Raw genomic sequence first — 218,626 nt, forward strand, 5'->3', positions numbered from 1 at the left:
GTCCGCTTCGGCGCGTTCGCCCGCACGCTTCGATGGTGCGAGGCTCACGCGCAGACCCCCCTCTGTTCGGGTGGAAAACCGCGGCAAAACAGGCCGCTTTGTTTATATACCCAATGGGACCGCCCGGATTTGAACCGGGGTCACGGGCACCCAAGGCCCGAAGTATACCAGGCTAACCCACGGTCCCGCACATACGACTCTCCCCGTCGCGGAGTAAAGGGTTTCGTTCCGCCCCGTCAGGTCAGGGGGAAGAAGTACGCGACGCCGAGCGTCGTCACGACCCCGAGGAGCAACTGTAGCGGGCCGCCGACGCGGATGTAGTCCGTGAACTTGTAGCCGCCGGGGCCGTAGACGAACAGGTTCGTCTGGTAGCCGACGGGGGTCATGAAGGCCGTCGACGCCGCGAACATGACCGCGAGGACGAACGAGAACGGGTCGGCTCCGAGGGTCGTCGCGGCCTCGATGGCGACGGGAATCATGAGCACGACGCTCGCGTTGTTCGAGATGACGTTCGTCAGGAGCGCCGTCACGAAGTAGAACACGCCGAGGACCGCGATAAGGGGGAGGTAGTCGCCGGTCATCACGACCAGTTCGGCGAGGAGTTCGGCGGCCCCGGAGTTCTCCATCGCGATGCCGAGCGGGATGACGCCCGCGAGGAGGAAGATAACGTCCCACTGAACGGCGTCGTACAACTCGGTCGGCCGGAGACACTTCGTGGCGACCATGGCGAGCGCGCCGAGGAGCGCGGCGACGACGATGGGGAGAAAGTCGAGCGCGGCGAGCGCGACGACGCCGGCGACGATGCCGACGGCGACCGGAATCTTCGATTCGCGGTAGTCGTGGCGCTCGATTTCCTGGGCGACGATGAAGTTGCGGTTGTTGTCGAGACGTTCGATGCTCTCGACGGTCGCCTGCACGAGCAGCGTGTCGCCGACGCGGAGCGGGAGGTTGTCCATCCGCCGGCGGATGAGTTCGCCGCCGCGACGGAGCGCGAGCACGGTCGCGTCGTACCGCTGTCTGAAACTCGCCGAGGCGAGCGACTCGCCGACCAGCGCCGACCCCGGTGCGACGACGACCTCGACGAGGTTCTGGCCGCGGTCGGCGAGTTCGAGTTCGTCTTCGGTGACGGTCGCCGGCACGAGGTCGAGTCCCTCCACGTCGAGCAGTTCGACGAGCGTGTTGCGGTCGGTCCGGAGGGTGAACACGTCGCCCGGCTGAATCTCCTTCGGGCCGAGCGGTTCGAGGAAGACGCTCTCGCCGCGGATGAGTTGGAGGAGGTCCACGTCGAACTCGGTCTCGACGAGCGCCCGCTGGACCTGCTGGCCGACGAGCGGGGAGTCCTCGCGGACGACGACCTCGGTCAGGTACTCCGCCATCTCGAACTCCTCTGTCAGGTCGCGCCGGGGCTCGATTCGCGCCGGCGTGAGCCGCCGGCCGATTGTCATGAGGTAGACGACGCCGACGACCATGACCACCGCACCGAGCGCGGTGAACTCGAACATCGTGAAGGGCGCTTCGCCCGTGATGCGCGAGTAGACGTCGCTGGCGAGGATGTTGGTCGAGGTCCCGATGAGCGTCAGCATGCCGCCGAACATCGAGGCGTACGACAGCGGTAAGAGGAGCTTCGAGGGCGAGGTCCGCCCGCGTTCTGCGAGGTCGGTCACCATCGGCAACAGGATGGCGACCGCGGCGGTGTTGTTGATGAACCCGGAGATGGGGCCGACGAGGCCGACCGTCGCGCCGAGTTGTCGCAGTTCGCTATCGCCGGTGAACGTCGATATCTTCGCGCCCAGTAGCTGAATGATACCGGTCCGCTGGACGCCCTCGCTGAGGATGAACATCGCGAGGACGGTCAGCGTCGCCGTGTTGGCGAACCCCGAGAGGGCGTCGCCGGGGTAGGATTCGAAGAGAACGATGGACGCGCCGAGCATCCCCGCCGAGGCGAGCGCCTCCGAGGCGGGTTGAATCAGCATCAACGACACCATCACGCCGATTGCCGTCACGTCGACCGGCACGGGTTCGGTCGCGAAAAACGCCAGCGCGACGAGGATGACGGCGAAGACGACGAGGATGTCCGGCGTTATCGCTACCACGCGGTCACCGACGCGTCGGCGGCCAAAAAGCGTGCGGGATTCGGAATATCCGCCCCTGCTGAAGGCGTCCGGACGCTACCGGCCTTCCTCGTCGAGTTCGAGGTCGGCGACGATTTCGTACGGCGACGACCCCTTCCGGATACCGTCGAGGATGGCGAAGGCCTCTCTCGGCGAGAGGAACTGCCGCGTCACGGCGAGCCCGAGTGGCGTCGGGTCGAGGCCGTCGATGAAGCCCCACTCCAAGAGCTTCCCCACCGCGTGGGTCGTCGGCACCTCGCCGAGCATCCGGCTGTTGAGCGCCTTCGCCTTCTTGCCGGCGACGACGATGTTCGCCAGCGTCTCTTCGACCGCCGAGGACTGGTCGTACACCGTCCGGACCTCCTCCATCTCGCCTTTGAGGAGCTTGAACGCGACCTCGTCTTCGGTCATCTCCATCGTGTTGTGATAGCTCGCGTCGGGTTCGACGAGCAGGTAGACGACGCCCTTGTCGTGGTAGTCGGGGCGGCCGGCGCGGCCGAGCATCTGGCTGAACTCCTGGACGGAGAGCCACTCGATGCCCATCGCCAGCGTGTCGAAGATGACCTGCGACGCCGGGAAGTCGACCCCGGCGGCGAGCGCGGCGGTCGTCACGACGGCCGCGAGGTCCTGATTGGCGAACTGTCGCTCCACCCGCTTTCGCTGGCCGTAGTCCAAGCCGGCGTGGTACGCCGCGGCGTTGTAGTCCATCTTCCGGGCGATTTCGTGGCACCGCCGCCGCGAGTTGGTGAAGATGATGGTCTGGCCGCGGTAGCCCTTCGAGGACTTCGAGTCGAACGCCTGCCGCACGAGGCGGTTTTCGATTCGCGGCTTTTCCTGCCCGTCGGCGAAGGTGACGTGGCGCTCGATGGGGACGGGGCGGTCCTCGTACTCGACGAGGTTGGCCCGGAGGGTCTGTGCGAGCCACTTCGGGTTGCCGACGGTCGCAGAGAGGTAAATCCACTGCGCGCCGCCGTAGCTCTCGCGGCGCTTCGCGCGGGCCTCGCAGTAGTGTTTCAGGCGGGCTATCATCCCGTCGAGGCGGTGGCCGCGCTCTTCTTCTTTCAGGGTGTGGACCTCGTCGATGACGACCGTGCCGATGTCGCCGAGGTCCTTGCCCGTCCGGAGCGCGTGGTCGATGCCCTCGTAGGTGCCGACGATGACGTCGGCGTTCGGGTCGAATCGGTTGCCGTCGTCGTTGATTCGGCTCGCGCCGACGCGGATGGTCACCTTGCCGAGGTGGCCGTAGCGCTCCTTGAAGTCCTCGTGCTTCTGGTTCGCGAGCGCGACCAGCGGGACGAGAAACAGCATTTTCCCGTCGTCGTTCAGCATCCGGTTGATGCCGGCGAGCTCGCCGACGAGCGTCTTCCCGGTCGCCGTCGCGCTCACGACGAGCTGGTCGTCGCCGTCGAGCAGCCCGTTGTCGATGGCGAGGCTCTGGACGGGAAGCAGGGTGTCGAAGCGCTCGGTCAGCATCGACTTCAGGTTCGGGTGGAGGTCGAGCGTCTCCGTCTCGACCAGCTCCACGTCCTCGGTCGTCGCGCTGATGGTGTCGAACTTCGTCAGGTCGGGGTCCAACTCACCCTGCAGTAAGTTCGTGATGCGGGTCAGGTCGCCCGTCTCGTAGAGCAGTTCCTCCAGGCGCTCTTGGGCGGCCTGCGTGAGCCCGCCCGCGAAGGAGAGTTCGCCCTCCAGTTCTTGGACGGCGCAGTCGCGACAGATGTGCTCGTGTTCGGCCTTGATGGCCGTGTCGTCGGTGATGGGCGAGTACCGGCCGTTGACGGCGCAGCGGCGGCAGGTCCGCACCGTCAGCGCCTCCAACTGGTAGCCGTCGAGCATCTCTTTCAGCTCGTCGCGGCCGTCTTTCGGCGTCTGCTGAGAGATGCGGATGCGGGCGGCCGACCGGGCGAGTTCGACGAACTGACTCGGGTCGCGCGGCGAGTCGTCTCCCTTCCGAGTCACCAGAAAGCGCAGGGGTCGAGGCCCCGCGTTCGTCTCTTTGAGTTCGAGCTTGCCGCGGAGCACCCGCTTTCCGTCCCGGCGGGCGACGACGAGGTAGTCGTCTCCCGTCTGGTGGAGAAAGAGCGTGTCGACGCGGGTGACCTGTTTAGACACGGTGCCTGCTACGGCGACGTGGTATTTCAGCGATTCGCCTGCGAACGCTCAGGCTCGATAGCGACCCGCATGCGGCTTCGTACTCTGGCCGCCGCGGCCGCCGCGTCCTCGTCCACGCTCAGACGTCGGCGTCGTCGGCGAGTTCGATGGCGTCGTCGCCGTTGGGGACCGCACAGAGGAACGACCCCTCTCCGTCGGACTCGTTTCGGTACCAGTGGACGACGCCGGCGGGAATCAAAAGCGAGTCGCCGGCTTCGACCTCGTACTCCTCGTCGCCGATGCCGACGACGTACCGACCCGAGAGGACGTACTGCTCGTGTTCGACCTCGTTGGTGTGTTTCGGCACCGTCGCGCCGGGGTCCAGGACGAACCGCCGGATTGCAAAGTTCGGCGCGCCGTCGGCCTCGGAGACGAGGACGCCCTTCGACATCCCGTCGGCCGCGCCGACCCGCTCGTACTCAATGTCCGCGCCCCGCTTGACCACCGGCTCCGGTCGGGAATCACTCATATCTCCCCGTCGATTGCCCGCCTGCGTAAGCATTTCCCCGTCTCTTCGCCCTGACTGCTTAAGGCCCCTCCGGGGTTACTACGGGTATGCGAGGAATCCGCATCGGTAGCGCCTTCGGCATCCCGATAAAGCTGGACCTCACGTTCCTCATCGTTCTCCCGCTTTTCGCGTGGCTCATCGGCTCGGACGTGACGAATCTCGCGCTCGTCGTCAACGACCTCTTCGGCTCGAACATCGACGGCGTGGCCATCTCCGCGGGGTCGATGCAGTGGATACTCGGAAGCGCGGCCGCCATCGGGCTGTTCGCCGGCGTCCTGCTGCACGAGTTCGGCCACTCGCTCGTCGCCATGCGCTACGGCTACGAAATCGAGTCCATCACGCTCTGGCTCTTCGGCGGCGTCGCCCGGTTCAAGGAGATTCCCGAGGACTGGAAACAGGAGTTCACCATCGCCGTCGCCGGCCCGCTCGTCTCGGTCGCCATCGGCGTCGTCTCCTACGCCGGCTTCCTCTTGCTCCCCGAGTCGCAGGCCCCCGCGCAGTTCGTCCTCGGCTACCTCGCGCTGGTGAACGTCTCGCTCGCCGTGTTCAACATGCTCCCCGGCTTCCCGATGGACGGCGGCCGCGTCCTCCGGGCGCTCCTCGCGCGGAACCGCCCGCACGCGAAAGCGACGCAGATGGCCGCCGAGGTCGGCAAGGTGTTCGCGTTCCTCCTCGGCCTGTTCGGCCTCTTTTTCAACCTGTTTCTCGTCGCGCTCGCCTTCTTCATCTACATGGGCGCGTCCGGTGAGGCCCAACAGACCGTCCTCAAGGCGACGTTCCAGGACGTGGTCGTCCGCGACATCATGACCAGTCGCGAAAACCTCGACGTGGTCGACGAGAGGACCTCAGTCGCGGAACTCCTCGAACGCATGTTCGTCGAGCGCCACACGGGCTACCCGGTCCTCAGAAACGGCAACCTCGTCGGCATGGTCACCCTCGACGACGCCCGCGGCGTCAAGGAGGTCGAACGCGACGCCTTCCGCGTCGACGACATCATGAGCGACGAACTAACGACCATCACCCCCGACGCCGACGCGATGGACGCCATCGCGCTCATGCAGGAACGCGGCGTGGGTCGCCTCCCGGTCGTCGACGAGACGGGTGACCTCGTCGGCCTCGTCTCCCGGTCGGACCTCGTCACCGCCTTCAACATCATCCGCAGTCGCGGCTCGCTCGACGCCATGCCCCGGTCAGACGCTGGACTCGCCCAACTCCGCTGATTCGCCGACCGGCTCTCAGTTCTCGGGAGCGTCGCTCCCCGCTCTCTCCTCGCGCGCCGCCGTCACTGCCGCCTCGCTATCGTAGAGGTCGACCGTCGCGTTCGCCCGGAACCACGCCACGGCCTCGTCAAGCACCGCCGGGTCGCCGCCGGTGAGTTTGATTCGGGTCGGCCCGCCGCTGTTGGGGTAACTACCGACGCCCACGCCGAAGCGCTCGGCGACGACGCCGAGTTCGCGGGCGACGGCCCCCTCCGGCGCGTCGGCGTAGCACTCCCGCGACTCCACGTCGCCCGCGAACCGCTCGGCGATGCCCTCGAACATCGGCTTCATCTCGTCGGGGATGCCCGGCAGGACGTAGACGTTCCCCGCCCGACAGCCGGGTGCGAGGCCCTCCTCGTTCGGGAGCACCTCGGCGTCGGCGGGCATCGACGCGTACCACTCCGGTTCGAGGTCGAAGTCGATGTCCGGCCGGCGTTCGAGAATCGCCGCGATGGTCGATTCGACCTGCGTTTCGGCCTCGTCGTTGACGACGAACGCCCGGTCGAGGCCGGCCGCGACGGCTTCCATCGTGATGTCGTCCGGCGTCCCGCCGAGGCCGCCGGTGACGAGGACTGCGTCGAAGGCGGCCGCCCAGTCGGCGACCGTCTCGGCGATGACCTCGTGGTCGTCGGGGACCGTCTGAATCCGCGCCACCGTCGCCCCGCCCTCGGTGAGTCGCCGGGCCAACCACGTCGCGTTCGTGTTCTCGATGTCCCCCGCGAGCAGTTCGTTGCCGACGGTGAGGATGGCGGCCTGCATGGCCGGGTCGTAGGACCCCCGATAGAAAGACGTGCTCGTTTCCGGCGTTCCCTTCGGGTTGTCGGCGACGGCCGCGCTATCGACGGTTCGTGGCGGCTCGCGCTCGGTAGTTCGAGCGCGGAAAAGCGAGGTGGACCGGCGACGACCTGCGGAACCGGCCGGTCAGCCCGTCGGTACCGTTGGGCCGACGGGCGCTTCGTTGTCCTCCGGGTCGCCGCGGTTGAGTATCGCGTCGCGGATGCGGTCGAACACCGAGTTGTCCGCGCGGAGTTGGGTTCTCATCCCAAGTGGTATGTTTGTTCATGACACACTTGGGTCTGGTGGGAGTCCCAATCGGGGGTGTTGTCAGTCTTGGTGCGAGAATTGAACGCCGTGAGGCTCCACCTCACGTATTCACGCTCGTTTCACTCGCGTGAACCTCGGTCGCTTCGTTCGCTCTCGCTCACTTCGCTCTCTGGTTCAATTCTCTCGGTTCGACTTCGCACATTCTCGTGAGTTCTCGCGGTGCTCGCTGACGCGAGCACACGCTCGAAAGAGTGAGAATGTGAAGAAGGTCCAGGTGCGAGAATTGAACCCGCGTCTCAGCCTCCACAAGGCTGAAGGATAGTCCACTACCCCAACCCGGACACGCTGCAATCCTTCCTAATCCGCTACGACTAAAATACGTTACGCTACGGTCCCGGAATGACAGTACGTAACAGAGCTCACCCACGTCGACGACGCCGCGCCGGCGAGCGGGACGCTTTTGCCGCGGAGGCCCGAAGTCGCGGGTAGCAGTGGCTATCACGGACAAGATCTATCTCAAAAATCACCGCCAGATCGTCTCGCAACTGGATACGAACATCCCCAAGCGCGTCTTCAGCGGTGCGACCCTCGAAATCCTCTACTCCGGCGAGGGGCTCGCCAAGGTGGACGACGCCACCCGCGACCGCCTGCTCGACTTCGCGCAGGACTTCCTCGACTGCGAAAATTCGGACGACATCTACACCGGCTACCCCGAACGCCAGTTCATCGAGTACCTGCTCGAACTCCGCGCGCAGGGGCTCGGCCCCGACGCCATCGTGGACGTGATGAGCGACGACTACATGGTGTACGCCTACCCCGGCGACGTGCTCTCGTTCCTCGACGACGCGGTCCGGACGCTCGAATCGGTCGAGGCGCTCGCGGACGTGGAAGGAGACAGAGAGATGCAGGACGACGCACGACGGGCGAAGCAGGACCTCGTCGGTCCTCGCTGAATCGGACCCGCTACCGCGAATCGACAACAGCGCAGAGAGCGCCGGCGGTCGGCCGGCTTAGCCGAGGCGGAACGACGGCTCGTCGCCCGTGTCGAGGTCCTCCAGTTGGATGACCTCTTCGACGTCGTCGTGGTCGTTTTCGACCTGCTCGCGCAGGTAGTTCACGTAGCCCTTGTGCTCTTCGAGCTGCTCGCGGAGGTGTTCGGCCTCCAGTTCGAGGCGCTCGTGCTCGCGGATGAAGCTCTTGGGAACCTCGACGGTCGGGGGGAACGACTCGTCTTCGCCCTCGCGCAACTTCTCCAGTTCGTGCTTGGGGACGACCTGCACCTGACCGTCGTGGGCAACTAACGTGTCCACGTAGTCGCGGAAGACGGCGGACAGGGAGATGTCCCGCTCTTCGGCTATCTCCCGAAGGGTCTCGAACGCGTCTTCGTTGACGCGAAACGAGATGGTCTTGTTCTTGTTGCCCATGATATTCGTCGGTCCGTGGTGAGGCCACTTAATGGTTCGTCAGACGAGGGGTCTCGGGCGTCGCGATTCGTCGCAAAACGGGGCGTGTGACGGTGGAAATCGGCCGTCAGTCGGGGTTGGATACGTTCGGTGGGTTCGGCGACCGGTGCGCGTCCCGCTGACGCGCCGGGTCGCGGCCGGGGCGTTCGCTTACGCGCTCAGCTCGTCGGCCTGTTCGAGGCTTTCGAGCGCGGCGATGGCGGCGCGCTTGTACTCCTCGGGGTCGAGGTCGTAGTGCTCGCGGGCCATCCGCGCGTACTCGTTGCCCTCGTCGTCGAACGCCGCGATGCGGTCGAGCGTCTTGTCCGCGGTCTCGGTCACCCAGCGGTCGCGCGTGGCCGCGTCGACCTCGGTGATGGACTCGGGGCGGACGGAGACGTTGATGCTGCCGTCGTCGGTCTCGTACGTCCGCGGCTTGCCGACGACCGCGACGTAGGCGGGCGCGTCGAGGTCGCGCAGCGCGCTGGCGGCCTCGGGCTGGTACTGGCCGGCGTAGACGAAGAACGTCCCCGTCGGGTCGACGATGCGACCCCGCCAGTACTCGTTGTCCTCGCCGACGTCTTCCTTCTCGGTCAGCGTGCCGACGAGGAAGACGCGGTTCGCGCTCTCTCCCGTCGGAAGCAGCAGGTAGACGGGCGCGCGCTCGTCGTCGGACTCCTTGAACGTGTAACCGGCGTCGTTGAACTCCTGTGCGAAGACGCGCCGGGCGACCTCTCGGGTGGGGATTTCGTTGGAACTCATTTACATCGACCTCGCTTTGATGAGCAGTTCTTCTGCGTCCGCTGGCTCGCTCAGCCGCTCGACTTCGTTGGCGAGCACGTACCGACCCAGCGTCGGGCCGGTGACGCGGTAGTAGAACCCCACGAGGTCACCGCGCATCTCCTCTTCGACGATGGTGGTGTCGAGGGCGTCCATGGCCATCTGCTTCGCCTCGTCCAGTTCGATACCGGTCAACTCCTCGGTCATCTCACGATTGAAGATGACTTCGTGGACCTCGTCGCCGTCGTCGACGACGGCCTTGATGCGGAGGTCGAACTCGCCTTCGACGCTGCCGTGTTCGGAACAGCGCCCGTTCTGGAGGACGCGCGTGCAGCCCTCCTCGGGACAGCGCTTGATGAGGCCGCTCCCGGACTGGATGTCCACGAGCGCGCCCTCGACGCTGGTCGAGTCGTCGCCGACTTCGATCTCCTCGTCGAGTTCGGTGATGCTCGTCGTCCGGTTGAGCTTCACGGAGAAGTTGCCCTGGTACTCGTCGGTGACGACGTTGCCGAGCGCGTACGATTTCCCTTCTTCGAGTTCGGGGAGTTCGGACGTGGTGAACGAGACGAACTTCATCCGCCCGGAGTCGTCGCCGAGCAGGCCGACCTGCGCGATGGACTCGCTCCGGGGTTCCCAGAGTTCGACGACCTTCGCGCGCACGTCGACCCACTGCTCGTCTTCGTCGATGTCGTTGAGCAGGGTCTGTTCGTTTCCGCCGGAGCCGCCGGCGAGCTCGTCGCGCTCGATACCGGCCTCGTCGAGGTAACTGTTGACGACGCTCCGCCGCGCTTCGTCGACGGGGACGCGGTACTCGGTGACGAGGCTCTCTAATCGTTCTTCGACTTCGTCCGCGGACACGTCTAGGTGGTCCGAGAACTGGTCGGCTATCTCAGCCGCATGGGTTCGCAAATCAGTCATGGTCTACCTCGCCTCCACCTTGGTTTCCATTGGGAGGCATACTGACCTTGGATGCGTACTCATATAAAAAGTTGCAAACGGCGCAGTGAAAGTGAACGTCGCGGCCGAGAGCGCGCCAGAACCGCCGCACCGAGCGAGGAATTGATAGCCTCGGGGCACGCACTCGACAGCATGGACGACCGCCTCGAAAGCATCATCCGCAGCGCCGCCCGCACCGCCGGCAAGCGCTACGAAGAGGCCAAACGCGCCTATCGAGACGGTCGGGACCCGTCTCCGACGCACTCCCTCCCGCGGGACGCCGAGGGTCGCGCGAAAATCGTCTGCCGCCGCCACGCCGAGCGCCGCGCCGTCGCCGTCGACGCGAAGGGCCGTCCCGCCTGCTTCGACCCCGACCACCCCGACTGTCAGGGCTGTGTCGAGGACATTCGCGAGGGGATGGTCGAGACGTGGTAGGCGACGTGGTTGGAGACGTGGTACGGTTTTGAGGCTGTAGCGCCACCCTCCGACATGGACCGACCACTCGTCGCGCTCGTCCTCGCCGGCGGCACCGGCACCCGCCTGTACCCCGCGAGCCGGAGCGACCGGCCCAAACAGTTCCTCCCGCTCGGCGGCGACCGCTCCCTCCTCACCGAGACCGTCGCCCGCGCCGACTTCGCCGACCACGTCGTCGTCTCGACACGGCCCGCGTTCGCGGACGACATCCCCGACCACGCGCCCGACGCCGAGGTCGTGGTCGAGCCCGCGGCCAAGGACACCGGCCCGGCGCTCGTCTACGCGACCCACCGAATCGCCGAGTTGTACGACGACCCGGTCGTCGTCGTCCTGCCGAGCGACCACCACGTCGGCGACGGCTTCGCCGAGGCGATGACCCGCGGCGCGCGCGTCGCCGCCGACACCGGTGCGCTCGTCGCCTTCGGCGTCGACCCGACCCGTCCGGACACCGGCTACGGCTACATCGAACCCGGCGCGGACCGCGGCGACTACCGCGACCTCGCCGCGTTCCACGAGAAACCGGACGCCGAGACGGCCGCCCGCTACGTCGACGAGGGCTACCTCTGGAACGCCGGGATGTTCGCGTGGACGCCCGACGCGCTGTTTGCCGCCGTCCGCGACTCGCCGCTCGCGCCCCTCCTCGACGCCCTCGACGACGGCGACACCGACGCCGGCTTCGAGGCGGTCGAGGGCGTCAGCATCGACTACGCGGTGATGGAACGCGCCGCGGACGCGGCGGTCGTGCCGGTCCACTTCGAGTGGGACGACCTCGGCTCGTGGGACGCCCTCGAACGAATCGTCGACGCCGACGAAGACGGCAACGTCGCGCTCGGTGACGACCCGGTGTTCGTCGATGCCGCGGACAACGTCGTCGCCACCGACGGCGCGAACGTCTCGCTCGTCGGCGTCTCCGACCTCGCGGTCGTCGCGTGGGGCGACCGCGTGCTCGTCGTGCCGAAAGAAGACGCGCAGAAAGTGCGCGACGCGGTCTCTATCCTCCGCGACCGCGACGCGTTCTGAGACGGGTCGAGCGCCGCGTCAGGCGCTCCGCAGTCGTCCGCCGTCGACCGGGACACAGGCCCCGGTGACGAAGCTCGCGCGGTCGCTGGCGAGGAACGCGACCACGTCGCCGAGTTCGCGCGGGTCGCCGACGCGACCCAGCGGAATCCCGTCGGACCACGAGTCGAGACCCTCCTCGTAGGTCTCGTGGTCGCCGCGCTCGACGGCCGCCTCGACCAGTTCCTCGATGCGACTCGTCTCGTGTGCGCCCGGCAGCACCGCGTTCACCCGCACGCCCGGCGCGAGTTCGCGCGACAGCGACTTCACGAGGCCGATGACGCCGCGGCGGACCGCGTTCGAGAGGATGAGGTCGTCGATGACCTCCCTGACCGACGTGGAGGTGATGCAGGTAATCGTCCCCGCGTCGCTCGCTTCGAGGTGCGGCCGGGCCGCCCGGACGGTCCAGACGGCGCTCATGACGAGCATGTCGAACGCGCCGTACCACTCCTGTTCGGTCAGGTCGGCGAACCCGCCCGGGGGCACGCCCCCGGCCGAGGTGACGACGTGGTCGACGCCGCCGAACTCCTCGACGGCCGCCTCGACCAGCGACTCGACCTCCCGTTTGCTCGTGATGTCGGTCTCGACGCCGAGCACGTCGCCGTCGAGGTCACTCAGTTCCGATTCGGTCGCCGCGAGGCGCTCGGGGTCGCGCCCGCAGACGACGACGTTCGCTCCTTCGTCGGCCAGCGCCGCGGCGCTCGCGCGCCCGAGGCCGGCCGAACTCGCCGTGACGACGACCGTGTCGCCGTCGAGTCCGAGTTCCATGCGCGGGCTGACGACCGCCGCGAGCAAAAGCGTGGGCCTCGCGGCACGTCGTGGGGTGAACCGAGGTCGCCGGCTGTGAGAGCGATTCCAGCGCGGGCGCGCGGTCAGATTCCGTCAGCGTGCCGACGGACCCGGACGCGCCCGTCGCTCGTGACCCCGACGAACAGCTGTTCTTTGATTTCCCGCCCCTCGACCGCGTCGCCGGCCGCGTCGGAGACGATTTTCATCAGGTCCGGCGCGGTCTGGTTCACCTTCACGCCCGCCTCGTCGCAGGCGTCGTACACCTGCTTGGGCACGTCGTAGAGGTCGCTTCCGGCGGGGACCTCCACGCGGACCGGCGCGGTGAGCGCGTCGACGAACGTCACCGTCTCGCGGGCCTTCTCGACGTTGGCGCGGGCGCTGGCTTCGATACTGGAGACGTTCGCCCGCGAGGTGCCGAGGGAGTCGGCGATAGTCGACTGGCGGACGTCCCGCTCGCGCAGCGCGAGCACCTCCGCTTGCCTCCGGGTGAGGACGCTCGTCTCCGGGTCGAACCCGGCTCTATCGAGGAGTTCGTCTACGTCGGGGACCGTCTCGTCGTCGCGTCCGGCGTCGCTCATACCACGGGGTAGGTCTCGGGGGTGAAAAAAGATACAGCAGGCTGACTGTCCACGGGACGCCGCCGACGAGTCGGCGTTATTCGCCCCAGAAGTTGTCTCGGCTCCCGAGCGCCTCGGGGCGCTTCGGGCCGTCGCGACCGCTCGATTTGGACTTGGATTCGGTGTCGGCTCCGGTCGCCTCGCCCGTCTCGCCCGTCTCGCCCGCCTCGCTGTCTTCGGCTTCGGGGTCCAGCGGCAGGCGCTCAACGATTTTCTTCGCGCGGGCGTGGCTCCCCTTCACCCGGTCGATGCGGACGATGGCGCGCGCATCCGGCAGCAGTCCGTCGACGAAGACGATGAAACCGTCTTCGGTCCGACCGACTCCCGCACCGCTCTCGTGGATGTCCTCGACGGTGACGATAACCTCCTCGCCCGGCTTGACGGGCTGCTGTTTGAGCTCGTAGATGGGGCGCTCGTAGTGGTCGCACCACTCCGCGCCGCCCCGGTCGCCGTAGTACTGGCACCCCATGCCCGCGATTCGTTCTGAGAAGCTCGGGCAGTCGTCCGCGAGTGGACAGTCGGACATGCGGGGAGGTACACTAGGGGCACTCTAAACGCTTGCGGGTAGCCCGCCGCCCGCCGAAACGCTTTCCGTCGCTCGCCCGAACCCCGCGGTATGGCAGAACGCGTCCCCGAGTTCGCACTCCTCATCGGCGTCTTCCTCGGCCTGTCTGCGACCGTCTCCGCGGCGGTCCTCTCGGGGACGCTGTTTCGCCCGCTCCTCTTCGGTGCCGTCGTCTGCTACCCCTTCGCCGCCTTCGGCGTCCTCCGGTCTGACGACCCCTCCGAGGCGCTCCCTCCGCGAGTCGTCCTCGGCCTCGGCGCGGCCATCGGGCTGTTGACCGCGACGACGGCCGTCCTCGAACGGGCGACGGTCGAACCGCTCGATGGCGTGTTCGCCGCGGTGGTGGTCTCACTTCCGCCCGTCGCCTACGCGGTCCGGTTCGGCGCGGACGTGAACCCCCTTTCCCCGGTCCAGTCGCTCGTCTGTTGTGCGGTCGTCGGCGCGGCGTTCCTCGCGGTCGCGCCCCGCCTCGGGACGGTGAGCGCGCTTCTCGGGTTCGTCCTCGGGCTTTCGGGAGCGCTCTACGCCGACGCCCGCGGGTTCCGGCCGACGCACCGTCAACAGCGCGTCGGTATCGCCTCAGGCGCGCTCGTCGGCGTATCGGTCGCGGGTGCCGGCGTCGCGATGCGTCTCCCGCTCGGACCGACGACGGCCGCGGCCGCGGCGCTCGCGCTCACGCCGAGTCTGTTCGTCGCGCTCACGAGAACCCGGACGCGGCGGCACCACCGCTTTCGGTCGTGATGGCACCATGACAGTTCGGAGGAAACAGAGGGAAACTCAGGCCAGTGGCGTCCGCTCGACGACCGTCCCAGTCCCACCTTTTTCCGGAGTTCGCTCACGCTCACTCCGCAAAAATCTGGACCAAAAACGGTGACACTCAGGCCAGCGGCGTCCGCTCGACGACCGTCCCAGTCCCACCTTTTTCCGGAGTTCGCTCACGCTCACTCCGCAAAAATCTGGACCAAAAACGGTGACACTCAGGCCAGCGGCGTCCGCTCGACGACCGTCCCAGTCCCACCTTTTTCCGGAGTTCGCTCACGCTCACTCCGCAAAAGTCTGGACCAAAAACGCCCGAATTCAGGCCAGTGGCGTCCGCTCGACGACCGTCCCGTCGTAGGTCGGGTACTGCTCGACGATTTCGCCGTCGTCCACGTCGCCGTCTTCTATCATCTCTTCGAGGAGCCACCACGCGACCTCGACGTGGTTCGACTTGATGCTGTAGAACTCGTCGGGGACGCCGAGTTCGATGAAGCGCTCGGCGGGCGTGTAGGTCTTGCCGTAGACGAGCGTGCCGTCGTCCGTCACCTCGTCGAACGGCCGGCGGAGGTTGCGGGCCATGCGCTTCAGGCGGTTTCGGTGCTGGGCGGCGTCCTTGAACACGGAGGTACAGAAGTAGACGCGCTCGTGGTCGCCCATCTCGTCGAGGATGGCCTCCTTCGAGCCGTCGACCGCCGACATGTGGCCGTCCTGCAGTTCGTAGCCCTTCTCCTGCATCCGGCGGTAGTTACCGTCGGACATCTCGAACTCGTTGATGTTGCAGAACTCCGCGGCCCCCTCGTCGAGGAAGTCGAGGAACTCCCGTTCCGCGCGGATGCCCGGAATCTCGAACGCCGGGGTGAGGCCCTCCTCGCGGGCGATGTAGAGGATGTCCTCCCACTCGGTGCCGTGCATGTCGCCCCAGAGTTCGAGCGGCGGGTGGAAGCGAATCTCGTCGAGGCCGGCCTCGGCGAGGCGCCGCATGTTCTCGCGGCCGCCCGTGATACCCGTATAGAGGTGGATGTGGTGGTCCTCGCCGAACTCGTCTTTGAGAAGCGAGATGTAGCGGCAGGTCTTGTCGAGCGCCTCCTGGGGTTCGCCGCCGGTGATGGACGAGCCGAGCGCGTCCATGCGTTTCGCCTCCTCGATGACGTCCGCGTCGGACTCGACTTTCCGCTCGTTGGCATACACGTCGGTGACGTTCTTGCGATTCTCGCCGAGCGGGCAGTAGAAACAATCGCGCTGGTCGCAGTACCCGTAGACGAACAGCACCATCTTACCGCCCATGGCGCACTGTTCGCATCCCTTCGAGATCATTCGATTACGGAACCGTACTTGGCGCATCGTCAAAAGGCGTCCGACTTTGCCCTGGGACCTTCCCCCTCGCCGGTAGGGTTATTGTTGTATATGACTGACAATACAGCATGTCTCTCGGTTCCGTCGTCCGTGCTGAGGGTCAGGTCCGGGTCCTCATCGTCGACGACGACCCCGAGACCGCGGCAGACACGGTTTCGGTACTCGACGGATGCGACAGTCTCGACGTCGCGGCGGTCGACGACCCGATCGCGGCGCTCGACGCGCACGCCGAGTCGCCGTTCGACTGTATCGTCACCGAGTTCGAGTTCGACGGCACCGCCGGTCTCGACACGCTCCTTCGCGTCCGCGAGTCGCCGAACCCGCCGCCGGTGATTCTGTTCACCCGACTCGACTCCGAGGACGTGGTCCACGAGGCGTTCGCCGCCGGCGTCGCCGACGTGGTGGACAAGCGATCGACCGACGTGAAGCTCGCGGTACTCGCCCACCGTATCTCGAACGCGGTCGTCGCGGCTCGCCAGTCGGCCGAACTCGACGAGCTGTACGCGTGGCTCCGGGTCATCGCCGAGCAGTCGCTCGTCGGCCTGTACGTGATACGCGACGGCCGAATCGAGTTCGTCAACGAGTACCTCTCGAACCTGCTCGGCTACGACACCGACGAGGTGGTCGGTCGTCCCATCACCGACTTCATCGTCGAGGAGGACCGCGCCATCGTCGACGAGAGCCTGAGAAACAGAGACCACGGCAGCGTCGAATCGATGTCGTACACCGTCCGCGTCAGCGACCGCACCGGCGAGTTGACCACGCTGGAAATCACCGGCCAGCGGGCGGCTGTCGACGGTGAGCCGGTCGTCGTCGGCACCGCCATGGACGTCACGGCCCGGCTGGAGTCCGAACGGCTCCTCAGGCGCTCCGAGCGCCTCACCAGACAGATCATCTCGTCGCTCCCGGACATGGTGTTCATCTCGGAGCCGACCGAGCTCGACGTCGTCTACATCAACGACCAGTTCGAGAGCGTCTGGGGGCGAGACGTGTCGCTCCTCTACGAGAACCCGCATTCGTTCCTCGAACTCGTCCACGTCGACGACCGCGACCAACTGCGGCGAGCCATCGACGAGATGTTCGTCGACATCCGAGACGGTGCCGTCGACGAGCAGTACGAGTTCGAGTTCCGGTTCATCCCCGAGGGGAGCGAAACCATCCGTTGGGCGAACGCCCGCGCGGTCCCGCTCCTCGACGAGAACGGCGACGTGACAAACATCCTCGGCGTGATGTCCGACCTGACGGAGCGCATCAGCCACGAGCGCGAACTCGCCCAGCAGAACGCCCGGCTCGACGCCTTCGCCCGCGTCCTCTCGCACGACATCCGCGGACCGTTGTCGGTCGCGCAGGGCCGGCTCGAACTCGCTCGCGAACTCGACGACGGCAGCCACCTCGACTACGTCGAGCGCGCCCACCAGCGCATCACCGACGTGGTCGAAGACGTGCTCTCTCTCGCCCGCGACGGGCGTTCCGTCCTCGACGCGGAGGAAGTCTCGCTGGCGGACGCCGCGGCAACCGCGTGGGAGATGTGCTCGCCGAACGCCGGCCACGTGCGCTGTGAGGTCGGCGAACTTCCGGTGGTCGAAGCCGACGAGAGCCGGGCGACGCGGCTCTTCGAGAACCTGTTTCGGAACGCGCTCCAGCACGGCCAAAGCGACCGTGACGACGCGTCCACCGCGAGCGACGACTCGGAGCTCGTGATTCGCGTCGGTGCCCTCCCGTCGCACCGCGGCTTCTTCGTCGAGGACAACGGGCCCGGCATCCCGGCGTCGATTCGCGACCACGTCTTCGACTCTGGGTTTTCCACCAAAGACGGCGACGGAAACGGCCTCGGACTCGGTATCGTCCGGCAGATTGTCGACTCCCACGGCTGGATAATTCGGGTCGCCAACGGCGGGTCCGGGGCGCGCTTCGAGGTGCTTTTCGACCCCGTCGGCGAGGCCGGCGCGACCGACTGACCGGGGCGAACCGAAGGGGACGACGACCGCGCCCCGGCGACCGCCCGTCCGCTCCGCGAGACCGACCGACCGCGCCACCGCGGCCGCGCCCCCGAAAGCAGATATATCCCCGTGGCATAGGAGTCAACGATGCTCTTGGTCCTCTGTGTCGACCTCGACGACGACCTCGGCCGCAAGACGGGTCTCTCGACGCCCGTCGTCGGCCGACAGCGCGTCGAGGACGCCGCGGTGGCGCTGGCCACCGCGGACCCGGAGGACTCCGACGTGAACGTCCTCTTTCAGGGCATTCAGGTCCACGACGAACTCCTCGAATCGGAAGACGAGGAGGTCGAGGTCGCGGCGGTCACCGGGTTGGAAGGAAGCGACGTGAAAGCGAACCGCGCCATCGGCGACGAGATTGACACCGTCCTCGCGAGCCTCTCGACCGGCGAGCCCGTCCACGCCATCGTCATCACCGACGGCGCACAGGACGAGTCGGTCCTGCCGGTCATCCGCTCTCGCGTCCCCATCGACGGGGTCCGTCGGGTCGTCGTCAGACAGGCCCAGAACCTCGAATCGATGTACTACACGATGAAGCAGGTGCTCGCCGACCCCGAGACTCGTGGGACCATCCTCGTCCCGCTCGGCATCCTGCTTCTCATCTACCCCTTCGTCACCATCGCCAGCTTCTTCGACGTGCCCGGCGCGGTCGTTCTCGGCCTCATCTCGGCGCTCCTCGGCCTGTACACGCTGTTCCGCGGGCTCGGCCTCGAATCCGCCGTCGACGAGGCGGCCAACCGGGCGCGAAACGTCCTCTACGCCGGTCGCGTCACCATCATCACCTACGTCGCCGCCGCGGCGCTCCTCGTCGTCGGCGGCGTCCGCGGGGTCGAACTCCTCGAAACCGTCTCCGACAGCGTCGGCGGCGACCCCGCCCCGGGACTCATCCTCGCGACGCTCGTCCACGGCGCGGTCGAGTGGTTCGCCGCCGCCGGTATCACGAGCAGCCTCGGGCAGGTGACAGACGAGTACCTCCACGACCGGTTCAAGTGGCGCTACCTCAACGCGCCGTTCTACGTGTTCGCCATCGCCATCGTGCTCTACGCGCTCTCCGGCTTCTTCCTCCCCGAGGGCGTCGTCGGTGTCCAGAAGTTCTACCTCCCCGGCCTCGCCGTCGCGCTCACGGTCGGCACGCTCCTCGGTGTGCTGAGCACGCTCACGTTCGCGGTGGCGGAGTCGCGCTATCCGACCGGCTCGGACGGCGACGGCGAGCAACCGGCGTAATCAGTCGCGGGCGGCCTCGCCGCTCGGCGTTTTCTGTCGGTTTTTAGCGTCGTCGGTGCCGAACTCGAAGTCGCCTCGTCAGCTCTCGCGGACGATGACGAACTCCGCGAGGTCGCGGAGATACTCCAGCGGCTCAGAGTCCTCGACGCCCGAGGAGTCGAGGGCCGAAAGCGCTTCGTCGGCCTGCTGTCGGGCCCGGCGGTTCGCTTCCTCGGGGGTCAGGTCCGTCACCTGTACGAGCGACGGCCGACCCATCTCGGCGTCCTGTCCCGTCGGCTTGCCGAGTTCCTCGGCGTCGGCCGTGGCGTCCAGCACGTCGTCGCGAATCTGGAAGGCGACGCCGACGCGGGCCGCGTAGTCGCCGAACGCCTCGACGACGTGGGCGTCGCCGCCGGCGGCGACAGCGCCGAGTTCGGCGGCGGCGCGGAACAGCGCCCCCGTCTTGCGGTGGGCGAGTTGCATGTACTCGGCTTCGTTGGACGGGACCGCGACGAGTTCGGTCGCCTCGCCCTCGCCGAGTTCGACCATCGATTCGGCGACGATGCGGGTGGCGCGGTCGGACGACGAGAGGAGGGCGAACGCCTCGCCGAGCAGGCCGTCGGAGGCGATGATTGCCGGGCCGTAGCCGTACTCGGCCCACGCGCTGGGCGTGCCGCGACGGATGTCGGACCGGTCGATGATGTCGTCGACGACGAGCGAGGCGTTGTGGACGAGTTCGACGCCGACCGCGAAGTCGACGGCGTCCTCGGGGGTGCCACCGACGGCCTCGCAGGCGAGGATGGTCACGGCGGGGCGGACGCGCTTGCCCCCCGCGAGAGCGACGTGGTCGAGTTGGTCGGCGAGTTCCGACGGCTCGACCGCCGAGACGACCTCCTCGAGGCGGTCGTTTACCATCGTGACCCGGCGCTCCAGGTATTCCATTGTCGGTTCGTAGGGTTGGGTAGGGAAGTACGTACCGGATTTGGAGAAACCGCGCGACTGGGGTGCGGCGGTAGTCGGAGAACACCTGATTGGGAGACGCCTGCCCGAACTGTTCGATGAGTTCCGGAACCACGTGCGACAGCCTTTTCCGGACGCTCACCGGTTCGCGTCCGCAAAAATCTGGACCAAAAACGGATGACGTTTACTCGAACTGTTCGATGAGTTCCGGAACTACCTCGAAGAGGTCGCCGACGATGCCGTAGTCGGCGATGTCGAAGATGGGCGCGTCGGGGTCGGTGTTGATGGCGACGATGTTCTCGGCACCCTTCATCCCGGCGACGTGCTGGACGGCGCCGGAGATGCCGATTGCGATGTAGAACTTCGGCGTGACGACCTTCCCGGACTGGCCGACCTGTCGGTCCTTCGGGAGCCAGCCGTTGTCGACGATGGGCCGCGACGACGAGAGCGTCGCGCCGAGCGCGTCGGCGAGTTCCTGCACGAGTTCGATGTTCTCTTCTTCTTCGATGCCGCGGCCGACGGAGACGAGCACGTCGGCGTCGGTGATGTCCACGTCGCCGCTGCCGACTTCCTCGAAGCCGGTCACGCGCGAGCGCACGCGAGACTCGTCAAGGTCGAACGAGAAGGCCTCGACGGTGGGTTCGCCCGGCTCCTCGGCGGCGTCCCACTCGCCGGGGCGGACGGTGACCGCGGCGCGGTCGGCGTCGACCTCGACGGTCGATTCGACCTTCGAGGCGTACATCTCGCGGGTGACGACGAGGCCGCCGTCGTTCTGTAGGCCGATGGCGTCGGTCACGAGCGGGAGGTCGAGGCGTTCTGCGACCGCGGGGGCGTAGTCGAGACCGTTGACCGTGTTGCCCATGAGGACGTACGTGGGGTCGAGCTCCTCGGAGAGGGCCTCGACGGCCTGCACGTACACGTCGTGGTTGAATTCGTCGCCCTCGGCGACGGTGTGAATCGCGTCCACGCCGGCGAGCGAGAGCGCCTCGGCGAAGGCGTCCACGTCGCCGCCGATGACCGCGAGGTGGAGGTCGCCGCCGGTGTCGCCGACGAGGTCGGCGCCGGCCGTCACGAGTTCGAACGACACGTCGCGGAGGCTTCCGCGGCGGTGCTCGACGACGGCGAGCACGTCGCTCATTGCGCGCCCACCCCCTTCTCGCGGAGGACGGTCGCAAGGTCGGCGGCCTGCTCTCCGGCGTCACCCTCGAAGTAGGTCGCGTCGGACTCGGTCTCCGGCTCGTACACGTCGGTCAGGACGAGGTCGGACTCGACCGCCGCGGCGTCGAGGCCGAGGTCGGAGAGCGCGAGCGGCTTGATCTCCTTCGACTGGGCCTGCCGAATCCCGCGCAGGCTCGCGTAGCGGGGCTCGTTGATACCGGTCTGGATGGTGAGGACCGCGGGCAGGTCGACCTCGGTGAGCTCCTCCACGCCGCCTTCGAGTTCGCGGCGGACGTTCGCCACGCCGCCGTCGGCGTCGAGGTCGAGCGCGTTCACGACCGCGGCCCACTCGAAGTCGATCGCCGAGGCGAGCGAGACGCCGGTCGCGCCGAAGCTGTCGTCGTTCGCCTGCACGCCCGTCAGGACGAGGTCGGGGTCTTCCTCCTCGACGACCGCCGAGAGCAGGCGCGTCTTCGCGCCCACGTCGAGCAGGTCCACGCCGTCGAGCGCGTCGTCCCACACGCGGACCGCGCGGTCGACACCCTTGGCGAGCGCCATGCGGATGGTCTCTTCGGACCGCTCGGGGCCGATGGTGACGGCGACGACCTCCACGTCGTCGTCGCTCTCCTCGGCGATTTGGACGGCTTCCTCGACCGCGTACTCGTCCCACTCGTTGAGGTCGTAGTCGAGGTACTGGTCCGCCACGCGGAGCCCGTCGAGCTCGAAGTCCTCTTCGACCTCGGCGACCTCCTTGACGGTTACGAGAACTTTCATCAACGTTCACTACCGACCGGGGAGAATAAACGTTTTCGCACCGCGGTCGTCGGCGACGCCGTCCCCCGATTACTCCTCGTCTTCGTCCTCGTCGGGGAGCGAGATGAGGTTCTCGCGGCCGAGGCGCAGTTTCTCGACGCGCTCCTCGTCGGCCATCGCCGACAGGAGCTGCGAGACTTTGGCGTCGGACCAGCCGGTCTCCTTGACGATGTTCGCCTGCTTCATCCGCCCGCCGCTCCGTTCCAAGAGGAGTTCGACCCGCTCTTCGTCCGAGAGTAAGTCGAGGTCGATATCGTCGGGCGCTTCGCCTGCTTCGCCGTCGTCGTCAACCTCTTCGTCGGTGCCGAGTTCGTCGGCCGGCTCCGGCGTCGGCTCCTGACGCCGCGTGGGCGTCGATGCCGACGGTTTGGCCGTGGCCGCGTCGCCCGGCCGCCGCCGGGTGAACAGGACGACTCCCGCCACGAGCACCAAGAAGACGATGGCACCGCCACCGACGAGCGTCCACGGAATGGCTCCGTCAGACCCTGTGGAAACGTAACTCACGCTTAGTTGCTCGGTCGACTCGAACGTCCGCGGCCCCTCGGCGACGACGGCGTTGTTCTCCAGCGGGATGTCTGTGTCACTGACGGCGTAGCCCGGGGGCGTCTGAATCGTGAGGTTCTGGTTCGACTGCAGCGAGGTGACCCACGTCTCGCCGCCACCGGCCGAGAAGGCGTCACCGACGCGCAGCCCTTCGTCGGTCTGTTCCGCGAAGTTCGTCCAGGTGAACCTCAACACGAGGACGCCGGTCCCGTTTTCGACGTACCCCGTCGTCGTCGCGTTCTGGACGGTCATCGACCGACCGGTCTGCTCGGCGGCCGTCTGGCTGACACGCTGAAAGAAGGCGGCGTCGGGGCCGACATCGGTGGTTCCCTGCTCGTACTCCTGTGCGAACTCTTCGAACGCCGCGGTCTCGTTTCGCGTCTCGAGCTCGTAGCGCATCTCGATGCGCCAGTCCGCCGAGCGGTCGTCGCGAACTCGAATCGATATCTCCGTCCGCGGCGACCGTTCGAGACTCGTCTGCTGGGTGACGAGCGGTGCGCGGCCGAGGGCGGTGGGCGCTTGCGAGCGAGAGTCGGAACCGAAAACGTCGACTCCGGAATCGTCGACTGCCGCGTCAACGCCGTGAGCGCCAAGCGCAGTCATATCTGTGGCCGCCGCCGGGACTGCGACGCCGGAGACGATGGTGAGGAGGGCAACGATGAGGGCGGCGCTCCGCATACGTAAATCCGTTTCATCCGGCGATGAAAACGCTTTCCATCGACTCAACAGCGTCATACGTCGCCGACGTGCGCTCTCGAGGCTTCGCCGTGCCGACGCCGCCAAGAGGGTCATTTTAGTACCGGCACCGTGTACCCTCACGGCGATGAAGGCCCTCCCGCTCGTCGTCGTCATGCTCTTGGTGGCGTCGCCGGTTCTCGGCGCGGTCGGTCCCGCGGACGGCTCGGCCCAAGCGACGGCTCTCGACGAGCCGGCCCCCGCGCAGGTCCAGTCGCCGTCCAACGAGACGATTCACGTCCTCGATATCCCGTCGTCGCAACTGGTTCGAGCGACCGTCGAGCCCGCCCATGTCGACCTCGGCCCGTCCCTCGGCTTCGCCGGCCTCGATACCAGCGGCGAGGTTCAATCGCGCGCGTCGATCGAGCGTATCGAGTCCGCGGGTGACGACAGCACCCGCCAACAGCTCATTCTCGACGAGATAAACAGCATCGAGCAGCGCGCGATTGCGCTGCAAAGCGCACAGCGCTCCGCAGTCGAACAGTTCAACGCGGGGGAGCTCACCGCGCGCGAACTCCTCGTCGAACTCGCGCGAATCGACGCCGAGGCCCGCGGCCTCAACGAGCGACGCGTCGCCCTCCGGGAACTCGCCACCGAGACGCCGGACTTCTCTATCAACTCCGGCCGGCTCGCGGCGCTCGAACGCGAACTCGACACGTTCACCGGTCCGGTTCGGCAGTACGCCGTCACGGTCATGTCCGGCCAGTCCGACACCGCTCGGTTCTCCGTCCGAACGAGCGAGACGGGCGTCGTCCTCGGCGTCGTAGCTGACGGAGAGTACGTCCGCGAGGCCTACCGCGCCGGGCTCCGCAACCGCGACCAGAGCACGGTCTCCTACGAGGAGGCGCTCGACATCGTCGCGGAGAGCTACCCCACCATCTACTCGAGCCGCGCCGCGCAGAACGGGACCAACGTCATCAGCGCCGGTGACAGCCACCGCGTGCGAATCAACTACGACCGCGGTCAGTTGACCGCCTACGTCGACGCCGGGAGCGGGCGGGTGTTCAAGGAATCGCAGACCCGCCCCCTCGGTTCGATTGCGACCGGGGCCGTCGCGACCGAGGTCAAAGACGGCCTCGCGCTCACTGTCGACCGGACCTACCCCGGCGGACCGCTCCGAATCCAGCTGAACGAAAGCGGGAGCGACGACCCGGTAGACGCGAACGTCACCATCGGGCTCGAAGCCAGCCAAGAGAGCACGCTTCTCGGCCACACCGGCACCGACGGGACGCTCTGGACCGTCTCGCCGTCGTCTCCCTACACCATTACGGTGATTAAGGGCAACTCGGCGGTCGTGCTCACCACTTCACCGACGCCGATGCCCGACCTCGTCATGAACACGACCGCGGAGGCGAACGACAGCGCCGCGATGATCACCTCGACGCCGACCGAGTCGACGAGTTCCGCGTCGGTCGGTTCGGAGGGCGCACCGCCCGGTCCGCCGGCGGTCATCTGACCGGAGCTTCTTATCCCATGACGGGGCCACCCCGTCTCGATGTCCCGTCAGTTCCGCCGCTCGACTCGCGGCTCGTCCGTGCTCCTCGGGAGCGTGCTCCTCATCGGTCTCGTGGTCGTCGTCGCGGCCGCCGTCGGCGCGGCGGCGTTCGACGCGGCCGACTCCTCGCCGACGCCGACCCGGCCGACGGCGCTGTCGCTCGAGGTCTCGGGCGACACGCTGTCGCTGACCCACGAGGGGGGCGCGCCACTCGACGTGGAGTCACTCGCGATTCGAATCTCCGTGGACGGAGAGCCGCTCGCCCACCAACCGCCCGTGCCGTTCTTCTCGGCCAGCGGGTTCCGTCCCGGACCGACCGGTCCGTTCAACGCCGCGGCCGACTCCCGGTGGACCGCGGGCGAGACGGCGACGCTCGAACTCGCGGGGACGAACGACCCGGACATCGAACTCGGCGCGACGGTAACCGTCCGCGTCTTCGACGGGGAGACGCCGGTCGCGGCGCTCGAAGCGAGCGCGTCGTGAGTCAGGGGTGACGAAAACGAGCGTCCGAGTCGAACGCGGCGGCCGCGATTTATTCCTCTGGTGCGCGCGCGATGGTCACGATGGCCCGCGGACTGCCGGGCTGGCGCTGGAGGATGTGGTGTTCGATGTCGACGAAGCCGGCGGCCTCGAACATTCGGTCGGCCTCCTCCTCGTCGTAGAACAGCATGATGGCGTCCGCCAACTTCTGGAAGACGCCGGATTTCGGGTCGTCGGGACCGACGACGAGGACTTTGCTCCCCGGCTTCACCACGCGTCGGAACTCCTCGAGCGCGGTGACCGGGTTCGGCCAGTACTCGATGGAGCCGGACGACCAGATGACGTCGAAGGAGTCGTCGGCGAAGGGGAGCCGCTCCGCGTCCCCGCGATAGAACCTGACCTCGTCGTTCTTGCCGAACTTCTCCCACGCCTTCTGCATCTGGTGGATGCTCTGGTCGAGGCCGTGGACGTCGTCGGTGTAGCGGAGCAGTCCCTCGGTTCCGAAGCCGGTGCCACAGCCCACGTCGAGGACGCGGTCGCCCTGCTGGATGTCGAGCATCTCCAGCGCCTCGTCGCGCATCTCCTCGTTCCAGATGAACGGGTTCACCCGGTCGTACACCTTCGAGAGGTACTTGTAGAACAGGCGGGCCCGCGCTTTGTTTTCGAGGACTCCCATCGCGCCGGGATTAGGACTCACCGATGATAACGGTGCGGATTCGCCGCGCCGGTCGGCGTTCACGGGGGGTAAACCGCCGCGTTCCCCGAGCGTCTGTCACAGACTTTCCGCAAACACCTTATACAGCGCTTGTGCAACGTTCCTGTGATACGAGTATGCCGAGACAAGAGGTTCTCGAACGAATCAAAACGGCCGAGCAGGAGGCCGACGACATCGTTGAAGAGGCCGAGGCCAAACGTGAGGAGCTCGTCGCGGAGGCGCGTCGCGAAGCCGATGAGATTCGCTCCGAGGCCGAAGAAGAGGCCGCAGAGCTCGAATCCGAGCGTCTACAGGAGGGACGCGCGGAAATAGAGACGGAGCGGGAACGCATCCTCGAAGAAGGCGAGGACGCCCGCGACGAATTGGTTGCCGAGGCGGAAGACCACATCGACGACGCGGTCGAATTCGCCATCGGCAAATTCGAGGAGGCGGTTGATGCTCAGACCTGAGCAGATGAGCAAGGTCTCGGTGACCGGTTCCAAGGGCGTCATGCCCGAGGTCATCGAGGCTGTCCACGACCTCCGACTGCTGCACGTCACCGAATACGACGGCTCGTGGCAGGAGGAGTTCGGATTCGAGACGGGGTCGCCCATCGAAGGCGCCGAGAGCGCGTCCGACAAGCTCGTCACCGTCCGCTCGCTCAAGAGCATCCTCGGGGTCGAAGACACCGACTCCGGCCGGCAGCGCATCGTCCCCGACGACGCGCTCGGCGAGCCCCTCGAAGAGATTCGAGCCGAGGTCAACGAACTGGACGACCGCCGCTCAGAGCTCGAAAACGAGCTCCGCGCGGTGGACGAAGAAATCGACGCGATGGAGCCGTTCGTCGACCTCGGGCTCGACCTCGACCTGCTTTCGGGGTACGAGACGCTGCAGGTCGTCGTCGGACAGGGGAAGGTCGAACCCGTCGAGCGCGCCGTCGTCGACGCCGACGACATCAACGCTTACGAGATCTTCTCGGGCGAGCGAACGCACGCCATCTTCGGCCGCCCGGTCGACGGTGCCGACGAGATGGCGCTCGCCGACGCGCTCGTCGGCGTCGAGTTCGCCACGCTCGAAGTCCCGGACGCCTCGGGAAGCCCCGAAGAGCACATCCGCAACCTCGAACAGCAGAAGCGCGAAATCGAGTCGAAGCTCGAGACCGTCGAGTCCGAGCTTCACGACATCGCCGTCGAGGAGGGCGAGTTCCTCCTCGCCGCCGAAGAGCGCCTCGCAATCGACGTCCAGAAGACGGAAGCACCGCTCTCGTTCGCGACGACGGAGAACGCCTTCGTCGCCGAGGGCTGGATTCCGAGCGAGCGGTACAACACGTTCGCGAGCACGCTCAAAGACGAGGTCGGCGAGCACGTCGCGGTCGAGGAGCTCGAACGCGCCGAGTTCTCGCGTGACGGGCACGACCACGCGCGCGAGGATGTCGCCGAGAGTGGTGGCACGGTCGCCGCCACCGACGGCGGAACCGTCTCGATGTCCAGCGACGACCCGCCGGTCGTCCAGAAGAACAGCGGCGCAGTCAAGCCGTTCGAAATCCTCGTTCAGGCGGTCAATCGCCCGAGCTACTACGAGTTCGACCCGACCATCATCCTGTTCCTGACGTTCCCGACGTTCTTCGGGTTCATGATCGGTGACCTCGGGTACGGTGTCATCTACACCGCCATCGGCTTCTTCCTCTACTCGAAGTTCGATGACGGCGCGATCAAGAGCATGGGTGGCGTCACCATCGCCGCGGGGCTGTTCACGACGTTGTTCGGCATCCTCTACGGCGAGATATTCGGCTTCCACCTCATCACCGAGTACTTCTGGGAAGGCGTGCTCGGGATGTCGAACCCGCCCATCGAGAAGGGACTGTCGCCGGCCACCTCTGAGTGGGCCCTCGGTTGGCTCACCGTGAGCGTCGCCGTCGGTATCTTCCACGTCAACGTGGGGTACATCCTCGACTTCTTCGAGAACTACGAACTCCACGGCGCGAAGGACGCAGTCCTCGAAAGCGGTTCGTGGATCCTCATGCTGAACGGCCTGTGGATCTGGATCTTCAGCGACGCGCTCGGTGGCGTGCCGCCGGAGTTCCTGTTCACCACGTTCGCGGCTGACGGGCTCATCCCGCTCGGCTTCTCCGGCTTCTCGTTCATCGTCGGCTGGGCCGGCTTCGGGATGTACATCCTCGGCGCGGTGCTCCTCGGGATGGCCGAACTGGCCGAACTCGTCGAGTTCGCCGCCCCGCTTTCGAACGTCCTGTCGTACACGCGTCTCGGCGCGGTCCTCATCGCGAAGGCGTCGATGGCGTTCGCCGTCAACCTGCTCGTCTTCGGCGTGTACGTCGACGACCACGGCGGCTGGCACTTCGGGCTCGGCGGGATGCCCGACTCCGCCGCGGTGGCGGCACTCGGCGCGGGTGAAACGCTGAGTTACCACGGCTACGAAGTGACCGAGGTCCTGTTCGGCGGCATCTTCCACACGGGTGCCGCGGGCGTCGTGGGCGGACTGCTCGTCCTCGTCGTCGGTCACCTGGTCGTCCTCGCACTCGGCGTCACGAGCGCCGGCCTACAGGCCGTGCGTCTCGAGTACGTCGAGTTCTTCAACAAGTTCTTCGAGGGCGGCGGCCGCGAGTACAACCCGTTCGGGTACGACCGCGAGTTCACGACCGAAGACTAACCCTCTCCGGCGATTCTTCTTTGACTTCGTTCGCTCGGAGCGGCCGCTTTTGCAATGACGACGATTCCGCCGTCGTAGACAGACCGTCCAGACGTTTTGGGAACCTTTATGATACGGCTGACGCCACATGCAGACGTTCGGAGACGACAATCCGGTACTCAGGAACACACAATGATTGAAGCAATTGAACCCCTCATGACTGCACTGCAGAGTGAAACCGCTTCCTCGCCCGCTATCACCGCCGACGCTGCGGCGGCCCTTTCCGTCGGTATCGCCGCCTTCGCCGCGGGCTATGCGGAGCGTGGCATCGGTTCCGCTGCGATGGGCGCCATCGCGGAAAACGAGGACCTCTTCGTTAACGGGCTGGTCCTTACGGTTCTCCCCGAGACCCTCGTTATCCTCGCACTGGTCGTTGTCTTCGCGGCCTAAGCACCCCCTCTCTTTCCCATTATGAGTTTGGACAACGTCGTTGAGGACATCCGAGACGAAGCCCGCGCACGCGCAGAGGACATCAGGCAGGACGGCCAGGAACAGGCAGACGAAATCGTCGCCGAGGCCGAGGCCGACGCCGAAGAACTCCTCGAATCGCGGAAGGCGGACGTCGAGCAACAACTCGAACGGGAGCGCGAACAGGCGCTCTCCAGCGCGAAGCTCGAAGCCAAGCAGGCTCGACTCAGCGCCCGTCGTGACGTGCTCCAGCGCGTCCGCGAGCAGGTCGAAAGCGAGCTCGCCGAGCTGGAAGGCGACCGTCGCGAAGAGCTCACCCGCTCGCTGCTCGACGCGGCGTCGGTCGAGTTCGAAGACGAAGACGAAGTCTCCGTCTACGGCCGCGCCGACGACGAGGACCTGCTTTCGAGCATCCTCGAAGACTACGACGGCTACGAGTTCGCCGGCGAGCGCGACTGCCTCGGTGGCGTCGTGGTCGAGGGCTCGAACTCGCGCGTCCGGGTGAACAACACCTTCGACTCGGTCCTCGACACAGTCTGGGAGGACAATCTGAAGGAAGTGAGTGCGCGACTGTTCGACGACCAATGAGCACTACAGGCGGCTCGAATCCCGAATACGTCATCGCTCGCGTTCGAGCGCGACGTAGTGCCCTGTTCGGCGACGAGGAGTACCGCAAACTGGTCCGCATGGGGCCGGCCGAAATCGCTCGGTTCATGGAGGAATCGGAGTACGAAACCGAGGTCAACGCGCTCGGCAGCCGTTTTTCGGGCGTCGACCTCATCGAGTACGCGCTGAACCAGAATCTGGCGAAGCAGTTCAACGATATCCTCGACTGGGCAGACGGCCGCCTCTACGACCTCATCGCGCGGTACCTCCGTAAGTTCGACGCGTGGAACGTGAAGACGATCATCCGCGGCATCTACTCCGGCGCGTCCCGCGACGAGGTCGAATCCGACCTCATTCGCGCCGGCGAGTTCGACGACCGCCTCCTCTCGCGACTGCTCGACGCAGACGAGATAGAGGAGATCGTCAACCTCCTCTCCGGCACTATCTTCGGAGACGGCCTCGCGGCCGCCTACGAGGAGTTCGAGGAAGTCGGCGTCCTCGTTCCGCTGGAGAACGCGGTCGACCGCGCCTTCTACGAGCAGCTGCTCGAGGGTCTGGTCGTCGGCGAAGAGGCGAAGAAGTACCGCGAGTTCCTCGAAGCCGAAATCGACTTCCGAAACGCCCGCAACGCGCTCCGCATCGCTCGCAGCGGTGCCGACCTCGACCCCGTCGACTACTTCATCGAGGGCGGCACGCTGTTCCGCGCGTCGGAGCTCGCGTCGCTGGCGACCAGCCCGGACGAGCTGGTGTCGAAGATTCGTGACAGCCGGTACGGCGACCGCCTCTCGACGGCCCTTTCGGACCTCGAGGAGGCCGACAGCCTCATCGGCTTCGAGCGCGCCCTCGACGCGGCGCTCTTGGAGTACGCGGACACGCTCGGTTACGTGTTCCCGCTTTCTGTCACGCCAATCGTCTCGTACATCCTCGCCAAGGAGCGCGAGGTCGACAACATCCGGGCCATCGCCCGCGGCCGCGAGGCCGGGCTGGACCCCGATGCAATAGAAGAGGAGCTGGTCATCCTATGAGCCAGGAAATCGCAGTTATCGGCAGTCCGGACTTCACCACGGGCTTTCGGCTTGCGGGCGTCCGCAAGTTCGAGAACGTCCCGGACGAAGCGAAGGACGACGAACTCGACGAAGCCGTGACGCGAACGCTGGAGGACGAGGACGTCGGCATCATCGTGATGCACGAAGACGACCTCGACCACCTCTCGCGTAACGCCCGGCAGTCGGTCGAGCGCAGCATCGAGCCGACGCTCGTGACGCTCGGCGGTTCCGGCGGCGCGAGCGGCCTCCGTGACCAGATCAAGAGAGCAATCGGTATCGATCTGATGGACGAATAACCAAACATGAGTCAGGCAACACAAGATTCCGTTCGCGAGGACGGTGTCATCGCAAGCGTGAGTGGTCCGGTCGTGACCGCCCGTGGCCTCGACGCCCGCATGAACGACGTCGTCTACGTCGGCGACGAAGGCCTAATGGGCGAGGTCATCGAAATCGAGGGCGACCTCACGACTATTCAGGTGTACGAAGAGACCTCCGGTGTCGGTCCCAGCGAACCCGTCGAGAGTACGGGCGAACCGCTGACCGTCGACCTCGGTCCGGGGATGATGGACGCCATCTACGACGGCGTGCAGCGTCCTCTGGACGTGCTGGAGTCGAAGATGAACTCGGCGTTCCTCGACCGCGGTGTCGACGCGCCGGGTATCGACCTCGAAAAGAAGTGGGAGTTCGAACCCACCGTCTCCGAGGGCGACGAGGTCGCCTCCGGCGACGTCGTGGGGACGGTCCCCGAGACCGTGACCATCGAACACAAGGTCATGGTCCCGCCGGACTTCGAGGGCGGCGAAGTCGTCGCCATCGAGGAAGGCGAGTTCTCCGTCACCGAGACGGTCGCCGAACTCGACAACGGCGAAGAGATTACGATGCACCAGGAGTGGCCGGTGCGTCAGGCGCGTCCCGCCGCGGAGAAGAAGACCCCGCGCGAACCGCTCGTCTCGGGGCAGCGCATCCTCGACGGCCTGTTCCCCATCGCGAAGGGCGGAACGGCCGCGATTCCGGGTCCGTTCGGGTCCGGGAAGACGGTCACCCAGCACCAGCTCGCCAAGTGGGCCGACGCGGACATCGTCGTCTATGTCGGCTGCGGCGAGCGCGGTAACGAGATGACCGAGGTTATCGAGGACTTCCCGGAACTCGACGACCCGAAGACCGGCAACCCGCTCATGGCTCGGACGTGCCTCATCGCGAACACGTCCAACATGCCCGTGGCGGCCCGCGAGTCCTGTATCTACACCGGCATCACCATCGCGGAGTACTACCGCGACATGGGATACGACGTCGCGCTGATGGCCGACTCCACCTCCCGGTGGGCCGAGGCCATGCGCGAGATCTCCTCGCGTCTCGAGGAGATGCCCGGCGAAGAGGGGTACCCCGCGTACCTCGCCGCGCGTCTCTCCGAGTTCTACGAGCGCGCCGGCTACTTCACGACCGTCAACGGCGAGGAAGGTTCCGTCTCCGTCATCGGCGCGGTTTCGCCGCCGGGCGGCGACTTCTCCGAGCCGGTCACGCAGAACACCCTGCGTATCGTGAAGACGTTCTGGGCGCTCGACGCGGACCTCGCAGAGCGCCGTCACTTCCCGGCGATTAACTGGAACGAGTCGTACTCGCTCTACCAAGAGCAGCTCGACCCGTGGTTCGTCGAGAACGTCGAGGACGACTGGGCCGAAGAGCGCCAGTGGGCCGTCGACGTACTCGACGAGGAGAACGAACTGCAGGAAATCGTTCAGCTCGTCGGTAAGGACGCCCTGCCGGAGGACCAGCAGCTGACCCTCGAAATCGCTCGCTACCTCCGCGAGGCGTACCTCCAGCAGAACGCGTTCCACCCGACGGACACGTACTGTTCCCCCGAGAAGACGTACGGTATCCTCACCGCCATCCACGCGTTCAACGACGAGGCGTTCAAGGCGCTCGAAGCCGGCGTCCCCGTCGAAGAGATTCAGGCCATCGAGGCGGCTCCCCGGCTGAACCGCATCGGTGTGCAGGAAGACTGGGAGGCGTACATCGAGGACCTCAAAGCAGAAATCACCGAGCAGCTCCGCGAGCTGTACTGAGACCATGAAGGAATACCAGACTATCACCGAAATCAGCGGCCCGCTGGTGTTCGCCGAGGTCGACGAGCCGATCGGTTACGACGAAATCGTCGAAATCGAGACGCCCCAAGGCGAAACCAAGCGCGGACAGGTTCTCGAATCCTCCGAGGGCCTCGTCGCGATTCAGGTGTTCGAAGGCACGAGCGGTATCGACAGGAACGCGTCCGTCAGGTTCCTCGGCGAGACCCTCAAGATGCCCGTGACCGAGGACCTCCTCGGGCGCGTGCTCGACGGGTCCGGCCAGCCAATCGACGGTGGCCCCGAAATCGTTCCCGACGAGCGTCGGGACATCGTCGGCGCGGCAATCAACCCCTACTCCCGCGAGTACCCCGAGGAGTTCATCCAGACCGGCGTCTCCGCCATCGACGGCATGAACACCCTCGTCCGCGGTCAGAAGCTCCCGATCTTCTCCGCGTCGGGGCTTCCCCACAACAACCTCGCGCTCCAGATCGCCCGTCAGGCGACGGTGCCCGAGGACGAAGAAAGCGGCGAAGAGTCCGAGTTCGCAGTGGTCTTCGGCGCGATGGGTATCACGCAGGAAGAGGCGAACGAGTTCATGGAGGACTTCGAGCGCACGGGCGCACTCGAGCGCTCCGTCGTCTTCACGAACCTCGCGGACGACCCCGCAGTCGAGCGGACGGTCACGCCGCGTCTCGCGCTGACGACCGCCGAGTACCTCGCGTTCGACAAGGACTACCACGTCCTCGTCATCCTGACCGACATGACCAACTACTGCGAGGCGCTCCGCGAGATCGGTGCGGCTCGCGAAGAGGTCCCCGGTCGCCGTGGCTACCCGGGTTACATGTACACCGACCTTGCACAGCTCTACGAGCGTGCAGGTCGCATCCAGGGTCGCGACGGCTCTGTCACGCAGATTCCCATCCTCACGATGCCGGGTGACGACGACACGCACCCGATTCCGGACCTGACCGGCTACATCACCGAGGGTCAGATCTACATCGACCGCGACCTCAACTCGCAGGGTATCCGCCCGCCGATCAACCCGCTTCCGTCCCTGTCGCGTCTCATGGACGACGGTATCGGTGAGGGCCTCACCCGCGAGGACCACGCCGACGTGTCCGACCAGATGTACGCGGCGTACGCGGAGGGTGAAGACCTGCGCGACCTCGTGAACATCGTCGGTCGCGAGGCGCTGTCCGAGCGCGACAACAAGTACCTCGACTTCGCCGAGCGCTTCGAAGCCGAGTTCGTCAACCAGGGCTTCGACACGGACCGGTCCATCGAGGAAACCCTCGACATCGGCTGGGACCTCCTGTCGATGCTCCCGAAGTCCGAGCTCAACCGTATCGACGAGGAGCTCATCGAGGACTACTACCACGAAGACGCCGAGTCGGTCGAAGCGGAAGCCTAGACCGCGACGAACGCCGCGTTCGTCCCTCGGTTCGATTCTTCTCTTCTATTCGCGCCCCGAGCCGTGCGACCGCACGCCCGCCGCGAGAACTTCCTTATGGCTCGGCGACCACACCCCCGTATGGACGCCACTTCGTCTCGCGCGCACGTCCTCGCGGTCGTCGGCCCCGCCGTCGACCGGGGGCGACTCTTAGACGCGCTCTCGCCGCTTTCGGTGTCGCTCGCCGCGTCCGTCGATGCGGTGGGCCGGCGCGCCGAGGACGAACGGGTCGACTGCGTCGTGCTTGCGACCGACCGACTCGCGGACGTTGAAGCGGTCCACGGCGCGCTCGCGGTCCCGCTGGTCGTCGTCGTCCCGACCGACGGCGACCTCTCGGCGGCGGCCGCCCGCGACGCCGGCGCGGCCGACGTGGTACCGGTCGTCGACTCGAACCTCTTCGAGCGGCTTCCCGAACGGGTCGAAAGCGTCGTCGCGTGGCGTCGCCGCGGCGCGACGGCCGCGAGCAAGATAACCGAGGACCTGAAGGAACAGGCGATAGACGAGGCACCGGTCGGCATCACCGTCGCCGACTGCTCGCTTCCCGACCGACCGCTCGTCTACGTCAACGAGGCGTTTGAGGCGATGACCGGCTACTCGGCCGACGCGGCGCTGGGGCGGAACTGCCGATACCTTCAGGGACCGAACACCGACCCCGAGCGGGTCGCCGAACTCCGCCGCGCCATCGAGGCCGAAGAGTCGGCGTCGGTCGAACTGCTGAACTACCGCGCGAACGGCGAGACGTTCTGGAACCGGGTCGACGTCGCGCCGTTGAGCGGGCCGGATGGCGAGGTGACCCACTACGTCGGCTTCCAGACCGACATCACGGAGCGCGTGCGCGCGGAGACGGCCGCCGAGCGGTACGCCGAGAGAGTCGACGAAGAGCGCGAGCGTCTCCAGACGCTCGTCGAGCACATCGAGGGCTTGTTGGCGGACGTGACGAGCGCGCTCGTCCGCGCGGAGAGCAGACAGGAACTCGAAGCCGCCGTCTGCGACCGAGTCACCGCCGCCGGGTCGTTCACCTGCGCGTGGGTCGGCCACTGCGACCTCGCACCGGCGGTCATCGTCCCGAACGAGCGGGCCGGAGCCGACACCGAATTCCTCGACGGCCTCGAAATCGACCGGTCCAACCCCGACGACCCCACCGCTCGCGCCGCGGAGACGCGGACCGTCCAGTCGGCGACTGTCGGTGACGGGAGCGTCTCCGCGGAGACGCTCGTCCCGTTCGACTCGGTCATCGCGGTTCCGTTGGCCCACCGCGGGACGCTCTACGGCGTCTTGACCGTCTACACCGACGCCGCGGAACTCGACGACCAGGTTCGGGTGGTCTTCGGGACGCTCGGTCGGGCGGTCGGCGCGGCCATCGACGCTTTCGAGAGCCGGCGGTCCCTGCTGTCCGACGAGCGGCTCGAACTCGAAATCGAGGTGCGCGACGAGACGCAACCGCTGGTCCGACTCGCCGCCGCGGGGGACTGCAAACTCTCGTACCGCGGTTCGGCCCAACACGACGACGGGACCGTGAGTCTGTTCGTCTCGACGGACCCCGCGACGGAGTTCGACGAGGTCGACACCGCGCTCGACGGCCTTCGGAGCGTCGACGTCCTCCCTCGCGGTGACGACGCCGAACTCTACGAACTCACCTTCGCCGACGGGTCGCTCGTCCACCTCGTCGCCGACGCGGGCGGGCGACTCGTCGACCTCGAAGTAGACCGCCTCGGCTGTCGGCTTACGGTCGTCGTCCCCGACCGCGTGGCGGGGCGGGCGCTCCTCGACGACTTCAAGTCGGTCGCGGCGAACGCCGAACTCCGATCCGTGACGAACCGGTCCGAACCGCCGGAGGCGCGCCGCGAGTTCGTCGCGAGCGTCAACGACGACCTGACCGACCGCCAGCAGTCGGCCCTCCAACTCGCCTACCTCGGCGGGTATTTCGAGTGGCCGCACGCCGTCACCGGCGACGAACTCGCGGAGACGATGGGTGTCTCGCGGGCGACGTTTCACCAGCACCTGCACGCGGCGGAGCGAAAACTCATCTCTCGGTTTTTCGATGGAGAACCGTACTAGCGGGGATATCCGGCGTTTCGATAGCCGCTCGATGTCTACCGGCCTCGGTACCCCGACATCAGCACCCGTGACGACCCACGAACTGAATCGCGGTCTCGACCCACAGACGTGACGTCTCCCCGTCACGACGGAGTTCGGGCGGTCCGGCCGGCCAGACAGTAAAAGATTAACACCCCAGGCGAACAACCCCCGCCAACGATGGCCGAAGACGTCAAGCCGACCCGCAAGAACTTGATGGCGATCGAAGATCGCATCGAACTCTCCGAGCGGGGCCACGACACGCTCGAACAGAAGCGTGACGGGCTCATCATGGAGTTCATGGATATCCTCGACCAGGCCCAGGACGTGCGGGCCAACCTCAATCAGGACTACGAGCGCGCGCAGAACAAAATCAACATGGCCCGCGCCATGGAGGGCGACGTGGCCGTCCGCGGCGCGGCCGCCGCGCTGAAGGAGTACCCCGAAATCACGACGCAGTCCAAGAACATCATGGGCGTCGTCGTTCCGCAGATCGAGTCCTCGCGTGTGAAAAAGAGCCTCGATCAGCGCGGCTACGGGCTGCTCGGCTCCTCGGCCCGCATCGACGAGGCCGCCGACGCCTACGAGGAACTCCTCGAATCCATCATCCTCGCCGCGGAGGTCGAGACGGCGATGAGGAAGATGCTCGAGGAAATCGAGACGACGAAGCGCCGCGTCAACGCGCTCGAGTTCAAACTCCTGCCGGAACTCTACGAGAACCAGGAGTACATCGAGCAGAAGCTCGAAGAACAGGAACGCGAGGAGATCTTCCGCCTGAAGAAGATCAAGGCGAAGAAGGAAGAAGAAGAGAAGGAAGAACGCGCCGCCAAGGAAGCCGCCGCCGAAGCGGAAGCGGCGACCGCGGCCGACTGAGGCCGACCGCGCGCGACCGTTCTCTCTCCAGTTCTCTCTCGGTCGGGTCTCCGACCGTTTTTCACCGTCTCGGCGCGTAGAGACTGCTATGTCCTGTCCCGACTGCGACGGTGAAATCGCCGTCTTCGCAGTGCCCGAACCGCTCGAGTCTCACGCGCCCGAAGCGGCGCTGACCGTCGGGTTGTGTGCCGGTTGCCTCCGACTTCACCCGGCGGAGACGGCGCCGACCGGCGGCGACGAGCGCCCGCTCGCGGACGTGCTCCCCGAGGGCGACGCGGGCGCTTCGGTCGCGCTCCTCGTCGGCATGCTCGACTCGCTGGCGCTCAACCGCGCCGGCATCGTCGACTGCGTCGAGTTCGCCGAACGGTCTGGCATCGACGTGCATCTCACGCTCGACCGACTCCAGCGGGAGGCGACCGACCCTCACTTCGACGTCGCCCGTCGGCAGGCGCAGTTGGACGCGTTCCTCTGAGCGCCGCCGCTCCGTGCTGTCTGACAGCGTGGCGCGCGAAGACGCCGAGGAGGGGTCGCTTAGACGCCGGTGGAGTACCGGAGAATGCCGGCGATACCGCCGAACGCGTCGTAGAGCTGTTCGCCTTTCTCGAAGTCCGTGCTGATGAACTTCGTCTCGGTGCCGCGCTGGTCGGCGAGGTCCATGAGCCACTCGATGACGTCCTCGCGCTCTTTCAGCTCGGCTTCCGAGCCGCCTTCGCACTCGTGGGTCGGCGTGTTGTGACGGTGGTCGACGAGTTCGTACTCCTCTTGGCCGTCGCAGTCGTAGATGGCGATGTCCTTCCGCAGGTCCTCGGAGATGAGGAGACGGTCGACAGAGCCCATCACGAGGTTCTTCCGGGTCGCCTCGAACCCGTATGTGGACTCGTTGCCGCGGTGGAGCTTCTCGAAGAACTCCTCCATCTGCCTTTTGTCCTTCATGACCTCCTGGTCGGCCAGCGCGTCCTGGCCGGCGTCGACGAGGTCGTAGAGGCCGGACTCGTCGGTGTAGGCTACGTCGAACTTCCCGACGACGAGGTCCTGCAGTTCGTGGTGGAGGTAGTCGCCGTCGAGGAACTCGTCTTTCGTCGGCGAGGGGCCGCCCACGAGGATGCCGTCCATCTCGTGTCGCTTGGGGACGAACAGGTCGTTGGCCATGCCGGCGACCTCCTGATAGAAGTTGTCGATGGCTTCGAGGCGGAGGCGGGCGAAACGCTGGGCGGACTGACCACCTTTGCGCTGCTTACCGGGGACGAGCGACGAGGCGCTCTTGACCGGCTCGACGCGCTTGCCCTTGAGCCAGCCGACGTTGGCCTCGCGGCGGTCGAGGACGATGAGCCCGAACAGGCCCTTGTCCATGAGCATGTCCTCGAGCGGCCCGGTGAGGAAGTTCGAGTCGCAGTGGTACCGGAACGACTGAATCGGCTCCGGCGGGCTCTCCAGCACCTTCGTGACCATGTCCGTCTGGCCGCCGCCGGAGTTGACCGCTCCGGAGAACATGACGATACCGCGGTCCGGTGGGAAGGTGTCGTAGTACCGGAGTCGGTCCTTGATGCTCGTCAGGGCGTCTTGGACGTTCGTTCGCGTCTGCTTCGATTTGATGTTAGACGCTTCGCTGTGCTCCGTGATGACGTGTTCGACCACGTCGGAAATCTGCTTGTCTTCGGGGATGTAGATGGTGACGAGCTGCGTTCCTGACCCTTCGTACTCTCGCAGGTCCTCGATGACCTTCTTGAATTCGTACTTTCGGCGGTCCTCGCTCGCCTCCTCGGCGTCGCTACTCATCACTCCACCTAGTCCCTCCAGCGGCTAAGTAACCTTTGACTGGTCACGTTCCACGGTATCCTGCCGCACGAGCCGCCCTACGACCCGACTTCGAGACGAGCGCGGTCGGAGAACATTTATGTGGCTGTCACGGGTGGACTTCGACGTTGGAATTATGGCCCGGGTGTACGCAGTTGCCAGCGCGAAAGGCGGGGTTGGAAAGACGACGACCACGGCCAACCTCGGGACGACGCTCGCGATGGCCGGTCACGACGTCGTCGTCGTCGACGGTGACCTCGGGATGCCGAACCTCGCCGGCGCGCTCGGCGTCGACCCGGACGGGGCGACGCTTCACGACGTATTGACAGGCGAGGCGGCGGTCGAGGCGGCCGTCTACGAGGGACCGGCGGGACTCTCGGTGCTCCCCGGCTCGAACGCCCTCGAAGCGTTCGCGACGGCGAACGCGAAGGAACTCGAACCGGTCGTCTCGGCGCTCGAAGCGAGCTACGATATCGTCATCATCGACACCGGCGCGGGGCTGAGCGACGACACCTTCGTCCCGTTGAAGCTCGCCGACGAGGTCGTCTTGGTCTCGACGACCGAGCGCGAGTCGCTCGGCGACACTGAAAAGACCCGACAGCTCGCAGAGCGCATCGGCGCCGACGTGGTCGGCGTCGTCCTCACGCGCGTCAACCAGTCGAACCCGAACGCCGACGTGGTCGCCTCGCTCCTCGACGCCGGCGTCATCGCCGTCGTCCCCGAGGACCCGGCCATCCGCGAGGCGCTCAGCACGCAGATTCCGGTCGTCGCCCGCTCGCCCGACAGCATCGCGGCCGCGGGCTACCGCGCCCTCGCCGAAGCGCTCACCGGCAAGCCGGTGCCGATTCCGGACGACGCGGTCGACTCGGCCGACTCCGAGGTCGCGGCGGACGAGTCGGACACGGAACCCGAACCGGCGGCCACCGCGGAATCCGCTTCCGACGCGGCCAGCGACGACGACGCGGTCGACGGCGAAGCAGCCACGCCGGAGGCGAGTGAGCACACGTCGGTCGTTCAGGTCGACGCGGACCCCGCAGCGGAGTCCGACCCGGAATCGGAACCCGACGTCGAAGCCGAGACCACTGACATGGACCCAGAGCCGGCGGTCGAGGACACTGACGCCGACCCCGAACCGGACGACGACCTCGCGGCGTCGATTCCATTCTCCGGTGGCTCCGCTGGAGCGTCGGACGACTCCGCCGAACCCGACGCGGACCCCGCCGAGGACGCGGGCGAACCGGCGGTCGAAACGGATGCAGTCGCCGACCCGATGGATGGTGACGACTCCGCCGAACCCGACGGTGTCGTCGAAGCCCCAGACGTTGGTGCGGCCGCCGTCGAAGCCGGTGATGACGACGCGCCGGCCGACCCGCTGGCGGCCGACGCGTCCGACGACTCGATGGTCGCAGACCCCGAACCGGTCGGCGACGAGGAACCGGAGAGTGACCCGCTGGCGGCGGACCTCGAAGCGGTCACTCGCGGCACCTCGACCGCCGACCATGAGGCCGCCCTGGATGTCGACGCCGACGCCGGTGCGACGGGCACGGACCCGCTCGCTGAAGGGACCGTCGAAGCAGAGTCGGTCGGCGACCTGTCGCCCGGTTCACCGTCCGACGACCCCGCCGAGGTTCCCGAGACGCCGGCGGACGATGCTGACCCGGTGACTGCGGGTTCCGAATCTGAGGATTCCGAATCCGCGGAGTCCGTCCCTACGGGTTTCGACCCCGACGCCGAGGAGACGGACGCGCACGGCGCGGACGAACCCCTCGTTGCCGAGGCTGAGCCGAGCACCGCCGACACTGGTGCTGACGCCGACGCCGACGCCGACGAATCGCCCGAAGCCGGCGGCGACGAGGAGGGCGTCTACACCACTTCGCTCGTCGAGGAGGTCGAGTCGTTCGACGACGACGAGCGCGACGAGAAGAAAAAGGGATTCTTCAGTCGTTTCCTCGGCTAAACGGGAAGGCCTTTTACTCGCGTCTGCGGAAAGCCCTCTATGGCAGACTCTGAGTCCGTTCCCTTCTGGTGGATAGTCCTGTTTCTCGTCCTCGCGCTCGGCAGCGGTGCCGCCGTCGTCTTCTCGGTCGGCGGGTCGCTCATCTCGGGGGCCGCGGTACTCCCGCTTTTCTTCTGAACCGCCGGAAAAAAGCCGTCTCCGAAGAACTCGCTCAGCCCGCGGTCACATCGACTCGGGCGCTTCCACGCCCACGATAGCGAGTGCGTTCGCCACCGCGTTCCGCGAGGCCTCAACGAGCGCGAGGCGGGCCGCGCCGACCTCCTCGTCGGCGTCGAGCACGGGGCACTCGCGGTAGAAGGTGTTGAACACCTCGGCGAGCTCGCGGGCGAACGTCGCCACGGTGTGGGGTTCGAGGTCGTCGGCCGCGGCCTCGACGACGGCGGGGAACCGCGCGATGGTCGCCAGCAGGTCGCGCTCGGCGTCGGTCGTCAGCACGGTCGGGTCGACCTCGCTCGCGTCGAGGCCGGCGGCGGCCGCCTCGTCGGCGATGCCGCAACAGCGCGCGTGGACGTACTGGATGTACGGCGCGGACTGCGCCTCGAAGTTGAGCGCCTGGTCCCACTCGAAGGTGATGGTCTTCGTGGGCTGTTTGGAGACGATGTCGTAGCGGACCGCGCCGATGCCGACCTGCCGGGCGATGCGGTCGATGTCGGCCTCGCCGAGGTCGTCGTCGCGAGTGCGGCCTTCGAGGCGGGTCTCGACCTCGTCGCGGGCGCGGTCGATGGCCTCGTCGAGGAGGTCGTCGAGCATGACGCCCGTCCCCTTGCGGGTGGACATCGTCTCGCCGCCGGGGAGGTTGACCCACGAGTAGATGACGTTCTCCAGTTTGTCCACGTCGTTGCCGAGGATGTCCAGCGCGGCGCGGAGCTGTCCGGACTGGAGCTTGTGGTCCTCGCCGAGGACGGTCACGGCGCGGTCGTAGTTGTCGAACTTCCACTCGTGGTGAGCGAGGTCACGCGTCGTGTACAGCGAGGTGTCGTCCGACCGGAGGAACACGAGGTTCTTCTCGAAGCCGTAGTCCTCGAGTTCGAGTTGCCACGCGTCTTCCTCGTAGACGGCGTGGTCGGTCTCCTTGAGGCGCTCGGCGAGGTCGCGGGTGCTCCCGTCGAACATGAACCGCGTCTCCTTGACGAACTCGTCGAACTCCGCGGGGAGGCGTTCGAGACACTCGCGCATGCCGCCGAGCACCTGGTCTACCACGGTCTCGACGCGGGCGTAGGTCTCCTCGTCGCCCTCCTCGATGCCCTGGAGAATCTCGGTAATTTCCGCTTCCGCCTGCTCGACTTCCTCGGGGTCGGCCTCTTCGAGGAACGCGTTGCCCTTGCGGTAGTAGCGAACGAGGTCGTACTCGACGCGCTCGCGCGCGGGTTCGCTGTCGAGCTCCGCTTCGTCGAACGTCTCGTAGGCCCACGTGAAGACGGCCATCTGGCGGCCGGCGTCGTTCACGTAGTAGTGGCGGTCGACGTCGTTGCCGGCGAAGTCGAGCAGGTTGGCGACGGCGTCGCCGATGACCGGGTTACGGGTGCGACCGACGTGGACCGGGCCGGTCGGGTTCGCGCTCGTGTGCTCGACGACGACGCTGTCGCCGGTCGCGGGCAGGCGACCGTACTCCTCGTCGGCCGCGGCGGCTTCGAGGGTGTCGTCGTAGTAGGCGTCGGAGACGTGGAAGTTGACGTACGGGCCCTGCGTGTCGACCGCGGCGAGGTAGTCGTAGCCCTCGACGGAGAGTTCATCTGCGATGTCGACGGCGATCTTCGGCGGCGGCGCGCCGACGACCCCGGCGAGTCTGAAGGCGACGCTGGAGGCGAGCGTCGCGGGTACGTCCTCCGGCGGTTCCTCGACCCCGAGGTCGTCGGTGGGAAGGTCGAGCGACGAGAGCGCCGCAGAGAGCGCCGTCTCGACCTCCTCACGGAACTGTCTGAACATGTACGCGGATTCTCGATAGGCGGCTAAAGGCCTTTCCGAACCGTTCGAGCGACCGCGCGCCGCATCGAACGGTGACGCTCGTTTCCCCGGTTGACGGGGTAGTCTTCCCGCCGCTCGCTCCGATACCTTACCAGTTAGGTAATAGTGGTATATCGTAAGCGGACGACATTCAAATCACGGGCGGCGACCCGCCGCTCTCACCACCCCACCCATGAGTCAATGCAACCACTGCGATGCGTTCGTGTCGAACAACTTCGTCCGCGTCTTCGGCGACGAGGACGGCAACGTGTACGCGTGTCCCAGTTGCTCGGCGAACGCGGGTATCTCACAGGTCAGCACCGAGCGGCGAGCGTCGTCTCCCTGAGGTTGCGATTCGGTCGCTGGCCCGACGGCCCGGAGCTCGTGGCATCACACACTCACCGCCACTCTCCATCACACCCACACTCTCCACCACCACACACCCACACCGTCACACCGACCCAGCGGCCGGTGCCGCTCTCGTCGAACCGAGAGACTTGACCGCGCGCCCGCCGAACACGCCCTTCTCGACGCGGTAGACTGACCGACGGACTTACCCGTTCGCGATTGGAACTGTCGCGTATCCACGGCGGTCGCGTCCACCGGTCGTTCCTTCTCTGACTATCTCACTATTGGAGCGCATCTCACTTACGATACGCTTATGGGGAGCGCGTTCGAAGCGAGAGGTATGTCAGAATCGGCAGTCGCCGCGGCGGTCGGGTACGACGAGTTGGCCACGCTCAAACTCGTCGCGCTCGACGGCGGGCGCTCCGGCCCGGTCAAGCTCTCCTGTTCCGGCGTCGCGAACCGACTCGACGTGTCGAACCAGACGGCCTCTCGTCGCCTCCAGCGCCTCGAAGAAGCCGACTTCGTCGACCGCGAGGTCGTCGCCGACGGCCAGTGGATAACCATCACCGACGCGGGGGAGTCCGCGCTCAGACAGGAGTACGCCGACTACCGACGCATCTTCGAGACGCCCTCGGTTGTCGTCCTCGACGGCGAGGTCACCGGCGGGATGGGCGAGGGTCGCCACTACATCTCGCTTTCGGGCTACATGGAGCAGTTCAGAGACCGGCTCGGCTACGAGCCGTTCCCCGGCACGCTGAACGTCCGCCTCGACGACGACGCGGTCCGCGCTCGCGCCGGCATGACCGCCCTCGACGCGGTCCCGATAGACGGCTGGGAAGACGACGAACGCACCTTCGGCCCGGCGACGTGTTACGCCGCCTCCGTCGCGGTCGGCGACGAGTCCTACGAACCGGTCCACATCATCGTCCCCGAGCGAACCCACCACGACGAGTCGCAACTGGAGATAATCGCGCCCGATAAGCTCCGCGACGAACTCGACCTCGACGACGACGACGAGGTCACGGTCCGCGTCGAGGAGGCGGATTACGAATGAGCCGCACCGCCGAGTCGACCGGCGACTTCGACGCCGTCTCGCGCGTTCTCGACGCCTTCCGCGCCGGCGAACCGGTGCTCGTCCACGACTTCGACGACCGCGAGGGGGAGACCGACCTCGTCTACCCCGCGGGCGCGGTCCGTCCGGCCGACGTGGCCCGGATGCGCAACGACGCCGGCGGCCTCGTCTGCGTCGCCCTCCCGAACGACGTGTCAGAATCCCTCGGCCTCCCGTTCATGGACGACGTGCTCGACCACCCGGCCGCGTCGTCTCACGACCTCGCCTACGACTCTCGGTCGTCGTTTTCGTTCACGGTGAACCACCGCGACTCGTTTACGGGCATCACCGACCGCGACCGCGCGATGACCATCTCTCGACTCGCACCCGTCGCCGAGGCCGCCCGCGCCGGCGAGTACGACGCCGACGACTTCGGCGGCGAGTTCCGTGCGCCCGGCCACGTCCACCTGCTCCGCGGCGCGCCGAACCTGCTTTCTGACCGGCAGGGCCACACTGAACTCGGCCTCGCGATGGCCGACGAGGCGGGTATCCCGCCGGCGGTCGTCGTCTGCGAGATGCTCGACGACGAGACCGGCGCGGCCCTCTCGAAGGACGCCGCCCGCGACTACGCCGACCGACACGGCTTCGCCTTCGTCGACGGCGACGGCCTCATCGACGAACTCGTCTGAGCGATCGGGGGGGTCCGCCCCGATTTACCTTCTCACGCGCGCCCGTCGCGCCACGACCACGTCGGTTCCCAGCCGAGCAGTCGCTTTGCCTTCTCGGTCGAAACGAGCGCCTCGTGGTCCGAAAGCGGCGCTCTGACCTCCGCGCCGGGGTAGACCTCGCGGGCGACTGTCTCTGACTCGACGGTCGTCGAGGTGTCGGCGGCCGCGGCCCAGAACACCTCGTGGCCCGCGAAGTCGGCTTCGAGCGCCCGGCGGACGAGCCGCGCGGCGTCCTCTCTGCCGAGGTACGAAAAGAGCGTGTTGCGCGCGGTGTGGAAGTGCCCGGCGTCCCGCAGTCCCGACAGCGAGCGGTCGGCCTCGGCGAAGGTCCGGCGGGCCTCTTCTTCACTCGGCATCCACGGGAATCGGAGGCTGGCGACCGTCTCGGGTGCGTCGTCGCGGCGGACGACCCCCGCGGCGGTCTGCTCGGCGACGTACTTCCCGAGGCCGTAGGGGTTCGAGGGCGTCGCGCGGTGGGTCTCGTCGACCGGGAGGAAGTCGATTCGAGCGGGGTCGGGTTCGAAGCTCCCGCCGATGGCGCTCATGCTGGAGGCGGCGACCACGCGGTCGATGCCGAGCGCGGCGGCGACTTCGAGGACGACGTAGGTCGACTGGACGTTGCTCTCGAAGACGCGGTGGCCGGGGTCGTTCGTCGGCGTCGAGATGGTTCCGAGATGGACGACTGCGTCGGCGTCGACGTCGCTGAGCGCCGCGGTGAGGTCGCCCGGGTCGAGCGCGCTCACGCGGTAGTCGTGGTCCGCGAGCGACGACTCGCTGTGCCGCGAGCAGTTCGTGACGGTGTAGCCGCTCGCGCGGAGGTGGGCGACGACGGTCGGCCCGAGGTTTCCGGTCCCGCCCGTGACGGCGACGGATTCGAGGCTCATACCCCGTCATGACGGCCCGCGGACAAAACCGCGGGGGACGCGGTGGTCGGGTCGTCATGATTTTAGAGGGGGGCCACCGAAGGCCACTACATGGGATTTGACGAGATGGATGTCTCGACGATTTGGCAGAGTGGAGAGTACAAGGACTGGGAGGACGCGACGGTGCACGTCCTCACCCACGGACTCCACTACGGGACGGGCGTCTTCGAGGGCGTTCGCGCCTACGACACCGACCGCGGCCCGGCCATCTTCCGTTGGGAGGAACACCTCGAACGGCTCTATCAGTCCGCGAAGCCCTACGACATGGAGATTCCGTACACGCGCGAGGAACTCACCGAGGCGACGCTGGAGGTCATCCGCCGCAACGACCTCGACGGCGGATACATCCGCCCCATCGCCTTCTACGGCTACGACTCGCTCGGCGTCAGCCCCAAGGACAACCCGACTGAGGTCGCCATCGCGGCGTGGCCGTGGGGGACCTACCTCGGCGAGGACGCGCTCGAAAACGGCGTCGACGTGATGGTCTCGTCGTGGCGCAAGCACGCCTCCAGCCAGATTCCGACGAACGCGAAGACGACCGGGCTCTACGTGAACTCCATGCTCGCGGGCGAGGAAGCCCGCCGCAACGGCTACGTCGAAGCCATCGTCCTGAACAAGGAGGGCAACGTCGCAGAGGGTCCCGGCGAGAACATCTTCATGGTCCGCGACGGGAAGCTCTACACCCCCGGGCTCTCCCAGAGCATCCTCGACGGCATCACCCGCGACACCGTCATCACGCTCGCCCGCGAGCGCGGCTACGAGGTCGACGACAGCGCGACCATCAGCCGCGGCGAACTCAACACGGCCGACGAGCTGTTCTTCACCGGCAGCGCCGCCGAAGTGACTCCCATCCGCAAGGTCGACAACGTCGTCATCGGCGAGGGCACTCGCGGCCCGGTCACGGAGGAGCTGCAGTCCGCCTTCTTCGACCTCGTGGAGCGCCGCACCGACGACCACGAAGAGTGGTTCACCTACGTCGACGAGCAGTAGACGCCCGCGAAAACGAGCTCCCTTTTCACGTCACTGTACCGCCACGGCCCGATAGCGACGACCGCCGCCGCCGAATCCTTACTCGTTGCTGGGGACTCGCCCGTCGCCGGACTCTTCGGTCACTTCGATGTTGAACTCGTCCACGTGGTCCTGTTCTGCGAACCCGGCCGAGAGGACGCGCGTGAGGGCCTCTTCGACCTTCTCGCCGGTCTCTTCGATGTCTTCGGGGTCGACTTCCATCACGAACCCGGTGGTGATGTTCGGCGCGGTCGGCATGAAGACGATCTCCTTGCCGTCTTTGGTCGTCTTCCCGGTCTTGAACGCGGTCATGCGGATGCCCGGCCACGTTTCGAGACGGACCGGCTTCTGGAGGTCTTCGGTACCAGTGAGGGCGGTTTCGACCGCGAGCTTAGAAGCGTTGTAGATAACGCGAACGAGCGGGACCTTGTTCATGGCGGCGTCGAGGCCGGATTCGAGCAGGCGACCGGCCGTCGTCCGCATCAGGTAGCCGACTGAGAGGACCAACAACAGGAAGATGATGATGGCGACGAAGAACCCGAACACCTCCGAGAGGTAGGTGTACGGCTCCGGAAACTCCAACAGGCGGTCAACTCCCGGTATGCGGACGATTGCGCCGTACAGAATGGAGAGGACGTACAGGATGACGATGAGCGGAACGAGGACCACGAGGCCGCTGGCGAAGTCGCGTCTCCACGAGGACATTGATATCGGGTACGTGAACCCGCGGGCATAAGGGGATTTCTAGTGCGGGACGGGGGCGTACCCGCACCCCATCGCTCTCTCAGACGCCGACGACCGCCCGGAGTGCGAACAGGGCGTTTTCCTTGCGCTCGCGGACCCGGCGGTAGAAGTACGAGACCCACTTGTCGCCGTAGGGCGCGTACTGCCATACTTCGACGCCCTTGGCGGCGAGTTCGCGCTGGGCGTCCTCGCGCACGCCCATGAGCATCTGCACCTCGTAGTCGCGGTCGTACTCCGCGCCGAGGTCCCGGGCGTAGGCTATCATCTCGGGGTCGTGGCTGCCGACCGCGATGCCGCCGTCGTACTCCCGAAACAGGTACGCGAGGAGCTCCTTGTACGCCTCGTTGACCGCCGATTTCTGCTTGTGGGCGACCGCGGCGGGTTCGTCGTACGCGCCCTTGACGAGGCGAATCTTCCCCGGCACGTCGGCGAGGCGTTCGAGGTCTTCGGGGGTGCGCTTGAGGTTCGCCTGCACGCACAGCCCCATCCCGCCGTCGAACTCGCGGGCGAGTTCCTCGAAGGCGTCGAGGGTCACGTCTGTCGTCTCGTGGTCCTCCATGTCGCACCACAGGAAGACGCCGTGTTCGTCCGCCGCCTCGGCGATGCGCCGGTAGTTCTCTTCGAACACGTGGTCGCCCGCGTCGAGACCGATTTGGGAGGGCTTGACCGACACGCAGGCGTCGATGCCGGCCGAGGCGATGTCCTCGACGAGGCTGACGTACGCCGCCGCGTCCTCGTCCGCGGGGCCGCGCTCCGCGTAGTGCTCCCCGAGGAGGTTGAGGATGACCGCCACGCCGTCGTCGTTCATCCGTCGGGCGTGGTCGAGCGCTCCCGCCGCGGACTCCCCCGCGACGAACCTGCTCGCGATGGGCGGAATCATAACGAACGATTACGACCCTCAGCTATTGAGGGTTATCATCGGTTCGGACGCGAAATCGAACGACTCCGGCGCTTCGAACGGCGACGAACCGTCGGAACTTACATTCTTCGCCGCCGACGGGTCGGTATGGTCGTCTCTCTCGTCGCCACCGCCTTCTGGGCGATGTTGCCCGCGTACGTGCCGAACAACGCCGCCGTCCTCGCGGGCGGTGGCCGCCCCATCGACGGCGGGCGCATGTGGGGCGGTCGGCGCGTCCTCGGGGACGGAAAGACGTGGCGCGGCACCGCCGCCGGGACGCTGGCCGGGACGCTCCTCGCCGTCGTCCTCAACGCCGCCGCGCCCGCGGTCTCGGGCGCGCTCGGCGTCTCGCTCCCGACGTTCCCGCTCGCCGCCGGGTTCGGCCTCGCGCTCGGCGCGATGCTCGGCGACATCGGCGCGTCGTTCCTCAAGCGTCGGTCGGGTCGGGAGCGCGGTGCCGCCTTCCCCGGTCTCGACCAGCTCGACTTCGTCGTCGGCGCGCTCGTCCTCGCGCTCGTCGCTGCACCCGGCTGGTTCTCGGCGACGTTCACCCTGCCCGTGCTCGCGGTCGTGCTCGTGATGACGCCCGTGCTCCACGTCGTCACCAACGTCGGCGCGTACCTGCTCGGGCTGAAAAACGAGCCGTGGTAGGCGGTCGAGCGTCCGCGCGACGGGTCGCCGACCGACGCGCGCAAGGCGACGAGGCCGGTCCCTCGGTCGCTCTCGCCGCCGTCCCTTCGGTCCCCGCTCGTTCCTGTTACGAAGCCGATATCACCGCGAGACACCGCGATTAACTCGGCATAATTCGAGTCAAACGTCCCGTACTGCGCTGGACGGACGCCGCGGTTCAAGTCCCTCCGACGGTTGCGACTCGGCCAGATGAAGACAGAACGCATCTCACTCATCGTCGGTGGACTCGTGGCCGTCCTCGCGGCCGTCGGGACGGCCGCGCCGTGGCTCGCACCCGGCGGGGTCGACTGGACCGCCGCGGGCGAACTGCTGGTCGTCGGAACGACGGCGCTTTTCACTCTCACGGCCCTCGTCTGGGTCGTCCTCACCTACGTCGTCGGCGCGGGCTACGAGCCCCCGGCCCCGGAGTACGGCCCCGACGAGATTCAGGTCCGCATCCTCACCGTCGACGCCGAGTCGATCGTCCAATCGACCGTCGACTCGCTTCCGGCGTCATTCGACGAGGTCCACGTCGTCGCCGAGACCGACATCGACGTCGCGGGCGCAGCGGTCCACGCCGTCCCCGACGAGTTCGACTGCGACGCCGTCCGGAAGGGTCGCGCAATCGAGTGGGCGCGGCGGAACCTCGAAACCGACCGCGAGTACGTCCTCTACCTGGACGAGGACAGCCTGCTGGAGTCGTTCGACGGGCTTCCCGGCTCCGACGTGGTCCAACTGCGCGAACGGCCGCGTCGGACCGACTCGCTGTTTTCCTACCTCGCCGACGTCTACCGGATGGGCGTCCAGATAGAACAGCGCGCCTTCGCGCGCCTCTCGATTCCGCTGTTCGCGTGGGGCGGCGGTATCGCCGTCCGCCGAGAGGTCGAAGAGGCGGTCACGTGGGACCGCGAGACGCTCGTCGAGGACACCGCGTTCGTCTGGGCGGCCGCACAGGAACTCGACGACTTCACCTTCGACCTCGCGACGGCGACCTGCGCCAACGAGGCCCCGCCGTCGCTCACCGAGATTCTCCAACAGCGCCGCCGCTGGGCCGCCGGCAATCTCGACGCCGCGACGGCGCTCCCGGTTCACTACCAGCTTCTCACTCGCGTCCGCAACTACGCGTGGGCGCTCTCGCCGGTGGTCACGGTCGTCGCCGTCCCCCTGTCGGTCCTCGGCGTCGGCCTCGTCGCCAGCGGCCTGTTCGCGCTCGCGTCGCTCGCGCTCGGCGCGCTCACGGCGTTCTGGTACCTCCGGGGTGTGGTCTACTACGGCCGCGACAAGTTCTCGTGGGCGCTCGCGGTCCCGCTCGCGCCGGTCGTCACCGTCGTCCACTCGATGGGGACGGTCGCGGGAATCCTCGACCCGCCCCGCGACTTCCGCGTGACGAAGAAGACCGGGAAGTAGGGGTTCGCCTCGATTGCCGCGGTAGCGTGGGTCGGCGCGACCGAACCGCCCCGAACCGTCCCGCTTAAGCGCCTCCCTGAACCCTCTCGAAACAAGATGGCGAACGCAGCACTCATCGAGGCGCTTCGAGCCGCCGACGCGGTCCAGTTCGGCGAGTTCGAACTCTCCCACGGCGGCACGTCGAGCTACTACGTGGACAAGTACCTCTTCGAGACCGACCCCCGGTGTCTGAAGCTCATCGCCGAGGCGTTCGCGGAGCGCGTCGCGGACGACGACAAACTGGCTGGCGTCGCGCTCGGTGCGGTCCCGCTCGTGGCCGCGACCGCGGTCGAGACGAACAAGCCGTACGTCATCGCCCGCAAGAAGGCGAAGGAGTACGGGACGGCCAAGCGCATCGAGGGCGCGCTCGACGAGGGCGAGGAGGTCGTCGTCCTCGAAGACATCGCGACGACCGGCCAGAGCGCCGTCGACGCCGTGGAGGCGCTCCGCGAGGCCGGCGCGGTCGTCGACCGCGTCATCGTCGTCGTGGACCGACAGGAGGGCGCAGCGGAGCTGTTAGCCGAACACGACATCGAACTGGAGTCGCTTCTCACCGCCGAGGATCTGCTGGCTGACGCCGACCGCTAATACACGCTTGTGACTAATTCACTCGGAATCGGCAATCGAAGTATTCATTTTTGTGCAAGTACGAAGGCGGAGGCATGAACAGAGCAGAGAAGGCCGCACTCCAGTTGCAGGCTGTCTCCGTGCTCCGGATGCTCAAAGAGACCCGGACGTACGACGAGCTGGCCGAACTCACGGGACTGCCGGCCGGCGACCTCAACCGCTACGTCAACGGGCACGTCCTGCCCGGAGTCGAACGCGCCCGGGAGGTCGTCGAGGGCGTCGGCCGCGACGCGCTCGCCGACGAACTCGAAGCCCGCGTCCGATTCGACGACGAGGGCTACGTCGACAACTCCGGCGTCGTCTTCGACCAGTCGTTCCTCGACCTCGTCGCGCCCGTCGCGGCGAACACGCTGAACCTCGAACGCCCCGACGTGATTCTGACCGCGGCGACCGACGGCATCACCCTCGGCGCGGCGATGGCGAGCTACTTCGGCGCGCGCCTCGCGTACGCGAAGAAGTCGAAAGAGACCGCCGTCGAGGACTTCATCGAGTCGCGCCAGCGCCTCGCGTCCGGTATCGAACTCACCTACTACCTCCCCGCCAGCGCCATCGACGACGGCGAGCGCGTCCTCGTCGTCGACGACCTCATCCGCTCGGGCGAGACACAGGAACTCCTCTTGGACATCGCGCTGCAGGCCGACGCCGACATCGCCGGCGTCTTCGCGCTCATCGCCGTCGGCGACGAGGGGACGAACCGCGCCCGCGAACTCACCGACGCCCCGGTCGGCGCGCTGAGCAGTTTCGACTGAGGCTCCCCCGCGGCCGCTCGAATAAACGGCTCTAAACTCGTTAGCCAACTTACAAATGGTGGGAAAATAGGCACTTATGTGCCGTTCTCTCACGCTGAATGGGCTGTTTAACTCACGTTCGTGGATAATTCTGCCCGGGAGGATGGTAATGCTTATGTGTGCAATCGTGGGTATGCTTAGTCGTGCATCATGGGGCTCTCTGAAACCCTCGCAAACTACTTCGACGTGCATAAACACGGGTCCACGGTCAGGACCGAGATTCTCGCGGGCATCACGACGTTCCTCACGATGTCGTACATCGTCGTGGTCAACCCGTCGCTTCTCACAGACCAACCGTACATCGAGGGCGTCGACGGCATCGCCATCGCCGGGTACACGCCGGGCGAGGTCCAGTCCATGCTCGCTGTCGTCACCATCCTCGCGGCCGCCATCGCGACCACGGTCATGGCGTTCTACGCCAACCGACCCTTCGCGCAAGCGCCGGGCCTCGGCCTGAACGCCTTCTTCGCGTTCACCGTCGTCGGCGCGTTAGGCGTCCCGTGGCAGACGGCGCTCGCGGCCGTCTTCGTCGAGGGAATCATCTTCATCGCGCTCACCGCCGTCGGCGCGCGGGAAGCCATCATCAAGGTGTTCCCCGAACCGGTCAAGATGGCCGTCGGGACCGGTATCGGACTGTTCTTGGCGATTATCGGCTTACAGGCGATGGGCATCGTCGTCAACGATAACTCGACGCTCATCACGATGGGTGACCTCGCGTCGAACCCCGTCGCCATCGTCTCCATCGTCGGCCTGTTCTTGACGTTCGCGCTCTACGCGGCGAACGTTCCCGGTTCCATCATCATCGGCATCGCCGGCACGGCGATTATCGGATGGGCTGTTACTGCCTTCGGATTCGTTGCTCCTGATGCGGGTCTGGTCGCAGGTACAACAACGACAACGATTTCGCTCCCTCTCCTTGGTGCTATTGACCTCGTTATGCCCGGTGGAGGTGCCGCAACCTACGACATCACGCCGCTCGCCGGCGCGTTCATCTCCGGCTTCGGCAACGTCGAGGCGTTCAGCTTCGCGCTTATCGTCATCACGTTCTTCTTCGTCGACTTCTTCGACACCGCCGGCACGCTCGTCGGCGTCGGGCAGGCCGGGGGCTTCCTCGACGACAACGGCGACCTCCCCGACATCGACAAGCCGCTCATGGCCGACGCGGTCGGTACCACGGCTGGCGCGATGCTCGGGACCTCGACGGTCACGACCTACATCGAGTCCGCCACCGGCGTCGAAGAGGGCGGTCGCACGGGCCTCACCGCGCTCGTCGTCGCCCTCCTGTTCCTCGGCTCGCTCGCCATCGTCCCGCTCGCGACGGCCATCCCGCAGTACGCCTCTCACATCGCGCTCGTCGTCATCGGCGTCGTGATGCTCCGCAACGTCGTCGACATCGCGTGGGACGACATCACGTTCACCATCCCCGCCGGCATGACCATCCTCGTCATGCCCTTCACGTACTCCATCGCCTACGGCATCGCGGCGGGTATCGTCTCGTACCCGCTCGTGAAGGTCGCCGCCGGCGAGTACGACGAGGTCAGCGTCGGGCAGTGGACGCTCGCAGCCGCGTTCGTCCTCTACTTCGTCATCCGTACCTCCGGGATGCTGCAAGCGCAGGTCTGAGACGCCGATCCGCGACCGCTCGATTCCCCCGCAGGCGTGCGTTTCTCTCCGATGCGTCCGCGACACACACCACCGCCGCGTTTTTCCGCTCGGACTCCATACCTCCGAGCGATGTCTCAACTCGTCCTCTACGAACTGCAGGGCTGTCCGTACTGCGCGAAGGTGAAGAACAAGCTCGCCGAACTCGACCTCGAATACGAGTCGCGGATGGTTCCCAGCGCCCACGCCGAGCGCACGGAAGTCGAAGCGGTAAGCGGGCAGACCGGCGTCCCCGTCCTCGTCGACGAGGAACACGGCGTCGAGGGGATGCCCGAGAGCGACGATATCGTCGACTACCTCGAAGAGACCTACGGCTCGGCGGCGTAACCCCCTCCCCTTTCGCGGCGGCCGTCGGGCTCCCGCTTACTGTTCTCGTTTTCGACCGCACGCGGTCTCGTAGCTCGCGCGGAGCGCGTCCGAGAGTTCGGCGATTCGGCTCGGCTCGATATCGACCGTCGCCCACGACCCGACGATTCGACCGTTCGCCTCGAACGGCAGGACGCGGTGTCGTTTCGCGACCGCCGCTCGCGACTCGGCCGACAGCGACGTGAGCGAGAGCCCCTGCTCCGAGACGACGGCGAAGAGCGTCCCGTTCGCCCGAAACGACGGGCAGCCGAAAAGCGCCGTCCGCTCGACCGCCGGCCACGACGCGGCCTCGCGCCACACCGCGGCCGCGAGCGTTTCGACGGCGGCCGGCGACTCCTCACTCGTCCCCGCACCCTCGGTTGTCCTCTTCGATTTCGACATCACAGTCGCTACGCTGTCGAGGAGAATAACGGTAGTTGCTCGGAGGCGAGCACCCGACCCCGCCGGTTAGCTCTCTGCGGGGTCGCGGGTCCGCTCTCGAATCAGGTCGCGAATCTCGTCGGGGTCGTCGATGGCGGCGAGTTCCTCGCAGCTGACGATGCCGGTTCCGTCGACCGACTCGCGTTTCTGTTGTTCCTCGACGAAGTAGACCGAGCGCGTCCGCGTGATTTCGCCGAGCGAAGACATGATTTGGGCGCGCTTTTCGGCGCTTCTGGTGAACGACGAGTGGCCCGTGAGAACGTTCGTCTCCTTCTTTCGTCCGGCGTCCTCGCTGACGGCCTTGAACGGTGCGCGGGCGGTCGGGTGGACGGTGAAGCCGGCGCGCGTCAACACCGACAGAACGTGTTCGTCGTCGGGGTCCACGTCGGGGTCTTCGGGAGTCGGCTCGGCGTCGCGCACGTCCTCCGCGCCCGTGAGCACGTCGACCGGGCTCGAGAAGGGACGATCGAACAGCTCTTCGAGGTGAATCGCCACTTCGATGCTCGCGTTCATGCCGTTTTCGTACTTCGAGACGGTGCGCCGCGAAACGCCGAGCTCGGTCGCGAGCTGTCCGAGGCTCCACCCGCGTTCTTGCCGCTCTTCGGCGAGCACGTCGCCGTCGAGGCTCACGTACAGACCGCCGGGGGCGGCGTAGATGAGCGGGGGAACCTCTTCGACGAACAGGTCCATGGCGGTGTCGGGGTTCAACACCGGCACGCCGTGACGGAAGTAGACGACTCCGGGTTTGAGGTCCTCGTCTCGGGTCCGAAGCCCGACGACCAACGGCGTGGCGTCGAGGTACGAGCCGAGGCGTCGCATCTCGGAGCCGGTGACGCCGTCGAACGCGTCGATGTTCCCCAGTATCTTGAGGAGCAACAGGTCCTCACCTCTCCGGGCGGCGAGGTCGAAGCTCTTCGGCCGGATGGCGATGCGGTCGCTCACGACGAAGCCCGCGTCTTGGAGCATCGCGGCGACATTACCAACCAGCGCTGACCGGGACATAGGGGGCAATAAGCGATTCGGCCCATAAAGCGTTTTCCCCGGTATCGACGCCCTCGCCGACGTGTATCCCTTCTCGATGCCGCATTTATATAGCCGCGACCGACCCGAAAGGCGTTACTGCGCCCTCCGGCAATCTCCGCCGATGACCGTCATCGGCCTCGACGACACCGACTCCCGCACCCTCGGGATGTGTACGACCTACCTGGCGACGCTCGTCGCCGAGGCAGTCGAGGCCCGCGGCGGGACCGTCGAGCGGCGACTCCTCGTCCGGCTGAACCCGGCGGTCGAGCACAAGACCCGCGGGAACGCGGCGCTGGCGCTTCACGCCGACCTCCCCGCGGGCGCGGCGCTCGACGTCGCCCGCGACGAGCTCGACCGCTGGGCCGTCCTCGACGACGACCGAACCAGTCCGGGCCTCGTCGTCGCGCCGGGGTCGCCCGACACGGTTTCGACCGCCGTCGCCGACTTCGCCCGCGACGCCGTCCGCGACTTCCACGACCTCGACGCCGCGGTCAACCTCGCCGAGCGCTCCGGGTTTCTGACCGAGGGTTGGCACGGCGGGCGGGGGCGCATCGGCGCGCTCGCGGCCGTCGGCGCGTGGGCCGCCTTCGACGAGTGGACCTACGAACACATCTCCTACCGCGAGTTCCACCGCTGCGGGACGCCCCGCGAGGTCGACTTCGACTCCGTCTTCGACGCCGCGGACGCGGCGTACCCCGACGCGTGGGACACCGTGGACCGCGAGGAGGGCGAGGCCGTCTGCGTGCCGAACGCGCCGGGACCGATTCTCCACGGCATCCGGGGCGACGACGCCGACACCGTCCGCGAGGTCGCCGCCGCCATCGCCTCCGAGCCCGTCGACCGCTCGGCGACGTTCCTCACGAATCAGGGGACCGACGCGCACCTCCGCGACGGCGCCGTCTCGGACCTCCGCGACGGCCGCGCCTACCGGGTCGCCGGCACCGTCGCCTCCGACCCGGAGACGCGCGCCGGCGGCCACGTCTTTTTCGACCTCGAAGCGGGCGGCGCTTCGGTTCCCGTCGCCGCCTTCGAACCGACGAAGCGCTTCCGGAACCGGGTGCGGGCGCTCCGTGTCGGCGACGCCCTCACCGCCTGCGGCGAGGTCGGAGACGGGACGCTCAAACTGGAGAAGTTCGCGGTCCGCGACCTCGTGCACACGGAGCCCGCGACGCCCGTCTGTCCCGACTGCGGGCGGACGATGAAAAGCGCCGGGCGGAATCAGGGCTACCGGTGTCGCGACTGCGGGACCGACGCGCCCGGTAAAGTCGAGCGGGCGGTCGACCGCGACCTCGAACTCGGCTGGTACGAGGTGCCGCCCTGCGCCCGCCGACACATCGCCAAACCGCTCGTTCGCGGCGGCTTCGACGCGGCGACGCACCCCGAACGCTGAGCCCGCGGCTCGCAGCCGTCCACCTCAGTCTTGGACGACCAGCACGTTCGTGTTCTCGCGGCGGTCGACGAAGGAGCCCCCCGCGGGCGGTTTCACGTCCACGACGAGCGTTCCGTCCTCGCGGTTCGCGCCGAGTTCGGCGTCGACGCGAACGGTCGCTGAACCCCCGTCTCCCGTCTTCGCCGTCGCCACGCCGTCGATTTCCGCGGTTCCGGACTTGACGATGACCGTCGCGCCCTCGACGGGGTCCCCCTCGTGGTCGACGACGGTGAAATCGAGCGTCTGTGCGCCGGGACCGACCACGTCGGGCGTCGGCTTTACGTCGAGCTCCGAGGTGGCGAGTCCCTGCACTCCCGAGAGCATGTTGAGCATGACGCTCATGCTGGCGACGCCGACCACGAGAGCGACGACGAGGCGGACCGGGAGCCCTTCGATGGCGCGCGTGTCTGACCGAAACGTATCGAGCATGGACCGTCTGGCCGCGGGTTCGTATATAAACTCTCGTCCGGAGGTTCAAGTCGCATCGCGGGACCAGTCCGCGCCATGCACACCATCGGCCGCGACTCGGACGAAGATGGTCCTGTCTGCCGGTTCGGGAACTACCGCGCCCGCGACGGGAGCGACGGCGCGGCCGTCGGCCTCGACGTGAACCGCCCGCACGCGGCGGTCGTCGTCGGCAAGCGCGGAAGCGGGAAATCCCACACGCTCGGCGTCGTCGCCGAGGGCCTGGCGCGCGCCGCGGGCGTCGCGCCGGTCGTCATCGACCCGATGGGCGTCTTCGACGGCCTCGAAGCGTCACCGATAGACGGGACGGTCCACGACGCGCCGAGCGTCCGGGCCGACGCGCTCCCGCCGAGCGCGTGGCCGGACCTGCTCGGTCTCGACCCGACCGCCCCCGCGGGGTCGCTCGTGTGGCGACTCGCGGCCGAGGAAGACTCGCTGTTGGCGATGCGCGGGGCGGTCGACGACGCCGACGCCGCGCCCGAGACGCGCAGAGCCGCGGCGAACCACCTCGCGCTCGCCGACTCGTGGGACGTGTTCCACCCCGACGGGCTCGACCCGAGGTCGCTCTGCGGTCCCGCGCCCGACGTGCTCGACCTCTCCGGACTGGACGAGACTCCCGCGAGCGCCGTCGTCCGCGTCGTCGCCCGCGGCCTCTACGACGCCCGCGTCGCGGACGCTGTCTCCCGCATCCCGTGGATGCTTCTCGACGAGGCCCACGCGTTCGTCGGCGGGCTCGCAGACTCCGCGCTTCGGACACTTCTCACGCGCGGGCGAGCACCCGGCGTCGGCGTCGTTCTCGCGACCCAGCGGCCCTCCGCGCTCCCCGAGGTCGCCGTCTCGCAGGCTGACCTCCGGGTCATCCACCGACTCACCGCCGGTCCCGACGTGTCGGCGATTTCGGCCGCAGACCCGACGTACTTCGACGAATCGCTCCGCGCTCGGCTCCCGCGGGAACGCGGCTGCGCCCTCGTCGTCGACGACACCGCGGAGACGGTCCACGACGTGCGGGTCCGTCCCCGAGAGACGCCGGACGGGGGCGCGACGCCGCGGGCGGTTCCCGAGCGTGACGGTTCCGAAACCGTGGAGTAGTCTGCCCGGAGAAGAGCCGTATGGACCGCTCGGAACTGGCGTTAGTCGCCCTCGGTGGATTCGCCGGTGCGATACTGCGCTACGGCGTCTCCGTCGTGATTCCCGGCGCGGGCGGCACCCTCGCCGTGAACGTCCTCGGGGGCTTCGTCCTCGGGACGTTCATCACGTCGGTCTCCTCTCGCCGGGCGCAGTTGTTCTTCGGGACCGGGCTGCTCTCGTCGTTCACGACGTACAGCACGTTCGCCGTCCAGACCGCGTCGCTGTCGCCGGCGGGCGGCGCGCTCAACGTCGGCGCGAACTACGCGCTCGGTTTCGCCGCCGCAGCACTCGGACTCGCGTTCGGAGGACGACGATGAGTCTCTCGCTTCTCCCGGCGGTCCTCGTCGGCGTCGGTGGGATGGCCGGCGCGGTCTCTCGGCACACCGTCGACCAGCGAATCGTCGGCAAGTGGAGCACCGTCACCGTCAACGTCCTCGGAAGCGTCGCGCTGGGGTTTCTCGTCTCCGCGCCCGTCGGCGATGCGGCGGTGACGCTCGCCGGAACCGGATTCTGCGGGGCCTTCACGACCTTCTCGTCGTTCGCGGTCGGCGTCGCCGAACTCGTTGACGCGGGTGAGTACGACACGGCGGCTCGGTATGCGTTCGGGACGCTCGTGGCGGCGTTGGTCGGCGTGGCAATTGGCGGGGCTGTGGGCGGGATGGTCGGGTGAGTCCGGCGCTCACCGCACGTCACCGCTCGCCCGATTCGACGGCCGCCTCGCGCTCGTCGAGGAACTGTTTGGTACCCCGCTTGACGATGAACGGGAAGCGGCGGGCGAGGTACAGCCCGATTCTGGTCGTCAGGTCGGCGGTGATGACGAGACGGGTAGATTCGATTTTGTCGGCGAACTTCCGCCCCACGTCTTCGGGGTCACTCATCATCGACGACGGGAGCCCGAGTCGGGCCGCCGACCGGGTGGCGGTGTAAGGCGGGTGCATCACCGAACAGGAGACGTTCTCGCGTTGCAGTTCCATCCGAAGCGAACGGGTGAACGCCTCGATTGCGCCCTTCGTCGACGCGTACCCAGATAGTCCCGGCGTGCCGACGAGCCCGACGCCGGAGCTCACGTTGTGGATGTGCCCCGAGTTTCGGGCCCGCATGTGGGGCAGGACGGCCCGTATCATTCGAAGGTAGCCGAAGTAGTTCACCTCGAACTCCTCGCGCGTGTCGTCGAGTGTTCGGTCGTCGAACAAGCCGAAGTTGAATATCGCTGCGTTGTTGAGGAGGATGTCGATGTGTCCCCACTCGTCCAGGAGTCCAGCCACCGCCGCCTCCACGTCGTCGTCGTTCGTCACGTCGCACTCGTAGACGCGGATGCGGTCGGGGTACGTCTCCCGAAGCGGGCGAAGGCTGTCCACGTTGATATCGACCCCGGCGACCCGATAGCCCTTCTTCAGGAGCGCCCTCAGCGTGTGGTAGCCGATACCTTCGTTCGCGCCGGTCACGACGACGACCCGCCCGTCGGTTGTGCTGTTCACGATACTGTACAGACGTCACGCGAGAATATGGCGGTAGTGACGTCCCTCACGGCGCTCGGCGAGTAATTCGTCGAAAAGCACGCCTGTCGTCGCTTACAGATTTCACTCGCTGTCGCTCGGCGACGAGACACCTCGCTGGAGGAGTTGAAATCAGAGAAGCGCCCGAGGTGGGATTTGAACCGTACCGACGTCGCTCGTTTCACTCGCTCGTCGTCGGGTTCAATCCCTTTTGGGGTATTCACGAGAATCACGGCCGCGCCGAGACGAGACTCGGCGCTCAGCGAGTAATTCATCGAAAAGTACGCCCGAGGCGGGATTTGAACCCGCGTCACGACCGTGACAGGGTCGTATGATGGGCCACTACACCACCCGGGCTTACTGAAGTGAGTTTGCGGTACGGAGAGCGCCCGAGGCGGGATTTGAACCCGCGTCACGACCGTGACAGGGTCGTATGATGGGCCACTACACCACCCGGGCCCTCCGTCTGCACTCATCCGTAGCCGAGGTTTATAGATAAGACTTACCATCTGGGTTGCCCTTGGCCCGCGGTACCGCGATTCTTGCCCCGAAGACATTTATATCGCGATACCCCATGCCAACACGTGACGATTCGCGCATCTCCGGTGCGTGACCTCCGATAGCGTTGCCTTTCTTCGACGCAGTTGGCAAGTGTTAAATGGGTGCGTCCCAAAATCAGCCGTAGTATCCCGTGACAGCTTCTTCCAGCACCCAGCAGCACCATACATGGTAGACGTAAGCCAACACAAACTGGTTCCGGAACACACGAAACTCGACGACGAGGCCGTCGAGGACGTGTTACAGGAGTATAACGTCGAGAAGACGAACCTCCCGAAGATCAAGCTGAAGGACCCGGCGCTCCCCGAGGACGCAGAGCCCGGCGACGTCATCAAGATCGTTCGGAACTCTCGAACGACAGACAAAGCAGTCGTATACCGACTGGTGATCGAATGAACCGACAAGCGCGACGCGAGGTCTCTCGCAAGTACTTCTCCGAAGAACGGCTCGCTGAACACCACTTCCGCTCGTTCAACGCGTTCCTCGAACGCGGCATGATGGACGTCGTCGAAGAGAAGGCGACCATCGAGACCGACATCGGCGACAAGGAGGGCGAGGAACCCGTCTATGTCGAACTCGGTGGCGTCCGCGTGGAGACGCCCCGCGTCCGCGAGGCCGACGGCTCCGAGGAACTGCTCTTCCCGCAGGAAGCCCGCCTGCGCAACATCACCTACTCCGCCCCCGTGTTCATGGAGATGTCCATCGTCCGCGGCGGCGAAGAAGAAGAGGAGGTCGTCGTCGACACCGCCGAGACGAAGGTCGGCCGGATGCCCATCATGGTCGGCTCCTCGAAGTGTAACATCGCGGAACTCTCCGACGAGGACCTCGTCGAAATCGGCGAGGACCCCGTCGACCCCGGTGGCTACTTCATCGTCAACGGCTCCGAGCGCGTGCTCATGACCTCGGAGGACCTGGCGCCGAACAAGATTCTCGCCGAGTACGACACGAAGTACGGCGACGAGATTCAGGTCGCAAAGACGTTCAGCCAGCGCCGCGGTTACCGCGCGCTCGTGCTCTGCGAGCGCAACCGCGAGGGGCTCCTCGAAGTGTCGTTCCCGTCCGTCTCCGGGAGCGTCAACTTCGTCACGCTCGTCCGCGCGCTCGGCCTCGAATCCGACGAGGAGATCGTCCACCGCGTCTCCGACGACCCGGAGATTGTGAAGTTCATGCTCGAGAACCTCGAGGAGGCCGAAGTGCAGACCCAAGAGCAGGCCATCGAGGCGCTCGGCAAGCGCGTCGCCGGCGGCCAGGGCAAGAACTACCAGCTCAAGCGCGCCAACTACGTCATCGACCGCTACCTGCTCCCGCACCTCCACGAGGAGGGCGCGGAAGAAGAGGAAGTGCGCATGAACAAGGCGTACTACCTCTGTCGCATGGCCGAGGCGTGTTTCGAACTCGCGCTGCAGCGCCGCGACTCCGACGACAAGGACCACTACGCCAACAAGCGCCTGAAGGTCTCCGGCGACCTCATGAAGGACCTCTTCCGGACGGCGCTCAACAAGCTGGCACGCGACGTGAAGTACCAGCTCGAGCGCGCTAACATGCGGAACCGGAACCTGACGGTCAACACCGTCGTCCGGTCCGACGTGCTCACAGAGCGGCTCGAACACCCCATCGCGACGGGTAACTGGGTCGGCGGCCGCTCCGGCGTCTCCCAGCTCGTCGACCGCACCGACTACATGGGTGTGCTGTCGCACCTTCGCCGCCTCCGCAGTCCGCTGTCGCGGTCGCAGCCGCACTTCGAGGCGCGCGACCTGCACGCGACCCAGTGGGGTCGCATCTGTCCCTCCGAGACTCCCGAGGGACCGAACTGTGGACTGGTGAAGAACTTCGCGCAGGCGATGGAGCTCTCCCAGAACGTCGAAGACGAACAGTCGCTGAAACGAGAACTCGCGTCGATGGGTGTCGAGGGTATCCCCGGCATCGACAGCGTCGACGCCACACCCGCGGACGACTAACATGGCTCAGGCACAGCGAGAAGCGAAAGTATACGTCAACGGTAGTCTCGTCGGGACCCACCCGGACCCCAACCAACTCGCGGCACAGATTCGAGAGGCGCGCCGCCGCGGCGACGTGAGCCAGATGGTGAACGTCTCCGTCAAAGAGCGCACCCGCGAAGTCATCATCAACGCCGACGCGGGCCGCGCCCGCCGTCCGCTCATCGTCGTCGAAGACGGCGAGCCGCTCCTCGACGACGACCACGTCGAGGCGCTCGACAACAACGACCTCGACTTCGACGACCTCGTCGAGCGCGGACTCGTCGAGTTCATCGACGCCGAGGAGGAAGAAGACATCTACGTCGCGGTCGACGAGGACGAACTCAACGAGGACCACACGCACCTCGAAATCGACCCGCAGCTCATCTTCGGCATTGGTGCCGGGATGATTCCGTACCCGGAACACAACGCTTCGCCCCGCATTACGATGGGTGCAGGGATGATGAAGCAGTCGCTCGGGCTGCCCGCGGCGAACTACCGCATCCGCCCGGACACCCGTCAGCACCTCATGCACTACCCGCAGCTCTCGATGGTCAAAACGCAGACCACGGAGCAGATCGGGTTCGACGAGCGACCCGCGGCCCAGAACTTCGTCGTGGCCGTCATGTCCTACGAGGGCTTCAACATCGAGGACGCGCTCGTCATGAACAAGGGCTCCGTCGAACGCGCCCTCGCCCGCTCGCACTTCTTCCGCACCTACGAGGGCGAAGAGCGCCGCTACCCCGGCGGTCAGGAAGACCGCTTCGAGATTCCGTCGCAGGACGTGCGCGGCGCGCGCGGTGAAGACGCGTACTCGCACCTCGACGAGGACGGCCTCGTCAACCCCGAGACGGTCGTCGACGAGAACTCCGTGCTGCTCGGCAAGACCTCGCCGCCGCGGTTCCTCGAGGAACCCGACGACATGGCGGGTCTCTCGCCGCAGAAGCGCCGCGAGACCTCCGTCACGATGCGCTCGGGCGAATCCGGCGTCGTGGACACGGTCACGCTCATGGAGGGCGAAGACGGCTCGAAGCTCGCCAAGGTGTCCGTCCGCGACCAGCGCGTTCCGGAACTCGGCGACAAGTTCGCGTCCCGTCACGGACAGAAGGGCGTCGTGGGCCACCTGGCACCCCAGGAGGACATGCCGTTCACCGCCGACGGCGTCGTTCCCGACCTCGTCCTTAACCCGCACGCCCTGCCGTCGCGCATGACGGTCGGCCACGTGCTGGAGATGCTCGGCGGCAAGGTCGGTGCGCTCGAAGGCCGCCGCGTCGACGGTACCGCCTTCCAGGGCGAAAACGAAGAGGAGCTCCGCTCGGCGCTCGAAGAGCGCGGCTTCATGTCCTCCGGCAAGGAGGTCATGTACTCCGGCGTCACCGGCGAGAAGATCGAGGCCGAAATCTTCGTCGGCATCATCTTCTACCACAAGCTGTACCACATGGTGAGCAACAAGCTGCACGCCCGCTCGCGCGGTCCCGTGCAGGTACTCACCCGCCAGCCGACGGAGGGGCGCGCCCGCGAGGGTGGCCTCCGTCTCGGGGAGATGGAGCGCGACACCGTCATCGGCCACGGTGCCGCGATGGTGCTCCAGGAGCGCCTGCTCGACTCCTCCGACAAGGAGCAGGTCTACATCTCCGCCGACACCGGCATGGTCGCCGTCGAAGACCGCGACCAGCGTCGTATCTACGACCCCGTCACCGGTGACGAGGACAACATCCACGAAATCGACATCAGCTACGCGTTCAAGCTGCTCTTAGACGAGATGGTCGCACTCGGCGTTCGCCCGCGAATCGAGCTCAAGGACGCGGTCTAACCACTCATGTCAATGCAGACACCCAAAGAAATCGGCAGCATCCAGTTCGGGTTGATGGACCCGGAGACGTACCGAGACATGTCCGCGACGAAGGTCATTACCGCGGACACCTACGACGACGACGGCTACCCAATCGACATGGGTCTCATGGACCCGCGGCTGGGCGTCATCGACCCCGGGCTGCAGTGCCGCACCTGCGGCCAGCACTCCGGGTCGTGTAACGGGCACTTCGGCCACATCGAACTGGCCGCGCCCGTCATCCACGTCGGCTTCACGAAGCTCATCCGCCGCCTGCTCCGCTCGACGTGTCGCGAGTGCGGTCGCCTCTCGCTCACGCAGGAGGAGGCCGACGAGTACCGCGACAAGCTCGGTCGCACGAAGGAACTCGGCGACGACTGGAGCGACGTGATGAAGTCGGCGGTTCGGCAGGCCCGCAAGGCCCACCGCTGTCCCCACTGCGGCTCGCCGCAGCACGACATCAAACACGAGAAGCCGACGACCTACTACGAAGTCCAGAACGTGCTCGCCGGGGACTACTCCGAGCGCATCGCCGAAGCGATGCAGCCCGACCCCGACGACGAGGACGACGAGGGCGTCGACCCCGTCACCCTCGCTAACGAGACCGGCCTCGACGCCGAGCGCGTCAACCAGGTGCTCGCCGGCGAGTTCCGCCCGGTCGGCGACGACCGCAAAGCGCTCGAAAAGGCGCTCGACCTCGACCTCACGGAAGAGGACATGAACAAGCTGATGCCCTCGGACATCCGCGACTGGTTCGAGGACATCCCGGACGAGGACCTCATCACGCTCGGCATCGACCCCGACCGGTCGCGCCCCGAGTGGATGATTCTGACCGTCCTCCCCGTCCCGCCGGTCACGGCGCGTCCCTCCATCACGCTGGACAACGGCCAGCGCTCCGAGGACGACCTGACCCACAAGCTCGTGGACATCATCCGCATCAACCAGCGGTTCATGGAGAACCGCGAGGCGGGTGCCCCGCAGCTGATTATCGAGGACCTGTGGGAGCTGCTTCAGTACCACGTCACCACGTTCATCGACAACGAGATTTCGGGCACGCCGCCGGCGCGGCACCGCTCCGGCCGCCCGCTGAAGACGCTCAGCCAGCGCCTGAAGGGCAAGGAGGGTCGCTTCCGCGGCTCCCTGTCCGGCAAGCGCGTCAACTTCTCGGCTCGAACCGTCATCTCGCCGGACCCGACCCTGTCGCTCAACGAGGTCGGCGTCCCGGACCGCGTCGCGTCCGAGATGACCCAGACGATGAACGTCACCGAGCGCAACATCGACGAGGCTCGCCAGTACGTCCGTAACGGACCCGAGAGCCACCCCGGCGCGAACTACGTCCGCCGTCCGGACGGCCGCCGCCTGAAGGTGACAGAAAAGAACTGCGAGGAACTCGCGGAGAAGGTCGAACTCGGCTGGGAGGTCAACCGCCACCTCGTCGACGGCGACATCGTCATCTTCAACCGACAGCCGTCGCTGCACCGGATGTCCATCATGGCGCACGAAGTCGTCGTGATGCCGTACAAGACGTTCCGCCTGAACACCGTCGTCTGTCCGCCGTACAACGCCGACTTCGACGGCGACGAGATGAACATGCACGCCCTCCAGAACGAGGAGGCCCGTGCCGAGGCGCGCGTCCTCATGCGCGTCCAAGAGCAGATTCTCTCGCCGCGCTTCGGTGAGAACATCATCGGCGCGATTCAGGACCACATCTCGGGAACCTACCTGCTCACCCACGACAACCCCGAGTTCGTCGAGACGCAGGCGCTCGACCTGCTCCGCGCGACGCGCGTGGACACGCTCCCCGAGCCCGCGGGCGAAAACGAGGACGGCCAGTCCTACTGGACCGGCCAGCAGATCTTCTCCGAACTCCTGCCCGACGACCTGAACATGGAGTTCACCTCGAAGGTCGGCGACACGGTCACCATCGAGGACGGCCAGCTCACTCAGGGTACCATCGACGAGGACGCCGTCGGCGCGTTCGGTGGCGAAATCGTCGACGCCCTCGCCAAGGACTACTCGAAGACGCGCTCGCGCATCTTCATCAACGAGATTGCCTCGCTCGCGATGCGCGCCATCATGCACTTCGGGCTGTCTATCGGTATCGACGACGAGTCCATCCCGGACGAGGCGACGGCGCAGGTCGACGAGGCCATCGACGCCGCCTACGACAAGATTCAGGAACTCATCGAAATCTACGAGGCGGGCGAGCTCGAGTCCCTGCCGGGCCGCTCCGTCGACGAGACGCTGGAGATGAAGATCATGCAGCGCCTCGGCAAGGCGCGTGACTCCGCCGGTGAAATCGCGGAGGACCACTTCGAGGAGGACAACCCCGCGGTCGTGATGTCGAAGTCCGGCGCGCGTGCGTCCATGCTCAACCTGACCCAGATGGCCGGTTGTGTCGGCCAGCAGGCGGTTCGGGGCGAGCGCATCAACCGCGGCTACGAGGGTCGCACCCTGAGCCACTACCAGAAAGGCGACCTCTCGGCCGAGGCCCACGGCTTCGTCGAGAACTCCTACCGCGCCGGCCTCACGCCGCGTGAGTTCTTCTTCCACGCGATGGGTGGCCGCGAAGGGCTGGTCGACACGGCAGTCCGGACCTCGAAGTCCGGCTACCTGCAGCGTCGGCTCATCAACGCCCTCTCCGAACTCGAAGCGCAGTACGACGGCTCCGTCCGCGACACGTCGGGGACCATCGTTCAGTTCGAGTTCGGCGAAGACGGCACGAGCCCGGTGAAGGTCTCGTCCGACGACGAGACGCCGATCGACGTCGAGAACATCGCCGACCGAATCCTCACCTCGGAGTTCAGCTCCGCCGAGGAGAAGGAACGCTTCCTCGGCGAGCGCGAACCGCCGACCAACCTCTCCGAGCACGCCGAACCGCGTGTCGACGCCCGTGCGGGGGTCGAATCCGATGACTGAACACGACGCAACCGCCGACTACGAGTTCGTCGACGACGCCATCGTCGACGTCGTCGAGTCCAAAGAGCTGTCTCGACGCCTGAAGGACCGCATCTACCAGACCATCGAAGAGCGCGAGGGCGTCTCGTTCGAACAGGCCGGCGAAATCGCGCAGGCCGTCGAGGCGCGCTACCTCGACACCCGCGTCGACCCGCTCGACCCCGTCGGGACGGTCTCGGCGCAGTCCATCGGTGAGCCGGGGACGCAGATGACGATGAACACGTTCCACTACGCGGGCGTCGCCGAAATCGACGTCACGCAGGGACTGCCGCGCCTCATCGAACTGGTGGACGCGCGGAAGACCCCCGACACGCCGATGATGACCGTGTACCTCGAAGACGAGTACGCGAACAACCGCGAACTCGCCCACCAGGTCGTCTGGAACATCGAGTCCACGAAGATTCTGGCGCTCGGCGACATCTCGACGAACGTCGCCGACATGGTCGTCCAGATCAACCTCAACGACGAGACGCTTCTCGAACGCTGGCCGACCTACGACGACGAGGGCGTCGTCGCGAGCGAAATCGCGGAGACCATCGAGGACGCGCTCGGTATCAAGACTCGCCGCGAGGGGACGCTCATCGAGTTCGGCCCCGAGAGCCCGAGCTACCGCCGGCTCCTCCAACTCGTCGAGGAACTGCGCGACATCGTGTTCAAGGGCATCGAGGAGGTCTCCCGCGTCGTCATCCGCAAGGAGAACAACGAGGACACCGACGAAGAGGAGTTCGTCCTCTACACCGAGGGTTCGGCGTTCGGCGACGCGCTCGCCATCGAGGGCGTCGACGCCTCCCGGAGCACCTCGAACAACATCCACGAGGTGCACAAGCAGCTCGGCATCGAGGCCGCCCGCGAGGCCATCATCGACGAGACGATGAACACGCTCCGCGAGCAGGGTCTCGACGACGTGAACATCCGCCACCTGATGCTCGTCGCGGACATCATGACGAACGACGGGACCATCGAGTCCATCGGCCGTCACGGTATCTCCGGGTCGAAGGACTCCGTCCTCGCCCGCGCCGCGTTCGAGGTCACGGTCAACCACCTGCTCGACGCCGCCATCCACGGCGAGGAAGACGACCTCGACGGCGTCATCGAGAACGTCATCGTCGGCAAGCCGATTGCGATCGGCACCGGCGACGTGGACCTCCGCATGGGCTCGCTCGACGTCGAGGACGCGGACGCCAACGCGGCACCCGAACCGTCTGACGACTGACGATGAAAGTTACGCTGTCGGATACGGCCCGGCGCTTCATCGCCCTCTTCGAGGAGGAGACGGAGGCGACCGCCCACGACTGCCTCGTGTTCGAGGACCGGGTCGTCTTCCTCGTCGCCGCGGGCGACATGGCGACGGCCATCGGCCCCGGCGGGCGGACCGTCCAGTCGGTCGAGCGGCAACTCGGTCGGTCGGTCGAGCTGGTCGAGGACGCCGACACGCCGGAGGCGTTCGTCGCGAGCGCGCTCGCGCCGGCGGCCGTCCGACACGTGACTCTCTCGCGGCAGAACGACACCGTCGCGTACGTCGAGGTCGCCGAAGCCGACCGCGGCGTCGCCATCGGCGCGAGCGGGAAGACCATCGACACCGCGCGCGAGCTGGCGCGTCGTCACTACGACATCGACGACATCCAGTTGACGTAGGGCGGCGGCCGACCCGACCACACGTTTTTGTCCCCACCGAACGGCGAGCTACGCATGTCGCCGATACGACAGTCGGTCGGGCTCGCGGTCGGACAACTCGACCCGACGGGATTCGCCGAGTACGAGGAGCTCGCGAGCGCGACCGTGGGGTTCGCCGCTGCGGCGGTCGTGGTCTATCTGGTCGGTCGGCTTCTCGTCGTCCCGGGCGTGACGAGGCTCGTCAGCGCCCGGAACCGGAACAACCCGACGTTGCAGTCGGCGACGGAGACCTACGCGCACGCGTTCGTCATCGCGCTCGCAACGCTCGCGGGCGTCGTCGGCGCGGGCTACGCGTCGGTGCTGACCGACACCGCGCTCATCGTCGCGGCGCTGACGCTCGTCGTCGGCGTCGCCGGGCAGGAGGTCATCGGCGCGCTCATCAGCGGCCTCTTTCTCGTGGCCGACCCGGACTTCAACGTCGGCGACTGGATATCGTGGCCCGGCGGCGAGGGCGTCGTCGAGGCGGTCGACTTCCGGGTCACGCGCGTGCGGACGGTCAACAACGAGACCATCTCCGTGCCGAACACGGAACTCACGACGAACGCGCTCACCCGCCCGTACGGCCGAGAGCGGTACCGCATCACCGAGCGCGTCGACGTCGCGTACGCCGACGACACGGAGTTGGCGCTCCGCGAACTCGTCGAGACCGCGCGGGAGGACGACCGCGTGCTCGACGACCCGGAGCCGACCGCGCGCATCCTCGAGTTCGCCGGGAGTTCGATCGGTCTGCAGGCGGAGTTCTGGGTCGAATCGCCGATGGACGTGAGCCTCGTCGACGTTCGCTCGCAGTACCGGCGTCGAGTCAAGCGGCGGTTCGACGAGGAGGGGCTGACGCTGGGGCCGGCGTCGGGCCGGGAGGTCAGCGGCCGCCTCGACGTGGACCTCGTCGGGGAGCGCGGCGGCGAGTGACCCGGTCAGACGGGCGCGTCACCCCGCGTGCGTGTCGTTCGCATGGGTGGACGAAACGACACCATCTCCGGGCGGTTTAGTCCCTCTTCGCCGCGGAGGGGGCGTCGTTCGAATCGGAGAAACGACCTCAGATTCCTCCTTAGGGGTCGCTAATCGCTCCTGAAGCCGTCTCACCGGATTCGAAAAGGGAGGCTTAAGTAGCTCCATCTGGAACTGTTGTTCACTATGGCGAACGGCAAATACGCCGCGCGCAAGCTCAAGCAGGACCGGCAGAAGCGCCGCTGGTCCGACTCTGAGTACGCGCGCCGTGAGCGCGGTCTCGGCAAGAAGTCCGACCCGCTCGAGGGTGCTCCGCAGGGTCGCGGCATCGTCCTCGAGAAGGTCGGTATCGAAGCGAAGCAGCCGAACTCGGCGATTCGGAAATGCGTCCGTGTTCAGCTCATCAAGAACGGAAAGCAGGTCACCGCCTTCTGTCCCGGTGACGGCGCGATTTCGTTCATCGACGAACACGACGAAGTCACCATCGCCGGTATCGGCGGCGCGAAGGGTCGCGCGATGGGCGACCTTTCGGGTGTCAACTACAAGGTCGAGAAGGTCAACGGCGTCTCGATGATCGAACTCGTCCGCGGGAACGCTGAAAAGCCGGTGCGCTAACCATGTCGGAAAGCGACGCACCCGAGCCCGAGTCCCCCGCGAGCAGCGAGGAAGCAAAGGAGAACGCGCTTCTGTTCGGCGTCTGGGACGTCTCCGAGATGGAGTACACCGACCCCAGCATGAGCCGGTACATCAAGGCGACGCCCATCGCCCACACGATGGGTCGCCACGCCTCGAAGCAGTTCCAGAAGTCCGAAATCAGCATCGTCGAGCGGCTCATCAACCGCCTGATGCAGACCGAGGACAACACGGGACACAAGCAGAAGACGAGCAAAATCGTCAAGGAAGCGTTCGAAATCGTCAACGAGCGCACCGAGGAGAACCCCGTGCAGGTGCTCATCCGCGCGGTCGAGAACGCCGGCCCCCGCGAGGAGACCGTCCGACTCAAGTACGGCGGTATCTCGGTCCCGCAGGCCGTCGACGTCGCCCCGCAGCGCCGCGTCGACGAGGCGCTGAAGTTCATCGCGCAGGGCACGCTCAGCGGCTCCTACAAGACGACGACCACCGCCGCCGAGGCGCTCGCACAGCAGCTCGTCGGTGCGGCCGACTACGACGTCCAGACGTACGCTATCTCCCAGAAAGAGGAGAAAGAGCGCGTCGCCGAAGCAGCCCGGTAATCTCTCCACTCTCTTTCGTTTTTCACCGCGCCGAGTGACGACGCCGTCCGGTCGGGCCGGTGGGACCCACGCCGTCCGTCTGACGCCTCGCGGCCGGTACGTAGCGCTCAGTCGGCGGCCATCCCCGGGTTGACGACGTAGTGTTTCACCACGTCGACGAGCGTCCGGCGGTACTCGCTTTTCGAGGGGTCGTCGGCGAGCGTTCGGAAGTGCTCTTTGAACGTCTCGAGAGACACCGACGGCGCGTCGTCGCCCGCGGCGTGGGCGAGGTCGTACAGCCGGTGGTCGGACTCGACGAGGTCGTGTCGCTCCACGAGCGCGAGGGCGAACGCGGCGTTCACGGCCGTGATTTCGGGGTCCGAACCCGCGGTGACGAGTCGGGAGCCGGGGCGGCCGGACGCCTGCGGTCGGTCGGCGAGCGCCGCCGCCAGTTGCGATTCGAGGAACTGGACGAGTTTGTCAGCGGGCGCGACAGACAGCGTCAGGTCGTCGGCGTAGATGTCCTTGCAGTGGTTAGCGATTTGATAGCAGTGCGCGAGCTTTCGGCGCTCGACGGTGCGCCCCGCGAGCGCGAGAAAGACCGCCTCGCGCGTGGACTGGTAGTGCGAGACGTGGCCCTCTTCGTTTCGGGCCATGTGTGAGAGCTCGTGGAGCGCGAGTTCGCGGGCCATCGCGCTGGTGGCGGCCTGCCGGGAGATGTTGAGGACGTGGTGGTCCTGATAGTGGCCGGCCCACGTGCGGGAGTCGGGATCATCGCGAACGCGCACGTACACGGGGTACGAAAGCTCGAACTCGGTTTCGAACAGGTCGGCGGCGCTCAAGAACGGGTCTGCCGGTGCGCCCCCGACGACTCGGAGGTCCATTCGACTTGAGAAATGTTATCAATCAACATGACTCTTACGCCGAGTGGGCGACGAGATCCGCGTCCGGCGGACAGTCTCGCCTATCGTGACAAAAATGCTCATACCCCGGCGGTAGGGCGGCTGAAAATGGGAAATCCGCTCGGCAAAAACACTACTCTTTTGACCCTCCTGCCGGTAGACCCCTGTATAATGGGCCGACGAAAGAAGATCGTCCAGGAATGTGAGAAACTGATGGACAAGCCGGAGCAGATCCGGAACATCGCCATCGCCGCTCACGTCGACCACGGTAAGACGACCCTCTCCGACAACCTCCTCGCGGGTGCGGGCATGATCTCTGACGAGACTGCCGGCCAGCAGCTCGCGATGGACACGAAGGAAGACGAACAGGAACGCGGCATCACCATCGACGCCGCAAACGTCTCGATGACCCACGAATGGGAAGGCGAGAACCACCTCATCAACCTCATCGACACGCCGGGCCACGTCGACTTCGGTGGCGACGTGACGCGCGCGATGCGCGCCGTCGACGGTGCGCTCGTCGTCGTCGACGCCGTCGAGGGTGCCATGCCGCAGACCGAGACGGTCCTGCGTCAGGCGCTCCGCGAGGGCGTCAAGCCGGCGCTTTTCATCAACAAGGTCGACCGCCTCATCAACGAGCTGCAGGAAGGTCCCGAGGAGATGCAGAAGCGCCTCGTCGACGTCATCTCTGACGTCAACGAGCTCATCCGCGGGATGACCGAGGAGAAGGACTACGACTGGACGGTCTCCGTCGAAGACGGGACTGTCGCCTTCGGGTCCGCCCTCTACAAGTGGGGTGTCTCCATGCCGTCGATGGAGGAGACCGGTATCTCCTTCGGCGACATCATGGAACTCGAGCGCGGTGGCGACCGTCAGGAACTCCACGAGCGCACGCCGCTTTCGGACGTCGTTCTCGACATGGTCGCGGAGCACTTCCCCGACCCCCTCGACGCCCAGCCCCGTCGTATCCCGACGGTCTGGCGCGGTGACTCCGAGTCCGACCTCGCGCGCCAGATGCGCGAAGTCGACGACGACGGCGAAGTCGTCTTCATGGCGACCGACATCTCGATGGACCCCCACGCGGGCGAAATCGCGACGGGTCGCCTCTTCTCCGGTACCATCCGCAAGGGTCAGGAGCTCTACGTCTCCGGGACCGCGGGCAAGAACCGCGTCCAGTCCGTCGGTGTCTTCATGGGCGGCGAGCGCGAGGAACTCGACCGCGGTGTCCCCGCAGGGAACATCGCGGCCGTCACGGGTCTCCGTGACGCCATCGCCGGTTCCACCGTCTCCTCCGTCGAGATGACGCCGTTCGAGTCCATCGAGCACATCTCCGAGCCTGTCATCACGAAGTCCGTCGAGGCAGAGCGCATGGACGACCTGCCGAAGCTCATCCAGACGCTCCAGCAGGTCGCGAAGGAAGACCCGACCATCCGCATCGAGATTAACGAGGACACGGGCGAGCACCTCATCTCCGGTCAGGGCGAGCTCCACCTCGAAGTCATCACCCAGCGCATCCGCGACAACCAGGGCATCCCGGTCCGCACCGGTGAGCCGATTGTCGTCTACCGCGAGCAGGTCCAGGGCAAGTCCCACGAGGTCGAGGGCGTCTCCCCGAACCGCCACAACAAGTTCTACATCACGGCGGAACCCCTCTCGCAGGACATCGTCGACTCCATCAAGCTCGGCGAAATCTCGATGGACATGCCCGAACTGGAGCGCCGCGAGGCCCTCCAGGAAGCCGGCATGGACAAGGACACGTCCCAGAACGTCGAACACATCCACGGGACGAACATCCTCATCGACGACACGAAGGGTATCCAGCACCTCAACGAGACGATGGAACTCGTCATCGAGGGTCTCGAAGAGGCGCTCGACGACGGTCCGCTCGCCGCGGAGCCCGTTCAGGGAACGCTCCTACGCCTCCACGACGCGCGACTCCACGAGGACACCATCCACCGCGGTCCCGCCCAGGTCATCCCTGCGACGCGTGACGCGGTCCACCGCTCGCTCATCGCGGGTCAGGTGAAGCTCCTCGAACCCATCCAGAACGTCCGCATCGACGTCGCCTCCGAATACATGGGCTCGGCCTCCGGCGAGATTCAGGGTCGCCGCGGCCGCGTCGACGACATGTACCAGGAAGGTGACCTCATGGTCATCGAGGGCATCGCGCCCGTCGAAGAGATGATCGGCTTCTCGTCGGACATCCGTTCGGCCACGGAAGGTCGCGCCTCCTGGAACACGGAGAACGCCGGCTTCCGCGTGCTCTCGGACAACCTCCAGCGCGAGAAGATCATGGAGATCCGCGAGCGCAAGGGCATGAAGCTCGAGCTCTCGCAGGCTATCGACTACATCTAAGCGCGAGCCTTCGCGCCTTCTTTCGTTTTTTCACCCGGGCAGCGATGGCCCCGGTCCGTCGGCCCGCCGCCGTGCCGCGCCCGACGGCCTTCCCGCGTCGTCCTCCGGTGGCCGAGACCGTCTCCGAGCGCTCTGTCGCGGTCGACCTCCCCGTGACACATGCCAGCACGCTGTCGACGTCGGCAAACCGTGTCGGCTGCGAAGGCTTATACCACGTGGCCGAATCACGGATACGTATGCGTAAGGGTACGTCTCTCGACTCCTGGCGCGACGACGCGAAACCACGACCGAACCGCGCGTCGCGGACAACAGCGTCGGGACGGCCCACGGGGGTGGGGCGATGAGCGCACAGGACCTCGACGGCGGGAGCGACGCCGAGACCGACGGGAGCGGCGAGATGCCGAAACCGCACACGATTCGGCTCGAACTCGTCGACGAGCCCGGACAGCTTTTGGCCGCGCTCAAGCCCATCTCCGACAACGGTGGTAACCTGCTTTCCATCTTCCACGAGCGCGGGAGCCTGACTCCTCGGGGGCACATCCCCGTGGAGGTCGACCTCGAGTGCCCGCCCGACCGCTTCGAGCGAATCGTCGAGGCGCTCCGCGACGCCGGCGTCAACGTCATCCGCGCCGGCGCGGAGCACTTCGGCGAGGAGGTAATGGTCATCCTCGTCGGCGACATCGTCGATTCCGACCTCTCGGACACGCTCCACCGCATCGAGTCCTCGGCGGACGCGACGTTACAGGACCTGTCGCTGTCCGCCCGCGAGGGGACTAACGAGGCGTCGAGCGCACGACTCCGGCTCGCGGTCCGCTCCGGCCGCGTCGACGAGACGCTGTCGGTCGTTCGCGACCTCGCCGCCGAGAAGGGACTGCACGTCGTCGAGCCGCTCGCGGAGGGGTCCCAATGAGCCTCAGACTCGCCGTGCTCGGTGCGGGCGCGGTCGGTGGCTCGGTTCTCGACCTCGCGGGCGACTACGGCCACGACGTCGTCGCGTTCGCGGACTCGTCTTCCTCCGCGGTCGACCCCGCCGGACTCGACCCGAGCGCGGTCCACGACCGCAAGGAACGCGACGGCGTGGTCGGGGAAGCGGACCCCGGTGCGGTGTTCGACGCCGACTACGACGTGTTGGTGGAGGCGACGCCGACGACGCTCGGCGACGCCGAGCCCGGGTTCTCGCACGTCGAGCGGGCGCTGGCCGACGACCGGCACGTCGTGCTCGCGAACAAAGGGCCCGTGGCTGAACGGTACGCCGACCTGCGCGCGCTCGAAGCCGAAAGCGAGGGGACCGTCCAGTTCGAGGCCGCCGTCGGCGGCGCGATTCCCGTCCTCTCGACCATCTCGGACCTCGGCGCGCCCCACGTGACCGCCGCTCGCGGCGTGCTGAACGGGACGGCGAACTTCATCCTCTCGCGGATGGCCGCCGAGGGACTCGACTACGAGCACGTGCTCGCGGAGGCCCAGGACCTCGGCGTCGCCGAGGCGGACCCGACGTTCGACGTCGACGGCATCGACGCCGCGCTGAAGTTCGTCATCCTCGCGAACGTCCTCTCCGACGGCGAGACCGAGTACGCGCTCGACGACGCCGAGGTCGAGGGCATCCGCAACGTTCCGGGGACGGCGCTCGACCTCGCCGCCGAGGACGGTCGGACGGTCCGCCTCATCGGCGAGGCGACCGCCGACGGGGTCCGCGTCGCCCCGCGGCTGATTCCGCAAGGCTCCGCGCTGTCGGTCACGGGCACGCAGAATATCGTCCAGTTGGAGACCAAACACGCGGGCCAACTGAATATCAGCGGCCGCGGGGCGGGCGGTCCGGAAACGGCGACCGCCGTCCTGTCCGACGTTTCACGCCTCGAATAGCGGCACAGGCGGCCCCTATCCCTGTTTCTTTCGACTGTCGGTATCTACCGGACACGCCGTTTCCGGGACCGTGGTATGGTTCCGCAAATCGCAGTACGGCGGTTAGACGGCTCGTAGCGCGTATCGAAATCGTTTTAGGGGTTTCAGCAAAAACATTCCCCACAGAGCGCCTTAGCGCGTGAACACACCAATGAGCGACAAACCCCACCAGAATCTGGCCATCATCGGCCACGTCGACCACGGTAAGAGTACGCTCGTCGGCCGACTCCTGTTCGAGACCGGCTCCGTCCCGGAGCACGTCATCGAGCAGCACCGAGAGGAAGCCGAGGAGAAGGGCAAGGGCGGATTCGAATTCGCCTACGTCATGGACAACCTCGCCGAAGAGCGCGAGCGCGGTGTCACCATCGACATCGCCCACCAGGAGTTCGACACGGACGAGTTCTACTTCACCATCGTCGACTGTCCTGGCCACCGCGACTTCGTCAAGAACATGATCACCGGTGCCTCGCAGGCTGACAACGCGGTCCTCGTCGTCGCCGCCGACGACGGTGTCGCGCCTCAGACCCGCGAGCACGTCTTCCTCGCCCGCACCCTGGGCATCGGCGAACTCATCATCGCGGTCAACAAGATGGACGTCGTCGACTACAGCGAAGACAAGTACAAGGACGTCAAGGAGCAGGTCAACAAGCTCCTCAAGCAGGTCCGCTTCAACTCCGACGACGCGACCTACGTCCCGATTTCGGCCTTCGAGGGCGACAACATCGCCGAGCGCTCCGACAACACGTCGTGGTACGACGGCGACATCCTCCTCGAAGCGCTCAACAACCTGCCGGCACCGCAGCCGCCGACGGACGCGCCGCTGCGCCTGCCCATCCAGGACGTCTACACCATCTCCGGCATCGGTACGGTCCCGGTCGGCCGTATCGAGACGGGTACCCTCAACCCCGGCGACAACGTGAGCTTCCAGCCCTCTGACGTCGGCGGCGAGGTCAAGACCGTCGAGATGCACCACGAGGAAGTCGACCAGGCCGGACCTGGCGACAACGTTGGTTTCAACGTTCGTGGCGTCGGCAAGGACGACATCCGCCGCGGCGACGTCTGTGGCCCGGCTGACGACCCGCCGAAGGTCGCCGAGACGTTCAAGGCGCAGGTCGTCGTCATGCAGCACCCCTCGGTCATCACCGCTGGCTACACGCCGGTCTTCCACGCCCACACGGCGCAGGTCGCGTGTACCATCGAGTCGATCGACCAGAAGCTCGACCCCGCGTCGGGCGAGGTTGCTGAGGAGAACCCGGACTTCATCAAGTCCGGCGACGCCGCCATCGTGACCGTCCGTCCGCAGAAGCCGCTCAGCATCGAGCCGTCCTCCGAGATTCCGGAGCTCGGCAGCTTCGCTGTCCGTGACATGGGTCAGACCATCGCGGCCGGCAAAGTGCTCGAAGTCAACGAGCGATAACGATGCAACAGGCACGCGTTCGGCTCGCCGGCACGAGTCCGGAAGACCTCGACGATATCTGCGACGACGTCCGCGAGATCGCGAACAAGACGGGCGTCAACCTCAGCGGGCCGATCCCGCTGCCCACGAAGACGCTCGAAGTCCCCGCCCGCAAATCGCCTGACGGCGAGGGGACGGCAACGTGGGAGCACTGGGAGATGCGCGTCCACAAGCGTCTCATCGACCTCGACGCTGACGAACGCGCTCTGCGCCAGCTGATGCGCGTTCAGGTTCCGAACGACGTCAGCATCGAGATCGTCCTCGAAGACTAACGACGGCGCTGTCCGGACTTCCGGACCGCCCGTTCGTGACGGCCCGCCCGTCACACTCGCGGCTGTCGAGGCGCGCGTCCGGAGGACTCTGCCTCCGAGCTGACTTTCAGCGCTAAGGCGCGTGTCATCTCACTTCCGTTCGACACGCGAGCAGACGCCCGTAGAATCACCCGACGGAACGGGATGCTATCGCATGCCCGGCCGCGGACAAAACATAGGGTATAAGTGTATCCCACGACTCCGTGGGAATGAGGGCTCGTAGATCAGTGGCAGATCGCTTCCTTCGCAAGGAAGAGGCCCGGGGTTCAAATCCCCGCGAGTCCACTACTTTCTCTCGACACCACACCTTCGAGCAGTGGCTCCGTCAGGTGCCCTGCGAGTACCGACGGTGTCGAGTGTAATCGTGAATGTCCGAGCGGGGATTTGAATCAGAAAACGAGTACCGCGAGCGAACGGCTCCACGACTACACAATCGCGACCCGGACGAAGTACCACTCCCCCTCGTACCGGACGAGTTCGGGCCGTTCCGAATCGCTGAACGCGAACGGATTCTGTTCGTCGGGCCCGAACGTGACTCGGCCGTCGAGCGCGTCCCGAAACACCGATTTCCGCGGTTCGGAGAGGTTCTCGAAGCGGGCGGTCTTGTTATCGGGCCACGCCTCGGCTCGACTTTGATTCTCCAGTTTCGAGACGGAGACGAACTCGGTCCCGTACGTCGGGGAATCGGTCGCAGTCGTCGTGGTCGCTGCCGTCGCGGTCGTCGTCTGGGTCGTCTCGGCCGCGGTCGTAGCTGTTGTCGTGGTCCCGGTCGGACCGGGGTGCCGACACAGCCGGGGGCAAGGAGGACGCAGGCGACGAGACAGGCGCGCCAATGTGGGGACATACCGTTCGAAGCTTGCGGAACCCTCGTGAAGTGTTCGCGGGGGACGCGTCGCCGCCGTGAGTCGTTCGGCTCGCTGACACGCCTTCACTTCCGCCGAACCCGACACTTTCACTCCGCTCATGGCGGACCCTCTTATCGTCTCGCTCCGAGGGCGTCGGTATGGAAACACGACGAGGCGACCCCCCGTCGGACCCGACGGCCCTCTTTCGAGCAATCGTCTCGAAACTCCGCGAGACGCGCCGCGGAGTCCACCAGCATCGGATGGCGCAGGCGCTCCTTCAGAAGGACGCCAACGGCTCGCGGCTGGTCGGACTCGACGAGGACACCGAGCGGGCGGTCTTTTTCAACCCCGCGTCGCGGACGCTCGAACTGGTTCCCTTCGACCGTGAGGGGACTCACGAGGAGCGCGCGGCGGTGCTGTCGCGTCGGTTGAGCGACCCGTCGTCGTGGGTCGAGGCTAACGCCGCGGGGCTGTCGTGGGTCCACCCGCACTTCCGGTGGGCCTGCGGGTTGGACGACGCCGGAGGAAGATGAGCCACCACTCGTGCGTCGCGTCCGACCGTGACCGGTGTCCGACCGTGAAGAATTATACGCACGCCGCGCGCACAACACGTCCATGAACGACGAGGAACTCGACGAACTCCGGTCGTCGCTCACGCCCTACGAGTCGAGCGGCGGCGTCACCACCTACCAGAACACCGTCTCTATCGCCTGTCCGGCCTGTGAGAAACCGTTCGACGACTTGGTCGTCTGCGAAAACGACTACAACAGTCTCGAACTGAGCATGATGCTCGACCTCTGTGTGACTCAGCACGACGGCGACGTGCTCTTGTTCACGCACAAACAAGAGGAGTAACGCAGCCGGCGGCGGTGAGCGCCTTTCGGTCGCTTCGGCACATCGCTGACTGAGCCTATGGTCTCGCGTTCGCCTCGCCGGCCGCGGGCGGCGGGGTCGCCCGCCCGGTTATTCGCGCGGCGGGAGGCCGTTTTCGTCGATGACCTCGCCGTCGTCGTCGACGGTAACGATGCCGCGGTTGTTGACCGCGTAGGGGTCCAATCCGACTTCTTGGAGGAACTGCTTGTAGAGCCGCTCGGCCGTCTCGGCGTCCTTCTGACGGTCGGAGGCGCGGTCGCAGAGCTCGACGAGGTCTTCGGGCACGTCGTTTTCGTGGACGATCCAGTGGTTGATGAGGTCCGACAGCCGCCGGATGGGCGAGGTGAAGTGGCCGTAGATGTCGAAGTTGAGCGCGTAGTGGCCGCCGAAGGGGTCGTTCATGTACTTCGCGCGGGGCATGACCTTCAGCACGGCGCGCTGAATCTTGTTGAGCGTGCGGGAGTTCGCGCTCTCTAAGGCGTCGTTGACGGCCTTCCGCGGCTCGTCCCACGACGTGGACTTGATGCTCACGCCGTCGAGTTCGGTGATTTCGCGGAGCGCCTTGTCCCACTGGTCGGGAGTCGGCTGCGGGTGGACGCGGTACATCGCCTCGACGCCGCGGTTCCACATGAGTTCGTGCGTGACGGCCTTGTTCGCCTTCAGCATGCACTCCTCGATGATGGTGTGGGCGCGGTCGCGGCTCGGGTTGAGAACGAGCGAGCCGTCTTCCTTGCGCTGTTCGTGGAGTTGGTCCGCGAGGTCGAAGACCAGCGCGTTCTCGTCGTGGAGGGGGAGGTCGGGGTCTTCCAGCCGGTTTTCACACTGCGTGTAGGTGAGCCGTTCGTTGGAGTGGATAACGGACTTGTAGATGTCGATAGACTCGAACGAGAGCGTGTCCTTCTTGATCTCCATCTCGACGGTGTGGGCGAGGCGGTCCTCTTCGGGGACGAGAGAACAGACCGTCTCGGCCAGCGCCGGCGGGAGCATGTGGATGGTGTAGGCGGGGAGGTAGACGGTGTTCCCGCGCTTGACGGCCTCGGCCCACATCTCCGAACCGGGGTGGACGTAGTGGGTCACGTCGGCGATGTGGACCCACAGCGTGTACGTCTCCTCGTTCTCGCGGATGCTCAGGGCGTCGTCGAAGTCCTGGGCGTCGACGGGGTCTGTCGTCCACGTCGTGAGGTCTCGGAGGTCCTTGCGGTGTTCGAGCTCGTCTTCGATCTCCTCGTGGACGCCGTCGGTGCGCGCACGCGCCTCCGAGAGGACTTCCGGCGGGAACTTGTCTCGAATCTCGAACTCCTCGAACAGGTCCTCGCGCTTGTTCTGGAGGTGTCGCGCGAGTTCGGCGTCTATCTCCACCGGTCCTTGCCCTTCGGCGGTCCCGGCGTACGCCTGCGCGTCGTCTGACATAGCCCCGACTAGACGGGGCAGGGAGAAATGAGTGTCGGGCACGAGCCGCGACGAGAGGGAAACGACGTCGCTCGTGAGCACGCTCGCGCGCGCCCCGGCGGCGGGCCAAGGAAAGCGACCTCAGCGACCGCGCTCGCCGGGGGATTCGTACCGCTCTTTGACCGCGTCGAAGTAGCGAAGCAGGAACTCCTCGTTGGTGATGCCGTGTTCTTCGATGTCGATGAGGAGGCCTTCGAGCTCCCCGCGGGGCTGGTGACAGAGCCCTCGATAACAGGACTTACAGAGGTGTTCGAACCGCTTGCCGTGCCGTTCCCAGCGGTTCCCCTCTTTGTCGTACTCGCGCGCCGCCGACCGGAGGACCGCGTCACCGCATGCGATGCACACGACACGTTTCCGGTCCCGGTTCGTCCGGGAGCGCCACATATCGTTGGAGTGGACCCAATCGTACTTAGCAGTTTATCCTGTCACAGTCTGACGCGCGTCAGACGCCGACGTGGTTCGGGTTGCTTCGGATTGCTTCGGGTTGGTTTTGGGTTAGCTCGGGTCGACTCGCGTTCGACCGGCCGCCGGGGTCGTCGCCGACCACTCGATGCGGAGCGGTCGATTTATCGGCCGTGAGCGTCCACGACCCGGTATGAAGGTCAAGTCTCGCCACCACCTCCGAAGCGACGAAATCGACGCCCTGTGTGATTCCATCGAATCGTCCCTCGGCGTCGCCCTCGACGGCGACGCGTTCGAGGCGGTCGAGTTCGCCGACGCCGACTACGAGGTCGTCCTCGTCGACGGCGAGCCGGCGGTCATGTACGTCGACGACCAGCCGTTTCTCACGGTCAAGGGCGCGAACCAGTTCCCGCCGACGACGAACGTCGTCACGGTCGACGCGGGCGCGGTCTCGTTCGTCTCCAGCGGGGCCGACGTGATGCGCCCCGGCATCACCGAGGCGGACGACACCATCGAGGCTGGCGACCTCGTCGTCATCGCCGAGGAGACCCACGGCAAGGTGCTCGCCGTGGGTCGCGCGCTCGAAGACGGGGCGGACCTCGTCGGCGACTCCGGCAAGGTCGTCGAGTCAATCCACCACGTCGGCGACGACCTCTTCGAGTTCTCCGTCTGAGCCGACTGTTTCTTTGCCCCGGCGCGCGCGGCTCTCGGCCACGTCGGCTACTCTTCGGTGTACTTCTCCAGCGCCGCCTCGTATCCCTCTCGCGCCATCGAAAACGTCTCCCGAAGGTCGCGAAGCGGCGTCTCCGTCGCGTCGACCCGGAGGTCGTTGTAGTACGGCTCCATCTCGCGGTCCTCGGTCGTGGTCACGACGACGGCCGCGCTCTGGACGTCGAGGTCGTCGCGCTTGTCGCCGCCCGCGGCGTGTCCCGCGCCGAGCGCGTCGATGAGTCGCTTCGCGAGCGGCTCGTCGCCGTCGACGCTTCGCTCGTAGGCGTCGGCGGCGGCTTCGACGACTTCCGCGCCCGTGAGCAGGTTGCCAGCGACGGTGTAGTCGTCGCCTTCGCGGTGGCCCGCCCAGCCGAGACAGTCGTCGCCGGTGAAGGCGAACGTCCCCTCGGAGCCGACGCCGTGGAGCTGTCGCTCCGACCGGCCGTCGTCGGCGTTCAACAGCGCCTGTAGGGCGTCGTCGACGGCGAGGCCGTCTTCGAGGTAGTCCATGCCCTTCTCCCCGAGTTCGACGTTCGTCAGCGCCTGTGTCGCGACCGCGCCGTGTTCACTTGCAAACGGACAGAGGGCCCCGACGCCCGGCAGGCGGGTCGTCACGGCGACGCCGAAGCGGTGCTGGTCGTCGCCGCCGTCGTCGACGTACGACTCGCGGACGCAGATGCTGAAGGTCATCGTGTTCGTCTGCTCCCGCGCGCCGCGAGGTAAAAACACCCGGCGAAACGACGCGGACGGCGCGCGCGTCGGACGTCCGCCGGCGTCGTCGCCTCCCGCGGCACCACCCTCCTGTGGCCGTACTGCCGTCGATTCGTCCCGCCTCAGCGCTCAGACATGTCTGAAGAGAGACAATCGTCTGACGTAAGAACTAACCCCGTTGTGGCCTCTCTACGTCCTATGGGTATCATGAGTAAGATTCTCGGTGGTGGTGGTTCCCGAACGACCGAGGACTACGTCGAACTCGACCTCGACGACTTCGACACCGCTCGCGGCGACGCCGGCCTCTCGGTTCACATCGCCGAAATCGGCGGCCAGCAGGACGTTATCGCCATCAAAGACGCCGTCTACGACGGCAATCTGGTCATCGCGGACATCACCCGCCACACGACCTCCGACAACACGATGGAACACATCATCGACGACCTCCGGCAGGTCGCGCGCGAGGTAGACGGCGACATCGTCCAGAAGGGCGACGACCAAATCGTCATCACGCCGACGGGCATCTCCATCTCGCGGCAGAAGCTCAACGGCTGACGCCGGCGGACGACACCGCGCACGCTCCGATCTCTCCCGAGTCGCCGACGCGAGCGATGCGGCTCGAACGGCCCGAACCGATGCCTATTCGGTCCTCTCGTTCCTAGAGTCGTCCGAATGAGCAAGGACTACATCGAGGTTCGCGGTGCCGAAGAGCACAACCTCAAGAACCTCGACGTTCGCATCCCCCGCGAGACGTTTACCGTCGTCACCGGCCTGTCGGGGTCAGGCAAGTCCTCCCTCGCGTTCGACACCGTCTACGCGGAGGGTCAGCGGCGGTACATCGAGTCGCTTTCGGCCTACGCGCGGAACTTCCTCGGCCAGATGGACAAGCCGAAAGTCGAGGCCGTCGAGGGCCTCTCGCCCGCCATCTCCATCGACCAGAAGAACGGGGCCAACAACCCCCGGTCGACCGTCGGGACCGTCACCGAACTCCACGACTACCTCCGCCTCCTGTACGCCCGCGTCGGCACCCAGTACGACCCCATCACGGGCGAGGAGGTCGGCGAGCAGTCCGCACAGGACATGGTCGACCAGATTCTCGAACTCCCCGAGGGCACCCGAGCGAAGGTCGTCGCGCCGGTCGTCCGCGACCAGAAAGGCGAGTTCAAGGACCTGTTTTCGGACCTCGTCTCCGAGGGCTACGCCCGCGTCGAGGTCGACGGCGAGGAGTTCGACCTCTCGTTCGAGACGCCCGAACTCGACAAGAACTACGACCACACCATCGACGTGGTCGTCGACCGCGTGAAGGTCGCGCCCGAGGCGCGCTCGCGCATCGCCGACTCCGTCGAGACCGCGCTCGACGAGGCCGGCGGCGTCCTCAAACTCATCGTCCCCGACCCGCCCGAGGACCTCCCCTTCGCCTCCAACACCCGTTCGACCGGGTCGCTCGCGGGCGAGGGCGACGACCGCCTCGTCGTCGAGTTCTCCGAGGAACTCGGTAACCCGAACTCGTCGTTCCGTTTTTCGGAAATCGAGACGCGGTCGTTCTCGTTCAACAGCCCCCACGGGGCCTGCCCGGAGTGCGAGGGCCTCGGCAAGGCGAAGGAGGTCGACCCCGACCTCGTCGTCACCGAGCCGTCGAAGCCGCTCAAGCACGTCTTCGAGCCGTGGAGCTACAACCGGACGTACTACCGCCGCCAGCTCGACAACGTCGCCGACCACTTCGGCGTCAGCGTGGACACCCCGTTCGAGGAGCTTTCGGACGAGGTGCAGGACGCCTTCCTGTTCGGCACCACCGAGGACGTGGTGTTCGAGTGGACGACGAAAAACGGCACGCGCCACAAGGAACACCCCTTCGAGGGCGTCGTCGGCAACCTCGAACGCCGCCACGTCGAGACCGACTCCGACCGGACGCGGGACCACATCGAGGAGTTCATGGCCGTCACGACCTGCCCCGACTGCGACGGCTCGCGGCTCAAAGAGCAGTCCCGCCACGTCCGCGTCGGCGGCACGACGCTCCCCGAGGTCAACTGCATGACCATCGCGGGCGCGCTCGAACACTTCGAGGGCCTCGAAGCCGACCTCTCGGAGCGCGACCGCACCATCGCACAGGAGATTCTCAAGGAGATTCGCGCCCGCCTCGGCTTCATGACCGAGGTCGGCCTCGAATACCTCACCTTGGACCGCGAGGCCGCCACGCTCTCGGGCGGCGAGTCCCAGCGCATCCGCCTCGCCACGCAGGTCGGCTCCGGCCTCGTGGGCGTTCTCTACGTCCTCGACGAGCCGTCTATCGGCCTCCACCAGCGCGACAACGACAAACTGCTCAACACGCTCGAAGGCCTCCGCGACCTCGGTAACACGCTCATCGTCGTCGAACACGACGAGGAGACGATGCGCCGGGCCGACGAAATCATCGACATGGGGCCCGGCCCGGGCAAGCGCGGCGGCGAGGTCGTCGCGCAGGGCGATTTCGACGATATCGTCGCGGCCGACGACTCCATCACGGCCGACTACCTCTCGGGCCGCAAGGACATCGACGTGCCCGACGCGCGGCGCGAGGGCGACGGCGAACTCGTCGTCCGCGGCGCGCGCCAACACAACCTCGACGACCTCGACGTGCCGCTTCCCCTCGGGACGTTCACCGCCATCACCGGCGTCTCGGGGTCGGGTAAGTCCACCCTGATGCACGAGATTCTCTACAAGGGACTCGCCCGGCGGATGAACGACAACACCTCCGTCGACCCCGGCGAGCACGACGCCATCGAGGGCTACGACGAAATCGAGACCGTCCGGCTCATCGACCAGTCGCCCATCGGTCGCACCCCGCGGTCGAACCCGGCGACGTACACCGGCGTCTTCGACTACGTCCGCGAACTGTTCGCCGAGACGAAGCTCTCGAAACAGCGCGGCTACGAGAAGGGCCGGTTCTCCTTCAACGTCAAGGGCGGCCGCTGTGAGGCCTGCAAGGGACAGGGCAACGTCAAAATCGAGATGAACTTCCTCTCCGACGTGTACGTGCCCTGCGAGGAGTGTAACGGCGCGCGCTACAACGCCGAGACGCTCGACGTGACGTACAAGGACAAGACCATCGCCGACGTGCTCGACATGGAGGTCGACGAGGCGCTCGACTTTTTCGAGGCGAACTCGCAGATTCGCCGCCGCCTCCAACTGCTCCACGACGTGGGCCTCGGCTACATGCAACTCGGCCAGCCGTCGACCACGCTCTCCGGCGGCGAGGCACAGCGCGTCAAACTCGCCGAGGAACTCGGCAAGAAGCAGACCGGCGACACGCTCTACCTGCTCGACGAGCCGACGACCGGTCTCCACAAGGAAGACGAGCGGAAGCTCATCGAGGTGCTCCAGCGCCTCGTCGACAACGGCAACACCGTCCTCGTGGTCGAACACGAACTCGACCTCGTGAAGAACGCCGACCACATCGTCGACCTCGGCCCCGAGGGCGGCGCGGGCGGCGGCACGGTCGTCGCCAGCGGCACCCCCGAGGAGGTCGCCGAGAACCCCGACTCCCACACGGGTCGGTACCTCCGCGACTACCTCCCCGACGTGGACGAGGAGGGGCCGCGCTCGGACCGCCGCAACCCCGCGAAAGTGGCGAACGACGACTGAACGCGCGCCGACTTTTCTTCAGCGCCGACGGTGCTCTCAGCGACGCTGATACCACCAGTAGCCGACGCCCGCGAGCGCGAGGACCACGACGAGCGCCGGGAAGAAGGGGAACGTCGTCGCCGGTTCGACCACCTCGACGGCGACCCGCTGGGTGCCCGTCGAGAGCTGTCTGCCGGCGTCGTCCTCGTAGCTCACGTCGACGCCGACGACCTGCGTCTTCGGGACGGCGTCGCCGCTCACTTCGAGGTCGAAGACGACGAGGCGCGTCTCGCCGGCGTCGAGTCGCGGGACGAACGCGACGGCGTCCTCGCTCGAAAGCGGCTCCTCGGCGACGAGCCTGACCGTCACGTCGGTCTGCGGCGTCGCCTCGGTGTTCGTCACCGCGAGGACGAGCCGGCCGGTCGAATCCACCTCGAACGTCGCGTTCCGCGGTTCGACCGCGACGGCGGGGTCGCCGGTGCTCACCGCCGCGAGCACGTCGGTCCGGTCGGCCGCGCGCAGTTCGTCGCCCGGCGGCCGGTACTCGACGACGAACGGGAGTCGACGCGTCCCCGGCGTCGTGCCCGCGGCGAGGCCGATGGCGTACTCGAACTCGGCGACCTCGCCGGGCGCGAGCGTGCCGACGGTCACGTCGAGGTCCGTCGGCGTCAGCGCCGGGTCGTCGGATTCGAGGCGGAGCACCACGTCTCGGGCCTCGCCCTCGCCGACGTTCTCGACGGTGCCGACGACGCGGCCGACACCGCCGACTCTGAGCGTGCTCTCTTCGACCGTCACGGCGAACGCCGGGCCGGCTCCGGGGTCGAGACCGGCGACCAGTGACTGGACCTTCCGGTCGCCACCGGGGTTGCGGAACGAGACGGCCACGTCGAGCGAGTAGGGCCGGTCGAGCGCGTCGTCGGCGACGCGGGCGCGGAAGCTCACGCGCCTCGTCTCGCCGGGTTCCCACGCGCCGACGTAGGCCTCCGCGGCGGGCGCGCCGGCCCCGAACGTCACCTCGGAGTCGGCGGACGCCACGCCGACGGTCGTCGCCGAGGCGGTCGCGTCGCCGACGTTCACGAGTTCGAGCGTCAGCGTGCCGGTGTCGCCGACGGCGACCGCGGCGTCCACGTCCGCGAGTTCGAAGTCGGCCCCGCGGGTCGGGCGCACCCCGGCGACGAACGACCGCGAAGTCCGCGTTTGACCGTCCTCGTCTCGGTAGGTCACGGTCAGGTCGACCGAGTAGTTGCGGACGATGGCGTCGTCGGCGACGCGGGCGCGGAAGCTCACGCGCTCTGTCGCGCCTTCCTCCCACTCGCCGACGAACGTCTCCGCGGAGGCGACGCCGCTTCCGAACGTTATCTCCGGGTCGGTCGAGGTGACGGTCACCGTCGCGTCCGCGGCCCCGACGGGCCCGACGTTCTCGATGTCGACCGCGACGGTCCCGCTGTCACCGACCGCGAGGGCGGCGTCGACCGTCCGGACCGCGAACGCGGGTCTGCGCTCGACGACCACTTCGAGGTCCCGCTTGATGGTCCGACTCCGGTGGGTCGTCCGGACCGTCTCGCCGTCCACGTACACCGAGGCGGTGTAGTCGTAGGTGAACGTGACGGGGAGTTCGTAGGTACCGGGCCGCGCGCCCTCGGCGACGCGGAGGCGGAGCGACGCCGGCCCGGAGACGCCCTCGGGGACGGTCCCGACGGGAATCTCACCGCTGACGACGGTGATGGGGCCGTTCGACTCGCCGCGGATGGTCAGCGCGCGGGCCGTCTGGACGAGCGCCTCGTACTCCTCGGGGCCGTCGTTGGTGACCGTCCCGCTGTTGACGACGAACACCTCGACCGCGGCCTCGGTACCGGCGACGAGTCGGTTCTCCGGCGCGATAATCGAGAGGTCGGGACTTCCGGTCACTCGGCTGGCGGCCGCGGCGCTCCCGGTTGCGCCGGCGAGGGCGGACAGGACCAGTAGCGTGGCGAGGAGCGCCGCGCTCGCCCGCCGGGTACGACGAGTCATGGTGAAGGGACCGGCGGGCGAGCCCGCTTCAGTCGCGCTAGATACGCGGCATGTAAGCTTAACAACACGCTCGGCTCTCAATCGGTGGTAACGTCACGCAAGGGATACGTCCGGAGCGCGCCTACGTGTGGGCATGTCTGTCCCCGCCATCGACATCGACGGCCTCACCAAGTTCTACGGGGACGTTCGCGGGGTCGAGGAGCTCTCGATTTCCGTCTCGGAGGGCGAGCTGTTCGGCTTCCTCGGCCCCAACGGCGCGGGGAAGTCAACGACGATTCGCCTGCTTCTCGGCCTGCTCAAACCGACCGACGGCACGGCGAGCATCCTCGGGGTTCCGGTGGACGACCGCGCGGCCTTCCTCGACGTGCTCTCGCGCGTCGGCCACATCCCCGGCGACCCGCGGTTCTACGACGACGTGACCGGCCGCAAGACCCTCGACTACTTCGCCGGACTCTCCGGCGACGCCCGCCGCGACGAACTCCTCGGCCGCTTTCCGGTGCCGCTTGACCGGCCGGTCCGGGCCTACTCCCGCGGCAACCGGCAGAAACTCGCCATCGTGCAGGCGTTCATGCACGACCCGCGGGTGGTCGTGATGGACGAGCCGACCTCGGGGTTGGACCCGCTCGTCCAACAGGAGTTCTACGAGTTCCTCCGCGAGGAGCGCGCCCGCGGGGTGACGGTGTTCTTCTCGACGCACATCCTCGGGGAGGTCCGCGAGGTCTGCGACCGCGTCGCCATCATCCGAAACGGTCGGCTCGTCGCCGTCGAGGACATCGACGACCTGCTCGCCCGGAGCGGGAAGGTCGTCACGGTCCAGTCGCCCGACTCCATCGACCTCGCCGACTTCGACTTTCCGGAGACCATCGACGCCCGCATCGAGCCCGACGGCTCCCTCCGACTCGTCACCTCGGGCAACTACGACGCGCTCGTGGACGCCCTCGACGGCTACCGAATCGACGACCTCGAAGTCCGCGAGACGGCCATCGAGGACGTGTTCATGCACTTCTACGACGAGGGTGACGGCGGAGAAGACGGCGTTGACGTCGGCGACAGCGCCGCCACCGACGACGGGGGCGACGCCGAGGACCCGTCGCCCGCCGACGCCGAGGAGTCCGCGAATGCGTGAACTCGACATCGCGTCCTTCGAATTCGCCCGGCGACGGCGCGGGCTCGTCATCGTCTGCGTGCTCCTCGTAGCGACCGCGGGGCTCACCATCGCCGTCTTCCCGTCGTTCGGCGAGTCCGACATCGACTTCGCCGAACTGCTGGAGTCGTACCCCGAGGAGTTTCAGGCGGCCTTCGTCGGGAGCGTCACCGACTTCTCGTCGCTCGAAGGCTACCTCGTGGTCGAACTCTACCAACTCGTCTGGCTCCTCATCGTCGGGAGTTACTTCGCCTACGCCGCGGGGTCGCTCGTCGCCGGCGAGGTCGACCGACAGTCGGTCGAACTCGTCCTCGTTCGGCCCGTCTCGCGCACCCGGTTCGTCGTCGGTAAGTTCCTCGCGATGCTCCCGGCGGTCGCCGTCGTCGACCTCGCACTCCTCGCGGCCGTCGTCGTCGGCGCGGGCCTCATCGACGAGGAGATTCACCTTACCCGCCTCCTCGCGGTCCACGCCGTCGGCGGCCTCTACCTCGTCGCCTGCGTCGCGGTCGGCCTCCTCGCGTCGGCGTTCTTCGGGCGCGTCCGCCGGGCGCAGGGCGCGGCCATCGGCGTCGTCTTCGGGACGTTCCTCCTCGACTCCCTGACCGTCGACACCGACTACGAGTTCCTCGGAGCCCTGTCGCTCACGCGCTACCTCGACCCCGGCGAACTCCTCGTCGCCGGCGACGTGGACTGGGGTGGCATCGCCGTGCTCGTCGCCGTGACGTGCGTCCTCGTCGTCCTCGCGGCCGAGGTGTTCGAGCGTCGCGACCTGTCGTAATCGTCGTTCTGCTCTCGGTCACCCGCGGCCCGCGCGACCGCCGCGAGCCACGCCCCGCGCCCGCTTTTTCACCGTCGAGCCCCTCTGTCCCCCATGCACCTCTACGCCGCCGCGAACGGCGCGGTCCTCTCGGTCTCGGGGTCGCCCGACGACTCGACCGCCCGTCGGAGACTCGCCGACCACCGCATCGAGTGCGTCGCGGCCGACCCGCGCGCGCCGGACCGGGCGTTCTGCGGGACCTTCGACGCCGGCGTCTTCCGAACGACCGACGGCGGGGCGTCGTGGCACGCGGTCGGCACCGACGCGCTCCCCGAGTCGGTGACGAGCCTCGCCGTCTCGCCGGCCGACCCGGACGTGGTCTACGCCGGTACCGAGCCCTCGGCAGTCTTCCGTTCTCCCGACGGCGGCGACACGTGGGCCGAACTCGCGTCGCTTTCGGACCTCGATTCGGCGTCGTCGTGGGCGTTTCCGCCCCGCCCGCACACCCACCACGTCCGCTGGATAGAACCGGACCCGACCGACCCCGACCGGCTGTTCGTCGCGGTCGAGGCCGGGGCGCTCGTCCGCTCGCTCGACGGCGGGGAGACGTGGCAAGACCGCGTGCCGTCGAGCAAGCGAGACACGCACTCGATGGCGACGCACCCCGACCGACCGGGTCGCGTCCGGGTCGCCGCGGGCGACGGCTACGCCGAGACCGACGACGCGGGCGAGACGTGGACGACGCCGACCGCGGGGCTGGGCCACGGCTACTGCTGGAGCGTCGTCGTCGACCCCGCGGACCCGGACTCGGTGCTCCTGTCGGCCGCCTCCGGGCCGATGCGCGCCCACCGGGTCGAGTCGGCGGCGGCGTACCTCTACCGCCGGGCGGACTCGTCGGAGGACGGCGGCGAGTCGTGGGAACGCCTCGACGAGACCGGACTGCCGACCGGGCCGGGCGCGACGCGAGGGATTCTTGCCGCCGGTCTGTCCGGCGGCGAGTGCTACGCCGCGAACGACCGCGGCCTCTACCGGACGACCGACTTCGGCGACTCGTGGGACCGAATCGAGGTTCCGTGGGACGGGACACGACGGACTGCGGCGGGGCTGGCGGTCGTCGAGTAGCCGGGCGGTTTTTCCTCCGAGACGTCCCCTCGTCCGAAGCGAGAAGATTCATGGGTCGGCGCGGCAACGGCCAAGCATGTACGATTTCGCCGTCGTCGGCGTCGGTCCCGCCGGCGCGCGGTTCGCCCGCCGCGCGGCCGACGCGGGCTACGACGTGCTCGCGCTGGAGAAAGGCGAGGTCGGGACGCCCCTCGCGTGCTCCGGGCACGTCAGCACCGACATCTGGGAGTACGTCCCCGACGAGGCGCGCGACCGCCTGTTTCAGAACCGTATCTACGGGGCGAACTTCCGCGTCGGCGGCCCGAACTCCAAGGCATACCCGTTCTACAAGCAAAGCGAGGTCTCGAACGTCATCGACCGCGTCGAACTCGACCGCACCCTCGCCGACTGCGCCCGCGACGCCGGCGCTGACGTGCGCGAGGGCCACACCGTCACCGCCGTCGAGGAACTCGACGACCGGGTCCGACTGACCGTGAGCGTGGCCGGTGAGGCCGGTACCGTCCGGTTCGAGGCGAAGATGGTCGCCGGGTGCGACGGCCCGACCTCGCGGGTCCGCCGAGCGCTCGACCTCCCCGAACCGTCGGAGACGCTCCACGGCGTCCTCGCGTTCGACCCTGACCCGGACGACGGCGACTTCGTCGACGTGCACCTCACGGTCCCGCGCTTTTTCGCGTGGCGCATCCCCCGCGGCGACGCCGGCGTCGAGTACGGCCTCGCGGCCCCGCCGGGCGCTGAGGTCAACGAAATGTTCGACGCGCTCACGAACACCTACGACGTGGAGACGGAGCACTTCTGTTCGGGTGCCATCCCCATCGGCCCGCCGGACCGGACGACCACTCGTCGGGCGTTCCTCGTCGGGGACGCGGCCGCCCAGACCAAGCCGTTCACCGGCGGCGGCATCCTCTACGGGATGACCGCGGCCGACATCGCCGCCGCGACCATCGACCCCGACGACCCCGAGACGCTGTCGGCCTACGAGGACGCGTGGCGCGACGAACTCTCCCGGGAGATTCGGCTGGGCCACCTCGTGCGCCGGTGTTACTCTTTCCCCGAGTGGCTCCAGCGGGTCGGTCTCCGGTCGCTGTCGGGGGAAATCGGCGTCCACATGGACAAGCCGAGCTCGTTCTTCTCGCGCGAACACCTGAAGAAACTGCTCTGAAAGGGCCGGGAGCGCCGAAACGCTCCGCTCCTATTTCTCGCCCGGATACGTCGGGAGCCGCGCCGACACCGCGCTCCCCTCGACGAACGGGAGCGACTCGCGGGTCGCGCCGACGCGGTCGTCACCGACCGCGACTTCGAGGTCGTCGGCGTCGAGGCCGTAGTCCACGAGCGCGAAGCCGATGGGTGATTCGAGCATCGGGCTCTCGACGGCGCGGGTGACGGTCCCGACCGGGTCGCCGTCCGCGGAGACCTCGGCGCCCGCGTCGGGGAGGTCGTCGGCGCGGAAGCCGACGAGTCGGCGCGAGGGCCGCCCGCGGTTTTCGACCTTCGAGACGACCTCTTGGCCGACGAAACAGCCCTTGTCGAAGTCGAGCGCGTTGCGGACGCCGACGACGTTCGGGAGGTTGCCGCGGAGTTCCGACTCGAAGAGCGGCGTGCCGGCCTCGGCGGTGAGGCTGTCCCACGTCTGGTAGCCGACGGGGACCGAGGGGTTGCCGTAGAACAGCAGCGCGTCGAGCACGTCTTCGGCGTCCTTCGCGCGGCAGATGACGTCGTAGCCCTCCTCACCGGTCGGGTTGTCGGAGGCGACGACCGTGACGCCGAGTTCGCCGCCGATAGAGCCGCGGACGAAGGAGAGCTCCGGTTCGGGCGCGCCCGCCCCCGAGAGGATGCTCGCCACCTTCTCGGTGGACTGCGGGCCGTGGACGCCGAAGACGCCGAACTCGTCGGACGCGTCGCGGAGTTTGACGCGCTGGAGGAACGTCTTCGAGCGCCACTCCTCGACGAGCGGTTCGGCGCGGTCCCGCGGGGTGAAAATCAGCAGTCGCTCGCCCGCGTTGTAGACGTACATCTCCGTCTCGATGCGGCCGTCGGGGTCTAAAAGTAGGGCGTAGACGCCCTCGCCGTCCTCGTCCGGGACGGTGTTGGTCACCGCGTTGTCGACGTAATCGACCCGGTCTTCGCCCTCGACGACGACGACGCCGTAGCCGTGTTCGATGACGCCGACGCCGTTTCTGACGGCGCGGTGGGTCCGCTCGGGGCGGCCGTAGTGGCTCACGACCTCGATTCCGCCGCGCGTCTCGAACGTCGCACCGTGTGCCTCGTGGATGTCGGCGACGAGTGTCATTACCCCCCGTTTCGCCTTCGGCGCGTAAAACCCTCCCACTCCCGGACGACTCGCCCGGCTTTCGGTCGGCGGTCCGTCGGCGGCGGCCGCGGGCGGACCGGACAGTCAAAACGAGTCCGTTCTCCGCGCTGGCTCGCTCAGAGCCCGAACCGCTCGCGGAGTCTCTCGAACAACGACGCGTCCTCTTCGACGGCTTCGCTCGGGTCCGGAACGACGCGCTCGTCGGCGTGGATGAGCACCCCCGTGTCGGCCTCCTCGACCACGATGAGGCCCTCGTCTTTCAGCGCCGACAGCGCCTCTTCGATGGTGTCGATGTCGGCATCCACGGCGGCACGGAGTTCGAACACCGTCATCCCCTCGTCGTGGCGGTCGACGAGCGCGTCGAGCACCGCGACCTCGATGTCGCGGCGGTTCCGGAACTCCCGCCTCGCTCTCATAGCGGGTACATCGTTCGCCTCCTGTTTACTTGTACCGCCCGTCTGACGGACGTCCGACAGGCAGGGGGTACCTTTTTGTTTCCGAACCCCGGAATCCTCGCGTAATGGGACTTACTTGCCGTCTTCTCGGGCACTCCTACGGAGACCCCGAGACGGAACGGGAGCGAGAGGAACGCGGCGACGAGGTGGTCGTCTCGATTCGGGAGATACAGGTCTGTTCGCGGTGCGGACACGAACAGGTAATGAGCGAGAACAAGGAGGTCACGGCCATCCGAACGCCCGAGGAGGTCGGGATGACGGAGGGCGAAGTCGAGACCGCGGCCGCGGGGTTCGAACCGGCGAACCCGCAGCCCGGCGTCTCCGACAGCGAGGACGCCGCCATCGAGACGGCTCCGGACGCGGAGACGCAGGCCGAGGTCGACGACGCCAACGCCGGCGCCGACGCCGCTGCGGACGCCGACGCCGGCGCGGACCCCGCGGCGCAACAGCCGGCCGAGGCCGCGAACGCCGCCGACGCCCAGCCCGCAGACGGGCCGGACGCGGCTGACGACGCCGGGAGCGTCGACGCCCCACCGGTGACCGACGACGGCATCATCCTCGACGACGACGACGAGGAGCAGTCGGCCACCCGCGACCGGACGCAGTGGCCCGACGAGGTCGACGAGGTCGAGACCGACGACCCGACGCCGCCGGCCGACGGCGACGACGCGGAGTTCATCGACGCGGACGCCGAGGCGGGCGTCGGAGCCGACGCCGAAGCGGAGCCCGAACAGGCACAGACCCGCGAACGCGGGGCGTGGCCCGACGCGCCGGGCGACGACGAGGGATGGAACGCTCAGCCCGACGACGGCGAGCCCGTCTCGGTCTCGTTCGGCGGCGGACTGGCCCCGGAGGGCAACAGCTCGCCGAGCCAGCAGTCGAACGGTCAGTACGTCGAGGCGGAGGAAGACGACTTCGTCCGCGCCGACGAGTCGAACGTCGGAAACGAGGCCCCCGACGACGCCGTCGAGTACTACTGTCCGAACTGCGGTCACGCCCGCGGCGCGTCCTCGTCGTCGATGCGGGCCGGCGACATCTGCCCCGAGTGTAAAAAGGGCTACATCGCCGAGCGGGAATCCTGACCGCGGCACGCCCTCGCAGGCGTCGCAGAGTCGCGAAACAGGTAAACCATCCCCTATCGAAAAGGCGTCCATGAAGGAGTACAAGATGCGTCGTGGGGAGACGCTCGAAGAGCGAATTCCGGACATGAAAGCGACGGTCGAAGACTACTTCGGCCCCATCACGGACACCGAGGAGTTCAAAGGAAGCGACCTCTACGTCGTCGGCGAGCCCAAGAACCCCGTGTTCACCCGCATCGTCGCCGGTGCGGTCAAGTACAGCGGCAAAAAGGACAAGCTCGCGGTCAACTTCGAGGAGGCCGACCCGGCCGACCTCGCTCCCGAAGACCTCGAAGCCGCGGGCGAGGCCGTCAGCGCGAAGAACGACTTCCTCCTCGAGGCGACGGGCCGCGACGCGAAGTCCCGCCGCGACTCGATGAAGCGCGCGGTCGAAGACGACGCGCCCGACGTCTGAGCCGTCCGACGCGGTCTGGTTTTTCTCGCACACTCACCCGCCGAGCGGTGGTGCCGCCAGCGAAACGTACATATTGCTACCGCGTGACACTCCCGCTGTCAGCGACTGCGAAACCGCCGAACACGAATTTTTATTTCGATTCTGAGTAAAAATCTCCGGCACGATTAAGTGACGTCGGGGCGAACGGGCTGGTATGGCTATCGAAACTATCTTGCTCGCGGTCGGCGCGGGCGACGCCGATCGAATCGACAGACTCGCCGAGGAGACAATCGACGTGGCCGGACCGACCGGCGCGACGGTCGTCATCGGACACGTTTTCACGAGAGACGAGTACGACGAGGCGCTCGACAACCTCGATTTCGACATCACGGCCGAGGAGGTCTCTGCGGACGACGTGGCCCGACGACACGCCATCGTCCGAGAGCTCACGCGGCGCTTCGACGACGCGGACATCGACTACGTCGTCCACGGCCGAGTCGGCCACCACGGCGAGAAGCTCGTCGAACTCGCGGGCGAGGTCGACGCCGACCGCCTCGTCGTCGGCGGTCGAAAGCGCTCGCCGACCGGCAAGGCCGTCTTCGGCAGCGTCGCACAGGAGGTCATGCTCGAATCGCCGTGTCCCGTGACGTTCGTCCGCGCGGACACCAAGTGACGACTCGCGGCGGCACGGTCGCCGGAACGACCGGTTTCGCAGGCAACTACATATCTTAGCGCGCCGTCAGCTCCCGCATGGACCACTCCATCGATTACCGCCCGTCGTTCGCCCTCCTCACCGTCTCGCTCGACGAGGGCGAGTCGCTCCGGTCGGAGGCCGGCGCGATGGTCAGCTACTCCGACGGCATCGACATCGAGACGAACGCGAAAGGCGGCCTCTTCGGGTCGCTCAAACGGAGCGTCCTCGGCGGCGAGTCGTTCTTCCAGAACACGTTCAGCGCGCGGCAGGCGGGCGAGGTATCCTTTGCGCCCCCGCTTCCGGGCGACATCGTCCACCACCGCCTCGAAGACGAGACGCTCTACGTGCAGTCCGGGTCGTACATCGCCTCGGACCCCGCGCTCGACCTCGACACCTCCTTCGGCGGCGCGAAGACTTTCTTCGGGAGCGAGGGGCTGTTCCTGCTCAAACTGACCGGCACCGGCGACAGTTTCCTGTCGAGCTACGGGGCCATCCACGAGGTCGAACTCGGCGAGGGCGAGCGTTACACGGTCGATACCGGCCACATCGTCGCCTTCGACGAGACGACGAGCTTCTCGGTCGAGCGCGTCGGCGGCCTGAAGTCCACGCTGTTCAGCGGCGAGGGGCTCGTCTGTACGTTCACCGGCCCGGGAACCGTCTGGATGCAGTCGCGCAGCATGGAGTCGTTCCTCTCGTGGCTCATCCCCAAACTCCCGACCAACAACTCCGCGTAGGCGGTGGCCGCCGACTTACATCGCGGCGAGTAAATCTACCGAGAATCCCGCTTAGTTAAGTGGAGGGCGCATCGCTATGGGAACGATGGCGTACTACGTGGGCGTCGACCTGGGGGCGACGAACGTCCGTTCCGTGGTGGGCGACGACGATGGAACTATCCTCGGAGAGGCCCGTGACAACACTCCGCGCGGCCCGACCGGAATCGCGATCACCGAGGCGGTCCTCGGCGTCGTCCGCGAGGCGTGTGCCGAGGCGGGTATCGACCCGAGCGACGCGGTCGCGGCCGGCATCGGTGCTATCGGCCCGCTCGACCTGGCCGAGGGCGCGGTCGAGAACCCGGCGAACCTACCGGACACCATCGACCGCATCCCGCTGACCGGTCCCCTCTCGGTGCTCTTGGAGACGGACGAGGTGTACCTGCACAACGACACGAACGCCGGGGTCATCGGCGAGCGGTTCCACTCCGACCGCAACCCCGACGACATGGTGTATCTCACTATCTCCTCGGGTATCGGCGCGGGCGTCTGCGTCGATGGGCACGTCCTCGCCGGGTGGGACGGAAACGCCGGCGAGGTCGGTCACCTGACGCTCGACCCGAACGGCTTCATGACGTGCGGGTGCGGACACAACGGTCACTGGGAGGGCTACTGCTCGGGGAACAACATCCCGAAGTACGCCCGCGAACTCCACGAGGAGGACCCGGTCGACACCGAACTTCCCGTGTCGGACCCCGATTTCTCCGCGGTCGACGTGTTCGAACACGCCGGCGAGGACGAGTTCGCCGACCACATCATCAACCAACTGGGCCACTGGAACGCGATGGGCGTCGCCAACATCGTCCACGCGTACGCGCCGCTCATCATCTACGTCGGCGGCGCGGTCGCGCTCAACAATCCGGACCTCGTGTTAGAGCCCATCCGCGAGCAGATGAGCGAGATGGTCATGTCGAACATCCCCGAGATTCAGCTGACGACGCTCGGCGACGAGGTCGTGGTCGAGGGGGCGTTGGCGAGCGCGATGACCGGCGGAACTGGCGACCGCTCGCGGCTGTGAGGCCGCGAGGATTCGCGGGTTTCGGCGCAGGTGGCACCGGTGACAGGTCTCGACTGTAACGCGGTGCTTAGTTTCCCACCCCGAGTTATCTCGATTGATACTCGGTGGCGCAATGTTATAACCCCGGTCGAGAAACGCGATGGTGTGCACCCGACGACGCCGAGTCGCTCGGCGCGCCGGTCGGCGCGTTCCCGTTCTCGTCGAACCGAACGGTGCACGGGCGTTCCACCGGAAGCCTAGAACGGGACTGGTCGACAACCCCCACCACCATCGTCGACCGACCGACGCCGAGGGGGTATCCACACCCACCCACCCACCCACCCATCCCCATCGGCGTCGCTTCAGTTCTCACGCAACCCAGTGCAGACTGAGCGGTCCCCGCTTTCCCCCGGTCCCCAGGCCTTCCCGCTACCCAAGGACCTCCGTCCGATTTTTCTCCTCGGCACTCTCAGACTCACCGTGGACCGCCGCCAGTTCCTCCGCTCCATCGGCGTGAGCGCGGTCGCCGCCACGACCGTCTCCGTCGCCGGTTCCCGCCCCATCACCGCCCATCCCGGTCCCTTCGAGCCGCTGGGTCGCATCGATATCGACGGCGCGAAAGAGGCCGTGGTCTCCGCCGACGGCCAGACCGTCTTCGTCGCCGCGACCAGCGGCTACGCTGTCGTCGACATCGCCGCGCCCGACCACCCCGAACTCCTCGCCGAGCGCCGCGACCCGCTTTCCGACCGCGAGGACGGTCCCTTCCGCGGCATCTACGACGTGAAGCTCGACGGGGACACGCTCCTCGTCGTCGGCCCGGCCAACCCGATTCCGGGCGCGCCGGCGGGCGTCCTCGTCGTCGACGTGTCCGACCCCGCGACCCCCGAGGAAATCGCGTTCCACGAGACGGAGTTCCCCATTCACAACTGCTTCGCCGCCGACGGGCGGGCGTACCTCACCGCCAACGACGGCGACCGGAACCCGCTGGTCGTTCTCGACACCGACACCGGCGACGAACTCGGCCGCTGGTCGGTCGTCTCCGCGGACGACCGCTGGGCCGACGTACCCGCCTCGGTCCGGTCCGTCCACGACGTGTGGGTCCGCGAGGGCGTCGCGCACGTCGCCCTCTGGGACGCCGGGACGTGGCTCGTCGACCTCTCGGACCCCGCGTCGCCGTCGGTCCTCGGGTCGGTCTCGCCCGGCGACCCCGAGGAGCTGTCGGGGTTGGGTGCCCGCGACCGCCGCCGCGAGGGGCGGACGCCGCCCGGCAACCACCACTACGTCGCCACCGACGACTCCGGCGACCTCCTCGGCGTCGGCATCGAGTCGTGGGCCGTCGAAGTCGAACGCGACGACGGGACGACCGACCTCGTCGGCGGGCCGAGCGGCGTCGAACTCTGGGACGTGTCGGACCCCGCGACCCCGGAACGGCTCTCGACTATCGAGCCGCCGGCCAGTCCGGACCCGACGGTCGGCGGCGTCTGGACCACGGCGCACAACTTCGACTTCCGCGACGACCGGCTCTACACCTCGTGGTACCGCGGCGGCGTCAAACGCCACGACGTGTCGGACCCGACCGACCCCGTCGAACTCGCGTGGTGGCGCGACCCCGAGCGCGCGAGCTTCTGGACCGCGCGGTACGCCTACCCCTTCGCCGACGAGGGCGTGTTCGTCGCGTCGAGTTGGGGCGTCGGCGACGCGTCGCCCGCGCTCTACACGTTCCCCGACCACGCCGGCGACCAGCGCGACCCGCCGACGCTCGGTCCCGAGACGACCACCGAATCGCTCGTCAACACGCCGACGCCGACGCCGACCGAGACGACTGCGCCCGAAGCCGGAGGCGAGTCGTCGGAATCGACATCGACGACCGACGCGCCGGGGTTCGGACTCGGTGTCGGCGCGGCGGCCCTCGGCGTCGCCGGCTGGCTGGCCCGTCGTCACCGGCGGCGCGACTGAGGGCGGCGCGACCGCGGGCGACCGGCTCCAACGCCCGATGCGCCGATTCACTGGCTTCCGTGGTTCCCCCGCCGAATCTATCACGAACGACCGAGACAGCCTTTCTCTCGCCGGCCGGCGCGTTGGGAGAACCGTTTCATTCTAATCCGTGGGGCTCGAAGCGTCGGGGTATGAGCGACGAGTCGGAGAGCCTCAAAGAGCGCGTCGAGACGTGGATGGTCGGCCAGATGCCCATCATCCAGATGCACGGCGGCAACAGCGTCGTGCGCAAGGCCGATGCGGAATCGGGGGAAGTCGTCGTCGAACTCGGGGGCGCGTGCGCCGGGTGCGGCATCTCGAACATCACCGCCCAGAACATCCAGTCGGACCTCATCATGACGTTCGACGAGATTACCGACGTGCAGGTCAAGGTCCCCAGTTCCGGCGACCACGGCAGCAGCACCGTCGAGGGCGGCCGCGGCGGCGAACTGCAGTACGGCGACGAGGGGCCGGGTCACTTCTAACCCACCTTTTTTCACGGGGTCCTCGGCAACTTCGTTGCCTCGAACCCCGCCAAAAAATCTGGACCAAAAAAGGCGGCTACTCCCTCCGGTCGTAGCCGTACGGTTCCCTCCAACACTCGCACCCTGTTCCGCGGTTCTCAGTACGTATTTTCGACGACTCCCGCCACCACGACGTCTGAGTCCTCCTCGGCAACGACGACTGACCGTCTTCCGGAGTTGCGACGCCTACCCCGACAGCGCCGACTCCAGACTCGACGCCACCGACCGCGCCTTCTCGGCCAGTTCCTCGGAGATGTGGCCGGCCTCGACGGCCTCGTCGAGTTCGTCGTCGTCGACCCGCTCGACCGTCCCGTCGGCGTGTTTCACCACGTCCACGTGGAGGTCGACGTACCGAATCTGGTCGGGGAAGCACTCGACGGGCGTGCAGATGTTGACGTAGGTCCCCTTGACACCGCCGTCGGCGTCGCGATACACCGTCGGGTACCACCAGCGCCCCTCGCGGAACTTCGTGACCGCCACGTCCCCGGACTCGCGGTCGACGCTGAGGGCGTCGTAGGTACCGCCGCCGGTCATGCCGCGCCGGAGCTCCACCGTTCCCTCGGCGTCGCGGTCCGTCACCTCGCCGGAGCCGAGCGTGATGAGCCGACCGTCCGGCTTCCCGTGGCCGATTTCCACGTCGTCGCCTTCCAGCGGGCCGAACTGCGCGGTCACCACGTCGAAGGGGAACTCGCCGTCGCCGACCGACTCGCAGAGCGACTCCGCGAGGTCGACGCCGGCGGAGGCCTTCGGCGAGGCGGCCTTCGTCCGGTGGTGGCCGGGCATCGTCGCCTCGACGGCCCGGCGCTGGGCGTCGAGTTCGAACCGGGTCTCGCGGCCGAACCAGACCCACGTCGTCGCGGTGGGAGCCGCGACCGCCCGCGGGGCGTCGACGGGTTCGGAGAGCGCGTCGTCGAGTTCCGCGGCCACCTCGGCGGCCCGGTCGAGCGCGTCGTTCAGGGCGCTCATGTCGGCGTCGACGGCGTCGCGGTGCCAGCGGATTCCCCAGCCCTCGGGCGGGTCACCGCCGAGCAGGTCCGTCATTCCCGCCAGTTCGCGGGCGGCGGCCTCGTCGCGGGTGTCGACGCGGACGCCCTCCGAATCGGGGTCGAGCGTCGCCAGCCCCGCGACGGCGCGGATGTCGCCGGTCAGTTCGGCGCGGCGGGAGGCCCACGGCGGGGCCGACTCGGCGACCTGCACGCGAACCTCGTCGCCGACGTCCACGCGGCCGTCGATGTCGCCGTACGACAGGTAGCCCTCGGTCTCGCCGAGGTCGCAGACCGCGCCGCCGCCGAGGGTGTCGGTCACGCGGGCGTCGAACACCGCGCCGGTCGGCGCGGGGTCGTCCCACGCGAAGGTGTCGATGCCGAGCTCGGTAAGTCGCTCTGTGGCCGTCGCGACCGCCTCGGTCGCGCCGCTCGCGCCGACGCCCTGTCGGTTCCGCGTCGTCTCGACCGACACGTCGTGGTCCGACGAGTCGAACTCGGCGTCGAAGCGCTCCCGAATCGGGCCGGACGCCTGCACCACGTCGTGACCGTCGTCGAGGAAGATGCCCGTGAGCGCGGTGGCGTAGATGCCGCGGACGCGGACTCTCATAGCTCGTCGGCGTCGCGGGCGAAGGTGACGCGAGCGTCGACCGTCGGGCCGAGCGTCAGTTCGATTTTCTCCTCGGTGAGCACGCGGCCGCCCTCGATGGGGACGCCCCACGAGTCGAACTTGAGGTAGCCGCGGAGGTCTGCACCGTGGGTGTAGAGGTCGACGTGGTCGACGGCGTGTTCCTGCACGTCACTCGCGCTGTGGGCCATCTCCATGTCCGAGTAGACCGTGCCGCCGTCGCCGAAGAACGCGGCGATGGCGTCTGCGTCCGATTCGACTGCGTCGCTCACGAGGTCCGACGCGGCCCGGAGATCGTCGGTGTCGAGGCCGACCTCGCGGAGCGCCGCCTGTTCGCGGGGGTCGAAGTGCATACCCGCCCTTCGGAGCGGAGGCATTAACGTCGTACGGTCGGCAGTCGGTCGCTGGGCCGGACGAACGGTCGTCGGCCAGTCGGTCATCGGTTACTCGGTCGCCGGTCACCCGACTATTGACCGTTCGGCCGGTCGGTCGCGGGATGCCGTGGCCGAAGCTATTACCAGATGCGATACCCTTTATCCCACGTGATGGACCAGCAGGACCCAGTCGAGCAGGCGTCCGACGGCTCGGACGACCTCTACGACATCGCCACGTGGGAGGAACGAACCTCGGTTGACGGGCTCGCGGTCGCGCTCTACCGGGTGCTGGTCGCGTCGACCCGTGCGGTGGTCGTCCTCGCCGCGCTGCTCATCCTCGTCGGTATCGGCGGTCTCTCGGCGCTCACGGACCCGCAGGTCGGCGCGCTCACCCTGCTTTCGGCACTTCCGGCGCTCGCGCTCGCGGGCTACGTCTACTACTCCGACGTGACCCAAAACGAGCCGCTATCGATGCTCGTGGTGACGTTCCTCCTCGGCGTCCTCACGGCCACATTCGCCGCGATTCTCAACTCGCTTCTGAGCAACGTCGGTCAGACTATCGCGGCCGAGTTCCAGCTGTCTATCGGCTTCCTCGGCAGTATCGTGTTCTACTTCCTCGTGGTCGGTCCGGTCGAAGAGACCGTCAAGCTCCTCGCGGTCAGGTTGTACGCCTACTCCCACGACAGTTTCAACGCCGTCATCGACGGCGCGGTCTACGGCGCGATGGCCGGTCTCGGCTTCGCAACCATCGAAAACGCCCTGTACATCACTCGGAACCTCACCTCGTCGGGACTCGATGTCGGGTCCGGCGGCGTCGGTATCATCGCCGCCGGCGGGACGATTACCGCGGTCCGAGCGCTCGCCGGTCCGGGTCACGTCATCTACTCGGCCATCGCCGGCTACTACCTCGGTCTCGCCAAGTTCAACAAGGAACACGCCGGGCCCATCGTCATCAAGGGCCTCATCCTCGCGGCGCTCGTCCACGCGACGTACAACTCGACGGTCGGCCTCGGCTCGTCCGTCATCGCGGGGATAACCGGCATCGGCGGTCTCGCGGCCTTCCTCGTCTACGTCATCATCTACGACGGCATCTTCGGGCTCTACCTCATCGGGAAGCTCCGCAGCTACAGTCAGGCCTACCACAGCGCTCACGCGCCCGGGCCGAGCGCGGCGTCGTTCGCGTCGGAGCAGACCGAGTTCGAGGACTGAGTCGGCGACGGCGCGGGAACGTACGAAACGAAAGAACCGGCCGCCCTACTCGGCGACCAACCGCTCGGCGTAGCCGTCGAGCATCGACTCGACGTACTTCGCCACCACATCGACCTCGACGTGAATCGGGTCGCCGACCTCCTTTTCGGAGAGCGTCGTCAGGTCGTAGGTCGTCGGGATGATGGCCACGGCGAAGGAGTCCTCGCGGCGGTCGGCCACGGTGAGGCTGATGCCGTCGAGACACACCGAGCCCTTCTGGACGACGTAGCTTGCCAGCGGCTCTGGGAGGTCGAACTCGAAGAACCAGTCGTCGCCGACGCGCTCGACGTTCGTGACCGTCGTCGTGCCGTCGACGTGGCCCTGGACGATGTGGCCGTCGAAGCGGTCGTCGGCCGCGAGGGCGCGTTCGAGATTGACGCGGTCGCCCTCGCCCACGTCGCCGAGGTAGGTCTTCTCGACGGTCTCCGCCGCGAGGAACACCTCGAACCAGTCGTCGCCGAACGCCTCGACGGTCAGACAGACGCCCGAGACCGCGATTGACTGGCCGTGGTGGAGGTCGTCGAACGCGAGATCGGTGCGGATGCGGAGGCGGCGACCGCCGTCGGTGTCGGCCACGTCGACGATTTCGCCCGGCCCCTCCACGATTCCCGTGAACATACCCGCGGCTTCGGACGGGTGAACTTAATGCCTATCGTTTTCGTTCTCTATCACGTTTCTGTGACACTCTCGCCCATACAATTTTACGCTCGTCGTCCGGAGAGTCGGTATGGACGTTCTGGCCCGACTGCGGAGCAGTTTCGTCACCGGTCTCATTCTCGTCACCCCGCTGGCCGTGACCGTGTTCGTCCTCCAGTTCGCGTTCAATCGAATCACTGCCGCGCTCCGTCCGGTCGTCCGTCAGGTGTCGCCATTCCTCGCCGAGGCGCTCAACTACTCCGGCGACATCGTCTTCATCTCGCAGGTGCTGTCGGCGCTCATCATCGCGGTGGCCGTCTCACTTCTCGGCTACCTCGCGTCGATGAGTCTCGGACAGCGGCTCTTCGGGAGCTTCGAGCGCGGTGTTCGGCTCCTCCCGCTCGTCCGCACCATCTACTTCGGCGTCCGGCAGGTCTCCGAATCGCTCACGGAACCGACCGCCGGCTACGACCGCGTGGTGTTGGTCGAGTACCCGCGCGAGGGGCTGTTCTCCATCGGCTTCGTCACCAACGAGGCTCCCCCGTCGGTCTCGGCGGTGTCCGACGACGAACTCTTTACCGTGTTCGTCCCGCACAGCCCGAACCCGACCGCCGGGGCGCTCATCATGGTCTCGCCCGACGAGATTCGCGAACTCGACATGCCGGTCCGCCGGGGTCTCCGACTGCTCGTCACCACGGGCCTGAGCGTCGACGACCCCGAGACGCTCCCGTCGGGTCCCGCGGGCTACGACCCGTCGAACGGTGACGGCGTCCGCGACGGCGTCCGGTCGGAGTCGGAGCAGCGACGGAACGCGGGCGAGACGCAAAAGCGAGCCGAGTGAGTCGCCGCGGCGGCCTCACAGTCCCCAGATGAGGACGATTCCGGCAGTCGTGACGACCGTGAGTAACAGTTGGAGCGGCGCGCCGACGCGGAGGTAGTCGGTAAAGCGGTAGCCGCCGGGGCCGTACACCATCAGGTTCGTCTGGTAGCCGATGGGCGTCATGAACGCCGTGCTTCCGCCGAAGGTGACCGCGATGGCGAAGCCGAAGGGGTCGGCGCCGAGGCCGAACGCGGTGTCGACGGCGACCGGCAACAGGAGGACGACGCTCGCGACCGGCGTGATGACGTTCGCCAACAGGCCCGTGAGCAGGTAGAACGCGGCGAGCACGACGATGACGGGGAGGTAGGTCGCCGCGACGCCAACGTACTCCGAGAGCAGCGTGACGCCGCCGGTCAGTTGGAGCGCCCGACCGAGCGGGATGACGCCCGCGAGCAGGAAGATGACGTTCCAGCTCACCGCGTCGTAGGCGTCGCTCGCCGACAGACAGCCGAGCGAGACCATCGCGGCGACCCCGCCGAGCGCGGCGATGGCGATGGGGACGACGCCGATCGCGGCCAGTCCGATGACCGCCGCGACGACGGCGAACGCGCGGAGCGCCGTGGGTGACGGTTCGCCGTTGTCCTCGATGAGTTCGTCGGCGACCTCGCTCGTCACGACGAAGTCGCCGCTGTCCCGGAGGTACCGCGCCGTCTCGTTCGTCGTCTGGAGGAGCAGCGAGTCGCCGACCTGGAGGTCCACGTCTCGGAAGTGCTCGCGGATGAGGTCGCCGCCGCGCCGCCGGACCGCGAGCACGGTCGCGTCGTACCGCTCGCGGAGCTGCGCCCCGCCGATGGTCTCGCCGACGAGTCCGGACTCGCGGGGGACGACGAGTTCGACGAGCGCCACGCGGTCGGGGCGGTCGAGTTCGGCGTCGGTGACCGACGCACGCGGGAGGAACCGCAGGTCCGCGAGGTCGCAGAAGCGCCGAATCGTCGCCGGGTCGCCCCGGATGGTCAGGATGTCCCGCGACTCGACCTCGCGGTCGGAGTCGGCGGCGATGAAGTGCTCGCCGCCGCGGAGCACGTCGAGGATGTCGACGTTGAGGTCGCGGTAGGTGTCGTCGGAAACCTCGCCCGCCGGGATGCCGACGAGCGGCGACCGCGCGGGGACGAGCACGCGGGCGAGAAACGGCTCGACGCCGTAGTTGCCGGTTCGGTTCCCGGGCTCGATTCGCTCGGGCAGGAGCCGCGGCGCGACCGTCAGCAGGTAGCCCGCGCCGACGACGAACACCACCGCGCCGAGGGGGGTGAACGTGAACATCGAAAACGGCGGCAACCCGGTCGCCTCGGCGTAGGCCTCGCTGGCGACGAGGTTCGTCGCCGTCCCGACGAGCGTGAGCGTGCCGCCGAGCATCGAGGCGTAGGAAAGCGGGATGAGGAGCTTCGACGGCGAGATGTTCGCCTGGTCGGCGAGGTCCGAAACCATCGGGACGAACACGGCCACGACCGGCGTGTTGTTGACGACGCCCGCGATGGGACCCGTGAGCCCGACGACCGCGGCGAGCAGTCGGCCCTCGCTCCCGTTCGTAAAGGAGGCGACCGCGTCGCCGAGGACGCGAATCGCGCCGGTCTGTCGAATCCCCTCGCTGAGGGCGTACATCGAGAGGATGGTGATGGTCGCGGCGCTCGAAAACCCCGACAGCCCCGTCTGGAGGTCGACCCCGGTCCACGGTTCGAGCACGACGAGCGCGACGATGATGCCGATTGCCGTCACGTCCGGCGGGGCCGCCTCCGTCACGAAAAGCGCCATCGTGACGACGACGAGACCGAAGACGACGAGCATCCCGGACGTGATGGCGACCATGCGGGCAGTCGATTCGGAGGCGGCTTAATGCTACCCCGCGAGAGTGTCGGCCGCAGCGACGGGTCGTTTGGCTCCGACCGTCGCCCGACGCCCCCGTTCGCTGCCGGTCGCGACGCTTTTAGTTGCCCGCGGAGTACCCTCGGGCGATGCGACTCGGAATCTTGGAGATGGTCGGTCTCGCGGCGACCCTCATCTTCGCCATCCCCGTCGGCGGCTTCGGACTCACGCTCCTCGCCGACGGTCAGACCGTCTTCGGCGGCGCGATGCTCCTTCTCGCGGTGCTGATGGTCGCGCTCCCGAAGTTCCTCACCATGCCGCAGGACATCCCCTCGCTCGCGGCCGAGAAAGTCATCGGCGGCGTGGCAAAAGACCCGGACGAAGAGGAGTAGCTACCAGCGACTCGGGTCGAGACCGGTCGGCGCGTCGCCGAGCAGTCGCGGCCCGTCTTCGCCGACGACCAGCACGTCCGTCAGTTCGACTCGCCCGTGGTCTGGGTGCGTGACCGCGGACCGGACCCGCAGGACGTTGCCGGCGACGAGTTCTCTGTCGCCGTCGAGCGGCGGGTCCTCGCGGGCCGCGAGTCCGATGCCGCCGCCCACGTCTCTCGTCACCTCGTCGGCCATCGAGAAGCCGAACGCGGCGGTCTCCGCGCGGAGTTCGCTCCCGAGGAAGCCGGCGTCGTCACCGGGGTCGGCCTCGACCAGACTGACCTTTCTGGCGGCGTCGCAGGCGACGTGCGCCCGGCGCTCCCACCCGCCGTCGGGGTCGACGACGAACGTTCGGGCCAGCGCGCCGCGGTAGCCCGTCGGGCCGCGCGGGCCGACCGAGACGACTATCGGCTCGCCCGGTCGGAGTTCCACCGGTTCGTTCCCGCCGCCTCGGGTTCCCGCCCGGACCGTCGTCGCGCCCGTGTAATCGACGCCCTCGGCCGCGAGCGTCGCGTTCACCTGTCGGCGGAGTCGCTCGCTCGACAGCGGCGCATCGTCCCAAGAGAGGACGGCTTCGCCATCGTCGCCGCGGTCGTTGCCCACGGAGCCGCCGTCGCGGTCGTCGGCCGCTTCGACCGTCGCCGCCGACAGTATCGCGGCCGCGCGACCGACGCCGCGGGTCGCCGCGCGCTGGGCGGCCTCGATGGCGTCGCGCTCGGCGTCGTCTTTCACCGCACGGGCGTCTCCGACCGCCGCGGTCGACGCGAGGTCGTAGCCCGCCGCTTCGAGGTGGAGCGCGGCGTCGTGCGGAATCGTCCGGGGTGCGAGGACGGTCCCTTCGGAAGCGGCGTGTTCCGCGAGGACGGCCGCGGCGGCCCTCCCTGGGGGCCTGTCGTCGACGCGGACCGAGGCGACCGGGAGCGACGGCGGTTCGACGGTCGAGGGGACTCGGAGATGCGTCTCGCCGTCGACGCGGACGAACACGAGGTCGCAGTCGAAGGCCCGACCCGTAAGGTAGCGACTCGTCGGGTCGGGGCCGCGGCAGACGGCGACGAAGCCGACGGTGTCTCGCTCGTCGACGGCAGCGTCGATGGCGTCGCCGCCGCGAGGTCTCCCTCGCACGGGACGTTACGCCTCGGGTTCGGGCGCGGGCGGTTCCTGCGCGTCGTCGACGAGCTCCTGTGCGGGGTCCTCGCGAATCTCGTTGTGGAGGAGGACGCTGATGGGGAGCGTCGGCGCGCCGGTGACGAGGTTTTCGAGGACGATGAGGCGCTCTCGGGCGCGGGACATCCCGACGTAGAAGACGCGGCGCTCGTTGTCGGTGATGAGCGGGACGGGGCTCGTCGTCGCGGTGAACTCCTCGATACCGCGGGCTTCGAGCTCCTCGTCGGAGACGGAGGCGGCCATCTGCTCGACGACCTTCTCGGTCAGGTCGGTCGCCATGAACACGTGGTCGGCCTCGCGACCCTTCGCGGAGTGGATGGTGCCGACGCGGACGCGGCTGGGGTCCATCCCCTCGTAGTCGCCGCCGAAGTACGCGTTGACGGACTTGCGCTGGAAGCTCGTCACCTTGCGCACCATGTCGCTTGCGGACGCGCTGTCGGGGGCGAACGGCGCGAAGTTCTTGATCTCCTTCGGCGTGAACTCGATGTTCGTGATGTCGTCGACGCCGGCTTCCTCCTGTCTGTCGTCGATGGCGTCGAAGAGGTCGTCGCGGTCGTTGGTGCCGAACGCGGAGTCCTGAAGCATGTCGGCGAGCCGGCGGGCCTCCAGCCCGTCGACGGGCTCTTCGGCCTCCAGCGCCTCGACCGCGCGGACGTACTGCGTGAGTCGGTCGGTCCACATGCGCTGGTCGGTCAGCGTCGAGAAGGGGATGCCCGACGGCAGGAACTCGTCGATGAACTGGAACATCTGGTAGCGCGCGCGGAACAGCACCATCACGGTGCCCTCGTCTTTCTCGACGGTGTAGCGGACGTTCCGGGCGAGTTCGAGCATCGACGGGCTCTCGACGGCCTCGACCGCGCCGCCTTCCTTGCGGGGCTTGAGGTCTTTTTCCTGTCGCTTGTCGATGTGGCGAATCTCCCGGTTGACGACGTTGAGGACGTTCGACGGGAGGCGGTAGGAGTTCGGGAGAATCTCGTCGTTGTCGCGTTCGGCGTCGAGAAGCAGGTTCGGGTCCGCACCCTGCCACGCGTAGACGACCTGGTCGTCGTCGCCGGCGATGAGGACGCCCCGCATGTGGGGCTTCCACTCCTCGTACACGTCGTACTGGAGGGTCGTGATGTCCTGGAACTCGTCGATGACGAGGTAGTCGACGTTGGGGACGAGCGCGCGCTGCTTGACGCGTTCGAGCATGTCAGCGAATCCGACCAGCCCGTTTTCGCCCTTGTAGGCGCGCCACGCGCGGATGGCCTCGGGGATGTCGATGCGGTCGTCGTCGGAGGGCCACGTCGGCGTGTACTTGTTTCCTTCCTGCGCGTTCGGGTCGACCTCAGGCGGGAGGCGGACCTCTTCGACGTTCCACTGGAACGGCACGTCGTACCAGTCGGAGACGTCGCGGCGGGTGCGCTGGAGCCACTGGCTCGTGGCGATGACCTTGTTCCCGATGGTGGTCGAGCGGGCGGTCCGACGGCCCGCGCCGCCGTACTCGTCTTCGAACTCGACGCCGTACTCCTCGCAGAACTCCTGTTTGTCGTTCTCGCCGACCACGTCGTTCCGCGAGAGGCTCAAGAGTTCGTACGCCTTCGCGTGCATCGTCGAGACGTTCCCCTTCAGCGACCGCGGGTTGATGTCGAGACGCTCCGCGAGCCGGTCGCGGACCTCGGCCGCCGCGGCTCGGGTGTAAGAGACAACGAGAATGTCGCGGATGGTGACGCCGTCTTGTTCGAGAATCTCCTCGACCTTGTCGAGCAAGGCCGTGGTCTTCCCGCTTCCCGGGCCGCCGAACAGCCGGGTGACGGTCACGTCGGATTCGCTCATTGTGCACGTTCACGGCCTTATCGGTGATAAGCGACGTGCTTCGGACGAGGGCGAACGCGCCCGGAGTAGTGTAACTCGCCGGGCGTTCGCGGACGGCTCACCGAACGGGTGAGAAACCGTCGAGAACAGGTGCTTGTGGCTTGGTCAGTTCGGACGCGTCAGGCCTCCGGCACCCACCCGCAGACGGAGCAGGTCGCCGCGCCCATGTCGTGCAGGGCCCCGCAGTCGGGACACTGCAGCTTGTTATAGGATCGGTCCCAGCGTACCGGTTCTGTCTCGTGACCGCGGTCGGTCAAGAACTGGTCGAACAAGTCGTCACTGGGTGCTGAGGCCATACGTGGTATGATATGGCATACCCCTATTTAGTTCCTGCGACGACTCCGAAGCGTCGAAAATCGGGGGACTGCGGCGGACTGTCTGTCTCGCCTACAGGTCGTACAGCGACCCGTACTTCGACTCGACGTAGCCGAGGAAGTCGTCGGCGGCGAAGTCCTCGCCGGTGGCCCGCTTCACGAGGTCGTTGGTCTCGTAGCGGCGGCCGTGCTGGTGGACGTTCTCGCGGAGCCACTCGCGGAGGTCGCCGAACTCGCCGTCGGCCAGTTTCCCGTCGAGGTCGTCGATGTCCTCCTCGGCGGCCGAAAACAGTTGGGCGGCCATGATGGAGCCGAGCGAGTAGGTCGGGAAGTAGCCGAAGTTCCCGTACGCCCAGTGGATGTCCTGCAGACAGCCCTCGGAATCGGTGTCCGGGCGGATGCCGAGGTACTCCTCGTACTTGTCGTTCCACGCCTCCGGCACGTCCTCGACGGCGAGGTCGCCGGCGATGAGTTCGCGTTCGAGTTCGAACCGGATGACGATGTGCAGGTGGTAGGTCAGTTCGTCCGCCTCGACGCGGATGAGGTTGTCGTCGTACACCTGATTGGCGGCCTCGTAGGCCTCTTCGACCGTCGCGTCGACCTCCGGGAACCGGTCTTCGAGCGTGGGCAGGAAGTGCCGCCAGAAGGCCCGCGAGCGCCCGACGTGGTTCTCCCAGAGCCGCGACTGCGACTCGTGGACTGAGAGGTTGCGGTTCTCACCGAGCGGCGTCGCGTAGTGTTCGTCCGGCAGGCCGAGCGTGTACAGCGCGTGGCCGAACTCGTGGACGGTCGAGAACAGCGACCCGAGCACGTCGGACTCGTCGTAGCGGGTCGTCACGCGGGCGTCGAACTGCGTCCCCGACGAGAACGGGTGCGGGGCGGTGTCGAGGCGGCCGCGCTCCCACGGGTAGCCGAGCGTCGAGAGCGCGTCGCGGACGAGCGTCTCCTGGTCTTCCTCGGGGAACTCGCCCTCGAAGGCGTCCACCGCGAGGTCGACGTCGGACTCGCGGATGTCCTCTATCATCGGGACGAGCACCTCGCGCACCTCGGCGAGAATCTCCTCGGCCTGTTCGAGGGGCAGACACGGCTCGTAGTCCTCGAACAGCACCTCGTAGGGGTCGCGGTCGGGGTCGATGTGCTCGGCGTACTGCCGCTTCAGTTCGACGTGCTTCTCCAGATGCGGCGCGAACGTCTCGAAGTCGTCTTCGGCCTTCGCCTGCTTCCACGCCGGGATGGCCTCCGAGGACGCCGCGGAAATCTTCTCGACGAGGTCGTTCGGCACGCGGGCCGCCCGCTCGTAGTCGCGGCGGAGTTCGCGCAGCACGTCGGCCTGCTCGTCGGTCGGGTCGTCGGCCTCGGCCGAGTCGAGGAGTTCTCCGAACTCGTCGTCGGTCAGGAGTTCGTGGCTCAGCGCCGACAGCGCCGACATCTGCTGGGAGCGCGCGGGCGTCCCCTCGTCGGGCATCATGACCTGCTGGTCCCACGAGAGGATGCCGCCGGCGTTCTCGACGTTGGCGATTCGCTTGTACTTCTGGAGAAGTTGGTCGTACGCCGACTCCGAGTCGGACTCTGCGGAGGATTGCGCCATAGTACGAATGGTGGTCTCGGAGGCGTATTAAATCGCAGGAGCCGGTTATCCGTGGTGGGCTTTTGATACGCGGTTGTCGCTTGTCGCTCCGTCCCCGAGGATACCGGAATCGCCCCCGCCGCCGTAACAGCCGCGGTCGATACCACCGCGAAAGCCCCCGCGAGCGACGACTCCCGCGGCGACGCGCGCTCCTCGGCCTCCGGCCTGCAGTGCTCACGCCGCCGGGGTTCGCCCTCGCTCGCGGCCCCTTTCAGTCCCGCCCGGTGGTTTGTCGGGAGTCGTCGCGGGTGGTGTGTTCAGGCGTCGTCGCGGGGTGTTTTGACCGCTCTCACCAGTCTTCCACGAGGTCACGGTACGTCTCGTAACACCGCGCCAGCACGTCGAGCGACACGCTCTCGTTTTTCGTGTGCGCCTCGCCGGGCTCCGAGGGGCCGTAGACGACGCAGGTCGTCCCGGCCTGCGCCAGCCATCCGGCGTCGGTCGCGTGGGGCTTCGTCGTCTGCTCCGGCTCCGCGTCGCTGCGGGCCTCGTGAACCGACCGGGCGGCGTCGAGGACGCGCTCGGCGAAGTCGGCGTCGTCGCACGCCATCGGCGGGAGGTCCTGTTCGACGACCCACTCGACGCCCTCGAGTTCCGCCGTCCGCGCGAGGTCGGCGAAGCCGCCGGGGACGGTCCGCTCGTCGATGGTCACTTCACAGCGGTCCGGGATGACGTTCCACGCGCTCCCGCCGTCGATTTCGGTGACGGCGATGCTCCCCGAGACGGGGTGGCCGAGGACCTCGGCGTCCGGCACCGAGAGGCCGCGGACAACGTCCACGGCGTCGGTCGCGCGGTAGACGGCGTTCTCGCCGCGCTCGGGTTCGCTGGCGTGGCATGCGGTCCCCGACGCGACGAGGGTGCTCGCCCGGCGGCCGCGGTGGGCGACCACCACGTCGGTCCGGTCGGGACCGGTGTAGTTCGTCGACCCCTCGGCGACGACGGCGTAGTCGAGTTCGAAGCCGTCGTCGAGGGCGGCGCGGACGCCTTCCCCGCCGATTTCCTCGCCGACGAACGAGGCGAAGACGACCTCAGAATCGACCTCGGCGGTGGCGTCGCGGAAGGCGAGCATCGAGGCCGCGACGGCCCCTTTCATGTCCGCCGAGCCGCGGCCGTAGAGTCGGCCGTCGCGGGTCTCGACCACGTAGTCGCCGTCGTCCGTCGTCTGTCGGTCGGCCGGCGGGACCACGTCGTGGTGGCCGACGAGCGCGAGCGATTCGCCGACGCCGGGGTTGACGCGGGCGACGACGTTCCCCGCGTCGTCTCTGGTCACGTCGGCGTCGGTCTCCTCGCGGAGCCACGATTCGATGCGGTCGCCGACGGCGGTCTCGTCTTCGTGGCTCGGCACCGACACGAGGGCCGCCGTGAGGTCGCGGAGTTCGTCCATGCGGGCCCGTCGAGGGGTCGCTCCAAAAGCGTGTGGCGTCCGGCAGTCCGCGCGTGGGCCCGCCGCAGCCGAGGACGACTGTCGCCACGCGGCACCCGCCGTTATCAATATTCGAGAATTCACGGCCCGGCTTATTGTGCGTTCCCTGCACGTCCGAGTATGCGACTCGTCTCGACGTACGAACGGTTGCTCTGGGGAAGCATGGACGCGCTTGGAATCTCGGACTCGGTCGAGAGAAAGGTCGTCGCAGCCGTTGCCATCCAGTTTGCGGTCTCTCTCGCACAGGCCGCGCTCCCGTGGGTCGCGACCGGCGCGCTCCGACTCGAACTCTCGGCGCTCTTCCTGTTCGGTGCCGGCCTCGCGTTCGTCAACACGATTATCATCACGCGAAAAGACATCGTCTCGCCTATCGAGTCCATCTCGTCGGCGGCCGCGGGCGTCGCGGCGGGCGACCTCTCGGCCCGGCCCCCAGACGTGACCGGGAACGACGAGGTGGCTCGGCTTGCCGACGACTTCGCCGCGATGCACGACCACCTCTGTATCGTCGCCTCGCAGGCGGGCGCGCTCGCCGACCAGCGGTTCGACGACCCGGCGCTCGACGAGGACTTACCGGGCGAGTTCGGCGACGCGCTCGACCGGATGCAGCGCGACCTCGCCGACTACACGCGTAACCTCCAGCACCTCGTGGAAGCGTTCGCCGAGGCGACCTCGCGGGCGCAGGCGGGAGACCTCACCGTCACCATCGACACCGACGACTGGGGCGTCGACGACGAGCGATACGAGGAGGTCGTGGCGACCTACAACGACCTCGTCCGCACCCTCTCGTCGACCATCGGCGAGGTGCAGTCGTTCGCGCAGGCGGTGTCGGAGATGAGTTCGACCGCCCGCGAGCACGTCCGCCGGGCCGACGCCGCCAGCGAGGAAGTCGCCGCTTCGGTCACCGAAATCTCCGACGGCGCGGGGGCGCAGACCGAGCACCTCCAGACCGTCTCCGACGAACTCAACACGCTCTCGGCGACCGTCGAGGAGATAGCCGCCTCCGCGGACGAGGTCGCCACCACCGCCGAGACGGCCTCCGAGCGCGGCGAGGTCGGCCGGGACGCGGCGACCGAGGCGATGCGGGAGCTGGACACCGTGGAGGCTCGCATCGACCGCACCGCCGACGCCGTCGCCGAACTCACGGAGAGTATCGAGGAGATAGACGAAATCGCGGCGTTCATCGAGCACGTGGGGTCCCAGACCGACCTGCTCGCCATCAACGCGGCCATCGAGGCCGCCCACGCGGGCGAGGCCGGCGACGGCTTCGGCGTCGTCGCTCAGGAGGTCAAGTCGCTCGCCGAGGAGACTCGCGACTCGGCCGACGAGGTGTCCGGCCTCATCGCCGACATCACCGACCACTCCGAGGAGACGCTCGCCGACGTGCGGGAGATGAACCGGCAGGTCGCCGACAGCCTGGAGACCGTCACCGAGGCCATCGGCGAGTTCGAGAGCATCGTGGACATGGTGACGGACATCGACGCCAGTGTGGCCGAGGTGAGCGCCGCGACCGACCAGCAGGCCACGTCGGCGGCGGATATCGCCGCCCGCGTCGACGACGTTGCCAACATCTCCGAGGAGACTTCCGGTCAGTCGCGGACCGTCGTCGAGACGGCACAGGAACAGTCCACGTCCATCGGTGACCTCGCGGACCAGACCGAGGTGCTGTCGTCGCGGGCGGCCGACCTCGACGGCCTCGTCGGGTCGTTCGAAGTCATCGGCGGGAAGCGAGCGGTCGCGCCCGGCGACGACTGAATCGAAGTCGAGAGCCGCGGTCCCACCCGCCGCCCCGTCGGCGGTGTCACCGCTTTTATCTACAACCTTATCCGTCACCCGCCCAAACCCACGCGCATGAAGATAGTGCCGGACACGAGCGCGGTCATCGACGGTCGCGTGTCCGAGCGAGTCGACGACGGCACCTACGAGGGTGCCGACGTACTCGTCCCCGAGGCGGTCGTCAGCGAACTCGAATCGCAGGCCAACGACGGCCGTGACACGGGCTGGGAGGGCCTCTCCGAACTCCAGCGTCTCGCGGAATTCGCCGACGACGGCGTCATCGACCTCAAGTACGTCGGTCGCCGCCCGAGTTCCGGCGAGACGAAGGGTGCCGGCGAGGGCGACATCGACGCGCTCATCCGCGACATCGCCACCGAGCGGTCGGCGACGCTCCTGACGAGCGACGTGGTGCAGGCCGAAGTGGCGAAGGCGAAGGGCGTCTCGGTCGAGTACGTCGAGGCCGCGGTCCGCGGCTCCGGCGGGCTCATCATCGAGCGCTTCTTCGACGACCAGACGATGTCGGTCCACCTCAAGACCGGCACCCGCCCGAAGGCCAAACGCGGCGCGGTCGGCGAGATGCACTACCAGCCCATCGCCGACGAGCCGACCGACGAGGCGACGATGAAGGAGTGGGCGGACGACATCATCAACTCCGCCCGCGCCGCCACCGACGGCTTCGTCGAACTCTCCGAGCCGGGCATGGACATCGTCCAGTTCCGCGACTACCGCATCGCGGTCGCTCGCCCGCCGTTCGCCGACGGCATCGAAATCACCGCCGTCCGGCCCATCGTCAAGACGGAACTCGACGACTACGAGTTCGCCGACGAACTCCGCGACCGACTCGCCGAGCGCCAGCGCGGCGTCCTCATCGCGGGGGCGCCCGGTGCCGGGAAGTCCACGTTCGCGCAGGCGGTCGCCGAGTTCCTCAACGACAGCGACTACGCGGTCAAGACGATGGAAAAGCCCCGCGACCTGCAGGTCGGCCCGGACATCACCCAGTACACCGCCCTCGGCGGCGACATGGCGAAGACGGCCGACTCCCTGCTGCTCGTGCGCCCGGACTACACCATCTACGACGAGGTCAGAAAGACCGAGGACTTCTCGGTGTTCTCCGACATGCGCCTCGCGGGCGTCGGCATGGTCGGCGTCGTCCACGCCACCCGCGCCATCGACGCGCTCCAGCGCCTCGTCGGCCGGGTCGAACTCGGCATGATTCCGCAGGTCGTCGACACCGTCGTCTACATCGAGGACGGCGAGGTCCACACGGTGTACGACGTGAGCACCGAGGTCAAGGTGCCCGAGGGCCTCTTCGCGGAGGACCTCGCCCGCCCGGTCATCCAGATTCGGGACTTCGAGACCGGCACGCCGAAGTACGAGATTTACACGTTCAACCGGCAGGTCGTCACCGTCCCGCTCGGCGAGGGCGGAGAAGAGAAAGAAAGCGGCGTCTCCCGGCTGGCGAAACAGGAGATCGAACGCGAGATTCGCTCTATCGCCCGCGGCCACGTCGACGTCGACCTGAAGGGCCAGAACCGCGCGGTCGTCTACGTCGAGGAAGACGACATCTCCTACGTCATCGGGAAGGGCGGCGGCCGCATCTCGGACGTCGAAGACCGCCTCGGTATCGATATCGACGTGCGGACCCACGACGAAAAGCCCTCGTCGTCGGGACAGCGCGCGGGCGCGAACGCCGGCGGTCAGTCCGGTGCGTCCGGTTCCGGCGGCGGGACCGGCGAGGGCGTCGTCGTGACGCCCGAGGTCACCTCGCGGCACGTCATCGTCCGGATGGACGGCCACGTCGGCGAGACCGTCGAGGTCCGCGCGGACGACGAATACCTGTTCACGGCGACGGTCGGCCGCGGCGGGGACATTCAGGTCTCGCGCGGTAGCGCCATCGCCGAGGAACTGGAGAACGCTATCGATAGAAAACAGCAGATTACGGTCGTTCCGGCCTAGGAGAACGGCCGAATCGTCGTTTTCGTCGTCTGTCGGTCGTTTTCGACCGGGGCGACGCGTCGCAACTGGTCTCTTCCGACACCGACTGCGAAGCGTGCGGTGGTTCCGCGGCGGTTCTAGTTACTCGGCGCAGCAGGCCTTTTCCTTGCCGCCGTCGGCTTTGGCCTGCGCCTGCTGCGGCGCGAGATCGGTCAACTGATAGAGGTTCTGTCGGGCGTCGGCGAAGTAGACGTCCTCGTCGACGATACCGATTCCCTCCAGTCGTTCGAGCGCGTAGCGAACGGTTCGCGCCGAGAGCATCGACTCTTCGACGATGCCTTTCTGGGTGAGCGGACCGTTGTATTCGAGCACTTTGAAAACGAGCTTCGCACTCGGTGGGAGGTCGTCGAGACTCTCCTCTTCTGTTCCAGCCATCGTTACGAATCGAAACGCGCTACCAGCATAAACCTTGTTGGCCCGCGACCGGCCGACAACGCTTTATCCGCGCGGCGGCCGCAGGAACGAACGCCTTTTGACGCCGGATATCGCAGAGGAACACATGGCCACGGAAACGCAGACCGGTCTCTCCAGTCATATTCGTGGAGTGACGGTCACGACACTCGCCTGCCTCGCCGGCATCGCCGCCGCGGTGCTCTCCGGGGCTGTGGTGGGGACGAGTCCCGAGGCCGCGACCAATCAGTTGGCCGTGGGTATCCTCGGGGCGTTCGTCCTCGTCCAGTTCCCGGTGCTTCGCGTCGTCGGCATCGATGTCAACGGGTTCGGCGTGAAGGACTACCTCTACGTGGTGTTCATGACCTTCGCGCTCTGGTTCATCACGTTCGCCATCCTCCTGACTTCGGGTGTTCAGATCTAACGATGGCCGACGATAGTATCGCCGTCGTCGACTTAGACCGGTGTTCCCCCGACCGCTGTAGCTACGAGTGCTCGAACTTCTGTCCGCCGAACCGGACGGGTAAAGAGTGCATCACGCTCCGTGGCGAGGACGCCGAGCAGGGCGGTCCCGACCAGGTGCGCATCTCCGAGGAGATCTGCCTCGGTGAGACCTGCGGTATCTGCGTCGAGAAGTGCCCCTTCGATGCAATCGAAATCATCAACCTCCCCTCGGAACTCGACGAGGACCCGACCCACCGCTACGGCGAGAACGCCTTCTCGCTGTACGGCCTTCCGGTCCCCGAGTCCGGCTCGGTCACGGGTATCCTCGGACCGAACGGTATCGGGAAGACCACGGCCGTCCGCGCCCTCGCGGGCGAAATGGTCCCCAACCTCGGCAACTACGACGAGGAACCGACGTGGGAGGCCGTCCTCGACCGCTTCCGCGGGACCGAACTCCAGAACTACGTCGAACAGGTTCGAGACGGCGAGGTCTCCATCGCGCGCAAGCCGCAGTACGTCGACCAGATTCCCAAGCAGTTCGACGGCTCTGCCCGCGACCTCTTGGAGGCGACCGACGAGCGCGGCGCGCTCGACTCCTACATCGACCGCCTCGACATCGGCCCGGTCGTCGACAACGACATCGAGACGCTCTCCGGCGGCGAGCTTCAGCGGGTCGCCCTCGCGGCGACGCTCGCCCGCGACCGCGACTTCTACTTCCTCGACGAGATTTCGCCGTACCTCGACATCGGCCAGCGCGTCACCGCCGCGCGGCTCATCCGCGAACTCGCGGAGGAAGAAGACCGCGCGGTGCTCGTGGTCGAACACGACCTCGCCATCCTCGACCTGCTCGCCGACACGCTCCACGTCGCCTACGGTGAGCCCGGCGCGTACGGTGTCATCACCGACCCCAAGTCGGTCAGAAACGGCATCAACGAGTACCTGAAGGGGTATCTTTCGAACGAGAACATGCGCATCCGTCCGGAGGCAATCACCTTCGAGGAGCACGCGCCGCGCGAGACGACGAAGGCCGAACCCCTCGTCGAGTACCCCGAACTCGCCAAGTCCTACGGCGACGGCGAGTTCTCCCTCGACGTCGAGGCCGGCACCATCTACAACGGCGAAGTGCTCGGCATCGTCGGCCCCAACGGCATCGGGAAGTCGACGCTCGCACAGCTCTTTACGGGCGACCTGACGCCCGACGTGGGCGAACTCGACTTCGCGCTCGACATCTCGTACAAGCCGCAGTACATCGAAATCGACCAGCCGATGCGGGTCGACGCGTTCCTCTCGTCCATCACCGACCAGTTCGGTTCGTCGTACTGGAACACCGAAATCGCGAACCCGCTCCAGCTCAACCGCATCATGGAGCGCAACCTCACCGACCTCTCCGGCGGCGAGCGCCAGCGCGTCGCCATCGCGGCGTGTCTCTCACAGAACGCCGACCTCTACCTGCTCGACGAGCCGTCGGCCCACCTCGACGTGGAACAGCGCGTGCAGGCCACCTCGGCCATCCGCCGCTACGCCGAGAACCACGACGCGACGGTCATGGTCATCGACCACGACATCTACATGATGGACCTGCTCGCCGACCGCCTGATGGTGTTCGACGGCGAGCCGTCCATCGAGGGCCACGCCTCGAAGCCCCAGGAGATGCGCGACGGCATGAACGACTTCCTGTCGGACCTCGACATCACGTTCCGCCGCGACGAGCGCACCCAGCGCCCGCGCATCAACAAGCCCGACTCGCAACTCGACCGCGAGCAGAAGCGCGCCGGCGAGTACTACTACGCCGAATAGCGACCCGTTCGCTCGCGTTTCCACCCCCCGGTTCTCCGTTCTTCGCTCCCTCACCCTCGGTTACACCTCGCGCCGCGAGTGACTCCGATGTTACTACGGGCGTTTTCACGGTCACGCTCGAAGACGGAGATATGACGACTCAACCTTCATCAGATGGCTCGCTCACGGACGACACCCACCTCGGCCGGGTCGCGCTCCGCGTCGGCTCGCTCGACCGCGTCGTCCCGTTCTACCGCGACGTGGTCGGCCTCGCGGTCGAGCGCGAACGCGACGGTTCGCGGGCGGTCCTCTCGGCCGGCGAGACTCCCGTCGTCGTCCTCGACGAGGACTCCGACGCCCCGGAGCGCGGTCGCCGGGAGGCCGGGCTGTTCCACCTCGCGGTTCGCGTGCCCGACCGAGGCGCGCTCGGCGACGTGCTCTCCCGCGCCAGAACCCGCGCAACCGAGGCCGGCGCGACCCTCTCCGGCGCGTCCGACCACCTCGTCAGCGAGGCGCTGTACTTCCGCGACCCGGAGGGCAACGGCGTCGAGGTCTACTACGACCGGCCCCGCGAGGAGTGGCCGTGGACCGACGACCGCCGAGTGTCGATGGACACGTTCGCGCTCGACCTCGGGTCGCTCGCCGACGACGCCGCCGGCGAGGACCGCGCGCCCGACGGCACCGACCTCGGACACGTCCACCTCGAAGTCACGAACGTCTCCCGTTCGCGGGACTTCTACGTCGACGCGCTCGGCATGCGCGTCCGCGACGAGGGTTACCCCAGCGCGTCGTTCGTCGCCGCCGGCGAGTACCACCACCACGTCGGCCTGAACAGTTGGAACACCCGAAGCGCCCCCGCCGGTGAGGGCCGCGGCATCGAGTGGTTCGAAGTCGTCGTCCCCGACGCCGCGACACTCGACGCGGTCCGGGAGTCGCTGGCCGACGGTGGCCACGGGTTCGACGACGGCGGGTTCGACGGGGACGAATCCGGGGACGGCGACGCGGCCGGCGCGACCGACTCGCTCGTCGTCTCCGACCCCGATGGAATCCAAATCCGCGTCGTTCACGGCGGCTGACGGGTCGATTCGGCCGAACGAATCGTTTTGTCGCTGGTCGCCCAACGGGCGGGTAATGATATCGAGTGATTCGAGCGAGCGCCGCCGCGGGCTCACCCTCCGAAGCCCGGCGTTCGACGACGGAAGCCCGATACCCCGCACCCACGGCTACGCGACCGAAAACGAGAGCCCGCCGCTCCGAATCGGCGGCGTTCCCCCCGGGACCGCCTCGCTCGCCCTCGTGATGGACGACCCCGACGCGGTGAAACCCGCGGGCAAGGTGTGGGACCACTGGCTGGTCTGGAACATCGACCCCGAGACCGACGCCATCGAGGCGGGCGAGACGCCGCCGGGCGCGGTCGAGGGAACCAACAGCTACGGCGAACGGGACTACGGCGGCCCGAACCCGCCGGACGGCGAGCACACTTATCGGTTCCTGTTGTACGCGCTCGACACCTCCCTCGACCTCGACGCCGGTGCGACGAAAGCCGACCTGAAACGCGCCATCGCGGGACACGTCACCGCCGAGACGCAACTGACCGGGAAATACGCGCCCTGAGGCTGCCGAAGCCGGTTCTTCCGGTCAGCGGCCGCCGTCTGACTCGACGACCGCGCCCGTCCCCGTCCCCGGACCTGCGCCAGCGCCCGACCCCGCGCCGCGGTCGCCGTCTTCGCCCGCCCGAAGCGACACGTCGTAGCCGAAGGCACGAATCACGCCGAGGTTCGTCCGCACGTGGTCCGTGACGGCGGGAATCCGTACGCGACCCCCGGCGAGCGCGACCCAGACGAGCAGTTGGTCGGCCATGTGGCGGTCAACCGGCGCGTCGCCGCCGAGCCAGTCGAGAAGCGAGTCGGCCGCCCGCGATCCGACCGTCTCGGCCGGCGTGCCGCGCTCGCCGTAGGCGTCGAAGCCGGCGACGAGCGACGCGGAGCCGTCGCCGCCTCTCTCGTCTTCTCCGCCCCGAGCGACGACGACCACGGCCGAACCGGGCGAGTCGCTCTCGACCGACGAGACCGACGACCGAATCGGGAGGTCGACGCCCGCCTCGGCGAGCGCGTCGCGGACGCCCTCGACCTGTCGCTCGGCCACCGCGGCGTCAGCGAGCGACTCGCTCGCGACCGAGTAGACTCGAAGTTCGTCGGGCTCCGCGCGGCGAGTCAGTTCGACCGGTGTCGGCTCGGCCGGTTCGATGCGGAGCGAAAGCGTGCCCCCGCCGGCCGGGTAGAAGCCGCGACGAGGCACCGAGACGCCGAACTCGACGCCGAACGCCGAACACAGCGGACGCTTCGCGTACCGGAGGTAGTCCGCAGGCGGCGACCACCGAACGTCGGTGCCGCCGGTGACGGTGAGCGAGAGCGGGTCGTCGAGAGCGACGGCCGCGGGGAGCAGCGTCTCGCAGACGAGCGTCGCGCTCCCGGCGGTGCCGACGGCCGCCTCGACCGGGTCGGCTCGGACGTTGCGGGGGGAAAAGCGGAGCGTCGACGACCCGACCTCGTCGCCGGCGACGTCGGCGTTCGAGACGGCCGCGGCGACGGAGACGCAGGCGACGTGCTGGGCCTTCAGCCCGGGCGTCGAGCGGTTCCCGCGGACGTTCGTCATCTCGAACGGCTCGCCGGTCACGACCGAGAGGGCGAGGGCGGTCCTGAGGGGCTGTCCGCCGCCCTCCCGCCCGTCGAGTCGGCGCATTCAGCGGACGACGGTGACGGGGCAGGACGCCCGCTCGACCAGTTCCTTGGCGACGCTCCCGACCAGCCCCTCGTAGCGTTTCGAGAGGCCGCGGTGGCCGACGAAGATGCCCTCGGCACCTGACTCGTCGGCGTAGGTCGGAATCGCCTCGACGGGGTCGCCGTAGAGGAGTTCCGTGGTCGCTTCGACGCCCGCGTCGGCGGCGCGTTCGGCGGCCGCTTGTATGACGTGTTCGGCGCGCGATTCCGCGTCTTCGAGGCTCTCGGCGACGATTCGGTCGCCGGTTCTGGCGACCCCCGCGACGGGTTCCTCGCCGCCTTCGACGAGGACCTGCGGTTCGACCGCGTGGACGATGGTGACCGTCGCACCCAGCGGTTCGAGCATCGTGAGCGCGTGGTCGAGCGCTCTGTCGGCGGCCGCAGAGCCGTCTACTGCAACGACGAAGTTCATACCTGAATACAGGTGCCGAGACGAGAAAAAGGGTGAGACGGCGCTCGCGTTCGGAGAACTAGTGGACGAGCCGACTGCAGGTGCCGCAGAGGTTCTCTTCTTTCACGTCCACCTCGCGGACCGTCGGCGAGAAGGACATGACGCACTTGTTGTTGTCGCAGTGTTCGAGGCCGAGGGTGTGGCCGATTTCGTGGACGACCTCCTTTCGCACGCGGTCGGACAGCACCTCGTCGGCGGGCTTGTTCGTGATGCCGCCGTCCGTGGAGGTCTGGAGGCGGTACGTGGAGATGACGGAGCCATTGCCGTTGAGGTACGCGAGGCCGAAGACGTAGTTTCGGCGGCGGTAGTAGAGGTCCTTTTCCGTGATGCCGATGTTCTTCTCGCCGCGACCGATGCGGCTCGCCAGCTCGATGAACTGCTCGGCCCGGTACTGGTTTCGGCTCCGGTCGAACGCGCCCTCGGGAATCGCCTGATTCGAGTGCACGGTCACGTCGCAGTCGTAGACGGAGCGGAGTCCGGCGGATGCCTCCCGCTTGACGGCCGCAGAAATATCCCCGATAGGCACGATATCGACGAGCATGCGAGGGATTAAGCGGGGACGCTTCATAAATATCCCGACGTGAAAAAATCGCTGCGCGACGCGCTCGTCGCACGGTTGTCGGGGTACGACCGCGCGGTCGAAGTCGGGGTCGGCCGGGAGCCGTCGGTGGCGGCTGCCCTCGCCGACCGCGGGGTCGACGTGGTCGCCGTCGACGTACACGAGTTCCCCGTCCCCGAGGGTGTCTCGTTTGTCCGCGACGACGTGTTCGCCCGCGCCGACGCCCCCGACCTCGGTCCCTACGCCGACGCCGGCGTCGTCTACGCTCTGAACGTCCCCGTCGAACTTCACCGGCCCGCCGCGGAGGTCGCCCGCCGCGCCGACGCCGACTTCCTGTTCACCACGCTCGGCTACGACGAACCCTCGATTCCGGTCGCCCGCGAGACGCTTCCGGGCGACACGCTGTACGTCGCCGAGCGCGGACGGCGGGGCCAGCGCGCCCGGGGGGACTAGCCCGCCCGGCCCCAAGAGTAAGGCACTTGCCCGCTCGCCGCGCGGTTCCGGTATGCACGCGGACGCTGTCGTCTTCGATATCGACGGAGTGCTCGTCGACGTCGCCGACTCCTACCGGCGCGCCATCGTCGAATCAGTGGACCGACACTACGGCACGACCATCTCCCGCGACGAGGTCCAACTGTTCAAGGACGCCGGCGGCTTCAACAACGACTGGGAACTGACGTACGCGGCGGCGCTGTACGTCCTCGCCGCCCGCGAGACCGACCTGTCGGTCGCCGAGTTCACCGACGACATCGAGGCCCGCGGCGGCGGCCTCGACGCCGCCGAGGCGACCGTCGAAGCCCTGTTTTCCGACCCGAGCGTCGTCTTCGACGAGTGGGACCCCGAGGCGCTCCGCGAGACGTTTCAGGCGCTCTATCTCGGAAGCGACCGCTACCGCGACCTCGAAGGCGGCGACCCGCCGTTCGAGGCCCCGGGCTACATCCACGACGAACCCGTGCTCCTCCGTCAGGAGACGCTCGACGCCCTCGGCGACCGCGAACTCGGCGTCGTCACCGGCCGGCCCAGCGCGGAGGCCGACATCGCGCTCGACCGCGTCGCCCTCGACGTGGCCGACGACCACCGGTTCACGATGGACGACTGGGAGGAGGGAAAGCCCCACCCGGCCGCGCTCGTGACGGTCGCGGAGCGCCTCGGAGCCGAGTCGGTCGTCTTCGTCGGCGACACCCTCGACGACGTGAAGACGGCGCTGAACGCCGACGCCGCTGACCCCGACCGTGTCTACTACGGCGTCGGCGTCCTCTCGGGCGGCCTGACCGGCGACGACGGCCGACAGAAGTTCTCCGAAATCGGCGCGGCCGCCGTCGTCGAGGACGTGAACGAAGTTCCGGACCTCCTCGACTGATGGCTCCGACGCTGACTCCGACTCCCGTTTCGCCGCCGGAGGGCCGCTGATGGGACACCTCCGCGCCTTCGTCGTCACGCTGCTCGCGCTCGACGCGCTCGTGGTCGTCGTCGGGACGTACCTCCTCCCGCCGGACCCGTTCACGCAGTTGTTCCTCGTCGGGCCGCTGTTGCTGTTGGCTCCGGTGGTCGCGTGGTGGCTCGTCTACCGCGACGGCTTCGAGCGGGTACAGGCGCTCGTCGAGTCCGACGACGACGCCTGACGCCTCAGCCGGACCGGCTCCCGAACCGCGCGCCGAGGTCGTCGACCAGCCTGACGGCGATGTACACCGGAAGCACCCATACCAGCGCGATACAGAAGACACCGAGCGCGGTTCCGAGAACCCCGTCGATACCCGGCGCAGTCTGCATGAAAATCAGCACGACGAACCACAGCGTCAGCGCCTGAACGTACCTCGGTTCGTTCACGCTTTCGTGACAGTTTTTTGAACTCATAGCGCTTTCTCCTCGCGGACACAGGCAGAACCGACCGGTCGCACAACCCTTTAGGTCGGCTCGGTCCGGAGGTGTGAGTATGCGAATCGCACTCCTCGGTGGGACCGGCGACATCGGCGAGGGCCTCGCCCTCCGCTGGGCCTACCACACCGACCACGAGGTCATCGTCGGGTCGCGCGACCCCGACAAGGCCCGCGCGAAGGCCGACGAGTACGAGACCGAACTCTCCAGCCGCGGCCGCGACGTGAAGGTAAACGGCTTTACGAACGAGATGGCCGCCGACCGCGCCTCCGTGGTCGTCCTCGCCGTGCCGCCGTACCACGTCTCCGACACCGTCGAGGCCGTCGCCGACTCCCTGTCCGAGGGAGACGTGCTCGTCACGCCCGCCGCGGGCATCAAGCGCGACGACGACGGCTTCCACTACCACCCGCCGAAAGCAGGGAGCGTGACGGCGCTCGTCGCCGACGCGGCCCCCGACGACGTGCCGGTGGTCGGCGCGTTCCACAACCTCGCGGCCGGTCGACTGGCCGACCTCGACGCCGACCTCGGCATCGACACGCTGCTCGTCGCCGACGACGAGGACGCAAAGGAGACCGTGCGCCTGCTCGCCGAGGGCATCGACGGCCTCCGCGCGCTCGACGGCGGCGGCCTCGCCAACGCCGCCGAAATCGAAGCGGTGACGCCGCTTCTCATCAACGTCGCACAGAACAACGACGGGATGCACGACCTCGGCATCGAGTTCAAGTAGCGGCGTCCGACCCGCACCCGGCGCGATTTCTCACGACAGTTCAGACCGCGGCACCGTCGCCGCCTCCCCGTAGAGCGTCCGCGCCACGAGCAGTCCGACGACGACGACGAGCGCGACGCAGGCGAGGTACTCGACGCGGAAGCCGACCACTTCGGCCAGCGGGACGGCCACGAGCGGGCCGAGCGTCGACCCCGAGTCGCCGAAGACGTTGTAGACGCCGCCGAGTTTGCCCACGTCGTCGGCCGGGCTGAGGTCGCCGAGATAGGCTAACAGCGGCGGGTTCGACCCGCCGACGCCGATGCCGATGAGCGCCACGCCCGCGAGCGTCGAGGGGAGCGTCGGCACGAGCGCCAACAGCGCGAACCCGGACGCGAGGACGCCCAGCGCGGGCAGCGTCAGCGCCGCGCGGTTCGACAGACGGTCGGAGTACCGCCCGACGACGAGCGTCGTGACGCTCGACGCGACGACGCCGACGGCCATCACGACGCCGCTGACGCCGGCCCCGGAGAGCCCGCCGAGCGAGATATCGTTCGCCGTCGCGTACAGCACGGCCGTCGAGAGGAGGACGCCCGCAAACAGGAAGCGGACGGCGAAGTTGACGGTGCCGACGGTGAAGATGCGGATGTCGGAGCCGACCAGTCGCGGCACGTCGCGGAGCGAACTCGCCGCCGTCACGTCGGTCTTCACGTCCGGGAGGACGGAGATGGCGACGAGGGCGGCGAACAGGCCCGCACAGCCCGCGACGGCGAACGCGGTGGCGTAGCCGAACGCGTCGGTGACGAGGCCGCCGACGACGAGGCCCGCGGGGAACCCGAGGCTCTGGCCGCCGCGCATGTAGCCGACCCACTTCCCGCGGTTTTCGCCCGAGGTGACGTGCGTGATGGTGCTGAACGCGCCGACGAAGACGAACGCCGAGCCGACGCCCCAGCAGGCCCGCGACAGGAGGAAGATAGTCGCGCTGTCGAGCGGAATCGGGCCGGGATTTAGCCCGAGGACGTAGCCGAACGGCGACAGCCCCTGCACGACGAACCCGGCTATCATCGGCCGGCGCGTCCCCATCCGGTCGAGTATCTGCCCGGCGGGCGTGTTCACGACCAGTCGGGTGAACCGGTTCGCCGAGAGGATGAGACCGACCACGAACGGCGTGATACCGATGATGGGACCGAGCGTCGGCAGCGTCGGGAAGGCGACGCCCGCGCCGACGCCGCCGAAGAAGACGCCCGCGATGAGGCTCCCGGCGACGAACTCGACTGACGGCTCGTCGCCGCCGAACAGCCGACTCACGCGGCCGACCCTCGGGAGACGGTCGCGGCGCGGTGGGGCGTGAGATGCGCGGGAGCGAACTGGCGGACGCGGGTTCGGGAGACGTGCATCGAGAGAGTGCGCTATCGTGGATGCACGCTCTTGGTGCTTTGCAATCGGGCCGTCTCGTCCGGGAACTGCGGGCGGCGAGCGGCGAATGGCGGCGGCGTCGCAACCGCGGTCGCGGTCAACCGTCTCAGAAGCGGTTTTTCAGCTCTTCGCGCAGGTCGTCGAGCGAGGCGTCCTTCATCGACAGCAGGACGAGCAGGTGGTAGACGAGGTCGGCGCTCTCGTAGAGCAGTTCCTCGCGGTCGTCGTCCTTGGCCGCGAGGATGGTCTCCGTCATCTCCTCGCCGAGCTTTTCGAGGACGTAGTTCTCGCCTTTCTCGTGGGTAAACAGCGTCGTCGTGTAGGAGTCCTCGGGGAGTTCCGCCTTGCGCGACTCGATAGTCGCAAAGAGTTCGTCTAAGACCTCCTCGGTCGGGGTGTCGGCGTCCATGGTCGCACGACGGGCGGGCGCGGAAAAAGACCCTCTGGTTCCGGCGGGCGGGCGGCCAGACCTCGCTCGAACAGGCGACCCGCACTCCGGCCGGCCGACCGCTCAGGCGTCGACTTCGACCGCCAGTTCGTCGAAGAACGCGAGGTCGTGGATACGGCTGTCGGGCGTCAGTTCGGGGTGGAACGAGGTGCCGACGACGGGGCCGTCGCGGACGGCGACCGGGTTGCCGTCCCACTCGGCGAGCACCTCCACGCCGTCGCCGACCTCGTCGATGAGGGGTGCGCGGATGAACACCGCGGGGAACGGCGAGTCGAGGCCGGCCACGTCCAGCGGGGCCTCGAAGCTGTCGACCTGCCGGCCGAAGGCGTTGCGGTCGACCGTCACGTCGAGGAGGTCGAGCGTGGTCACGCGGTCGTCCTTGGCGTCGCGGGAGGCGACGATGAGGCCGGCGCAGGTGGCGAGGACGGGTTTCCCGGCGTCGACGTGGGCGCGAATCTCGTCGGCGATGCCCTCGCGTTCGAGAAGCCGGGAGATGGTCGTGGACTCGCCGCCCGGCATGAGTAACACGTCGCAGTCGGGGACGAGGCCGTCGCTTCGAATCTCGACGATTTCGGCGTCGACGCCGTGGGCCGCGGCGGCCCGCTCGACGGCGTCGGCGTGCTCGGACACGTCGCCCTGCACGGCGACGACGCCGGCGCGTAGCGTAGTCATGGAGGGGTCTCGGGAAGCCGCGGACAAAAAGCGTCCGTTCGGCGGTCGGCGCGGTTCAGAGCGCGAGCGCGTTCAGCACCAGAATGCCGATGCCGAACAGCGCTCCCGTGGCGACGACGGTCTTGGGGTCGACTCGAATCGCGTTGCGGTCCTCCGCGTCGAAGTAGCGGACGAGGCCCGCGCTCGACATCAGACCGCCGCTGTTCTGGCCCTTGCTCATGTTCCACCGTCCGTGCGTCCGCCGCGTAAACGTTTCGGCTCGCGCTCGGAACGCGTCTCGACGCGGCCGAAAAATCGCGCTCATCGGACGAGTCCGCTCGCGGCCGTCTTGGGGGTCGACGGGTCGGAATCCGTTTTGGATGACCGGAAGCACAACCGGAGAGGTGCGGGCCCATGAGTAATCCTTATGCGCGGGGGCAGGCAAGTTGCGTCGGGATACGATGACTGTTCGACTCTTGGACTTCTACGCGGACTGGTGCGGCCCTTGTAAGACGCAGGACCCGATTCTCGACGACCTCGAGGGCGACTACGAGAACGTCGAGTTCGTCAAGGTCGACGTCGACGAGGAACAGGACGTTGCCAACCAGTATCAGGTTCGCTCGCTCCCGACGCTCATCGTCGAGAACGACGACGGCATCGTCGACCGCTTCGTCGGCGTCACCCAGCGCGACGACATCGAATCGGCGCTGAGCCAGGCCGGCGCGTAAGCGCGCCGCGGACCGCCGCGTTTTCCGACCTATCCAGATGGCCGCCGAGAGCCCCGCGAGCGCCGGCGGTGTGTCTCGCAAGCGTTATACGACCGGCGGGGGGACTCGTATGCATGGCTAGTGACGCTGCGACGAAGCGGACGCTCGAGAAGCAGATCTGCATGCGGTGCAACGCGCGCAACCCCCAGAAGGCAAAGCAGTGCCGCAAGTGCGGCTACAAGCACCTTCGACCCAAGTCGAAGGAACGCCGCGCCGCGTAAGCCCGCACGCTTCTCTCTCAGGCGTCTCGCCGATACAGTTCGACCAGCACCGCGAGCAGTGCGAGCTGGACGAGCTTGTCCACGATGCCGCCGATTCCGAAGATATTCGGCCAGTTCAGTGCGACGTAGAGGACCACCTGTCCGACGGTGAAGGGGATGCCGAGCAACACCACCCGCGAGCGGAGGCGCTCGTCGCCGCGCAGGACGCCGACGATGCCGGCGGCGAAGCCCGCCGCGGCCCCGATGAACGCGATGCCGAGCGGATCGGCGAGGTTCGCGGCCAGCGCGCCCGCCCCGAGGACGAGGTGAATCACGCCGGTCACGGCCGCGAGGCCGACGCCGACGTAGTGCAGTCGCGTCAGGTCGCCGCCCGCGCCCCCGGTCGTGTCGGTCGCCATCTCAGGCCTCCGGGTATTTCGGTTTGCGGCGCTCCGCGCGTTCGAGCGCGCGTTCGAGCGCGTCGCGGACGGTGTCGCCCCCGATCTCGTTCTCGAAGGGGTCGCCGTGGCCGGCGTACAGCGCCTCGACGGTCGACGGGAGGCGGTCGAGGAGCGTGTGCAGGCTGCTGATGAGGCGCTCGCGGGACTGTCCCGGCATGTCGGTGCGACCGAAACTGCCGTCGTCGAACGCACCGTCGTTGTAGACGAACACGTCGCCGGAAAACAGCGACCGCCCGCTCACGAGCGAGACGTGGTCGTCGGCGTGACCCGGCGTGTAGATGACCTCGAACGTCTCGTCACCCATCTCGACGTGGTCGCCGTCTTCGAGTTCGTGCGTTCGAAGCGGGTGGTCGGCGTAGGCGTACACGTCCGGGGCGAACCGCTCGACCACCGCGTCGAGTTCGCCCACGTGGTCCGAGTGCTGGTGGGTGACGACCACTGCGTCGAGGTCGTCGGTGTGCTCGGCGACGACCTCCTCGACGCCGGGCATCGTTCCGGCGTCGACGAGGACGGTTCGCGCGCCGAGGACGAGGTAGGCGTTGCAGGTGAAGGTCTCGGCGTCGGCGGTGACTGGGATGACTTCCATACCTCCGCGTACGCGCCCGAACGGAAAAAGTCGGACGGGTGAGACGTTCCCCGCGACACCGCAACTCGCCCTCAAACGTCGAACTCGCGCGACAAATCCTTTTTGGGGCTCGGTCGTGTACGTATGACTGTATGGGATTTGGGAGCTACGACGAGTCCGAACAAGGAGACCAGAACGTCGACTTCGACGAGGAAGACGGCGTCACGACGAGCGAGGAGAAACACGAGGGCGAGGTCGATTTCGAAATCGGCGCGTCCAACGACGAACTCCTCGACCGGCTCCAGGAGATTAAAGACGAGTGAAGCCTGGGTCTCGCGCCCTCGGGGTCGCGGAATCTTCCCCCGGGGCGGCGCGCGCACCCACAGACGACGCTGACGACGCTCATTTTTCGACAGACCCGTCTCCGGAGAGCGTCCTCTGCGGCGCGGTCGTCCGCGCCGACCGGGTCGTCGACGGTCTCGCCTTCGAGACGTGCACCGTCGGCGGCGACGACGCGACCCACGCCATCGCCTCGCTGTACGCCTCGCTCGGCCGCGAAGACGTGCGCTACCTGCTCGTCTCCGGCATCGCCCCGGCGTGGTTCAACCTCGTCGACGTCGAGCGCCTCGCCGCGGACCTCGACCGCCCGGTGGTCTCGGTCTCCTTCGAGGAGAGCGAGGGGCTCGAACCCGCGCTCGCCGAGCAGTTCTCGGGCGCGGCGCTCGACCGACGACTCGCCACGTACCGCGCGGCCCCGCCCCGCCGCCCGCTCGATGTGAACGGGGAGACGGTGTTCGTCCGGGCCGCCGGCTGCGACGACGACGAGGCCGCGCGGGTCGTCCGCGGGTTCACCCCGACCGGCGGCCGTCCCGAACCGATTCGCGTGGCCCGGATGGCCGCCCGAGCGGCGCGACGCTTCGCCGGGGATTAAGCCGTCCCCGCCCTCGAACCGAGTATGGAACACATGGAGGGCCTCTGCGTGACGGGCTGCGAGCAGTGCCCCGAACTCGTCGACTCGCGGAGTCGCATCGTCAACGGGGTCGGCCCCGACGACGCCGACCTGCTCTTCCTCGGCGAAGCGCCGGGCGCGAAGGAAGACGAGGGCGGCGAGCCGTTCGTGGGTCGCTCCGGCTCCGTGCTTGACGACGCGCTCCGCGAGGCCGGCCTCGCCCGCGCCGACGTTCGCATCACCAACTGCGTGCGGTGCCGCCCGCCGGACAACCGCGACCCGACGAGCGACGAACTGTCGAACTGTCGGGGCTATCTCGCCCGCGAACTCGAACTCGTCGACCCCGAGCTAATCGTCACGCTCGGGAAAGTGCCATCGCAGCACCTGCTCGACCGCGGCGTCGCCATCACGAGCGAGTCCGGGTCGGTCGTGGACGCCCGCGTCGGCGACGCCTCTTACCGCGTCCTCCTCTCTGTCCATCCGGCGGCGACGCTCTACGACCGGAGCCAGCGCGAGGGCTTCTTCGAGACCATCGCGCGCGCCGCCGACCTCTCGGGACTCTCCGACTCCTCGGACGGACAGGCCAGCCTCGGCGACTTCTGAGCCCGCGAGAGCGCCCGTCCACCCCGACGTTCAGGCCGAGGCGTCGTTGACTTCGATTCGCTCGCCCGCCGGTTCTTCGGGCCGTTCCGCCCGCTTTTCGGCGCGGGCGTGTTCTCTGAGGTGCGCGCCCGCGTCGAGCGCGGTTTTGACGACGACCATGACGACGAGCGCCGCGGCGGGCGCGCCCGAGGCGGCGACGAGGAACGCGCCGAGGATGATGGTCAGGTGGAGGACGATGACCCGGCGGTAGGGTTCGGACATCTGCGTGCCGGGCGAGACGCTCCGGTACTCCTCGCGGCCGACGAAGTTGGCGGCGAACGACCCGCCGTGGCTGAGGACCGTCGCAGCCGCCGCGAGAAGGACCGCGCCGAGCGGGACGCCGCCGACCGCGCCGGCCGCCCCGCCCGCGAAGGCGTCGAACGACCAGACGAACACGCCGTGGACGACCCAGAAAATCCCGTAGTGCATGGCGAAAAAGCCCGCGATGGGGACGTTCGTGGGGTAGAAGTGAAAGCCGTCGCGGGGCGATTCGGGCGGCAAGAGGTCCACCCGCCGACCGTTGATGGTGGCGTTGATGCTCGACCCGCCGTCGCCGCGGCCGCTGGCGGCGAGAATCTTGGGGACGTTCAGGAGACCGACGACGCCGCTTTCGAGCCAGTAAGCGACGAGCAGCGCCTTCAGGCTCCAGTCGAACCAGACGACGCCGACGAGGGGGACGAGGTTCGCGGCCACGAGCGCGGCGAGGGCGACGGGCGAGGCGGCGAGACGCGACCCCGAAGCGGCGGAGTGCGGCGGCGAGGGAACGGAACGCGGCGACGACGGCATGGGCTACGCTGTGAGACGCGGGGAACCGATAAAAACCGTACCGCGGAGCGGACCAGAACTCAATCGAGCTCGGAACATCATGTCTGTGGCACCAACTCTCAAATGGTGGGACTATCACACTACAAAACAAATTCACATTTCTCAAATATCTATAGCACTACTCTGAATGTAGCCCAATAGTACTCTCCCCAGCTACGATTGACAGACTCGTCAGTTCCCATCGAACCGGATTATCTTTGTGTTTTCCGTCGTCGTAGACTTGCCATAATTTGTCCTGGTTTGGTTCCACTAGCAACCTCATCTTGCCGCCTCGGGGACCATCCATCTCAACGCGTGTTTTTGTCCCTTCGGTGGTTGACATTTGGTTGAACCCCACGACTGTAAACGGCTGTTTCATCGATTTGCGACCAGTTGACGTAAATACGACTTTATCATCGACCTGCAATCGATCTATTAAACTTCTGAGGCTGTCGTTAGATGATGAGAAGTCCCTTAGCACTCTCGTCGTATTCTCTGACTGGTCTCGTTTTTCTCTGATTCGCTTCGCGTATTCGTCTACCGTGGACCTCTTGAGATCCAATCTGTCAGCGATATCTGCATGTGAACTAGTCCCTGCTTGTTTCAAGAGTAGTACCTCAGCTTCCCGCTTAGAGAGGTTAGTCCTCTCCGTGATCTGTTCGGCCTCCTTTCTCCTCTCTTCTGAGAGATCCATGGCTACACTATTTGTAGTGTATAAGATAATACTTCGGGTGTTGATTCTCTATCCTACTTTAAGACCGAAGCGGCAGGCCGCGGATGCCTACTCCCAGATGGAGCGGGCCATCCGCTGGGGGAACTCGATGACGAGTTTGAGGACGCTCATACCCTCTTCTTCTTCGCCGCGGATGTACGAGCGAACGCGCTGGCTCACGAACTCGACGGAGACGACGAGCACGAAGATGACGAGAATCGTCGCCATCATGTTCGTGTACTTGAACAGGCTCCGCTGGGTCTGCAGGACGTAGCCGATACCGCCGCCGCCGATGAGCCCCATCGTGACGGCGATGCGCGTGTTGATTTCGAGGATGTACATCGTCCACGCGATGAAGGGCGTAAAGACCTGCGAGAGCATCCCGAAGACGACGGTCTGCCGGCGGTTCGCGCCGGTCGACTCGATGGCCTCTATCGGTCCGTCTTCGACCTCTTCGAGCGCGTCGGTAAACAGGCGGCCGAGGTTGCCCATCGTGTCGGTCCCGATGGCGAGCGTCGCCGTGAACGGCGAGACGCCGCCGAGCGGGATGTAGATGAGCGCCCAGACGAGCGCCGGGATGGCGCGGATGACGCTCATCGTGCCGCGGAAGATGAAGTTGAACGGGTAGGGCGTCACGCGCTCGGAGCCGAGGACGCCGAGGAGGAGCGCGCCGGGGATGCCGAGGACGGTTCCGGCGAAGCCCATCGCCAGCGTGACGATGGCCGCGCCGAACAGGTCCCGCTCCTGGATGAACTGCCAGTAGGAGCCGAAGTCGACGAACGGGAGACCGAACAGCGTCGTCCGCGGGAAGAAGTCCCCGAGCGCCTCCTGGAACTCGGGCCAGTAGTAGAGGATTTCTGCGACCGAGAAGCCGACCTCCGAGAGCGCCTCGAAGAAGAAGAAGCCGAAGACGACCGAGATGGCGAACGCCATTCCCCACTTGATGCGCTTCGTGAGGGTGAGGTCTCGGAGCGCGCGGTCGAGCGTCCCCGACCGGGCTTCGGTGCCGCCGTCGGTTCGCGCGTCGCGGGGTCGGTCCTCGCCGTTTCGCGAGCCCCCGTCCGAGGCCGCGTCGCCGCCGTTCATGCGCTCACCTCGGTCCCCTCGCGGATGTCCGCGGTCTGGACGTCGCCGTAGATGCGGTCGATGACGTCGACGGTCAGGTCCTCGCGGTAGCCGTCGAAGACGAGTTCTCCGTCGCGGAGCGCGAGGAACCGCTCGCCGAACTCGCGGGCGAGGTTCACTTGGTGGAGGCTCGCGAGCGTCGAGAGGTCGCGCTCCGCAGCCGCGCTCCGGATGTACCCCATCACCGTCTCGGCGCTGGCGGGGTCGAGGCTGGCGACGGGTTCGTCGGCCAAAAGCAGGTTCGGCCCCTGGACGAGCGCGCGGGCGATGCCGACGCGCTGTTGCTGGCCGCCGCTCATGCTCCGGGTCCGCTGGTTCGCTTGGTCGAGCAGTCCGACCGTCTCCAGCGCGCGGAGCGCCTCGAACTTGTCTTCCTCCGCGTGCCAGCCGACGAGACTACGGAAGAACGAGGTGCGGTTGAGCGCGCCGGTCAGCGCGTTGCCGTAGGCGCTGAGTTGTCCCAGCACGTAGTGTTGCTGGAAGATCATGGCCACGTCGTCGCGCGGGCCTTTGACCGGCTCGCCGTCGATTCGAATCTCGCCGGACGTCGGGTTCGTCAGGCCGTTCAGACAGCGAAGGAGCGTGGACTTTCCCGCCCCCGACTGCCCGAGGAGCACGGCGAACTCGCCGTCCTCGATGGTGAAAGAGACGTCGTCCAACGCCCGGACGTCGCCGAACGCTTTCGTGAGGTTACGTACTTCGATGGTACTCATAGTGTGTGGGCGGACTTCCCGCGTCTACGGTTCGTGGGCGCGGCACCGCCAAAATGATACTGCAATGGAATTGTTCGTGAGCTGATTACTGTCCGAGAGAGATTCCGAGCGTGTCGATGACGTTCTGAATCGGCTGGTAGTCCTCGACGGTCCCCGGCTCGACGCCGGTGAACCAGAGCTGTTGGTCCTCGCCGAGGTCCTCGTTGATGAGGTCGTCCTGCGTGACGCTCGTGAGCGCGTCCGTCATCGACGACTTCATCTCCGACTCCAGTTCGGAACGCACGATTATCGGCGCGCGGGGGATGGGGTCAGAGACCGCGAGCAGTTGGAGCTCGGGGTCCGCGGTTCCGAGGTCGCCGTCGTTCTCGGCGGAGGTGTCGAGGAACTGCTGGGGGAATTGGTCTTCCGGGACGTGCGGCGCGGTCGAGAACGCACCCGTGCCGGCGGCGACGACCTCGTCGCGGTTGACGAGCGTCTCGCGGGCGGTCGCGTGGTCGGACCACTGTCCGGTGAAGTCGACGGGCTCGCCGTCGGGGGCGTTGCCCGTGTCGAGGCCGGCCTGATTCAACATGTACAGCGGAAACAGCGACCCGCTCGTCGAGAGGCGGTCGGCGAACGCGATGGTCTCGCCTTCGAGGTCGGTGAGTTCCTCGATACCGCTGTCGGGCGTCGTCGTCATGATGGAGAAGTACTTCGCCGCGCCGTAGGCCACGCGGATACCCATGACCTCGGTGACGTCCTCGTTGCCGCCCTGAATGGCGATGGTCGGCGAGGAGTCGGCGAGGTCGGCCTGCCCGGACTTGAACGCCTGGTACACCGCGGCGTAGTCCGCGGCGACCGACGATTCGACCGTCACGTCGGCCTCGGATTCGAGGTACTCGAACAGCGGCTGATACTGCTGTTTGATGTCCACGTCCGATTCGGACGGCGTGAGGAGGAAGTTGACCGAGTCCGACCCACCCGTGACGCTGCCGATACACCCGCTCAACCCCGAAACGCCGAGCGCGCCGAGCGCGCCGGTCTGCTTGAGGAAACTCCGTCGGGAAGACATGTGATTCGTCAGAACACTCAGACACACTGAGGTTAAATCTTCCTATTCTTTCTCCGTATAGATACATAGATATAAAGTCATATTGCGTACTCTGTGAGTAAACATAGAACAGTCGGGCGATTTTGTGATGCCGGGTCGGTCCCGCGGTCATCGGGCGACCGTCGCCGCGACGGAAACTCACTTGCCTCCCGGTCTCGCACGTGTACGCATGAGCACGACACAGTCGCCCGAAGAGACCCTCGCCGACGTGGTGATGGTCGACTACGGGCTCGGAAACCTCCGGAGCGCCATGCGCGGGCTCGAACGCGCGGGGGCGAACGTCGTCGTCTCCGACGACCCGGCCGACTTCGACGACGCCGACGGCATCGTCCTCCCCGGCGTCGGCGCGTTCTCCGAGGGCATGGAGAACGCCGGCCCCTTCCGCGAACCGCTCGCCGAGGCCGCCGCCGACGGGACGCCCATCTTCGGTATCTGTCTCGGGATGCAGATGCTGCTTACCTCCTCCGAGGAGGCCGACCACGCGGGCGAGGGCGAAGTCGAGGGGCTCGACTTCATCCCCGGTCGCAACGTCCGCTTCGACGAGGGACAGAAGGTCCCGCACATGGGCTGGAACGAACTCAACGTCCGGCGCGACCACCCGCTCGTCGAGGGCGTCGACGGCGAGTACGCCTACTTCGTCCACTCGTACTACGCCGACCCCGACGACGAGGACGCGGTCGTCGCCTCGACCGACTACGGCGTGGAGTTCCCCGCGGTCGTCGCCAACGAGGAGGGAACCGTCTTCGGCACGCAGTTCCACCCCGAGAAGTCCGGCGAGACCGGGCTGACCATCCTCCGAAACTTCGTCGAGTTCTGTGCGGAGCGATAGGCCGAATCTGCCTGCCCCGACGGTCTTTTGTCGCCGCTTCGTGAAGGGGGTGGCATGCAGGCAGTCACGCTCGGCCCGGCGGGCACGTACTCCCATCGCGCCGCCCGCGCGGTCGCCGACGACGTCGCCTTCCGAGAATCGGTCACTTCTATCGTCCAAGCGGTCGCCGACGGGTCGTTCGAGCGCGGCGTCGTTCCCATCGAAAACAGCATCGAAGGGAGCGTCACCGAGAGCCTCGACGCCGTGGCGAACTCGGACGTGAGCGTCGTCCAGGAGATCGTCACGCCCATCCGCCACGCGCTGTTGGCCCAGAGCGCGAACTTCGACGTCGTCGCCAGCCACTCGCAGGCGCTCGCGCAGTGTCGGTCCTACCTCGAAGAGAACTACCCCGACGCGAAGCTCGAAGCCGTCGCCAGCACGGCCCGCGGCGTCGAACGCGCCCGCGCGGACCCGTCGGTCGCGGGCATCGGTCACCCCGACAACGTGGGTGACGACCTCGAAATCATCGCCGAGGACATCCAGGACCAGTCGTCGAACGCGACGCGGTTCCTCGTCATCGCGCCCGAGTCCGCCCGCTCGGACGCCGGCGGCAAGAGTTCGCTCGTCGTCTACCCCAACGCCAACTACCCCGGTCTCCTCTTGGAACTGCTCGAAGCGTTCGCCGAACGCGACATCAACCTCTCGCGCATCGAGTCGCGCCCGAGCGGCAACCGCCTCGGCGACTACCTGTTCCACATCGACGCCGACGCCGGCCTCTACGAAGAACGGATGCAGGAGGCGCTCGAAGAGGTCGAGGGCATCGCCCGCAACGGCTGGGTTCGCGTCCTCGGGTCGTACGACACGCGGCACGTGCTGTACTGAACACCCGCGGCCCGCGTTCCGCGGTCCGGCCGGACGCTCTCGATATGTGGGTCTGAGCACATCTTTCTTTGCCGTCGGCGACGTACTCGGACGCGTATGCAGCGAAACCCGTTCGACGAGATAGAAGACCTGTTCGACCGGATGGGCCGGTCGTTCGAGGAGTCCGGTATCGGTCGGTTCCAAGATATCTCCCTCGACGTCGTCGACGACGACGAGGCCATCGAGGTCGTCGCCGACCTCCCCGGCTTCGAGAAGGACGACCTCGACGTGAGCGTCAGCGGGCGGCGACTCACCATCGCGGCCGACCACGAGGAATCGTCGGAGGTCGACGACGACCAGTACGTCCGCCGCGAGCGGAGCCAGCGGTCCGTCTCCCGGACGATTACGCTCCCAGCCAAGGTCGTCCGCGACGAGGTGACGGCGTCGTACAAAAACGGCGTCCTGACCGTGACGCTCCCGAAGGCCGAACCCGCGGGCGACGACTCCACGCAGATCGACATCGAGTGATGCGGCTCATCTTTTGAATGCGGATGTTTCGGGGGCTGTAGCGTGCGAACTGCTATCCACGTTCCGGAAACGATTATCTCCTCAGACGGCGTCCATATGCCTCGGTGAAAACACACATGATGCGACGTACCAACCCCTTCGACGACTTCGAGGAACTGTTCGAGCGAATGTCCCGCCAGTTCGACGAGATGGGACGGCAGTTCGACCGCTCGGGCATGATGGCGCAGGTCCGCCACGAGATGGCCATCGACGTCACCGACCACGACGGCGAAATCGTCGTCACCATCGACCTCCCGGGCTACGAGAAAGAAGACATCTCCCTGTCGGTCGCCAACCGCACGCTGACGGTCGACGCGACGCGCGAACTCGACGAGGAACGCGCCGACGGCGAGTATCTCCGCCGCGAGCGCCGCCACGAGTCCGCCCGTCGCACGATTCGCCTCCCCGAGTCGGTCGACGAGGACGGCGCGTCCGCCGGCTACCACAACGGCGTCCTGACGGTCACCCTCCCCAAGCGCGACGTCGAACCCGACGACTCCCGCCGCATCGACATCGACTGAGCCGGCGTCGCCGCCCGCGATAGTCCCCGACGCGCCGCCCGCGACAGGCTCTCTCTTGGCGGGTCGTTCGCCGCTTTCGTTCCCGCTTTCGCTTCTTTGCCCGCCCGCCCGTCGGCGCGTTGCGGTCGCGATTTGCGTCGTCAGTTCTGTACTGGTCTCGATTCTGGCGAAACGAGGCCCCGACGCCGTTTCTCGGCCAGTCTCTCCCGTTCGTCTCGTGCCATCGTGTGGCAACATCTGCCGCAATCAGACAGCCACACAAGTCGAGTATAGGAGTTATTTTAGGCCGGGGTACCACTACCACGGATATGGACTACGACCCGCAGGAACTCGAAGCGCGTTGGCGGGAGCGCTGGTCCGAGACCGGCCGATACGAGGCCGACCCGGACGCAGACGCCGACGACGCGACGTTCGTGACGGTGCCCTATCCGTACCCCAGCGGCGGGATGCACATCGGGCACGCGCGGACGTACACCGTTCCCGACGTGTACGCTCGCTACCGACGACAGCAGGGCGACAACGTCCTGTTTCCCATCGCGTGGCACGTCACCGGAACCCCCATCATCGGCGCGGTCGAGCGCCTGAAAAACCGCGAGGAGAAACAGCTCTCGGTTCTGACCGACACCTACAACGTCCCCGAGGACACGCTTTCGGACCTCGAATCGCCCATGGGCTGGGCGCGGTACTTCATCGAGGAACACTACAAGAAGGGGATGCAGTCGCTCGGTCTGTCGGTTGACTGGCGGCGCGAGTTCACCACGAACAACGAGCGCTACTCGAAGTTCGTCGAGTGGCAGTACCGGACGCTCCGCGAGCGCGGGCGACTGGAGAAGGGCCTTCACCCCGTCAAGTTCTGTACGAACGAGGAACAGCCGGTCACGACCCACGACCTGCTCGAAGGCGAGAACGCGGAGTTCCAGGAGTACACGCTGGTCCGCTTCGGCTGGGAGCGAGCCGGCGGCGACGTGGTCGTCCCGATGGCGACCCTGCGCCCAGAGACGGTCCGCGGCGTGACGAACGCCTACATCGACCCCGAGGCGACCTACGTGGTCGCCGAGGTCGACGGCGAGACGTGGTTCGTCTCCGAGTACGCGGCCGACAAACTCGAATATCAGGCCCGCGACGTGGAGATTCTCGAAACCGTCGAGGGTGCCGAACTCGTCGGCCAGACGGTCGAAAACCCCGTCACCGGCGACGACGTGCTCGTCCTGCCGGCCGACTTCGTCGACGCCGACAACGCGACGGGCGTCGTCATGTCCGTGCCGGCCCACAGCCCCGACGACTACGTGGCGCTGCAGGAGGCCAAGGCCGACGCCGACTACCTCGAATCGTTCGGCATCGACCCCGCCGACGTGGCCGACATCGAACCGATTCCGATTCTCGACATCGACTCCGAGGACGACACGTACGGCGAGATTCCCGCGAAGTCGGCCGTCGAGAACCGCGGAATCGAATCCTCTGACGACCCGGCCCTCGAAAAGGCGACGAAGGACCTCTACAACAAGGAGTTCCACGCGGGTCGCCTCAAGGAGTTCTACGGCGACTACGCCGGCGGCCTCGTCGAAGAGGTCCGCGACGACTACAAGGCCGACGGCATCGAGGCCGGCCAGTTCGACGTGATGCAGGAGTTCTCCGAGGAGGTCGTCTGCCGCTGTGGCGGCGACGTCGTCGTCGCCGAACAGGACACGTGGTTCCTCTCGTACGACGACGAGGACTGGAAGCGACTCGCCCACGACGTGGCCGACGGGCTGGACGCCATCCCCGAGAACACCCGTGACGAGTACCACCACACCATCGACTGGCTCAACGGGTGGCCGTGTATCCGCAACTACGGCCTCGGCACCCGCCTGCCGTGGGACGACCAGTTCGTCATCGAGCCCCTCTCGGACTCGACCATCTACATGGCGTACTACACTATCGCCCACCGCCTGCAGGAGATTCCGACCGAGGAACTCACGCAGGACTTCTTCGACGCGCTGTTCTACGGGGCCGACGCGGTCGACGACGCCCCCGAGAAAGCGCTCGAACTGCGCGAGGAGTGGGACTACTGGTACCCCGTCGACTACCGGTTCTCCGGTAACGACCTCATCACGAACCACCTGACGTTCTACCAGTTCCACCACGGCGAACTGTTCGACGAGCCGCAGTGGCCCCAGGGAATCGTCATCATGGGCATGGGCCTGCTCGAAGGCCAGAAGATGTCGTCCTCGAAGGGTCACGTCGTCCTCCCCGGCGAGGCCATCGGCGAGTACGGCGCGGACACCGTCCGCTTCTTCCTGCTCAACTCCGCGGAGCCGTGGCAGGACTACGACTGGCGCGACGACCTCGTCGGCTCGGTTCACGACCAGCTCGAACGGTTCTGGAACCGCGCGCAGGAGATTATCGCCGACCCCGGACCGGACGAGCGGCCCGAACTGGAGACGGTCGACCGCTGGCTCCTGTCGAAGCTGCAGGACACCGTCCGCGACGTGACGACCGGGATGGACGAGTCCGAGACGCGCTCGGCCAGTCAGGCGGCGTTCTACAACTTCGAGGAGTCGCTGCGGTGGTACCGCCGCCGGACCGACCTCGACCGCCCCGCGGCGAAGTGGACGCTCCGGACGGTCCTCGAAACCCGCCTGCGCCTGCTCGCGCCGTTCATCCCGTTCATGACGAACGAGCTGCACGAGCAGTTGACCGGCACGCCCGCCGAGGACGCGCCGTGGCCCGAACCGGACGCCGAGTTCGAAGACGAGTCGGTCGAACTCGAAGAGCGACAGGTCGAACGCCTGACCGAGGACGTGCGCGACATCATCGACGTGACCGACTCCGACCCCGACACCATCCGGGTCTACGTCGCCGCCGACTGGAAGCGCGACGTGTTCGAGACGGTCGTCGACAACGGCGACAACGTCGGCGCAATCATGGGACAGGTCATGCAGGACCCCGACCTCCGCGAGAAGGGCAACGACGTGAACGACCTCGTGCAGGACCTCGTCGACCAGACCCGCGGGCGCGACGAATCGACGCTCCGCGCGCAGCTCGAACTGGACGAGGCCGGCACCTACGAGCGCGCCGCCGACTTCCTCGCTCGCGAGTTCGACGCCGACGTCGAGGTGTTCGCCGAGGACGACCCCGACATCGTCGACCCCGCCGACCGCGCCTCGAAAGCGATTCCGTTCCGCCCCGCGGTCCACCTCGAATAGCCGGGCGCGCCGCGGCACGACCGAATTCTATTTTTCAGCGCTGATATGCAGCTACGAGCACTGCTAAAAACGCCCACTGAGCCGAGTATCTGGGCGCTCCCCTAGATTTACGGTATCACATGCGATAATTAACACATGCTGTGCGAGGCATGCGAAGTCGAGATGTATCGCGTGGACGACGAAAAGCGGACCGACCTCGAAGACAGGCGGACCTACGAGTGCCCCGACTGCGGCGCGACCGAAGAGCGGGCGAAGTACCGACATTGGTGAGGTCGACCCCGCGGTCCGGCGTTCGGTTTATCGTCTCGCCGAACTAACACTATTTCATGAGCGAAGACGACTCGCTGAGCCTCGCACAGAAGGCCTACCACACCGTTACGCCGGGGACTCGACCGCGGGCGAACAGCGAGATGGACTCCATCGGGTGGACGATGTTTCTCATCCTCGTCGTCCTGATGGTTCCGTTCTTGCCCTTCATCGCCATCGTCTACGTGCTCTCGAAGGTGTTCGGCTACCTCAACGCACAGCGAGGGCCGAGCCCGTAGCACGGGGCGTCGGACCGCAAAAGAGAACGGTGAATGCCAGCAGCGTCGGGTCGGGCGACCTTACTCGGCGAGACCGAGGAGGTCGAACGCGTAGCCGTTGTCGTTCTCGAACGCGTGCTCGTAGGCGACGTGGGCCGCCGCGACGTCCTGAATCGCGAGCCCCGTCGAGTCGAAGACGCTGATGCCGTCGGCGTCGGTGCGGCCGTCGAGGTTCCCGAGGACGATGTCGCCGATTGCGCCGTAGATGTCGTCGTCGGTGAGGACGCCCTGATTGTACGGGACGTTGATTTCGCCGGAGTGGGTGGTCTGGGCGTGGTCGTCGATGACGAGCTTGGCGTCCAAGAGCACCTCGTCTGCGAGTTCGTGTTTGCCCTCGGCGTCGGCACCCATCGCGTTGATGTGGGTGTGGTCGCCGACCGCGTCGCGCGGGACGATGGGCGACTCGACGGGCGTCACGGTCGACAGCACGTCACAGCCGGCGGCCTCCTCGATGGAGCCCGCACGGATGTCGAACTGGTCTTCGAAGGCGTCGATGAAGTCGGCGACGCGCTCCTCGTCGAGGTCGGAGATGACGACTTCCTCGATGTCGCGGACCTCGCTGATGGCGCGAAGCTGCGTGTACGACTGGACGCCCGCGCCGATGATGCCCATCGAGGAGGCGTCCTCGACGGCGAGGTAGTCGGTGGCGACGGCCGCGGCCGCGCCGGTGCGGAGCATCGTGAGCTCCGTCCCGTCGAGGAGCGCCAGCGGGAAGGCGTTCTCGGGGTCGGAGTAAATCATCGTGCCCATGACCGTGGGCAGGTCGTACTTGTCGCCGTTGTCGGGGTGGACGTTGACCCACTTGATGCCCGCGGCGTCCCAGTCGCCCGCGTCCAGGTAGGCGGGCATCGACCGGAAGTCGCCGTTGTACTGCGGCAGGTCGATGTAGGACTTCGGCGGCATCTGGGCGTCGCCGGACTCGTAGGCGGCGAAGGCGTCCTCGATGGCCGAGATGAGCTCCGGCATCTGGACGTTCTCGTGAACGTCGTCCTTGTTCAACAGCAGCGTCTTGCGCATAGAGACACGTTGCCGTACCTGCTACTTAGTTCGTTCCATTTCTGAACACAACTGCAAGTGTAACTTGGAAAGTGAGATAATTATCCAACTTCTAAGCAGTCGGTGGCGCCACGTGGTCGGCGCTCGTCCGCCCGTCGGGGAGCGGTGCAATGACGCTCGTCGGTTGGTCTCCGCCGCGTGCCGTCGTTCGAACGGTCCAGCCGCGGCTCATCGGAGGTTCGACAGCCGTCTTCGTCAAAAAGTGAGAGATTCGTCGCGCGGTGCAGGCGTCGGGTGATGGGGGTGTGAAGTCGTTAGCCGATCTTCACATCGCGCCGCCCATACCGCCCATGCCGCCCATGCCACCCATGCCGCCGGGTGCGCCGCCCTCTTCGTCGTCGTCGCCGCCGGTGGAGAGGTCACCGGCCGCGATGATGTCGTCTATCTTGAGGACGAGGTTCGCGGCTTCGGAGGCGGAGGCGACGGCCTGCTCTTTCGCGTGAGCCGTCTCGACGACGCCCGCGTCGAACGCGTCTTCGACCTCGCCGGTGAAGACGTTCAGACCGGCGCGGACCTGACCTTCTTCGTGGGCCGCGCGGAGGTCGACGAGCGTGTCGATGGAGTCGAGACCGGCGTTCTCCGCGAGGACGCGCGGGACGAGTTCGAGCGCGTCGGCGAACGCCTCGACCGCGAGCTGCTCGCGGCCGGAGACGGAATCGGCGTAGTTGCGGAGGCGCGAGGCGAGTTCGACCTCGATAGCGCCGCCGCCGGCGAGCACCCGACCGTCGGCGACCGTCGACGCGACGACGTCGAGGGCGTCCTGAACGCCGCGTTCGAGTTCGTCGACGACGTGGTCGGTGGAGCCGCGGAGCAGGAGCGTGACGCCGTGGACGTCGTCGCCGATGCCCTCGACGTAGAACAGCTCGTCGGCCTCGTCGCGGCGGATGGAGGCGCGACCGAGGTCGGCGGCCTCGATGGAGTCGAGGTCGGAGACGACCGCCGCACCGGTGATGTTCTTGAGGAAGCGGATGTCGGACTTCTTCGTCCGGCGGACCGCGAGGATGCCCTGCTTTGCGAGGTAGTGCTGTGCGAGGTCGTCGATGCCCTTCTGGCAGAAGACCACGTCAGCGCCGGAGTCGACGATCTGGTCGACCTTCGCCTTCAGCTGAGCCTCCTCCTGGTCGAGGAACTTCTGGAGCTGGTCGGGGCTCTCGATGGAGACGTTCGTGTCGATGTCGGTCTCCTCGACCTCGACGGGCTCGTTGAGCAGCAGCACGTCGGCCTCGTCGAACTGGACCGGCATGTCGTCGTGGACGGGGTCCTTGTCGATGACGGCACCGGTGAGGAGCTCGGACTCGGACGCCGAGCGACCGGTCTGCGTCTCGATGGAGATGTTCTCGAGGTCGACGACGTGGGAGCCATCGTTGGCTTCGACGGTGACCTGTCGGACGGCGCGGACGATGAGGTCCGCGAGAAGCTCCTTGTTGAGCTCGGAGCTCTTGCCCGTCATGGAGGTCTCAGCGACCTTCTTCAGGAGTTCCTCGTCGTCGGGGTCGACGCGCTCTGCGATGTCGTCGATCTCCTCGCGCGCCTTCTCGGAGGCGAGGTTGAAGCCGCGGATGATGGCCGTCGGGTGGATGTCCTGTTCGAGGAGGTCCTCGGCGTTCTTCAGAAGTTCACCCGCGATGGCGACCGCCGTCGTCGTTCCGTCGCCGGCTTCGTCCTCCTGCGTCTCGGCGACCTCGACGATCATCTCGGCCGTCGGGTTGTCGATGTCCATCTCCTTGAGGATGGTGACACCGTCGTTCGTGATGGTGACGTCGCCCATCGAGTCGACGAGCATCTTGTCCATCCCCTTCGGGCCGAGTGTGGAACGTACCGCCTCGGCGACTGCTCGTGCGGCGCGGATGTTGTACGCCTGCGCGTCGCGGTCCTTGACGCGCTGTGCATCCTCGCCCATGATGATCATCGGCTGACCCTGCTGCATTCGCTGGCTCATAGACAGGCCTTGATTGTTTGTGATTCTATAAAAAGGCTTCGCCGACGAATCGAGCACTGAACTCCGCGCGTTCGCCGCGTTATCCCGGTTACCGTGCGACAGATGCGTCCTCTCGGGTGTTCGGGGATTTACTGTGGTACGTCATTTCACACCACAATTCTGTCCCGGCCGAGCCTCTTTATACGCTATTCTTCGACCGGCTCTTTCCAGTGGACCGTCACCGTTCCGACGGCGAACGCGTCGTCGCCGCCGTCGTCGCGGACGACTCGGATGGTGTTCGAGCCCTCGACGAGGCTCGCGCCGGTCACGGTGTCGACCCAGTACTGCCAGCCGTCGCTCGGCGGGATGTCGAACCCCGAAAGCGAGTCGCCGTTGATTTGAATCTCGTGGCCGTACTCGCCCACGTCGAACGCCTGGATACCGAGGTACGGCTCTCGCGGGTCGTCGGTCGGGACGTCGAACTCGAACGTCGCCGTCTCGTTTCCGGCGTCGTCCGCCCAGTCGAGGTCCAGCGTCTCTCCTTCGGGGTGGAGGTGCGACCCGATAAACACGGTCGCGTAGTTCGCGCGGTGGTGCACGCTCACACATTCTGCTGCGCCGGATAAAAATTCGCGTGGTCGGCGGTCGCGCCGTCAGTCGTCGTCGGGGAGTTCGTCCGCGAGGAACTCGCCGTCGGTGTCGTCGTTCGCGGCGTCGAGCGGGGGCTCGTCGTCGTCTCCGTCTAACACCGATAACTCTCGTTCGTACAGCCGCTCGGTGAGCTGGGTCCGCTTGTTGAGGCCCTTCTTCTCGCGGCCGGTCTTGGTGTCAGGCATTGTCAATCGTGGTATCGTATCCCATGGGGATGAATGTTTTGTCCGAACAGTTGATACGGTCGCTTCTGTGGCGGTGCCGTAGGTTGGGTCTGTGGTCGTGCCTCGGGTCGCGTCGAACTGGGGGTGCCCTGCCAGTTTCGACGTAAGTGGTCCTTGGCGGGCGGGGCGATAGACTTCGGCGACGGTTCTCGTCGGCCGGCGATTGAGAGAGAAGCTATGTGCTTCGGGCGCGAACGGCGGGGGTTTGGGTTGGTGTTTTCGGCGGGGGTTTGGGTCGCAGATGTGGCTTTGCAGAGAAGCGCCAGAAGAGGGATTTAAATCTCAGTCACTCCGCTCACTCTGTTCGCTTCGCTCCCTGGTTCAAATCCTCAGAGGCGTTCTCCCGAACTCGCAGTCCGCAGCGCGACGAGACGCGCTGCTACGTGAGTTGAGTTCGGAAGAAGCGCCAGGAGAGGGATTTGAACCCCCGATCCCAGAGGGAACACGCTTTCCAGGCGTGCGCCTTACCGCTCGGCCATCCTGGCTTACAACGCAACGTTCCCGCCTAGATAATTTAAGCCCTTCCTTTCCGTTCGAGTCGCGGTTCGATGACGTATGTCACGGACCCAACGGCGACGCCGGACGCGACCGCCACCGCGGCGACCGCCCCGAACGACACGTCGATGCCGAGTCCGAGGAGGACCGCGCCCTGCGCGAGGACGCCCACGAGGAGGAGGCTCGCTGCGCCCCACGCGAGCGCGGACCGGACGCGGCGGGCCACGTTACTCCTCGTCGACGACGGCGACGGCCTCGATTTCGACGCCGACGCCCTTCGGCAGGTTGCCGACCTCGACCGCCGAGCGGGCCGGCGGCTCCTCGTCGAAGTAGGTCGCGTACGTCTCGTTCATCTCCTCGAAGTCGTCGATGTCGGCGAGGAACACCGTCGTCTTCAGCACGTCGCTCGCGTCCGCGCCGGCCTCCGCGAGGATGGCCATCACGTTGTCGAGCGACTGCGTCGTCTGCGTCGCGATGTCCTCGTCGTCGAGGAGTTCACCGTCCGGCGTCAGCGGAATCTGCCCCGCCGTGTAGAGCAGCGAGCCGTTGGTCGTCGCCTGACTGTACGCACCGACCGCGGCCGGCGCTTCGTCGGTCTCGATGACGCGCTTCATACGCGGTGGATTTCGCCACGACGTGATAAAATAGGGTGGAACGACCGGGTCCGCGGCGGGGCGAGCCGGTCGCAGCCCGTCAGTTAGACCGACTTCCCGGAGAGGCTGATGCCGGTCGTGAGGACGCCCGAAGCGAACAACAGTCCCATCCCGAGGGCGGTGACCACGTCGCCGTCTTGGAGTGCGAACCCCGCGACGGCGACGCTGACGGCGACCAGTCCGAGGCCGAGGAGGGTCAGCGGTTTCGTGAGCGATTCGGTGGTTGGGGTTGTGTTGGGGAGCGTAGCCATGGGTGGATTGGTTGTGGGGGAAGGGTCGATTGCAGTCGGTCAGGAGTACGATTCGCCGGTTTCGATTGGCCCGCTGAACGTCGAGTAGAGGATGCCGAAGTAGGCGAACACGAGCGGCAACAACAGCGCCGACGCGACGCTCATAATGTTCAGCGGGAGCACCGAGACGATGGCGTCCGCGACGGTCAATCCGGTCGCGGGGTCGGCCAAGGGGAACATGAGCGTCGCCACGAGCGCGACGAACGCGAACACGAGGACCGGCACGGTCGCGAACGCGAGCGTGTAGCGCCCGTCGCGGAGCGCGAGCAGGTAGCCCGCCGCGGCAGCGAGGCTGACGACGACGAGCGCCAGCGGAATCGGCGCGAGGACGCCGAGGTCGGGGCGGACGGCGACGAGGTAGCCGAGCGTGACGACGACGAGCGCGAGGTAGGCGGCCATCGCGCGCGGGCCGTAGTCGGCCACGTCGCGCTGGAGGCTCCCGCGGGTCTTCATGGCGAGGAAGCCGACGCCGGCGACGACGGTGAGCGCGACGACGGCGAGGCCGACGACGACGCCGGGCAGCGACAGGAGCGACTCGACGCCGAGGAGCCAGTGGGCGACGAACACGCCGAGGAGGAACGGCGCGCTCACGCTGCCGACGACGAATGCCCGACCCCACCACGTCTGCCACGCCTCGTCGTGGCGCTGTTCGTACATCTCGGGGGCGAGCCCGCGGAGGATGAGCGCCCCGAGGATGGCGAACATGAGCAGGTAGTGGCGGCTGAAGAGGTTCGCGTACACCGCCGGGAACGCGGCGAACAGCGCGCCACCGAAGACGACGAGCCACACCTCGTTGCCGTCCCAGAAGGGGCCGATGGCGGCGAGCAGCGTCTCGCGCTCCTCGTCGTCGTCGCGGGTCGCGAAGATGGCCCCGACGCCGAAGTCGAAACCGTCGAGGAACAGGAACATCCCGAGGATGAAGAAGACGAGCCCGAACCACAGCTCCTGCAGCGGCAGGCCGAAGAGCGGGTCGGTGGCGAACGCGCCGTAGTCAGTCATCGCCGGTCACCCCCGCGGGGGAAGCGGTCTCCGCGCCCGCCGCCGTCTCGTCGACGCTCGGCGGTCCCTCGCGGATGATGCGGCGAATCACGTAGGTGTAGAGCGCGAGCAGGCCGGAGTACACGACCGCGAAGCCGACGAGCGTGAGCGTCGCCTCGAAGCCGGTGAGCCCCGGTGAGACGCCGTCTGCCGTCTTGAGGACGCCCTGGATGACCCACGGCTGTCGGCCCACCTCGGTGACTATCCAGCCGACCTCGACGGCGAAGATGCCGAGGAGCGACGACCCGACGAACGCCTTGTGCAACAGGTCGTCGTCGTACAGGTCGTCGGTCCACCAGCGGTAGGCCGCCCAGAAGGCCAACAGGATGAACCAGAAGCCGGCGGCGACCATGAGCCGGAACGACCAGAAGACGATTGCGACCGGCGGGGCCTCCGTGTCGAACTCGTTCAAGCCGGTGATTTCGGCTTGGGGGTCACCCCCGCTCGCCAGCCACGACGCCCCGCCGGGAATCCCGATGCCGAGCAGTTCCTTGGCGCGCGGGTCGGTGATGTGTTCGAGGCTCGTCGGGATGGCGAAGATGTACTCCGGGACGTAGCTGTCGGTCTCCCAGACGGCCTCCATGGCGGCGAACTTCTGCGGCTGGGTCTCGTAGACGTGGCGGCCGTAGGCGTCGCCGTGAATCGCCTGAAACGGTGCGGTCACGAGCAGGACGACGAGCGCGATTTTGAGCGTCTTCCGCCAGAAGCGCGCGCCCTCGCGGTCGTCGTCGGCGTCGATGCCGCGCTGCCAGACGTGGTACGCCGCGACGCCGGCCATGAACAGCGCGACCGACAGCACCGCGGCGTTCTGCATGTGGACGAACATCCACGGGAACCGCGGGTTGGCGTACGCCGCGATGGGGTCGACGAGCGAGACGACGAGCTGGCCGCTTTCGCGCGCGAGTTCGTATCCTCGCGGCGTCTGCATCCAGGAGTTGGCGACGAGAATCCACACCGCCGAGAGCCACGTACCGAGGCCGACGGCGACGGCCGAAACCATGTACAGGGCGTCCGAGACCTTCTCGCGGCCGAAGACGAACACCCCGAGGAACGTCGCTTCGAGCATGAACGCCATCATCCCCTCGGTGGCGAGCGGGCCGCCGAACAGCTCGCCGGCCGCCGTCGAGAACGCCGCGAAGTTCGTCCCGAACTCGAACTCGAGGACGATGCCGGTCACGGTGCCGACGACGAACGAGACGGCGAAAATCTTCGTCCAGAACCGCCTGAGCTGTTCGTACACGGGGTCGTCGGTTCGGATATCCTTCCACGTGAAGTAGATGAGGAAGGGCGCGAGGCCCATGCTCATCACCGGGAAGATGATGTGGACGATGGTCGTGAGCGCGAACTGCAGCCGACTGGCGATGACTGGGTCGAGCATGGTTGGGTGCGGGGTCGCTGGCGCCGAGGCGAACCGGGAAGCGGGGACTTCCTTGTTAAAGGCCTTCGTATTGGGGGAGAGTCAATCCCCGCATGCTTCCCACGAACTGAAAATCATCGTAGGCGGGGTCTCCCGCCCGAATTCGACATAATCGTCCGGGTAGAAACGCGGAGCTCTGTTGAAATCCTCAGACCGTGACAGGAAGTGCGCGCAACATACAAGATGAGTTCAGCACACACTCATCGGGTGGCGATGATGACACCGACCGAATCAGTGATAATCTCGACATCGGCGAGCGTGAAGCCTGCACCTGCGAGGAGATTAGCGATGGTTCCCATCGATGGCAGTGTCTCGTAATCGCTTGGGGACTGCACCGGCCCGAAGTGCATCTTGTCGGCCACGACCATGCAACGCGGATTCAACGCCGTGAGTCCGTCGATGGCAGCGCGTAATTCGTCCTCACCACCCTCGTTGTAGGCCATGTACAGAGCGTAGCTCGCAACGACGACATCCACCGGTTCCTCAACGTTCGGTTCACGAAACGACCCGCGGTCAAACGAGACGTTCTCGATACTGCGACGCTCAGCCTTCTCACGAGCGTATCGGAGCCACTCGTCGTAGATGTCCTGTCCTAACACGTGGTCACACTTCGACGCAAGTTCGAGCGCGACGATACCTGTGCCCGTACCGATATCGACTACGGTATCATCGCCCTCGATGGGTGCGTGCGTGAGGAAATAGGACAGACACCTCTGGTACACCTCGTCTGCCTCGCAGTCCGCATCGTAGTCCATCGGGGTGTAGCCGTCATACTCGTGTTCCGTGCTGGCCATCGGTACGTCGAATAGGATGTACTGGGAGATAAGGGTCTCAAGAATCATCCCTGACACGTACGGCCGATTCGCGCCCTCTGTTCAGCACGGCCTCGAAAAACTATCAGTGGCTGGTGATTTCAACAGAGCCAAAAGCGGCGTTCGTCGGATTCCACGAATCGACGAAGATATGTCCGGACAGTTCGGATTTAGAACATGAACCTCCTGTGGCAGGCCGGGTACGCCGGAGCCGTGGTTCTCGGCGTCGCGTACCTCGTTTTCCCCGCGCGAGTCCACGCGTTCGGGTTCGAGTTCCTCCGCCGCTCGCCCTCGGAGGAGTCCCGCGAGTCCGACGCTCCCGTCTGGCTCTCCCGCGGCATCGGTGCGCTCCTCGTGTTTATCGGTGTCACTGGACTCGTCTGAGCGGCCGGCCTCGAACTCGGTTCCCGACCGCTCTCGGCGACGCGGTCAGTCGAGGACTTCCACGTCGTAGCCCGCGTCGCGGAGCTCTCCGAGGAGCGAATCGACGTGGTCGGGCCCGCGCATTTCGAGGTCGATTTCCACTTCCGTCGCGTTCAGCGCGATTTTCCGGGAGGTGCGGTCGTGCCTGACGGCGTAGATGTTCGCCTTCTCCGCGGCGATGATTTCGATGAGCTGTTCGAGCGAGCCGGGGCGGTCCTTCAGTTCGGTCCGAATCTTGAGGTACCGACCCGTCTCGACGAGGCCGCGCATCACCACGGTCGTCAGCGTGTTCATGTCGATGTTGCCGCCGCACAGCGCGGGGACGACGACCTCGCCCTCCTCGTAGTCGAACTTCTGGAAGACGAGCGCCGCGAGCGCGACGGCCCCCGCGCCCTCGACCAGCGTCTTCGAGCGTTCGAGCAGGTAGGTCAGCGCCACGGCGATTTCCTCGTCGGAGACGGTGACGACCTCGTCGACGCGCTCGCGGATGACCTCGAAGGGCTTGTCGCCGATTCTGCGGACGGCGATGCCGTCGGCGATGGTGTCGACCTCGTCGATGGTCTGAATCGACCCCTTGTTCAACGAGTCCGCGGCGCTGGAGGCCTGCTCGGCCTGCACGCCGATGACGCGGACGTCGGGGAACTGCGCTTTGATGGCCGTCGAGATGCCGGAGATGAGGCCGCCGCCGCCGATGGGGACGACCACGGTGTCGAGGTCGGGGCAGTCCTCCGCGATTTCGAGGCCGATAGTTCCCTGTCCGGCCATGACGTACTCGTCGTCGAAGGCGTGGACGTAGGTCCGGCCCTCGTCCGCCTCGATTTCGTGGGCCTTGGCCTGCGCCTCGTCGTAGTCGTTGCCGTAGAGGACCACGTCGCCCCCGTAGCGCTCGGTGGCTTTCACCTTCGAAATCGGCGCGTACTCCGGCATGACGATTTTCGAGTTCACGCCCGCTCGCGACGCCGCGAGCGCGACGCCCTGCGCGTGGTTGCCGGCGCTCGCGGTCACGACGCCCGCGTCCTTCTCCTCGTCGGAGAGCGTGGTGATGCGGTTCGTCGCCCCGCGAATCTTGAACGACCCCGTGCGCTGGGAGTTCTCCAGTTTCAGGTACACCTCTGCACCCGTCATCTCCGAGAAGGTGTGCGAGTACTCCAGCGGTGTCCATCGGGCGACCGCTTCGACGCGCTCGCGGGCGGCGCGTACGTCGTCAAGCGTGAGCATGGTCAGAAATCGCCCGTGTCTGTGTTTAATCGTTCGGGAACTCGTCCGTATCAGGGCCGTGATGTCAACCCTCATGGTCGTCGGTTGAGGACTCGGATTCGGCTCCGTCAACGCGCGCCGTCGCCGTCGCTCGTCGGTCGGGAAAGGGGAAAGGGGGAATGCACGCGTGTGACGTGCAACTGTCTTTCTGGTCCCCGTGCATATAAACGTCCCCCACCCGGAGTGAAAGTGAAAACGCACGACAGCGGCGACCCATCGCTCGCGTATGACACTCGTCATTCGGGCGTCGCATCGAGAGTGCCCGACGGGACCGCCGCTTCCGATACTGTCAACTGCGCGAGGTCCGTGGCCTCGGCATGAACCTCGGCCGCCTCCGGCGGGTCTGGAAGCGCATCTTCTCGCTCGCCTGGCCGGTGATGGCCGAGCAGACCGCCCAGACGGCGATGCGGACCGTGGACGTGGCCGTCACCGCCGCGCTCTCTCCCGCCGCGGTCGTCGCTATCGGCCTCGCCGACCTCTACGCTCGGTTTCCCCTCCGAATCGGTCTCGGACTCGGCGGCGGCGCAATCGCGCTCTCCAGTCAGGACACGGGGAGCGGCGCGGACGCCAACCGGAGTGAGGCCATCTCGACGGCGCTCCTCCTCGCGTTCCTCGCTGGCATCCCGTTCCTGATTTTCGGGTTCACGCTGGGTGAGGCCGCCATCGGCGCGTTCCCTGCGAGCGACAGGGCGGTCGCCTTGGGCACGACGTATCTCGCGGTCATCTTCGCCACCTCGCCCGCCCGGTTGGTCTCGCTCGTCGGCTCGCGGTCGCTTCAGGGCGTCGGCGACACCCGGACGCCGATGCTGGTCAACGTCTTCGCCAACGTCGTCAACATCGGTCTGTCGGTCGGTCTCGGCTTCGGCCTCGTCGGCCTGCCCGCGCTCGGCGTGCTGGGTGTCGGACTCGCGACCTCGACCGCCAACGTCCTCTCGGCGGGACTGCTCCTCGCCGCGCTCGCCCGACCCGCGTCGCCGACCTCGCTGGTTCGGCCCCGCGACCGGACGGTCGCCAGCCAACTCGTGCGTATCGCCACCCCGCGGGTCGGCGAGGGCCTCGCCGCCGAACTCGCCGAGTTCCCGTTCAACGCCCTGCTCCTCGGCTTCGGCGACGCCGTCAACGCCGGCTTCCAAATCGGCCGCCGGGTCTACCAGCAGGTCGCCAGCCCGCTGGCGCGCGGCTACAACGTCGCCGCCAGCGTCCTCGTCGGGCAGGCGCTCGGAGCGGGCGACAGCGAGACCGCGCGGTATCAAGGCGGGGCGGTGGCGCTCCTGTCGGTCGTCACGGTCGGCGGTATCGGGCTCTTCCTCGCGGCGTTCACGGAGCCCATCGTCGGCCTCGTCGGCTCCGGCGGCGGCGCGGACCTCGAATGGGCCGTGAAGTTCGCCGTCGCCTACGGCCTCGCCGCGCCGGGACTGGCGCTCTTCGTCGGTCTCTCCGGGTCGCTGCAGGGCGCGGGCGCGACGCGAATCCCCTTCGTCGCTCGACTGACCGGGGTGTTCGGCTTCTTCGTCGGCGCGTCCTACCTGCTCGTCGAGGTGTTCGACTACGGCCCGCTCGGCGCACGCATCGGCATCGTCCTGTCGTTCACGTGGATGGGGCTGTTCGCGCTCGTCGCGTTCTACTACGCCGACTGGGCGGGCCACGCCGACTCGCTCATGGTCGAACGCGGAAGCGTCGGCGTCGACGACGCGGGCGAAGACGACTGACCGCGAGACGGAACCGGCGACGCGGAACGGCGCGGAGAACGCGGAAGCGAGGAACGGGGCGACCGCGGGGGACGACGCGTCGCTCCGGGAGACGGGGAACGGGAAAAAGTCGCGTGCGACTCGTTGACTCGCTGCCTATCGCTCGTCGACCGACGGGAAGTCGAGACCCTTCTCGCCAGTGTAGCGGGCGCGGGGCCGGATGAGGCGGTTGTCCTCGTACTGTTCGAGGACGTGCGCAATCCAGCCGCCGGCGCGCGAGACGGCGAAGATGGGAGTGTAGAGGTCGATGGGGATGCCCATCTGGTAGTACGTCGACGCGGAGTAGAAGTCCACGTTCGGCGCGAGGCCCTTCTCCTCGCCGATGTACTCCTCGATGGCGACCGACATCTCGTACCACTTCATGTCGCCGGCGGCCTCGCCGAGCGCCTCGGACTTCGCGCCGAGAATCTTCGCGCGGGGGTCCTTGACGTTGTAGACGCGGTGGCCGAACCCGGCGACGCGCTCGCCGCGGTCGAGGGCGTCTTTGACCCACTCGGTCGGGTCCATGTCGCTGTCGTCGACGTCCTTCAGCATCCGCATGACGTTCGCGTTCGCGCCGCCGTGGAGCGACCCCGAGAGCGTGCCGATTGCGGACGTGACTGCGCTGTAGAGGTCAGAGAGCGTCGAGGACGTGACCATCGCGGAGAAGGTCGAGGCGTTCAGTCCGTGGTCGGCGTGGAGCACGAGCGCCATGTCGAACGTCTCGGCGAGCACCTCGTTCGGCTCCTCGCCGTTGAGCATGTAGAGGAAGTTCGCCGCGTGATTCAGGCTCTCGTCGGGTTCGACGTAGTCGTCGCCGCGACGGAAGCGGGCGTAGGCCGCGAGCACCGACGGCATCTTCGCCGTGATGCGCTTTGCCTTCTCGAGGTTGACCTCGCGGTCGGTCACGTCCTCGAAGTCGGCGTTTTCGTCGTACGCCGACATCGCCGAGACGAGCGTTCGGAGCGCCGCCATCGGCGACTCGTTCTGTTCGGCGAGTTCGCGTGCCACGTCGAGGACGCCGTCGTTGAGGTCGCGGTGGGCCGCGAGCTCGTCGGAGAACGCGTCGAGTTCCTCGCCCGTCGGAAGCGCTCCGTGCCACAGGAGATAGAGTACTTCCTCGTAACTTGCGTCCCGTGCGAGGTCTTCGATGTCGTAACCGCAGTAAACGAGTTGTCCCGCGTCGCCGTCGATGAAGCTGAGTTTCGATTCGGTGACCAGCACACCTTCCAGCCCCCGCTTCAGTTCGCCTGACATACCCAGAACGTTGCCTACCATATCAAAAAAGCGTTATCGTTTTCACTCATATGTTATCGACCGCCATACACATACAACGGCAGCCCCGTCTGCCGATTTCGTGGGAAGTCGGTGTCTAAAATAGTGTTCGACAATTGTCGTTATTTTTGGTCCCCTTATACGGGGGCTCCCGAGAGCGCCGCGCGCGCCGTTCTGGCGACCCACGAAGTCATATGCGCCGGCGACGTAGTTCTCTCGAACTACGGTGGCACCACTACTCCTGGCAAGCCTTTTGCCGTCCCGTCGTGAAGGCGGGCGCATGAATCCGGAGGACATCGAGTACGAGCCTGTCAGCGTCAAGGCCGTCCTCGCCGAGATGAAAGACACCGCGGAGTTACTCATCGACCTCTCGTACTCCGCCGTCCTCCACGGCAACGAGGACCTCGCGGCCGAGGTTCTCGACCTCGAAGAGCGGATGGACATCCTCCAACTACAGGCGCGCATGAGCCTGATGATGGCCGCCCGCAGCCCCGAAGACGCGGAGGAACTCGCTCCCGTCCTCGGCGTCGTCGGCGCGGCGGAGAAGATTTCGGACGCCGCGGGCGACATCGCCAAGGTCGTCATCGAGGACATCGGCCTCCCGGACGCCATCCGCGCGGCGCTTCCGGAGGCGGTCGAGACGACGATCCGGTGCGAACTCACCGACGAGTCGCCGTACGCGGGTCGCACGCTCGGCGACATCAACATGGAGACCGAGACGGGCGTCCGCGTCGTCGCCATCCACCGCGCCGGCGAGTGGGTGACGAACCCCGACCACGAGACCGCGCTCCGCGCCGACGACGTGCTCCTCCTCCGCGGCCGCGACGACGGCCTTCAGACCGTCCACGAGGCCGCCACGGGCCTCCGGTACGACCCGCCGGACGTGCCGGAGTCGACCATCGAGGACCTCGAACGCGCCGTCGACTCCATCGTCCTGATGAAAGACATGAGCGAACTCGCGGTCGACCTCGCCTACGGCGCGGTGCTGTTCGACAGCGAGGGCGTCGCCGAGGAGGTCGAGGAGCTCGAAGCCGAGGTGGACGCGCTCAAGTCCCGGTTCGAGGCGTGGACGCTCCGCGCGGCGAGCCGCGTCGAAGACCCTGTCTCGCTCCGCGGACTCGTCCAACTCGCGGGCGCGACCGAGATGATTTCCGACGCCGCGCTCGAAATCGCCGAGGGCGTCCTCCGCGGCATCGACGCCCACCCGGTCGTCGCCGCCGCGGTCAAGGAGTCCGACGAGGTCATCATCCGCCTGCGGGTCGCCCCCCGGAGCGACCTCGCGGAGGCGACCCTCGGCGACCGGCGCGTCAAGACCGAGACGGGGATGCGCGTCATCGCGGTCCGCCGGGCCGGCGGCCGCGAGTGGGTCGTCTCGCCGGGGTCGGAAACGCGGCTCCACGGCGGCGACCTCATCATCGCGAAAGGGACCAGAGCCGGCGCGGAGCGACTGGGCGAACTCGTCGGCGACGAGCGCGAGTTCGACGAGTAGGCCGAGGACGAACTGTCGGAACCGACCGAACCGACGGCTCAGAGCGTTTTACTCAGTCGATACGCCGAGACGAGCGTGAGCACTGTCGCGACGAGCAGCGCCGTCGCGGAGGCGAGGACGAACGCGAGGATGAGGAACCAGCCCTCGGGGCCGAGTATCGGATACTCGCGGGTGCCGGCGAACGGGCCGAACAGTTCGAGGACCCGAAAGAGGTAGGCGACGACGGCCAACGCGAGGCCGACGGCCGCCCCGATAGCGGCGTTTCGTGGCACGTCCAGCGCCTGTACCAGTCCCCCCGTCGGCGGCCGTTCGGGAACGTCGTCTGTCACGGTCGCCGGTAGCGGCCGCGAGACCATAGCGGCAACGCTTTCCTCGGGGGGTCAGCGGACCGAACCCCTAAAGGGAGGCGGGTCCGAGGTTGGCGATATGATTACCTTGGGAACGGCGAGTGCGGCCCCCGGGGAGATGGACGTGGGCCGTCTCGAAGTCGGCGAGTCCCGCGACGGCGGGAGCGTCGGCCTACCCGTCGCCGTCATCAACGGCGCGTCGTCGGGCAAGACGCTCTACATGCAGGCGGCCTCGGACGGAGACGAACTCAACGGCGTCGGCGTCATCCAGCGGGTCGTCCCGCAGCTCGACCCCGCGGAGATTTCCGGCACGATTCTCGTCGTCGGCATCGTCAACTACCACGCCTTTCAGGTCGCACAGCACCGCAACCCGATAGACGACACGAAGATGAACCGGGCGTACCCCGGCGACGAGCGCGGCACCTCCTCGGAGCGCACCGCGGCCGCGACGTTCGCCGCCGCCCGCGACGCCGACCTCATCGTCGACCTCCACCAAGGCTCGACGAGCCAGATGATAGACGAGGTCCGCGTCCGCTGCGGCCGTCACCACCGGATGCACGCCAAGTGCCTCCGACTCGCCAAGACGTTCGGTTGCGGCTACGTCCTCGACCAGAAGGGCCCCGACGGCCAGCTCGCCCGCGCCGGCCCGGACGCCGGCATCCCGACTATCGACCCCGAACTCGGCGGCTGTGTCGGCTGGGACGAAGAGAGCATCGAGAAGGGCGTCCGCGGCGTCTACAACGTCCTCCGCGGCTACGACTTCCTCGACGGCGACGTGGAGCTCGAAGCCCAGACCCGCGCCCGCGGCTTCGACCAGTACGGTTCGCCGGTCGGCGGCCTCGTCCGGTTCAAGCGCGACCTCGGCGAGCGGGTCTCCGCCGGCGACGTGGTGTTCGAAGTGACGGACGTGTTCGGGAAGCTCAAAGCCCGCGTCACCGCCGACCACGACGGCATCTTCTGGCGGGCGCGCCGCCTCCCGCAGGTCGCCTCCGGCGAGTACGTCTGCTCGGTCGGCATCGACCTCGACACGTACTGACTGCTGGCTCACTTCACCCGAACCACCTCACACCCACCCTACACCCACCCCACACCCACCTCACTTCCCATGACGACATCACACGACCTCCCCGCTCGGCTCCGGCTCGCGTGCGACGCCTGCGGCGAGACGTACGACGCGTGGCGCTGGCGCTGCACCTGCGGCGAGCCGCTGGACTTCGCGTCCGACCCGACGCCGTCGGCGGCCGCCCCCGGCGACGCCGACCTCGACTACCGCGACGGGCTCTGGGCGTTCGACGAGTTCCTTCCGACCGAGCCGCACGCGACCCTCGGCGAGGGGATGACGCCCCTCGTCGACGCCGCCGAGTGGGAGGCCTCGTTCAAACTGGAGTACGTCTTTCCCTCCGGTTCGTTCAAGGACCGCGGCGCGACGACGATGCTCTCTCTCGCCTCCGAACTCGGCGTCGAGCGCGTCGTCGAGGACTCGTCGGGCAACGCGGGGGCCGCCGTCGCGACCTACGCCGCCCGCGCCGGCATCGACGCCGAGATCTACGTGCCCGCGTCGGTCAAGCCCTCGAAGGTCCGCGCCATCGAGCGCGCCGGCGCCAAACCGGTCCGCATCGAAGGCACTCGACAGGACGTGACCGACGCCTGCGTCGAGGCCGTCGAGGCCGACGACGCGTGGTACGCGAGCCACGCGTGGAACCCCGCCTTCTTCTCGGGGACGGCCACCGTCGCCTACGAAATCGCCGCCCAGCGCGACTGGTCGGTTCCCGACGCGGTCGTCACGCCGCTCGGCCACGGGACGCTCTTCCTCGGCGCGTACCGCGGCTTCCGTGCGCTCTACGAAGCGGGCTGGACCGACCGGATACCCGAACTGTACGGCGCGCAGGCCGCCGGCTACTCGCCCATCGCCGACGCCCGCCACCACACGCCCGACGAGACGAACGACGTGGCCGACGGCATCCAGATTCTCGACCCCGTCCGCGAGGCCGAGATTCACGAGGCGCTCGACGACACCGGCGGTGACGCCATCGCGCTCTCGTCCGACGCGGTCGAAGACGAACTCGACAGGCTCCATCGCCACGGCTTCTACACGGAACCGACCTGCGCCGTCGCGCCCGCGGCGCTCCGCGAACTGCGGCTCTCGGGCGTCCTCGACCGCGACGCCGACGTGGTCGTACCGCTCACCGGAAGCGGACTCAAATCGTGAATTCGCTCAGAACACAGCTAACGTAGCGTCGCTCACGACCGAAGCCAGTCGAACAGCGACCACCCGCGCCCCGCTTTTTCGTCTCTCTCTCCGTCCCCGCCGCCGCGTCTCCGGGCTTCGAGGTCGCGTCGTCGCTCGCGCTCCGCGTCGAGCTCGTCGCGGAGTCGCTGGTTCTCGTCGACAGCCTCGTCGAGCCGCGCCCGGAGCTCGCTGAAGCGGTCGAACGCTTCGCGCTCGCCGACCGGCGACGCGGTGGTCGGCGGCGGTCCCCGCGGTTCACTCCCCGGGTCGTCGGACTGTCCGTCGAGCGCGCTGTCGGACCGGCTGTCACCCCGTCGGTCCTCGTCCGTGGGCGTCGCCGCGGGCCGAACCGCGCTCGACCAGCCGGACGGGTCGTAGAACTCGCTCGTCTCTCGAATCGCGCGGTGGACCGTCTTCGCGCCGTAGGTCGACCCGTCCGCGTGCGCCACCTCGTCCCACTTCGGCCGAAAGAGCCCGCAGTCCCGAAACAGGCGGCACATCTGGCGCGCGTCGCCGGCCGTCCAGAACGCGAGAATCGAACACAGCGCCGCGTCAGCCTCGTCGCGGTCGTCGTAGCCGCTCGTGTCTCCCCGCCACAGATGGGTGAACTTCACGCCGTTCACGGCGGTCGAAGCGCGGTCGATAACCTCGTCGTCCGCGAGGTCGTTGCTCGGACCGCTCACCTCGTCGAGACGTGCGTCGACGGGCGTTTCGGGCGAATCCGGAGCGACCGACTCGACCGCCGGGGTCGGCGAGGGTTCCGGGTCGGCTTCGAAGTACGCGCCGTGAATCGCCGCGAGCACGTCGCTCCGCTCGGCAATCGCCGCGGACGTGCCCTCGAGACGGTCGCCGGTCACGGGGAAAAAGCCCGCACCGTCCGAGAGTTCGAGGTTCCCGGTTCGGTCGCCCCCCGACGGAAGCGTCCCGCGGACGAGGACGCGATACCCCGTCCTCGAGGGCGTTACCTCCGTGCGGGAGTCGAGGCGGTCGACGAGTTCCCACGCCCAGCGCTCGGTCGCGCCGGTCTCGCTGTCGCGGCACTCGCCGATGTCGACGACGACGAACGGGTCGTCGTCGGTGAAAACGTACCCGACCCCGTCGGTGGGGCCGTCCCGCGCGGACGCGAGCGCTTCGTCGAACGTCGTCCACGTCGAAGGGTCGGTCACCGACGCGGGCCCGCCGGTCGCGTCCTTCAGAACCGTCGTTTCCGCTCCACTGCGCGTCTGTGTTCGCCACCCGACCCAGTTGGCCCGTTCGAGGAGGTCGTCCGGGAGCTGTTCCCGCGTCGGGAGTGGTGGCGTCATCGCTACTCCTGGTCTCGGGAGGGGCGAGAAAGGTGTTTCCCGCGGGATATCTGTTTTGATAATAGGGTCTGGCTGCGAGGCGTCCGCTTGCGTGGTTCACACATCGAAACACGGGGCGACACTCGCGGCCCACTCGAAAATGATTATTGCACGCGGGGCTTGCCCGCGGATTCGGTCTCGGTCGTCTTCGCGCCCTCGTAGGTGTTGAAGCCCAGCAGGTCGTTCAGCGGGCACTTCTGGGTGACCGCCGTGGTCGCGAGGACAGCCCCGACGAGGAGCGCCGCAACCGCGACGACGAGTCCGAGGGTTCCGGCCGCGATGGTCAGGAAGCCCGCGAGGCTCGCCGCCCCGACGACGATGAGCACCGGTCCGAGGACGGCGCGCGCGATACGGTCGTAGCCGCCGACGTTCTTTTCCATGGTTAATTCACCGGCTCTAACTACGCGCTCCGTAGCTAAATCGTAGGTTGGTGATTCCCGCGCCCGGAGAAGCGTGACTGTCGCGCCGGCCGACGCGTCGGAGCGTCCCGCTTTCGCCTCACTCTACCCGCGACCGCCCCAGTCTATCCAGTCTTGTTCCCAGCCGTGGCCGGCGTGCCAGCCCCGGCCCTCGTACTCGGGGTCCTCGCGTCGCGTCCGGTTTCTGACGATGCTCCCCGTCTGCTCGCCGTCCACGAGCAGCGGTTTGAACGACAGCGGGCCGAACGATTCGGCCACCTCGCCGTCCTCGACGGCGACGAGCGTCTGCTCGCCGACGCCTTTCGGCATGACGAGTCGGCCGTCGTCGGCGAGTTGCGCGAGGAGTCGCGCGGGCGGGCGGACCGCCGAGGCCTCGACGAGGATGCGGTCGAAGGGCGCGTAGTCGGCCAGCCCCTCCGCGCCGTCGCGGCAGTCCACGAGGACGCCGCCGTAGCCGGCGCGCTGGAGATTCTCGCGCGCCTCGTAGACGAGCGAGCGCGTGATGTCGACCGCGTGGACGTGAGCGTCGCCGACGATTTCGGCGAGGACTGCGGCGGTGTAGCCGACGCCCGCGCCGACGACGAGCACCTCGTCGTCCGGCTGGGGGTCGAGCGCGGAGAGGAGGCGCGCGACCGTCGTCGGCGCGAGGATGGTCGTGTTCGTGTCGCGGTGCTCGGTCGGGCGGTTCTGATACGGCGAGTCGGTGACGAACTCGTGTCGCGGGACGCTGCGCATGGCGATGGAGACGGCCTCCGGGAGCGACTCCAGCGAGTGCTCCAGGCCGTCGACCATGTCGTCGCGCAGCACCGAGTTGTCCATAGCCGAACTCGGAGGTCGGTCCTAATCAACCGCACGCTCGCCGACGACCGCCTGCATGTCGGTCCCCGGCACGTCTCGGACCGTACAGCCGCCGAATCCGGCCGATTCGACCCACGAGCGAACCGTCGGCTCGTCGTGGAGGTCGCCGCGACCGGTGGCGAGCGCGTCCACCGCCCGCCCCGCGGTCGCCTCGGTCGGACAGCGCCCGTGGAGACTATCGACGAACACCGCCGCACCGCCGGGTTCGAGGGCGTCGTGCGCGCCAGCGACGAGCGCTCGTGCGCCGTCCGGGTCGCGCCCGGCGAAGGCGTCGCCGGCGAAGACGAGGCTGAATCCCGACGCCGGCGGGTCGGTCGGGTCGCCCGCGACGAGGTCCACGCCGGCGCGCGAGAGGAGCGGTCGGACGACCTCAACGGTGTCCGCGTCGTCGACGAGCGTCACGTCGCGGCCGCGGGCGACGAACTCGCGGGCGAAGACGCCCGACGCGCCGCCGAGGTCGAGGACGCGCGTCGCGTCGGGGGCCTCGCGGACCGCGGCGGTCACGCAGGCGCGGACGACCGACTCCTCGGCGGCGTCGTGCGCGCCGAGCCGGTTCCGAAGCCAGTCGTCCGGGAACGCGGGCGACTCCCCGCACGCCATCGTCTCCGGGAGGTCGGCGGAGAGCGAAAAGCGGTCGAGCGCGTGCGGGAGGCGACCGATGGAGCGAACGTCGCGCTTGGCGAGGAAGCCGAGCGCGCGGTTGGTTATCTCGTACTCGTCGCCGACGCGTTTGATGAAGCCCATCGCGGCCAGCGCCTCGACGGTGATGCGGGCGGCTCGGGGGTCGATACCGGCGGTCTCGGCCACGGCCTCGGCGGTGCCGGCGCTCGTCGTGAGCGCGTCGATGACCCCGCTCTCGCGGGCGGCCCATAGGAGCGCGAGCGATTCGACCGACGACTGCGACCGGTCGCGGGTAGGCATGGTCGCACCGACGGGTCGGGAGACAAAAGGTCGTGTGTTGGGCGGGCGGAACGGCTCGTCGGCGGGTCGGAGTGGCTCGGTTCCGTCTTACCAGGCCGACCACGCCGCCGAGCTCTGGTCGCGGGCGTAGACGCGTTTCGCGTCCTTCGCGTACACCATGTCGCCGGGGTGGTCGAGCTTGCCGTGGCGGTACTCCGGGGCGTCCGAGCGGACGACGAGTCCTTCGATTTCGACCTCCTCGTCGCCGAACGCCTCCGTCTCGCCGACGACGAACTCGTAGTCGCCGGGGACGTTGACGGTGACGCTGCGGGTGTCCTCGCGCTTGCCGTCCTTCGGGTGGATGGTGACGTTGACCGCGACGTTGTCGACGACGCGGGTCCAGACGGTCTTCACGTCCGCGACTTCGGCCTCGTCGGCACGCTGTTCGGGGCCGACTTCGATGCCCGTGATGCGCACGAGCTGAATCGCCTCGGGCGTGTCGACGATGAACTCGTCGCCGACCTCGATGGTCGTGCCGACCGGCACGGGCACTTCGGTCGAGACGGAGTCGCCGTCCTGCGAGACCACGACGTTCATCTCGGTTTCGTCGGGAATCTCGACGTTCTCCTTGTGGACGTGGCTGCATTCGGTACACCGGACGGTCGAGTGACCGCCGGGCTTCAGCACCTCGTGAACGGTGGGTTCGTCGGGCGAACACGTCGGACAGGAGAGGGGGACGCGCTCGCCGGCGTCGGGTAGGCTCATACGGGTCGCTAGCCCATCAGGCCGTAAAAAGCCGCCTTTCTCCGTTTCGGCGTGAGAGTCGGTGGCAGGACGCCCGTTCGGCGAACCGAACGGCCGGCCGCGGTCGCGGCGCGAACCCGCTCAGGGCTGCGGCAGGTCGACTTCCTCGCCGTCGGCGTACACCGTCGGCTCGCGGATGATGCCGTCGAGGTGGAGCGGCGCGTCGGTGTCGCCGCCGATGCCGGCGTCGTCGCCGATGGCGATGTGGACCGTGCCCGCGGCCTTCTCGTCGAGCAGGACGGAGCCGACGAGGTCGGTCACGCCGACGTTGGTTCCGATGCCGATTTCGGCGAGGTTGTAGGCGTCCCGACCGACTTCCTCTGCGGCGGCCTCGACCTGCTCGCGAATGTCGTCGTCGGAAATCTCGGTGACGTAGCCGTCTTCGACCTCGAAGCGGAGTTCCTGTCCCTCGTCGAGGAGGCCGTGGGGCATCATCGTCCCGTCGACGACGTAGGTGCCCGTCGCGGACGCGGGGCTGAGGAAGATTTCGCCCGCGGGGAGGTTCGAGAACGAGCCGGCGTCTGCGATTGCGCCGGTGTCGGCGAGCCACTCGCGGTCGCCGCGGACGAACGTGATGTCCGTGCCCTTCTCGGTCGTGACGCGGAGTTCGTCGGCGTCGCCGACGGCGTCGAGCATCGCCGCGCTGTGGTCGTAGATGGCGTCGTAGTCGGCGTCGAGGCCGGTGACGAACACTTCCTCGGTGATTCCCGGAAGCGTCGCGCCGCGAGCGCCGGCGTCGCAGGCGTCGCCGCGGGCGCGGGTGTGGCTCAGGCTCTTCGTCGTCGGCGCGAGGAAGGCGTCACAGGACCGCATCGCGGCGGCGACCGGCGCGGGCGGCTCCTCGCCGTGTTGGTTGCCCGGCGGGTAGCGGACGATTGTGGCGTCGTCGGTCACCTCGCTGGCGACCTCGTAGAGCGCCTCGCCGATGCGCTCGCGTTTGTCGTCGGTGACGACGACGAGCGACTCGTCGGGCTGGAGGTCGAGACACTGGCGGACCGCCGTCTCGCTGGCGGCGCGGAGGTCTGCGTCGGATTCGGGCATGGGGGAACCTGCGCCGGCGGCGCTGTTAGGCGTTCCCATCTGCCCCCTCGCGTTCGGTTCCCGCCCCGCCGCCCCGAATCGGCGGTTTCACTCGCCTCGGAGGTAATCGAGGGACTCACTCGCCCGAGAGTTAATTTCTAAGTATTAACCATCGAAATAACTATAGTCGGCCCCGGTCGTTTGTCACCCATGATACGAGTGGGTGTCAACGGCTACGGCACAATCGGAAAGCGCGTCGCCGACGCGGTCGATGCGCAGCCCGACATGGAACTCATCGGCGTGGCCAAGACCCAGCCCAACTTCGAAGCGCACACCGCGGGCGAACGCGGCTACCCGATGTACGCCGCGATTCCCGAACGCTCGCCGCTGTTCTCCGAGGCCGGCGTCGACCTCGCCGGCGAGGTGGACGAACTGGTTGCCAAGGCGGACATCATCGTCGACTGCACGCCGTCGGGCATCGGCGCAGAGAACCGCGAACTGTACGAGACGCACCACACGCCCGCCATCTTCCAGGGCGGCGAAGACGCCGACGTGGCCGACGTGAGCTTCAACGCGCGGGCCAACTTCGACGCCGCCCGCGACGCCGACTACGTCCGCGTCGTCTCCTGTAACACGACCGGTCTCTCGCGCATCATCGCGCCGCTCGAAGCCGAGTACGGCGTCGAGAAGGTCCGGGCGACGCTCGTCCGCCGCGGCGGCGACCCCGGTCAGAACTCCCGCGGGCCGATAAACGACATTCTCCCGAACCCCATCAAGATTCCCTCGCACCACGGCCCCGACGTGAAGACCATCTTCCCGGACCTCGAAATCGACACGCTCGGGCTGAAGGTCCCGGCGACGCTGATGCACGTCCACGCGCTCAACGTCACGCTCGAAGACGACGTGACCGGCGCGCACGTCCGACAACTGCTCGAAGGCGAGAACCGCGTCTACGTCATCCCGGAGGGGATGGGCATCGACGGCGCGGGCAAGCTCATGGACTTCGCGCTCGACGCGGGCCGCCCGCGCGGCGACATGTGGGAGAACTGCGTGTGGGGCGAGTCCATCGGCGTCAACGGCCGCGACCTCTATCTGTTCCAGGCCATCCACCAGCAGTCCGACGTGATTCCCGAGAACGTCGACGCTATCCGCGCGATGTTCGACACCGAAGACCAGCAGACGAGCATGGAACTCACGGACCAGACGCTCGGTATCGGTATCTCCGGTAGTCCGTCCGGATTCGCTGAGCAGGCGCGCGCGGAGTTCGCCGACGACTAGTCGCGAATCGACTGCTCAGTTCGGTGGGGTGCGGTTCGGTTTGGTACGGCTCGGTGCGGTCGCGGCTTTTCCACCCACTCGGCTCCTTGGAATCCTTAGCGGGAGGTGTATTCTGACTCTGTCCGGTCAGTACAGAGCGCAAGTCGGTCAACTACTGGTTATCGCTGGGCTGGTTGAACAAGGCCATGATTGTGAAGCCACCATAGAACCCGAGCGTGTAGATTACGACCTCGGTAGCAAAGTCAGCAGCCGTCTGGATGTCTTTGAGGTGGATGAAGAGTACGTCAGTAGCCACGACAAAGACGGTGATGACTAGACAGAAAATCAATCGACGAACGCTGAAGAGAGTGCTTTGCCAGATGAAATTGAACATTATCGGCTCTGTTGAAACCCTCTTGCCGTCTTGCGATTTGTTGAGAGACTAGTTTTCACTGTGATTCACGGAAACTAGCCAGAAAGAGCGCTCTCTGCAATGTCAACGCTGAAGGATTTCAACAGAGCCACATTATCGCAATTTGCGCTTGACACGAAGCGGTGAAGAACCTTGCTCGTGGCTCGGGCCAACTGCTGAATTCGCGCTCTCTACTGAGCGGCTGTTTCACACAACAAACCGCTAATAATAGGCGTTGAACGGGCCGCCCACTCGCTTGACGCTCAGAGCGACCGCGACGCCACGTTCCCGGTGTCGAGGTCCACGACGGCGACGTGGAACTCGTCGTCCGCGCCGGGAATCGGCAGGCCGCCGGGGTTGATGTGCGTCGTCGCCCCGCGGTGTTCGACCACGCTCTCGTGGGTGTGGCCGCGCAGGACGAAATCGTACGTTTCGGACTCGACGAGCGCGTCGACCAGTCCGGCCTCGGTGCCGTGGTAGACCGCTATCTCTTGGCCGCCGAGCGTCAGGTGTGCGAAGTCACCGTGGTAGGTGCCGAACGATTCCACCGCCTCGCGGAGCGCCCACTCGCCGTCGTTGTTGCCGCGGACGGCGTGGAAGTCGAAGTCCGCGTCGAACGGCGCAGCCGAGAAGGGCGCGACGATGTCGCCGCAGTGGACGACCGCGTCCACGCCCTCAGATTCGAAGTGCGAGACCGCGGCTTCGACGTAATCGAGGTTGTCGTGCGTGTCGGAGACGACGCCGAGTTTCATGCGCGTCGGTTCGGCGGCGTCGGCTATCAACGTTGGGTGACACTTATGGCCCGCGCGGTCCCCGTTCGGGGCGTGTCAGAACGAGACGGCACCGACGGCGACGCGAGCGAGACTGACGGCTCCGCCGAGACCGCCGACGACGCCGGGGCAGTCGGGTTGCCGGCGCTCAGCGTGACGCTCGGTGGCGGAACGAACGTCGCCGTCGGCGCGGCGATGGCGGGCTACGCGGCGTTCAGCGCCGGGTGGACGCTGGCGGTTCGCGCCTCGGGAAGTTTCCCCGACGACAACGCCGTCGGCGGACTCCTCACGCTGTTGGTCTTCGCGGGCGGCGTCGCGATTCTCGTCGATGGCGCGGCTGGCGTGTTCGCCGAGAAGAGAGACGGGTGACGCTACGCGGCTTCAGTCCTGCGTCAGCGCCTCGATTCCGGCGAGCGGCGCGCCGGTCAGCGCGCGGATGTACGCGCCGCCGGCGATGGAGACGTGGCCGAAGTCGTCCTCGTCCATGCCGTACATCTCGATGGCGCGGGAGGTGTCGCCGCCGCCGACGACGGAGAAGCAGTCGGTCTCGGCGATGGCGCGGAGGACGCCGGTCGTGCCGACCGCGAAGCGCTCGTCTTCGAACAGGCCGAGCGCGCCCTTCACGAAGACGGCCTCGGAGTCGCGGATGATGGGGTCGTACTCGTCGACCGTCATCGAGCCAACGTCGAGGTAGGCGCGGTCCTTCTCCGTGATGTTGGCGACCGCGATTTCGCCGCGGTCGTCGGTCTCGTCCTCGTAGGCGAGGTCGACGGCGAGCTTAATCTGGTCGCCGCGCTCGTCGAGCAGCGACTCGATGGTCTCGCGATTGGTCTCCCACTGGTCGTCGAAGAAGTCCATGCCCTCGAGGTCGAAGCCAACGTCGTTGCCGGCGGCGCGGAGGAACAGTTCGCCGGCGATGCCGCCTAAGAGGAACTGGTCGACCTTGTCGCCGAGGTTGTTCATGACGTCGATGACGTCGGTGGCCTTCGTCCCGCCGACGACCATCGTCACCTGTCCGTCGAACTCGCGGGTGGCGATGGAGGAGTTCGCCTCGTACTCGGTCTGCATCACGCGGCCCGCGTAGGCGGGGAGCACGAGCGGGAAGCCGACCAGCGAAGCGTGCGAGCGGTGGGCCGCCGAGTAGGCGTCGTTGACGTAGGCGTCGACGTGCTCGGCGAGGGTTCGGACGAACTCGGTGTCGGCCTTGACCTCGGGGTCCTCCTCGGGGAGTTCCTCGTCGCACATCCGCGTGTTTTCGAGGAGAAGCACCTCGCCGGCTTCGAGCGCGTCGATGGCGGCGATGGCCGCGTCGCCGTACGTGTCGGGGACGAATCCCACGTCGCGGTCGATGTGGCTCCCGAGGATGTCGGCGTGCTGTTCGAGCGAGACGAAGTCGTCGTCGCCGGGACGGCCCTGGTGGGCCATGAGGACGACGCGGTGGCCGGCCTCGGCGAGTTCGCGGACGGTCTCCGCGTGGCGGTCGAACCGTCGGTTGTCTTGGACCTCGCCGTCTTCGACCGGCGAATTGAGGTCGAGTCGGACGAGTACGCGCTGCTCCGGGTCGAGGTCATCGAGGGTCTTGAACATCGGGTGGAAGAACGTAGAGGAATTACTTAGTGGTGGGTAAGTCGCGCTGAAAGGGCGGGCGATTCGTGGGGGCGTCTACTGGTGGGTGACGAAGTGGGCGACGTCGAGCATCCGGTTGGAGAAGCCGTACTCGTTGTCGTACCACGTCAGTATCTTGTAGAGGCCGCCGTCGTTGACCTGGTTGGTCGTGTTGAGGTCGACGGTGCTGGAGAACGGCAGGCCGAGAATGTCACGCGAGGTGACTTCGTCGTCCGTGTAGCCGAGGACGCCCGCGAGCGGGCCGGAGTCGGCCGCGGCGCGGAAGGCGTCGTTGATCTCCTCGACGGAGGGCTTGTCTTCGAGACGGACGACGAGCTCGGTGAGCGAGCCGTTCGGCACGGGGACGCGAATCGCCATGCCGTCGAGCTTGCCGTCGAGCTGGGGCAGAATCTCGGTGGCCGCCTGCGCCGCGCCGGTCGTCGTCGGGACGATGTTCTCGGCGGCGGCGCGCCCGCGGCGCTGCTTCGCGTGGGGGCTGTCGATGAGGTTCTGGCTGCCCGTATAGGCGTGGACGGTCGTCAGGAGACCGTTCTCGATGCCGAACTCCTCGTCGAGCACCTTCGCGACCGGCGTGACGGAGTTGGTCGTACAGGAGGCGTTCGAGACGATGTCCTCGCCGTCGTACTCGTCGTGGTTGACGCCGTAGACGATCTGCTTGACCGGCTCGTCGCCCTTCGGCGGCGCGGAGATGACGACCTTGTCCGCGCCCGCTTCGAGGTGTGCGGAGGCGTCTTCCTTCGTGCGGAAGATGCCCGTACATTCGAGCGCCACGTCCACGTCGAGTTCGCCCCACGGAAGCTCCGCGGGGGACTGGACGTTGTAGAGGCTCACCGAGGTGCCGCCGATGGACAGCGAATCGCCGTCGCGCTCGACGCCGTCGAGTCGGCCCATGACGGAGTCGTACTTCGCGAGGTACGCCATGTCGTCGAAGTCCATGACGTCGTTGATGGCGACCAGTTCGACCTTCGGGTTGTCGAGGACGGCACGGAAGATGTTTCGGCCGATGCGGCCGAAGCCGTTGAGTGCCACCCGCACCACGTCCGATTCATCCACGTTCTCGCCCGCGCTGAGGTAGGATTTTTCACTCATGTTCGAGTAGTATCCGTATTGATATGCCGGGCGCAAGAGTATATCTGTTTCGGTAAATCCGACTGAATCGAACGTTACCTTTCATCAGCAATCAATATTGACACAGAAACAAACACAACCAATCAGACACGGACGAGAATTGACACGCCCGAACGGGGACGCACTGTCTGTCCGTAGACGGTCGCTCGCGGCCGAATACTGGCGATTCGCTGCCAGGTGACTGTCACAGGCAGAAACGTTTTATCCTCCGATTTCATAGCGGCCCCCATGGTCAGAGACGACCGCGACGACCCGTTCGACAACATCTTCGACGAAATCGAACGGATGATGAACGACATGACCGGAGGCGACGCCGGATTCGCCTCCGAGACCCACATCGACGTGTACGATGAGGGCTCTACACTCCGACTCGTCGCGGACCTCCCGGGCGTCGACAAAGACGCTATCGACCTCAAGTGCGACGGTGAGACGCTGACTATCAGCGCCGCCGGTGACCGCCGCGAGTACGACGAACGCATCCGCCTCCCGGCCCGCGTCGACGAGCACTCCGCATCGGCCACCTTCAACAACGGCGTCCTGCAGGTCACGTTCGACCGCGCCGAGGACTCCGCCGCAATCGACGTCGAGTAGCGACTCGACTTCGCGCGGCCCGCTCAGGACTTCTTTGCGACCCGCTCGACGAGCGCCGCCAGTCGGTCGAAAAAGCCGTCGTCGTACTTCGCGTCGTCGTCGATGGTCGGCCGGGCGTTCGTCTCCGAGACGACGACCCGGCCGTCGGATTCCAGCAGGTCAACCCCGAGATAGCGGATGCCCAACTCGTCGGCGACCGCTTCGGCGAGGTCGCGGTGTCGCTTCGGGAGGTCCGCCCCGACCGCCTCCGCGCCCCGGTGGACGTTGTGCTTCCAGCGCCCGCCGTCGCGCGCGCCCTCCGTCAGTCGGCGCTCCACCGCGCCGACCACCTCGCCGTCGAGCACCATCGCTCGGTAATCGCGGGCGTCCGGCAGCCACTCCTGAATCAGGAACGACTTGTCGCCGGTCGCCCGGAAGTCGTGGACGAGGCTCAGCACGTCCGCGTGCCCCGAAAGCGAGTCCGGGTCGTGGGCCTTGGCGATGCCGACGCCCCGCGTCGTGGAGTTCGGCTTGACGACGACCGGATAGTCGAGACCCGCGGACTCGACGGCGTCGAGCAGGTCGGACTCGTCGGCCGGGTTGGAGACGTAGACGCTCCGCGGAACCGGCACCCCGGCGCGTTCGAGCGTCGCGATGACGCCCGCCTTGTTCCGCGAGGTGAGCACGTCTTCGCGCGTGTTCACCCACGGGATGTCGTGTCTGGCGGTGACGACGCCGCCTTCCATCGGACGCGAGGGGTAGACGAAGCCGGCGTCGAACGACTCGGCCGGCGGCGTCGAGAGGTCGAGTGCGAACCCCTCGGCGGGGAGGTGACCCACGTCGATGCCGCGGTCGCCGAGCGGGCCGCGCATTCGCTCGAACGTCTCGCTGGAGGTGGTGACCGCCAACCGAAGCATACGCTACGAGGTGACGTCCCGGGGGAAAAATGATGGGTTCGAGGCGAGGCGCGTTCCGAACACGCGCCGGCGCGAGGTCGCGAACTTACGCGACGAGCAGCTCTTCGCCGCGCTCGACGACGATGCGGCACGGCGGCGACATCTTGTTGTACGCGCGGCGGAAGGCGTCCTTCGCGGTCGCGGCGTCCTCGACGTCGCAGTAGATGGTGAACACCGTCTCGCCCTTGGGGATGCGAGCGGCGGTCCCGACGACCTTCCCGAACGACTGGCGCATCCCGTCGGAGACACGGTCCGCACCCGCACCGGTCGCCTGCTTGTTCTCGCGGATGACGTGGTGCGGGAACTTGCGCAGAATCATCTTGTACTGCTTTTCGCCCGCGTGCTTGAGCATGAGGCGGTTGGCAGACAGACGCGCGGATTCGAGCGAACCGTGGCGAATCTGCACTTCCTCTTCGACCTTCAGGCTGATCTGGACGGGGTAGTCCTCGGGGTCGGCCTGCAGGTCGCCCATGTTGTGCTGTGCGATCTTCGAACCGGGGATACCCGTGATGTACTCGCGTCGGGTGTACGCCGGGTTCGTAATCTCCCGGTACATAGAGGCGGGTTTGTCTGACATGGTTACTTGTGAAACCGAAGGGTCAGGCGGGCTAAAAACGCTTCGAAGCTTCATTCGCCCGCCGCGGTCGTGTCAGGGGCTCGCACGTCGGTTCGCCGCGATGGGCCACCGAACCGCATTCGAGTCCCACCGGTCCCCGGCGGCGGGCGAGTCGACCCCTCGACCGGGAGACACGCTTATGCGCCGCCGTCGCTACGGTTCGGACCATGTTGCTCGTCTGCGACTGCATGGCTGCGGACGGCCCCGCGTACTTCACCGACGCGCTCGCCGACCTCGCCCTCGACGGCCGCGAGGGGACCGTTCACTCGCTCCCCAACGACGGCCTCCCGACGCTCTCGAACGTCGACGCCGTCGTGCTCACCGGGAGCACCGCGGGCGTCTACGAGGCCGACGAGCGCCCGTGGCTCGCCGACGCTCGCCTGCTCGCCCGCGACCTCGTCGCCCGCGAACTGCCCACGCTCGGCGTCTGTTTCGGCCACCAACTCGTCAACGACGCGCTCGGCGGCACCGTCGAGGCCGGCGACCAGCGCCGCGGCATCGCCGACGTTGACCTCGGCGACGACCCCCTGTTCGATGGCGTCTCCGGGCGCATTCCGATGGTCCACGGCGACTACGTCGTCGCCCCCGGCGACCGCATGGAGACCGTCGCCGCCGCGGACTACTACGACCACCTCGCGACGCGCCACGAGGACGCGCCCGTCTGGACGGTCCAGTACCACCCCGAGTTCACGGCCGACCTCCTCGACCGCATCGCCGACGACTTCGGCTGGCCCGACGGTGGCGCCGACCGCGACTTCGACGACGTGACGGCCGCTCGGACCGTCGAGAACTTCGTCGCCGCCGCCGGTCTGGACTGATTTAGACCTCGTCGCCGGCCGCGCCGTCTTCTTCCGCTTCGGCCCCGTCTGAACCGCTGTTTTCGCCGTCGTCCTCCTCGACCGGAGGTTCGCCCGTCTCGGGGTCGAGCGCGACGAACTCCAGCCCCTCGCGGTCGAGCATGTCCGCCGCTCGCTCGGTCACCGAGGGAGCGACGAGGACGCCGCGAACCGGCTCGTCGTCGCCGAACTCCCGGTGGAGCGCGTCCACGTACCGTCGGAGCTGACTCGCCGCCGAGGGGCCGACGCGCCGGCGCTTCAACTCCACGACGACCGGGACGCCGTCGGCGTCCTCGCCGAAGATGTCGATTGCGCCCGCGTCGCTCTGCCGCTCGGTCTCGAGCGGCTCGAAGCCCGGTTCGAGGATGTCGGGGTCCGAGAGGATGTGCTGCCGCAGGTCCTCCTCGCTGCCGACCAGTTCGAGGTCGCTGCGGTCGTTCACGGCGTAGGCCGAACACTGCTCGACGCGCTCGAAGTGCACGTCGAGTCGCTCGTCGGGGCTCGTGCGGGTGCTCCGGACCCGGAGCCGGCCGTCGCGGACGCTCGCGGAGTGGGTACACCCCGGCGGTTGCCAGTTGACGGGCGTCCGTTTCTCGTCCGTGTGGACCAGAATCGAGCCGTCCGGCTTCAGGACGACGAGCCGGTTGCCGGGGCCGAGTTCGCTCGTCGCGCGGCCGTCGTAGTCGACCGTGCACCGACCGAACACGGTCACCATGTCGTCGCGCTCGAAGGCGGCTTCGAGGTGGACGAGGGCGTCGCGGTGCGTCGGCCGGTGGAGTGTGTTCACCGTCATCCGGATGTCGTCCCGCGGTTCGTCGTCGCCGGGGATAAGCCCCGCGTCGCGCGTCGGGGTCGAGCGAGCGCCGCGGCGGCCACTCGTCGGTCGCTAGTCGCCGGTCTCCGGGTCGCTGGCAGGCTTATGTCATCTCCGTGCGTATATCTCCCATGGCCCCTGACTTCGCCGAACACAACCGAATCGAGATGCCGTCGGAGGAGATAGACCGCCTGCTCCGCGAGGAGGGCGTCGGCGTCCTCTCGCTCGCCGACGACGGCGTCGCCTACGGGATTCCCCTCTCGTTCGGCTACGACGCCGACCGGGGACGACTCTACTTCGTCTTCCTCCGCCCCGGCGAGTCCTCGAAGAAGGCCGACTTCGCCGAGCGGACCGCCCGCGCGAGCTTCGCCGTCTGGAACGCCCCCTCGCGGGACGAGTGGGAGAGCGTCGTCGTCGACGGCGAACTCCGCCGGGTCGACGACGGCGACTGGGACCGCGTCCACGACGTGCTCGAAGACAACGCGTGGTATCCGACTCTGTTTTCGGAGACGGAGCCGATGCAGGACATCCTCGGGTGGGAGCTTCGTATCGACTCCCGGTCCGGTCTCCAGCGCCGGGCGTGAGCGTCCCACCCGCTGATTCTCGGTCGCGAGCGCGTGCGCGCCGGTATCGTTATCGAAGGCGGGACCGTCTGGACGGCCAACCCATGCGACGGACGACGTTCGAGGAGGGAAGAAAGCTCGCGGCCGCGGTGCGGACGCCGAATCCGTCGCTCTCCGGTGTCGCCCGCGACGCGACCGAGGAGGTTCTCGAACTCGTCGACGCGCCGTTCCGGGACGTGGCCGACGCCCACGAGCGGCTGTCGGCGCTCGAATCGCTCCTGTACGAGCGCGGCGACCGCCGCGCCGCCTTCCTGACCATCTACGTCCGCGTCACCGCCGAGGTCGACCGCGGACTCGGCGGCGGCGAGTTCACCGACCCCGAGTGGGTCGCCGACTACCTCGTTACCTTCGCGGACCACTACCGCCGGGCGTTCCGCGCCTTCGAGCGCGGCGACCACGACGACGTGCCCGACCCGTGGCAACTCTCCTTCGAGACGGCGCTCGCCGGGGAGTCGCTCGTGGTGCAGGACGTGTTGCTCGGCGTCAACGCGCACGTGAACTACGACCTCGCGCTGGCGCTCCACGAGGTCGGCATCGACCCCGACCGCCCCGCGAAGTACGACGACCACCGCCGCATCAACCGGGTCCTCCGCCGCCTCGTCGACGAGGAACAGGACCTCATCGCCGAGCGGTACGCCGACGGCGTCGCCGACATCGACGAGTCGCTGGGTCGGCTGGACGAGGCGCTGTCGTTTTTCACGCTCCGCGAGGGGCGGCGGAACGCGTGGCGCGGCGCGGTCGCGCTGACCGACGGCCGGTTCCGCCCGGTCGAGCGCGCTGTCTACTGGTACCTGCGGAGCCTCACGATGGGCGCGGGCCACTTCATCCTCGCGCCGAGTTCGAACCCCGCGGTGCGCCGCAGACTGGCTCAACTCGAAGCCGGAGACGGGTCGAGTACTTAAACCTCCCCGGATAGCGCGGGCGGAGATACCTCCCGTTGTCCGTCGTCTATCGAAGTATGAACTCCTCTTCCGCTTTCGCCGCCCGTGGTGCATCGACGCTCGACCTGACCCGGCCCCAGCAGGTCGCCGCGGAGCCGTCGGCCGTCCTCTCTGCGCTCAGCGACGGCGACAGCCGGCGAATCCTCGCCGCCTGCGACGGGGCCCCGCGGACCGCGCAGGAGTGCGCCGAACTCTGCGACGTGCCGCTGTCGACGGTCTACCGGAAACTCGACCTGCTCACCGAGGCGTCGCTCCTCGACGAGCGACTGCGGATTCAGACCGCAACGCACCACCCGCGGGAGTTCGCGACCACCTTCGACACGCTCTCGGTTTCGTTCGACGACGCCGGCGTGTCGCTCGCGTTCCGGCAGGTCGCCACCGACGGCGGCGAAGACGGCGAGGAGGGGCGGTCGCGATGACGGCGACGCTCGCATCGCCGGAGGTGGACTGATGAGCGCCACGTCGCCGACGGACGACTACGAGTTCACGTGCTCGCAGTGCGGTGAGCGGTTCGCCGTCAACGACGGGATGCGTGCGGCGGTCCTCGAACGCGGCTGTCCCATCTGCGGGAGTCCGACCTCGACCGAGGCGTTCGCTCCATGTTCCGCGTGAGGTTCCATTCTTCTCTGTGCCCGGTTGGGACGTTCGCTCCACCGCGCCCCGGGCGTTCGAAAAACAGTAGGCTACATATACGTGTGCCACGCGTACTACGAACCACATGAGCGACAGCGCGGACTACACATTCGTCTGCCCGGAGTGTGCGGAGTCCATGCTGGTCAACGACTCCATGCGCGACGCCCTCCTCGAAAACGGCTGTGTCATCTGCAGCGCCGCGCTCACGCCGGACGCCTTCTCGACCGCCTGAGCGACTCGCACCTGCGACCGACCCCGCCGATATCGCCCGGTTGGTGTCTCTCGGACACCGCCGAGAAGTAACAGTAATTACGTCGGCCGCGAGTCTGGTGGTACGAACCGATGTCTCTGGACCAACAGACCGAACTCTCGCCCGACGAGATACGCGAGGTCCTGTCCCGTCACGAGACGGGCGTCCTCTCGCTCGCGAAGGCGGACGAACCATACGCGATTCCAATCTCCTACGGCTACGACGGCGAGAGCGGTCGCTTCTATCTCCGTCTCGTCTCCACGCCCGAAAGCGAAAAGCGGCAGTTCCTCACGTCGTCCCCGCGGGCCCGACTCGTCGTCCACGAGTCGAACGACGGGAGCTACCGGAGCATCATCGCCGAGGGGACGCTCGAACGCGTCGACCCCGACGAGCTGACCGTCGAACGCATCGTCCAGTACGGTAAGGCCAAGCGACCGCTGTTCGAAATCTGGGGCGAGACGAAGCGCGACCTCGACATCCAACTGTTCGAACTCGACCCCGAGACGCTGGGCGGCCGGGCGGTCGAACTGGACGTCGCGGAGTCCGACCAGTAATGTCCGTGGTCGTCGCGTCCCGCGGCGAACACCGAGTCGCCCGCGCGTAACACGATGCCCGCCGGTATTCGCGCCACGGTCGAATTCGACTCGCCGTCGGTCTGTCCCGTCGCCTCGGTCGCTCACTCGACGGACTCCGTCGTCGATTCCGTCTCGACCAGCGTCGTCTCTACCCCGGGCGACGTCAGCGTCTCCGAGTTCGTCGTCGAGGCCGACGACCCTCCGGAGGCGTCCGCGCTCGAACCCATCTTCTCCTACGGCTCGAAGCACCTCTACCGCTACACCCACGACGGGAGCGCCGGCTGTCCGTGCGAGTGCCTCGGCGAGTTCGGCTGTCCGGTCGACCGCTACTTCGCCCAGCGCGGCAGTCTGACGCTCGTCTTCCACGCCGCCGACTACGAACAGTTGCAGGCCGTCATCGGCGAGCTTCGCGACCGCTTTCCCGGACTCGACATCAAGCGCCTCGTGCGCTCGCCCACCGGCGACGCCCCCGGCGACAGCGTCTTCGTCGACCGCGGGAAGCTCACGGCCCGTCAGCTCGAAGTCCTCCAGACGGCCTACGACATGGGCTACTTCGAGCGCCCGCGCGGAGCCAATGCGACCGAGGTCGCGGCCGAACTCGACATCAACCAATCGACGTTCTCGGAACACCTCGCCGCCGCCCTGACGAAACTGCTCGGCGACGTCCTCGAAGAGGGGTAGCGATTTCGCCGCCGCGGTCGGCGGCGGGGTGAGGGGGTGGAGGTATATAAACGTCCCACGCTATCGTGGTTGTCCGTTGGTCCCGGTCCGCCGACTCTACAGAAGTATGAGTCAGGCTTCGCTCCCCTTCGCCGTTCGCTCCCCGACCGCCTCGTCCGAACCCCGCGTCGTCGACGACCACGCCGCCGTCGACGCGCTCTTTTCGCTTCTCGAAGACGACGACTGCCGATGCATCCTCGACGCGACCGACGGCGTCGCCCGCTCGGCGAGCGAACTCTCGGAGGCGTGCGACCTCCCGCTCTCGACGACGTACCGAAAACTCGACCCGCTCGTGGACGCCGGCCTCCTCTCGAAGCGCCTGCGCGTTTCCCGGTCCGGCAGCCACACCGCCGAGTACGAACGCACCGTCGACGACGTGACCGTCTCCGTCACCCCGTCGGGGGTCGAGGTCCGCGTCTCGCACCGCGACGTGGCGACGTCGGCGTCGGTGACGGTCTGAGCGGCGCACTCGCGCTTTCGTTCGCCGGCTTCGCCGCCGGCCGCGTCGAATCGGCCGCGAGTCACTGCGCCTACTTAAGATTCTACTCGTCGTATGGTTGTCGTGTATTCCAACCGTATTCCCGTCCTGATTGTCGCGGTTCTCGTGCTCCTCGCCGGCTGTACCGGCGGCGCGGACGTTGTGCCGGGCGCCCAGACCGACGACATCGACGAGCCCGATGGGGGCGGCGACAGCGCGGACTCCGACGCGAGCGGAACCGACGACTTCGAGTTGAGCGACCCCGAGCGTGTCCTCCGCGACGCCGGGAGTTTCACCGTCAGTTGGTCGTACACCGGCGTCGACGCGAACGGCGTCGAGACCGAAGTCACCCGCGAGTTCTACGCCGACCTCGAAGCCGAGCGGTCGTACAGTCGAACGACCTCGGCGACCGACGGCCAGCCCGACTCGGGAGCCGTCGAGCAGTACGTCGCCGACGGCGTGACGTACGTCCGGATTGGCGACGGCGCCGAGGCCACGTACACCTCGTACGAGGGGTCGATGGAGGTTCTCGCCACCGCCATCGCGCTCTCGCAGGCTCGCGCGTACGGCGCTGACGACGACCTGACGTTCGCCGGCACCGAGACGTTCGACGGGGTGTCGGTCGAGCGCTACGAGCTATCGACCGCGAGCGAGGCGCTGATTCTCGCCGGGTCGGCCGCGGCGCAGGGCGACCCCGGGAATCTGGAGGTTACGAACTTCGAGTACGCCGTCCTCGTCGACGAAGACGGCCTCTCGCGCCACGAATCGTGGGCGTTCTCGGGGCGGATGGACGACGGCACCGAGGTACGCGGCTCGTGGGAGTACTCGCTTACGGGCGTCGGTTCGACGACCGTCGACGAACCCGCGTGGCTCGACGAGGCGCGGGCGTAAGCGGAGCTTTGACTCTCACTCTCGGTCTGAAAATGGGTGGTTCTCCCGGATTTGAACCTCACTCGCAAATCGGAGATTTGCTCGCTGGTTCAAATCAGTTCGGCGTCGTTTCTTCGATTCTTCGCTCCGCTCAGAATCTCAGAATATGCCGCCTCCCGGATTTGAACCGGGGACAGCTCGATCTTCAGTCGAGTGCTCTCCCAGTCTGAGCTAAGGCGGCGCGATTCGACAGACGCGCAGGAGCGAAAAAACCATTTCGAATTGCGACGCTACGAGTCGCCGTACTCCGATTGCTCCCATCCCGTCACGTCGCTCGGAATGAGTTCGCCGTTGACGTGCCACTCGCGCGGGCGGAACGAGATACCGAGCAGGGTCGCGTAGAACCCGGCGACGAAGGCGACGACGATGTTTCCGGGGACGCCGCCGACGCCGGCGCTCCCGACGAGCGTCGCCCCGTCCGTGTACGCCGTGAGCTGGATGACCCACGCGACGAGCATCACGACGAACAGCGGGAGGTACACCCGTCGGAGCCGGTGGGAAAGCGCCTCCTCGAAGGGTATCTTCATGTTCGGCGTACGGTAGTCCTCCCCGAGTTTCTCCCGCCAGTCCTCGTCGAGGACGCCGCCGTCCGGGTCGAGCGCGTACGCCCAGACGTTCTGCTGAATCATCCGGACCCGAGAGCGCCAGATGTCGTACGCGCGGAAGCGCCGCGCCTCGATACAGAGGAAGATACTCAGCGTCACTACCCCGAGGAGGATGATGTAGTGCGGGTGCGTTTGTGCGGAAAACGACCACGTCAGAATCCCGGCCATCAGCGTAATCGCCCAGTTACTGGTCCGGTCGAGCCGCTCGCGCCACGACTTCATCCGGTGTATTTCGCCCCGGTAAAGGTGCGCAAACGACGAGCCAGGGCCCATCGTCTCGTCGAAGACGCCCGCGCCGATATGGGTGTCGTCTATTCCCGCGGGAGGTTCCAGCTCCCCGTCGTCGGACATTGTTGTTCGTTTGATGCACAACTACGAGAGGATAAGAGCCTTCTGGGTTCGACAGTTCGTGACGCCCGGTCGGGGACTGCGTCTACTCGAGGCGGGGGGTCCTACAGCACAGCCTCACGGCTCAGGGGTGCGTAAAAAAACTCTCAGAAATCGATTCGTCTGTCTGCTGAATTCGGAAACCGAATTACAGGCGCGTGACGTTCGTCGCGCGCGGGCCCTTGGGGGCCTGTTCGATGTCGAACTCCACTTCCTGACCCTCTTCGAGGTCCGGACCGCCAACATCTTCCATGTGGAAGAACACGTCGTCGTCCGCGTCGTCAGTAGAGATGAAACCGTAGCCGCCAGTGTCGTTGAAGAAGTCGACCTTACCTTTCGCCATTGCAACTGTACAACGACCCTGCGGACGGATAACCCTTCCGCATGTCTGTGACTCAGTCACCCGGTCGCCGAAACGCCGTCGCTCGCGGTCGTGAAAAACGGAGGAAAGTTCGTCAGTTTGTGAATGTACTGCGGTGAACGGAAGCCTGCTTAGAGGCGGGTGACGTTCGTCGCGCGCGGGCCCTTGGGGGCCTGCTCGATGTCGAATTCGATTTCCTGACCCTCTTCGAGGTCCGGACCGCCAACATCTTCCATGTGGAAGAACACGTCGTCGTCCGCGTCGTCAGTAGAGATGAAACCGTAGCCGCCAGTGTCGTTGAAGAAGTCGACCTTACCTTTCGCCATTGCAACTGTACAACGACCCTGCGGACGGATAACCCTTCCGCATGTCTGTGACTCAGTCACCCGGTCGCCGAAACGCCGTCGCTCGCGGTCGTGAAAAACGGAGGAAAGTTCGTCAGTTTGTGAATGTACTGCGGTGAACGGAAGCCTGCTTAGAGGCGGGTGACGTTCGTCGCGCGCGGGCCCTTGGGGGCCTGCTCGATGTCGAATTCGATTTCCTGACCCTCTTCGAGGTCCGGACCGCCAACATCTTCCATGTGGAAGAACACGTCGTCGTCCGCGTCGTCAGTAGAGATGAAACCGTAGCCGCCAGTGTCGTTGAAGAAGTCGACCTTACCTTTCGCCATTGCCTTTGCATCCAGCGACCTCACGCGCATAAGTCTTCTGAAGAACGCCGCAGGTCTCTGTGGTGCTGTGTGTTCGAGTCTACGGGTCTGAGCCGCTGAACTCGGGCGTTGTTCCGATTGGTCGTTGAGAACTCGACTGCCGCCTTCCGAATTTGAACCTCACTCGCTCGCTCACTTTGTTCGCGTCGCTCGCTGGTTCAGAATCCGGGAGGCGACATTTTCACTGCTCACGACTCGGTTGCAACGCTCTCTCGGTAGTTCGCAGGAAAATGCCGCCTCCCGGATTTGAACCGGGGACAGCTCGATCTTCAGTCGAGTGCTCTCCCAGTCTGAGCTAAGGCGGCTCGCACTCTTCCGAAGCCGGACCGCATCAAAAAGACTTTCGAATCGCCCGTCGGCGCTGGGTCAGCGGTGCCGGCCGCCCGTCGCGCTCGCCCGCGCCCGCTCCGTCCGCGACCGAATTCCCTTGAGCATCTTCCGCTCCATGGCGAACTGGACCGGCTCGACGACCAAGCGGTTCATCGCGCGCCCGCGGAGCGTCTCCGACCGGCCGCGGTATCTGATGATCAACCGCGTCGCGCCGGGAGCCACCTCGTGCAACGCGAACGTCCATACCGCCGCGCTCTCGCCGGTCTCCCAGCCCGGCGCACTCAACACGAGCGTCCGCTCGGGTTCGACCAGCGCGACCCGGAACGACGGCGCGCCCGAGCCCGGCGGGCCGAGTCGTATCTCGTCGCCCACGTCGAGCCGCTGGTGTTGCGGGAGGATTTGGTCCGCGTTGTGAATCTGCAGGCCGAACAGGTTCTCCAATCGCTCGTAGCTGTAGAAGCCGCCGCGGTCCTGCCCTAACTGGACGAGCCACGGCCAGACCGCCCGCGCGGGGGCCGCAATCGTAATCGCCCGCGTCGAGGTGACGTCCGCGTCGCCGACGAAGTCGTCGCCGGGGAGCCAGCCCGTCGCCTCATCGTCGGTGGTCCCCCAGCGCCTGTGCCACGGTCGAACCGCGAGGAGGTACGTCCCGACGACGCCGATTCCCGCGAGACCGAGTGCCCGGATGAGTCGTCTCGTGCCCATTGCCTTCACCGTTCGTTCGCCCTTCGTGAGGGGGTGAGATAACCCTACCTCCGGGGTTCCGCGACCCACGCGACCGCGACCCAGAGCGCCCCACCCACGACCGCACCGAGGAGGTTTGCCCCCGCATCGGCGACGCCGAACGACCGGTACGGCAGCACCGCCTGCACGAGTTCGATACCCGTCCCGAACGCGGCGGCGACGACGACGGCTCCAACGACTTCTTTGCGTTCCCTGGCGCGCACCGCGGACGCGAAGACGAGCCCGAGACCAGCGTACCCGGCCGCGTGGACCCACTTATCGAGGCCGACGAGTCCGAGCGGACCCATCGGTGCGAGACTCCCCGGCGGCGTCGGAACGATTGATGCCACGAGGACGACGAGCGCGTAGTCGAGCGCGACGGCCGCCCGCCGAGGGGTCTCACGGAGCCGCGCGACTGTGTTCACTACTCGGTTGTGGGTTCGTGTTGGGCTAAAAGGGTTCGCGTCCTCGTGGCTCTGAGCGCTATCACACAGAACTAAATGGTCCGTAGATCAACACTTCCGGGACGACTGTGTCACAGATGCTCCCCCGCTGGTTCACCTCCAAATCGTTCGCAGTACAGCTCATCATCCTCGCGTTGGTCTTCGACCCGCTCGGGTTCGTCGGCGGCTACCTCCTCGCCCCGTCGCTGGGTGTCGAACCGCTCCTCGGTGGTGCGTACGGCCTCGTCGCCGCCAGCGTCCCGATGTCGCTTTTGGTGATGCAACGGAGCGCGTGAGTCGGCTCGGGCGGATTCGAACCGGACCGAGACTCGCTGCGCTCGTCTCGTAGGGTTCAACCGCCCTCGCGGCAGAAAATCACGCTCGCTGCGCTCACGGATTTCATGGGCTCGGGCGGATTCGAACCTCGGTCGCAACTCTGCGAGTTGCTCCCTGATTCGAATCCTTGTCGCCCACTCAGCCGACACAGACTCCTCGCTACGCTCGTCGTACTGTGTCGTCAGAAGTGGGCTCGGGCGGATTCGAACCACCGACCTCAGCCTTGTAAAGGCCGCGTCATAACCAACTAGACCACGAGCCCTGCATCTCAATCGAACCGGTTCGCGCTCATAACGGTTTTCGTTTCGACCGGTCCCCGGAACCCTTAGACCCGCGGCGACCGTCACGTCCGGCAATGACCTCCCGCGCGCGAACCGCGCTGCTCGTCGTCGCCGTCGTCGTCGCGGTCGCGAGCGTCGCGTACCTCACCAACCCCGCGGTCGTCCCCGGCTCGACCGACGACTACGAACGGACCACGCTCACCGTCGTCGACGACGAGACCGGAGAGACGCTGGCGACCGTGGACGCCCGCGTCGCCGACACCCGCGCCAAGCGCTTTACCGGCCTGAGCGACACCGAGTCGCTCGCCGAAAACGAGGGGATGTGGTTCGTCCACGACTCGTCTGGCACCTACGCCTACGTGATGCGCGACATGGACTTCCCGCTGGACATCGTCTTTGTCGCCGAAAACGGCACCATCACGCGCATCCACCACGCCGAACTCGACCCCGAGGGAACGAGCGAGTCCGACCTCACCCGCTACCGCGGAACCGGGAAGTACGTCCTCGAACTCCCGTACGGGTACACGAACGAGACCGGCATCAATGCGGGAGACCGGGTTGAAGCCGAGTAGATGCGAAACACCCGAAGGGCCGGCGACCGTTGACCCCACTATGACAGCACACGTCGCGGCGCTCTCGGAACTCGAAGGCTGGCGCGCCGAGGGGTTCGCCGCACGAGTCCACTATCGCGGGGCGGACGACGCCTACAGCATCGAGTACTACGAACCGTCCGACTGCGTCCTCTACTGGAAGGTAAAAGGCGACGGCGAGGTCGCGGTTCCCGTCAGTCGCGACACGGTCCCAGACCCGCTTCGCGAGCGCGTCCGGCAGGACCTCGTCGAGGCGGGCATCGACCCCGACGTCGAAGACCGAGTGGTCTGAGCGCCCCGGACGCACCCGACTCGGCCCCGCCGGTCGGAGTTGCAGTACGTCACGAATGCTGATACGTAGTTGGTATGTATCTCACAATATCTGTATTTGTCCCGACGTGTTGTAGTTGAGAGGGTGTCATGTCAACTCGACTCACGAGGAGAGGGGCGCTTCGCGGACTGGGTCTCGCCGCGCTTCCGGCGCTCGCGCCGGGTGTGTTGCAACTGAGAACCGGCGAGGAGGTGCTTTCGGGATGTGCGAGCGTCACCGAACCGGGTCGGTACTACCTCGATGGCAACCTCGACTGTCTGGAGGTTCTCGCCGACGACGTCCGAATCGACGGCCGGGGACACGCCGTCGTCGGCGAGACGACGATTTCGGGCAGTCGCGTCTCGATAGCCGACATCGTGCTGACGAAGGGCGGTCGAATCACCGATTCGAGCCGGGTGTCGATAGCGGACTCGCAAGTCGTTGGCCATCCGGACGATTGGAGGCCACAGTTCGTCGTCGCGGACTCGTCACGCTGTGCGGTGACGAACACGAGCTTCTTCACGCCGAGCGTCAGGGGCGTGGTTCTCGACCGCGTAGTGCGAACCCGGTTCGAGTCGTGTACGCTCATCAGTCCGGTCGTGCTCACGCTCACGGATTCGCACCGAAACGAGTTCGTCGACTGTGAGTTCAGAACCGACACGCTTCAGGTCTCTCTGTATGGGAGCACGCAAAACAGCTTCCAACGAAACCTCGTCGACGGAGAGGGCCCCGGCTTCCGACTCCGCGACAGCCATCGAAACCGCTTCGTCGAAAACGAGGTCCGCATCATCATCGCCGGGTTCGAACTCGCTGGAAGCGACCGCAACGTAATTCGTAAGAACGTCGTGACGACCGGCCTCCTTGCCCACGGCGTCACGCTGGACGACTCTCATCGCAACCGACTCGTCCAGAACGACCTCTGCGGCGTCAGCCAACAACCGGTCGTCGAATCCGGCGGCTCGACCGGGAATACGGTCCAGAACGCCTCGTGTTAATCTACCGGCGGGCCGCTCCCCCACCCGAGTACTTTACTGCGAGCGCCCCCTGAACCGTTGTCGTGCCCCCTGATATCGACGACGACGACCCGTTCGAGGACCAACGAGCGCGGGTCGACAACCCGATGCGGCGGCTGTTCGCCGAGTACGGCCGCGAGAACACCTTCGAGTTCGTCGTGGGCGTCCTCGCGAGCGTCGCCGCCCGCGTGCTCGATCTCATGCCGCCGGTCATCCTCGGCCTCGCCATCGACGCCATCATCCGGCAGGACAAGTCCTTCGCGGCCGGGTTTCCCGTCCTCCCCGAGGCGTGGATAGCGCCGTACGTCCCCGCGACCAGAGACGGTCAGTTCTTCTTTGCCGTCGGCATCATCGTGTTCAGTTTCACCGCCGGCGCGCTGTTCCACTGGCTCCGAAACTGGGGCTGGAACGCCTACGCCCAGCAGATTCAACACGACGTCCGGACCGACACCTACGACCGGATGCAACTGCTCAACATGGACTTCTTCGCCGACAAGCAGACCGGCGAGATGATGTCCATCCTCTCGAACGACGTGAACCGGCTCGAACGGTTCCTCAACGACGGGATGAACTCGTTTTTCCGCCTCTCCGTGATGGTCGTCGCCATCGCGGTGGTTCTCATGTCGTACAACTGGCAGCTCGCCCTCGTCGCCCTGTTGCCGGTCCCGCTCATCGCGCTGTTCACGTGGAAGTTCGTCGATATCATCCAGCCGAAGTACGCCGACGTGCGCTCGTCGGTCGGCAAACTCAACTCCCGGTTGGAGAACAACCTCGGCGGCATCCAGGTCATCAAGACGTTCAACGCCGAACCCCACGAGTCCGACCGCGTCGACGGCGTCTCGATGGACTACTTCGACGCCAACTGGGACGCCATCAACACCCGCATCAAGTTCTTCCCCGCGCTCCGAATCCTCGCGGGCATCGGCTTCACCCTCACCTTCGTCGTCGGCGGCCTGTGGGTCATCAACGGACAGGGTCCCGGTCCCTTCACCGGCGACCTCGCGGTCGGCGAGTTCGTCACCTTCATCCTGCTCACCCAGCAGTTCGTCTGGCCGCTCGCCCAGTTCGGGCAGATTATCAACATGTACCAGCGTGCCCACGCCTCCAGCGCCCGTATCTTCGGCCTGATGGACGAGCCCGCGCGGCTGGCCGAACAGCCCGACGCGCCCGACCTCGCCGTCTCCGAAGGCCGCGTCGAGTACGACGACGTGACCTTCGGCTACGGCGACGGCGAGACCATCGTCGAGGACATATCCTTCGAGGTCGACGGCGGCGAGACGCTCGCGCTCGTCGGCCCCACGGGCGCCGGAAAATCGACGATTCTCAAGCTCCTGATGCGCATGTACGACCCCGACGAGGGGCACGTCAACATCGACGGCCAAGACGTGCGCGACGTGACCATCTCCAGCCTCCGGGAGTCCATCGCCTACGTCAGCCAGGAGACGTTCCTGTTCTACGGGACCGTCCGCGACAACATCACCTACGGCACGTTCGACGCCGACGACGAGGCGGTCGTCGCGGCCGCGAAAGCCGCCGAGGCTCACGAGTTCATCTCGAACCTCCCCGAGGGGTACGACACCAAGGTCGGCGAGCGCGGCGTGAAGCTCTCCGGCGGCCAGCGCCAGCGCGTCTCCATCGCCCGCGCCATCCTGAAGGACCCGGACATCCTCGTCCTCGACGAGGCGACCTCGGACGTTGACACCGAGACGGAGATGCTCATCCAGCGCTCGCTGGACGAACTCACGGCCGACCGGACGACGTTCAGTATCGCCCACCGCCTGTCGACTATCAAGGACGCGGAGCAAATCGTCGTCCTCGAAGACGGGCGCATCGTCGAGCGCGGGGCGCACGACGACCTCCTGTCCGAAGACGGTCTCTACGCCCATCTCTGGGGGGTTCAGGCGGGCGAAATCGACCAACTCCCCGACGAGTTCGTCGAGCGCGCCGCCCGCCGGCAGGCCGAGGTCGACGCCGGCGACGACTGAGGCTTCGCGTACCACTAAGGAGGGGGCAAACACTTCTTTCGGCATGCGACTCTCCGAAGCCACTTGGACCGAGGTCGCTGACCTCGACGGCGACCTCGCGCTCCTCCCGGTCGGAAGCACGGAACAGCACGGCCCGCACGCGCCGCTCGGCACCGACGCGCTCAACGCCGAATCGGTCGCCGAGGTCGGTGCCGACGCGTTCGACGGCGAGGTCGTCGTCGGCCCGACTATCCCGGTCGGCGTCGCCGAGGAACACCGCGCCTTCGACGGCACGCTCTGGGTCTCGCCGGACACCTTCCGCGCGTACGTCCGCGAGACTATCGAATCGCTCGCCCACCACGGCTTCGACCGCGTCGTCGTCGTCAACGGCCACGGCGGTAACATCGACGCGCTCGCGGAGCTCTGCCGGCGCGTCTCGCGGACGGGCGACGTCTACGCGGTCGCTTTCACGTGGTTCGACGCCGTCGGCGACCACTCCTCGGACATGGGCCACGGCGGCCCGCTAGAAACCGCCTTACTCCGCCACACGCACCCCGAACTGGTCCGTGAGGACCGAATCGACGAGGCCCGCGATGGAGGTGCCGACCGCTGGGGCGAGTGGGTCTCGGGCGTCAACCTGGCCCACGACTCCGACGAGTTCACCGACAACGGGGTCGTCGGCGACCCAGCCGAGGGCGACGCCGAACGTGGCGCGGAACTGGAATCGCTCGCGGCCGAGGCGCTCGCGTCGCTCCTCGACGCGGTCGAGCGCCGGCAACTCGACTGAACGGCCCGCGAACCGGCTGACGTTTGGCGGGTTACTCCCCGTCTTCTTCGTCCTCGTCGTCGGCCGCTGCCGCCTCCGCCGCGTCGGTGAGCGCGCCGCGGAGCTGCGGCATCGTGTTGGTGAGTTCCCCGACGAGTTCGTGGGCCTCCTCGACCATCTCGATGAGTTCTTCGAGCTCTTCGATGGCTTCTTCGAGGTCCTCGGGGTCGTCGAACGCCTCGGCGCGCTGGCCGATGACGTACCACTTCTTGGCCTGTCGGACGTGTTCGGCCGCACCCTCGACGTTGAGCGAGGAGCGAAGGCCGTTGAGGACGCCGAGGACGTTGTCGGCGTCGGCCTCCCACACGTCGTCCGGGTCGGGAAGCACCGACCGGGCCTCGCCGAGGTGTTCCTCGACGTCGGTGCGCATCTCCGCCGCCGCCTCTCCGAACAGGTCGTCGTCGTCGAGCGTGCTTTGACTCATGCCCACACGTTCGGCGCGCGGGGGTTTAAAAACGACCCCGAAAGTGAAAGTGAAATCGAACGACTCCGCGCTCGTCGCGGGTGGATTCTCAGTCCACGTCGCCGAGGTAGACCGCGTCGTGTCCGTCGCCCATCTCGTCGGGGCCGACGTCCCGAAGTCGGTCGCCGAGCGGGCCGGGGAAGAACCGGACCTCGCCGAGTTCGTCGAGGGGGAGCCACCGCACGCCCACCTGAACCGAATCTCGCTCTGTCGGGTCGTCCGGGTCCTCGCTCACTCGTTCGCACCAGAAGAAATGGTCCACTTGGTGGCCGTCGTCGCCTCTGTCGTCGTAGTGCGTCGAGGGAACGAAGTCCCTGACGAACGCGAGCGACCCGACGGCGACTTCGTAGCCTGTTTCCTCGTACACTTCCCGGCGGACCGTCTCCGCGAGCGACTCACCGCGCTGTTGGCCGCCGCCGGGTGCGACGTACCAGTCCTCGCCGTCGGTACGGTACCGAATCGTGAGGAGTTCGCCGTCGCGGACGACGAGTCCGCGGGCGGCGCTTCGCGGCCGGCTCATTCGACCGACACGAGCTTCATCAGCGGGTAGCCGTCTTCCATCTCCATGCGCGTCCGGACGCGAACGCCCTCGTAGTCGATTTCCATCTCGACCTCCATGAACCGGCCCGTGAGTTCCGTGTAGTCGGCGGCCGACTCGGCGAGTTCGGCTTCCAGCGCCCCGTCGAGGATGTGCACGGAGACCGACTCGCAGTACGGTTGGTTCTCGATGGCCTCGGCCATGGCCCGTTCGAGGCTCCGGGCGCTGTCGGGCGAGACCGGCGTCCCGGCGAACTGGTGGTAGAGCGTTCCGAACTTGATGCCCGCCTCGAAGCAGGCCGTCTGCGGGTCTGTGACCATGCCCGGAACTCCGTCGCCCTCGGGTAAAGTTCGGCGGTTTGAGGGGTCGCGCGAGCGCGAACCGGTCCTTACTTAGCCTCTCTTGTTAGAACTTACACCGAATGGACCAGCCGGTTTTGCTGACGGGGGCTGGCGGGCGCGTCGGCCAGGCGATACTAGGGCACATCGGCGACGCCTACGACTGGCGGCTGCTGGACCGCGAGCCACTCTCCGACGAGAAGATACCCGACTCGGTCGACCCCACGGAGGTGTACGTCGCCGACGTCACCGACGAGACCGCCGTGCGAAACGCCATGGACGGCGCCGAGGCCGTCATCCACCTCGCGGGCGACCCGCGTCCCGAAGCGCCGTGGGACAGCGTCCTGCGGAACAACATCGACGGCACCCAACAGATGTTCGACGCCGCCGTCGACGCGGGCGTCGAGAAGTTCGCGTTCGCCTCCTCGAACCACGCCGTCGGCGCGTACGAGACGATGGACCGGACCCCGGACATGTACCGTCCGCACCACGAGTTCCGACTCGACGGGACCGAACTCCCGCGTCCGAGTAACCTCTACGGCGTGAGCAAGGCCGCCGGCGAGACGCTCGGCCGGTACTACCACGACCACCACGACATCTCGGTCGTGAACGTCCGCATCGGCAACCTCACCCAGCACCACCCGCCGAAGGAGTACGAGCGCGGCCAGGCGATGTGGCTGTCGTACCGCGACTGTGCGCACCTCTTCGAGTGCTGTATCGAGGCCGACTACGACTACGAAATCGTCTACGGTATCTCCGACAACGACCGGAAGTACTACTCCATCGACCGCGCCCGCGCGGTGCTCGGCTACGACCCGCAGGACAACTCCGCCGAGTTCACCTTCAAGGGCGAACCGCTGGACGAGGCCTGACTTCGGCGTCCTTTTTCGGTTTGCACATCCGTTTCAGAGACGTATTCGTTCGGTGAGGCTGGGGCAGTCTCGATTTGTAGTCTCACACGGTGTGTTGGCGAACAACCGATGTCTGTCGATTCATTCACTTGTACGGGTACTACCCTACAAAGCCTTGGGGGGTGTTCCTGCCAACTGTCTCAATTAGTTAAATAGATGCACCTTACAACCAACGGACATTAGTGAACGATGGGTCTTCTCAATACGTCCGCACACGTCCTTACACTACTCGGTCTTGGTTTGAGCTTTGTAGGTTCACTCATATTTGCTCATCGCGGGTTTAGTAGCTATCAGCAGAGCCTATCCGAGATTGAAGAAAGCACAAAAGAGAGACTCAAAATGGAGTGCAACCAGCTACGTCGGGGTGGGTACTTGGAACCAGACGACCACAGCTTTCGTTTTGTAGCGGAGGTGATTCAATCACAAGTTGGTGATCTTGGGACCATTACTCGAATTGAACAACCCGAAGATAACGGGCTTGGAAATGACATTAATGTACTCACAACTAGTGGCGAACGCTATGATGGTGTGATAAATACTATCCAATTGGACAATGCAATCGACTTACAAGCTGAATCTGAGCGGAAACAGTCAGACGATGCAAAAATAATCCAAGGAGGTGTTTACCTTGCAATTGGTTTCTTGCTCCAACTGGTTGGGTACGCCATCACAAATTTCTTCATCTGATTTTTGATCAGATAAGATTCGATCAAAGTACTCCAGAACAACTGAACAAGAGGTAGAGAGGAAAAATCCAACAATTATTTTCTTACATTTTGGGTGTGAGAGTCGACGCATGGGTCCTGAGACATCGACTCTGCTGACTTTTCTCCAACTCATTGTACTGGCGTTTACTGCGTTAATTTACGTCGGACAGTCACTACTACGATCTGAGTTCTTAGAGAATGATGATCAAATATCAAGAACTCACCTACTCGAATCCTCGCGTATTTTCTGGGTAGGAATAGTGTTCATGGTACTTTCAGGGGTGAGTGTCTCGGTGTACTTAATCCCGAAATTAGCTTTTGAAAAAGTCCTTGTTGGTCAATCTTGGCTTGTCAACTTCTCGTTATTCGACCCTTGGAAGACGCCACCGATACTGGTGCTGCTCACGAGTTCTATACTGGTCTATTTGATATCTGTTGACTGGACCGACGAAGAAGGGAGTAACAACCTGTGGTGGGGAGCGTTATCCTCCCTTCTTTCAGTGTGGTTGGTCAGTGCAATAACCACAGTAATAGCCTACTTCCGTTGGGTTCCAGCTTTTGCAGCAGGGTGCTTTGCGCTAGGTATGACACTCTTTCTCGTCGGTGTATTGCGACTCTCCCAGGGACTTCTCAGACGGCTGTAACGCTACTTGGACTAGTTTGACAACACGTGTTGCAATTGAAAGCGTGTACCAGAGAGTAGTGTTTCTTTGGTGAGGTAGTGTGTGAGCAAGTCGGTGCTTGGCCGATGCTCGTCGGTCAGTTGCCTACGGCAACGTGACCGCCTGCGCGTCGAAACCCTGGTTTTTGATTCCGTTGCCCGTCGAACTCCCGTTCTTCAGCCGAGTCCGTATCTGAAACAGCCGGTCAGGAGGCGTGCGAACGTGACGGGAGAATATTTATAGAAATTCGACACGATGGTGTGCGTAATGTCGTCACCCGGTTCCAATGCGGAGGGAGCAGGAGTTTCGCTCCGCAACGCGGTTTTACTCCTCTGCTCCCTGTTCGTCTTTCACCTCGGGAGGGGATGGGCGCGGGGACTCGTCGAAGGGGACTATCTGCTAGGTATCGTCGGCTTGCTCATCGCCCTCGCCCCGGTCGTCTGGCTCCTGTTCGTCATTCGAGAGGCGTATTTCTGAAACGATATCGTCACCAACGACGTTCGACAGACCTCTCTTTTTCTCACTCGAACAGGCCGCTCACGTCGTCTTCGCGCCGCCGCCGACGGCGGACGTGCTCACTCAATCGCTGAAACACCAGCCCGCGCTGGGCCTCGTTTCGCACGAAGTCGAACACCATCGCCGTGAACTGCGTCTGCGTCCCGTCGGCGACCTCGTCGCGGGCGTACGCGACCGCGTCGGCGACGATATCCTCGTCGTAGCCGTCGAGTTCTTCCGCGAGCGTCTCGGCCGCGACGGCGACCGCGTCGAAATCGAGGTCGTCGTAGGTGACGACTCCCCCGTCGAGTCGGAGCGCGAGCGGGTCGTCGGCGACGGCGGGGTCGGCTTCGAGTCGTGCGAGAAACGTCCGAACGCCGGCGAGGTCGACGCCGCGGTAGTCGTCGCCGAGGCCGTCGAGGTACTCCCGCGCGCTCCGGGCGAGGCCGACCGCGCCCGAGTCGTTGCCGTCGCGGGCGTGATGGACCGCCGCGGTGAACTGGATGAGGCCGTGGAGGAACCGCTCGTCGTCGCCCCCGCGGTCGAGCGAGAGCCACGTCGCCTCCCACGCGCCGTGAGCCGCCCGGTACGCGCCCGCGTTGTAGATGGCGACGCCTGCGCGAAGCGAATCGTCCATGCGAACCGTTCGCCGTCCACGAGTAAAGATTTCGCGAAGAGCGGGCTCTCCCGCCGCAGGCCTTGCATACTTATGCCTCTCGAGAACATATGTGGTATGATAGCATATGAATGCCCTCGAAACCCTCGTCCGAGGTGTCGTACGATGACCCAGTCCCCGGTTTGTATCCGCTGCGGTGAGCAGTACCTGTTCACGCGGGCGTACAAAGGCAACTACTGTCGGGACTGCCACGGGTCGTGGGCCGCGAAGCCCCGGTCCGAGGAGGCGCCTCGTCCCCGCCCACAGCGGTCTCGCACGACCGCGTCGGTCCGTCGCCGCGACGACGACGGGTCGCGCGACCTCGAACCGCCCTACGACGAGGCGTAAGCTCGTTTTTTCCGGCCAGACTGCCGAGTGCGCTCGGGAGTCCGCGTTCGGTTTCGTCAACCGCTACGTTCGTACCCGCGACGGGTAGGCTCCCGTTAGCGACGGTTAGGGGACGCGTTCGTCCCGCGGATTGACCCGACCGGTGACTCTATACGCCGCCCGGACGAGCGCTATCGAAATGTCGTCCGAGTCGATTACCGTCCATCTCGTCGGGGACTCTACCATGGCCGATAAGGATGCGAACGAGCGTCCCGAAACCGGCTGGGGAATGCCCTTCGCCGACCGCTTCGACGACGCCGTCGCGGTGGCGAATCACGCCCGAAACGGCCGGAGCACCCGCACGTTTCTGGAGGAGGGTCGCTGGCGTCCCGTCGTCCGGCAGTTGACCGAGACCGACTACGTGTTCGTCCAGTTCGGCCACAACGACGAGGTGCCGTCGAAGGAACAGCACACGACCGAGGAGGCGTTCGTCGACAACCTCCGGAAGTTCGTCGGCGAGACGCGCGAGCAGGGGGCGACGCCCGTGTTGCTCACCTCCATCGCGCGCCGTCACTTCGACGACGACGGCGTCCCGAAGGACACCCACCACGAGTACGCCGACCTGACGAGAGCCGTCGCGCGCGACCGCGACGTGCCGTTTATCGACATGGACGAGCGAACGCGGTCGCTCTTAGAGGAACTCGGCCCCGCGGATTCGACGGCGCTCTACAACCATCTGGAGCCGGGCGAACACCCGAACTATCCCGATGGAATCGCCGACGACACGCACTTCAGCGAACACGGAGCGCGTCGCATGGCCGACCTAGTGCTCGACGGGGTCGAAGAAGTGGACCTCGGACTGGCCGCCCACGTCGAGTTCTGACGTAGTGGTGAACCCGGTCGCGCCGAAGTCACTCCCCGTTCAGGTTTCCGTACGGAGAACGTGGACTGACCCGAGAGAACAGAAGGCTCTCGAAGGTTAGTTCCCAGAGAGAAACGTCCTGACGGAGATTTGAACTCCGGTCCCTGGCTCCGCAAGCCAGGAGGATAGTCCACTACCCTATCAGGACTGTCTTGCTGCATTCTTCGGTACTCGACGGTTACTTAAGACGGTTACGATGTGAACTCCCAGTGAACCGCGGGACCACGGCACGAGGCTGGCGTCGAACGCCGGGCACGGAACCCGGTCTCCGGCGTGAACGACGACCGTTTCTCACGCCGTCTCCGGCGCGTTTCCGCCGCCGCGGCGACCGTGCGTACCGCACGCAAAGGACTTTTTCGCCGGCGAGCCTAGCCTCGTGTGTGAATCGACGCGCGCTCCTCCTCGGAACCGCCGGACTGTGTGCCTCGCTCGCGGGGTGCGCGAGCGGCGACGACGCGGCGGCGAGCACCGAGACCGGAACCGCGTCGCCGACGCCGACGGAGGCCCCCCGCCGTCCGCGACTCGTCGGGCGCTCGTTCACGCCCGTCCGCGCCGACGCCTGTCCGGCCGACGGGGCGCTCGCGACCGAGACCGAGACCGGGTTCTCGGTCGTCGGCTGTGTCTCGGGGGCGACCGAGTGTACCATCGCCCGACTCGCGCGGGCCGACTACGACGCCGACGCGGACACGGCCACGCTCGTCGTCGAGGCCGTCGAGCGGACCGACGTGAAGAACTGCGCCGAATCGCCGGTCGCCCGCGGCTACGAGGCGACGCTCAGGTTCGAAAGCGGCCTCCCCGGTCGGGCGGTCGTCGTCCACGACGACGCCGACGGTCGCCGCGAGGTCGCCCGCGTCGACGCGGACGCCTGACGGTCCGAAGGTTCAAATCCGAGGCCGCGGCCACCCCCGCTATGTCGTTCGATTCGCGCGGCCGGTTCGGCGGTCCAATCCGGAGGAAAACAACGCTTAAGCGCCGCCCTTCCCTGTTCGTCCATAGTATGAGTACGACGTTTGGTCTGCCGCGACGCGCGCGCTTCGTTCCGGGAGGTGACGCCTGATGGGCGTCATTCGGGAGGTCTACGACGACCTCGACACCGATGTCGAGTTCGAGAAGTTCGAGGCGGCGGTCAACGACAAGGTCGAACAGATGGGCGGCCTCGCCGACGAGGAGACGGCGGCGATGCTCATCGCCCACGAACTGCGCGACGAGGAGGTCAACGGCATCGCCGACATCGAACCGGGCATGGAGGACGTGAAATTCCTCGCCAAGGTCGTCAGCATCGGCGAGGTCCGGACGTTCGAACGCGACGGCGAGGACGAAGACGGGCGGGTCGTCAACATCGAGGTCGCCGACGAGACCGGCCGCATCCGCGTCTCGCTGTGGGACGAGATGGCCGCCGGCGCGAAGGAGAACCTCGAAGTCGGAACCGTCCTCCGCATCGGCGGTCGCCCGAAAGACGGCTACAACGGCGTCGAGGTCAGCGCGAGCAAGGTCGAAGAGGACCTCGACGCCGAGGTCGACGTGCAGGTGCTCGACACCTACCGCGTCGAAGACCTCGCGCTCGGCCTCTCGGACGTGAACCTCGAGGGCAAGATTCTCGACACCGGAACCGTCCGGACGTTCGACCGCGACGACGGCACCGAGGGCCGCGTCTCGAACCTCTCCGTCGGCGACCCGACCGGTCGCGTCCGCGTCACGCTCTGGGACGAGCGGGCGGACCTCGCCGAGGAACTCGAGACCGGCCAGTCGGTCGAGGTCGTCGACGGCTACGTCCGCGAGCGCGACGGCTCGCTCGAACTCCACGTCGGCTCCCGCGGCGCGGTCGAAGTCATCGACGAGGACATCGAGTACGTCCCCGAGACGACCGACATCGGCACGCTCGAACTCGGCCAGACGGTCGACATCGCCGGCGGCGTCATCGAGGCGGACGGCAAGCGCACCTTCGACCGCGACGACGGTTCCGAGGGACAGGTCCGCAACATCCGCGTCAAGGACGGCACCGGCGACATCCGGGTCGCCCTCTGGGGCGAGAAGGCCGACGCCGACGTCGACCTCGCGGACTACGTCGTCATCACCGACGTGGAGATAAAAGAGGGCTGGCAGGAGGACCTCGAAGCCTCCGCGGGCTGGCGGTCGTCCGTCACCGTGATGGACGAGGCCCCCGAGGGTGCGGCCGGCACCGACGCCGGCGGTTCGGCACCGACGCCGCCGAGCGACCAGGGCCTCGGCGCGTTCTCCGGTGACGGTTCGTCCGGTGGATCGTCCGGGTCGTCCGACGACACGTCCGCCGCGGACGGCGGGACCTCCTCGGACGCGGCTGCGACGGGGTCCGCCGGCGAGTCGGTCGAGTTCACCGGGACGGTCGTGCAGGCCGGGACGCCGGTCATCCTCGACGACGGCACGGAGACCAAGACCGTCGACACCGACGCCGACCTCGGCCTCGGCGACGAGGTGACGGTCTCCGGCACGGAGACCGACGGCCGCATCAGCGCCGAGACGGTCGAGGTCCACACCGGCGCACAGCGGTAACGACGAGGACGCGACGAAACGACGGCGCTGCGAAGCGGCGAATCGACGGCAGTCGCACACCGCCCCGCCGTCGGCGGGCCATCGAATCCCACTCATCGTTCGTCCGGTTTTGCGGGTTCTCACAGCGAAATCTCACCGCTCGGGAGCGCTGCGTGCGATAAAATACAGAAGGGGCCGCGACGGAAAGGATTATACGCCGCACGGACCCGATATGTGGGTATGAGTGTCGAGCTACCGTTCGCCCCGGTAGACGCGATTATCCGGCAGAACGCAGGTGAGTTGCGAGTGAGCGCCGGCGCCGCCGAGGCGCTCGCCCGCCGGATTCAGGACCACGGCGCCGAACTCGCGATAGACGCCGCCGACCGGGCGACGGCGGACGGTCGCAAGACGTTGATGGCCGAGGACTTCGGCGTCCAGCAGGTCGTCAACCGCGACGAACTCCTCCTCCCTATCGCCCCCATCGACCGCATCGCCCGCCTCCGAATCGACGACCGCTACCGCGTCGCGATGGACGCTCGAATCGCCCTGGCCGATATCCTCGAAGACTACGCCGTCAACGTGGCGGGCGCCGCCGTCAAACTCGCCCACCACGCCGACCGACGGACAGTCCAATCCGAGGACATCGAGACCTACTTCTCCCTCTTCGAATAATGCAATTCGGCTACAGCGAAACGTGTCTCGACCACGACACCGGGCCGCGGCACCCCGAGACGGCCGACCGACTCCGCGCGATACGACGCGGGCTGGCGAAGCGCCACGGCGTCGAGTACGTCGATGCGCCCCCCGCCGAGAAATCGACCGTCGCGGCCGTCCACGAAGACGGCTACGTCGACGAGTTCCACGACTTCTGTCGCGACGGCGGCGGTAACTGGGACCCCGACACCGTCGCCGTCGAGGCGTCGTGGGACGCCGCGCTCACCTCCGCCGGTCTCGCGGAGTGGGCCGCCCGGGCCGCCCTCGACGGCGACGACGGCCGCGACACGCCGTTCTCGCTCGGCCGCCCGCCGGGCCACCACGCCGTCGAGGACGACGCCATGGGCTTTTGTTTCTTCAACAACGCCGCCGTCGCCGCGCAGGCGGTCATCGAGGACGGCCTCGCCGAGCGCGTCGCCATCTTCGACTGGGACGTCCACCACGGCAACGGCACGCAGGACATCTTCTACGACCGCGGCGACGTGTTCTACACGTCCATCCACGAGGACGGCCTCTACCCCGGTACGGGCGAGGTCGAAGAGACCGGCGAGGGTGACGGCGAGGAGACGACTCTCAACGTGCCGCTCCACGCCGGCGCGGGCGACGCCGACTACGTCTACTCGTTCGACGAGGCGGTCGCCCCCGCAGTCGAGCGGTTCGACCCCGACCTGTTCATCGTGAGCGCCGGCTTCGACGCCCACCGCCACGACCCCATCTCGCGGATGCGCGTCTCGACCGAGGGCTACGCGATGCTCACCGAGTGCGTCCAGGACCTCTGTGAGGCGACCGACGCCGCCATCGCCTTCGTCCTCGAAGGCGGCTACGGCCTCGACACGCTCTCCGAGGGCGTCGCGACCGTCCACGAGACGTTCGACGGTCGCATCGCGATGGACCCCGAGGAAGACCCCGACGAGAAGAACGTCGAGCTAGTCGACGACGTGCGCGCCGCTCACGGTCTCGGCGCGAAGTAACGACCCAACTCGGCGCCGAACGACTCGGCGAGCGCGGCCACGTCGTCGCCGACGAGCACGTCGTAGCCGTCCTCCCCGAGCGTCGATTTCACGTGTTTTCCGAGCGCCACGTCGAACAGCGCGTCGCTTTCGAGGAAGTCGGTCGCCGAGGTGAACTCCCGCTCCCGCTCGACCACGTAGCGGTCGCCGTCGAGGAACGGTCCGTAGTGGTCGTCGCCGTCCTCGTACGCGCCGTAAAACCCCTCGGCGTGGCGGCGGACGTGGACCGGCGGCCCCTCGTGGCGCTCGACCGCGGGACGCTCGGCCACGGAGAGTTCCGCGAAGAGGACGGCGTCGCCCTCGTCGGCGTCGGCGGCGAACGTCGCGCGCCGGAACACGTCGAAGCCGCGCCTGTCGAGGCCGTCGGCGACGCCGTTCAGCGACTTTCTCAGCTGCGGGTAGAGCTGGTCGTCCACGAGGTCCGGGCAGTCGAAGACGACGGCGACGGCCGTGGTCCCGCGGCGGTCGAGGTGACCCCGAACGCCGTCGGCGTCGAGCGCCGGCGGGTCGGGCCGGAAGAACAGCGATTCGCGCGGCTCAGCGAGCAGGTCGCGGGCGTAGTGCTGAAGCCGGGCGACGTTCTCAGCCGAGCAGACTGCGGCGACGTTCCGCTCGTGGTCGGTCGGGTCGATGACGACGAGCGGGTCCGAGAAACGCCGCGTTCCGTGGTTTTCCGGGTCGAAATCGACCTGCGGGCTCCAGTCGGCGGCCGCCCGAAGCAGCGGCTCGAAGCCGCCGTGTTCGACCACGAGGAGTTCGGCGAGATAGCCGGAGAATCCCTCGGTGCGGAGGTCGCTCCCGTACGCGCCGATTCCCTTCAGGAACCGTTTGAAGACGCGCACGTCGGCCGCGAGGTCGTCGTCGAGGCGTTCGGTCAGGTAGGCGTTGTGAAAGGGTGTCCGGTCGACCGCCGAGCGGATGTCGGAGGCGGTGGGTACGTCGTAACAGGGGACGAGGTCCACGTCGAAGCCGTCGTAGTCGCCTTTCACGTAGGGGTGTTCGGCGTACTCCTCGTGGCCGTCGGGGAGGACGGCGTGGCCGACTTCGAGGCCGTACGTTTCGAGCTCTTCGCGGTCGAGGTCGGCCGGGAAGCGCACGAACAGGTCGATGTCGCGGTCGCCCGAGAGCCACGTGCCGCGGGCGGTGCTGCCGACTTGGAGCGCGTCGGCGTCCACCGGCAGGTCCGCGAGGGCGTCGTGGACGCGGGATTCGAGGGCCGACGCGGCCTCCGCGAGCGCCCGACGCTCCGCCTCGTCGGGGTCGATGCGCTCGCGGACCGCGGCGACGACCGCGTCGAGGTCCGAGTTCGTCATGCCCGCTGGTTTCCCGCGGGCGGGCGAAAGCGTGACGGTGCTCCCCCGACCGCGTCAGGCGGTGGCATCCGCCAGCCGTCGGGTAAAAACGAAAGCCCTATCAAGAAACATCGAATACGAGAGAGTGCAGACGAAAGCCGCCGTAGCTCAGTTGGTAGAGCACCTCGCTGTTAACGAGGTTGTCCCAGGTTCGAGTCCTGGCGGTGGCGCTTCTCCGTTTCTCGCGCCGGTGAGCGGTTCGTCTCCGATTCGCCGGCGGCGGCTTCTGATAAGACATAAGAGGGACGACGGGAAAGAATCGACCGAGGGCCCTTAGCTCAGTCTGGTCAGAGCGCTCGGCTCATAACCGGGTGGTCATGGGTTCGAACCCCATAGGGCCCATACGTTCTTCATACGGAATCGAGCCCATAGTGTATCCTCCGTTGCTGTGCGATACCGGCGCTCAGTCGGGTATTCGAGACGCGAGCGTTCGACCCGACAGATTGGATTCGAACACGTTTCTTGATGGACTCTACCGCAGTCTCGCAGTCGGTAGCGCCGACGGTTGGAACGCGTCTTCCGACCCCCACGAGACACCGCGCCGACCGCTCAGAACAATCATAACGAATATGATAGCTCGTGGGCAGTCCTCTCCAACGACCGGACTCCACGCCCCGTCCCGTGCGTCCATCTCACACGCATCATTCGTCGTTTTAGAAGCAATCAGGCGATTCCGGAAAACGATGTTTTAGGCCACACGAAAAATTGTTTGTTCTCGGATAAGTATTAAGTGGCCTCAGCCCCAACTACTGATTGTAATGAGCACGCAGAAGTCAGTCCTCAAGGAAGCAGGCAGCGTCGGCGACAACCCCGTTCGGCTCGACACCGAAAAGGCCGAACAGATAATCGAAGCGCTGAACACCGACCTCGCGGACGCCTACGTCCTCTACCACCAGCTCCACAAGCACCACTGGAACGTCGAGGGAGCCGAGCACCTCCGCATCCACGAGTTCCTCCAGGAGGCCTACGAGGAAGTCGAGGCGGCCGCGGACGAAATCGCAGAGCGCCTCCAGTCCATCGGCGGCGTCCCCCACGCCAGCATGCCCGCGCTGAGCGAGGCCGCGACCGTCGAACCCGAAGACGAGGACGTCTACGACATCCGCACGTCGCTCTCGAACGACCTCGAGATGTACGGCGACATCATCGAGAGCTATCGCGAACACATCGAACTCGCCGCGGGTCTCGGCGACCACGCGACGGCGCACATGCTCCGCGAGCAGCTCATCGAAATCGAAGAACACGCCCACGTCATCGACCACTACCTCGAAGACGACACGCTCGTCCAGTAAGCACCGCCGCCGACGCGTCGGAGGACGACGCCCTCGTTCCGACGTTTCCGACGTTCGACGCTTTTTGTTGCGACAGCTGCCAGCGCTGTTCAGCTACTGCGCTCGTCAGGTCCACACTCCGCGCAACCCAGGTCGAACGGAGTTACCGCGTCACGTCGACGGTCACGTCGCTCGAAATCCAGCCATCGCTGTTGCCCGACTCCATGAACACCGACTTCCCCGGCCCGCCCTTGCAGACGGATATCTCGGGGGAGTCGGGTCGGTCCGGTTCCGACGCGGATTCAGCGTTCGACTGCGTACCAGCGGCCATTACGAGAGTTTAGGGAAACCTAAAACAAAAAGGGTGCGGTTCTGCGGCGGTATTTGCGTGGCATTTGTTGTCAATTGTCAGTATCGGGCGACTTTACCGCGACGTGTTCAGCTCGCGGGGCTGTCGGGAGAGGGTTGCGACGCCGATTCGGCCGCCTCGCCCGCCTCGGTCGCTTCGCCGCGGTTGTCGCCCCCGCGGAGCAGCGTCGCTGCGAGCCGTTCGGCAACCGTCGGACTGACGTTTCCGACCAGTTGCATCGCCTCGTCTTCGTGGTCGTCGACGCCGAGCACGTCCCGACAGAACCGCGAGAGGATTCGGTAGGTGTCGTAGAGCTCTCCGGCGGCGTCGCGGCCCTCGTCGGTGAGCGTCGCGCCCTCGTAGGGCTCGTAGCGAACGAGCCCCTTCGCGTCGAGGTTCTGGAGGCGCTCCGTCGCCGCGGGCGGCGAGCGGTCGAGCGCGTCGGCGACGTAGCCCGGCGAAATCGGCGTCTCCTCGTCGTCCTCCCGCTCGGCGATGTACAGCGTGAGGAGGTACTGCGGCGCGCCGATCATACGCGCCGGACGAGGTGGTCGCGAACGGCCCGCTGGCAATCCACGCAGACGCCCGCCGCGCGGGTCGCGGCCGTCAAGACCGGGTAGTCGGTCGCGCGGTCCTCGTAGAGATACTCAGCGAGAAACCGGTGGTCGATTTCGACCGACGCGGTGTGGCGGGTCGCCCCGTCGAGATGCCGCTGTCGCTCGTGAACGAGCCGGTCACACGCTTCCCGGTGGTCGGCGAGCGTCTCGTGACGCCGCTGGAGTCCCTCGAACCCCAGTTCCGAAAGCGGCGTCGCGTCCGCCCGCCCCAGCCAGTTCTCGCACTCGTCCAGCACGGCGAGCGCAGCCCGGAGTGACCGTTCCTCGGCGTCGAGCGCCCGGCGCATCCCGTCGAGTCCCCGTTGCCGGTCCGTCGCCGCCGACACGACCGCCTCCTTGACCGCCGGTGTGAACCGCCCCCCGGCGTCGGGGGAGAGCGCCGTCGCGACCTCCGGGCCGAACTCCTCGCGAATCGTCACCGCGAGCGGTTCGGACCCGTTCACGTCGGAGACGCTGTGTGGTCGTATCGTCTCCGCGAATAGCTCGCGGACCCGCCGTCGCCCCGGGCCAGCGCCGGCGTCTCGTCGCGTCGTCGCGGGTATCGATGTGGTCCCGCAGGCGGTCGCTCGGGCGGTCCCGCTCGGTGGACGCTCCGGCCGTGCGGCGAGCTTTCGAACGCGCCGCTCGAACCGCTCGACTGCCCGCCGCTTCGCCAGCACCTGTTCGCGCTCGCGTTCGACGCGGTCCAGCGCGTCCCTGACGCCCGCGGTGCGCTCAGCGTTCATCTCAGTCTCCCTGCGAGGGCGCCGTCGACGCGGTTGCCTCGGAATCCGCTCTGGTCATATCATTTAGGGCAACCTAAAACAACATAGTGTCTTCGGTTTTTAGGCTGTCCTAAATGAGGGTAACACGGGAGCGCCCGCGCGTCGAGCGTCAGGCGGTCACTCGTCGGTCGCGTCCGGCCGTTTACCCTCCGGAACGCCCCAGCCGAGTTCGGTGAGCGACGCCACGCAGACCGCCGCGACCACGACGTGCATCAGCATCAGCACGAGAACGCCCGGTACCGTCGCTCCGGGGTCGACGTACAGGAGTCCGAGGTCGGGTGCGAAAGACACCACGAGCACCGCTACGGCGACCCTGAAGAACGTCCGGTCCGTGTCCGCGACACGGCCCGCGAGCAGCCCGTAGACGAGCGTCGCCGCGACCGCGCCGGCGGCCGAGAGGAACACGACCGGCGGGTACGAAAGCGGCGCGAACGGTTCGACGAGGCCCGTTTCGAGGACGAGCGTCAAGAGGAGCGCGTTCGTGACGGTCGCGACCGCCGCGGTCGCCGCTCCGCGACGCATGAGGTCTGTCCACGTCGGGCGGACCGCCGGTGTCACGGTTGCCATGCCACAACATAGCACTCCACGGCTGATGAATCTACGCGTCTTCGGCGGTTCGTGATTCTCGGCGAGTCCGACGCGTGGGTCGAAGGCGGCCGGTCGCCGCCCCGACTCAGTTCACCGGCGCAGCGTCCTGATTCAGTTCTCGGTCAGGAGCCGACGGAGCACGTAGTGGAGGATACCGCCGTTTTCGACGTACGTCACCGCGGCGGGCGTGCCGACCTGCGCGGTCACGTCGAACTCGATTTCGGTTCCGTCGTCCTTCGTGGCGACCACGGTCAGTTCGTCGTTGACTTCGAGGCCGTCGTCGAGGCCGCGGATGTCGAACTGTTCGGAGCCGTCGAGGCCGAGCGACTCCCACGAGTCGCCGTCTTCGAACTGGAGCGGGAGGACGCCCATGCCGACGAGGTTGTCCCGGTAGATACGCTCGTAGCTCTCGGCGATGGTCGCGCGCACGCCGAGGAGGTCCGTGCCCTTCGCCGCCCAGTCGCGGCTGGAACCGGTCCCGAACTCGACGCCCGAGAGGACGACGAGCGGGGTTTCCTCCTCGCGGTAGCGCTGGCTCGCCTCGAAGACGGTCGTCTCCTCGCCCGTCGGGTGGTGAATCGTGTAGCCGCCCTCCACGTCGTCGAGCATCTGGTTCTCGATGCGGACGTTGGCGAACGTCCCGCGCATCATCACCTCGTGGTTCCCGCGGCGGGAGCCGTAGGTGTTGAAGTCCACGGGGTCGACGCCGTGGTCCATGAGCCACTGGCCGGCCGGGAGCTTCGACCCGAACGGCCCGGCGGGGCTGATGTGGTCGGTCGTCACCGTGTCGCCGAGCGTCAGGAGACAGCGGGCGTCCTCGATGTCGGAGACGCCGGGTTTCTCCAGCGGGAAGTCCGTGAAGAACGGCGGCTCGCGGATGTAGGTCGACTCGTCGTCCCAGTCGTACACGTCCCCGGTCGGCGCTTCGAGCGCCTCCCAGCGCTCGTCGCCCTCGAACACCTCGGCGTACTTCTCGCGGAACATCGACGGGTCGACGCTGTCGTGGATGGTCTCTCGAATCTCGTCGGCGTCCGGCCAGATGTCGGCGAGGTAGACGGCGTTGCCCTCGTCGTCGGTACCGAGCGGGTCGGTCTCGAGGTCGATGTCCATCCGGCCGGCGAGGCCGTAGGCGACGACGAGCGGCGGGCTGGCGAGATAGTTCGCGCGAATCTTCGGGTGGATGCGCGCCTCGAAGTTGCGGTTGCCGCTGAGGACGCTCGTCGTCCACAGCCCGTGTTCGTCGATGGCGTTCTCGATGGGTTCCGGAAGCGGGCCGGCGTTGCCGATGCAGGTCGTACAGCCGTAGCCGACCACGTCGTAGCCGAGCGCTTCGAGGTGCGGGAGCAGGTCGGCTTTCTTCAGGTACTCCGTGACGACGCGGCTCCCCGGCGCGAGGCTCGTCTTGACGTACTCGGGCACGTCGAGACCCCTCTCCAGCGCGTTGCGCGCGAGGAGGCCCGCGGCGACCATGACAGACGGGTTCGAGGTGTTCGTACAGGACGTGATGGCGCTGACGACGACGCTCCCGTGGCCGATTTCGACCGTCTCGCCGCCGAGGTCGACTTCGACGCGTTTGGTCAGTTCCCCGAGGTCGGGCTCTTCGGGGGCCGTCTCTGGCGTCTCGGTCAGCGTCCCGCCGTCGCCCGCGAGTTCGCCGTCGGGGTCGCCCCCGCCCTCGCCGAGCCAGCGGACGATGGCCTCCTCGTCCACGTCGTCGACGGTGTCTTCGAACTCGCCGTAGAGGAGTTCGCGGAAGTGGGCCTTCATGTCGCCCATGGCGACGCGGTCCTGCGGGCGCTTCGGCCCGGCGAGACTCGGCTCGACGGCGGAGAGGTCCACGTCGACCGTCTCCGTGTACTCGGGGTGTTGCTCGCCGAAGAGGCCCTGCGCGTCGAGGTACTCGCGGACGAGTTCGATGTGTTCGGGCTCGCGGCCCGTGAGTTCGAGGTAGTCCAGCGTCGCCTCGTCGACCGGGAAGACGCTGATGGTCGACCCCTGTTCGGGGGCCATGTTGGAGATGGTCGCCCGGTCGGGGACCGAGAGGTTCCCCACGCCGGGGCCGAAGAACTCGACGAACCGGTCGACGACGCCGACCTCGCGGAGCTGTTCGGTGACGTGCAACACGAGGTCGGTCGCGGTCGCGCCTTCGGGGAGTTCGCCCTCGAGTTTGACTCCGACGACCTCGGGGAGCTTCATCGTGATGGGCTGGCCGAGCATCGCCGCCTCGGCCTCGATGCCGCCGACGCCCCAGCCGACGACGCCGATGCCGCCTATCATCGGCGTGTGGCTGTCGGTGCCGACGAGCGTGTCGGGGAGGAGCCAGCGGTCGCCGCGCCACTCGCGGTCGTGGACGACGCGCCCGAGGTGTTCGAGGTTCACCTGGTGGACGATGCCCGTCCCCGGCGGGACGACGCTGAAGTTGTCGAAGGCGTTCTGCGCCCACTTGAGCGCCTTGTAGCGCTCGGCGTTGCGCTCGTACTCCAGTTCGACGTTCTTCTCGTAGGCGTCGGGCGAGCCGAAGAAGTCCACCTGCACGCTGTGGTCGATGACGAGGTCACAGGGGACTTCGGGTTCGACGAGTTTCGGGTCCTTCCCGGCGCGGTCGGCGGCCGACCGGAGCGCCGCGAGGTCGACGACCGCGGGCACGCCCGTCAGGTCCTGTAGCACCACGCGAGACGGCGTGAACGGGACTTCGACGTTCGGCACGTCCGGCTCCCACGAGGCGGCGTTCCGCACGTCCTCCTCGGTGACGATGTCGCCGTCGACGTTTCGCAGCACGGACTCAAGCAGGATGCGGATGCTCACCGGCAGTCGGTCGAGTTCGCAGAGCCCCTGTTCTTCCAGAACGGTCAGGTCCGCCATCTTGTACGTGGTTCCGTCGTGTTCGAACTCACGGACGGCGTCCAGCGTATCTGCGTCGCTCATAGTCGACCGGTAGGGTCTCCGCGGGCTTGAATGCGGGACTCGTTCTCACGGCGTCGGAATCGAGGCGAACGGAGCTCCAGAGCGGCGATATCCGGGGCTCTGGTGGCCTGACGCCGGCTCACGGGGGTCTGGGTCGCGACTTCCCCAGTTCGCCCGCGACGATGACGCCGCCGTGTTCGAGAAGCGAGTACGAACAGTCCCAGCAGCAGTACCGCAGGTCGTGGCCGCGGGCGACGACCACGTCGGCGCGCTCGCCGCAGCGATAACAGGGCCGGTGGTCCGCCGGGTGGATGACGCGCATCGGCCTCGGATTACTCCTCGGGGACGCCGGCGACCCCGACGAACTCGTTGACCTCGTCTTGGACGTACCGGCGGACGCGTTCGCAGTAGTCCCACAGGAGGTCGTTGAACTGCTCGCGCTCCGGTTCGGTCAGGCTCTCCCCGCCCCGCGACCACGACGAGGGAATCTCCGGGTGGCGGGTGCAGACGACCGAAATCGGGTGATTCTTCGGATGTCCCATGACGACCGCGTACTCGTCCGTCCCCCAGAGTCCGTCGCCGCCGTCGCCCGCGAGCTCCGCGTCCACCTCGTCGAGAAGCTGCCGCTCCTCGGCGGTGACGGCAGCGTCGTCGCCGGCGAACAGCTCGCGGTAGGCCCGGTCGCGGGCCGTGTAGGTCCACCCGTCGAGTCGCTCGCGCGCCTGTCGGAGGAGTCGTCTGTCAGCTTCCATGAGTCTCCAAAGGGGCGCCGAGGCCATAGGCGTACGCCCGCCCCGTCCGAGCGACCGGAGCGCGAACCGTACGGCTCGCCCTCGTCGCTGAACCCGTGGCCGTCGGTCGCTGCTGCTGACGAAACACCTATTGAACTCACGGCTCTCGAACGAGTATGTCCACCCCCGACGACAGCACCGGGAACGGCGGTGACGACCCCATCTCCGTCCTCTACGTCGGCCGGGACCCGGAGTTCGTCGCCCTCGTCGCGACGGCGCTCGAACGCGAGTCCGACCGGCTCGATGTCCGGGGCGAGACCGCCGTCATCGACGGTATCTCCGTCGTCGAGGACGACGGCGTCGACTGCGTCGTCTCGGAGTACCACCTCCGGGACGGCGACGGCCTCGACCTCCTCACCGCCGTTCGCGCCCGCTCGTCCGACCTGCCGTTCATCCTCTACACCGCCCACGGCGACGAGGCGGTGGCGAGCCGCGCGATTTCGCTCGGCGTTAGCGACTACGTCCGGCGGACCGCCGGCGACGAGGACTTCCACCTCCTCGCGAGCCGCGTGTTCAACGCGGTGTCGCAGTACCGCGTCCAGGAGCGACTCACCGAGTCCGACGCGCACCTCGCGACCGTCTACGGCCGCGTCACCGACGGCATCTTCGCGTTAGACGACGACTGGACCGTCAGCTACTGGAACGACGCGATGGCCGAGCGAACCGGCGTTCCGGCCGCGGAGGCCCTCAACCGAGACTTCCGCGAGCTCTTCCCCGAGGTCGGCTCCGAGATTCACGGGGCGCTCGAAGCCGCGATGGCGTCGGGAGCCACGACGCGACTCGACACCCGAATCGACGCCTTCGACGTTCGCGTCTCGGCGCGAATCTACCCCGACGACAGCGGGGTGAGCGTCTTCATCCGCGAGGTCGCCTCCGATGCCGCAGCCGCGGCGGACAGAGCCGGCACCGACGATGCGAGCCTCGACGCCGGAGAAGTCGCGGACCAGTGCGACTCCGGAGCCGGACCGAGCGCGAGGACGCGTCTCCCGGGGAGAGACGCCGCCGAGCGCGAGCGGCTCGAACGGGCGCTTCGCGACCTTCAGTCAGTCGCCCGCGAACTCCTCCGCGTCGAGACGAGCGAGGCGGTCGCGGCCGTCGCCGTCGACGCCGTCCGCGACGTGGTCGGCTGGCCCATCTCGGGCGTGTGGTTCCACGACCCCGACGACGACGCGCTCGTCCCGGTCGCGCAGTCCGACGCCGCCCGGCAGGTGTTCGGCGAGTCGCCCACTCTCCACCGGGACGGCGAGGAGACGCTCATCTGGGAGGCGTTCGACGCCAACGAGGTGCGGGTGTACGAGCGAACCGTCGGCGGGTCGGAGGTGCAGCACCCCGACTCGTCCATCGAGTCGGAGGTCCACGTCCCGCTCGGCGAGTACGGCGTCCTCCTCACCGGCGACACCCGTCAGGGAGCGTTCACCGACGTCGACGTCGAACTCCTCCAACTGCTCGCGTCCACCGTCTCGTCGGCCGTCGAACGGGCGAAGCGCGAACAGACGCTCCGCGACCGCGAGGCCGAACTCGCGGCGGCGAACGAGCGCCTCGACGAGTTCGTCTCCGTGGTCGCACACGACCTCCGAAACCCGCTTTCGGTCGCCAAGGGCTACCTCGAAATCGCGGCCGACACCGGCGACCCGGAGCACTTCGAAAAGATAGAGACGGCGCTCGAACGGATGAACGCCCTCATCAGCGACCTGCTTACGCTCGCCCGACAGGGCTCGCCGGTCACGGAGTTCGAGGCGGTCGACCTCCGGTCGAAGGTCACCCACGCGTGGAGCTTCGTCGCCACCGAGGACGCCCGTCTCGAACCGCTCGACCTCGGCGTGGTCCGCGCCGACACGGGCAGGCTCCTCCAACTGTTCGAGAACCTGTTTCGCAATGCTGTAGAACATGGTTCTACAGGCAACCGGAGTTCGTCCGGTGATGCCGTCGAGCACGGCGGCGCGGCCGCGACCGTGACCGTCGGCCGACTCGACGACGATGCGGGCTTCTACGTCGAAGACGACGGCGACGGCATCCCCGAGTCGCTCCGCGAGCGGGTGTTCGAACACGGGTACACGACCGACCGAACCGGGACGGGGTTCGGGTTGGCTATCGTCGAAAACATCGCCGAGGCCCACGGCTGGTCGGTCACGCTCACCGACGGCACCGACGGCGGCGCGCGCTTCGAGTTCCGCGGCGTCGAGTGGGTGCACCCCGGCGACGCCGAGTGACGGCGCTCACTCCCGCGCCGCGGTCAGTTTCTCCCTGAGCCGGCCGGCGTCGACGCGGAACTTGAACGCCGGTCGGCCGTCCACGTAGACGTACGGCACTCGCTCCCCGTACTTCTCGCTGAGTTCGTCGTCGGTATCGACGTTCACGAGGTCGATATCGACCGGAACGTCCGTCTCGTCTGCGACCTCGCGGACGGTCGCTTCGGCCTCGTCGCAGAGGTCACACTCCGTGCGCGTGTAGATGACGACGGGAACGGGGTCGCTCATCGCCCGATGTCGTCGCCGCGGCCTGTTGAGTCTTCTCGTCGGGCTCGTTCTGTGTGGCATGCATCTGTTCCGAGCAATCGCCCTCGACGACTCGTGAACTCGCCGAGGAGGCTCCGAACCGTCGTTCTGACAGGCCTCGCTTCGCCGGACGCCTCTTCGCTGGCGAACGAGCCGAGCGGTTCCTGACGACCCGCAGGCGCGGGGCCGTTGGCGGCGACCGCATCGTAATCCCCGGTGATGCGTGCGAGAAATTCGTGTCTCCGACCCACAACTCCTCGATTCGTGTCGGGCGCAGAACATGTCACTGATGTACCTTTTGGCCGATTGGCAGTCGAAATAGAGCCGCAATTCGGGCGTTAGAGGGAGATAACGGCCTTGATTTCTGCCGATACTCGTTATTCCGGACGGCGATTCCGGAGGCGAACTGTTAATATAGAAGAAGCGACCAGTCACAAATCGATCGAATCCTCGTATGGCGACAACATCCGAACCCGGACTCTCCGAGACGCGAATTCACGAGGTACTGAGTAACGACCGCCGTCGGATGGCCATCGAGTTCCTCCAAGACGGTGACCTGACCCTCCGCGAACTCTCGGAGCGCATCGCGGAAGCGGAGACCGGGGAGTCGCCGCCGCCGCGGAACATCCGCCAGAGCGCCTACGTCTCGCTGCAACAGACTCACATCCCCAAACTCGCCGAACTGGACATCGTGAACTACGACGACGAGTCGAAGGTCGTCTCGCTGGCCGAGGCGGGCGACGTGACGGTTTACATGGAGGTCGTCCCCGAGGGCGAACTCTCGTGGAGCGAGTACTACGCCGCGCTCGCCGCGCTCGGCATCGTCCTCATGATCGCCGTTGCTGTCGGCGTCCCGGTCATCTCGGGCGTCGGCGCGCCCGGTCTCGGCTCGCTCGTCTTCGCCGTTCTCGGCGGCTCCGCGGTCTACCAGCGCTGGACCCAAGAGAACTAACGCTTCGTCGCCCCGCTCTTCTGTCGAGTCAGTCAGTTCAGTCGAACTCGCCGCCGGCCGCACGCCGGCCGCACGCCGCCCGCTCGCCGCCCGGACACGACGGCGTCGGCGACGACTGACGACGGTGGCATTTAGTCCGTTCCGCCACGACTCGGCGTATGCGCGACCCGTCCGACCCGAACGGACCGCCGACGGTCTGCGACGAGTGCGGCGCGAGACACTCGTTTCGGCGGCGGTTCGTCACCGGCGGCGGCTGGCGAACCGTCTACCGATGTTCGGAGTGCGGTTCCCGCGCGCCGAGCGACGCCGACCCCGAGTGACCGAGTGCGACTCGGGAGCGGCCGGCGACGACCCGCGGCGCGTCAGCAGTAGGTGTCGCGCATCGTCCGCGCGAACAGTCCGTCTCGGTCGAGCGCGATGGCGACGAGGACGAACTCCTCGTCGAGGGGGCGCAAGACGAACACCTCGCGGGGCGCGTCGGGCACGTCGGTCTCGTCGTCGAGGCGGTCCAAAAGCGGGTCTACGGGGACGACGCCGTCGCCGAACTCGTCGAACAGGTCACGCGCGCCGGGCTGTTTCGCGAAGACGTAGAGCACGGCGTTCGGGTCGCCGTCGGTGCCGTAGGTGACGCGCGAGCCGATGGCCTCGCCGTCGCCGGTCGCGTGCCACGTCTCGCGGGCGGCCTCGAACAGCCCCGTCGCGGCACCGACGAACCGAAAGCGGGTCCGGTCGCGGACCGACACGTCTGCAAAGTGCGGGTCGCCGTCGTCCCACGTCAGCGTCGCCTCGATTTCGTTTCCGGGTTCGAGCGCCGAGACGCGCTCTGCGAGGTCGCCGTCGTAGCCGGCCTGTGGCACGTAGGTCGGTGAGTAGGCGTCGTCGGCGTCGGTCTCGACGGCCGGGTCGGCCCAGTCGACGCGCTCCTCGGGGAGTTCGAGCAAGAGGAGTTCGTCTCCGTCGCGCGGACTGCGATAGACCCGGAACCGGCCGGTCGTCGTGACCTCCATGTCGGCGGCTACTGGACGGACGGAAATACGCCTGCCGGTCGCCGCCGGTCGCCGGGCGACCCTACCGCGAGATGCCGTCGCCCTCGTCGGCGACGACGCGCTCGACGTCTTCGGGGTTGACGACCGCGATGTCGCCGTCGACGGTCCGCTTGAGCGACGCCGTCGCCGACGCCCACCGCAGCGACTCGGCCACGCTCCCGCCGTCGAGGTGCTTGGCGAGATAGCCGCCGACGAAGGCGTCGCCGGTCCCGATGGCGTCGCGGGTCTCAGCCTCGTAGACGCCCTGTTCGGACACCGCTCCGCCGGAGACGGCGAGCGACCCCTTCTCGCCGCGAGTGACGACGACGGTCTCGATACCGTAGTCCTCGGCGAGCCCGCGGGCGACGGACTCGGCGTCGCCGTCGCGCCCGAGGACGGTCGCCGCGTCGCGCTCGGCGGCGAACAGCAGGTCGACGGAGCCGAGCAGGGCTCGGTAGCCCTCGGCCGCCTCCTCGGGCGACCAGAGCTTCGTCCGGTAGTTCAGGTCGAAGGCGGTCGTCGTCCCGGCGTCCTGCGCCGCATCGAGCACGTCGGCCGTGGTCTCGCGGAGCGTCTCGGAGAGCGCGGGGGTGATGCCGCTCGTGTAGCACACCTCGGCGTCGCGGACGGCGTCGAGGTCGGTTTCGCCCGTCTCCAGCGTCGTCACGGCCGCGTCGGCGCGGTCGTAGACGACGTTCGTCGGGCGCGGCGACGCCCCGTGTTCGAGGTAGTAGACGCCCTGTCGGGCGTCGTCGGTCCAGACGACGCCGTCGGTGTCGACGCCGTGGCTCCGGAGTTCGCCGACGATTCGCCGGCCGAGCGGCGAGTCCGGGAGCTTCGAGAACCACGCTGCGTCCCCTCCGAGTCGGGTGGCGGCGACGGCGACGTTCGACTCCGCGCCGCCCGCCTGCACTTCGAGTTCGCGGGTGGTCTCGAGTCGCTCGCCACGCGGCGGCGACAGCCGAAGCATCGTCTCGCCGAAGGTCACGAGTGCTGTCATGGAAGGCCGTTCGCGGGCGCGATATAAACCTCCGGCGTTGCCGTCGAATGACACGCCTGCGGTCGATTCGTTCGCCCCCGCGTGCCGGCTCACGCGGCGGTCAATCGCCGGACGAGGTAGATGAACGCGATGGGGATGCTCAGAAACGGAATCGCCACGAGGTAGTACACGGGGGAGGGAACCCAGTCGCTCTCGCGGGCGAGGTCCAGCCGGTCGACGTGGAGCGCCAGCGGGCCGACGACCACGGCGGCCGCCGTCCCGTAGAGCCGAATCGCCTGCCCGGCCGCGTCGGTCCACGGCGGCACGCTCGGCCCCGTCGCCGCCGTGAAGAGATACGAGACGACGAGCGCCAGCGGCCCGAAGCAGATGCCCAGAAAGACCAGCGGATTCATCGCCTCCACCGTCTCGGTGCCCCGACTTGAATCCTCGCCGATGCTATCGGTTCCGAGAATCGGAGGTCGGGTCGCGGATAGCGGCGGGCAACGCGACCGACCCGCGCCGGCTACTCCTCGCGTCGTCGCCCGCCGTGGCCGGGGTAGTCGCGCTCGAAGCGCGAGGCGATTTCGTCGCGGTCGAACTCGATGATGACCGGGCGACCGTGGGGGCAGGCGTAGGGGTTCTCGCAGTCGTCGAGCGCGGCGAGCAGGTCGAGCACGGAGCCCTCCCGGAGCGACGTGTTGCCCGTAATCGAGGGGTAACACGCGAGGTCCGACAGCAGTTCGTCGGCGACGGCGTCGACGGTCTTTCGGCCGCCGTCGGCCTCCTCGCGGACGAACGCCGTCAGCGCGTCGCGGAGCAGTCCGGGGTCGAGCGCGGCGTCGAACACCGCCGGCACGGTGCGGACCGAGACGGTCCGCTCGCCGGTCCGCCCGGCGTGGAATCCCACCTGCGCCAGCGCCTCGCGGTACTCCTCGAACAGCGCCGCCTCGCGCGCCGTGAGTTCGAGTTCGACCGGTTCGGCCAGCGCCTGCGTCGGCGTATCGCCTTCGACCTCGCCCTTCAGGCGCTCGTAGTTCACGCGCTCGTCGGCGGCGTGCTGGTCGACGAGAACCAGCCCCTCGTCGGTCTCGGCGACGATGTAGGTGTCCGCGAGTTGGCCGATGATTCGCATCGACGGGAGCGAGTCGAACTCGGGTGAGAGGTCCGCCTCCTCCCCGGAGAGGTCGCGCTGGGTCGTCGGCGCGGCGATTCGCGAGGGGCGACGTGGCGGGGTTTCGCTGTCCGACTCGGACTCCGATTCGGGGTCGTCGGACGGCCTCGTTGCCTGTGTCGCCTCCGGTTCAGTCTCGTCGGTCGAAAGCGACGACTGCTCGGTCGTCTCCGGTCCCGGCGCGAGGTCGTACTCGCGGGGCGGCGTCGGCGGCGCGGACGCCGGCGTCGAGGTCGAAGTCGAACCGGACGAACTCCCCGAATCCTCGGCCGTCTCGGCGGACGCATCAGCGTCGCCGTCAGCCGGATTCTCGGCGTCGACGCCCGACCCTCGTTCAGTTGCAGTCGTGGTGTCTGGTCCGGCATCGTCGGCCGCGACCGCGTCCGGGTTCGACTGTGCATCCGACTCGCGGGCCTCCCGCGCCGACTGCACGTCCCGCGCGGACGGGGGGTCCGCGTCGTCGTCTGTTTCGCCGCCCGTCTCCGATTCCCGGGCGTCGTGGGGGTCCATCGACGCCGCGTCGTCGTCCGTCGAACCGGGTTGGATGGCCGCCTCGTCGGCTTTCGACCGGCCTCGCGGGGCCGACGACCGGACGAGGCCGTGATTCAGCAGGGCGTCTTCGACCGCATCGGTCACGTCGCGCTTGACGCCGGCCTCGTCGTCCCAGCGGACCTCCATCTTCCGCGGGTGGACGTTCACGTCCACGGCGTCGGGCGCGACCTCGACGAACAGCACCGCGAAGGGGTAGCGGTCGGCGTCGAGTTGGCCGCCGTAGGCGTCGAGGACGGCCTCGCGGAGCACGCGGTCGGTGACGTAGCGGTCGTTGACGAACGTCGAGAGGTAGTCGCGGGTGCTTCGGGTCGTCTCGGGGTGGCTCACGAGCCCCGAGACAGAGACGCCGGGGGCGTCGCGGTCGACCGGAACCATCGACTCCGCGACCTCGCGGCCGTACACCGAGAGCACGGTCGACTGGAGGTCGCCGCGGCCCTCGGTGGCGAACACCTCGCGGTCGTCGTGTTCGAGCGAGACGGCCACGTCGGGGTTGGCGAGGGCGTAGTGGGTGACGACCGCGTTGACGTGGTCGAACTCGGTCGCCGTCGTCTTGAGGAACTTCCGGCGCGCGGGCGTGTTGTAAAACAGGTCGTCGACCTCGACGACCGTCCCCTCGGGACAGCCGGCCGGCCGAATCGACTCGACCTCGCCGCCCTCGTACTTCAGCTCCGTGCCCACGTCGCCGCCGCGGGGCTTCGACCGGATGGTCAGCCGCGACACCGCGCCGATGGTGTGGAGCGCCTCGCCGCGGAAGCCGAGGGTGCCGACGCCGGCTTCGAGGTCCTCGATATCGCCGATTTTGCTCGTCGTGTGCTCGCGGACGGCGAGTTCGAGGTCCTCCTCGCTCATGCCGACGCCGTCGTCGCGGATGCGGACGCCCTCCACGCCGCCGGCGTCGACGGCCACGGAGATGCGCGTCGCGTCCGCGTCGAGGCTGTTTTCGAACAACTCCTTGACGACCGAGGCGGGCCGTTCGACCACCTCGCCGGCAGCGATGCGCTGGATGGTCTTCTCGTCGAGCTGTTTGATGTCGCTCATTCGCCGTCACCGCCGTCCAGCTTCGACTGCCACGCCTGCACCTTCGCCATCAGGTCCAGCGGCGACGTGTCGTTCACGTCGGTCGCCCGGAGTTCGTCGAGGACGGCTTCGGTTTCCGGGTCCGGCGCGGCCCCGGACTCGGTCTCTGTCTCGGCGTCGGCCGCCTCGGCGCTCGCCCCGGCGAGCGCCCCGGCCGACCCGTTGCCCGTTGCGCCGTTCGCGGGCGCACCGGAGCCCGTCGAATCGTCGGCGGAGTCGCCGCCCTCCGCGACTTTCATCTGTCCGCTTCCCACGTCGAAGACGGCCTGTACGGGTTCCGAGGTTCCGGACCCCTTCGCCTCGATGGCCTTCTCCTCGCGGAGCCGGTCGAGCACGTCGGCGGCGCGGTCGACGACCGGGCGCGGAACCCCCGCCAAATCGGCGACGTGAATCCCGTAGCTCCGGTCGGTCGGGCCGTCGACGACGGTCCTGAGGAAGGTCACGTCGCCGTCGCGCTCGTCGGCCGCGACGTGGACGTTGGCGACGCGGTCGAGGTGGTCCGCGAGGGTCGTCAGCTCGTGGTAGTGCGTGGCGAAGAGCGTCTTGGCCCGTATCTCATTATGCAGGTACTCGGTGGCCGCCCACGCGATGGAGATGCCGTCGTAGGTGGCGGTTCCGCGGCCCACCTCGTCGAGGATGACGAGCGAGTCCTCGGTGGCCGAGTGGAGGATGTTCGAGAGTTCCTGCATCTCGACCATGAACGTCGAGCGACCCTGCGCGAGTTCGTCCAGCGCGCCGACGCGGGTGTAGATGCCGTCGACGACGCCGACGGTCGCCGAGCGCGCGGGCACGAAGCTCCCCACCTGCGCGAGGAGCGTGATGAGCGCCGCCTGCCGCATGTACGTCGATTTGCCCGACATGTTCGGCCCGGTGACGATGAGGAAGCCGCGCTCGTCGTCCATGCGGAGGTCGTTCGGGACGAAGTCGGTCGTCGTCTCCACGACCGGGTGGCGACCGGCCTCGATGTCGAGCGCCCCGGCGTCCGTGAGTTCGGGTCGGGTCCACCCGTTGCCGGCGGCGTGGGTCGCAAGCGACGCCAGCGCGTCCACCTCGGCGATGGTTCGCCCCACGTCCTGCAGGAGTTCGGCGCGCCGGGCCACGCGCTCGCGGAGTTCTTCGAACAGTTCGTACTCGAGGTCGCCGCGGGCCTCTTCGAGCCGGAGAATCTCGCGTTCTTTCTCCTCTAACTCCTCGGTGACGAAGCGCTTCGAGTTCTTGAGCGTCTTTATCTGCCGGTAGTGGTCGGGGACCTGGTCGGCGACCGACTTGCCGACCTGGATGTAGTAGCCGTCGGTCTTGTTGCGGTCGACGGTGACGTGCGAGAGGCCGTGGTCCCGCTTTTCGCGGTCGGCGAGCGTGTCGAGCCACGACTTCGCCGACTCGTGGCGCTCGATGAGGTCGTCGAGTTCGTCGTCGTAGCCCTGCTGGAACAGCCCGCCCTGCGTGACCGTCTTCGGCGGGTCCTCGGCGAGCGCGTCGGCGAGGTCGGCTCGGAGGTCGGCCGCGGCGTCCCGGTCCGGCCGCGAGACGACTTCCGCGAGCGGGGAGTCCGCGAGTTCGGTCCCCTCGATGGCGTCGGCGAGCGCGGGAAGCAC

The 218,626-nt window shown here is 67.0% G+C and carries 235 protein-coding genes, 12 tRNA genes and 1 pseudogene (1 of these 248 cut by a window edge); 131 read left to right on the forward strand and 117 right to left on the reverse strand.

The genetic code is table 11. The features are described from left to right. Positions 1–114: 114 nt before the first annotated feature. From C5B91_RS00005 to C5B91_RS00020, 4 genes are all read right to left on the reverse strand, one after another. Positions 115–187 (reverse strand) — tRNA-Pro (locus C5B91_RS00005). A 49-nt stretch (positions 188–236) separates the two neighbouring features. After that, positions 237–2,093, reverse strand: coding sequence for an SLC13 family permease (locus C5B91_RS00010; RefSeq protein ID WP_115818926.1), 1,857 nt, complete (start codon positions 2,091–2,093; stop codon positions 237–239). 75 nt (positions 2,094–2,168) lie between these two features. Continuing rightward, positions 2,169–4,223: a DEAD/DEAH box helicase gene (locus C5B91_RS00015; protein WP_008091380.1), complete on the reverse strand. Its 2,055-nt coding sequence runs from the start codon at positions 4,221–4,223 to the stop codon at positions 2,169–2,171. 118 nt (positions 4,224–4,341) lie between these two features. After that, positions 4,342–4,731, reverse strand: a complete 390-nt coding sequence (locus tag C5B91_RS00020) for a cupin domain-containing protein (protein WP_008091382.1) — start codon at positions 4,729–4,731, stop codon at positions 4,342–4,344. Positions 4,732–4,817: 86 nt separating this feature from the next. Between C5B91_RS00020 and C5B91_RS00025 the strand changes: the two genes are divergently transcribed. Beyond that, complete coding sequence (locus tag C5B91_RS00025; protein WP_008091384.1) at positions 4,818–5,990, forward strand: M50 family metallopeptidase; 1,173 nt, start codon at positions 4,818–4,820, stop codon at positions 5,988–5,990. A gap of 15 nt (positions 5,991–6,005) precedes the next feature. Here C5B91_RS00025 and C5B91_RS00030 read toward each other — a convergent pair whose 3' ends face one another. Together C5B91_RS00030 and C5B91_RS00035 are read right to left on the reverse strand one after the other, a co-directional pair. Next, positions 6,006–6,788, reverse strand: a complete 783-nt coding sequence (locus C5B91_RS00030) for a molybdopterin-binding protein (RefSeq protein ID WP_008091385.1) — start codon at positions 6,786–6,788, stop codon at positions 6,006–6,008. A 553-nt stretch (positions 6,789–7,341) separates the two neighbouring features. Continuing rightward, a tRNA-His gene (locus tag C5B91_RS00035) sits at positions 7,342–7,414 on the reverse strand. Positions 7,415–7,564: 150 nt separating this feature from the next. Here C5B91_RS00035 and C5B91_RS00040 point away from each other — a divergent pair. After that, a complete protein-coding gene (locus C5B91_RS00040) occupies positions 7,565–8,026 on the forward strand; it encodes a DUF5814 domain-containing protein (RefSeq protein ID WP_008091389.1) in 462 nt (153 codons plus the stop codon). Between the two features lie 57 nt (positions 8,027–8,083). Here C5B91_RS00040 and C5B91_RS00045 read toward each other — a convergent pair whose 3' ends face one another. The 3 genes from C5B91_RS00045 to C5B91_RS00055 all read right to left on the reverse strand — a co-directional run bounded on the left by C5B91_RS00045 (position 8,084) and on the right by C5B91_RS00055 (position 10,213). After that, entirely contained in the window at positions 8,084–8,497 is a 414-nt protein-coding gene (locus C5B91_RS00045; RefSeq protein ID WP_004044633.1) for a ribbon-helix-helix protein, CopG family, read from the reverse strand. Between the two features lie 189 nt (positions 8,498–8,686). Further along, complete coding sequence (locus C5B91_RS00050) at positions 8,687–9,277, reverse strand: RPA family protein (protein ID WP_004973682.1); 591 nt, start codon at positions 9,275–9,277, stop codon at positions 8,687–8,689. Then, the gene (locus tag C5B91_RS00055) at positions 9,278–10,213 is read right to left on the reverse strand and encodes a replication factor A (RefSeq protein ID WP_004973680.1); all 936 of its coding nucleotides are present in this window, start codon (positions 10,211–10,213) and stop codon (positions 9,278–9,280) included. A 171-nt stretch (positions 10,214–10,384) separates the two neighbouring features. Here C5B91_RS00055 and C5B91_RS00060 point away from each other — a divergent pair, with 171 nt between their 5' ends. Together C5B91_RS00060 and C5B91_RS00065 are read left to right on the forward strand one after the other, a co-directional pair. Beyond that, positions 10,385–10,666: a hypothetical protein gene (locus tag C5B91_RS00060; RefSeq protein WP_008091399.1), complete on the forward strand. Its 282-nt coding sequence runs from the start codon at positions 10,385–10,387 to the stop codon at positions 10,664–10,666. Between the two features lie 54 nt (positions 10,667–10,720). Then, entirely contained in the window at positions 10,721–11,725 is a 1,005-nt protein-coding gene (locus C5B91_RS00065) for a mannose-1-phosphate guanylyltransferase (protein ID WP_115818927.1), read from the forward strand. Between the two features lie 18 nt (positions 11,726–11,743). Here C5B91_RS00065 and C5B91_RS00070 read toward each other — a convergent pair whose 3' ends face one another. From C5B91_RS00070 to C5B91_RS00080, 3 genes are all read right to left on the reverse strand, one after another. Then, entirely contained in the window at positions 11,744–12,529 is a 786-nt protein-coding gene (locus tag C5B91_RS00070) for an SDR family oxidoreductase (RefSeq protein ID WP_008091403.1), read from the reverse strand. A gap of 104 nt (positions 12,530–12,633) precedes the next feature. Continuing rightward, positions 12,634–13,128, reverse strand: a complete 495-nt coding sequence (locus C5B91_RS00075; protein WP_008091405.1) for a Tfx family DNA-binding protein — start codon at positions 13,126–13,128, stop codon at positions 12,634–12,636. A 76-nt stretch (positions 13,129–13,204) separates the two neighbouring features. Next, positions 13,205–13,693: a TRAM domain-containing protein gene (locus C5B91_RS00080; protein WP_049913342.1), complete on the reverse strand. Its 489-nt coding sequence runs from the start codon at positions 13,691–13,693 to the stop codon at positions 13,205–13,207. Between the two features lie 90 nt (positions 13,694–13,783). Between C5B91_RS00080 and C5B91_RS00085 the strand changes: the two genes are divergently transcribed. After that, positions 13,784–14,473, forward strand: coding sequence for a hypothetical protein (locus tag C5B91_RS00085; protein WP_115818928.1), 690 nt, complete (start codon positions 13,784–13,786; stop codon positions 14,471–14,473). 336 nt (positions 14,474–14,809) lie between these two features. Here the strand turns inward: C5B91_RS00085 and C5B91_RS00090 are convergent, their stop codons facing one another. After that, on the reverse strand, positions 14,810–15,805 hold the full coding sequence (locus tag C5B91_RS00090) for a radical SAM protein (RefSeq protein WP_049904989.1): 996 nt from the start codon (positions 15,803–15,805) through the stop codon (positions 14,810–14,812). Positions 15,806–15,912: 107 nt separating this feature from the next. Here C5B91_RS00090 and C5B91_RS00095 point away from each other — a divergent pair, with 107 nt between their 5' ends. Together C5B91_RS00095 and C5B91_RS00100 are read left to right on the forward strand one after the other, a co-directional pair. After that, on the forward strand, positions 15,913–17,802 hold the full coding sequence (locus C5B91_RS00095; RefSeq protein ID WP_115818929.1) for a PAS domain S-box protein: 1,890 nt from the start codon (positions 15,913–15,915) through the stop codon (positions 17,800–17,802). Positions 17,803–17,931: 129 nt separating this feature from the next. After that, the gene (locus C5B91_RS00100) at positions 17,932–19,065 is read left to right on the forward strand and encodes a DUF373 family protein (protein WP_004973664.1); all 1,134 of its coding nucleotides are present in this window, start codon (positions 17,932–17,934) and stop codon (positions 19,063–19,065) included. A 78-nt stretch (positions 19,066–19,143) separates the two neighbouring features. Here the strand turns inward: C5B91_RS00100 and C5B91_RS00105 are convergent, their stop codons facing one another. From C5B91_RS00105 to C5B91_RS00120, 4 genes are all read right to left on the reverse strand, one after another. Then, complete coding sequence (locus tag C5B91_RS00105; RefSeq protein ID WP_004973663.1) at positions 19,144–19,986, reverse strand: polyprenyl synthetase family protein; 843 nt, start codon at positions 19,984–19,986, stop codon at positions 19,144–19,146. A 202-nt stretch (positions 19,987–20,188) separates the two neighbouring features. Then, positions 20,189–21,142 (reverse strand): electron transfer flavoprotein subunit alpha/FixB family protein, encoded by a 954-nt coding sequence (locus C5B91_RS00110; RefSeq protein ID WP_049967997.1) that lies wholly within the window; start codon positions 21,140–21,142, stop codon positions 20,189–20,191. Further along, positions 21,139–21,936, reverse strand: a complete 798-nt coding sequence (locus C5B91_RS00115; protein WP_004973659.1) for an electron transfer flavoprotein subunit beta/FixA family protein — start codon at positions 21,934–21,936, stop codon at positions 21,139–21,141. The genes C5B91_RS00110 and C5B91_RS00115 overlap by 4 nt, the downstream gene beginning before the upstream one ends. Positions 21,937–22,005: 69 nt before the next feature. Beyond that, positions 22,006–23,196: a hypothetical protein gene (locus C5B91_RS00120; RefSeq protein WP_008091417.1), complete on the reverse strand. Its 1,191-nt coding sequence runs from the start codon at positions 23,194–23,196 to the stop codon at positions 22,006–22,008. Positions 23,197–23,341: 145 nt separating this feature from the next. Between C5B91_RS00120 and C5B91_RS00125 the strand changes: the two genes are divergently transcribed. Together C5B91_RS00125 and C5B91_RS00130 are read left to right on the forward strand one after the other, a co-directional pair. Then, positions 23,342–24,709, forward strand: a complete 1,368-nt coding sequence (locus C5B91_RS00125; protein WP_115818930.1) for a hypothetical protein — start codon at positions 23,342–23,344, stop codon at positions 24,707–24,709. 39 nt (positions 24,710–24,748) lie between these two features. Beyond that, complete coding sequence (locus C5B91_RS00130) at positions 24,749–25,231, forward strand: type IV pilin (protein WP_115804438.1); 483 nt, start codon at positions 24,749–24,751, stop codon at positions 25,229–25,231. A gap of 49 nt (positions 25,232–25,280) precedes the next feature. Here the strand turns inward: C5B91_RS00130 and C5B91_RS00135 are convergent, their stop codons facing one another. Next, positions 25,281–25,904: a methyltransferase domain-containing protein gene (locus tag C5B91_RS00135; RefSeq protein ID WP_004973651.1), complete on the reverse strand. Its 624-nt coding sequence runs from the start codon at positions 25,902–25,904 to the stop codon at positions 25,281–25,283. A 155-nt stretch (positions 25,905–26,059) separates the two neighbouring features. Between C5B91_RS00135 and ahaH the strand changes: the two genes are divergently transcribed. From ahaH to C5B91_RS00190, 11 genes are all read left to right on the forward strand, one after another. Next, positions 26,060–26,392: an ATP synthase archaeal subunit H gene (gene ahaH / locus C5B91_RS00140; RefSeq protein WP_004973649.1), complete on the forward strand. Its 333-nt coding sequence runs from the start codon at positions 26,060–26,062 to the stop codon at positions 26,390–26,392. Beyond that, complete coding sequence (locus C5B91_RS00145) at positions 26,379–28,589, forward strand: V-type ATP synthase subunit I (RefSeq protein ID WP_115818931.1); 2,211 nt, start codon at positions 26,379–26,381, stop codon at positions 28,587–28,589. The genes ahaH and C5B91_RS00145 overlap by 14 nt, the downstream gene beginning before the upstream one ends. A 171-nt stretch (positions 28,590–28,760) precedes the next feature. Continuing rightward, a complete protein-coding gene (locus C5B91_RS00150) occupies positions 28,761–29,018 on the forward strand; it encodes a F0F1 ATP synthase subunit C (RefSeq protein WP_115818932.1) in 258 nt (85 codons plus the stop codon). Positions 29,019–29,039: 21 nt separating this feature from the next. Further along, positions 29,040–29,624 carry a V-type ATP synthase subunit E gene (locus C5B91_RS00155; RefSeq protein ID WP_008091429.1) on the forward strand — a complete coding sequence of 195 codons (585 nt, stop codon included), beginning with the start codon at positions 29,040–29,042 and terminating at the stop codon, positions 29,622–29,624. Beyond that, positions 29,621–30,667: a V-type ATP synthase subunit C gene (locus C5B91_RS00160; RefSeq protein WP_008091431.1), complete on the forward strand. Its 1,047-nt coding sequence runs from the start codon at positions 29,621–29,623 to the stop codon at positions 30,665–30,667. Before C5B91_RS00155 ends, C5B91_RS00160 begins: the two co-directional genes overlap by 4 nt. After that, complete coding sequence (locus C5B91_RS00165; RefSeq protein ID WP_004044608.1) at positions 30,664–30,984, forward strand: V-type ATP synthase subunit F; 321 nt, start codon at positions 30,664–30,666, stop codon at positions 30,982–30,984. Before C5B91_RS00160 ends, C5B91_RS00165 begins: the two co-directional genes overlap by 4 nt. 6 nt (positions 30,985–30,990) lie before the next feature. Beyond that, positions 30,991–32,751 (forward strand): ATP synthase subunit A, encoded by a 1,761-nt coding sequence (locus tag C5B91_RS00170; protein WP_008091438.1) that lies wholly within the window; start codon positions 30,991–30,993, stop codon positions 32,749–32,751. 4 nt (positions 32,752–32,755) lie between these two features. Then, positions 32,756–34,162: an ATP synthase subunit B gene (locus tag C5B91_RS00175; RefSeq protein WP_008091439.1), complete on the forward strand. Its 1,407-nt coding sequence runs from the start codon at positions 32,756–32,758 to the stop codon at positions 34,160–34,162. A 120-nt stretch (positions 34,163–34,282) separates the two neighbouring features. Further along, positions 34,283–36,259, forward strand: coding sequence for a bacterio-opsin activator domain-containing protein (locus tag C5B91_RS00180; RefSeq protein WP_115818933.1), 1,977 nt, complete (start codon positions 34,283–34,285; stop codon positions 36,257–36,259). Positions 36,260–36,457: 198 nt separating this feature from the next. Next, entirely contained in the window at positions 36,458–37,150 is a 693-nt protein-coding gene (locus C5B91_RS00185) for a V-type ATP synthase subunit D (protein WP_008091441.1), read from the forward strand. An 88-nt stretch (positions 37,151–37,238) separates the two neighbouring features. After that, positions 37,239–37,622, forward strand: a complete 384-nt coding sequence (locus C5B91_RS00190; RefSeq protein WP_115818934.1) for a DUF6276 family protein — start codon at positions 37,239–37,241, stop codon at positions 37,620–37,622. 59 nt (positions 37,623–37,681) lie between these two features. On the opposite strand, the gene prf1 is transcribed toward C5B91_RS00190, so the two are convergent. Further along, positions 37,682–38,926, reverse strand: coding sequence for a peptide chain release factor aRF-1 (prf1, locus tag C5B91_RS00195; protein ID WP_008091445.1), 1,245 nt, complete (start codon positions 38,924–38,926; stop codon positions 37,682–37,684). Positions 38,927–39,080: 154 nt separating this feature from the next. Between prf1 and minD the strand changes: the two genes are divergently transcribed. Both minD and C5B91_RS22225 read left to right on the forward strand, forming a co-directional pair. Continuing rightward, a complete protein-coding gene (gene minD / locus C5B91_RS00200; protein ID WP_115819290.1) occupies positions 39,081–40,901 on the forward strand; it encodes a cell division ATPase MinD in 1,821 nt (606 codons plus the stop codon). Between the two features lie 39 nt (positions 40,902–40,940). Further along, positions 40,941–41,078, forward strand: a complete 138-nt coding sequence (locus C5B91_RS22225; protein ID WP_008091450.1) for a hypothetical protein — start codon at positions 40,941–40,943, stop codon at positions 41,076–41,078. A gap of 45 nt (positions 41,079–41,123) precedes the next feature. Here C5B91_RS22225 and argS read toward each other — a convergent pair whose 3' ends face one another. Beyond that, positions 41,124–42,887: an arginine--tRNA ligase gene (argS, locus tag C5B91_RS00205; RefSeq protein WP_008091452.1), complete on the reverse strand. Its 1,764-nt coding sequence runs from the start codon at positions 42,885–42,887 to the stop codon at positions 41,124–41,126. Between the two features lie 211 nt (positions 42,888–43,098). Here argS and C5B91_RS22230 point away from each other — a divergent pair, with 211 nt between their 5' ends. The 3 genes from C5B91_RS22230 to ribB all read left to right on the forward strand — a co-directional run bounded on the left by C5B91_RS22230 (position 43,099) and on the right by ribB (position 44,993). Then, a complete protein-coding gene (locus C5B91_RS22230; RefSeq protein ID WP_181950689.1) occupies positions 43,099–43,251 on the forward strand; it encodes a hypothetical protein in 153 nt (50 codons plus the stop codon). Between the two features lie 315 nt (positions 43,252–43,566). Next, positions 43,567–44,307, forward strand: coding sequence for a DUF120 domain-containing protein (locus C5B91_RS00210; protein ID WP_181950690.1), 741 nt, complete (start codon positions 43,567–43,569; stop codon positions 44,305–44,307). After that, a complete protein-coding gene (gene ribB, locus C5B91_RS00215; RefSeq protein ID WP_008091458.1) occupies positions 44,304–44,993 on the forward strand; it encodes a 3,4-dihydroxy-2-butanone-4-phosphate synthase in 690 nt (229 codons plus the stop codon). The genes C5B91_RS00210 and ribB overlap by 4 nt, the downstream gene beginning before the upstream one ends. A 32-nt stretch (positions 44,994–45,025) precedes the next feature. Here the strand turns inward: ribB and C5B91_RS00220 are convergent, their stop codons facing one another. Then, positions 45,026–45,916, reverse strand: a complete 891-nt coding sequence (locus tag C5B91_RS00220; RefSeq protein WP_008091460.1) for an NAD(P)-dependent oxidoreductase — start codon at positions 45,914–45,916, stop codon at positions 45,026–45,028. Between the two features lie 90 nt (positions 45,917–46,006). Here C5B91_RS00220 and C5B91_RS00225 point away from each other — a divergent pair, with 90 nt between their 5' ends. After that, positions 46,007–46,945 carry a branched-chain amino acid transaminase gene (locus C5B91_RS00225; RefSeq protein ID WP_008091462.1) on the forward strand — a complete coding sequence of 313 codons (939 nt, stop codon included), beginning with the start codon at positions 46,007–46,009 and terminating at the stop codon, positions 46,943–46,945. Positions 46,946–47,023: 78 nt separating this feature from the next. Here the strand turns inward: C5B91_RS00225 and C5B91_RS00230 are convergent, their stop codons facing one another. Further along, on the reverse strand, positions 47,024–47,668 hold the full coding sequence (locus tag C5B91_RS00230) for a DUF502 domain-containing protein (RefSeq protein WP_008091463.1): 645 nt from the start codon (positions 47,666–47,668) through the stop codon (positions 47,024–47,026). A gap of 79 nt (positions 47,669–47,747) precedes the next feature. Continuing rightward, complete coding sequence (locus C5B91_RS00235) at positions 47,748–48,587, reverse strand: proline dehydrogenase family protein (RefSeq protein WP_115818935.1); 840 nt, start codon at positions 48,585–48,587, stop codon at positions 47,748–47,750. Between the two features lie 126 nt (positions 48,588–48,713). On the opposite strand from C5B91_RS00235, the gene C5B91_RS00240 reads away from it, so the two are divergent. The 6 genes from C5B91_RS00240 to C5B91_RS00265 all read left to right on the forward strand — a co-directional run bounded on the left by C5B91_RS00240 (position 48,714) and on the right by C5B91_RS00265 (position 54,124). Beyond that, a complete protein-coding gene (locus C5B91_RS00240; RefSeq protein WP_115818936.1) occupies positions 48,714–49,256 on the forward strand; it encodes a CDP-2,3-bis-(O-geranylgeranyl)-sn-glycerol synthase in 543 nt (180 codons plus the stop codon). A 228-nt stretch (positions 49,257–49,484) separates the two neighbouring features. Further along, positions 49,485–50,681, forward strand: a complete 1,197-nt coding sequence (locus tag C5B91_RS00245; protein ID WP_008091467.1) for a glycosyltransferase family 2 protein — start codon at positions 49,485–49,487, stop codon at positions 50,679–50,681. Positions 50,682–50,777: 96 nt separating this feature from the next. After that, a complete protein-coding gene (gene pyrE, locus C5B91_RS00250; RefSeq protein ID WP_004973603.1) occupies positions 50,778–51,308 on the forward strand; it encodes an orotate phosphoribosyltransferase in 531 nt (176 codons plus the stop codon). Positions 51,309–51,382: 74 nt separating this feature from the next. Next, positions 51,383–52,096, forward strand: a complete 714-nt coding sequence (locus tag C5B91_RS00255) for a phosphoribosyltransferase family protein (RefSeq protein ID WP_004969046.1) — start codon at positions 51,383–51,385, stop codon at positions 52,094–52,096. Between the two features lie 189 nt (positions 52,097–52,285). Next, entirely contained in the window at positions 52,286–53,758 is a 1,473-nt protein-coding gene (locus C5B91_RS00260) for an NCS2 family permease (protein ID WP_049968006.1), read from the forward strand. A gap of 111 nt (positions 53,759–53,869) precedes the next feature. Then, positions 53,870–54,124 (forward strand): glutathione S-transferase N-terminal domain-containing protein, encoded by a 255-nt coding sequence (locus C5B91_RS00265; protein ID WP_008091473.1) that lies wholly within the window; start codon positions 53,870–53,872, stop codon positions 54,122–54,124. Between the two features lie 36 nt (positions 54,125–54,160). Here the strand turns inward: C5B91_RS00265 and C5B91_RS00270 are convergent, their stop codons facing one another. Continuing rightward, positions 54,161–54,544, reverse strand: coding sequence for a hypothetical protein (locus C5B91_RS00270; RefSeq protein WP_008091475.1), 384 nt, complete (start codon positions 54,542–54,544; stop codon positions 54,161–54,163). A gap of 66 nt (positions 54,545–54,610) precedes the next feature. After that, positions 54,611–55,585, reverse strand: a complete 975-nt coding sequence (locus tag C5B91_RS00275; RefSeq protein ID WP_004973594.1) for a transcriptional regulator — start codon at positions 55,583–55,585, stop codon at positions 54,611–54,613. 142 nt (positions 55,586–55,727) lie between these two features. On the opposite strand from C5B91_RS00275, the gene C5B91_RS00280 reads away from it, so the two are divergent. After that, on the forward strand, positions 55,728–56,996 hold the full coding sequence (locus C5B91_RS00280) for a tRNA(Ile)(2)-agmatinylcytidine synthase (RefSeq protein ID WP_115818937.1): 1,269 nt from the start codon (positions 55,728–55,730) through the stop codon (positions 56,994–56,996). A 24-nt stretch (positions 56,997–57,020) separates the two neighbouring features. On the opposite strand, the gene C5B91_RS00285 is transcribed toward C5B91_RS00280, so the two are convergent. Next, a complete protein-coding gene (locus C5B91_RS00285) occupies positions 57,021–57,464 on the reverse strand; it encodes a hypothetical protein (RefSeq protein WP_008091480.1) in 444 nt (147 codons plus the stop codon). 75 nt (positions 57,465–57,539) lie between these two features. Between C5B91_RS00285 and C5B91_RS00290 the strand changes: the two genes are divergently transcribed. From C5B91_RS00290 to C5B91_RS00300, 3 genes are read left to right on the forward strand one after another with little or no spacing between them, the layout of a single operon-like run. After that, positions 57,540–58,589, forward strand: a complete 1,050-nt coding sequence (locus C5B91_RS00290; RefSeq protein WP_008091481.1) for an ATP-binding protein — start codon at positions 57,540–57,542, stop codon at positions 58,587–58,589. A 20-nt stretch (positions 58,590–58,609) separates the two neighbouring features. After that, positions 58,610–58,945 carry a CrcB family protein gene (locus tag C5B91_RS00295; RefSeq protein ID WP_049968009.1) on the forward strand — a complete coding sequence of 112 codons (336 nt, stop codon included), beginning with the start codon at positions 58,610–58,612 and terminating at the stop codon, positions 58,943–58,945. Continuing rightward, positions 58,942–59,298 carry a CrcB family protein gene (locus tag C5B91_RS00300; RefSeq protein ID WP_008091486.1) on the forward strand — a complete coding sequence of 119 codons (357 nt, stop codon included), beginning with the start codon at positions 58,942–58,944 and terminating at the stop codon, positions 59,296–59,298. Before C5B91_RS00295 ends, C5B91_RS00300 begins: the two co-directional genes overlap by 4 nt. A gap of 19 nt (positions 59,299–59,317) precedes the next feature. On the opposite strand, the gene C5B91_RS00305 is transcribed toward C5B91_RS00300, so the two are convergent. From C5B91_RS00305 to C5B91_RS00315, 3 genes are all read right to left on the reverse strand, one after another. Further along, a complete protein-coding gene (locus C5B91_RS00305; RefSeq protein ID WP_008091488.1) occupies positions 59,318–60,106 on the reverse strand; it encodes an SDR family oxidoreductase in 789 nt (262 codons plus the stop codon). Between the two features lie 302 nt (positions 60,107–60,408). Next, positions 60,409–60,481, reverse strand: a tRNA-Asp gene (locus C5B91_RS00310). A gap of 29 nt (positions 60,482–60,510) precedes the next feature. Further along, positions 60,511–60,583: transfer RNA gene (locus C5B91_RS00315), tRNA-Asp, on the reverse strand. A 267-nt stretch (positions 60,584–60,850) separates the two neighbouring features. Between C5B91_RS00315 and C5B91_RS00320 the strand changes: the two genes are divergently transcribed. The 9 genes from C5B91_RS00320 to C5B91_RS00360 all read left to right on the forward strand — a co-directional run bounded on the left by C5B91_RS00320 (position 60,851) and on the right by C5B91_RS00360 (position 71,301). Beyond that, on the forward strand, positions 60,851–61,078 hold the full coding sequence (locus tag C5B91_RS00320; protein ID WP_004044577.1) for a DNA-directed RNA polymerase subunit H: 228 nt from the start codon (positions 60,851–60,853) through the stop codon (positions 61,076–61,078). Next, positions 61,075–62,640, forward strand: a complete 1,566-nt coding sequence (locus tag C5B91_RS00325) for a DNA-directed RNA polymerase subunit B'' (RefSeq protein WP_004969057.1) — start codon at positions 61,075–61,077, stop codon at positions 62,638–62,640. Before C5B91_RS00320 ends, C5B91_RS00325 begins: the two co-directional genes overlap by 4 nt. A gap of 1 nt (position 62,641) precedes the next feature. Next, positions 62,642–64,471 (forward strand): DNA-directed RNA polymerase subunit B, encoded by a 1,830-nt coding sequence (gene rpoB, locus C5B91_RS00330; protein ID WP_008091495.1) that lies wholly within the window; start codon positions 62,642–62,644, stop codon positions 64,469–64,471. A gap of 12 nt (positions 64,472–64,483) precedes the next feature. After that, complete coding sequence (locus tag C5B91_RS00335) at positions 64,484–67,408, forward strand: DNA-directed RNA polymerase subunit A' (protein ID WP_115818938.1); 2,925 nt, start codon at positions 64,484–64,486, stop codon at positions 67,406–67,408. Beyond that, on the forward strand, positions 67,401–68,660 hold the full coding sequence (gene rpoA2 / locus C5B91_RS00340; RefSeq protein WP_049968011.1) for a DNA-directed RNA polymerase subunit A'': 1,260 nt from the start codon (positions 67,401–67,403) through the stop codon (positions 68,658–68,660). Before C5B91_RS00335 ends, rpoA2 begins: the two co-directional genes overlap by 8 nt. A gap of 2 nt (positions 68,661–68,662) precedes the next feature. Beyond that, positions 68,663–69,082: a NusA-like transcription termination signal-binding factor gene (locus C5B91_RS00345; protein ID WP_004973575.1), complete on the forward strand. Its 420-nt coding sequence runs from the start codon at positions 68,663–68,665 to the stop codon at positions 69,080–69,082. A 54-nt stretch (positions 69,083–69,136) separates the two neighbouring features. Then, positions 69,137–70,030, forward strand: coding sequence for a mechanosensitive ion channel family protein (locus C5B91_RS00350; protein ID WP_115818939.1), 894 nt, complete (start codon positions 69,137–69,139; stop codon positions 70,028–70,030). 225 nt (positions 70,031–70,255) lie between these two features. Beyond that, positions 70,256–70,684 (forward strand): 30S ribosomal protein S12, encoded by a 429-nt coding sequence (locus C5B91_RS00355; RefSeq protein WP_004044570.1) that lies wholly within the window; start codon positions 70,256–70,258, stop codon positions 70,682–70,684. A 2-nt stretch (positions 70,685–70,686) separates the two neighbouring features. Continuing rightward, a complete protein-coding gene (locus C5B91_RS00360; protein ID WP_008091508.1) occupies positions 70,687–71,301 on the forward strand; it encodes a 30S ribosomal protein S7 in 615 nt (204 codons plus the stop codon). 107 nt (positions 71,302–71,408) lie between these two features. Here C5B91_RS00360 and C5B91_RS00365 read toward each other — a convergent pair whose 3' ends face one another. Continuing rightward, the gene (locus C5B91_RS00365) at positions 71,409–72,164 is read right to left on the reverse strand and encodes a DUF5781 family protein (RefSeq protein WP_115818940.1); all 756 of its coding nucleotides are present in this window, start codon (positions 72,162–72,164) and stop codon (positions 71,409–71,411) included. A 189-nt stretch (positions 72,165–72,353) separates the two neighbouring features. Here C5B91_RS00365 and C5B91_RS00370 point away from each other — a divergent pair, with 189 nt between their 5' ends. From C5B91_RS00370 to C5B91_RS00395, 6 genes are all read left to right on the forward strand, one after another. Further along, positions 72,354–74,537: an elongation factor EF-2 gene (locus C5B91_RS00370; RefSeq protein ID WP_008091511.1), complete on the forward strand. Its 2,184-nt coding sequence runs from the start codon at positions 72,354–72,356 to the stop codon at positions 74,535–74,537. A 340-nt stretch (positions 74,538–74,877) separates the two neighbouring features. Next, positions 74,878–75,447: an amino acid-binding protein gene (locus C5B91_RS00375; RefSeq protein ID WP_008091513.1), complete on the forward strand. Its 570-nt coding sequence runs from the start codon at positions 74,878–74,880 to the stop codon at positions 75,445–75,447. Further along, positions 75,444–76,397 carry a homoserine dehydrogenase gene (locus C5B91_RS00380; RefSeq protein ID WP_008091515.1) on the forward strand — a complete coding sequence of 318 codons (954 nt, stop codon included), beginning with the start codon at positions 75,444–75,446 and terminating at the stop codon, positions 76,395–76,397. Before C5B91_RS00375 ends, C5B91_RS00380 begins: the two co-directional genes overlap by 4 nt. 190 nt (positions 76,398–76,587) lie before the next feature. Beyond that, the gene (gene tuf, locus C5B91_RS00385; protein ID WP_004044564.1) at positions 76,588–77,853 is read left to right on the forward strand and encodes a translation elongation factor EF-1 subunit alpha; all 1,266 of its coding nucleotides are present in this window, start codon (positions 76,588–76,590) and stop codon (positions 77,851–77,853) included. A gap of 2 nt (positions 77,854–77,855) precedes the next feature. Next, positions 77,856–78,164 (forward strand): 30S ribosomal protein S10, encoded by a 309-nt coding sequence (rpsJ, locus tag C5B91_RS00390; RefSeq protein ID WP_004044563.1) that lies wholly within the window; start codon positions 77,856–77,858, stop codon positions 78,162–78,164. 252 nt (positions 78,165–78,416) lie between these two features. After that, positions 78,417–78,488 (forward strand) — tRNA-Ala (locus C5B91_RS00395). Between the two features lie 140 nt (positions 78,489–78,628). On the opposite strand, the gene C5B91_RS00400 is transcribed toward C5B91_RS00395, so the two are convergent. After that, positions 78,629–79,036 carry a hypothetical protein gene (locus C5B91_RS00400; RefSeq protein ID WP_115818941.1) on the reverse strand — a complete coding sequence of 136 codons (408 nt, stop codon included), beginning with the start codon at positions 79,034–79,036 and terminating at the stop codon, positions 78,629–78,631. Positions 79,037–79,206: 170 nt separating this feature from the next. Between C5B91_RS00400 and C5B91_RS00405 the strand changes: the two genes are divergently transcribed. Both C5B91_RS00405 and C5B91_RS00410 read left to right on the forward strand, forming a co-directional pair. Then, positions 79,207–79,581 (forward strand): hypothetical protein, encoded by a 375-nt coding sequence (locus C5B91_RS00405; RefSeq protein ID WP_049968014.1) that lies wholly within the window; start codon positions 79,207–79,209, stop codon positions 79,579–79,581. Positions 79,582–79,663: 82 nt separating this feature from the next. Continuing rightward, on the forward strand, positions 79,664–79,903 hold the full coding sequence (locus C5B91_RS00410) for a hypothetical protein (RefSeq protein ID WP_004065334.1): 240 nt from the start codon (positions 79,664–79,666) through the stop codon (positions 79,901–79,903). A gap of 108 nt (positions 79,904–80,011) precedes the next feature. Here C5B91_RS00410 and C5B91_RS00415 read toward each other — a convergent pair whose 3' ends face one another. Further along, positions 80,012–81,331 (reverse strand): ribonuclease R family protein, encoded by a 1,320-nt coding sequence (locus C5B91_RS00415; protein ID WP_008091527.1) that lies wholly within the window; start codon positions 81,329–81,331, stop codon positions 80,012–80,014. Positions 81,332–81,451: 120 nt separating this feature from the next. Beyond that, entirely contained in the window at positions 81,452–81,754 is a 303-nt protein-coding gene (locus C5B91_RS00420; protein WP_008091528.1) for a hypothetical protein, read from the reverse strand. A gap of 211 nt (positions 81,755–81,965) precedes the next feature. On the opposite strand from C5B91_RS00420, the gene C5B91_RS00425 reads away from it, so the two are divergent. Beyond that, positions 81,966–82,445 carry an RNA-binding protein gene (locus tag C5B91_RS00425; RefSeq protein WP_004969073.1) on the forward strand — a complete coding sequence of 160 codons (480 nt, stop codon included), beginning with the start codon at positions 81,966–81,968 and terminating at the stop codon, positions 82,443–82,445. Positions 82,446–82,492: 47 nt separating this feature from the next. Here C5B91_RS00425 and C5B91_RS00430 read toward each other — a convergent pair whose 3' ends face one another. Then, positions 82,493–83,173: a DUF1028 domain-containing protein gene (locus tag C5B91_RS00430; RefSeq protein WP_115818942.1), complete on the reverse strand. Its 681-nt coding sequence runs from the start codon at positions 83,171–83,173 to the stop codon at positions 82,493–82,495. Positions 83,174–83,392: 219 nt separating this feature from the next. Between C5B91_RS00430 and sepF the strand changes: the two genes are divergently transcribed. Both sepF and uvrA read left to right on the forward strand, forming a co-directional pair. Beyond that, positions 83,393–83,749 carry a cell division protein SepF gene (sepF, locus tag C5B91_RS00435; protein WP_004969075.1) on the forward strand — a complete coding sequence of 119 codons (357 nt, stop codon included), beginning with the start codon at positions 83,393–83,395 and terminating at the stop codon, positions 83,747–83,749. Positions 83,750–83,866: 117 nt separating this feature from the next. Beyond that, on the forward strand, positions 83,867–86,815 hold the full coding sequence (gene uvrA, locus C5B91_RS00440; RefSeq protein WP_115818943.1) for an excinuclease ABC subunit UvrA: 2,949 nt from the start codon (positions 83,867–83,869) through the stop codon (positions 86,813–86,815). A 36-nt stretch (positions 86,816–86,851) separates the two neighbouring features. Here uvrA and C5B91_RS00445 read toward each other — a convergent pair whose 3' ends face one another. Then, positions 86,852–88,804 (reverse strand): COG1361 S-layer family protein, encoded by a 1,953-nt coding sequence (locus C5B91_RS00445; RefSeq protein ID WP_008091533.1) that lies wholly within the window; start codon positions 88,802–88,804, stop codon positions 86,852–86,854. Positions 88,805–88,937: 133 nt separating this feature from the next. Between C5B91_RS00445 and C5B91_RS00450 the strand changes: the two genes are divergently transcribed. From C5B91_RS00450 to C5B91_RS00465, 4 genes are all read left to right on the forward strand, one after another. Beyond that, complete coding sequence (locus C5B91_RS00450; protein WP_049968018.1) at positions 88,938–89,930, forward strand: ABC transporter ATP-binding protein; 993 nt, start codon at positions 88,938–88,940, stop codon at positions 89,928–89,930. Then, on the forward strand, positions 89,923–90,726 hold the full coding sequence (locus tag C5B91_RS00455; RefSeq protein ID WP_008091536.1) for an ABC transporter permease subunit: 804 nt from the start codon (positions 89,923–89,925) through the stop codon (positions 90,724–90,726). Before C5B91_RS00450 ends, C5B91_RS00455 begins: the two co-directional genes overlap by 8 nt. Before the next feature lie 93 nt (positions 90,727–90,819). Further along, entirely contained in the window at positions 90,820–91,827 is a 1,008-nt protein-coding gene (locus C5B91_RS00460) for a hypothetical protein (RefSeq protein WP_115818944.1), read from the forward strand. Positions 91,828–91,903: 76 nt separating this feature from the next. Then, positions 91,904–92,986, forward strand: coding sequence for a geranylgeranyl reductase family protein (locus tag C5B91_RS00465; RefSeq protein ID WP_049968020.1), 1,083 nt, complete (start codon positions 91,904–91,906; stop codon positions 92,984–92,986). Between the two features lie 30 nt (positions 92,987–93,016). On the opposite strand, the gene C5B91_RS00470 is transcribed toward C5B91_RS00465, so the two are convergent. Beyond that, entirely contained in the window at positions 93,017–94,114 is a 1,098-nt protein-coding gene (locus tag C5B91_RS00470) for an aminomethyltransferase family protein (protein WP_008091542.1), read from the reverse strand. Between the two features lie 137 nt (positions 94,115–94,251). Beyond that, positions 94,252–94,635, reverse strand: a pseudogene (locus C5B91_RS00475) (DUF6432 family protein); the annotation flags it as partial. Between the two features lie 20 nt (positions 94,636–94,655). Between C5B91_RS00475 and C5B91_RS00480 the strand changes: the two are divergent. From C5B91_RS00480 to C5B91_RS00510, 7 genes are all read left to right on the forward strand, one after another. Next, positions 94,656–95,672: a hypothetical protein gene (locus C5B91_RS00480; RefSeq protein WP_115818945.1), complete on the forward strand. Its 1,017-nt coding sequence runs from the start codon at positions 94,656–94,658 to the stop codon at positions 95,670–95,672. A 70-nt stretch (positions 95,673–95,742) separates the two neighbouring features. Next, positions 95,743–96,123, forward strand: a complete 381-nt coding sequence (locus C5B91_RS00485) for a DUF5611 family protein (protein WP_004973531.1) — start codon at positions 95,743–95,745, stop codon at positions 96,121–96,123. A 193-nt stretch (positions 96,124–96,316) separates the two neighbouring features. Then, positions 96,317–96,775, forward strand: a complete 459-nt coding sequence (locus C5B91_RS00490; RefSeq protein ID WP_115818946.1) for a universal stress protein — start codon at positions 96,317–96,319, stop codon at positions 96,773–96,775. Positions 96,776–96,852: 77 nt separating this feature from the next. Then, positions 96,853–97,530 carry a TIGR00266 family protein gene (locus C5B91_RS00495; protein ID WP_008091554.1) on the forward strand — a complete coding sequence of 226 codons (678 nt, stop codon included), beginning with the start codon at positions 96,853–96,855 and terminating at the stop codon, positions 97,528–97,530. 85 nt (positions 97,531–97,615) lie between these two features. Next, positions 97,616–98,584 carry an ROK family protein gene (locus C5B91_RS00500; protein ID WP_008091555.1) on the forward strand — a complete coding sequence of 323 codons (969 nt, stop codon included), beginning with the start codon at positions 97,616–97,618 and terminating at the stop codon, positions 98,582–98,584. A 459-nt stretch (positions 98,585–99,043) separates the two neighbouring features. After that, on the forward strand, positions 99,044–100,519 hold the full coding sequence (locus tag C5B91_RS00505; protein ID WP_008091558.1) for an LVIVD repeat-containing protein: 1,476 nt from the start codon (positions 99,044–99,046) through the stop codon (positions 100,517–100,519). A gap of 170 nt (positions 100,520–100,689) precedes the next feature. Next, positions 100,690–101,022 carry a NifU family protein gene (locus C5B91_RS00510; protein ID WP_004058105.1) on the forward strand — a complete coding sequence of 111 codons (333 nt, stop codon included), beginning with the start codon at positions 100,690–100,692 and terminating at the stop codon, positions 101,020–101,022. A 225-nt stretch (positions 101,023–101,247) separates the two neighbouring features. Here C5B91_RS00510 and C5B91_RS00515 read toward each other — a convergent pair whose 3' ends face one another. Together C5B91_RS00515 and C5B91_RS00520 are read right to left on the reverse strand one after the other, a co-directional pair. Continuing rightward, positions 101,248–102,654 (reverse strand): DUF402 domain-containing protein, encoded by a 1,407-nt coding sequence (locus C5B91_RS00515; protein WP_115818947.1) that lies wholly within the window; start codon positions 102,652–102,654, stop codon positions 101,248–101,250. Then, positions 102,651–103,025 carry a hypothetical protein gene (locus C5B91_RS00520; RefSeq protein ID WP_008091567.1) on the reverse strand — a complete coding sequence of 125 codons (375 nt, stop codon included), beginning with the start codon at positions 103,023–103,025 and terminating at the stop codon, positions 102,651–102,653. The genes C5B91_RS00515 and C5B91_RS00520 overlap by 4 nt, the downstream gene beginning before the upstream one ends. A gap of 192 nt (positions 103,026–103,217) precedes the next feature. Here C5B91_RS00520 and C5B91_RS00525 point away from each other — a divergent pair, with 192 nt between their 5' ends. Next, positions 103,218–104,255 carry a PrsW family intramembrane metalloprotease gene (locus C5B91_RS00525; protein WP_008091568.1) on the forward strand — a complete coding sequence of 346 codons (1,038 nt, stop codon included), beginning with the start codon at positions 103,218–103,220 and terminating at the stop codon, positions 104,253–104,255. 45 nt (positions 104,256–104,300) lie between these two features. Here C5B91_RS00525 and C5B91_RS00530 read toward each other — a convergent pair whose 3' ends face one another. After that, positions 104,301–104,912 (reverse strand): riboflavin synthase, encoded by a 612-nt coding sequence (locus C5B91_RS00530; protein WP_008091570.1) that lies wholly within the window; start codon positions 104,910–104,912, stop codon positions 104,301–104,303. Positions 104,913–105,021: 109 nt separating this feature from the next. On the opposite strand from C5B91_RS00530, the gene C5B91_RS00535 reads away from it, so the two are divergent. Further along, complete coding sequence (locus tag C5B91_RS00535; RefSeq protein ID WP_008091573.1) at positions 105,022–105,771, forward strand: DUF502 domain-containing protein; 750 nt, start codon at positions 105,022–105,024, stop codon at positions 105,769–105,771. Between the two features lie 15 nt (positions 105,772–105,786). Here C5B91_RS00535 and C5B91_RS00540 read toward each other — a convergent pair whose 3' ends face one another. Then, positions 105,787–107,613 carry an SLC13 family permease gene (locus C5B91_RS00540; protein WP_115818948.1) on the reverse strand — a complete coding sequence of 609 codons (1,827 nt, stop codon included), beginning with the start codon at positions 107,611–107,613 and terminating at the stop codon, positions 105,787–105,789. A 146-nt stretch (positions 107,614–107,759) separates the two neighbouring features. Here C5B91_RS00540 and C5B91_RS00545 point away from each other — a divergent pair, with 146 nt between their 5' ends. Further along, positions 107,760–108,002, forward strand: coding sequence for a hypothetical protein (locus tag C5B91_RS00545; protein WP_008091577.1), 243 nt, complete (start codon positions 107,760–107,762; stop codon positions 108,000–108,002). Here C5B91_RS00545 and C5B91_RS00550 read toward each other — a convergent pair whose 3' ends face one another. The 5 genes from C5B91_RS00550 to C5B91_RS00565 form a co-directional block, all read right to left on the reverse strand. Then, positions 108,003–109,163 carry a Xaa-Pro peptidase family protein gene (locus C5B91_RS00550; RefSeq protein WP_115818949.1) on the reverse strand — a complete coding sequence of 387 codons (1,161 nt, stop codon included), beginning with the start codon at positions 109,161–109,163 and terminating at the stop codon, positions 108,003–108,005. It abuts the gene before it with no gap. A gap of 6 nt (positions 109,164–109,169) precedes the next feature. Continuing rightward, positions 109,170–111,020 carry a UvrD-helicase domain-containing protein gene (locus C5B91_RS00555; protein ID WP_008091581.1) on the reverse strand — a complete coding sequence of 617 codons (1,851 nt, stop codon included), beginning with the start codon at positions 111,018–111,020 and terminating at the stop codon, positions 109,170–109,172. 158 nt (positions 111,021–111,178) lie between these two features. Beyond that, the gene (locus C5B91_RS23015; protein ID WP_004973500.1) at positions 111,179–111,355 is read right to left on the reverse strand and encodes an HVO_0416 family zinc finger protein; all 177 of its coding nucleotides are present in this window, start codon (positions 111,353–111,355) and stop codon (positions 111,179–111,181) included. A gap of 91 nt (positions 111,356–111,446) precedes the next feature. Further along, entirely contained in the window at positions 111,447–112,961 is a 1,515-nt protein-coding gene (locus C5B91_RS00560) for a carboxypeptidase M32 (protein WP_115818950.1), read from the reverse strand. A 328-nt stretch (positions 112,962–113,289) separates the two neighbouring features. Beyond that, on the reverse strand, positions 113,290–114,384 hold the full coding sequence (locus C5B91_RS00565) for a M20 family metallopeptidase (RefSeq protein ID WP_115818951.1): 1,095 nt from the start codon (positions 114,382–114,384) through the stop codon (positions 113,290–113,292). A 159-nt stretch (positions 114,385–114,543) separates the two neighbouring features. On the opposite strand from C5B91_RS00565, the gene C5B91_RS00570 reads away from it, so the two are divergent. Both C5B91_RS00570 and C5B91_RS00575 read left to right on the forward strand, forming a co-directional pair. Next, entirely contained in the window at positions 114,544–116,175 is a 1,632-nt protein-coding gene (locus C5B91_RS00570; protein ID WP_115818952.1) for a methyl-accepting chemotaxis protein, read from the forward strand. A gap of 96 nt (positions 116,176–116,271) precedes the next feature. After that, positions 116,272–118,152: a PINc/VapC family ATPase gene (locus tag C5B91_RS00575; RefSeq protein WP_008091591.1), complete on the forward strand. Its 1,881-nt coding sequence runs from the start codon at positions 116,272–116,274 to the stop codon at positions 118,150–118,152. A 120-nt stretch (positions 118,153–118,272) separates the two neighbouring features. Here the strand turns inward: C5B91_RS00575 and C5B91_RS00580 are convergent, their stop codons facing one another. Further along, positions 118,273–118,566, reverse strand: coding sequence for a helix-turn-helix domain-containing protein (locus C5B91_RS00580; RefSeq protein ID WP_004044502.1), 294 nt, complete (start codon positions 118,564–118,566; stop codon positions 118,273–118,275). Between the two features lie 124 nt (positions 118,567–118,690). Here C5B91_RS00580 and C5B91_RS00585 point away from each other — a divergent pair, with 124 nt between their 5' ends. The 4 genes from C5B91_RS00585 (at position 118,691) to C5B91_RS00600 (ending at position 122,415) form a co-directional block, all read left to right on the forward strand. After that, on the forward strand, positions 118,691–119,005 hold the full coding sequence (locus tag C5B91_RS00585) for a hypothetical protein (RefSeq protein WP_008091597.1): 315 nt from the start codon (positions 118,691–118,693) through the stop codon (positions 119,003–119,005). A gap of 2 nt (positions 119,006–119,007) precedes the next feature. Then, positions 119,008–120,822: a ribosome biogenesis/translation initiation ATPase RLI gene (locus tag C5B91_RS00590; RefSeq protein WP_008091598.1), complete on the forward strand. Its 1,815-nt coding sequence runs from the start codon at positions 119,008–119,010 to the stop codon at positions 120,820–120,822. A gap of 131 nt (positions 120,823–120,953) precedes the next feature. Beyond that, complete coding sequence (locus C5B91_RS00595) at positions 120,954–121,877, forward strand: VOC family protein (protein ID WP_049968025.1); 924 nt, start codon at positions 120,954–120,956, stop codon at positions 121,875–121,877. A gap of 55 nt (positions 121,878–121,932) precedes the next feature. Beyond that, the gene (locus C5B91_RS00600) at positions 121,933–122,415 is read left to right on the forward strand and encodes a YbhB/YbcL family Raf kinase inhibitor-like protein (protein ID WP_008091600.1); all 483 of its coding nucleotides are present in this window, start codon (positions 121,933–121,935) and stop codon (positions 122,413–122,415) included. Positions 122,416–122,439: 24 nt separating this feature from the next. Here the strand turns inward: C5B91_RS00600 and rtcA are convergent, their stop codons facing one another. Genes rtcA through C5B91_RS00615 form a run of 3 tightly spaced genes read right to left on the reverse strand, consistent with a single transcriptional unit; the run spans position 122,440 to position 124,573 of the window. Next, entirely contained in the window at positions 122,440–123,543 is a 1,104-nt protein-coding gene (rtcA, locus tag C5B91_RS00605; RefSeq protein ID WP_049968026.1) for an RNA 3'-terminal phosphate cyclase, read from the reverse strand. Continuing rightward, the gene (locus tag C5B91_RS00610) at positions 123,544–123,993 is read right to left on the reverse strand and encodes a universal stress protein (RefSeq protein ID WP_008091603.1); all 450 of its coding nucleotides are present in this window, start codon (positions 123,991–123,993) and stop codon (positions 123,544–123,546) included. 58 nt (positions 123,994–124,051) lie between these two features. Further along, entirely contained in the window at positions 124,052–124,573 is a 522-nt protein-coding gene (locus C5B91_RS00615; RefSeq protein WP_004969113.1) for an archaemetzincin family Zn-dependent metalloprotease, read from the reverse strand. 39 nt (positions 124,574–124,612) lie between these two features. Here C5B91_RS00615 and C5B91_RS00620 point away from each other — a divergent pair, with 39 nt between their 5' ends. From C5B91_RS00620 to C5B91_RS00630, 3 genes are read left to right on the forward strand one after another with little or no spacing between them, the layout of a single operon-like run. Next, a complete protein-coding gene (locus C5B91_RS00620; protein ID WP_008091607.1) occupies positions 124,613–125,044 on the forward strand; it encodes a UPF0146 family protein in 432 nt (143 codons plus the stop codon). A gap of 52 nt (positions 125,045–125,096) precedes the next feature. Beyond that, complete coding sequence (locus C5B91_RS00625; RefSeq protein WP_008091609.1) at positions 125,097–125,951, forward strand: TIGR01548 family HAD-type hydrolase; 855 nt, start codon at positions 125,097–125,099, stop codon at positions 125,949–125,951. A 49-nt stretch (positions 125,952–126,000) separates the two neighbouring features. Then, positions 126,001–126,213 (forward strand): hypothetical protein, encoded by a 213-nt coding sequence (locus C5B91_RS00630; protein WP_008091611.1) that lies wholly within the window; start codon positions 126,001–126,003, stop codon positions 126,211–126,213. Positions 126,214–126,217: 4 nt separating this feature from the next. Here the strand turns inward: C5B91_RS00630 and C5B91_RS00635 are convergent, their stop codons facing one another. Further along, positions 126,218–126,418, reverse strand: a complete 201-nt coding sequence (locus C5B91_RS00635) for a hypothetical protein (RefSeq protein ID WP_008091612.1) — start codon at positions 126,416–126,418, stop codon at positions 126,218–126,220. Between the two features lie 106 nt (positions 126,419–126,524). Between C5B91_RS00635 and npdG the strand changes: the two genes are divergently transcribed. Next, positions 126,525–127,193, forward strand: coding sequence for an NADPH-dependent F420 reductase (gene npdG, locus C5B91_RS00640; RefSeq protein WP_008091614.1), 669 nt, complete (start codon positions 126,525–126,527; stop codon positions 127,191–127,193). Positions 127,194–127,223: 30 nt separating this feature from the next. Here the strand turns inward: npdG and C5B91_RS00645 are convergent, their stop codons facing one another. The 4 genes from C5B91_RS00645 to C5B91_RS00660 all read right to left on the reverse strand — a co-directional run bounded on the left by C5B91_RS00645 (position 127,224) and on the right by C5B91_RS00660 (position 129,925). Continuing rightward, complete coding sequence (locus tag C5B91_RS00645; RefSeq protein WP_008091616.1) at positions 127,224–128,477, reverse strand: MFS transporter; 1,254 nt, start codon at positions 128,475–128,477, stop codon at positions 127,224–127,226. Between the two features lie 214 nt (positions 128,478–128,691). After that, the gene (hisE, locus tag C5B91_RS00650; RefSeq protein WP_008091617.1) at positions 128,692–128,994 is read right to left on the reverse strand and encodes a phosphoribosyl-ATP diphosphatase; all 303 of its coding nucleotides are present in this window, start codon (positions 128,992–128,994) and stop codon (positions 128,692–128,694) included. 102 nt (positions 128,995–129,096) lie between these two features. Then, positions 129,097–129,705 (reverse strand): pyridoxal 5'-phosphate synthase glutaminase subunit PdxT, encoded by a 609-nt coding sequence (gene pdxT, locus C5B91_RS00655; RefSeq protein ID WP_115818954.1) that lies wholly within the window; start codon positions 129,703–129,705, stop codon positions 129,097–129,099. Between the two features lie 55 nt (positions 129,706–129,760). Continuing rightward, positions 129,761–129,925: a preprotein translocase subunit Sec61beta gene (locus tag C5B91_RS00660; protein WP_049904986.1), complete on the reverse strand. Its 165-nt coding sequence runs from the start codon at positions 129,923–129,925 to the stop codon at positions 129,761–129,763. A gap of 205 nt (positions 129,926–130,130) precedes the next feature. Between C5B91_RS00660 and trxA the strand changes: the two genes are divergently transcribed. Beyond that, the gene (gene trxA / locus C5B91_RS00665) at positions 130,131–130,412 is read left to right on the forward strand and encodes a thioredoxin (protein ID WP_394295171.1); all 282 of its coding nucleotides are present in this window, start codon (positions 130,131–130,133) and stop codon (positions 130,410–130,412) included. 113 nt (positions 130,413–130,525) lie between these two features. Beyond that, the gene (locus tag C5B91_RS00670; RefSeq protein ID WP_004044485.1) at positions 130,526–130,672 is read left to right on the forward strand and encodes a 50S ribosomal protein L40e; all 147 of its coding nucleotides are present in this window, start codon (positions 130,526–130,528) and stop codon (positions 130,670–130,672) included. Positions 130,673–130,689: 17 nt separating this feature from the next. Here the strand turns inward: C5B91_RS00670 and C5B91_RS00675 are convergent, their stop codons facing one another. Together C5B91_RS00675 and C5B91_RS00680 are read right to left on the reverse strand one after the other, a co-directional pair. Continuing rightward, on the reverse strand, positions 130,690–131,070 hold the full coding sequence (locus tag C5B91_RS00675; RefSeq protein ID WP_004973454.1) for a hypothetical protein: 381 nt from the start codon (positions 131,068–131,070) through the stop codon (positions 130,690–130,692). Between the two features lies 1 nt (position 131,071). After that, the gene (locus C5B91_RS00680; protein ID WP_008091652.1) at positions 131,072–131,698 is read right to left on the reverse strand and encodes an MBL fold metallo-hydrolase; all 627 of its coding nucleotides are present in this window, start codon (positions 131,696–131,698) and stop codon (positions 131,072–131,074) included. Positions 131,699–131,829: 131 nt separating this feature from the next. Here C5B91_RS00680 and C5B91_RS00685 point away from each other — a divergent pair, with 131 nt between their 5' ends. From C5B91_RS00685 to C5B91_RS00695, 3 genes are read left to right on the forward strand one after another with little or no spacing between them, the layout of a single operon-like run. Then, a complete protein-coding gene (locus C5B91_RS00685; protein WP_004044482.1) occupies positions 131,830–132,000 on the forward strand; it encodes a DUF5786 family protein in 171 nt (56 codons plus the stop codon). After that, positions 131,997–132,608, forward strand: coding sequence for a DUF99 family protein (locus C5B91_RS00690; RefSeq protein WP_115818955.1), 612 nt, complete (start codon positions 131,997–131,999; stop codon positions 132,606–132,608). The genes C5B91_RS00685 and C5B91_RS00690 overlap by 4 nt, the downstream gene beginning before the upstream one ends. Before the next feature lie 24 nt (positions 132,609–132,632). Next, complete coding sequence (locus C5B91_RS00695; protein WP_008091657.1) at positions 132,633–133,229, forward strand: uracil-DNA glycosylase family protein; 597 nt, start codon at positions 132,633–132,635, stop codon at positions 133,227–133,229. Positions 133,230–133,259: 30 nt separating this feature from the next. Here the strand turns inward: C5B91_RS00695 and C5B91_RS00700 are convergent, their stop codons facing one another. From C5B91_RS00700 to C5B91_RS00720, 5 genes are all read right to left on the reverse strand, one after another. Continuing rightward, positions 133,260–134,054, reverse strand: coding sequence for a DUF6498-containing protein (locus tag C5B91_RS00700; protein WP_115818956.1), 795 nt, complete (start codon positions 134,052–134,054; stop codon positions 133,260–133,262). 157 nt (positions 134,055–134,211) lie between these two features. Beyond that, positions 134,212–134,766 (reverse strand): sigma factor-like helix-turn-helix DNA-binding protein, encoded by a 555-nt coding sequence (locus C5B91_RS00705; RefSeq protein WP_083864263.1) that lies wholly within the window; start codon positions 134,764–134,766, stop codon positions 134,212–134,214. Positions 134,767–134,853: 87 nt separating this feature from the next. Next, positions 134,854–135,870, reverse strand: coding sequence for a phosphonate ABC transporter, permease protein PhnE (gene phnE / locus C5B91_RS00710; protein WP_008091660.1), 1,017 nt, complete (start codon positions 135,868–135,870; stop codon positions 134,854–134,856). Further along, positions 135,867–136,622, reverse strand: coding sequence for a phosphonate ABC transporter ATP-binding protein (locus C5B91_RS00715; protein WP_008091661.1), 756 nt, complete (start codon positions 136,620–136,622; stop codon positions 135,867–135,869). The genes phnE and C5B91_RS00715 overlap by 4 nt, the downstream gene beginning before the upstream one ends. Positions 136,623–136,707: 85 nt before the next feature. After that, positions 136,708–137,673, reverse strand: coding sequence for a phosphate/phosphite/phosphonate ABC transporter substrate-binding protein (locus C5B91_RS00720; protein WP_115818957.1), 966 nt, complete (start codon positions 137,671–137,673; stop codon positions 136,708–136,710). 208 nt (positions 137,674–137,881) lie between these two features. Between C5B91_RS00720 and hisH the strand changes: the two genes are divergently transcribed. The 6 genes from hisH to C5B91_RS00750 all read left to right on the forward strand — a co-directional run bounded on the left by hisH (position 137,882) and on the right by C5B91_RS00750 (position 144,199). After that, positions 137,882–138,541 (forward strand): imidazole glycerol phosphate synthase subunit HisH, encoded by a 660-nt coding sequence (gene hisH, locus C5B91_RS00725; protein ID WP_004973446.1) that lies wholly within the window; start codon positions 137,882–137,884, stop codon positions 138,539–138,541. A gap of 54 nt (positions 138,542–138,595) precedes the next feature. After that, a complete protein-coding gene (gene pheA, locus C5B91_RS00730; protein ID WP_004973442.1) occupies positions 138,596–139,402 on the forward strand; it encodes a prephenate dehydratase in 807 nt (268 codons plus the stop codon). Positions 139,403–139,498: 96 nt separating this feature from the next. Further along, the gene (hsp14, locus tag C5B91_RS00735; protein WP_049968034.1) at positions 139,499–139,909 is read left to right on the forward strand and encodes an archaeal heat shock protein Hsp14; all 411 of its coding nucleotides are present in this window, start codon (positions 139,499–139,501) and stop codon (positions 139,907–139,909) included. 116 nt (positions 139,910–140,025) lie between these two features. Then, positions 140,026–140,469, forward strand: a complete 444-nt coding sequence (hsp14, locus tag C5B91_RS00740) for an archaeal heat shock protein Hsp14 (protein WP_008091664.1) — start codon at positions 140,026–140,028, stop codon at positions 140,467–140,469. Between the two features lie 308 nt (positions 140,470–140,777). Further along, positions 140,778–143,654, forward strand: coding sequence for a leucine--tRNA ligase (gene leuS / locus C5B91_RS00745; protein WP_049968035.1), 2,877 nt, complete (start codon positions 140,778–140,780; stop codon positions 143,652–143,654). Positions 143,655–143,980: 326 nt separating this feature from the next. Beyond that, a complete protein-coding gene (locus C5B91_RS00750; RefSeq protein WP_008091667.1) occupies positions 143,981–144,199 on the forward strand; it encodes a hypothetical protein in 219 nt (72 codons plus the stop codon). Positions 144,200–144,259: 60 nt separating this feature from the next. Here the strand turns inward: C5B91_RS00750 and C5B91_RS00755 are convergent, their stop codons facing one another. From C5B91_RS00755 to C5B91_RS00805, 11 genes are all read right to left on the reverse strand, one after another. Continuing rightward, positions 144,260–145,255 carry an ornithine cyclodeaminase family protein gene (locus C5B91_RS00755; RefSeq protein WP_049968036.1) on the reverse strand — a complete coding sequence of 332 codons (996 nt, stop codon included), beginning with the start codon at positions 145,253–145,255 and terminating at the stop codon, positions 144,260–144,262. A 304-nt stretch (positions 145,256–145,559) separates the two neighbouring features. Continuing rightward, positions 145,560–147,203: a thermosome subunit beta gene (gene thsB, locus C5B91_RS00760; protein ID WP_008091670.1), complete on the reverse strand. Its 1,644-nt coding sequence runs from the start codon at positions 147,201–147,203 to the stop codon at positions 145,560–145,562. 215 nt (positions 147,204–147,418) lie between these two features. Continuing rightward, positions 147,419–147,811, reverse strand: a complete 393-nt coding sequence (locus tag C5B91_RS00765; RefSeq protein ID WP_049968037.1) for a hypothetical protein — start codon at positions 147,809–147,811, stop codon at positions 147,419–147,421. A gap of 54 nt (positions 147,812–147,865) precedes the next feature. Further along, entirely contained in the window at positions 147,866–148,048 is a 183-nt protein-coding gene (locus C5B91_RS00770) for a hypothetical protein (protein ID WP_008091674.1), read from the reverse strand. Between the two features lie 443 nt (positions 148,049–148,491). After that, positions 148,492–148,572: transfer RNA gene (locus tag C5B91_RS00775), tRNA-Ser, on the reverse strand. A gap of 29 nt (positions 148,573–148,601) precedes the next feature. Beyond that, positions 148,602–148,808: a hypothetical protein gene (locus tag C5B91_RS00780; RefSeq protein WP_004973426.1), complete on the reverse strand. Its 207-nt coding sequence runs from the start codon at positions 148,806–148,808 to the stop codon at positions 148,602–148,604. 1 nt (position 148,809) lies between these two features. After that, on the reverse strand, positions 148,810–149,196 hold the full coding sequence (locus C5B91_RS00785; RefSeq protein WP_008091676.1) for a RidA family protein: 387 nt from the start codon (positions 149,194–149,196) through the stop codon (positions 148,810–148,812). A gap of 83 nt (positions 149,197–149,279) precedes the next feature. Next, positions 149,280–149,486 (reverse strand): hypothetical protein, encoded by a 207-nt coding sequence (locus tag C5B91_RS00790; protein WP_008091679.1) that lies wholly within the window; start codon positions 149,484–149,486, stop codon positions 149,280–149,282. Positions 149,487–149,525: 39 nt separating this feature from the next. Beyond that, the gene (locus C5B91_RS00795) at positions 149,526–150,524 is read right to left on the reverse strand and encodes a cytochrome d ubiquinol oxidase subunit II (RefSeq protein ID WP_115818958.1); all 999 of its coding nucleotides are present in this window, start codon (positions 150,522–150,524) and stop codon (positions 149,526–149,528) included. Then, positions 150,517–151,941, reverse strand: a complete 1,425-nt coding sequence (locus tag C5B91_RS00800; RefSeq protein WP_008091682.1) for a cytochrome ubiquinol oxidase subunit I — start codon at positions 151,939–151,941, stop codon at positions 150,517–150,519. The genes C5B91_RS00795 and C5B91_RS00800 overlap by 8 nt, the downstream gene beginning before the upstream one ends. 239 nt (positions 151,942–152,180) lie before the next feature. Beyond that, the gene (locus tag C5B91_RS00805) at positions 152,181–152,822 is read right to left on the reverse strand and encodes a class I SAM-dependent methyltransferase (protein WP_049968038.1); all 642 of its coding nucleotides are present in this window, start codon (positions 152,820–152,822) and stop codon (positions 152,181–152,183) included. A gap of 147 nt (positions 152,823–152,969) precedes the next feature. Here C5B91_RS00805 and C5B91_RS00810 point away from each other — a divergent pair, with 147 nt between their 5' ends. Continuing rightward, positions 152,970–153,176: a hypothetical protein gene (locus C5B91_RS00810; RefSeq protein ID WP_008091685.1), complete on the forward strand. Its 207-nt coding sequence runs from the start codon at positions 152,970–152,972 to the stop codon at positions 153,174–153,176. Positions 153,177–153,221: 45 nt separating this feature from the next. On the opposite strand, the gene ilvA is transcribed toward C5B91_RS00810, so the two are convergent. Continuing rightward, a complete protein-coding gene (gene ilvA / locus C5B91_RS00815) occupies positions 153,222–154,433 on the reverse strand; it encodes a threonine ammonia-lyase (RefSeq protein WP_008091686.1) in 1,212 nt (403 codons plus the stop codon). Between the two features lie 356 nt (positions 154,434–154,789). Between ilvA and C5B91_RS00820 the strand changes: the two genes are divergently transcribed. After that, positions 154,790–156,181, forward strand: coding sequence for an MATE family efflux transporter (locus tag C5B91_RS00820; RefSeq protein WP_115818959.1), 1,392 nt, complete (start codon positions 154,790–154,792; stop codon positions 156,179–156,181). A 135-nt stretch (positions 156,182–156,316) separates the two neighbouring features. Here the strand turns inward: C5B91_RS00820 and citZ are convergent, their stop codons facing one another. Next, complete coding sequence (gene citZ, locus C5B91_RS00825) at positions 156,317–157,456, reverse strand: citrate synthase (RefSeq protein ID WP_115818960.1); 1,140 nt, start codon at positions 157,454–157,456, stop codon at positions 156,317–156,319. 298 nt (positions 157,457–157,754) lie between these two features. Here citZ and C5B91_RS00830 point away from each other — a divergent pair, with 298 nt between their 5' ends. Then, the gene (locus tag C5B91_RS00830; RefSeq protein ID WP_004973407.1) at positions 157,755–158,963 is read left to right on the forward strand and encodes a potassium channel family protein; all 1,209 of its coding nucleotides are present in this window, start codon (positions 157,755–157,757) and stop codon (positions 158,961–158,963) included. A gap of 38 nt (positions 158,964–159,001) precedes the next feature. On the opposite strand, the gene C5B91_RS00835 is transcribed toward C5B91_RS00830, so the two are convergent. Then, complete coding sequence (locus tag C5B91_RS00835; protein WP_004973404.1) at positions 159,002–159,319, reverse strand: hypothetical protein; 318 nt, start codon at positions 159,317–159,319, stop codon at positions 159,002–159,004. Positions 159,320–159,389: 70 nt separating this feature from the next. Between C5B91_RS00835 and C5B91_RS00840 the strand changes: the two genes are divergently transcribed. Then, a complete protein-coding gene (locus C5B91_RS00840; RefSeq protein WP_008091694.1) occupies positions 159,390–160,346 on the forward strand; it encodes a succinylglutamate desuccinylase/aspartoacylase family protein in 957 nt (318 codons plus the stop codon). A gap of 69 nt (positions 160,347–160,415) precedes the next feature. Continuing rightward, the gene (locus C5B91_RS00845) at positions 160,416–161,519 is read left to right on the forward strand and encodes a pyridoxal-phosphate dependent enzyme (RefSeq protein ID WP_115818961.1); all 1,104 of its coding nucleotides are present in this window, start codon (positions 160,416–160,418) and stop codon (positions 161,517–161,519) included. A 32-nt stretch (positions 161,520–161,551) separates the two neighbouring features. Here the strand turns inward: C5B91_RS00845 and C5B91_RS00850 are convergent, their stop codons facing one another. The 6 genes from C5B91_RS00850 to C5B91_RS00875 all read right to left on the reverse strand — a co-directional run bounded on the left by C5B91_RS00850 (position 161,552) and on the right by C5B91_RS00875 (position 166,905). Next, positions 161,552–162,844 (reverse strand): hypothetical protein, encoded by a 1,293-nt coding sequence (locus tag C5B91_RS00850; protein WP_115818962.1) that lies wholly within the window; start codon positions 162,842–162,844, stop codon positions 161,552–161,554. A 143-nt stretch (positions 162,845–162,987) separates the two neighbouring features. Next, on the reverse strand, positions 162,988–163,263 hold the full coding sequence (locus C5B91_RS00855) for a DUF2892 domain-containing protein (RefSeq protein WP_049968042.1): 276 nt from the start codon (positions 163,261–163,263) through the stop codon (positions 162,988–162,990). A gap of 123 nt (positions 163,264–163,386) precedes the next feature. Then, positions 163,387–164,121 carry a protein-L-isoaspartate O-methyltransferase gene (locus C5B91_RS00860; protein ID WP_004973396.1) on the reverse strand — a complete coding sequence of 245 codons (735 nt, stop codon included), beginning with the start codon at positions 164,119–164,121 and terminating at the stop codon, positions 163,387–163,389. A 21-nt stretch (positions 164,122–164,142) separates the two neighbouring features. Beyond that, a complete protein-coding gene (locus tag C5B91_RS00865; RefSeq protein ID WP_115818963.1) occupies positions 164,143–165,081 on the reverse strand; it encodes a bifunctional 2-polyprenyl-6-hydroxyphenol methylase/3-demethylubiquinol 3-O-methyltransferase UbiG in 939 nt (312 codons plus the stop codon). Positions 165,082–165,168: 87 nt separating this feature from the next. Next, entirely contained in the window at positions 165,169–165,825 is a 657-nt protein-coding gene (locus tag C5B91_RS00870) for an HVO_0476 family zinc finger protein (RefSeq protein WP_049968044.1), read from the reverse strand. A 120-nt stretch (positions 165,826–165,945) separates the two neighbouring features. Further along, positions 165,946–166,905, reverse strand: a complete 960-nt coding sequence (locus tag C5B91_RS00875) for an aminopeptidase (RefSeq protein WP_008091704.1) — start codon at positions 166,903–166,905, stop codon at positions 165,946–165,948. A gap of 189 nt (positions 166,906–167,094) precedes the next feature. Here C5B91_RS00875 and C5B91_RS00880 point away from each other — a divergent pair, with 189 nt between their 5' ends. Then, positions 167,095–168,162: a type II glyceraldehyde-3-phosphate dehydrogenase gene (locus C5B91_RS00880; RefSeq protein ID WP_049913350.1), complete on the forward strand. Its 1,068-nt coding sequence runs from the start codon at positions 167,095–167,097 to the stop codon at positions 168,160–168,162. A 151-nt stretch (positions 168,163–168,313) separates the two neighbouring features. Here the strand turns inward: C5B91_RS00880 and C5B91_RS22600 are convergent, their stop codons facing one another. After that, positions 168,314–168,457: a hypothetical protein gene (locus tag C5B91_RS22600; protein ID WP_233514177.1), complete on the reverse strand. Its 144-nt coding sequence runs from the start codon at positions 168,455–168,457 to the stop codon at positions 168,314–168,316. A gap of 359 nt (positions 168,458–168,816) precedes the next feature. Beyond that, on the reverse strand, positions 168,817–169,305 hold the full coding sequence (locus C5B91_RS00890) for a metallophosphoesterase (RefSeq protein WP_008091706.1): 489 nt from the start codon (positions 169,303–169,305) through the stop codon (positions 168,817–168,819). 72 nt (positions 169,306–169,377) lie between these two features. On the opposite strand from C5B91_RS00890, the gene C5B91_RS00895 reads away from it, so the two are divergent. Beyond that, positions 169,378–169,692, forward strand: coding sequence for a hypothetical protein (locus C5B91_RS00895; RefSeq protein ID WP_233514178.1), 315 nt, complete (start codon positions 169,378–169,380; stop codon positions 169,690–169,692). Positions 169,693–169,704: 12 nt separating this feature from the next. Here C5B91_RS00895 and C5B91_RS00900 read toward each other — a convergent pair whose 3' ends face one another. Together C5B91_RS00900 and gap are read right to left on the reverse strand one after the other, a co-directional pair. Next, on the reverse strand, positions 169,705–170,910 hold the full coding sequence (locus C5B91_RS00900) for a phosphoglycerate kinase (protein WP_115818965.1): 1,206 nt from the start codon (positions 170,908–170,910) through the stop codon (positions 169,705–169,707). Between the two features lie 75 nt (positions 170,911–170,985). Beyond that, positions 170,986–172,038 carry a type I glyceraldehyde-3-phosphate dehydrogenase gene (gene gap / locus C5B91_RS00905; protein WP_004044440.1) on the reverse strand — a complete coding sequence of 351 codons (1,053 nt, stop codon included), beginning with the start codon at positions 172,036–172,038 and terminating at the stop codon, positions 170,986–170,988. A gap of 267 nt (positions 172,039–172,305) precedes the next feature. Between gap and C5B91_RS00910 the strand changes: the two genes are divergently transcribed. Then, positions 172,306–172,668, forward strand: coding sequence for an Hsp20/alpha crystallin family protein (locus C5B91_RS00910; RefSeq protein ID WP_004970480.1), 363 nt, complete (start codon positions 172,306–172,308; stop codon positions 172,666–172,668). A gap of 23 nt (positions 172,669–172,691) precedes the next feature. Here C5B91_RS00910 and C5B91_RS00915 read toward each other — a convergent pair whose 3' ends face one another. Continuing rightward, the gene (locus C5B91_RS00915; protein ID WP_115818966.1) at positions 172,692–173,564 is read right to left on the reverse strand and encodes a RimK family alpha-L-glutamate ligase; all 873 of its coding nucleotides are present in this window, start codon (positions 173,562–173,564) and stop codon (positions 172,692–172,694) included. Between the two features lie 85 nt (positions 173,565–173,649). Continuing rightward, a complete protein-coding gene (locus C5B91_RS00920; RefSeq protein ID WP_008091717.1) occupies positions 173,650–174,180 on the reverse strand; it encodes a 50S ribosomal protein L16 in 531 nt (176 codons plus the stop codon). Between the two features lie 206 nt (positions 174,181–174,386). Here C5B91_RS00920 and C5B91_RS00925 point away from each other — a divergent pair, with 206 nt between their 5' ends. Further along, on the forward strand, positions 174,387–175,037 hold the full coding sequence (locus C5B91_RS00925) for a type 1 glutamine amidotransferase (RefSeq protein ID WP_115818967.1): 651 nt from the start codon (positions 174,387–174,389) through the stop codon (positions 175,035–175,037). 1 nt (position 175,038) lies between these two features. On the opposite strand, the gene nucS is transcribed toward C5B91_RS00925, so the two are convergent. Next, positions 175,039–175,848, reverse strand: a complete 810-nt coding sequence (nucS, locus tag C5B91_RS00930; RefSeq protein ID WP_119712784.1) for an endonuclease NucS — start codon at positions 175,846–175,848, stop codon at positions 175,039–175,041. A gap of 152 nt (positions 175,849–176,000) precedes the next feature. Here nucS and C5B91_RS00935 point away from each other — a divergent pair, with 152 nt between their 5' ends. The 9 genes from C5B91_RS00935 (at position 176,001) to C5B91_RS00970 (ending at position 180,980) form a co-directional block, all read left to right on the forward strand. After that, complete coding sequence (locus C5B91_RS00935) at positions 176,001–176,453, forward strand: pyridoxamine 5'-phosphate oxidase family protein (protein WP_008091723.1); 453 nt, start codon at positions 176,001–176,003, stop codon at positions 176,451–176,453. Positions 176,454–176,536: 83 nt separating this feature from the next. Further along, positions 176,537–177,394, forward strand: coding sequence for a DUF5995 family protein (locus C5B91_RS00940; RefSeq protein WP_008091724.1), 858 nt, complete (start codon positions 176,537–176,539; stop codon positions 177,392–177,394). A gap of 56 nt (positions 177,395–177,450) precedes the next feature. Further along, positions 177,451–177,852 carry a helix-turn-helix domain-containing protein gene (locus tag C5B91_RS00945; RefSeq protein WP_008091726.1) on the forward strand — a complete coding sequence of 134 codons (402 nt, stop codon included), beginning with the start codon at positions 177,451–177,453 and terminating at the stop codon, positions 177,850–177,852. Positions 177,853–177,883: 31 nt separating this feature from the next. Then, positions 177,884–178,045 (forward strand): zinc ribbon domain-containing protein, encoded by a 162-nt coding sequence (locus tag C5B91_RS00950; protein WP_008091728.1) that lies wholly within the window; start codon positions 177,884–177,886, stop codon positions 178,043–178,045. Between the two features lie 106 nt (positions 178,046–178,151). After that, positions 178,152–178,298: a hypothetical protein gene (locus tag C5B91_RS22235; RefSeq protein WP_008091730.1), complete on the forward strand. Its 147-nt coding sequence runs from the start codon at positions 178,152–178,154 to the stop codon at positions 178,296–178,298. Positions 178,299–178,408: 110 nt separating this feature from the next. Then, the gene (locus C5B91_RS00955; RefSeq protein WP_008091731.1) at positions 178,409–178,870 is read left to right on the forward strand and encodes a pyridoxamine 5'-phosphate oxidase family protein; all 462 of its coding nucleotides are present in this window, start codon (positions 178,409–178,411) and stop codon (positions 178,868–178,870) included. Positions 178,871–178,924: 54 nt separating this feature from the next. Beyond that, the gene (locus C5B91_RS00960; RefSeq protein WP_008091732.1) at positions 178,925–179,572 is read left to right on the forward strand and encodes a DNA-binding protein; all 648 of its coding nucleotides are present in this window, start codon (positions 178,925–178,927) and stop codon (positions 179,570–179,572) included. A gap of 106 nt (positions 179,573–179,678) precedes the next feature. Continuing rightward, the gene (locus C5B91_RS00965; protein ID WP_008091733.1) at positions 179,679–180,071 is read left to right on the forward strand and encodes a helix-turn-helix domain-containing protein; all 393 of its coding nucleotides are present in this window, start codon (positions 179,679–179,681) and stop codon (positions 180,069–180,071) included. A gap of 102 nt (positions 180,072–180,173) precedes the next feature. Further along, a complete protein-coding gene (locus C5B91_RS00970) occupies positions 180,174–180,980 on the forward strand; it encodes a hypothetical protein (protein ID WP_049913390.1) in 807 nt (268 codons plus the stop codon). Between the two features lie 146 nt (positions 180,981–181,126). Here C5B91_RS00970 and C5B91_RS00975 read toward each other — a convergent pair. From C5B91_RS00975 to C5B91_RS01010, 8 genes are all read right to left on the reverse strand, one after another. Beyond that, positions 181,127–181,200, reverse strand: a tRNA-Phe gene (locus C5B91_RS00975). Positions 181,201–181,249: 49 nt separating this feature from the next. Further along, the gene (locus C5B91_RS00980; protein WP_115818969.1) at positions 181,250–181,975 is read right to left on the reverse strand and encodes a DUF2270 domain-containing protein; all 726 of its coding nucleotides are present in this window, start codon (positions 181,973–181,975) and stop codon (positions 181,250–181,252) included. A gap of 184 nt (positions 181,976–182,159) precedes the next feature. Beyond that, positions 182,160–182,354, reverse strand: a complete 195-nt coding sequence (locus C5B91_RS00985; RefSeq protein WP_004057909.1) for a cold-shock protein — start codon at positions 182,352–182,354, stop codon at positions 182,160–182,162. 149 nt (positions 182,355–182,503) lie between these two features. Next, positions 182,504–182,698 carry a cold-shock protein gene (locus C5B91_RS00990; RefSeq protein ID WP_004057907.1) on the reverse strand — a complete coding sequence of 65 codons (195 nt, stop codon included), beginning with the start codon at positions 182,696–182,698 and terminating at the stop codon, positions 182,504–182,506. 149 nt (positions 182,699–182,847) lie between these two features. After that, entirely contained in the window at positions 182,848–183,042 is a 195-nt protein-coding gene (locus C5B91_RS00995; RefSeq protein ID WP_004057907.1) for a cold-shock protein, read from the reverse strand. A gap of 270 nt (positions 183,043–183,312) precedes the next feature. Next, positions 183,313–183,386, reverse strand: a tRNA-Phe gene (locus C5B91_RS01000). 61 nt (positions 183,387–183,447) lie between these two features. Continuing rightward, complete coding sequence (locus C5B91_RS01005) at positions 183,448–184,116, reverse strand: hypothetical protein (RefSeq protein WP_008091750.1); 669 nt, start codon at positions 184,114–184,116, stop codon at positions 183,448–183,450. A 44-nt stretch (positions 184,117–184,160) separates the two neighbouring features. Continuing rightward, positions 184,161–184,559 carry a VanZ family protein gene (locus C5B91_RS01010; RefSeq protein ID WP_115818970.1) on the reverse strand — a complete coding sequence of 133 codons (399 nt, stop codon included), beginning with the start codon at positions 184,557–184,559 and terminating at the stop codon, positions 184,161–184,163. A 116-nt stretch (positions 184,560–184,675) separates the two neighbouring features. Here C5B91_RS01010 and C5B91_RS01015 point away from each other — a divergent pair, with 116 nt between their 5' ends. Beyond that, positions 184,676–184,873 carry a hypothetical protein gene (locus tag C5B91_RS01015; protein ID WP_008091754.1) on the forward strand — a complete coding sequence of 66 codons (198 nt, stop codon included), beginning with the start codon at positions 184,676–184,678 and terminating at the stop codon, positions 184,871–184,873. 228 nt (positions 184,874–185,101) lie between these two features. Here C5B91_RS01015 and C5B91_RS01020 read toward each other — a convergent pair. Further along, positions 185,102–185,175, reverse strand: a tRNA-Val gene (locus C5B91_RS01020). A 93-nt stretch (positions 185,176–185,268) separates the two neighbouring features. Here C5B91_RS01020 and C5B91_RS01025 point away from each other — a divergent pair. From C5B91_RS01025 to C5B91_RS01045, 5 genes are all read left to right on the forward strand, one after another. Beyond that, a complete protein-coding gene (locus C5B91_RS01025) occupies positions 185,269–185,766 on the forward strand; it encodes a DUF192 domain-containing protein (protein WP_115818971.1) in 498 nt (165 codons plus the stop codon). 40 nt (positions 185,767–185,806) lie between these two features. Beyond that, positions 185,807–186,076, forward strand: coding sequence for a hypothetical protein (locus C5B91_RS01030; protein ID WP_008091757.1), 270 nt, complete (start codon positions 185,807–185,809; stop codon positions 186,074–186,076). Between the two features lie 128 nt (positions 186,077–186,204). Next, on the forward strand, positions 186,205–187,089 hold the full coding sequence (locus C5B91_RS01035; RefSeq protein WP_049913351.1) for a NosD domain-containing protein: 885 nt from the start codon (positions 186,205–186,207) through the stop codon (positions 187,087–187,089). A 125-nt stretch (positions 187,090–187,214) separates the two neighbouring features. Next, entirely contained in the window at positions 187,215–189,092 is a 1,878-nt protein-coding gene (locus C5B91_RS01040) for an ABC transporter ATP-binding protein (RefSeq protein WP_394295172.1), read from the forward strand. A gap of 43 nt (positions 189,093–189,135) precedes the next feature. Next, positions 189,136–189,858, forward strand: a complete 723-nt coding sequence (locus tag C5B91_RS01045; RefSeq protein WP_008091763.1) for a creatininase family protein — start codon at positions 189,136–189,138, stop codon at positions 189,856–189,858. A 31-nt stretch (positions 189,859–189,889) separates the two neighbouring features. Here the strand turns inward: C5B91_RS01045 and C5B91_RS01050 are convergent, their stop codons facing one another. The 3 genes from C5B91_RS01050 to C5B91_RS01060 all read right to left on the reverse strand — a co-directional run bounded on the left by C5B91_RS01050 (position 189,890) and on the right by C5B91_RS01060 (position 191,218). After that, positions 189,890–190,321 (reverse strand): DUF5790 family protein, encoded by a 432-nt coding sequence (locus C5B91_RS01050; protein ID WP_008091764.1) that lies wholly within the window; start codon positions 190,319–190,321, stop codon positions 189,890–189,892. An 88-nt stretch (positions 190,322–190,409) separates the two neighbouring features. Then, positions 190,410–190,880, reverse strand: a complete 471-nt coding sequence (locus tag C5B91_RS01055) for an NUDIX domain-containing protein (protein WP_008091766.1) — start codon at positions 190,878–190,880, stop codon at positions 190,410–190,412. After that, positions 190,877–191,218, reverse strand: coding sequence for a dihydroneopterin aldolase family protein (locus C5B91_RS01060; protein WP_049968055.1), 342 nt, complete (start codon positions 191,216–191,218; stop codon positions 190,877–190,879). The genes C5B91_RS01055 and C5B91_RS01060 overlap by 4 nt, the downstream gene beginning before the upstream one ends. 101 nt (positions 191,219–191,319) lie before the next feature. Between C5B91_RS01060 and azf the strand changes: the two genes are divergently transcribed. The 4 genes from azf (at position 191,320) to C5B91_RS01070 (ending at position 193,993) form a co-directional block, all read left to right on the forward strand. Next, a complete protein-coding gene (gene azf, locus C5B91_RS01065; protein WP_004973324.1) occupies positions 191,320–192,108 on the forward strand; it encodes an NAD-dependent glucose-6-phosphate dehydrogenase in 789 nt (262 codons plus the stop codon). Between the two features lie 228 nt (positions 192,109–192,336). Beyond that, a complete protein-coding gene (locus C5B91_RS22605; RefSeq protein ID WP_233547653.1) occupies positions 192,337–192,834 on the forward strand; it encodes a hypothetical protein in 498 nt (165 codons plus the stop codon). 109 nt (positions 192,835–192,943) lie between these two features. Beyond that, positions 192,944–193,498 carry a hypothetical protein gene (locus C5B91_RS21900; protein ID WP_147298768.1) on the forward strand — a complete coding sequence of 185 codons (555 nt, stop codon included), beginning with the start codon at positions 192,944–192,946 and terminating at the stop codon, positions 193,496–193,498. Positions 193,499–193,783: 285 nt separating this feature from the next. Continuing rightward, positions 193,784–193,993 carry a hypothetical protein gene (locus tag C5B91_RS01070; RefSeq protein ID WP_115818972.1) on the forward strand — a complete coding sequence of 70 codons (210 nt, stop codon included), beginning with the start codon at positions 193,784–193,786 and terminating at the stop codon, positions 193,991–193,993. 43 nt (positions 193,994–194,036) lie between these two features. Here C5B91_RS01070 and C5B91_RS01075 read toward each other — a convergent pair whose 3' ends face one another. Continuing rightward, entirely contained in the window at positions 194,037–194,648 is a 612-nt protein-coding gene (locus tag C5B91_RS01075) for a DUF309 domain-containing protein (RefSeq protein WP_115818973.1), read from the reverse strand. A gap of 144 nt (positions 194,649–194,792) precedes the next feature. Between C5B91_RS01075 and C5B91_RS01080 the strand changes: the two genes are divergently transcribed. After that, the gene (locus C5B91_RS01080; protein ID WP_050458621.1) at positions 194,793–195,014 is read left to right on the forward strand and encodes a hypothetical protein; all 222 of its coding nucleotides are present in this window, start codon (positions 194,793–194,795) and stop codon (positions 195,012–195,014) included. A 178-nt stretch (positions 195,015–195,192) separates the two neighbouring features. Next, positions 195,193–195,876 (forward strand): rhamnogalacturonan acetylesterase, encoded by a 684-nt coding sequence (locus tag C5B91_RS01085; RefSeq protein WP_115818974.1) that lies wholly within the window; start codon positions 195,193–195,195, stop codon positions 195,874–195,876. 114 nt (positions 195,877–195,990) lie between these two features. Here C5B91_RS01085 and C5B91_RS01090 read toward each other — a convergent pair. Continuing rightward, positions 195,991–196,063, reverse strand: a tRNA-Arg gene (locus C5B91_RS01090). A 232-nt stretch (positions 196,064–196,295) separates the two neighbouring features. On the opposite strand from C5B91_RS01090, the gene C5B91_RS01095 reads away from it, so the two are divergent. From C5B91_RS01095 to C5B91_RS01110, 4 genes are all read left to right on the forward strand, one after another. Next, positions 196,296–196,784, forward strand: coding sequence for a hypothetical protein (locus C5B91_RS01095; RefSeq protein WP_115818975.1), 489 nt, complete (start codon positions 196,296–196,298; stop codon positions 196,782–196,784). Between the two features lie 187 nt (positions 196,785–196,971). Continuing rightward, entirely contained in the window at positions 196,972–198,444 is a 1,473-nt protein-coding gene (locus C5B91_RS01100; protein WP_008091781.1) for a single-stranded DNA binding protein, read from the forward strand. 219 nt (positions 198,445–198,663) lie between these two features. After that, complete coding sequence (locus C5B91_RS01105) at positions 198,664–199,095, forward strand: histone (RefSeq protein ID WP_008091782.1); 432 nt, start codon at positions 198,664–198,666, stop codon at positions 199,093–199,095. Continuing rightward, positions 199,095–200,108, forward strand: coding sequence for a histone deacetylase (locus tag C5B91_RS01110; protein WP_049968059.1), 1,014 nt, complete (start codon positions 199,095–199,097; stop codon positions 200,106–200,108). Before C5B91_RS01105 ends, C5B91_RS01110 begins: the two co-directional genes overlap by 1 nt. Here C5B91_RS01110 and cca read toward each other — a convergent pair. Continuing rightward, positions 200,087–201,460: a CCA tRNA nucleotidyltransferase gene (cca, locus tag C5B91_RS01115; protein ID WP_049968060.1), complete on the reverse strand. Its 1,374-nt coding sequence runs from the start codon at positions 201,458–201,460 to the stop codon at positions 200,087–200,089. The genes C5B91_RS01110 and cca overlap by 22 nt on opposite strands. A gap of 136 nt (positions 201,461–201,596) precedes the next feature. Between cca and C5B91_RS01120 the strand changes: the two genes are divergently transcribed. From C5B91_RS01120 to dpsA, 3 genes are all read left to right on the forward strand, one after another. Further along, positions 201,597–201,669, forward strand: a tRNA-Asn gene (locus C5B91_RS01120). A 97-nt stretch (positions 201,670–201,766) separates the two neighbouring features. Further along, positions 201,767–201,841: transfer RNA gene (locus tag C5B91_RS01125), tRNA-Ile, on the forward strand. Positions 201,842–202,257: 416 nt separating this feature from the next. Further along, the gene (gene dpsA / locus C5B91_RS01130; protein WP_008091787.1) at positions 202,258–202,788 is read left to right on the forward strand and encodes a DNA starvation/stationary phase protection protein DpsA; all 531 of its coding nucleotides are present in this window, start codon (positions 202,258–202,260) and stop codon (positions 202,786–202,788) included. Between the two features lie 142 nt (positions 202,789–202,930). Here dpsA and C5B91_RS22240 read toward each other — a convergent pair whose 3' ends face one another. The 7 genes from C5B91_RS22240 to C5B91_RS01160 form a co-directional block, all read right to left on the reverse strand. Then, the gene (locus tag C5B91_RS22240) at positions 202,931–203,098 is read right to left on the reverse strand and encodes a hypothetical protein (RefSeq protein WP_004973301.1); all 168 of its coding nucleotides are present in this window, start codon (positions 203,096–203,098) and stop codon (positions 202,931–202,933) included. 107 nt (positions 203,099–203,205) lie between these two features. Further along, entirely contained in the window at positions 203,206–203,649 is a 444-nt protein-coding gene (locus C5B91_RS01135) for a metal-dependent transcriptional regulator (protein ID WP_008091791.1), read from the reverse strand. Beyond that, complete coding sequence (locus tag C5B91_RS01140) at positions 203,646–204,458, reverse strand: hypothetical protein (RefSeq protein ID WP_008091793.1); 813 nt, start codon at positions 204,456–204,458, stop codon at positions 203,646–203,648. The genes C5B91_RS01135 and C5B91_RS01140 overlap by 4 nt, the downstream gene beginning before the upstream one ends. Before the next feature lie 156 nt (positions 204,459–204,614). Then, positions 204,615–205,064, reverse strand: coding sequence for a DUF6069 family protein (locus C5B91_RS01145; protein ID WP_049913352.1), 450 nt, complete (start codon positions 205,062–205,064; stop codon positions 204,615–204,617). 132 nt (positions 205,065–205,196) lie between these two features. Continuing rightward, the gene (locus C5B91_RS01150; protein WP_004973292.1) at positions 205,197–208,010 is read right to left on the reverse strand and encodes an aconitate hydratase; all 2,814 of its coding nucleotides are present in this window, start codon (positions 208,008–208,010) and stop codon (positions 205,197–205,199) included. 118 nt (positions 208,011–208,128) lie between these two features. Next, entirely contained in the window at positions 208,129–208,311 is a 183-nt protein-coding gene (locus C5B91_RS01155) for a hypothetical protein (protein ID WP_004973290.1), read from the reverse strand. 10 nt (positions 208,312–208,321) lie between these two features. Beyond that, positions 208,322–208,741, reverse strand: coding sequence for a hypothetical protein (locus tag C5B91_RS01160; protein ID WP_008091801.1), 420 nt, complete (start codon positions 208,739–208,741; stop codon positions 208,322–208,324). 155 nt (positions 208,742–208,896) lie between these two features. On the opposite strand from C5B91_RS01160, the gene C5B91_RS01165 reads away from it, so the two are divergent. Next, positions 208,897–210,990 carry an ATP-binding protein gene (locus C5B91_RS01165; protein WP_049968062.1) on the forward strand — a complete coding sequence of 698 codons (2,094 nt, stop codon included), beginning with the start codon at positions 208,897–208,899 and terminating at the stop codon, positions 210,988–210,990. Between the two features lie 6 nt (positions 210,991–210,996). Here C5B91_RS01165 and C5B91_RS01170 read toward each other — a convergent pair whose 3' ends face one another. Next, entirely contained in the window at positions 210,997–211,257 is a 261-nt protein-coding gene (locus C5B91_RS01170; protein ID WP_049968063.1) for a glutaredoxin family protein, read from the reverse strand. Between the two features lie 472 nt (positions 211,258–211,729). Between C5B91_RS01170 and C5B91_RS01175 the strand changes: the two genes are divergently transcribed. After that, positions 211,730–212,227 (forward strand): hypothetical protein, encoded by a 498-nt coding sequence (locus tag C5B91_RS01175; RefSeq protein WP_008091805.1) that lies wholly within the window; start codon positions 211,730–211,732, stop codon positions 212,225–212,227. A gap of 158 nt (positions 212,228–212,385) precedes the next feature. Then, positions 212,386–212,547, forward strand: a complete 162-nt coding sequence (locus C5B91_RS22245) for a hypothetical protein (RefSeq protein ID WP_008091806.1) — start codon at positions 212,386–212,388, stop codon at positions 212,545–212,547. Between the two features lie 42 nt (positions 212,548–212,589). Here the strand turns inward: C5B91_RS22245 and C5B91_RS01180 are convergent, their stop codons facing one another. From C5B91_RS01180 to mutS, 5 genes are all read right to left on the reverse strand, one after another. After that, on the reverse strand, positions 212,590–213,234 hold the full coding sequence (locus tag C5B91_RS01180) for a DUF6663 family protein (protein WP_115818976.1): 645 nt from the start codon (positions 213,232–213,234) through the stop codon (positions 212,590–212,592). A gap of 61 nt (positions 213,235–213,295) precedes the next feature. Next, positions 213,296–214,252, reverse strand: a complete 957-nt coding sequence (gene kdgK1 / locus C5B91_RS01185; RefSeq protein WP_115818977.1) for a bifunctional 2-dehydro-3-deoxygluconokinase/2-dehydro-3-deoxygalactonokinase — start codon at positions 214,250–214,252, stop codon at positions 213,296–213,298. An 89-nt stretch (positions 214,253–214,341) separates the two neighbouring features. Beyond that, the gene (locus C5B91_RS01190; RefSeq protein WP_115818978.1) at positions 214,342–214,644 is read right to left on the reverse strand and encodes a hypothetical protein; all 303 of its coding nucleotides are present in this window, start codon (positions 214,642–214,644) and stop codon (positions 214,342–214,344) included. 110 nt (positions 214,645–214,754) lie between these two features. After that, entirely contained in the window at positions 214,755–216,992 is a 2,238-nt protein-coding gene (mutL, locus tag C5B91_RS01195) for a DNA mismatch repair endonuclease MutL (protein WP_115818979.1), read from the reverse strand. After that, positions 216,989–218,626: the 3' portion of a DNA mismatch repair protein MutS gene (gene mutS, locus C5B91_RS01200; protein WP_115818980.1), read on the reverse strand. It continues 1,101 nt past the right edge of the window; 1,638 of the gene's 2,739 nt are visible here — the last part of the coding sequence; its start codon lies beyond the right edge, outside the window; the stop codon is at positions 216,989–216,991. The genes mutL and mutS overlap by 4 nt, the downstream gene beginning before the upstream one ends.

It is taken from the genome of Haloferax sp. Atlit-10N (genome assembly GCF_003586325.1).
Lineage (GTDB): Archaea > Halobacteriota > Halobacteria > Halobacteriales > Haloferacaceae > Haloferax > Haloferax prahovense.

Excerpts from the sequence above, each read along its gene's own strand:
- C5B91_RS00020 (WP_008091382.1), bottom strand. The coding sequence starts at position 4,731 with ATGAGTGATTCCCGACCGGAGCCGGTGGTCAAGCGGGGCGCGGACATT.
- C5B91_RS00025 (WP_008091384.1), top strand. The coding sequence starts at position 4,818 with ATGCGAGGAATCCGCATCGGTAGCGCCTTCGGCATCCCGATAAAGCTG.
- C5B91_RS00030 (WP_008091385.1), bottom strand. The coding sequence starts at position 6,788 with ATGCAGGCCGCCATCCTCACCGTCGGCAACGAACTGCTCGCGGGGGAC.
- C5B91_RS00045 (WP_004044633.1), bottom strand. The coding sequence starts at position 8,497 with ATGGGCAACAAGAACAAGACCATCTCGTTTCGCGTCAACGAAGACGCG.
- C5B91_RS00050 (WP_004973682.1), bottom strand. The coding sequence starts at position 9,277 with ATGAGTTCCAACGAAATCCCCACCCGAGAGGTCGCCCGGCGCGTCTTC.
- C5B91_RS00055 (WP_004973680.1), bottom strand. The coding sequence starts at position 10,213 with ATGACTGATTTGCGAACCCATGCGGCTGAGATAGCCGACCAGTTCTCG.
- C5B91_RS00060 (WP_008091399.1), top strand. The coding sequence starts at position 10,385 with ATGGACGACCGCCTCGAAAGCATCATCCGCAGCGCCGCCCGCACCGCC.
- C5B91_RS00065 (WP_115818927.1), top strand. The coding sequence starts at position 10,721 with ATGGACCGACCACTCGTCGCGCTCGTCCTCGCCGGCGGCACCGGCACC.
- C5B91_RS00070 (WP_008091403.1), bottom strand. The coding sequence starts at position 12,529 with ATGGAACTCGGACTCGACGGCGACACGGTCGTCGTCACGGCGAGTTCG.
- C5B91_RS00075 (WP_008091405.1), bottom strand. The coding sequence starts at position 13,128 with ATGAGCGACGCCGGACGCGACGACGAGACGGTCCCCGACGTAGACGAA.
- C5B91_RS00080 (WP_049913342.1), bottom strand. The coding sequence starts at position 13,693 with ATGTCCGACTGTCCACTCGCGGACGACTGCCCGAGCTTCTCAGAACGA.
- C5B91_RS00085 (WP_115818928.1), top strand. The coding sequence starts at position 13,784 with ATGGCAGAACGCGTCCCCGAGTTCGCACTCCTCATCGGCGTCTTCCTC.
- C5B91_RS00090 (WP_049904989.1), bottom strand. The coding sequence starts at position 15,805 with ATGATCTCGAAGGGATGCGAACAGTGCGCCATGGGCGGTAAGATGGTG.
- C5B91_RS00095 (WP_115818929.1), top strand. The coding sequence starts at position 15,913 with ATGTCTCTCGGTTCCGTCGTCCGTGCTGAGGGTCAGGTCCGGGTCCTC.
- C5B91_RS00100 (WP_004973664.1), top strand. The coding sequence starts at position 17,932 with ATGCTCTTGGTCCTCTGTGTCGACCTCGACGACGACCTCGGCCGCAAG.
- C5B91_RS00105 (WP_004973663.1), bottom strand. The coding sequence starts at position 19,986 with ATGGAATACCTGGAGCGCCGGGTCACGATGGTAAACGACCGCCTCGAG.
- C5B91_RS00110 (WP_049967997.1), bottom strand. The coding sequence starts at position 21,142 with ATGAGCGACGTGCTCGCCGTCGTCGAGCACCGCCGCGGAAGCCTCCGC.
- C5B91_RS00115 (WP_004973659.1), bottom strand. The coding sequence starts at position 21,936 with ATGAAAGTTCTCGTAACCGTCAAGGAGGTCGCCGAGGTCGAAGAGGAC.
- C5B91_RS00120 (WP_008091417.1), bottom strand. The coding sequence starts at position 23,196 with ATGCGGAGCGCCGCCCTCATCGTTGCCCTCCTCACCATCGTCTCCGGC.
- C5B91_RS00125 (WP_115818930.1), top strand. The coding sequence starts at position 23,342 with ATGAAGGCCCTCCCGCTCGTCGTCGTCATGCTCTTGGTGGCGTCGCCG.
- C5B91_RS00130 (WP_115804438.1), top strand. The coding sequence starts at position 24,749 with ATGTCCCGTCAGTTCCGCCGCTCGACTCGCGGCTCGTCCGTGCTCCTC.
- C5B91_RS00135 (WP_004973651.1), bottom strand. The coding sequence starts at position 25,904 with ATGGGAGTCCTCGAAAACAAAGCGCGGGCCCGCCTGTTCTACAAGTAC.
- ahaH (WP_004973649.1), top strand. The coding sequence starts at position 26,060 with ATGCCGAGACAAGAGGTTCTCGAACGAATCAAAACGGCCGAGCAGGAG.
- C5B91_RS00145 (WP_115818931.1), top strand. The coding sequence starts at position 26,379 with ATGCTCAGACCTGAGCAGATGAGCAAGGTCTCGGTGACCGGTTCCAAG.
- C5B91_RS00150 (WP_115818932.1), top strand. The coding sequence starts at position 28,761 with ATGATTGAAGCAATTGAACCCCTCATGACTGCACTGCAGAGTGAAACC.
- C5B91_RS00155 (WP_008091429.1), top strand. The coding sequence starts at position 29,040 with ATGAGTTTGGACAACGTCGTTGAGGACATCCGAGACGAAGCCCGCGCA.
- C5B91_RS00160 (WP_008091431.1), top strand. The coding sequence starts at position 29,621 with ATGAGCACTACAGGCGGCTCGAATCCCGAATACGTCATCGCTCGCGTT.
- C5B91_RS00165 (WP_004044608.1), top strand. The coding sequence starts at position 30,664 with ATGAGCCAGGAAATCGCAGTTATCGGCAGTCCGGACTTCACCACGGGC.
- C5B91_RS00170 (WP_008091438.1), top strand. The coding sequence starts at position 30,991 with ATGAGTCAGGCAACACAAGATTCCGTTCGCGAGGACGGTGTCATCGCA.
- C5B91_RS00175 (WP_008091439.1), top strand. The coding sequence starts at position 32,756 with ATGAAGGAATACCAGACTATCACCGAAATCAGCGGCCCGCTGGTGTTC.
- C5B91_RS00180 (WP_115818933.1), top strand. The coding sequence starts at position 34,283 with ATGGACGCCACTTCGTCTCGCGCGCACGTCCTCGCGGTCGTCGGCCCC.
- C5B91_RS00185 (WP_008091441.1), top strand. The coding sequence starts at position 36,458 with ATGGCCGAAGACGTCAAGCCGACCCGCAAGAACTTGATGGCGATCGAA.
- C5B91_RS00190 (WP_115818934.1), top strand. The coding sequence starts at position 37,239 with ATGTCCTGTCCCGACTGCGACGGTGAAATCGCCGTCTTCGCAGTGCCC.
- prf1 (WP_008091445.1), bottom strand. The coding sequence starts at position 38,926 with ATGAGTAGCGACGCCGAGGAGGCGAGCGAGGACCGCCGAAAGTACGAA.
- minD (WP_115819290.1), top strand. The coding sequence starts at position 39,081 with ATGGCCCGGGTGTACGCAGTTGCCAGCGCGAAAGGCGGGGTTGGAAAG.
- C5B91_RS22225 (WP_008091450.1), top strand. The coding sequence starts at position 40,941 with ATGGCAGACTCTGAGTCCGTTCCCTTCTGGTGGATAGTCCTGTTTCTC.
- argS (WP_008091452.1), bottom strand. The coding sequence starts at position 42,887 with ATGTTCAGACAGTTCCGTGAGGAGGTCGAGACGGCGCTCTCTGCGGCG.
- C5B91_RS22230 (WP_181950689.1), top strand. The coding sequence starts at position 43,099 with ATGAGTCAATGCAACCACTGCGATGCGTTCGTGTCGAACAACTTCGTC.
- C5B91_RS00210 (WP_181950690.1), top strand. The coding sequence starts at position 43,567 with ATGGGGAGCGCGTTCGAAGCGAGAGGTATGTCAGAATCGGCAGTCGCC.
- ribB (WP_008091458.1), top strand. The coding sequence starts at position 44,304 with ATGAGCCGCACCGCCGAGTCGACCGGCGACTTCGACGCCGTCTCGCGC.
- C5B91_RS00220 (WP_008091460.1), bottom strand. The coding sequence starts at position 45,916 with ATGAGCCTCGAATCCGTCGCCGTCACGGGCGGGACCGGAAACCTCGGG.
- C5B91_RS00225 (WP_008091462.1), top strand. The coding sequence starts at position 46,007 with ATGGGATTTGACGAGATGGATGTCTCGACGATTTGGCAGAGTGGAGAG.
- C5B91_RS00230 (WP_008091463.1), bottom strand. The coding sequence starts at position 47,668 with ATGTCCTCGTGGAGACGCGACTTCGCCAGCGGCCTCGTGGTCCTCGTT.
- C5B91_RS00235 (WP_115818935.1), bottom strand. The coding sequence starts at position 48,587 with ATGATTCCGCCCATCGCGAGCAGGTTCGTCGCGGGGGAGTCCGCGGCG.
- C5B91_RS00240 (WP_115818936.1), top strand. The coding sequence starts at position 48,714 with ATGGTCGTCTCTCTCGTCGCCACCGCCTTCTGGGCGATGTTGCCCGCG.
- C5B91_RS00245 (WP_008091467.1), top strand. The coding sequence starts at position 49,485 with ATGAAGACAGAACGCATCTCACTCATCGTCGGTGGACTCGTGGCCGTC.
- pyrE (WP_004973603.1), top strand. The coding sequence starts at position 50,778 with ATGGCGAACGCAGCACTCATCGAGGCGCTTCGAGCCGCCGACGCGGTC.
- C5B91_RS00255 (WP_004969046.1), top strand. The coding sequence starts at position 51,383 with ATGAACAGAGCAGAGAAGGCCGCACTCCAGTTGCAGGCTGTCTCCGTG.
- C5B91_RS00260 (WP_049968006.1), top strand. The coding sequence starts at position 52,286 with ATGGGGCTCTCTGAAACCCTCGCAAACTACTTCGACGTGCATAAACAC.
- C5B91_RS00265 (WP_008091473.1), top strand. The coding sequence starts at position 53,870 with ATGTCTCAACTCGTCCTCTACGAACTGCAGGGCTGTCCGTACTGCGCG.
- C5B91_RS00270 (WP_008091475.1), bottom strand. The coding sequence starts at position 54,544 with ATGTCGAAATCGAAGAGGACAACCGAGGGTGCGGGGACGAGTGAGGAG.
- C5B91_RS00275 (WP_004973594.1), bottom strand. The coding sequence starts at position 55,585 with ATGTCCCGGTCAGCGCTGGTTGGTAATGTCGCCGCGATGCTCCAAGAC.
- C5B91_RS00280 (WP_115818937.1), top strand. The coding sequence starts at position 55,728 with ATGACCGTCATCGGCCTCGACGACACCGACTCCCGCACCCTCGGGATG.
- C5B91_RS00285 (WP_008091480.1), bottom strand. The coding sequence starts at position 57,464 with ATGCTCGATACGTTTCGGTCAGACACGCGCGCCATCGAAGGGCTCCCG.
- C5B91_RS00290 (WP_008091481.1), top strand. The coding sequence starts at position 57,540 with ATGCACACCATCGGCCGCGACTCGGACGAAGATGGTCCTGTCTGCCGG.
- C5B91_RS00295 (WP_049968009.1), top strand. The coding sequence starts at position 58,610 with ATGGACCGCTCGGAACTGGCGTTAGTCGCCCTCGGTGGATTCGCCGGT.
- C5B91_RS00300 (WP_008091486.1), top strand. The coding sequence starts at position 58,942 with ATGAGTCTCTCGCTTCTCCCGGCGGTCCTCGTCGGCGTCGGTGGGATG.
- C5B91_RS00320 (WP_004044577.1), top strand. The coding sequence starts at position 60,851 with ATGGTAGACGTAAGCCAACACAAACTGGTTCCGGAACACACGAAACTC.
- C5B91_RS00325 (WP_004969057.1), top strand. The coding sequence starts at position 61,075 with ATGAACCGACAAGCGCGACGCGAGGTCTCTCGCAAGTACTTCTCCGAA.
- rpoB (WP_008091495.1), top strand. The coding sequence starts at position 62,642 with ATGGCTCAGGCACAGCGAGAAGCGAAAGTATACGTCAACGGTAGTCTC.
- C5B91_RS00335 (WP_115818938.1), top strand. The coding sequence starts at position 64,484 with ATGCAGACACCCAAAGAAATCGGCAGCATCCAGTTCGGGTTGATGGAC.
- rpoA2 (WP_049968011.1), top strand. The coding sequence starts at position 67,401 with ATGACTGAACACGACGCAACCGCCGACTACGAGTTCGTCGACGACGCC.
- C5B91_RS00345 (WP_004973575.1), top strand. The coding sequence starts at position 68,663 with ATGAAAGTTACGCTGTCGGATACGGCCCGGCGCTTCATCGCCCTCTTC.
- C5B91_RS00350 (WP_115818939.1), top strand. The coding sequence starts at position 69,137 with ATGTCGCCGATACGACAGTCGGTCGGGCTCGCGGTCGGACAACTCGAC.
- C5B91_RS00355 (WP_004044570.1), top strand. The coding sequence starts at position 70,256 with ATGGCGAACGGCAAATACGCCGCGCGCAAGCTCAAGCAGGACCGGCAG.
- C5B91_RS00360 (WP_008091508.1), top strand. The coding sequence starts at position 70,687 with ATGTCGGAAAGCGACGCACCCGAGCCCGAGTCCCCCGCGAGCAGCGAG.
- C5B91_RS00365 (WP_115818940.1), bottom strand. The coding sequence starts at position 72,164 with ATGGACCTCCGAGTCGTCGGGGGCGCACCGGCAGACCCGTTCTTGAGC.
- C5B91_RS00370 (WP_008091511.1), top strand. The coding sequence starts at position 72,354 with ATGGGCCGACGAAAGAAGATCGTCCAGGAATGTGAGAAACTGATGGAC.
- C5B91_RS00375 (WP_008091513.1), top strand. The coding sequence starts at position 74,878 with ATGAGCGCACAGGACCTCGACGGCGGGAGCGACGCCGAGACCGACGGG.
- C5B91_RS00380 (WP_008091515.1), top strand. The coding sequence starts at position 75,444 with ATGAGCCTCAGACTCGCCGTGCTCGGTGCGGGCGCGGTCGGTGGCTCG.
- tuf (WP_004044564.1), top strand. The coding sequence starts at position 76,588 with ATGAGCGACAAACCCCACCAGAATCTGGCCATCATCGGCCACGTCGAC.
- rpsJ (WP_004044563.1), top strand. The coding sequence starts at position 77,856 with ATGCAACAGGCACGCGTTCGGCTCGCCGGCACGAGTCCGGAAGACCTC.
- C5B91_RS00405 (WP_049968014.1), top strand. The coding sequence starts at position 79,207 with ATGGAAACACGACGAGGCGACCCCCCGTCGGACCCGACGGCCCTCTTT.
- C5B91_RS00410 (WP_004065334.1), top strand. The coding sequence starts at position 79,664 with ATGAACGACGAGGAACTCGACGAACTCCGGTCGTCGCTCACGCCCTAC.
- C5B91_RS00415 (WP_008091527.1), bottom strand. The coding sequence starts at position 81,331 with ATGTCAGACGACGCGCAGGCGTACGCCGGGACCGCCGAAGGGCAAGGA.
- C5B91_RS00420 (WP_008091528.1), bottom strand. The coding sequence starts at position 81,754 with ATGTGGCGCTCCCGGACGAACCGGGACCGGAAACGTGTCGTGTGCATC.
- C5B91_RS00425 (WP_004969073.1), top strand. The coding sequence starts at position 81,966 with ATGAAGGTCAAGTCTCGCCACCACCTCCGAAGCGACGAAATCGACGCC.
- C5B91_RS00430 (WP_115818942.1), bottom strand. The coding sequence starts at position 83,173 with ATGACCTTCAGCATCTGCGTCCGCGAGTCGTACGTCGACGACGGCGGC.
- sepF (WP_004969075.1), top strand. The coding sequence starts at position 83,393 with ATGGGTATCATGAGTAAGATTCTCGGTGGTGGTGGTTCCCGAACGACC.
- uvrA (WP_115818943.1), top strand. The coding sequence starts at position 83,867 with ATGAGCAAGGACTACATCGAGGTTCGCGGTGCCGAAGAGCACAACCTC.
- C5B91_RS00445 (WP_008091533.1), bottom strand. The coding sequence starts at position 88,804 with ATGACTCGTCGTACCCGGCGGGCGAGCGCGGCGCTCCTCGCCACGCTA.
- C5B91_RS00450 (WP_049968018.1), top strand. The coding sequence starts at position 88,938 with ATGTCTGTCCCCGCCATCGACATCGACGGCCTCACCAAGTTCTACGGG.
- C5B91_RS00455 (WP_008091536.1), top strand. The coding sequence starts at position 89,923 with ATGCGTGAACTCGACATCGCGTCCTTCGAATTCGCCCGGCGACGGCGC.
- C5B91_RS00460 (WP_115818944.1), top strand. The coding sequence starts at position 90,820 with ATGCACCTCTACGCCGCCGCGAACGGCGCGGTCCTCTCGGTCTCGGGG.
- C5B91_RS00465 (WP_049968020.1), top strand. The coding sequence starts at position 91,904 with ATGTACGATTTCGCCGTCGTCGGCGTCGGTCCCGCCGGCGCGCGGTTC.
- C5B91_RS00470 (WP_008091542.1), bottom strand. The coding sequence starts at position 94,114 with ATGACACTCGTCGCCGACATCCACGAGGCACACGGTGCGACGTTCGAG.
- C5B91_RS00480 (WP_115818945.1), top strand. The coding sequence starts at position 94,656 with ATGGGACTTACTTGCCGTCTTCTCGGGCACTCCTACGGAGACCCCGAG.
- C5B91_RS00485 (WP_004973531.1), top strand. The coding sequence starts at position 95,743 with ATGAAGGAGTACAAGATGCGTCGTGGGGAGACGCTCGAAGAGCGAATT.
- C5B91_RS00490 (WP_115818946.1), top strand. The coding sequence starts at position 96,317 with ATGGCTATCGAAACTATCTTGCTCGCGGTCGGCGCGGGCGACGCCGAT.
- C5B91_RS00495 (WP_008091554.1), top strand. The coding sequence starts at position 96,853 with ATGGACCACTCCATCGATTACCGCCCGTCGTTCGCCCTCCTCACCGTC.
- C5B91_RS00500 (WP_008091555.1), top strand. The coding sequence starts at position 97,616 with ATGGCGTACTACGTGGGCGTCGACCTGGGGGCGACGAACGTCCGTTCC.
- C5B91_RS00510 (WP_004058105.1), top strand. The coding sequence starts at position 100,690 with ATGAGCGACGAGTCGGAGAGCCTCAAAGAGCGCGTCGAGACGTGGATG.
- C5B91_RS00515 (WP_115818947.1), bottom strand. The coding sequence starts at position 102,654 with ATGAGAGTCCGCGTCCGCGGCATCTACGCCACCGCGCTCACGGGCATC.
- C5B91_RS00520 (WP_008091567.1), bottom strand. The coding sequence starts at position 103,025 with ATGCACTTCGACCCCCGCGAACAGGCGGCGCTCCGCGAGGTCGGCCTC.
- C5B91_RS00525 (WP_008091568.1), top strand. The coding sequence starts at position 103,218 with ATGGACCAGCAGGACCCAGTCGAGCAGGCGTCCGACGGCTCGGACGAC.
- C5B91_RS00530 (WP_008091570.1), bottom strand. The coding sequence starts at position 104,912 with ATGTTCACGGGAATCGTGGAGGGGCCGGGCGAAATCGTCGACGTGGCC.
- C5B91_RS00535 (WP_008091573.1), top strand. The coding sequence starts at position 105,022 with ATGGACGTTCTGGCCCGACTGCGGAGCAGTTTCGTCACCGGTCTCATT.
- C5B91_RS00540 (WP_115818948.1), bottom strand. The coding sequence starts at position 107,613 with ATGGTCGCCATCACGTCCGGGATGCTCGTCGTCTTCGGTCTCGTCGTC.
- C5B91_RS00545 (WP_008091577.1), top strand. The coding sequence starts at position 107,760 with ATGCGACTCGGAATCTTGGAGATGGTCGGTCTCGCGGCGACCCTCATC.
- C5B91_RS00555 (WP_008091581.1), bottom strand. The coding sequence starts at position 111,020 with ATGAGCGAATCCGACGTGACCGTCACCCGGCTGTTCGGCGGCCCGGGA.
- C5B91_RS23015 (WP_004973500.1), bottom strand. The coding sequence starts at position 111,355 with ATGGCCTCAGCACCCAGTGACGACTTGTTCGACCAGTTCTTGACCGAC.
- C5B91_RS00560 (WP_115818950.1), bottom strand. The coding sequence starts at position 112,961 with ATGGCGCAATCCTCCGCAGAGTCCGACTCGGAGTCGGCGTACGACCAA.
- C5B91_RS00565 (WP_115818951.1), bottom strand. The coding sequence starts at position 114,384 with ATGGACGAACTCCGCGACCTCACGGCGGCCCTCGTGTCGGTGCCGAGC.
- C5B91_RS00570 (WP_115818952.1), top strand. The coding sequence starts at position 114,544 with ATGCGACTCGTCTCGACGTACGAACGGTTGCTCTGGGGAAGCATGGAC.
- C5B91_RS00575 (WP_008091591.1), top strand. The coding sequence starts at position 116,272 with ATGAAGATAGTGCCGGACACGAGCGCGGTCATCGACGGTCGCGTGTCC.
- C5B91_RS00580 (WP_004044502.1), bottom strand. The coding sequence starts at position 118,566 with ATGGCTGGAACAGAAGAGGAGAGTCTCGACGACCTCCCACCGAGTGCG.
- C5B91_RS00585 (WP_008091597.1), top strand. The coding sequence starts at position 118,691 with ATGGCCACGGAAACGCAGACCGGTCTCTCCAGTCATATTCGTGGAGTG.
- C5B91_RS00590 (WP_008091598.1), top strand. The coding sequence starts at position 119,008 with ATGGCCGACGATAGTATCGCCGTCGTCGACTTAGACCGGTGTTCCCCC.
- C5B91_RS00595 (WP_049968025.1), top strand. The coding sequence starts at position 120,954 with ATGACGACTCAACCTTCATCAGATGGCTCGCTCACGGACGACACCCAC.
- C5B91_RS00600 (WP_008091600.1), top strand. The coding sequence starts at position 121,933 with ATGATATCGAGTGATTCGAGCGAGCGCCGCCGCGGGCTCACCCTCCGA.
- rtcA (WP_049968026.1), bottom strand. The coding sequence starts at position 123,543 with ATGCGCCGACTCGACGGGCGGGAGGGCGGCGGACAGCCCCTCAGGACC.
- C5B91_RS00610 (WP_008091603.1), bottom strand. The coding sequence starts at position 123,993 with ATGAACTTCGTCGTTGCAGTAGACGGCTCTGCGGCCGCCGACAGAGCG.
- C5B91_RS00615 (WP_004969113.1), bottom strand. The coding sequence starts at position 124,573 with ATGCTCGTCGATATCGTGCCTATCGGGGATATTTCTGCGGCCGTCAAG.
- C5B91_RS00625 (WP_008091609.1), top strand. The coding sequence starts at position 125,097 with ATGCACGCGGACGCTGTCGTCTTCGATATCGACGGAGTGCTCGTCGAC.
- C5B91_RS00630 (WP_008091611.1), top strand. The coding sequence starts at position 126,001 with ATGGGACACCTCCGCGCCTTCGTCGTCACGCTGCTCGCGCTCGACGCG.
- npdG (WP_008091614.1), top strand. The coding sequence starts at position 126,525 with ATGCGAATCGCACTCCTCGGTGGGACCGGCGACATCGGCGAGGGCCTC.
- hisE (WP_008091617.1), bottom strand. The coding sequence starts at position 128,994 with ATGGACGCCGACACCCCGACCGAGGAGGTCTTAGACGAACTCTTTGCG.
- pdxT (WP_115818954.1), bottom strand. The coding sequence starts at position 129,705 with ATGACTACGCTACGCGCCGGCGTCGTCGCCGTGCAGGGCGACGTGTCC.
- C5B91_RS00660 (WP_049904986.1), bottom strand. The coding sequence starts at position 129,925 with ATGAGCAAGGGCCAGAACAGCGGCGGTCTGATGTCGAGCGCGGGCCTC.
- C5B91_RS00670 (WP_004044485.1), top strand. The coding sequence starts at position 130,526 with ATGGCTAGTGACGCTGCGACGAAGCGGACGCTCGAGAAGCAGATCTGC.
- C5B91_RS00675 (WP_004973454.1), bottom strand. The coding sequence starts at position 131,070 with ATGGCGACCGACACGACCGGGGGCGCGGGCGGCGACCTGACGCGACTG.
- C5B91_RS00680 (WP_008091652.1), bottom strand. The coding sequence starts at position 131,698 with ATGGAAGTCATCCCAGTCACCGCCGACGCCGAGACCTTCACCTGCAAC.
- C5B91_RS00685 (WP_004044482.1), top strand. The coding sequence starts at position 131,830 with ATGGGATTTGGGAGCTACGACGAGTCCGAACAAGGAGACCAGAACGTC.
- C5B91_RS00695 (WP_008091657.1), top strand. The coding sequence starts at position 132,633 with ATGGAACACATGGAGGGCCTCTGCGTGACGGGCTGCGAGCAGTGCCCC.
- C5B91_RS00700 (WP_115818956.1), bottom strand. The coding sequence starts at position 134,054 with ATGCCGTCGTCGCCGCGTTCCGTTCCCTCGCCGCCGCACTCCGCCGCT.
- C5B91_RS00705 (WP_083864263.1), bottom strand. The coding sequence starts at position 134,766 with ATGGATCTCTCAGAAGAGAGGAGAAAGGAGGCCGAACAGATCACGGAG.
- phnE (WP_008091660.1), bottom strand. The coding sequence starts at position 135,870 with ATGAACGGCGGCGACGCGGCCTCGGACGGGGGCTCGCGAAACGGCGAG.
- C5B91_RS00715 (WP_008091661.1), bottom strand. The coding sequence starts at position 136,622 with ATGAGTACCATCGAAGTACGTAACCTCACGAAAGCGTTCGGCGACGTC.
- C5B91_RS00720 (WP_115818957.1), bottom strand. The coding sequence starts at position 137,673 with ATGTCTTCCCGACGGAGTTTCCTCAAGCAGACCGGCGCGCTCGGCGCG.
- hisH (WP_004973446.1), top strand. The coding sequence starts at position 137,882 with ATGAGCACGACACAGTCGCCCGAAGAGACCCTCGCCGACGTGGTGATG.
- pheA (WP_004973442.1), top strand. The coding sequence starts at position 138,596 with ATGCAGGCAGTCACGCTCGGCCCGGCGGGCACGTACTCCCATCGCGCC.
- hsp14 (WP_049968034.1), top strand. The coding sequence starts at position 139,499 with ATGCAGCGAAACCCGTTCGACGAGATAGAAGACCTGTTCGACCGGATG.
- hsp14 (WP_008091664.1), top strand. The coding sequence starts at position 140,026 with ATGATGCGACGTACCAACCCCTTCGACGACTTCGAGGAACTGTTCGAG.
- leuS (WP_049968035.1), top strand. The coding sequence starts at position 140,778 with ATGGACTACGACCCGCAGGAACTCGAAGCGCGTTGGCGGGAGCGCTGG.
- C5B91_RS00750 (WP_008091667.1), top strand. The coding sequence starts at position 143,981 with ATGAGCGAAGACGACTCGCTGAGCCTCGCACAGAAGGCCTACCACACC.
- C5B91_RS00755 (WP_049968036.1), bottom strand. The coding sequence starts at position 145,255 with ATGCGCAAGACGCTGCTGTTGAACAAGGACGACGTTCACGAGAACGTC.
- thsB (WP_008091670.1), bottom strand. The coding sequence starts at position 147,203 with ATGATCATCATGGGCGAGGATGCACAGCGCGTCAAGGACCGCGACGCG.
- C5B91_RS00770 (WP_008091674.1), bottom strand. The coding sequence starts at position 148,048 with ATGCCTGACACCAAGACCGGCCGCGAGAAGAAGGGCCTCAACAAGCGG.
- C5B91_RS00785 (WP_008091676.1), bottom strand. The coding sequence starts at position 149,196 with ATGAAGCGCGTCATCGAGACCGACGAAGCGCCGGCCGCGGTCGGTGCG.
- C5B91_RS00790 (WP_008091679.1), bottom strand. The coding sequence starts at position 149,486 with ATGGCTACGCTCCCCAACACAACCCCAACCACCGAATCGCTCACGAAA.
- C5B91_RS00795 (WP_115818958.1), bottom strand. The coding sequence starts at position 150,524 with ATGACTGACTACGGCGCGTTCGCCACCGACCCGCTCTTCGGCCTGCCG.
- C5B91_RS00800 (WP_008091682.1), bottom strand. The coding sequence starts at position 151,941 with ATGCTCGACCCAGTCATCGCCAGTCGGCTGCAGTTCGCGCTCACGACC.
- C5B91_RS00805 (WP_049968038.1), bottom strand. The coding sequence starts at position 152,822 with ATGATTCTTGAGACCCTTATCTCCCAGTACATCCTATTCGACGTACCG.
- C5B91_RS00810 (WP_008091685.1), top strand. The coding sequence starts at position 152,970 with ATGAACCTCCTGTGGCAGGCCGGGTACGCCGGAGCCGTGGTTCTCGGC.
- ilvA (WP_008091686.1), bottom strand. The coding sequence starts at position 154,433 with ATGCTCACGCTTGACGACGTACGCGCCGCCCGCGAGCGCGTCGAAGCG.
- C5B91_RS00820 (WP_115818959.1), top strand. The coding sequence starts at position 154,790 with ATGAACCTCGGCCGCCTCCGGCGGGTCTGGAAGCGCATCTTCTCGCTC.
- citZ (WP_115818960.1), bottom strand. The coding sequence starts at position 157,456 with ATGTCAGGCGAACTGAAGCGGGGGCTGGAAGGTGTGCTGGTCACCGAA.
- C5B91_RS00830 (WP_004973407.1), top strand. The coding sequence starts at position 157,755 with ATGAATCCGGAGGACATCGAGTACGAGCCTGTCAGCGTCAAGGCCGTC.
- C5B91_RS00835 (WP_004973404.1), bottom strand. The coding sequence starts at position 159,319 with ATGGTCTCGCGGCCGCTACCGGCGACCGTGACAGACGACGTTCCCGAA.
- C5B91_RS00840 (WP_008091694.1), top strand. The coding sequence starts at position 159,390 with ATGATTACCTTGGGAACGGCGAGTGCGGCCCCCGGGGAGATGGACGTG.
- C5B91_RS00845 (WP_115818961.1), top strand. The coding sequence starts at position 160,416 with ATGACGACATCACACGACCTCCCCGCTCGGCTCCGGCTCGCGTGCGAC.
- C5B91_RS00850 (WP_115818962.1), bottom strand. The coding sequence starts at position 162,844 with ATGACGCCACCACTCCCGACGCGGGAACAGCTCCCGGACGACCTCCTC.
- C5B91_RS00855 (WP_049968042.1), bottom strand. The coding sequence starts at position 163,263 with ATGGAAAAGAACGTCGGCGGCTACGACCGTATCGCGCGCGCCGTCCTC.
- C5B91_RS00860 (WP_004973396.1), bottom strand. The coding sequence starts at position 164,121 with ATGGACAACTCGGTGCTGCGCGACGACATGGTCGACGGCCTGGAGCAC.
- C5B91_RS00865 (WP_115818963.1), bottom strand. The coding sequence starts at position 165,081 with ATGCCTACCCGCGACCGGTCGCAGTCGTCGGTCGAATCGCTCGCGCTC.
- C5B91_RS00870 (WP_049968044.1), bottom strand. The coding sequence starts at position 165,825 with ATGAGCCTACCCGACGCCGGCGAGCGCGTCCCCCTCTCCTGTCCGACG.
- C5B91_RS00875 (WP_008091704.1), bottom strand. The coding sequence starts at position 166,905 with ATGCCCGAATCCGACGCAGACCTCCGCGCCGCCAGCGAGACGGCGGTC.
- C5B91_RS00880 (WP_049913350.1), top strand. The coding sequence starts at position 167,095 with ATGATACGAGTGGGTGTCAACGGCTACGGCACAATCGGAAAGCGCGTC.
- C5B91_RS00890 (WP_008091706.1), bottom strand. The coding sequence starts at position 169,305 with ATGAAACTCGGCGTCGTCTCCGACACGCACGACAACCTCGATTACGTC.
- C5B91_RS00900 (WP_115818965.1), bottom strand. The coding sequence starts at position 170,910 with ATGTTCAAGACCCTCGATGACCTCGACCCGGAGCAGCGCGTACTCGTC.
- gap (WP_004044440.1), bottom strand. The coding sequence starts at position 172,038 with ATGAGTGAAAAATCCTACCTCAGCGCGGGCGAGAACGTGGATGAATCG.
- C5B91_RS00910 (WP_004970480.1), top strand. The coding sequence starts at position 172,306 with ATGGTCAGAGACGACCGCGACGACCCGTTCGACAACATCTTCGACGAA.
- C5B91_RS00915 (WP_115818966.1), bottom strand. The coding sequence starts at position 173,564 with ATGCTTCGGTTGGCGGTCACCACCTCCAGCGAGACGTTCGAGCGAATG.
- C5B91_RS00920 (WP_008091717.1), bottom strand. The coding sequence starts at position 174,180 with ATGTCAGACAAACCCGCCTCTATGTACCGGGAGATTACGAACCCGGCG.
- C5B91_RS00925 (WP_115818967.1), top strand. The coding sequence starts at position 174,387 with ATGTTGCTCGTCTGCGACTGCATGGCTGCGGACGGCCCCGCGTACTTC.
- nucS (WP_119712784.1), bottom strand. The coding sequence starts at position 175,848 with ATGACGGTGAACACACTCCACCGGCCGACGCACCGCGACGCCCTCGTC.
- C5B91_RS00935 (WP_008091723.1), top strand. The coding sequence starts at position 176,001 with ATGGCCCCTGACTTCGCCGAACACAACCGAATCGAGATGCCGTCGGAG.
- C5B91_RS00940 (WP_008091724.1), top strand. The coding sequence starts at position 176,537 with ATGCGACGGACGACGTTCGAGGAGGGAAGAAAGCTCGCGGCCGCGGTG.
- C5B91_RS00945 (WP_008091726.1), top strand. The coding sequence starts at position 177,451 with ATGAACTCCTCTTCCGCTTTCGCCGCCCGTGGTGCATCGACGCTCGAC.
- C5B91_RS00950 (WP_008091728.1), top strand. The coding sequence starts at position 177,884 with ATGAGCGCCACGTCGCCGACGGACGACTACGAGTTCACGTGCTCGCAG.
- C5B91_RS22235 (WP_008091730.1), top strand. The coding sequence starts at position 178,152 with ATGAGCGACAGCGCGGACTACACATTCGTCTGCCCGGAGTGTGCGGAG.
- C5B91_RS00955 (WP_008091731.1), top strand. The coding sequence starts at position 178,409 with ATGTCTCTGGACCAACAGACCGAACTCTCGCCCGACGAGATACGCGAG.
- C5B91_RS00960 (WP_008091732.1), top strand. The coding sequence starts at position 178,925 with ATGCCCGCCGGTATTCGCGCCACGGTCGAATTCGACTCGCCGTCGGTC.
- C5B91_RS00965 (WP_008091733.1), top strand. The coding sequence starts at position 179,679 with ATGAGTCAGGCTTCGCTCCCCTTCGCCGTTCGCTCCCCGACCGCCTCG.
- C5B91_RS00980 (WP_115818969.1), bottom strand. The coding sequence starts at position 181,975 with ATGTCCGACGACGGGGAGCTGGAACCTCCCGCGGGAATAGACGACACC.
- C5B91_RS00985 (WP_004057909.1), bottom strand. The coding sequence starts at position 182,354 with ATGGCGAAAGGTAAGGTCGACTTCTTCAACGACACTGGCGGCTACGGT.
- C5B91_RS00990 (WP_004057907.1), bottom strand. The coding sequence starts at position 182,698 with ATGGCGAAAGGTAAGGTCGACTTCTTCAACGACACTGGCGGCTACGGT.
- C5B91_RS00995 (WP_004057907.1), bottom strand. The coding sequence starts at position 183,042 with ATGGCGAAAGGTAAGGTCGACTTCTTCAACGACACTGGCGGCTACGGT.
- C5B91_RS01005 (WP_008091750.1), bottom strand. The coding sequence starts at position 184,116 with ATGGGCACGAGACGACTCATCCGGGCACTCGGTCTCGCGGGAATCGGC.
- C5B91_RS01015 (WP_008091754.1), top strand. The coding sequence starts at position 184,676 with ATGCTCCCCCGCTGGTTCACCTCCAAATCGTTCGCAGTACAGCTCATC.
- C5B91_RS01025 (WP_115818971.1), top strand. The coding sequence starts at position 185,269 with ATGACCTCCCGCGCGCGAACCGCGCTGCTCGTCGTCGCCGTCGTCGTC.
- C5B91_RS01030 (WP_008091757.1), top strand. The coding sequence starts at position 185,807 with ATGACAGCACACGTCGCGGCGCTCTCGGAACTCGAAGGCTGGCGCGCC.
- C5B91_RS01035 (WP_049913351.1), top strand. The coding sequence starts at position 186,205 with ATGTCAACTCGACTCACGAGGAGAGGGGCGCTTCGCGGACTGGGTCTC.
- C5B91_RS01040 (WP_394295172.1), top strand. The coding sequence starts at position 187,215 with ATGCGGCGGCTGTTCGCCGAGTACGGCCGCGAGAACACCTTCGAGTTC.
- C5B91_RS01045 (WP_008091763.1), top strand. The coding sequence starts at position 189,136 with ATGCGACTCTCCGAAGCCACTTGGACCGAGGTCGCTGACCTCGACGGC.
- C5B91_RS01050 (WP_008091764.1), bottom strand. The coding sequence starts at position 190,321 with ATGAGTCAAAGCACGCTCGACGACGACGACCTGTTCGGAGAGGCGGCG.
- C5B91_RS01055 (WP_008091766.1), bottom strand. The coding sequence starts at position 190,880 with ATGAGCCGGCCGCGAAGCGCCGCCCGCGGACTCGTCGTCCGCGACGGC.
- C5B91_RS01060 (WP_049968055.1), bottom strand. The coding sequence starts at position 191,218 with ATGGTCACAGACCCGCAGACGGCCTGCTTCGAGGCGGGCATCAAGTTC.
- azf (WP_004973324.1), top strand. The coding sequence starts at position 191,320 with ATGGACCAGCCGGTTTTGCTGACGGGGGCTGGCGGGCGCGTCGGCCAG.
- C5B91_RS22605 (WP_233547653.1), top strand. The coding sequence starts at position 192,337 with ATGGGTCTTCTCAATACGTCCGCACACGTCCTTACACTACTCGGTCTT.
- C5B91_RS21900 (WP_147298768.1), top strand. The coding sequence starts at position 192,944 with ATGGGTCCTGAGACATCGACTCTGCTGACTTTTCTCCAACTCATTGTA.
- C5B91_RS01070 (WP_115818972.1), top strand. The coding sequence starts at position 193,784 with ATGTCGTCACCCGGTTCCAATGCGGAGGGAGCAGGAGTTTCGCTCCGC.
- C5B91_RS01075 (WP_115818973.1), bottom strand. The coding sequence starts at position 194,648 with ATGGACGATTCGCTTCGCGCAGGCGTCGCCATCTACAACGCGGGCGCG.
- C5B91_RS01080 (WP_050458621.1), top strand. The coding sequence starts at position 194,793 with ATGACCCAGTCCCCGGTTTGTATCCGCTGCGGTGAGCAGTACCTGTTC.
- C5B91_RS01085 (WP_115818974.1), top strand. The coding sequence starts at position 195,193 with ATGTCGTCCGAGTCGATTACCGTCCATCTCGTCGGGGACTCTACCATG.
- C5B91_RS01100 (WP_008091781.1), top strand. The coding sequence starts at position 196,972 with ATGGGCGTCATTCGGGAGGTCTACGACGACCTCGACACCGATGTCGAG.
- C5B91_RS01105 (WP_008091782.1), top strand. The coding sequence starts at position 198,664 with ATGAGTGTCGAGCTACCGTTCGCCCCGGTAGACGCGATTATCCGGCAG.
- C5B91_RS01110 (WP_049968059.1), top strand. The coding sequence starts at position 199,095 with ATGCAATTCGGCTACAGCGAAACGTGTCTCGACCACGACACCGGGCCG.
- cca (WP_049968060.1), bottom strand. The coding sequence starts at position 201,460 with ATGACGAACTCGGACCTCGACGCGGTCGTCGCCGCGGTCCGCGAGCGC.
- dpsA (WP_008091787.1), top strand. The coding sequence starts at position 202,258 with ATGAGCACGCAGAAGTCAGTCCTCAAGGAAGCAGGCAGCGTCGGCGAC.
- C5B91_RS22240 (WP_004973301.1), bottom strand. The coding sequence starts at position 203,098 with ATGGCCGCTGGTACGCAGTCGAACGCTGAATCCGCGTCGGAACCGGAC.
- C5B91_RS01135 (WP_008091791.1), bottom strand. The coding sequence starts at position 203,649 with ATGATCGGCGCGCCGCAGTACCTCCTCACGCTGTACATCGCCGAGCGG.
- C5B91_RS01140 (WP_008091793.1), bottom strand. The coding sequence starts at position 204,458 with ATGAACGCTGAGCGCACCGCGGGCGTCAGGGACGCGCTGGACCGCGTC.
- C5B91_RS01145 (WP_049913352.1), bottom strand. The coding sequence starts at position 205,064 with ATGGCAACCGTGACACCGGCGGTCCGCCCGACGTGGACAGACCTCATG.
- C5B91_RS01150 (WP_004973292.1), bottom strand. The coding sequence starts at position 208,010 with ATGAGCGACGCAGATACGCTGGACGCCGTCCGTGAGTTCGAACACGAC.
- C5B91_RS01155 (WP_004973290.1), bottom strand. The coding sequence starts at position 208,311 with ATGCGCGTCATCCACCCGGCGGACCACCGGCCCTGTTATCGCTGCGGC.
- C5B91_RS01160 (WP_008091801.1), bottom strand. The coding sequence starts at position 208,741 with ATGGAAGCTGACAGACGACTCCTCCGACAGGCGCGCGAGCGACTCGAC.
- C5B91_RS01165 (WP_049968062.1), top strand. The coding sequence starts at position 208,897 with ATGTCCACCCCCGACGACAGCACCGGGAACGGCGGTGACGACCCCATC.
- C5B91_RS01170 (WP_049968063.1), bottom strand. The coding sequence starts at position 211,257 with ATGAGCGACCCCGTTCCCGTCGTCATCTACACGCGCACGGAGTGTGAC.
- C5B91_RS01175 (WP_008091805.1), top strand. The coding sequence starts at position 211,730 with ATGGCGACAACATCCGAACCCGGACTCTCCGAGACGCGAATTCACGAG.
- C5B91_RS22245 (WP_008091806.1), top strand. The coding sequence starts at position 212,386 with ATGCGCGACCCGTCCGACCCGAACGGACCGCCGACGGTCTGCGACGAG.
- C5B91_RS01180 (WP_115818976.1), bottom strand. The coding sequence starts at position 213,234 with ATGGAGGTCACGACGACCGGCCGGTTCCGGGTCTATCGCAGTCCGCGC.
- kdgK1 (WP_115818977.1), bottom strand. The coding sequence starts at position 214,252 with ATGACAGCACTCGTGACCTTCGGCGAGACGATGCTTCGGCTGTCGCCG.
- C5B91_RS01190 (WP_115818978.1), bottom strand. The coding sequence starts at position 214,644 with ATGAATCCGCTGGTCTTTCTGGGCATCTGCTTCGGGCCGCTGGCGCTC.
- mutL (WP_115818979.1), bottom strand. The coding sequence starts at position 216,992 with ATGAGCGACATCAAACAGCTCGACGAGAAGACCATCCAGCGCATCGCT.